Here is a 224,702-nt window from a genome sequence, read left to right on the forward strand (position 1 = left end):
TCGTCGTTGGCGATGACCAGGTCGGGTTCGAGCGCGAGGACGCCCGGGACGTCCGGGTTCTTGGTGCCGCCGATCCGGGGGACGGCCAGGTCGGCGGGGTGGCTGCACCAGTCGGTGGCGCCGACCAGCAGGCCGGGCGCGGTGACGGCGACCGCCTCGGTCAGCGAGGGCACCAGCGAGACCACCCGGCGGGGCGGGCGCGGCCCGAGCGGGACGGGGAGGTCGAGGTCGTCGCGCGGGGTGGTGGGGTCGGCCATCCGGCCAGCCTACGTCCCGTTCCTGCCGTTCCTGCCGTTCCTGCCGTTCCTGCCGTTCCTGCCGGGCCGTCGGGACTCTGCGGGTCGGTGGGGCCGGGTGCCGGGGGTCGGGGCGCCGAGGGCGTGAAAGGGGTCCGGAATCCCGGGAACCGGCCGACCGGGCCGTCCGACTACCTGGTCCGGGTCCGCAGCACGGGCCCGAGCACGGACCACGACCAGGAGAGTTGTCATGCGCCCACGCGTTGTCTGCGGAATCGCGGCCGCCGTCGCCCTGTTCGCCACGGCCTGCGGAAGCGGTGGCGGGGGTGGACAGGGCGCCGCCGTCACCGCCCAGGCCGCCCCGGCCGGCGCCTACCCGGTCAAGGTCGCCGACTGCGCGGGCAAGGAGACCGTGATCGCCAAGGCGCCGACGAAGATCGTCACCAGCAACGCGGCGAGCCTGGAGCTGCTGCTCCGCCTCGGTGCCGGAGACCGGGTGATCGGCACCGGCTTCCCGCCGGGCAAGGGCACCCTGCCGGGCGACCTCGCCGAACAGGGCGGCAAGGTGCCGGTGTTGGGGGAGAAGGCCATCCCCAAGGAGAAGCTGCTCGGCTCCGGCGCCGACCTCTACGTCGACACCTTCAGCGCGATGCCGATGATGGGCGGGGGCGCCACCGGACCGAGCGAGCAGGAGTACGCCGCGGCCGGGATCCAGCACGTCTTCCTGCTCTCCACCGCCTGCGCCGGGACCCCGAAGGCCGCCAAGGCGCCGCGCACCGACTTCGCGGGCATCGAGGACGACATCCGCCGGCTGGGCGCCGTCACCGGCACCGCGGCCCGCGCGGAGGAACTGGTGTCCGGGATGGAGAAGCAGGTCGGGGAGGTCCGCACGGCGCTCTCGTCCCTCCCGGAGGGGCAGCGGCCGAGCTACTTCGTCTTCGACTTCGACGCCGGCACCAAGCAGCCGGTGGCGGTCTGCGGCCGGCAGGTCGCCAACGCGGTGATCAACCAGGCCGGAGCGCGCAACGTGTTCGCCGACTGCGACGCCGACTTCAAGCCCGGCTCCTGGGAGGACGTCGTCGCCAAGAACCCGGACTGGATCCAGCTCGCCGTCCGCAACCGGGGCAGCGAGGAGGCCACCCGCAAGGCCTTCGACGAGGCCGAGGCCTTCCTGAAGGGCTTCCCCGCGACCCAGGGCCTGAAGGCCGTCCAGGAGGGGCACTTCGTCCGGCTCGGCTCCGAGGTGACCACGATCGCGGGCGTGCGCAACGCCGACGCCGTCCGGCAGATCGCCGCGACCGTCCACCCCGATCTCGTCAAGAACGGCCAGTAGACCGTGACGTCGGCCGCTCGTGCCGAGGGGGTCCAAGCCGACGCGGCCGACCCCGACGCCGTCGAACCCATCGCCGCCGAGCCCCACGCCGCCGACCCCGAGGACGTCCGCGCCCGGGCCGTCGACACCCGCCGCCCGGCCCGCACGCTGCGGGCCGGGCCGCTGGCCGCCGTCCTCGCCGTCGCCCTGGTGCTCGCGCTGACCGCGGCCGTCTCGCTCGGCTCGGTGGACCTCCCGCCCGGCGAGGTCTGGTCGGTGGTCGCCCGCCGCCTCACCGGGCGGGCCGCCGAACCCGGCACCCGCGACCTCATCGTCTGGCAACTACGCTTTCCGCGCGCCCTGTTGGCGGCCGTGGTGGGAGCCGGTCTCGGCCTGGTCGGCACCGCCGTCCAGGCCTTGGTGCGCAACCCGCTCGCCGACCCGTACCTGCTCGGCATCTCCTCCGGTGCCTCGCTCGGGGCGGTCGCCGCGATCGTCCTCGGCAGCACCCTCGGGCTCCAGCTCTCCTTCGGCAGCGCGCTCGGCCTCACCGTCTCCCTGGCGGCGTTCGCCGGCGCGCTCGCCGCGTTCTCGCTGGTCTGGCTGATGGCCCGGCGCGGCGGCGGCTTCTCCCCGCTGCGACTGGTGCTCGCGGGCATCGGCATCGCCCAGTTCCTCGGCGGCCTCACCAGCTACCTCGTCCTGCAGACCCGCGACGAGCAGCAGACCAGGGGAGTGCTGTTCTGGCTCATGGGCAGCCTCGGCGGCGCCGTATGGGCCCAACTCGCCGTGCCCGCGGCTGCGGTGGCGCTCGGCCTGGCCCTGCTGCAGGCCCGTGCCCGGGGGCTCAACGCGATGCTGATGGGCGACGAGACGGCCGCCGGGCTCGGCGTGGACGTCACCCGGCTGCGCCGCGAGGTCTTCGTCGTCACCAGTGTGCTCACCGGCGTCCTGGTCGCCGTCTCCGGTGCGATCGGCTTCGTCGGGCTCATGGTGCCGCACGTCTGCCGGCTGCTCCTCGGCGGCGACCACCGGCGCCTGCTGCCGCTGTCCGCACTCACCGGGGCGCTGCTGCTGGTCGTCGTCGACACCGTGGCCCGCACCGCCCTGGACGGCCAGGAGCTGCCGATCGGCGTGGTCACCGCCGTGCTCGGCGCTCCCACCCTGCTCTACCTGCTGGACCGACGACTGGAGCGCAATTGAGGATCGCCGTCGAGGACGTGAGCGTCACCCTGGCCGGCCGGACGGTGGTCGCCGGAGTCCACCTGGTCGCCGAGGAGGGGGAGATCGCCGGACTGGTCGGGCCCAACGGGAGCGGCAAGTCCAGCCTGCTGCGCACCGTCTACCGGCACCTGCGGCCGAGCGCGGGGCGGGTGCTGCTGGCCGGGCGGGACCTGGCCGGCCTGAAGCCCGCGCAGTCCGCCCGGCACGTCGGGGCACTGCCGCAGGAGCGCGGCGGGGACTTCGAGTTGAGCGTCCGCGAGGTGGTCGCGATGGGCCGCACCCCGTACAAGCGGGCCTTCGCCGCCGACGACGCAGAGGACCACCGGATCACCGCCGAGGCGCTGAGCCGGGTGGGCATGGCCGTGGCCGCCGACCGCCGGTTCGCCGAACTCTCCGGCGGCGAACGGCAACGGGTGCTGCTGGCCCGCGCGCTCGCGCAGCAGCCGGACGTCCTGGTGCTGGACGAGCCGACCAACCACCTGGACGTCCGGCACCAGGTGGAGCTGCTCGCCCTGCTGCGGGAGCAGCGCCGCACCACCCTGGTCGCGCTGCACGACCTCAACGCGGCCGCCTCGGTCTGCGACCGGCTGCACGTCCTGCACCGGGGCGCCCTGGTCGCCTCCGGGGCGCCGCGCGAGGTGCTGACCGCCGAGCTGCTCGCGGAGGTCTTCGGGGTGCGGGCGGCGGTGGTCGAACACCCGCTCACCGGCGATCCGTTGATCGCCTTCGACCACCGCACCCCGGTCGTCGGCGCGGTGGTCGCGTCGGCGGGGCGGTAGTCGCGACGGCGGGGCGGTGGTCGCGACGGCGGGGCGGTGGTCGCGACGGCGGGGCGGTGGTCGCGTCGGCGGGGCGGTGGTCCGCCCCTTCCCGCGCCCCGGAGGGTTTCCTCAGCAGGCCTCGTAGTGGCTCGGCCGGCCGTCGCGCAGCACCGGGCGGCCGAGCTCCGCGGCCTCCTCGCTGCGCAGCAACTCCCAGCTCCCGTCCGTCCGGTGGAGCACCGAGGAGTGCCAGGGCGTGGTCCACACGTCGGCCGCCGCCAGCAGCCGGATGCCGAACTTCGCCACACCGGCCGGCTGCGGGTGGATCGAGAGCCGGACGGCCCTGGGGTGCTGCTCGGCGATCAGCTCGCCCCAGGCGCGGCTGCGCTGGATCACCCCGTAGGCGCGGCGGCGGCACTCCCGCTGCAGTGCCGAGCGGGTGCCGGGGAAGTCGACGGCGTCCTCGGTGAGGAAGCGGGTGATGCCCCGGTAGAGCCGCAGGGTCTCCTCCTCGCTCAGCACCTGCTCGCGCAGCTCCTCGACGCTGGGGGCGTACCGCTCGTGCACCCGGGCGCGCTTCTCGTCGTACGGGAGGTCGCCGAGGACGGCCCGGAGGTCGAAGGTGGCGAGGTGGCCGAGGCGTTCGCGGGCGATCATCGCGGTCAACTCGTCGGAGTACGCGTCGATGTGCTCGTCCGGGACGTCGATCAGGTCGCCGAAGACGTGCCCGTCCGAGCAGATCAGGATCCGGGCGCCGGGCGCGTGGTGGCGGCCTATCTCGGCGCAGAGCCGGTCGAGGAAGGTCAGCGACAGCCGCTCGCCCTCGTCCGGCAGGTGGCCGAGGACCTTCGCGGGGTTCGGTGACTTGCACGGGAAGCCGGGCAGGGTGAACACGATCGGCTCGTCGGCGGCGATGAAGTCCGCCAACTGGGAGAGCTGGAGCGGGAAGTGCTCGGACCGGGCGTTGAGCTCCGGGTCGGAGGCGCGGCGGTGCGGCAGCAGCAGTCCCAGGATGCGGGCGGCCAGCCGCTCGGCGTGATCGGTGCTGCCGGCGGTGGTGCTCGGTGTGCCGGTGGCGGTGCTGGTGCTGCTGCTCGCGTTGGTGCGGGTCGCGGGGTTCGGGGCGGTGGCGGTGCCGGCGGGCGGCATGGTGGTTCCTCCACGGATGGCGGGGCGGTACGGGCTGCGGGCAGGCGGAGCGGGGTGCGGAGCCTCGGGCTGCCGAGGGCGCCGGCTGCGGGGTGGTGCTTCGGTGGGCTGGTGCCGCCGGTGCGGTCAGCGGCGCCGGTCGTAGGCGACGGGCAGGCGGTTGACCCCACGGGCCAGGACGGCGGGGATCCACGCGAGGTCCGCCAGGTCGTCCCCGAGGGCCTCGGCCGGGCGCAGTCCGGGCAGGCGGGTGAGCAAGGTGCCGAGGGCGACCTGGAGTTCGGCCCGGGCCAGGGCGGCGCCCGGGCAGTAGTGGATGCCGTGGCCGAAGGCGAGGTGGGCGTTGGGGGAGCGGTCGAGGTCGAGGCGGTCGGGCTCCGGGAACTGCTCGTCGTCGCGGTTGGCGGCGCAAAGTGAGACGATCACCGAGTCTCCGGCCGGGACGGCGGTGCCGAACAGGTCGCTGTCCTCGGCGAAGAAGCGCCAGGTGGTGAGCTCGAACGCGGCGTCGTGGCGCAGCAGTTCCTCCACCGCGCGGGCGAGCAGGCCGGGCTCGTCGACGCCGGCGCGCAGGCGCTCGAGCTGCTCGGGGTGGCGCAGCAGGGTGATCAACATGGTGGTGATCTGGTTGGTGACCGGCTCCTGCCCGGCGACCAGCAGTTGGAAGACCATGGAGTCGAGCTCCTCGCGGCTCAACTCGCCCGCGTCGTGGGTGGCGACGAGCCGGCCGAGCAGGTCCTCGGACTCCACCCAGCCGGGCTCGCGGCAGTCGGCGCGCTTCCGGGCGACGACCTCGGCGATGTACGTCTGCAGACCGCGCAGCCGCGCCTCGTACGCCGGACGGCCCGGGTCCTGCGGGCCGACGGGCTGCACCACCTTGCCCCAGTCCCGGTCGAAGCGGTCCGCCAACTCGGCGGGCAGGCCGATGACTTCGGCGAGCACCCGGAACGGGTAGTGGGCCGCGAACCCGGCCACCAGGTCGGCACCGCCGGTCTCGGGCAGCCCGTCCACCAGTGCGTCGGCCAGCTCCCGCAGCCGGGGGCGCAGGGACTCCACCCGGCGCGGGGCGAAGGCGTCCAGGACGAGCCGGCGCATCGAGGTGTGCTTGGGCGGGTCCTGGTGCAGCAGGTGCACCTGGAGCTGGGAGTGCTGCGGTTCGGGCATGATCGACGCCAGCCGGCGCCAATCGTCGTTGCCCAGGGCGTGGTTCTTGCCGAGACGCGGGTCGTTGAGGGCCGCGTGGGCGGCCCGGTAACCGGTGACCAGCCAGGCGTGGATGCCGCTGGGGAACTCCACCCGGTGCACCGGCCCGGCCTCGCGCATCCGGCGGTACAGGGGGTACGGGTCGGCCTTGTACGCCGGACCGTACAGCGGGACGGGGGAGGGGAGGCGGTCGTGGCCGTAGGGACAGCGCGGGGTGTCGTCGGCGCCGGCGGTCGCGTCGGGAGCGGTGCCGGGAGTGGTGCCTGGGATGGTGTGGGTCATCTGGGACGGTCCTTCGGTGGGAGCGGATCCGGGTGAGGCGGGACGGGTGGGGCCGGGGCCGTCACGACGCGGCCCGGCGGTGCAGGGCGAGCAGGGCGACGGCGGTGGCCGCGACCAGGGCGGCCAGGGCGATCCCGGCACGGGTCCCGGTGGTGCTGCCCGGGCCCGGGCCGGCCAGCGAGGCGGCGGTGGCGAGGGCCGGGCCGAGTGCGAACCCGAGACTGCGGGCGAGTTGGACGGCGGAACCGGCGGTGGCGAGCTTGCCGGGCGGGGAGGCGGTCATCACCAGGGCCTGGGTGGGGCCGCCGTTGAGGCCCATCCCGGCACCGGCGAGGGCGAGCCGCGCGGCGATGTCGAGGGCGGACCAGTCCGTGTCCAGCGGGACGAGCAGGGCCAGGCCGAGGGTGGTGACGACGGCGCCGGTGAGCGCGGTCGGGCGGGCGCCCCAGCGGTCGGCCAGCCGCCCGCCGACCCGCCCGGCCAGCACCATGCCGAGCGGGAACGCCAGCATGGTCAGCGCGGTGGTGGTGGCGCTCTCGCCCCGGGGGCCGCGCAGGTGCTGGGCGAGCAGGTAGTGGCAGGCCGCGAAGCCGGCGGCGAGCGCCAGCACCGAGGCGTTGACCCCGGCGGTTCCGGCGGCCCGCAGTACCTCGGCCACCGGTCGGCCGCCGGGCCGTCGCAGCCACAGCAGCACCAGCGGTGCGGCGGGCAGGGCGAGCAGCAGCCACTGCGGCGCCTCGGGCGCCAGGGTGAGCCCGAGCAGGACGGCGGCGACGGCGCCGCCGATCAGCCCGGCGTCGCCGAGCGAACCCCGGTCGGGCGGCCGCAGCCCGCCGCGGCGCGGGGCGTGCCGGCGCACGATCAGCACGGCGGCCAGGCAGACCGGCAGCTTCACCAGGAAGACCGCCCGCCAGCCGAGGTGGTCCAGCAGCAGACCGCCGACGACCGGGCCGGTCACGGCACCGAGCGGGCCGAGCGTCGCGGGCACGCTCATCGCCCGCCCGCGCAGCTCCGGCCGGACGGAGGTCGCGGCGAGCACCGGCATCAGGACGAAGAGCACCGCCCCGAACGCGCCCTGCAGCAGCCGGGCGGCGATCAGCCAACCCGCCCACGGGGCCGCGGACGCCAGCACGCTGCAGCCGGCGAAGCAGCCGACCGCGAGCAGCAGCGCGGACCGCGTGCCGACCTGGTCCAGCCACCGTCCGGCGGGCAGGAGCAGGGCGACGAGCGGGAGTTGGTAGCCGAGCACGGCCCACTGGGCGACCCCGGGGGAGACGTGCAGACCGGCCGAGATGTCGGTGAGCGCGAGGTTGACCACGTTCATGTCGAGCATCGCGACGAAGGAGAGCAGGCCCGCGGCCACGACCAGGCTCCAGCGGTCGACCGGTTCCTGCCGACGTCCCGTCAGTGCTGCGGTGACCGTGGTCGGTTGTGCTGCCATGGAGTCCCTCCGTTCCCGTGGTGCCGTCATGGACACCGCCTCGGCGGCGGGGTCCGGTACAGCAGTCGGGGGTGCGAGGGCTCCGGTTCCGAACACTTGGGTGATTTTTTCCGTGGCGCCGAGGTGGGCGGCGGCAGGTGACAGCTGACAGCTGACAGATTTCGAAATCTGTCAGCTGTCAGCTGTTATCCGTCGTCTGTCGGTTGTCGGTTGTCGGTTGTTCGCCCGTCCCCGCGGCTCAGCAGGCGGCGGCGAGCTCCCCGGCCTCCGCCGCCCGCAGGCGCGCTATCAGCTCCTCCCTGGCCCGGGCGACCCGGGAGCGGACGGTGCCGACGGGGCAGCCGGCGACCTCGGCGGCCTCGGCGTAGCTCAGCCCGACCACCTGGGTCAGCACGAAGGCCTCCCGTCGCTGGGCGGGCACCCGGTCGAGCAGGTCGCCGAGCGCGATCCCGTCCTCGAACCCGGCCTCCGGCGCGCCGCTCTGCCGCTCCGCGGCCTCCTGCCAGTCGGGCAGCGCCGCGCAGCGCGGCCGGGCGGCGGCCATCCGGTACCGGTCGATCACCGTGCGCCGGGCGATCGACAGCAGCCAGGTGCGGGCCGAGGAGCGCCCGGCGAACGCGGGCAGGCCGCGCAGCGCGCGCAGGAAGGTCTCCTGGGCGAGGTCGTCGGCGGACTGCACGTCGGTCAGATGGGCGACGAAGCGCCAGACGTCCCGCTGGGTCGCGCGGACGAAGGCCTCGACGTCCGAAGCCCGGCCGGAGCGGGCGGTCAGCGCGAGGGCGGTGAGCTGCTCGTCATCCACGGCGGCCTCCGACCCGGTTGGTGCTGACCCGGTCGGTGCTGACCCGGTCGGTCCCGGCACGGTGACTGTGCGGGACGATGGTCGTATGAGATGCGCGCAGTTCCGTACCGCTCTGTCCGGACGGCTCGACGGCGAACCGAGCGGTCTGCCGGACGCCCGGCTGGACAAGCACGTCGCGCGCTGCACCGGCTGCCGGGACTGGCTGGACCGGGCGGAACGCCTGCGCGGCCACGTTCGGACGGCTGCCGCCGACGGCCCGTCGTCCGCGTGGTCGGCCCGGCTGCTGACCGGATTGGAAGCCACCGGGTCGGAGCAGTCCGGGGTGGAGAAGTCCGGCTCGGAGGAGGATTCCCGGCCGTCCGGGCAGGGCCCGCAGGCCGGCGAGCGGTAGGGCGATGGCGCGGGTGGGAGCCGGTGCGCCGTCGTGGTCAGACATGGAAGGGTCCCGAGGGTAAGGCTGGGGACGGCACCGCTCAGGGCGGCGCCGTCGGCGACGGTGGGCACGTGCGCGGCACCCCGCGCCTCCCCGGGAGCCGGGGGCGCGGTGCCGGACGCGGGCCCGGGCCCTGACGGAACGGCGGCCGAGGGCACGTCCGTACGGCAGGGCGACCTGCCCGTCGCGGGGATTCCGGTGGCCGGAGGCGGCCGGGGGAGCGGCGGCGGGCGCGTCAGCGGGCGAGGGCGAACGCCGGCGGTCCGCGCCGGACCACGGCATGGGTGAGCAGCACCGACCGGGGCGGTCGGGCCCGGTCGGCGGCGGGACGCGGCGCTGCCGGGGCCCGGTAGCCGAAGGGGCGCGCGAACAGGGCGAGCAGCGGGAGCAGCAGCGCCCCCGCGACCACGCTGCCGAGCGCGCCCAGCAGGTCGAAGAGCCGGACCAGAGCGGCGTCACCGCGCCAGAGGAGCAGCGCGCAGGCCACTGCGGCCAGCACGTGGGCGATGGCCATGCCCGGCGACATCATGTGCGCCATGCCGCCCGGCATGCCACCCGTCACGCCGCCGGCCATGCCGTGCACCGTGTCGTGCGCCATGCCGCCCGGTGTTCCGCCGGGTGTCCCGCCCGGCATCGGGTGCGACGGGCCGGGCATCCCCGTCATCCCGGGCAGGCTCATGTCCATGGCCATGCCGTCGCCGGACGCCCCGGCCCCGGTGGTGGCGTGGTGCGTTCCCGCGATCGGGCGGAGGCCGCCGGTGGCCGGGGGGAGGTCCGGGTCGATGCCCGCCATCCGCGCCAGCTCGACCGGAGAGAGCCCGCCGGGCACGCGGTCCGGGTTGCAGAGCAGCAGGGTGGTCCAGTCCGTGGTGGCGAGTCGGCCGAGACCGCCGCCCCCGCGGCCGAGCGCCCCGGCCTGTTCGAACAGCTGGTGCAGGGCGGTCTGCGCCACGACCATCCAGAGACTGATCGCGCCGAACCCGCGTCGCTTCCCGGCGAGCAGCCAGGTCAGCCCGAGGACCACCCCGAACGCACCGGCCAGCGTCGTCGGCGAGACCCCGGATCCGGCCATGACGACGTGCGCGGTGGCGGCCATCGCCACGCAGAGCGCGGCGAAGACCGCGGCGCGCAGCAGGCGGATCCGGTCGGTCATCACGATGGCACTCATCGTCGCACCCGCCCCGCCCCGCCCGTACCGCACCCTCCGGCTATGGCCGGTTTCGCCCCGTGAGACCATGCTCGGCCGCTCGGGCGGGAGGCCACTCGCTCGGGAGGCCGGGCTCGGCGCTCGCCGGAGGCGTCGGCTCCGTAAAGCTGCTCGTATGACCATCGGTGCGGTTTGACAAGCAGTCACCCCCTGCTCACTAAATGTGCACACGCAGCCACGTTCCGTGCGTATCGGAACGATGTCGTCCAGGAGCTAGGGAGGCCCGGCCATGGAGACCCCGACGGAAGCCACGGAGTCCGTTGCCGACGTTGCCGCGCCCACCGGAATGGCCACGGAGTCCGTTGCCGACGTTGCCGCGCCCAGCGGAGCAGCCACCTCCGTCCCAGTCGCCGCCCCCGCCGGAGCCGCCACGTCCGCCGCCGGGACCGCCGACCTCGCCGACCCGCGCTTCTGGCAGTTGCCCGCTCCCGCCCGTGCCGCCGCCTTCGCCGAGCTGCGCCGCCGTCCCGAGCCGGTGTTCTTCGGCGACCGCGCCACCGGCAAGGGCTTCCACGCCCTGGTCCGCCACGCCGACGTGGTCGAGGCCAGCCGCACCCCCGCCGTCTTCCTCAGCGGCCCCGGCGTCACCACGCCCGCCCCGGCCCGCTGGGTCCGGCTGCTGTTCGGCGATTCGATGGTCAACCTGGACGACCCCCGCCACGCCCAGCTGCGCCGGATCGTCTCGCGGGCGTTCACCCCGCGGCTGCTCGGCCGGGTCGAGGAGGACGTCCGGCGGATCAGCGTCGCCCTGGTCGACCGGGTGGAACGGGAGCGACCGGAGGACTTCGTGGGCGCGGTCGCCGCCGAACTCCCGTTCCAGGTGATCTGCACCATGATGGGCATCCCCGAGCGGCCGCGCCGCGAGATCCTGGACCTGGTCAACCGGACCTCCGCGGACATCGGGGTGGCCCGGACGCTGCGCCACCGGCTCCGGTCCCCCGGACGCGGGCTGCGCGCGCTCGCCCGGATGCAGGTCATCGTGGCCGGGATCGGCCGGGAACGGCGCCGTCGGCCGGCCGAGGACCTGATCTCCGCGCTCGTCACCGCCGACGTGGACGGCCGTCGGCTCACCGGCCGTGAGCTCGGCGCCTTCTTCACCCTGCTGCTGGTCGCCGGGGTCGAGACCACGCGCAACGCGCTCGCCCACGGCCTGCACCTGCTGACCGTCAACCCCGAGCAGCGCGCGCTTCTCCTCGCCGACCTGGACGGGCGGCTCGGCGGTGCGGTGGACGAGATGGTCCGGCACGCCACGCCGATCATCCAGTTCCACCGGACCGTCGCCGTCGACCACGAGCTCGGCGGCCCCGGCGGCCCGCTGCTGCGGGCGGGAGAGAAGGTCGCGCTGTTCTACGGCTCGGCCAACCGCGACGAGACGGTCTTCCCGGACCCGGAGGCCTTCGACATCACCCGCACGCCCAACCCCCACCTCGGTTACGGCGGGGGCGGTCCGCACTACTGCCTCGGTGCGCACCTGGCCCGGCAGGAGATGACGGCGCTGTTCCGGGAGCTGTTCACCCGTCTGCCCGAGACGCGATCGGTCGGCGAGCCGGAGCTCGTCCCGTCCAGCTTCGACCACCGGGTCCGCTCGCTGCGCTTCACGTGCTGAACCGCCGGTGCCCGCCGCAGCCGGCGCCGACGGTGGTGGGCGGCGTCACAGCGAGCGGGCGGGAAGGGGAGCACAATGCCGGGCATGACTGATCGTCCGCTGCCCGCAGAAGCCGCCGGTTCCACCGGAACGGCCGGTCCCGCAGGCCCCGCAGCTCCCGCCGGACCCGTCAGCGGGGGGCCCGCCGACCGCCCCACCGCCGATGCCTGGGCGGCGCTCGGCGGGTCGGCCGACCTGCCGGCACGGGTGAGCTTCCACGGCCCGGACGACGTCCTGCCCTCCGGACTGCCGGTCCGCCGCCTGGCCCGGGCCACCGTGGCGGTCTGCTCGCTGGCCGCCGCCGAGCTGGCCGCGCTCCGCAGCGGTGGCCCGGTCCCCGCCGTACGGGTGGACCAAGGGGCGGTCGCCACCGCCTTCCTCAGCGAGCGGCACCTGACGATCGACGGTCGGACGCCCGTCAGTTTCGCCCCGCACTCCGGCTTCTGGCGCACCGCCGACGGCTGGGTCCGCACCCACGCCAACTACCCGCACCACCGCACCCGGCTGCTGGCCGCCCTCGGCCTCGCCGCGGACGCCGGGCCCGAGCAGCTCGCCGAGGTGCTCGGCACCCTGCCGGCCGAGCAGATCCAGGAGCGCGCGTACGCGGCGGGGGCGCTCGCCGTGGCCGTCGCGCCGGCGAGCACGGCGGCGCACCCCCTGGTGGAACACCTGGCGGTCGGTAGCGCCGACGTGGGTCCGGCCCGTCCACTGGGCGAGGCGCCGGGGGACCGGCCGGCCGCCGGGGTCCGGGTCCTCGACCTCACCCGGGTGATCGCCGGACCGGTCGCCACCCGCACCCTCGCCCTGCTCGGCGCAGACGTCCTGCGGATCGACTCGCCCCGGCTACCGGAGGCCGAGGACTCCCACGCCGACACCGGCTTCGGCAAGCGCTCCACCCGCCTCGACCTCGCCGAGGCCGCCGACCGCGCCGCCTTCGAGGAGCTGCTCGCCACCGCCGACGTCGTCGTCACCGGCTACCGCCCCGGCGCCCTCGACGCCCACGGCCTCGCCCCCGCGGACCTGTTCGCCCACCGACCCGACCTGATCGTCGTCCAGCTCTGCGCCTGGGGCTGGACCGGCCCGTGGGCCGCGCGGCGCGGCTTCGACAGCCTGGTCCAAGCCGGCGTCGGCATCGCCGCCCACGAGGCCGCCCCCGACGGTCGTCCCGGCGTCCTGCCCGCCCAGGCCCTCGACCACGGCACCGGCTACCTCATGGCCGCCGCCGTCCTGCGCGCCCTCACGGAGCAGCGCACCGGCCGCCCCGGCGGCCGCCACCTGCGCTTCTCCCTCGCCGGCACGGCCGCCTGGCTGATGCACGGCATCGACCGGGAGACCGCCGCACCGGGGGTGGCCGCAGCGGCCGCGACCGTAGCCGGGGCGGTCGAACCCGGGGAGACCGCCGCCCCCGGGGTGGTCGCCGAGCCCTACGACCCCGCCCGCTGGCTCGCCGAGACCGACTCCGCACACGGGCGGCTGCGCCACGCCCTGCCGCCGATCGGCTACGAGGGCGCGCCCGCCGACTGGTCGCGACCGCCCGGGCGCTGGGGCACGGACGCGCCGGTCTGGCGCTGAACCGGCGTGCGGCCGTGATGCCGGCGGCGGGGTGTCGGAGCCGTCTGACAGCATCGGGGCATGACCGCCGTACACGCCACCGACTACACCTGGTTCGAGCAGCGCTACCCCGTCCTGGGCGAGGCCCACTGCCTCACCCGCGTCCAGGGGATATCCGCCGACGAACTGCTGCGCCGCTTCGACGCCCTGCCCGGCCGCTCAGTCACCGGGCTGGACGCCGTGGTCGAAGCCTGGGAGGCCTTCGACGACGGGGAGGACGAGGAGGCCCGGGCCCTGCTCGGCGAGGACGAGGACCGGCTGCTCGTCGCCGTCACCGAACTGGACGGCTGGGCGCTGGCGGTGGAGCCGTACGGCTACCTCGGCAGCCTGCCCGAGATCATCCCCGGCCTCGCGGACGGCACCCGGCTGGTCTCGAACTACCGGGGCGCCATGGCGGAGGACGCCTTCACGTGGTGGGAGCGGAACGGCTGCCGGCTCGGTTTCGAACCCCTCTTCGCCGACCAGCGGCACGGCACGGACGCCGACGCACCCGGCATCACCGAGCTGATGGCCGCCTGCGGCTTCCACCTCGACGGGGAGCGGCACGAGCTGCACACCGAGGCCGCGTTCGCGCTGGCCGAGCGGCTGACCGAGGTCCGGCTCGGCCCGGAGCGGCTGGAGGCCGCCACCTTCCGGCTCGGCTACGCCCCGCGGCCCTGACGGCGGCGCCCGGCCGGTCCGAGCGGCGCCCGGTGAGCAGCGGGCGGGTCGATCAGACGGTCCGCCGCTCAGGCGGTGCGCCGCTCAGACCCCCGAGGGGATCGTCTTGGCCCGGCTGCGCACCTGGATCGCCGTCATGATCTCGACCAGGCCCAGGATCACCAGCCAGCAGCCGGCCAGGACGGTGAGCGCGGAGATCGTCTCGACCGGCCAGACCAGCAGGAGCACGCCGGCCAGCGTGTTGGCCACGCCCGCGAAGGCCTGCCAGCCACGGGCCGGCATCAGCGGGTCGGAGATCGCGGCGACGAGCTGTGTGATGCCGCGGAACAGCCATCCGATCCCGATCCAGAGCGCGAGCAGCAGCAGTGACCGCGTCCCGCTGCGGAAGCAGAGCAGTCCCAGCAGCACGCAGATCGCGCCACTGATGAAGGCCAGCACGCGCAGCGCGGTGGCGGCATGGGTGCCGAACGCGGCGACCAGCTGCATGATGCCGATCACCAGCAGGTAGAGGCCGAACAGCACCCCCACCACCAGCAGCGTCTGCTCGGGCCAGGCGAAGACCACGATTCCGAGCGCGAGGGAAACGAGCCCGGCGACCAGCAGGACCTGCCAGGCGGCCTTGGCGAGGGCGCCGAGCGGGCCCTGGACCGGGGAACCGTCGGGGGTGATGAACGGAGGGACCACGGTGGCGAACTCCTCGGGCTGGGACGGAAGCTGTGGGCAGGGAGCGACCCCCAGCCTCTCCGTGCCGCCGCCGGTCCGCGCGCCGGAGACCGCCGTTCGAGGGATCCGTCGCGGTCGCCGGAACGACATCCTCCGGACACTCGCTGTCGATACCATCCGGCGATATGACTTCTGAAGGGTGGGGGACCCCTCCGGTCGAGCCGATCAGCCAGCACTACATCGTCTGCGGGGGCAATGCGCTGGCGCACCGACTGGTCCTGGAACTCGTCGAGCACTACGAGGTCCCGGTCGTCGTCCTGGTCGCCGACCGGACCCGCGACCACGCGCCGCAGATCGAGCAACTCGACGGCGTCGCCGCGGTCGTGGAGTACGTCAGCATCACCGACGAGGCCCTGCGGGCGGTGTCCATCGGCACCGCCTGCGGCCTCGCGCTGGTCGAGGGCAGCGACCAGGAGAACATCCACGCCGCGCTCAGCGCCCAGAACCACAACCCGGACATCCGCATCGTGTTCCGGATGTTCAACCAGCGGCTCGGCGAGAACATCGAACGGCTGCTCAGGAACGGCGCCGCGCTCTCCGGCTCCGCCACCGCCGCCCCGGCCTTCGCGGCCGCCGCGCTCGGACGACCCAACTCGGTCGAGATCGACGGCCGCTACCTGCACATCGCGTTCGACGACGCCATCACCGCCGACCGGGTCTGCATCGTCGCCGACCAGATCCACCGGCAGGACCTCGGCAAGATCCGGCTGCTCCCCGCGCAGGAGGGCGACTCAGCCGAATTCGTCCGGCTCGCCCGCGAGTTCGGCGACGACGGGCCGATCCGCCCGGGCGGCGTACGGCGCGAAGCGGCCCCCGCGGCCCCCGCAGCCCTCACGGCGGACTCCGGACCCGCATCCGAGCCCGATTCCGAGCCCGATTCCGAGCCCGATTCCGAGCCCGATTCCCCATCCGGGGAGCCCGAAGCCGACGACGGGCCCGGCGGCACAGCCGCGCTCCAGGTGCTGAGGATCGAGCCCCGGGAACCGATCGGCTGGCGCCGGCGCCTGCGCTGGCGAGTGCTCGACACCATGCGCTTCTTCACCAGCGCCCGGATGCGGCTGGTGCTGCTCACCGCCCTCGCCGCGGTGCTGATGTCCTTCGGCGTGCTCTGGTACCTCAACCGGGACTTCGGCTGGACGGTCTACATCTCGCTGCTGGACCTGGCCGGTGCCGCCCAGCCCGACCAGCTCTCCGACATCGCCGCCGGGACGGGCACCGGCGGGATCTGGCAGCGGGTCGCGCAGGTGGTGATCACCATCTGCGGGATCACCTTCGCGCCGGTCGCCACCGCCATCGCGGTCGAGGTGCTCGGCTCCGGGCGCCGAGGACAGCCGCGCAACCCCGGTGCGGGCACCCGGGACCACGTGATCGTGGTCGGACTCGGGAACGTCGGTACCCGGGTCGCGACCCAACTGCACGAGATGGGCGTGCCCGTGGTCTGCATGGAACGGGACCCGCAGGCGCGCGGCATCGCCGCCGTCCGGGCGCTCGGGATCCCGGTCGTGATGGGCGACGGCCCGTTCGAGGAACAGCTGCGCCATGCCCGGCTGAAGCACAGCCGGGCGCTGGTCGCGGTCAGCGGGGACGACGCCACCAACCTGGAGGCGGCGCTGGAGGCACGCCACGGCAATCCCGAAGTCCGGGTGGTGGTGCGGCTGTTCGACGACGACTTCGCCGGGCACTTCTACAAGACGCTGGACAACGCGGCCTCGCGGTCGGTGTCCTACCTGGCCGCGCCCGCCTTCGCGGCGGCGCTGATGGGGCGCGAGGTGCGCGGGACGCTGTCGGTGTTCCGGCACGTGCTGCTGATCGCGGAGCTGTCGGCGGAGGACGGCAGCGGGCTGATCGGCCGCAACCGGCACGACCTGGAGGACCCGGGCGGCGTCCGGGTGATCGCCGTGCGGTTCGCCCGTGACGCGCACTTGCAGTGGGGCCTGCCCGACCGCACCCGCCGGCTCGCTCCGGGCGACCGGATCGTGGTCGCCGCGACCCGCAGCGGGCTCGCCCGGCTGAACACGGTGGCGCTGGAGGCGGCAGCGGGCGCGGGCACCGACACGGCCGACGCGGAACCGGACGCGGGCGCGCCAGTGGCGGAGTGACAGCCGACAGATAACAGCTAACAGCTGACAGATTTCAACATCTGAAATCTGAAACCCGTCAGCTGTCATCCGTCGGCCGGTCAGCCGTCAGCTGTCGTCCGTCACCGGTTGCTGAAGGACGGCGGGCGCTTCTCGGCGAAGGCCGCCATGCCCTCCTTCTGGTCCGCCGTGGCGAAGGCGGCGTGGAAGAGGCGGCGCTCGAAGCGGACGCCCTCGGCCAGCGTGGTCTCGAAGGAGCGGTTGACGCTCTCCTTGAGCATGATCGCCGCCGGGGTGGACATCGACGCGACGGTCTCCGCGGTGGCCAGGGCCTCGGCCATCAGCTGGTCGGCGGGGACGATGCGGGAGACCAGGCCCGCCCGCTCCGCCTCCTCGGCGCCCATCATCCGGCCGGTCAGGCAGAGCTCCATGGCCTTGGCCTTGCCGACCGCCCGGGTCAGCCGCTGCGAGCCGCCGATGCCGGGGATGACCCCGAGCTTGATCTCCGGCTGCCCGAACTTCGCGGTGTCCGCGGCCAGCAGGATGTCGCACATCATCGCCAGCTCGCAGCCGCCGCCCAGCGCGAACCCGGCCACGGCCGCCACCACCGGCTTGCGCAGCGCGGCGAGCCGGTCCCACGGGCCCAGCCAGTCGTCCAGGTAGACGTCGGGGAAGACGTTGCCCTGCATCTCCTTGATGTCGGCGCCGGCCGCGAAGGCCTTCTCCGAACCGGTGATCACCAGACAGCCGATCTCCGGGTCCCGGTCGAAGGCGGTGGCCGCCGCGACCACCTCGTTCATCAGCTGGGTGTTCAGCGCGTTCAGCGCCTTGGGCCGGTTGAGCGTGATCAGCCCCACCCGGCCCTTGCGCTCGACCAGGATCGTCTCGTAGGTCTCGGTCTCGGTCATCGCCGTTGACTCCCATGTCCGCTGCTCGGCGCCGCACGGGCGCGCCCTGACCACCCAACGATCTACGACGTGCCCGGTCCCGCGCCAGTCTTGGCATGCGAGACGCCGGTCACGGGTCCGGCGGACGCGGTCAGGCCAGGCCCAGCTCGTCGCCCTCGCGCGGGGCGAGGAAGCGGGCGACGTCCGTCTCCGTCACCCCGGCGAGCGTGCCGGGCTCCCAGCGCGGGTTGCGGTCCTTGTCGATCACCTGGGCGCGGATGCCCTCGACCAGGTCATGGCCGTCCAGCGCGGCGCAGGAGACGCGGTACTCCTGGTCGAGCGCGGCCTCCAGGGAGGGGAGCGTACGGGCGCGGCGCAGCGCGGCCAGGGTGGCCTTGACGGCGGTGGGGGAGTTCCCGAGGACCTGTTCCGCGGCCTCCTTCGCCTCCGCGACACCGGAGTTCAGCAGGCGCTCGACGATCTCCTCGACGGTGTCGGCCGCGTAGCAGGTGTCGATCCAGGCCCGCTGCCCGGCCAGGGCCGCGGGCGGTGCGGGCTCGGCATGCGCGGCGACCGCGGAGGCGACGGCGGCGGCGACCTCCTCGGCGGTGGCGGCGGCCGCGGTGCCGTGGGCGAGGGTGTCCAGCAGCTCCGGGATCCGGGCCGAGGGCACGTAGTGGTCCGCGAATCCGCACAGCAGCGCGTCCCCGGGGCCCATCGAGGCCGAGGTGAGTCCGAGGTGGGTGCCCAACTCGCCCGGGGCGTGGGCGAGCAGGCGGCTGCCGCCGACGTCCGGGACGAGCCCGATCCGGGTCTCGGGCATCGCGACGGTGGAGCGCTCGGTGACGATCCGGACCGCGCCGTGGGCGGACAGGCCGACGCCGCCGCCCATGGTGATGCCGTCCATCACCGCGACGTACGGCTTCGGGTAGCGGCCGATCAGCGCGTTCAGCCGGTACTCGTCGCGGAAGAAGGCCCGGGTGCCGGCTCCGCCCGCCTTGGCGTCGTCGTGCATCGCGCGGATGTCGGCGCCGGCACAGAGACCGCGCTCGCCCGCGCCGGTCAGCACGACGGCGCGGACCCGGTCGTCGGCGGCCCAGTCGTCCAGCGTCGCCCGCAGGGTGGTGATCATGCCGTGGGTGAGCGAGTTGAGCGCCCGCGGACGGTTCAGCACGATCCGCCCGACCCCGCCGTCCAGGTGCGCCCGGACCTCCGAGGTCTCCGCCGTCTCCGCGACCTCTGTCGCCTCTGCGCTCATCGGGCCCGCTCCCGTCCCCTCGGTGATGTGGACTTCCGCGGTCCACCGTACCGGGGAGGTTGCGACAAATGACAGCTGACAGATGATGAAATCTGTCAGCTGTCATTTGTTATCCGTCAGCCGTCAGCCGTCAGCTGCCGCCCGTCGTCCGTCACTCGTCAGCCCAGCACCCGCCCGGTCACTTCGCCGAACCCGACCACGGCCCCGTCCGGGCCGGGTGCGGTGGCGGTGATGGTGACCTCGTCGCCGTCCTCCAGGAACGTCCGGGTCGTCCCGTCCGGGAGCTTCAGCGGCTCCTCGCCGTTCCAGGTCAGCTCGATCAGCGCGCCCCGGGTCTCCGGCTCCGGCCCGCTGACCGTCCCCGAGGCGAACAGGTCGCCGGTGCGCAGCGAGGCGCCGTTGACGGTCATGTGGGTCAGCTGCTGCTGCGCCGTCCAGTACATGGTGGCGAACGGCGGGCGGGAGACCGGGTGCCCGTTCAGTCGGACCTCCATCGCCAGGTCCAGGCCCCACGGCTCGCCGCCCCGGTCGTCCAGGTACGGCAGCGGCTCGACGTCGCGGGCCGGCGGGGCGACCCGGGCGTGCTGCAGCGCGTCCAGCGGGACGATCCACGGCGAGACCGAGGTGGCGAAGGACTTGCCGAGGAACGGGCCGAGCGGCACGTACTCCCAGGCCTGGATGTCGCGCGCGGACCAGTCGTTGAGCAGGCAGACGCCGAACACGTGCTCCCGGAAGTCCGCCAGCGGGACGGGCTTGCCCAGCTCGGACGGCGTGCCGACGACGAAGCCGACCTCGGCCTCGATGTCCAGTCGGCGCGTGGCCCCGAAGCTCGGCGCCGGGTCGGCGGGCGCCTTGCGCTGACCCTGCGGCCGCACCACCGGCGTGCCGGAGACCACGACGGTGCCCGCCCGGCCGTGGTAACCGATCGGCAGGTGCTTCCAGTTGGGCGTGAGCGGCTCCGAGCCCGGGCGGAAGATCCGGCCCAGGTTGGTGGCGTGGTGCTCGGAGGCGTAGAAGTCGACGTAGTCGGCGACCTCGAACGGCAGGTGCAGCTCGACCTCGGCCACCGGGAGCAGCGCCGGCGACAGGGCCTCCCGGAAGGACTCGTCCGTGAGCCAGGTGGTGAGGTCCGCCCGGACGCCGGTCCAGACCGGACGCCCGGCCGCCATCAGCGGGTTGAGCGAGTCCGCGTCCAGCAGGACGGAGGGTGCGCCGGCCGCGCGGGCGGCCGCCCCGGCGTCCAGCACGAAGTCCCCGACGCGCACGCCGATCCGGCGCCGCCCCGGCTGGTCGGCGGCGGTGAAGACGCCGTACGGCAGGTTGTGTACGCCGAACGGCGAGTCCTGGGCGCTGGCGAGCCAGCTGCGGGGGGTGGTCAACGGTCCTCCTGGGGCTGTGGAGCGGGCGACGGCAGCAGGCCGAGTGCGGCCAGGTCGCCCAGGGGTTCGGCGATGCTGCAGGTGCCGAACGCGGTGAACGAGTTGCGGATCACCGTAACCTGACGTTCCGTCAGTGCGCGCACCGCCTTGGCCAGGACCTCGCCGTCGCGCTCCGCGAGCACCGCCGCGGCCGCGGCCCGGTCGGTCTCCTGCGCGGCCAGCAGCACGTTCAGGAAGCCGTGGTGCTCGAAGCCGGTCTGCGGGTCGGTGTGCCGGACGGCGTTGTGCAGTCCGGCCGTGCACTTGTACGGCAGTCCGCGCTGCGCGCAGCCGGTGAGGAAGGCGGCCAGCTCCGCCTCGTCCGGGAACGCCTCGGCGACCACTCCGCCGGTGCGGAACTTCGCCCGGTAGGGGCTGTCCACCAGCACGTCCAGGACGGCGTCCAGCCCGTCCCCGTGCAGGAGTTCGCGCGGCAGCTCGACGGCGGCCGGGACGTGCGGCGGCAGCAGCCGGTCCAGCTCGGCGACCGCCTCGGCGGCGTCCCGGGTGGCCAGCTCGACGCCGGCCACCTCGAACGGCGCGGCGGCGGCGAGCGCCGGAGCGAGCTCGGCACTGCCCCCCGGCAGCACCAGCCCGACCCTGAGCGACGCGCTCCCCGCCTCGGCCGCGGTGGCGGCGGCCAACTCGCCCAGTCGGCCCGCCCCGCAGAGCAGCGGGCCGACCGCCTCGGCGTACCAGGCCGCGCGGTGGGCGCGGTGCGCGGGCACCGCCTCGGCGACGGGCAGGTTCCCCGGCGGGAACACCGCCGCGTCGTCGAAGAGCCCGCGGAACAGCTCGGGGACGAGGCCGGGGACGAGCTCGGGAACGGATCCCCCTGCAGGCAGTCCGCTCATCGCCCGGGCCCCCGACCCGCCCAGGTCCAGGCGTAGCCGGCGTCCTCGCTCGCCCGACCGCCCTCGCCCAGCTCCAGCGGCCGGAAGGTGTCGACCATGACGGCGAGTTCGTCGAAGAACTCCGCGCCGATGCTGCGCTCGTACGCGCCCGGCTGGGGCCCGTGGGTGTGCCCGCCGGGGTGCAGCGAGATCGAGCCCTGGGCGATGCCGGAGCCCTTGCGCGCCGCGTAGTCGCCGCCGCAGTAGAACATGACCTCGTCGCTGTCCACGTTGGCGTGGTAGTACGGCACCGGGATCGACAGCGGGTGGTAGTCCACCTTGCGCGGGACGAAGTTGCAGATGACGAAGTTGTTGCCCTCGAACACCTGGTGGGCCGGCGGCGGCTGGTGGATCCGGCCGGTGATCGGCTCGAAGTCCCGGATGTTGAAGGCGTACGGGTACAGGCAGCCGTCCCAGCCGACCACGTCGAAGGGGTGGTGCGGCACGGTGTAGCGGGTGCCCGCGATCCCCTGCGGGCCGCGGTGCTTGACCAGTACGTCGACGTCCCCGGGGGCGTCGACGACCAGCGGGCCGACCGGGCCGCGGAAGTCCCGCTCGCAGTACGGCGCGTGCTCCAGCAACTGCCCGTACTTGGACAGGTAGCGCTTCACCGGGGTGATGTGGCTGTTCGCCTCGATGCAGTACGCGCGCAGCGGCTCGTCACCGGTCGGCACCCACCGGTGGGTGGTGGCGCGCGGGATGATCACGTAGTCGCCCTGGCCGACCTCGATCGAGCCGAAGACCGTCTCGACCGTGCCGGCGCCGGACTCCACGTACACGCACTCGTCGCCGAGCCCGTTGCGGTACAGCTCGCTGGGGGCCCCGGCGGCGACGTACGAGATCCGCACGTCGCCGTTGCCGAGGACCAGCCGACGGCTGCCGACGACGTCCGCGGACTTCCACTCCTGGTCCGCGAACAGCTCGTGCAGCTTGAGGTGGCGCGGGAGGAGCGGGTGGTTGGGCACCGTGGACTGGTCCGGCAGCTCCCAGGGCACCGCGTTGACCACCGCCGAGGGGATGCCCCGGTGGTAGAGCAGCGAGGAGTCCGAGGAGAACCCCTCCTCGCCCATCAACTCCTCGTAGTACAGCCCGCCTTCGGGGGTGCGGTGCTGGGTGTGCCGCTTGGGCGGGATGCTGCCCAGCTGCCGGTAGTACGCCATCTCCGTGGTCCTCCTCGACCGTTCGTCAGAGCTCTCCGACGCTCATGACGCTCACAGGTTGCCGCGTCGCTCCTGCTCGCGCTCGATGGACTCGAAGAGCGCCTTGAAGTTGCCCTTGCCGAAGCCGAGCGAACCGTGGCGCTCGATGAACTCGTAGAAGACGGTCGGACGGTCGCCGATCGGCTTGGTGAAGATCTGCAGCAGGTAGCCGTCCTCGTCGCGGTCGACCAGGATGCCGCGCTTCTTCAGCTCCTCGATCGGCACCCGGACCTTGCCGATCCGCTCGCGCAGCTCCGGGTCGTCGTAGTAGGCGTCCGGGGTGTTGAGGAACTCCACGCCGCGCGCCCGCAGGACGTCCACGGTGGTGAGGATGTCGTTGGTGGCGAGCGCCATGTGCTGGCAGCCGGGGCCGGTGTAGAACTCCAGGTACTCGTCGATCTGGGACTTCTTCTTGGCGATGGCCGGCTCGTTGAGCGGGAACTTCACCCGGTGGTTGCCGCTGGCGACGACCTTGGACATCAGCGCGGAGTACTCGGTGGCGATGTCGTCGCCGACGAACTCGGCCATGTTCACGAAGCCCATGACGCGGTTGTAGAACGACACCCACTCGTCCATCCGGCCCAGCTCGACGTTGCCGACGGCGTGGTCGAGGGCCTGGAAGAGGCGCTTGGGGGAGCCCTCCGGGTGCTTCACCCGGCTCTCCGCGACGACGTAGCCCGGCAGGTAGGGGCCGTGGTAGCGGGAGCGGTCGATCAGGGTGTGGCGGGTCTCGCCGTAGGTGGCGATGGCGGCGCGGCGCACGGTGCCGTTCTCGTCCGAGACGTCGTTCGGCTCCTCCAGGACGGTGGCGCCGGACGCGCGGGCGTGCTCGATGCACTTGTCGACGTCCGGGACCTCCAGGGCGAGGTCGACCACGCCGTCGCCGTGGCGGCGGTGGTGGTCCAGCAGCGGGCTGTCCGGCTGGACGCCGCCCTTGATCACGAAGCGGCAGGAGCCGGAGCGGAGCACGTAGGCCTTGCGGTCGCGGCGGCCGGTCTCCGGGCCGGAGTAGGCGACCAGCTCCATGCCGAAGACGACCTGGTAGAACTGGGCCGTCTGGGTGGCGTTGCCGACCACGAAGACGACGGCGTCCTGGGCGGTGACCGGGAAGGGGTCGGCCGCCGGGTCGTGCTCGACGAGGCCGACGAGGCGGCGCAGCTGGTCGGCGTCAAGACCGGCCTCGCGCTCCTCGGGGGTCAACTCAAGGGCGTGGGACTGCGTGGTCATCGGTCGTTCCTCCACTTCGGGCCTCGGCTCTGAGGCTTCCGCTGGATCGCGGCCGCACCGCGGATGGGTGGGCGGTCCGGTTGCGGAGAGCTTGCTCCTGTCGGGGTGGTTGGGCAACAGGTCGGTTTTCCACTGCTCAATGTGTACAAGCTGGCCAGGATTTCCCGGCTTGCGCTGCGCAGAATGTTCTGCCGATCGGGGGTGATGCACGAAGTCTGCGCAATCGTGCTCGAGGCCGCCTCACCGGTCCGGGCCGGCGGACCCGGGCTCGGGGAGGTGGCGCAGGAACCAGTCCCGGGCCAGCTCAGCGACCTGGTCGAGGGTGCCGGGCTCCTCGAAGAGGTGGGTCGCGCGCGGCACCACCGCCAGTTCACTTTCGCAGCGCAGCCGCCTGGCGGCCCGCCGGTTCAGGTCGAGCACGGTGGTGTCCAGCGAGCCGACCACGAGGAGGGTCGGGGCGCTCACCCGGGCCAGGACCTCGGGCCCGGCGAGGTCCGGGCGGCCGCCCCGCGAGACCACGGCGCGCACCGCCGGTCCCAGCTCGGCGGCGGTGTGCAAGGCCGCGGCGGCGCCGGTGCTGGCGCCGAACAGGCCGAGCGGCAGCGCGCGGGTCTCGGGCACGGCGTCGTCCGTGTCCTGGGCGGCCGGGCCTTCCCTGCCGCTGCCCTCCCGGCCCCTGCCTTCCCTGCCCGCGGCTCCCCGGCCGGTGCCTTCCGGGCCCGCGCCTCCCCGGCCCGCGCCGAGCCGCTCGGCGACGGCGGTCAGCCGGGAGCCCAGCAGCCCGACGTCGAACACGTTCCGCCGGTCCGACTCCTCGGCCTCGGTGAGCAGGTCGAACAGCAGGGTGGCCAGCCCGGCCCGGTTCAGGTACTCCGCGACGTACCGGTTGCGCGGGCTGTGCCGACCGCTGCCGCTGCCGTGCGCGAACACCACGACGCCGCGCGCGCCGGGCGGCACGGTCAGTCGGCCCGTGAGGCGGACCCCGGCGACCGGCAGCGCCAGCTCGCGGTCGACCGCGGCGGAGGCGGCGGGCGGGCCGGCTCCCGCCCCCTCCCGCTGCCGGGCCTCGGCGAGCAGCCGCAGCACCTCGGCGTCCTCGGTCTGGGAGAAGTCGGCGTAGAACTCGCCGATCGCGAAGAACGGCGACGGTGTATCGACGCAGACCAGCTCGTCGGCGACCTCCTCGAGACGGTCGGTCCAGTCCCGGGGCGCCACCGGCACGGCCAGCACCACCCGGGCCGCGCCGCGCTCCCGGAGGATCCGGCAGGCCGCCCGGGCGGTGGAGCCGGTGGCGATGCCGTCGTCCACCACGACGACCGTGCGTCCGCGCACGTCCGCCGGCGGGCGGTCGCCCCGGTAGCGGCGGGCCCGGCGCTCCAGTTCGGCGCGCTCGCGCCGCTCCACCTCGGCGAGTTGGCCGTCGGTGACCGAGCCGAGCCGGATGACCTGCTCGTTCAGCACCCGGACGCCGTCCTCGCCGATCGCCCCCATGCCCAGCTCCGGCTGGTAGGGCACGCCGAGCTTGCGGATCACGCAGATGTCCAGCGGAGCGCCGAGTGCCTCGGCCACCTCGGCGGCCACCGGCACCCCGCCCCTCGGCAGCGCCACGACGATGGCGCCGGTCCCGCCCAGGTGGCCCAGGCGCGCGGCCAGCCGCCGGCCCGCGTCGGTGCGGTCGGCGAAGTGGGTGAAGTGGCTTCCGGTGACGTGCATGACACGGCCTCCGGTTCCACCGTACGTCGGTTCGCGCGGGGGCGTTCCGTCGGCCGGGAGCGGCCCGGGAGCGGCCCGGGATCGGCCCGGCTCAGGCCGGGATCGCGTCGGGACCAGGCCCGGGCCGCCCCGGGAGCGGGACGGGAGCCGGACGGGACGGAACCCCCGTGCGGCCGGGACAGCGGGCGCCGGAGGGTGGAGCCCAGAGGCGGACCGCAGGGCCCGCCGGAGACCGGAAGGAGCGCCCGACATGCCCGGAACCGTCATCACCGACCTCCGCCGGCACGGCGCCGTCGACCCCGGTCGACTGCTCGCGGGACCGCTGCGCGGCGTCGGGCTGCAGCGGCTCGAACCGGGCCACAGCACCGAGCTGGCCGCCGACGGCGTCGAGCACGCGCTCTACGTCACCGCCGGCTCCGGCCTCGCCGAAGCGCCCGAGGAGACCGTACGGCGGGACTCCCCGCAGGCCGACCACGACGCCGAGCCGCAGGACCCCGAGCCGCGGGACCCCGTGCCGCGGGACGCCGGTATCCCCCTCGTCGAGGGCACCGCCGTCGTCCTCCCGCTCGGCACCCGGACCGTCCTCACCGCCGGGACCGCAGGCCTGGAGTACTTCCACGCCGTCCTGACCGTCCCGGCGGGCCGCCCCACCCCCCTGAGCGGAGATGAACCCGCATGATCGTCACCACCGGCACCGGCGCCGCGATGGTCGTCCTCGGCCCGAACGGCGAACGCGTGCGGATCCGCTCGCTGGCCCGCCGCTCGATGCTCGCCAGCGCCTGCGAGGCCTTCGACCACCTGAGGCTCAGCCCCGGCGCCCATCACGTGCTGACCGGCCGGCCCGACGCCGAGACCGTCCTGCACGTCCTGCGCGGCGCCGCCGTCGTCGGGCAACTGTCCGACGAGCCGGACCACTTGGCCTCGGAAGGCGATCTGCTGCTGGCCCGCAGGGGCCGCACACTGCACCTCGAAGCCGGTCCGCTCGGCGCCGAGCTGCTCTGCCTCACCCTCGCCGTGCCCCGGCACGTCGCCGGCACTCGGGCCGCCCTGGCCCGGCGCCGCGCCGCCCGCCGCGACCGGCCCTGACTCCCTCCCCAGCTCCCTCCCAGGAGACCCCAAGTGATCGTCGTACCTGCGGCCGTCCCCCGCACCGCGCCCGTCTTCCGGCGGCTGATCGACCCGGAGCAGCGGCCCTCCGTCCGCGCCGGACTCACCGTCGAGACCCTGCCGCCCGGCGTCCGGGTCGAGCAACTCCCTTACGGTTCAGTGGAGTCGGTGACGGTGGTGCTCTCCGGCCGGCTCGCCGCGGCCGGCCGGGTCCTGTCCCCGGGCGAGGCGCTGCACCACCGGCCCGGCAGCAGCTGCCGGCTCACCGCCGTCCGCGGTGCGCCGACCACCGTGCTCACCGTCCGGCCGACCCCGGCCCGGGGCGACATCCCGGCCCAGCGGTCGGGCCCGGAGCCCGCGCCGGCCTGGCGACAGGTCGACGTGGGCACCGTGGACCTCGACCCGGGCGGCCTCTGCGGCCCGTACCAGGACCGGGCGGCCGACGCCTTCCTGCTGGTCCTCTCCGGGGCCGGTTCCTTCCTCGGTGAGCTCGGTGAAGTACCGCTGTTCCCGGGCGACTTGGTCTACGTCAGGGCCAAGGAGCGGTACGGCCTGCGGGCCGGGTCGCGCAAGCCGGTCACCGTCGTGCTGGGCCGCATCGGAGCCCCGGGCGCCGAACCGGGACCGGAATGGGACATCAGGCCCATGCGCTCGGGGCGCGTCCGTCCGCAGAGTTGAACGTGGCCGATCGACCATGACCGGTCACTCGGAAGAATCAGGAGTACCACCGAATGTCGACGAATACCAAGGCCGCGGCTACCAAGGCCAGGGCGATCCGCGCGGCCGGCGTGCTGGCGGGCGTGATCGCAGCAGGCCTGGCCGTGCGCTGCGCCTGTTCCAACTCGGCCGCAGTGTCCCCCGAAGGTCTCAAGCCCAGGCCGGGCGGGGGCCCGCGACCCGGTGGTGGTGGCCCGGCGGACGACTGCCACTTCAACTGCCCGCCCTGATGACCAGCCCACCGCCGACGTCGCCTCCTCGGCTCGCAGGCCACGAGCCGACGGATGGCGGATAGCAGATAACAGATGACAGATGACAGCCGACAGATTATGAAATCTGTCGGCTGTCATCCGTCGCCCGCTTTCCGTCAGCCGCCACCCGTCACCCGTCGCATATCGGCCCCCGCCGAGCGCGGCAGCACCGCCAGCACCTGCGTGCCTCCGCCCCGGGAGAGTGACTCGACGGTGCACCTGCCACCGATCTCCGCCGCCCGGTCCGCCATCGACTGCAGCCCTACCCCACTGCCCTCCCGCTCGTGCTCGTCGGCGGTCTCGCGGTACCCCACTCCGTCGTCCCGCACGGTCAGCGCCAGCGCCGCGTCGTCCAGCCGCAGCGTCACCCGCGCCGTCCGTGCCCGGGCGTGCCGCAGCACGTTGTTGAGCGCCTCCGCCGTGATGCGGTAGGCCGCAACCTCCACCGCCGCCGGCAGTTCCGGCAGCGGATCCGGCGACAGCTCCGCCGTCACGGTCAATCCGGTCCCGCTGAAGGTGTCCGCCAGCTGCCGGACCGCCCGGGTCAGCCCGAACTCGCCGAGCGGCGCCGGCCCGAGCCGGTCGGTGATCCGGCGGACCTCCTTGATCGTCATCCCCAGGCCGTCCGAGACTCCGCGCAGGGTGTCAGCGATCCCGTCGCCCGCCGAGGTGGCGGCGTTGTCCACCCGCAGCCGCAACCCGGCCAGCGCCGGCCCCAGCCCGTCGTGGATGTCGCGCCGCAGCCAGCGCCGCTCCTCCTCCCGGGCGGAGACGATCTGCTCCCGGCTGGCCAGCAGGTCCTCGTGGAGTCGGAGGGAGGCGACGGCCGGCGAGGCCTGGTCGGCGAGCGAGCGCAGGATGTCGATGTCACTGCTGTCCAACCACTCCTCGCCCGCCCGCAGTCCTACGGTCAACTCGCCGATCGGCAGCCCGTTGTGGACGAGTGTGAAGTCCTGGCTGTGGCCGTCCAGCCGTCCGGCGGTGGCCAGCGTGCGCCGCCCGGCCCGGGTGGTGACAGCCAGGGCGACCCCGGGAAGCCTCAGTTCCTCGGCGACCGTCGCGCACAGCGTCTCCGGCAGCCGTGCCGGATCGACCACCTGCCGCACCCGCCCCGCGAGTGTCCGGAGCACCTGGTACGGCTGGGCGCGCTCGCCGTAGTACAGCCGGTCCACGAGGGTGACGCACCGCCGGGCCGCCCGCGGAAGGGCCGCGCCGAGCGCGTACACCAGGGCGATCAGCAGCAGGGCGGCCCCGCCACGCCCCGGCAGCAACCAGTCGGAGAGCACGGCGGCGGCCACCACGAACAGCCCGGTGACTGCGGTGCCCAGCAGCAGCCCGATCAGCACACTGCGGGCCGCCCGGTCGAGCCGCCAGCCGTGGTCCCGGACGACCAGGACGGCCACCGCGACTGCCCACACCAGCCCCGCCGAGGCGAACAGCGAGTAGCTGAGCCAGTAGTGCTCGGTGGAGGTCCGCTCGAAGAAGTCCTGCATCCCCACCCAGAGCAGGTACGCGCCGAGCATCCCCGCCACCCGCAGCCGGTGCCGGCGGGTCTCGGCCCTGTCCTGCTCGGAGCCGGTCGGACGCAGTAGACGCGCCAGCAGGACCAGCGCGAGGAACCCGATCACGCACTCGCTGATCAACAGGTCGTGTCCGCCCAGGCGGTGGACGAAGGCGACGGCGAAACGCGCGGGCGGCGTGCCGGCCAGCGGATTGGGCCGCCCGTAGGTCGTCGGGTCGTCGAGTGCCTGCGCCACCTCCAGGGTCACCCACACGGCGATGGCCGCGATGTACCACCACCAGCGCCGGGTGGTCAGCCGTCCGTAGGGCAGCCAGAGCGGCAGCGAGTAGACGACGACCGCGTTGAGCGATCCCGCCAGCACTTCGAGGGCCAGCGTGGCGCCGACGATGCCCGGATTGGTGATCTCGACCCGGACCGGTGCGGCCGCCGCAGCGGGCAGGATGCCGGTCAGCGCGTAGACGAGCATCACCCAGCCCAGCGGGCTGCCCGGGCGGTGGGCGTGCAGCAGCATGCCCGCAGCCGCGGTCGGCAGCGCGTAGACCAGGATGGCGAGTTGGTCGCGTGGTATCGACACGCCCGGGTCGCCGAGATGGACGAGCACGTAACAGATCCACAGCGTCGCCGCGACGATGCAGACCGCCGTGGCGATCGCGGCCGCGGTGAGTTGCCGTTGGGCCGGCGTGCGGCGCCGGACGGGGGTCGCCGGGGGCATGCCACCACCTCGCAGACGGGCTGGGCCGGTGGGGCGGACTCCGGTGGTGCGAACCCCCCGGCGGTGTGGACAGACCGGGTTCCAGTCTCGGCGGCCCGGTGTCCCGGATGCCTGAGGCAGCGGTCTCGGATCGCGTCCCCGACCGTGGTCCCGGTGCCGGACCGGCCATCCGGTCCGCTGTGCCGCCGCGCCCGCCACGCGGACGACTTCCGAGCATGTCACGGAAAGTAGCCGGTGCGCCGCTGGTAGTGTCGGCCGGGTGGATGAAGAACAGTCGGTTGCGCCCTCGGGCCCGGGCGACACAACGCCCGTCCGTGTACTGATCGTCGACGATCACCCGCTCTTCCGGGAGGGGCTCAAGGCGGCGTTGGAGAGCGCCGAGGGCGTTCTGGTGGTGGCCGAGGCCGAGCGGCTCGCCGACGTCCCGGAGGCGGTCGCCCGGCACCGTCCGAGCGTGGTGATCATGGACCTCTCGCTGCCCGACGGCTCCGGGCTGGAGGCCGTCCGGCAGCTGTCCACCCAGGAGGCGCCGCCGCCCGTGCTGATGCTGACCATGTCGGACGACGACGGCAACCTGCTCGCCGCGCTCCAGGCCGGTGCCCGCGGCTACCTGGTCAAGGGCGCGGGCCGGGAGGAGGTGCTGCACGCGGTGCGGACGGTCGCCGCGGGAGGCGCGGTGTTCGGCGGTGAGGTGGCCGGACGGATCACCGCCCTGCTGGCCGGGGCCCGGATGCGCGAGGCCGGGCAGCTGTTCCCGGACCTCACCGCGCGGGAGGCCGAGGTGCTGGACCTGGTCGCGCGCGGGCTGGACAACCGGCGGATCGCCCGGGAGCTGGTGGTCGCGGAGAAGACCGTCCGCAACCACATCACGCACATCTTCGAGAAACTGCACGTCGCCACCCGCGCCGAGGCCGTCGCCCGGGCCCGCGACATGGGCCTCGGCGACGGCTGAGGCGACGGCTGAGCCGGCTGAGGCGGGGGCTCAAGCGGCCGAGGCGGCTGCGGCGGCGGCTCGGGCCATCCGCCTCCCACCACGGAAACGCACGACCGGGGGTGCCGGTCCGCCGACCGGCACCCCCGGGGCCCTGCACGGATCACGTCCTCCGGACCGCACGCCTCCGGATCACATCCGTACGGCGTGGACCTACGGCTGCATCTCGTAGGCGCCCGCGAGCGCCTCGACCCGCTCCCACACCCGCGCGGCCCGCGCCGCGTCCGACACCGGGCGGCGCACGTTGGCCAGCGCCCAGGCGGCCTGCTCCTCGGTGGTGGAGGCCTTGCCGTGCAGCTCGGTGGCGTGCGCGGAGAAGTCGCGGACCAGGGCGTCGAAGACCTGGTCCAGGACGTCGCGGCCCTCGTCGGAGGCGTCCAGACCGGTCAGCTCGGCCTGCTCCAGCACCAGCTGGCCGTAGACGATCAGCGCGAACAGCTGGCCGATCTCCAGCAGGAAGTCCAGGTCCGCCTGCTGCTCCTTGCTCGGCGCGTGGCCGAGGAGCAGCTCGCAGAAGCCGTCGGCCTGCTCGCGGAAGCGCGCGACGTTGGGCAGCTGCGCCTGGCGGTCGTAGGCGGTGCGCCAGTCGTGGAAGCGGATCGCGCCGAGGCCGCGGGCCGGGCCCTGGCGGAACAGGAAGGCGTCGTCGGCGGCGTCCAGGCGGGACGGCACCGGGGCGTACTCGGCCGGGGCGAACAGGTAGTTGCCCATGAACTTGAGGATCAGCGCCAGGTTGACGTGGACGGTGCCCTCCAGCTTCGGCAGGCCGCGGATGTCCTTGGCGGCCTTGTCGAAGTAGGTGTCCGCCTCGAAGCCCTTGGCCGCGATGACGTCCCACATCAGGTCGATGACCTTCTCGCCCTCGGTGGTGACCTTCATCTTGGTCATCGGGTTGAACAGCAGGTACCGGCGGTCCTCGGGGGAGGCGGTGCGGAAGTAGTCCACGGCCCGGGCGCTGAACAGCTTCATCGCGACCAGGCGGACGTACGCGTCGGTCAGCTCCCGCTTGACGTGCGGGAAGTCGGTGACCCGCTTGCCGTACAGCACCCGGTTGTGGGCGTGGGTGAGGGCCTCGTACATCGCGTGCTCGCAGATGCCGACGGACGCGGTGCAGAGGTTGAACTTGCCGACGTTGACGGTGTTCAGGGCGGCGTCGAAGGCGGCCTGGCCGGTGTGCAGCACGTCCTCGGCGCGCACCGGGTAGTCCTCCAGGCGGAACTCGCTGACGTACATCTGGGCGTTCACCACGTTCTTGACCAGGTGGTACGCCTCGTGGCGGCTGTCGGCGGCGAAGAAGACGTAGCCCTCGGGGCCCTCGACGTCCGAGCGGCGGCCGAAGACCGAGACCAGGCCGGCCACGTTGCCGTTGCCGATGTAGTACTTGGAGCCGGTCGCGGTGAAGCCGCCCTCGCCGTCCGGGGTGAGGATCATGTCGGTGGAGTAGATGTCGGCGCCGTGGGTGCGCTCGGAGAGGCCGAAGGCCATGACGTGGCCCTCCGCCAGGAGCCGGGCGGCACGGGCCCGGACGACCTCGTTCTCGCTCTGCCAGACCGGGCCGAGGCCCAGGATGGTGACCTGCCAGGTGTACCAGTATCCGAGGCCGTAGAAGCCGAGGATCTCGTTCAGCTCGGCGATCCGCGCGGTGTCCCAGCGCTTGTCCGGGTCGGCCGCGGACGGGGTCAGGAACTCCGCGAACAGGCCCTCCTTCGCGGCGAATTCGAGGAAGTCGGCGTACCAGCTGCGGTCGATGTAGGTGTCGATCAGCGCCTTCTTGCCGCGGGACTCGAACCAGTCCACGGTCGCGCGCAGCAGCCGGCGGGTCGGCTCGTCGAACTGGGCGGGGTCGTAGGTGCGCGGGTTGAAGAGCATCGGGGACTCCCGAGGTCGAGGGTGTGGGAAGCGGGTGGCGGGGCCGGGGCGCCGGCACGTCAGGACGGCCGGGCACCCGTGGTTCGGGACGGCACCGGGCGCGTCAGGACGGCGCCGGTGCGTGAGGACGGCGCCGGTGCGTCAGGACGGCACCGACGGGTCAGGACGGCCGGTCGGCATCGGGTCAGGACAGCCGGTCGGCGTCGGGTCAGGACAGCCGGTCGGCGTCGGGTCTGGACGGCCGGTCGGCGGCGAGTCGGCGCAGGGTGGCGAGCACGTCGTCGAGCCAGTCGAGGGTCATCCGCTCGAACTCGATGCCGCCGCGCAGCACCACGTGCTGCAACTCCTGCCGGGTGTCGAGGGCTTCGAGGTCGGGGAAGTCCCGCTGCTCGCCGTGCAGGTAGCGGGCGAGCAGGGCGGCGTGGGCCTCGCGGTGGCGTTCGACCTCGGAGATCAGCGCGGCCGGGTCGTCGAAGGCGGCGGCCCGGATCTTGACCGCGAGTTCGTGCCGGACGGTCTCCGGCTCGACCGGCTTGCGCAGCCAGTCGGCCAGCTCGGCCCGGCCGGCCCCGGCGGCCGAGTAGACCTTCTTGTCCGGGCGCCCGTCCTGGGCGACCTCCTCCGCGGCGACCCAGCCGTCCGCCTCCATGCGCCGCAGCACCCGGTAGATCTGCTGGTGGGTGGCGGTCCAGAAGCGTCCGATCGAGCGGTCGAAACGCCGGGCCAGCTCGTAGCCGGAGCCGGGCTGCTCCAGCAGCGAGACGAGGATCGCGTGCTCCAGTGCCATGACCCGCATCTTGCTATGCAACGAGTTGCATAGGCAATGGCGTCCCGCGAGGTTGAGACGCAGGTCACCGGTGAGACCGTCAGCGCTCGTCGGCGAAGGTCAGCGACGGTTGGCGACGGTTGGCGATCTCGCGCGTCGGCTACGGATTGTGATCAGCTGCGGCGCCGCTAGCCGGCCCGGGCCGGAGCCGGCGTGGTGCGCTACCGGAAGGCCGGGGCGAGGGTGCGGGCGACGGTCGCCACCGGGGGGAGGAAGCGGGCCGCGGCCTCCCCCAGCAAGTGGGCGTGCAGGGCCCGTTGGTGGGCGGCGCCGACGAGCAGCAGGGCCGCGGCGGACGGGTCCAGCGCGGCAGGGAGCCGGCCGGTTGCCTGGCGGGCCCGGACGGCGTCGGCGACCGCCCCGAGGGCGAGGTGCGGGCCGACCTCGCCGCCGCGTTCGGCGAGCAACCCGCGCAGCTGGGCGTCGGACTGGACGGCGCCCAGGATCGGCATGATCCGGCGGTAGAACCGTTCGAGGCGGGCGAGCAGGGCGGCGAGGTCGGCCTCCAGCTCGGCGCCGGAGCCGGTCTCCGCCGCCCCCGGGTCGGTCGCGGTCCCCGCGGCCCCGGGGGCGGTTCCGGACGCGGGCCCGGCGGCACCCTCCGGCGCGCCGAGGACGGCCGTCGCGTCGGCGAACGCGGGCAGGTGCAGTCCGATGACGGCCTGGAGCAGGCCCAGCCGGTCGCCGAAGTGGTAGAAGATGCTCGACTCCGCGACGCCCGCCCGGCGGGCGATCTCCTTGGTGGACAGCGCCAGCCCGGCCTCCCCGAGTGCCTCCTCGGTCGCCTTGAGCAGCGCCTCCCGCACCCCGGTCGAGGGCCGACCGCTTCGCGCCTGAGCCATCTCCGGCCTCCGTCTCTCCCTGCCGCCCCGACTTCTTGAGTAATCGCTCAGCAACAGGTTAACTTACTGATGGATCGCTCAGTAAGTCGCTCGGCGATCCGCTCGGATCCGTCTCGGGAGGGGACCCATGACCACCGTCGAGTACCGCAAGAACGCCGTCCGCCGCCTCTACAGGGCCCTCGAAGCCGGCGACGTGGACGTCGCCGACGAGCTGTTCACCGCGGACTTCGCCACCAGCGAGGGCAAGCATCAGAACGTGCGGGGCCCGCAGGGCTTCAAGGACGCCATCCGCGAAGTGCACGCCACCCACACCGACCCGTCGTTCGAGATCCTCGACCTGCTCGGCGAGGGCGACGACGTCGTCGTCCGCTGGCGCATGACGGCCACCCACACCGGCCCGCTGATGGGCGTCCCGGCCACGGGCAAGCGCGTCAGCACGGAGGCCTTCGCCCTGTTCCGCTTCGTCGGCGACCGCATCAGCGAGCGGCACGCGGTCATCGACCGGCTCGGCCTGGTGCAGCAGCTCAAGGGCGAGTGACCCGGACACCGCCCACACCGCCGACGGGCGGCGCACATCCGGCTGATCTGCCAGCAGTCAAGGTGCGCCGCCCTGGCCCCGCTGCTCCAGCTCCATGGAGCAGCGGGGCCAGGGCCGTCTCTGCCCGGGAAGGGGCAGCGGTCAGACCACCACGCGAGCGGACTCCTCGCCGGATCGCCAGCACCTCACCACAACGCTCAGTAACCGCTGGAGCGCAGGCTCGCCACCCACCACTGACCGAAATCGCCAACCACCACTGACCACCGCACACACAACCAGCGGAACTCCCCGTCGGCCTCGCCAACCGCCGCTGACGGTCTCAATCGGCGTGATCGGATGGTTATCGATCATTACGCCCAATAGGGTGCAAAACGTTAGAGAAGGGACAGAATGGGTACGGGGCGCGCGCGTTCACAGTCTGTGTGCCCCCCAGGTTCCGGACCACAGGAGGTGGTATCGGTGGCAACCCATATCCCGACGGGCATGGAGCACCATCCGGACATCGTCGAACTACGGGAACACTACGAGCGGGTCACCTCGACCCCCCGCGCCCAGGGTGTGGAAGCCCTGGCCGTACTGGCCGGCCTCTTCCTGGCGGCATCGCCGTGGATCGTCGGCTTCACCGCGTTCAGCACCCTGACCGTGACCTGCCTGATCGTGGGTCTGGCCTACACGGTGCTGATGGCCGGCTACGGCACGGCCTACGAACGCACCCACGCGAGGGCCTGGGCGGCCACCGCGCTCGGTGTCTGGACGATCATTTCCCCGTGGGCGGTCTCCGGTTCCGTCGCGCACGGCAAGAACATCGTCACCTGCCTCATCGCCGGTGCCGTGATGTTCCTGCTCGGACTCGCGGCGATCTCGATGGCCACCATGACCTCGAACGGAGCGGCAATGCGGCGCGGCCGGGCCGGCCGAGCCCGGGGCTGAATCCTCCCCGCAGCCCCGCCGGGGCGCGGCGGGCACGACCGCCCACCGCGCCCCGGCGCACGCCCCGGACACAACCGCCCACCGCGCCCCGGCGCACGCCCCGGACACCGTCCTCCGAGGCGCTCCGGCCCCGGCCGGGGCCCCGCGGCCGTTACGGGCGGGTCATCCGCAGCACGTCCAGCGCCTCGTCCAGCTGCTCCTCGGTGAGCTTGCCCTGCTCGACGTAGCCCCGCTCCAGCACCACCTGACGGATCGTCTTGCGCTCGGCCAGCGACTGCTTGGCGACCTTCGCCGCCTCCTCGTACCCGATGTACCGGTTGAGCGGGGTCACCACCGAGGGCGAGGACTCGGCGTACTCCCGGGCCCGTTCGACGTTGGCGGTGATGCCGTCCACCGTCCGGTCCGCGAGCAGCCGGGCGCTGGTGGCGAGCAGCCGCACCGATTCCAGCACGTTGCGGGCGATCACCGGGAGCATCACGTTCAGCTCGAAGTTGCCGCTCGCGCCGGCCAGCGTCACCGTCGCGTCGTTGCCGACCACCTGGGCGGCGACCATCAGCACCACCTCGGGCAGCACCGGGTTCACCTTGCCCGGCATGATCGACGAACCCGGCTGCAGGTCAGGCAGGTTGATCTCGCCGAGGCCGGTGCGCGGACCGGAGCCCATCCACCGCAGGTCGTTCGCGATCTTCGTGAAGCCGACCGCCACCGTCCGCAGTTGACCGCTCAGCTCGACCAGGGCGTCCCGCGCGCCCTGCGCCTCGAAGTGGTTCCTGGCCTCGGTCAGCGGCAGGTCGGTGGCGCGGGCCACCTCCGCGATGACCGCCTCCGGGAAGCCGGGCGGGGTGTTGATGCCGGTGCCCACCGCCGTTCCGCCGAGCGGGAGTTCGGCGACCCGGGGCAGTGTGGCCAGCAGCCGCTCCCGGCCGTGCCGCACCTGCGCCGCGTAGCCGCCGAACTCCTGGCCGAGGGTGACCGGGGTGGCGTCCATCAGGTGCGTACGGCCCGACTTGACCACCTCGGCGAACTCGGCGGACTTGCGCTCCAGCGCCTCCGCCAGGTGCTCCAGTGCCGGGACCAGGTCGTGCGTCACGGCGGCGGTGGCGGCGATGTGGATCGAGGACGGGAAGACGTCGTTGGACGACTGGCTCGCGTTGACGTGGTCGTTGGGGTGGACGGGGCGGCCCAGCCGCTCCCCGGCCAGGGTCGCGATCACCTCGTTGGTGTTCATGTTGGACGAGGTGCCCGAACCGGTCTGGAACACGTCCACCGGGAACTGGTCGTCCCAGCGCCCCTCCGCGACCTCCTCTGCGGCCGCGACGATCGCCTCCGCCGTCTCCCCGTCCAGGACCCCGAGGCGGGCGTTCACCCGGGCCGCGGCGGCCTTGATCCGGGCCAGCGCGGCGATGTGCGCCCGCTCCAGCCGCTGCCCGGACACCGGGAAGTTCTCCACCGCCCGCTGCGTCTGCGCCTGCCACTTCGCGGTGGCCGGTACCCGGACCTCGCCCATCGAGTCGTGCTCGACCCGGTACTCCTGCGACTCCTGCGGCTTCGCCTGCTCGTCACCCATCGCGCGCTGCACCTCCTGTACGGGCCGGTCCGGCCCGGAACGGATCTCCGATCACGACAGCCGCGAGCGGGTCCCGGGTATTTCCGGCGCGGCCACCCGGCCCCCGGAGGGGCGGTCCGGTTGCCCGTGAGGGGCCGTCCGGTCCTCCGGGAGGGGGCGCTCCGCATGCCCCGCGCCGAGGACCCTCAATCGTTGACCGGGCCGTGCTCACTCGAACGAGTGAGTCAACGACGGGTCCGCCGCAAACCTCCGTACGGCACTTCGTACGCTCCTCCCCGGGCCGGGCGGAGACCGGCCGACCCGGACGGCCGCAGCCGGGCCCGGGGGGACCAGCACGAGGGGCGGACGGATGACCAGGGGACGACAGAGCGCGGGGACGACGGACACCGCCGGAAGCACCGCCGGAAGCACCGCCGGGAGCGGCACCGGCGGCACCGCCGGGAGCGGTCTCACCCGGCGGCAGCTGCTGGGCGCCTCCGCCGCGCTCGGTGGCGCCGCCTGGATCCTGCGCGGCACCGTCGGACCGGACAGCGCCGAGGCCGCCACGCCCGCACCGCCCGGACTGCCCGACGGTACCGAGCTCTACCAGCGGGTCTTCCAGAACTGGTCCGGCGAGATCCGCACCGACCAGCTGTGGACCTGCGCGCCGCGCACCCCCGAGGAGGTCCCGGTCCTCGCCGACTGGGCGCACGCCAACGGCTGGCGCCTGCGCGCCTCGGGCTACCGGCACACCTGGGCACCGCTCACCGTCGCCGACCGGACCCCGGAGAGCGCCCGCGTCCTGCTCGTGGACACCAGCCGCCACCTGACCGCGATCGGCGCGGACTCGCCCACCACCGTCCGGGTGCAGACCGGTGCCACCGTGGAGGCCCTGCTCGCGCACCTGGCCGACCGCGGCCTCGGCCTGACCGCCTGTCCGGCGCCCGGCGAGATCACCGTCGGCGGGGTGCTCGCCATCGGCGGCCACGGCACCGCCGTCCCCGCCGCCGGCGAGGTGCGGCCGGAGGGGCACGGCTACGGCTCGGTGAGCAACCAGGTGGTCCGGCTCACCGCCGTCGTCCTCGACCCGGCCACCGGCCGCTACACGCTGCGCACCTTCGACCGCTCCGAGGCCGACAGCGCCGCCTTCCTGGTGCACCTGGGACGCGCCTTCCTCACCGAGGTCGTCCTGCGGGCCGGCGCCGACCGGCCGCTGCGCTGCGTCAGCCGACTCGACATCCCGGCGACCGAGCTCTTCGCCCGCCCGGGGGCGGCGTCCGGCGGAACCGGTGGTGCGTCCGGCGGCGGGCTGCTCGGGGGAGTGCTGGGCGGCCTGCTGGGCGGCGGCTCCGGCGGCTCCGGCGGGGACGGCCCCCGGACCTTCGCCGAGTTCGTCGAGCGCGACGGCCGGGCCGAGGCGATCTGGTTCGCCTACACCGACTACCCCTGGCTCAAGACCTGGAGCGTCGCCCCGACCAAGCCGCTCGCCTCCCTCACCGTCGACGAGCCCTACAACTACCCGTTCTCGGACAACGTCCCGGAGCCGGTGGCCCGGCTGGCCGGCGACATCGTCTCCGGCGCCTGGGCATCGGCCCCGCTCTTCGGCCAACTCCAGTACCTGGTCGCCAAGGTGGGGCTCACCGGCGACATCACCGACGTCCTCCTCTCCGGCGGCCTGCTGCGCGGCCTGCTGAGCGGCGAGGTGCTCACCCACCTGCTCGCCGGCGGGCTGCACTCCGACCTCTGGGGCCGCTCGCGTGCCCTGCTGCAGTACGTCCGTCCCACCACCCTGCGGGTCACCGCCAACGGCTACGCGATCCTCACCCGACGTGCCGACCTGCAGTGGGTGGTCAGCGAATTCGCGGCGTACTACCGGGAGTTGCTGGCCGCGTACCAGGCCCGGGGCGAGTACCCGGTGAACGGCGCGGTGGAGATCCGGGTCACCGGCCTGGACGACCCGGCGTACTCCGGCGTCCCCGGCGCCCGGCCCCCGCTGCTGTCCGCGCTGCGCCCGCGCGCCGACCGCCCCGCGTGGGACACGGCGGTCTGGCTCGACGTGCTCGCCTTCCCCGGGACACCCGGCCTGGAGCGCTTCGCCCGGGACCTGGAGCAGTGGCTGCTGCGCACCTTCGACGGCACCCGGGCGGGCCTGCGGGTCGAGTGGTCCAAGGGCTGGGCCTACACCGCCGACGCCGCCTGGTCCGACCCGGACCTGATCGACCGGGTCATCCCGGACGCCCTGCGCGCCGGCGGCGGCCCCGGCTGGGACGAGGCGGTCGCCGTCCTGGACCGCCACGACCCGCACCGGGTGTTCGGAAACCCCTTCCTGGACCGGCTGTTGAAGTGACCCGCCGTCTCTGACGGCCCGGCGGGCGCGTTCGTCAGGCGCGTCCGTCAGGCGCGTCCGTCAGATGTGTTCCATCACGATCACCGCCAGGGTGTCCGGGGCCAGGGCGCGGAACACGTGCGGCGAGTCGCCCGGGTAGCTCACGTAGTCGCCCGGGCCGAGCTCGACCGGCGCCTCCGCCGGCCCGACCAGGGCGCGCCCGGCACCGATCATCACATGCTCGACGGTCCCGGGCATGTGCGGGTCGGAGGCCCTGGTCTCGCCGGGCTGCGCCTCGATCCGGTAGATGTCCCGGCGGGCGTTGGGCGGGCAGGAGGAGAGCACGGTGGCGGCGTAGTCGGCGCGCTCGGAGTGGGTCACCGGGCCCTCGCCGGCCCGGATCACCTTGACCGCGGGGCGCGGCGGGTCGACCAGTCGGCTGAACGGCACGTTCAGCGCGACCCCGAGGGCCCAGAGCGTCTCCACGCTGGGGTTGCCCGCGCCCGACTCCAGCTGGGAGAGCGTCGACTTGGCGATGCCCGCGCGCCGGGCCAGCTCGGTCATCGACAGCCCGCTGCGCTCGCGCTCGCGGCGGATGGAGGCGGCGATCTGGCCGATCAGCTCGGTCCCGGAGCCGCCGGCGACCGCGGCCGGGGTGGTGTGGTCACTCATGCTCGCCACTCACGCTCTCCTCTGACTCCTTCGCCGACCGTGGGCCGCCGCCGTCCGGGTCTCCGGTGGTGTCCGGCTCCGGCTCCGGCTTTCCGGCCTGCCGGTGCGGCCGGTGCCGTTCATGCTGCCACGGCCGCCCGGGCCCGCGGAGACGTCCGGCGGGCCGGCGTTCGTTCTGTCGGTCTTCTTGTTCGCCTTGACGAACCGGTCGCGGCGGGTTCACTCTGATGGACATGCGTTCGCTCATCCGAACACTGGAGCGCGCCACCCTGCGTGACATCGCTCTGGTCTGCCTGGCCGACGCCCTCGTCGGCGCCTCCTTCGGCGCGATCAGCGTCTCCGGCGGCCTGCCCCTCTGGGTGCCGGTCGCGCTCTCCGTCCTCGTGTTCGCGGGCGGTTCCCAGTTCGCGGCGGTCGGCGTGGTGCTCTCCGGTGGCGGCGCGCTCGCGGCGGTCGCCACCGGGCTGGTGCTCAACGCCCGGCTGCTGCCCTTCGGCTTCACCGTGGCCGACGCCCTCGACGGCCCCTGGTGGCGCCGGGTGATCGGCGCCCAGCTGATCACCGACGAGTCCGCTGCCTTCGCCCTGCAGCAGAGCGAGCCGCGACGGCGCCGAGCCGCGTTCTGGCTCTGCGGGACCGCCCTGTTCGTGGTGTGGAACGTCGCGGTGCTGCTCGGCTCCGTCGCGGGCGGCCTGATCGGGGACACCGACGCGCTGGGCCTGGACGCCGCCTTCCCCGCCGTCCTGCTCGCCCTCGTCCTGCCCTCGCTCACCGACCGGCGCACCCGTACCGCGGCGCTGGTGGGCGCGGTGGTGGCGGTCGCGGCGACGCCGTTCGTCCCGGCCGGGCTGCCGGTGCTGCTGGCCCTGGTCGGGCTGCTGTTCGCGGGCCGGCCGGCGGCGGGGTCGGAGGGGGCTGCGGTGTCCGCGGGGTCGGAGGAGTCTGCGGGGCCCGCGGGATCTGCAGGGTCCGCGGGCTCCGAGAGGTCTGCGCAGCCCGCGGGGTCCGGGACGCGGAAGGCGGATCCGACGCAGGTCGAGGAGAAGGAGGCGGTCCGATGATGCCGTTGTACGCGGTGCTGCTGCTGGCGGTCGGCACGTACGCCTTCCGGTTCGCCGGGCCGCTGCTCGGCGGTCGGCTGGCCCTCTCGGAGCGCCTGCGGCACCTGCTGGCCGTCGCGGCGGCGGTGCTGCTGGTCGCCCTGGTGGCGACCGGTGCGCTGACCCAGGGGCACGGTTTCGCGGGGTGGGCCCGTCCGGTGGGTGTGCTGGTCGCGGGGGTGCTGGCGCTGCGGCGGGCGCCCTTCCCGGTGGTGGTCGTCGCGGGCGCGGCGACGACGGCGGTGCTCCGGCTGTGCGGGGTGGCATGAGCGCCGCCCCCGCACGGGGTGGCACGAGCGCGGCCGCCCTCGTACGGGGTGGGGCGGGCGCCGCCCGCTGAGGCGCCGTCACCCCGCGCTGTCGCTTTCCTCACGCGTTCGCGCCCACCCACGGCCGGGCCGGGTGCGGAATACTCGCCGGTACTCCGAACACGCGCCGGTACTCCGCCGACTCCGCCGAGACCGGTGCCCTGCCGAGACTGCAAGGAGCTTCGATGACGAAGCCGAACCGGATCGACCCGTCCGACCTGCTCGCCGTCGGCGACCTCCTCTCCGACGAGGAGCGGCTGATCCGCGACACCGTCCGCCGGTTCACCGAGGAACGGATCCGCCCGCACATCGGCGAGTGGTTCGAGCGCGGGGTCTTCCCGGCCCGCGAACTCGCCCCCGAACTCGGCGCCCTCGGTGTCCTCGGCATGCACCTCGACGGCTACGGCTGCGCGGGCGCCGGCGCGGTCGCGTACGGCGTGGCCTGCATGGAGCTGGAGGCGGCCGACTCCGGGCTGCGCAGCTTCGTCTCCGTCCAGGGCTCGCTCGCCATGCGCTCGATCCACGCCTTCGGCTCCGAGGAGCAGAAGCAGCGCTGGCTGCCCGGCATGGCCGCGGGCGAGCTGATCGGCTGCTTCGGCCTCACCGAACCGGACTTCGGCTCGGACCCGGCCAACATGCGCACCCGGGCGGTCCGCAAGGGCGGCGAGGGCGGCGACTGGGTGCTGTCCGGCAGCAAGATGTGGATCACCAACGGCAGCATCGCCGACGTCGCCGTCGTCTGGGCGCAGACCGAGGAGGGCGTGCGCGGCTTCCTGGTCGAGCGCGGCGCCCGCGGCCTGACCGCCACCGACGTGCACGGCAAGCTCTCCCTGCGTGCCTCCGTCACCAGCGAGCTCGCCTTCGACGAGGTGGTCCTGCCCGCCGACGCGGTGCTCCCCGGGGTGGTCGGCCTGCGCGGCCCGCTCTCCTCCCTCAACGAGGCCCGCTACGGCATCCTCTGGGGCACCGTCGGCGCCGCCCGCGACTGCTACACCTCCGCCCTGGACTACGCCAGGAGCCGGATCCAGTTCGACCGCCCGATCGCCGGCTTCCAGCTGACCCAGCAGAAGCTGGTCGAGATGATGCTGGAGGTCGAGAAGGCCTACCTGGTGGCGCTGCGGATCGGCCGGCTCAAGGAGGAGGGCGCCGCCCGCCCGCCGCACATCAGCTTCGGCAAGCTCAACAACGTCCGCACCGCGCTGGACATCGCCCGCAGCGCCCGCACCGTCCTCGGGGCCAACGGCATCACCACCGAGTACCCGGTGCTGCGGCACGCCAACAACCTGGAGTCGGTGCTCACCTACGAGGGCACCAGCGAGATCCACACCCTGGTCCTCGGCGAGGCCATCACCGGCGAGTCCGCCTACCGCTGACGGGCCGTCCGCCCCTCGTGATCAGGGGAAATCCGGTGGCCGGGCGCGACCGTGCCCGGCTACCGTGCCCGTCCATGACCAGCACGCACGTCCGGACGCCCCCGACCACCACCCTCTGGCGCCCCACCGGGCCCGAGGAGCTGGCGCTGGTCGAGGCCGCCGACCGGCGCGCCTGGCCGCCCCGGCTGCCAGACCAGCCGATCTTCTACCCGGTCCTCGACGAGGACTACGCGATCCGGATCGCCCGGGACTGGAACGTGCCCGCCTCGGGCGTCGGCTACGTCACCCGCTTCGAGGTCGAGACCGGGTTCCTCGCCCGCTACCCCGTACGGCAGGTCGGCGGCCGGACGATCCTGGAGCTCTGGGTGCCCGCCGAGGAGCTGGAGGAGTTCAACCGGCACATCGTGGGGCGCATCGAGGTCGTCCACGAGTTCCGGCCCCAGCCGTGACGGGCCCGCGGGCACTGCCCCCGGCCCGCTGACCAGCACGCCCGTCCGTCCGCGCGGCCCGCTGACCAGCGGCGCGGAGGCCGCCCGACACCTCGCGGACACCCGCCGTTCGGTTGGGCGACGCCGTTCGGTACGGCGGCCGGTGGAGCATGGCGCGGTCGGCGGCGCCCCGGGCGGGCGCGGCCGACGGTGCGCACGACCGAAAGGAACCCCGCCATGTCCGCTGTCCAGTGGCCCCGCCCCCGCGTGCTCGTCGTCGGGATCGACGGCGTCCGGCACGACCACCTGGAGCAGGTGCCGATGCCGCGCCTCCAGGAGGTCGCCGAGGCCGGGTTCCTGGTGCCGGTCACCGTGGCGGAGGGCACGCCCACCATGTCCGGACCCTGCTGGGCGACCATCGTGACCGGCGTCGAGCCCGCCAAGCACGGCGTCTGGGGCAACCACCTGGGCGGAAACCGGCTCGACGTGTTCCCCGACTTCGCCACCCGCCTCAACCGGAGCGACCGCCGGCGCACCTTCGTCGCGGCCGGCTGGGACCCGCTGATGATCAACGAGTCCGGCGGTCCGCTCTTCCGCGCCCCCGGGCGGCTCTCGTACGTCGCCCCGGCCGAGGACACCCCCGAGGCCTGGGAGGCCGTGGACGAGGAGGTCACCCGGGAGGCCGTCCACGTCCTCGGCACGGCCGACCCCGAGGCCTCCTTCGTCTACCTCGGCGCCGTCGACGAGACCGCCCACTTCCTGGGCTGCGGCGACGAGTACCGCGCCTCGATGCGCACCGCCGACGAGCGCCTCGGCCGCCTCCTGGACGCCGTCCGCGGCCGGGCCTCGTACGCCGAGGAGCAGTGGACCGTCATCGTCGTCACCGACCACGGCCACGTCGACGCCGGCGGCCACGGCGGCCGCACGGTCGAGGAGCGGACGGCCTGGGTCGCCTGCGCCGGGCACGACATCCCCGCCGGACCGCCGCTCGGCGAGATCCGCCACCCGGACGTCGCCGCCCAGGTGTACGCCTCGCTGCTGCGCCCGATCGACCCGCACTGGACCCTCGACGGCCGGCCCTTCCCGATCGCCCGGCCGGTGCCCGCGACGGTCTGACGCCGTCGCGCGCCGCGGGCGAGCCGCGCGGCGCCGCGGGCGTGCCGGAGGTCGCGGGCGGCCTGGACGTCGCGGGCGGCCCGGAGCCGAGGCTGCGTTCCGGGGTGCCCCGGGTGCAGCAGGCCCGGCTGCGGTGACGCCGGGCTTGAGCGAGGCTCGATCGGGGTTCGGGCGGTGCTCGACCGGAGCGTGCCAACCTGAGCGCCGGACCGGCACGTACCGGGTCCCGCGGAGCCCGGCGCCCCTGCCGAAGGACATACGCCTGAAGGTGGAGACCGTACCCCGTGGGTCGGAGGCAAGATCGCGACTTGGTGGTGACGCTCCGCCGGGCCGGCGCGGGCCACGATATGTACACCGGACGGCGGAACGCGTCGCCCGGGCCGGCGGCGGGGACGGGAACGGCCGACGGCGACGAACGCGGGGCAACGGACTCAGGGCACGGACACCGGCCGGGGGACACCGGCCACCAACACGGAGAGGACGAGCGGGCATGAAGGGCATCGTGAGCAAGGTCGCGCTGGGAGTCGCGGGCACCGGCATGGCCGTGGCCGTCGCGACCGTGGCCATCGGCCCCCGCGTGTCCGACTGGTACGACGGGCGCCACCAGGAGCAGGCCTCGTACGACACCGGCACCCAGGCCAAGGCCGGCCGCCACTCGATGCCGGCCTGGCTGCCCGACAACGCCTCCGGCGTGAAGTACCTGATGTCCACCACCGGCGACGACCGCCTGCTGCGCGCCACCCTCCCCGAGGGGCGGCTGCCCGTCGGCTGCACCAACGGGCTGCCGGGCAAGGCCGCCCACCCGGCACCGGCGTCACTCAAGGCCGGCTGGTTCCCGGAGGGCGTAGTGGCCAAGGCCAGCGCCACCTGCGGGCACTACAACGTGGCTCTGACCGGCAACCAGCTCTACGCCTGGCAGGACGGCGCGGCGGTGCAGGCGGCGCAGCGCGCCGCGCACATCACCAAGCACTGAGCGTCCCGGTCGGACGACCGACCGACCGAGCGGCAGATCGATCGACGGACTGATCGATGGACCGGTCGATCGCTGGACCATGTGGCCCGCCCGGCACCGGAAGGTGCGGGCGGGCCGCCGTCGTACCGGTGGTCTGCGTGGGGGTGCGTGGGGACGAACCGGAGAGGTGCGTCGGCGGCGAACGCACTCGACTGCACCCCCCTGCTGTCGCAACCGGCCCGGGCTGCGATAGGACGGGACGCGAACGAGCCCCGCGTCACCCCCGTCCGTGAGGAGAGCCATGCCCGGCCCGACCGTCGGCCCCGCCGACGACACGTCGACCGCTGCCACCACCGCACCCGCCACCCCCGCACCCGCCACCGGCCAGGCCGCCACCGGCTGGGCCACCATCGCCGTCCTGGGCGGCCTCACCGCCCTCGGGCCGCTCACCACCGACCTCTACCTCCCGGGCCTGCCCGCGATCGCCGACGACCTCGCCGCCGAACCGGCGGCCGTCCAGCTCACCCTGACCTTCTCGATGTTCGGGGTCGCGGCCGGGCAACTGATCTTCGGACCGCTCAGCGACCGCTTCGGACGCCGCCCACCGCTGCTCGCCGGACTCGTCGTCTACACCCTGTCCAGCGTGGTGTGCGTGCTCGCGCCGACCCTGCCGGTGCTGATCGCCGCCCGCTTCGTCCAGGGCGCGGCCGGCTCCGCCGGGCTGGTGATCGGGCGCGCAGTCGCCCGGGACCGCTTCCAGGGTGTCTCGCTGCTGCGCTTCCTCGCGTCGATCGCGCTGATATCCGGTCTGGCGCCGATCCTCGCCCCGATCATCGGCGCCCAGCTGATGCGCTTCACCTCCTGGCGCGGCACCTTCGGGGCGCTCACCGCGCTCGGCCTGCTGCTCACCCTCGCGGCGGTCGGCGCGTTGCGCGAGACCCTGCCGTCGGAGGCGCGGGAGGGCGGCGGGGTGGCCGCGACGCTGCGGACGATGGGGCGGCTGCTGCGCGACCTGCCGTTCCTCGGACTGGCGCTGACCAGCTCGCTCGCCTTCGGGGCGCTGTTCGGCTACATCAGCGGGTCCTCGACGGTGCTGCAGCACGTGTACCAGGTCTCGCCGCAGACCTACAGCCTGCTGTTCGGGCTGAACTCGCTGGCGATCGTGGTGATGACGCAGCTGAACGGCCGGGTGCTGGCGCCGCGCTTCACTCCGCGCGCGCTGATGCTGGGCGGGCTCGCCGCGGCGGTCCTCGCCGGTGTGGCGCTGGTGCTGCTGACGACGGTGTGGGACTTCGGGCTGGTCGGGTTCTGCCCGCCGCTGTTCGTGATGATGGGCAGTCTGGGGGTCGTCCTGCCGAACACCGCGGCGCAGGCGCTCGGCCTGGTCGAACCCCAGGTGGCGGGGACGGCGTCGGCGCTGCTCGGTACGGGGAACTTCCTGGTCGGAGCGGTGGTCGCTCCGCTGAGCAGCCTCGGTGGCCGGCCGTCCGCGGTGCTGCTGGCGGTGGTGGTCCTGGCCTGCGGAGTGCTCTCGTCGACGGCGTACCTGGCGCTGTGCCGACCGGGCCGGATGCGGACGGCGGGCGCCTGACAGCCGACGGATGACAGCGGACGGCTGACAGACGACAGATGACAGCTGACAGCTTTCATTATCTGTTATCTGTCAGCTGTCGTCTGTCATCGGTGATCTGTCAGCCGTTCCCCGCGCCCGCTAGGCGATCGAGAAGTCGTCCCCGAACACGTTGCCCTGGGCGTACCAGCCGTGCAGGTACACGGTGACGGTGCCGGAGGCGCCGGTGGTGAACGGGACGGTCAGCTTGCTCCAGGCACCGGAGCTGGTCCAGGAGCTGGCGGTGGCACCGCCGCTGACGCCGACGTAGGCGTAGTTGCCCTGCACCCAACCGGTCAGCGTGTAGCCGGTGTTGGGCTTCAGCGTGACGGTCTGGGCGCACTCGCCGGTCTGGCTCGCGGTGGCTGCCGCCTGCAGGGCGTGGGTGCCGGAGTGGGCCGGGGTGGAGACCACGGCGCCGCCGCTCTGGCAGGTCCACGGGGCCAGGCTGCCGGTCTCCAGGTCGCCGTTGACCAGGCCGGTCGGCGGGGTGGTGCCGGTGACGGTCAGCGTGTAGCTCGCGGTGTGGCTGCCGGAGGCCGCCGTGCCGGTGACGGTGATCGGGTAACTCCCGGGCGCCACCGACGAGGTGGTGGTGATCGTGAGCGTGGCGTTGGCGCCGGCGGTGACGCTGCCGGGGGTGGCGGTGGCGGTGACGCCGGCCGGGGCGCCGCTGACGGTCAGGTTGACGCTCTGCGCCGCGCCCGCCGTGACCGCCGTCGCGATCGTCGCCGACGTGGACGAACCCGGCTTGACGGTACCGGAGTTCGGGTTGACGGCCACCGAGAAGTCGTTGCTCACCGTCGAGCCGCTGGTGAACGGTGCGAAGACGTGGGAGAAGTCCCAGGTGTTCTGGCTGATCCCGGAGCAGTTGTCGTTGCCCTTGGTGCCCGGGCAGCCGCCGTTGTCCCGCTGGAGCGCCCAGAAGGAGAGCGTGTTGATGCCCTTGGATACGGCCCAGTTGTACACGGTGGCGGCGTTGGCCAGGGTGAAGGTTTCGGCCGGGCCGAAGTCGTCGACGCCGATCATCTCGGTGATCCCGATCGAACCCCACAGCTGGGCGGGGGACTTGGCCGGGTAGAGCCTGGCGAGCTGGTTGTAGAGGCCCTGCGCGGAGGTCTGGGTGTCGGCCGCCATGTCGTGGGTGGCGTTGTCGTAGTAGTCGAAGGTCATCATGTTGACGACGTCGATCCGGGCGTTGTTGCTGATCGCGTTCCGCAGCACCGCGAGGCCGTTGTCGGCCAGTCCACTGGTGGTGGTCGGCAGGGTGTAGGAGAACTGGACGCTCCGGCCCTTGGTGGCGGCCCAGTCCTGCACCAGCTTGATCGCCTTGTTGCGGCGGTCGATGCCGGCGGTGTTGGTCAGCGAGTTGTCCTCGATGTCGAGGTCGATCCGGCTGATGTCGTAGGTCGTGATGACGTTCTCGAAGGCCGCCGCGATCTGGTTGACGTCGGTGCAGCTGTCGGCCAGCTCGGTGCCGGTGTTGTCGGCGGTGTAGCCGCCGAAGGAGGGGATCACGTCCCCGCCGTTGGCGCGGATGGTGGCGATGTCGGTGCCGAAGGTCGCGGAGGAGACCGGCAGCGAGGAGTCGCCGTTCCAGTACGGCGTGCAGGAGCCCTTGGTGGCGGTCTGCAGGAACGCCATGGTCAGGTGCTTGGCGCCGGACTGGGCGGCGAGTTGGGCCGGGCTCTGGCCGGTCCAGGCCTCGAAGTAGGGGGCGAACACCCGGCTGGGGAGCGGGGTGGCGGCTTGGGCCGTGGTCGTTCCGGTGGCGACCAGGCCGGCCGAAGCGGCCAGCGTGGCACAGGCCGTCAGTGCGGCCTGGATCGTTCTGCGAAGACGCATGGGTTCTCCAACAGGTCTGGTGGGGCAGGTCGTTGGGGAGTCGGACACCCGGAGTGCGGCACGGGCGGAGCGTGGGGGAGTGCCGACGTGCGGGCGTACGGGGCGTACGGGATGTGCGGCTTGTACGGGCGGTGCGGGCGTGCGGAAGCCCGGCGGCTCGCGCGGACGCGAGCGGCAGTGCGAGCGCGCGCGGCCGTACGGGACGGGGCGGGGGTGGAGCGGAACAGGGCAGGGCGGTGCCTCAGCCGCCGGTGGTCACACCCCCACAGTGCATCCCGGTCGGATCGACATGCTTATGTTTGGACTAGACCACTTCCCTGTCAAGAGAGCTGATGGTTCGTCAGCGCACGGGCGGGCCTGGGCAACGGAAGCGAAAAGGAAAGACCGTGGCCGCGCACCCGTCGGACGGGTGCGCGGCCACGGCGGCCCGGCGCTCAGGACACCGGGCGGTTCGGGGTCTCGCGGAGCCTGCGCTGCGGGCCGCGCTCGGCGGGGCGAGATCGGCGGGGCGAGATCGGCGAGACGGGATCGGTGAGACGCAATCGGCGAGACGGAATCAGCGGGGCGACGGGCAGAGCGTGGCGCGCAGCGCGTCGTTGATCTTGGCGGCGGTGTCCGGCCCGAAGCCCTGCGGGTGGTCGGGCGAGGTGAAGCGCTGGTTGGCCAGCTCGACCAGCTTCCCCTTGTCCTTGGGGAACTGGTACATCGACTGGCACTGGTTGCGCGCCCGGTCCACGGCCTGGTCCGGCTTGCCGCCGACGATCGCCGGGTCGATCGCGTCCAGCGCGGCGACCAGCTTGGTGGTCAGGTCGGTGCCCGGCTTTGCGGGCAGTCCGGCGTCCGCGGGCGGAGCGGGCTTGGCCGGTGCGGGGGCTCCGGGGGTGCCGGGGTCGGGCGCGGGCGTGCCGGTGGCGCCGTCGGCCGCGGGGGCGGACGTCGGCGCGGCGGTTCCGGGCGCGGGGGCCGTCGGCGTCGGGGCGGCGTCGGAGGGCGCGGCGGTCGAGGCGGCGGTGGCGGTGGGGGAGCCGGCCGCGGAGGTGGCCTTGCCCGAGCCGGATCCCGAGCTGGAGCAGGCAGCGAGGCTCACCGCGGCGAGTGCCGTGAGGGTGGCGGCGAGGAGACGAGTGCGCATGGCGCCCAGAGTGTCATGTTCGCGGCGCGGAAGGGAAGGCTCCTCGGGCGAGCGGAGGGCGGCTCACGGTGAGGGCCGGGTGAGCGGGCTGCGGCCCGCGGCGAGCCCCGGGTGAGCGGCCGGCGGCGGGACCGGGACGGACCCCGGGAGACGGCCGGACCCCGGGAGAGGGACGGCGGCCCGGGAGACGGACGGCGGCCCGGGAAGGTGTTCCCCGGGCCGCCGTCCACCACGCACGGGAGCCGTCAGCCGAGACTGTTGGACTTCAGCCAGTCCTTGGCCACCGTCGACGGGTCCTCCTTGTCCACCGCTACGCGCTTCATCAGGGCCGTCAGCCCCGCCGTGTCGAGCTTGGCCGACACCGCGTTGAGCGCGGCCGTCGCCGTGGCGTCCACGCCCGCCTTGTTGACCAGCGGGGTGACGTTCTGGGCGCCGAAGACGTTCTTCGGGTCGGTCAGCGGGACGAGCTTGTACTGGACGATCTTCGGGTCGGTGGTGAACACGTTGCCGACCTGGACGCCGCTGTCCTTGAGTGCGTTGGCGGTGGTGTCGGCGGTGGGCTTCCACTCCTTGAAGGTCAGCCCGTAGACGTCCTTGAACTGCTGCTCGCGGCGGGACTTGAACTCCGGCGGGCCGCCGATGGTGAACTCGCCGGCCTTGGCGCCCAGGTCGGAGATGCTCTTGAGGTTGTACTTGTCGGCGGTCTCCTGGGTGACGCTGAGCGAGTCCTTGTCCTCGGCGGGGGAGGAGTCGAGGATCGCCAGTGAGGAGGGCAGCGTCTTGGCGAGCGCCGCGTTCACGTCCTGGGTGCTGACGGCGGTGGCCTTGGCGTCCAGGTAGGCGAGCAGCGCGCCGTTGTACTCGGGCAGCACGGTCAGGTTGCCGCTCTGCAGCTGCCCGTAGAGCACCTCGCGGCTGCCGATGTTGAACTTCTCCTCGACCTTGACGCCCTTGGCCTTGAGGGCCTGCGAGTAGATCGAGCCGAGCAGGACGTTCTCCGGGAAGTTCGCCGAGCCGACGACGACCGTCGACCCGGAGCCGCCGCCGGAGCCGCCGGCACTGCCCGCCGCGCCTGAGGAGGCCGGGGCGCTCGTGCCCCCGGCGAGCGGATCGCCGCCGGAGGAGCCGCAGGCGGTGGCGCCGAGGGCGAGTGCGGCGAGCGTGCCGAGGACGAGGGCACGCCGGCTTCGCTTCATTGTCGACATGGTGATACGTGTCCTTCCGGAGAGGATGGGAGAGGAGGTTCAGCGGGCCCGCTGCTGGGCGCGCACCCCGGGCGGGAGCGCGAACCGGGCGAGCAGGGCGAAGAAGAGTTGGGCGGCGACCGCGAGCAGCACCACCAGCAGCGCCCCGCCGACCGTCACGGCGTACTTGCGGGTCGCCAGCCCGTCGATGACGTAGCGGCCGAGCCCGCCGAGCCCGACGTACGCGGCCACCGTGGCGGTCGCGATCACCTGCACCGTCGCGGTGCGGAAGCCCGCCAGCAGGGTCGGTGCGGCCGAGGGCAGGCAGACCTGCAGGAGCACCTGGGGGTGGGTCAGACCGATGCCGCGCGCGGCGTCCCGGACGTCCGGGTCGGTGCCGCGCACCCCCTCGACGGCGGCCACCAGCAGCGGCGGCGCGGCGAGCGCGACCAGCGGGATCAGGACGGCGGTGTCGCCGACCCCGGCGAGCAGCACCGCCAGCGTCACCAGGCCGAGGGTGGGCAGGGCGCGCGCGGCACCGGCGAACGCGGTCACCACGGTGACGCCGCGCCCGGTGTAGCCGATCAGCAGCCCGAGCGGGACGGCCAGCAGCGCCGCGTACAGCAGCGCCTCACCGGAGAGCAGCAGGTGCTCGGAGATCCGGTGCACGATCGCGTCCGGACCGCTGCGGTGGTCCGGGGCGCCGAAGAAGTCGCCGAGCCAGTTCAGCCAGTTCACGAGCCCGCCCCCTTCTCCCGGACGGCCCAGGGCGCGAGCACCCGCCGGGCGCCCACCAGGACCAGGTCGACGGCCAGCGCGAGGACGGCGATCAGGGCGATACCGGCCACGATCGGGGTCGGGAAGGTCCGCTGGAAGCCGTCGATGAACAGGTAGCCGAGCCCGCCGCGTCCGACCAGTGCCCCGACGCTGGCCAGCGAGATGCTGGACACCGCCGCGACGCGCAGCCCGGCGATCAGGTACGGGACGGCCGCGGGCAGCTCGACCGAGGTCAGCCGGTGCCACGGCCCGTACCCCATCGCGGTGGCGGCCTGCCGGACGGCCTCCGGGACGGCGCGCAGCCCGTCCACGGTGGTCGGCAGCAGGACGGCGAGGGCGTAGAAGGTGAGGGGGATCATCACGGTCGCCTGAGTGGCGAGCCCGGTGTACGGGATCAGCACCACGAACACGGCCAGCGAGGGCAGCGCGTAGACGATGTTGAAGACGGCGGACAGCGGCTGGTAGAGCCGGGGGAAGCGGGCGCAGGCCAGGCCGAGCGGGATCGCCAGCAGCAGCCCGATCAGGACCGGGACGAGCGCGATCACGGCGTGGTCGGCGAGCAGGTGGCCGAGGTAGCCGAGGTGGTCGCCGATCCAGTACCAGCGGACGATCGGTTCATCGTCCACCGCGGGCTCCGTCCGAACCGTCGCCGGCGAGGTCGTCGGCGGGGTCGTCGGCGGAGCCTTCGGCGGGGCCCTCGGCAGCGGGCTCGTCGGCGGGGCCCCCCGCGGCGGGCTCGTCGGTCCGGACGGGCTTGCCGATCCGGACGGGCCCGTCGGCCCCCAGCCGGAGCGCGGCGAGAACGGCCTCGCGGCTCGCGGTGCCGGTGGCCCGGCCCTCGGCGTCCAGCGCCACCGCGACCCCGGCGGCGGAGAGGACGGCGGCGTCCAGCGCGGTGCGCAGGGTGTCGCTGTCCGGGCGGAAGCCGACGGCCGGGTGCAGCTCGGCGGTGACGGCGTCGCGGTCGATCCAGCCGATCGGCCTGCGCTCGTCGTCCAGGGCCAACTCCCAGCCGCCGTACCTGAGTCCGTCGCCCACCGGGCGCAGCGTGACGTCGCGCGCGGGGCGCAGGCCGAGGCCGCGCAGGCCGCGGTCGCGGCCGAGGAAGGCGGCCACGCCCTCGTCGGCGGGGGTGGTGAGCAGGGTGTGCGGGTCGGCCAGCTGGGCGATCCGGCCGTGCTCGCGCAGTACGACCACCTGGTCGCCGAGCCGGACGGCCTCCTCGATGTCGTGGGTGACGAACAGCACCGTCTTGTGCAGCTCGGACTGCAGTCGCAGCAGTTCCTCCTGCAGCCCGGCGCGCACCACCGGGTCGACGGCGCTGAACGGCTCGTCCATCAGCAGCACCGGCGGGTCGGCGGCCAGGGCGCGTGCCACGCCGACCCGCTGCTGCTGGCCGCCGGACAGCTGGAACGGGTACCGCTTGGCGGTCTCGGGGGCGAGCCCGACCAGTTCGAGCAGTTCGGCGGCCCGGGCGCGGGCCTTCGCGCGGTCCCAGCCGAGCAGCCGGGGCACGGTGGCGATGTTGTCGATCACCTTGCGGTGCGGGAAGAGGCCGGCCTGCTGGATCACGTACCCGATGCCGCGGCGCAGCTTGGCGGGCTCCAGCTTCGCGACGTCGGTGCCGTCCAGCAGCACCCGGCCCGAGGTGGGCTCGACCATCCGGTTGACCATGCGCAGCAGGGTGGTCTTGCCGCAGCCGGACGGTCCGACCAGGACGGTTATCCGACCGGTCGGGACCTCAAGGTCCAAGCCCTCGACGGCTACGGTGCCGTCGGGGTGGCGCTTTCCGGCGCCCTCGAATCTGATCACGGGGTGTTTCCTCGTCAGGGCGCCCCGGGAGGCGGCGCCTGTGTCGGTCGGTCGTTCGGTAGATGGCGGTTTGTCGACAAACGGTGGTGCGGATCGGTGCGGGTGACGTTTGTCGTACCAACCGCCCGGGCGTTCTTCCGCCCGCGTGGCTGCCCAGCTTTGGACCGGCGGAAACTCTGATCAGACTATGACCTGCATCATCTCCTGTCTCTGATTTCCCGCCGGGCGCGTGCCGTGGGGCCGCGGCGCCGCCCCGGGCGTGCCGCGCCGCGGCCCCTGCTCAGCCGCCCTGACGGGTCGGCAGACCGGACGCGGCCCAGCCGACGAAGCCGCCGTCCAGGTCGGTCGCCCGGTGCAGCCCCAGTTCGCGGAGCGAGGCGGCGGCCAGACTGGAGGCGTAGCCCTCCGAGCAGACCACGATCACCTCGACGTCGTAGCCCGAGGCCTCGGGGATCCGGTGACTGCCCGTCGGGTCGAGCCGCCACTCCAGCACGTTGCGCTCGATGATCAGCGAGCCCGGGATCTCCCCCTCGGCCGCCCGCTGCGCCGCCGGGCGGATGTCCACCAGCAGCGCGCCGTCCAGCTGAGCCTGGTACGCCTCCCGGGCGCGCGGGCGGTGGACGCCTTCGCGAGCCCGCTCCACCAGGTCGTCGATCGTGGTCACCATTGTTCCGGTCCTTCCTCGGAGGTGCGGACGAGCCCTCCGGCCCGCAGGTCGTAGTGCGCCATCGAGCCCAGCGGGGGCGAGTAGGCGTGCAGGGTGACGGCGGGCCCGGACGCCGTGTTGCGCACGTCGTGCACGTACTCGGGGCCGAAGGCGCGGGCGGTGCCGGCGGGGACCCGGCGGATCAGCAGGCCCTGCTCCGGGCCGCCGAGGGACAGTTCCTCCAGCTCGCCGAGCGCCACGGCGAACGCGCCGCGCGAGCCGCCGTGGTCGTGGAAGCCGGTGGACTGGCCGGGCAGCCAGCTGATCAGCCACACCTCGTGGTCGTCCTCGGCCACCAGGCGCCGGTACCAGCGCTCCTCGGTGGAGAGGCGGACGTGGTGGATCCACTGGTCGGGCTGTTCGGCCAGCTCGCGGACGACGGTCCGCAGGGCGGTGGGCGTGAGCGGGGGTCGGGTGGGCGTGAGCGGGGGTCGGGTCGGGGGCGCGGGGCGGGTGGTCGTGGCGGTGTCGGGAGTGTGCGGGCTCATCGGGCGTCCTCGGGTGCGCGGGAACGTCGGCGGGGTGCGCCCGGCCACCGGCGGCGGTGGCCGGGCGCGGGCCGACGAGCGGCCCGGCCCGTACGGGTGCACCGGGTGGGGGCGGGGAGGTCAGAACTGCGGGTGCGGGTGCGCGGCGCGGGCCCTGGCAGACGTCACAGGGCGGGGCCGGCGGGGCAGTGCGAGGTCAACAGGCACAGATGGAACTCGCCTGGCGTCGCAGATCGACGTGCAGGCGGCAAACCAGAGTGGTGCCGGAGTCCATGCGCCGGATCCTTCCCGAGCGAACCGGACGAAGTCAAGCCGCATCGGCGGCCAGGTCACCGGCCCCACCGGTCCGCGAGCCGCCCACCGGCCTGCCGCAAGCCTGCCGCGAGGCGGCCACGAGGCGGCACGAGCGGCCGCCCGCCCGGGCGGCCGCCCGGGCGGGCCACCCCTCGGCAGGGACCCCGAGCCCCCGGGTTTCGCGCGCATGAGTAACGAGGGGACTCCCGGGGTACATGACCGTTTCATCCCACCCGCGGCCGTCCGCGTGTCCGCGTAACAAGATCGCCCCAGACGCGTTACCGCCGACGTATTGTCAGGCCACCAAGGCCCGGCCTACCGTCTACAGATCGCTTTCTACGCACGTAGACCCCGTGGATCCCCTAGCGGACCCACGGGTGAGACCCGCCCCGTCAACCATCGGACCGCGGGCCCGACCACACGGCCGGACCGCGGAGTTGCGGAGGTACCCATGTCGCAGATCGTCCGTGCCGCGCTCGTCCAGACCCGTTGGACCGGCGACCAGGACAGCATGATCGCCCTCCACGAGCGGTACGCCCGCGAGGCCGCCGCCCAGGGCGCGAAGATCATCGGTTTCCAGGAGGTCTTCAACTCCCCGTACTTCTGTCAGGTCCAGGAGCCCGAGCACTACCGCTGGGCCGAGGCCGTCCCGGACGGGCCGACCGTGCGCCGGATGCAGGACCTCGCCCGCGAACTCGGGATGGTCATCGTCGTCCCGGTGTACGAGGAGGAGCAGACCGGCGTCTACTACAACACCGCCGCCGTGATCGACGCCGACGGCAGCTATCTCGGCAAGTACCGCAAGCACCACATCCCGCAGGTCAAGGGCTTCTGGGAGAAGTACTACTTCAAGCCCGGCAACCTGGGCTGGCCGGTGTTCGACACCGCCGTCGGCAAGGTCGGCGTGTACATCTGCTACGACCGCCACTTCCCCGAGGGCTGGCGCGCCCTGGGCCTGGCCGGCGCGCAGATCGTCTACAACCCCTCCGCCACCAGCCGCGGCCTGTCCGCCTACCTCTGGCAGCTCGAACAGCCCGCCGCCGCCGTCGCCAACGAGTACTTCGTCGCCGCCATCAACCGCGTCGGCACCGAGGAGTACGGCGACAACGACTTCTACGGAACGTCCTACTTCGTGGACCCGCGCGGACAGTTCGTCGGCGACGTCGCCTCCGACAAGGAGGAGGAACTGGTCGTCCGCGACCTCGACCTCGGCCTGATCGAACAGGTCCGCCAGCAGTGGGCCTTCTACCGCGACCGCCGCCCCGAGGCCTACGGTCCGCTCGCCGAGGCCTGAGGAGCAGCGCGATGACCACCCGCGACCCGCAGCAGCGCACGATCGTCCGCGGCGGCCTCGTCATCACGGCCACCGAGGAGATCCACGCGGACGTCCTGATCGAGGGCGAGCGCGTCGCCGCCCTCGCCGCCACCGGCAGCTCGGCCGCCGGGGCCTGGACCGCCGACACCGTCATCGACGCCACCGGCCACTACGTCATCCCGGGCGGCGTCGACGCCCACACCCACATGGAGCTGCCGTTCGGCGGCACCGCGGCCTCCGACACCTTCGAGACCGGCACCCGGGCCGCCGCCTGGGGCGGCACCACCACCATCGTCGACTTCGCCGTGCAACCGGTCGGCGGCTCGCTGCGCGAGGGCCTGGACGCCTGGCACGCCAAGGCCGACGGCAACTGCGCCGTCGACTACGCCTTCCACACCATCGTCTCCGACGTCAACGACGGTGTGCTGAAGGAGATGGACGCCCTCGTCGACTCCGGCGAGTCCACCTCCTTCAAGCTCTTCATGGCCTACCCCGGCGTGTTCTACAGCGACGACGGCCGCATCCTGCGGGCCATGCAGCGCGGCGCCGCCAACGGCGGGCTGATCATGATGCACGCCGAGAACGGCATCGCCATCGACGTCCTGGTCGAACAGGCGCTCGCCGCGGGGAGGACCGCCCCGCGGTACCACGGCGAGGTCCGCCGCGAACTGCTGGAGGCCGAGGCCACCCACCGGGCGATCAAGCTCGCGCAGGTCGCCGGCAGCCCGCTCTACGTGGTCCACGTCTCCGCCGCCTCCGCCCTCGCCGAACTCGCCCGGGCTCGCGACGACGGGCTCAACGTCTTCGGCGAGACCTGCCCGCAGTACCTGTTCCTCTCCACCGACAACCTCGCCGAGGAGGGCGCCGACGGCTTCGAGGGCGCCAAGTACGTGTGCAGCACGCCGCTGCGGCCGCGCGAGCACCAGGAGGCACTCTGGCGCGGGCTGCGCACCAACGACCTCCAGGTGGTCTCCACCGACCACTGCCCGTTCTGCTACGTCGGGCAGAAGGAGCTCGGGCGCGGCGACTTCTCGAAGATCCCCAACGGCCTCCCGGGCGTCGAGAACCGGATGGACCTGCTGCACCAGGCCGTGGTGGACGGGCACATCAGCCGGCGCCGCTGGGTCGAGATCGCCTGCACCACGCCCGCCCGGATGTTCGGCCTGCACCCGCGCAAGGGCACCATCGCCCCGGGTGCCGACGCCGACCTCGTCGTCTACGACCCCACCGCCGTGCAGACCGTGTCCGCGGCGACCCACCACATGAACGTGGACTACTCCGCGTACGAGGGGCGCCGACTCACCGGCCGGGCACGGACGGTGCTCTCCCGGGGCACCGTGGTGCTGGACGACGGCACCTGGCTCGGCCGGGCCGGCCACGGCACCTTCCTGCGTCGCGACACCTGCCAGTACCTGGTCTGACCGCGCTCGTCCCTCCTCGTCCACCTGCCGCCGCCCGAACCGGCGCACGAACCGCCGATCCGCCGCCCGAACCGCCGATCCGCCGCCCGAACCGCCGCCCGAACCGCCGATCCGGCGCCCGAACCGCCGCCCGAACCGCCGTCCGACCGCGGGGCGGGCGGCGGGCCCACCCCTATCGATGGATCCCTGGAGACCGTCATGGACATCGGCCTCGTCCTGCAGACCGACCCGCCCGCCCGCCTGCTCATCGACCGGATGATCCGGGCCGAGCGGGCCGGGTTCAGCCACGGCTGGACCTTCGACTCCTGCGTCCTGTGGCAGGAACCCTTCGTCATCTACAGCCGGATCCTCGCCGAGACCGAGCGCCTGACCGTCGGCCCGATGGTCACCAACCCCTCCACCCGCACCTGGGAGGTCACCGCCTCCCTGTTCGCCACGCTGAACGACATGTACGGCAACCGCACGGTCTGCGGGATCGGCCGCGGCGACTCCGCGATGCGGGTCGCCGGACGCCGCCCCGCCACCCTCGCCAGGCTCTCCGAAGCCATGCACGCCATCAAGGAGTTGGCCGAGGGTCGCACCGTCGAGGTGGACGGCACCGAGATGCACCTGCCGTGGGTCGGTCCGGGTGCGGAGCTGCCGGTCTGGATGGGTGCGTACGGGCCCAAGGCGCTGGCGCTGACCGGTCGCCAAGCCGACGGCTTCATCCTGCAGTTGGCCGATCCGTACCTCACCGAGTTCATGGTCAAGGCGGTGCGCTCCGCCGCCGTCGAGGCGGGCCGGGACCCGGACTCCGTGACCATCTGCGTCGCCGCCCCCGCCTACGTCACCGCCGACGACTCGCCCGCCGCGCTCGACCACGCCCGGGAGCAGTGCCGCTGGTTCGGCGGCATGGTCGGCAACCACGTGGCCGACCTGGTCAACCACTACGGCGAGCACTCCGACCTGGTGCCGGAGGCGCTCACCGACTACATCAAGGGCCGCCAGGGCTACGACTACAGCCACCACGGACGGGCCGGGAACCCGGACACCGCCTTCGTCCCCGACGAGATCGTGGACCGCTTCTGCCTGATCGGCCCGGCGGAGGCGCAGCGCGCCCGGCTGGAGGAACTCCGCTCCCTCGGCGTCCACCAGTTCGCCGTGTACGCGATGCACGACGCGATCGAGAGCACCATCGACGCCTACGGGGCGGACGTCATCCCGCACTTGTGAACCCCACGTGATCCCAGTTGCAGCAGACGGGAGTTGCCCATGGCCGACACCGTGACCGGCGACGGCAGACAGTGGCAGCACCCCGACGGCCGGGTCGAACTCGACCCGGCCTCCGGGGAGTTGCCTCCCAACGGTTTCACCAGCGACGACCTGCGGCCGGTACCGGTGGCGCGGCGCACCTGGACCACGTACAACTTCCTCGCGCTGTGGGTCGGCATGGCCCACAACATCCCCTCCTGGACACTGGCTTCGGGCCTGGTCGCGATCGGCATGGACTGGAAGCAGGCGGTGCTGACCATCGCCCTGGCCAACCTGATCGTGCTGATACCGATGCTGCTCACCGGGCACGCCGGCACCAAGTACGGCATCCCGTTCCCGGTGTTCGCCCGGGCCTCGTTCGGACTGCGCGGCGCCAACCTGCCCGCGCTCGTCCGGGCGGCGGTGGCCTGCGCCTGGTTCGGCATCCAGACCTGGATCGGCGGGGAGGGGATCTTCCTGCTGGCGGGCAAGCTGCTCGGCGAGTCCTGGCGTACCGCCGGGGAGTTCGCGGGCTACCCGTGGACGCAGTGGCTCTCCTTCCTGGTGTTCTGGCTGATCGAGATGGCCATCATCGCGAGGGGCATGGAGGCGCTGCGGCGCTTCGAGAACTGGGCGGCGCCGTTCGTCATCGTCGGCGCGCTCGCCCTGCTGGTGTGGATCACCGTCAAGGCGGGCGGGTTCGGGCCGCTGCTCGACCAGCCGTCCACGCTGGGGTGGGGCAGCGAGTTCTGGAAGGTCTTCTTCCCGGCGCTGATGGGCATGATCGGGTTCTGGTCCACCCTGTCGCTCAACATCCCGGACTTCACCCGCTTCGGCGGCAGCCAGCGGGCCCAGATCCGCGGGCAGGCGCTCGGTCTGCCGACCACGATGACGCTGTTCGCGCTCCTGTCCGTCCTGGTCACCTCGGGCTCCCAGGCCGTGTACGGCGCACCGGTGTGGGATCCGATCCAGCTGGCCGCGAAGATGGAGAACCCGGTCGGCATCCTGTTCGCGCTGCTGACCGTCCTGGTCGCGACGCTGTCGGTGAACATCGCCGCGAACGTCGTCTCGCCGGCCTACGACCTCGCCAACCTGCTGCCCAGGTTCGTCAACTTCCGTACCGGGGCGCTGATCACGGGCGTGGTCGGGATCGCGATCTTCCCGTGGCGGCTGATCTCCGACCCGCACGTCTACATCTACACCTGGCTGGGCGTGGTCGGCGGTCTGCTCGGTACGGTCGCGGGGGTCCTGATCGCGGACTACTGGCTGCTGCGCGGCACTCGGCTGCAGCTCGCCGAGCTGTACCGGCCGGGCGGGGCGTACTGGTACACGGGCGGGTGGAACTGGCGTGCCGTCACGGCGGCGCTGGTGGGCGGCCTGCTGGCGGTGGGCGGCTCGTACTCCACCGTGGACGCGCACGGCGCCAAGCAGGGGCCGTTCCCGGCCGACGGGCTCATCCCGGTTCTCAAGCCGCTCGCCGGCTACGGCTGGGCCGTCGGCCTCACGGCGGCGGCGGGCCTGTACGTGCTCCTCAACCTCGGGCGGGGGCGGCGAGCGGTGGGGGCGGCGACGGGCAGCGGATGACGGGTGGCGGATGGCGGGGGACGGCGAACGGATGACAGCGGACAGATGACAGCGAACAGATGACAGATGACAGCTGACAGATTTCGAAATCTGTCAGCTGTCATCTGTCATTCGTCAGCTGTTCGTCGTCGGCGGTCGCCCGGTCCCTCCTTCGGCGCGCTCGACGGCGGCCAGGACCTTCGCGGCACCGTCCTCGACGGCGAGGGCCGCGGCCACGGCCCGGGCGCGGGCGCGGTAGCGGGGGTCGTCCAGGGCCTCCCGGAGGGCGGTGGCGAGGCGGGTCGGGCTGAGGGAGCGCAGGGGGACGGGGCCGGGTGACACACCGAGGGCGGTGAGCCGGGCGGACCAGAACGGGGCGTCCAGTTGGGCGGGCACCGGCACGGCGGGAGTTCCCGAGCGGAGGGTGGCGGCCGTGGTGCCCGCCCCGGCGTGGTGGACCACGGCGGCCGTCCGGGGGAACAGCCAGTCGTGCGGGGTGTCGCCGATGGTCAGCACGGTGTCCGAGTCCCCGGCCGCCAGGCCGCTCCACCCCGCCTGCAGCAGGAGTCGCACCCCGGCGGTACGGGCGGCGGCGAGGACGGTCGCCGTGAGGCGCTCGGGGTCCGGGACGACCAGGCTGCCGAAACCGACGAAGACCGGCGGCGGACCGGCGGCGAGGAAGTCGACGAGCCGGGCCGGGGGTTGCCAGTCCGGCTCGGCGGCCGGCCACCAGTAGCCCGCCACGTCCAGCCGGGGGTGCCAGTCGGCCGGGCGAGGGACGACGGTCGGCGAGAAGCCGTGCAGGACGAGGTGGTCGCGTCGGGCCCGCCCGATGCCGAGCGGCGGCAGGCCGAGCCGATGGCGCAGCGCTCGGACGGCTGGGGCGAACAGCTGGTCGGTCGCGGCCTGGACGGCGTGCCCGGCGAGCAGGTTGCCGGGCCGGGAGAGCGACCGGGTGCCGGTGACGGCGGGCGCGAACTCCCGTGTGGGGGCGATGGGTTGGAGGAACAGACCGATGCTGGGAATGCCGGCGGCTTCGGCGGCTACCTGGCCGAGCGCGCTGGTGGTGCTGGTGGTCAGCAGGAGCTCGGTGCCGAGCGCGACGGCCTCGACGATGCCGTCCCCGAGCGCGGGCATGAACTTCCGGCCAAGTCGCAGGAGCCGGAGGATCACCGCCGGTCCGCTCCCGGCTTTCAGTAGCCGTCGGCCCTGGTCGGAGGCGAGTTCGGCGCGCGGGTCGACGGGCAGCGGACGGAACTCCAGCCCGGCCGCCCGTACGGACTCGGCGAAGGTGGTGTGGGTGGCGACCGCCACCTGGTGGCCTGCCGCCCGCAGGCGGACCCCGAGCCCGGTGAAGGGGGCCACGTCGCCGCGGGATCCCGCGGTGGCGATCAGGATGCGCATGGCCGCAGTATTCCGGCGCGGGCGGCCGGCCGGTAGGACGCCACGCGAGGCCGGAGCGGGGAGGCGGTGGCCGGTTCCGGACCTCCTGCCCCGTGCCGTCGGAACCGCGCGGCGGGCGGTGGCGTCCTTCGGGGCAGAGCGTGCGGGACGGGGCCGTCACGCCGGGACGGGAGGGATGGACGGATGGGCATCGTCGCGTGGATCGTGCTCGGCCTGGTCGCGGGAGCGCTGGCCAAGCTGCTGCTGCCGGGGAAGGACCCGGGCGGCCTGATCGTGACCACCCTGATCGGCATCGCCGGATCCTTCGTCGGCGGCTGGATCGCCTCGCACTTCATGCACCGCTCGATCAACGCGCACTTCTTCGACGGGGCGACCTGGGTGTCGGCGATCGGCGGTGCCCTGGTGCTGCTGGTCGTCTACCGGCTGCTGTTCGGCAACTCGCGCCGCTGACAGGCTTTCGCTGCCGGTTCGCTACCTGTGCACTGCTGGCGCGCTTCCGGCGCCGGCGCTATTCGCCGCTCGGAGCCGGGTCGTCCGGGAGTGGCCGGTTCGCGTCGGTCGTCACGGGCGCCGGAAACCATGCGGCGCCCTCCCGCGTCCTTCGGTCCGGACCCGGAGTCTCGACGGGACCGTCACGCCGATGACGCGAGGGGCGACGGATGAGCTGGATGGCGTGGATCGTGCTGGGCCTGGTGTCGGGGACCCTGGCCCGGATGGCGATGCCGGGCCGGGGTGAGCGCGGGCTGATCGGCACCACCCTGATCGGCATCGCCGGGTCCTACGTGGGCACCTGGATCGTCTCGCACTGGATGCACGGGACGGTGAAGGTGGGTTTCCTCGACCTGACGACCTGGGTGTCGGCGATCGGCGGCGCGGTGGTCCTGCTGTTCCTCTACGGGGTGCTGTCCCGCATCGTCCGGCGCTGAGCCGCAGCCGTCGTCGTTGCTTCGGCGACCCAGTCCGGCAGGTCCTCGCGGGCGGAGAGCCAGGCGGGCGGGACGTCGGCGAGCCCGGTGCGGGCCGCGACCACGCCGGCGGCGATCGCGCAGGTGGTGTCCTGGTCGCCCCAGCCCTCCAGGGTGTGCCAGATGGCCTCGGGCAGCGAGTCCGGGTGCCCGGCGGCGGACCACAGGGCGAAGGGGACGGTGTCCGGGGCGGAGATCAGGCTCCCGGAGCCGAGCACGTGCGCGGCGTGCCGGACGCTGGTGTGCGCGGGCAGCCGGGCGGCGACCCGCAGACCGGACCGGACGTCGCCGTCCGGCAGCCGTCCGGCGATCTCGGTCAGCAACTCGGTGCGGCCGGGCGGGGTTTCGCCCCGGCTCCGGACGGCGAACGCGGCCGCGAGGGCGACCGCCACCGCGCCGGTCACCGCCTCCGGGTGGAAGTGCGTGGTGAGCGCCTGCAGTTCGGCCTGCCGGGCCACCTCGGCCAGGTCGTCGGCGAACCAGGCACCCAGCGGGGCGACCCGCATCGCGGCCCCGTTCCCGTACGAGCCCTGGCCCTCGAACTGGTCCGAGGTGATGGCGCGCCAGTCCCCGCCCGCCCCGATCCCGCGCAGCACCCGGTGCATCGACGGGCCGTACTTGCGCCCGTACTCCCGCGCGTACTCGGCGGCGAACTCCCCGGCCAGCGCGTCCTGTCGGACCTCGCCGTGGGTGATCAGGTGGCGCACCAGCACGAGTGCCATGGCGGTGTCGTCCGTCCAGTGCCAGGGCGCGCGGCGGACCAGGCGCGCGGCCAGCGCCGCCGACGCCTCGTCCACCGGGACCGAGAACCAGCGGTCGCCGAAGGCGTCGCCGAGGGCGAGCCCCTGCAGGCTGTCCAAGGCCGGACCGGCCGCACGCATGTCATCCTCCGGGTGAGATCGACTGGGTGCGGCCAGTCTGGCGGACGGGCGGGGCACCGGCGACCGGATTTCCCTCCGGTCGTCGGCGCCCCGCCCGTCCGTACTCCGTGAGTGACCGCGAACCGCGCGTCACTTGGCCTTCAGGCCGCCGAGGACGAGCTTCCACACGGCGTCGAAGCGGTCGTCGGCGCCGGCCGCGGACCAGGTGGCCGCGTACGCCGGGTCGTGGAACGGCGCGGTGGCGTCGAACACGGCGCGGGCGGTGTTGCGGATGTGGGCGAGCTTGAACTCCTTGCCGTCCATGCCGTCCTGGACGATCTGCGCGATCTGGTCGACCAGGGTGTCGATGTGGGCGTCGACGGTGCCGCTGTTCTCGTCGACCAGCACCATGTAGGTGGCGAACAGCTCCGGGTCGTCGAGCGCCTTCTTCCGCTTGGCCGCGAAGAGCGTCGTCAGCCAGCGGTGCAGCCGGTCGGCCGCCGGGCCGCCCTCGGTGGAGATGGCCGCGAGCTGGAAGTGCGCCTGGTCGAGCCAGCGCTGGGTGACGGCCTCGCGCAGGGCGGCCTTGCTGGGGAAGTGGCGGTAGACGCTGCTGTGGCTGACGCCGAGGATCCGGGCGACGTCGACGACGGTGGCCTTGGCCGGGCCGAACCGCCGGAGGACGTCCTCCGCCGCGATCAGGATCTGCTCGGCGGTGAGTGTGGTGTCCGTGGTCACGGGGTCCGTCCTTAGGGTCGTGCGGTCGGATGGTGCTGGGCGGTGCTGGGCTGTGCTGGGCCGGGCGGTTCTGGCGGTTCGGGGGTGGTGCCGGGGCGGTGCGGTGCGGGGGTGGTACGGGTGCCGACGGCCCGGGCCGGTCAGCGCTCGCTGTCCAGGTGGGCCATCTGGGCGGCAGCGTACCGGTCGCCCGCGGCGGCGCCGGCCGGGACGGCCGCCTCGACGGCGGCGAGGTCGGCCTCGGTCAGCGTGACGTCGAGGGCACCGAGGGCCTCGGTCAGGCGCTCCCGGCGACGGGCGCCCACCAGCGGCACGACGTCCTGGCCTCGCGAGGCCACCCAGGCGATGGCGACCTGGGCGACGCTCGCCCCCTTCGCGGCGGCGATCGCACGCAGCGCCTCGACCAGCGCCAGGTTGTGGGTCAGGTTCTCGCCCTGGAAGCGCGGGCTGTGGCCGCGGAAGTCGGTGCCGGCGAGGGCGCGCTCCCGGCTCCAGTGGCCGCTGAGCAGACCGCGCGAGAGCACGCCGTACGCGGTGATGCCGATGCCGAGCTCGCGCGCGGCCGGGAGGACGGCGGCCTCGATCGAGCGGGAGAGCAGCGAGTACTCGATCTGCAGGTCGCTGATCGGGTGGACGGCGGCGGCGCGGCGCAGGGTGTCGGCTCCGACCTCGGAGAGGCCGATGTGGCGGACGTAGCCGGCCTTCACCAGGTCGGCGATGGCGCCGATGGTCTCCTCGACCGGGACCTTCGGGTCGAGCCGGGCGGGGCGGTAGACGTCGACGTGGTCGGTGCGCAGGCGGCGCAGGGTGTAGGCGAGTGCGGTCTTGGTGGCGGCCGGGCTCGCGTCGTAGCCGAGCCACTGGCCGTCCGGGCTGCGCTGGGCGCCGAACTTCACGCTGATCTGCACGCGGTCGCGGTCGCGGCCGCGCAGCGCCTCGTGGATCAGCAGTTCGTTGTGGCCCATGCCGTAGAAGTCGCCGGTGTCGAGGAGGGTGATCCCGGCGTCGAGGGCGGCGTGGATGGTCGCGATGCTCTCGGCCTCGTCGGCCGGGCCGTACAGGTCGGACATGCCCATGCAGCCGAGGCCGAGCGTGGAGGTGACGGGGCCGACGGTGCCGAGGCGGTGCTGGGCGGGGCGGGCGGTCGAGGACATGGGGCACTCCAAGGTCCGGGGCGGGCGGGGCAGGGCGGCCCGAGTGCCACTATGGCACGACAGCGAACAGATTTCAAAATCTGTTCGCTGTCGTCTGTCATCTGAAAGTTGAAATCTGTCATCTGTCGTCTGTCATCTGTTCGGACCGGCTCGCCCGCCCGGGGCGCGGAGGAGGTGGGCGCGGGCGGGCGGAAGGTTGCGCCACACCGTCCGTCGGCCGAGTCCGTACGTCGCCTCGAACTGCCGCAGCAGTCGCACTACGGCGCGGTGGCGGGCGCCCCGACGGGGACCCGAGGTGAGGGTGCGCGCCGCCGTGGTCCCGAGGTACCCGAAGTAGGTCAGCTCGCCGCCGGGCGCCAGCAGCCGCAGGTAGAGGTCGAGGAGTTCGCGGACCCGGGCAGGGTGGAAGTTGGTGAACGGCAGCCCGGACACGATCGCGTCGTACCGCTCACGGGGCTCCTCCGGGTCCGCACCGGCCGCCGCCGGACGCCCCTGCGGCAGCTCCTCGACCCGGCAGGCCGAGAGCCGCAGCCCGACCGCGGGGTGACGGGCGGCCAGCACCGGGTCCTGCCGCAGTCGGTCCGCGAACCGTGGGTTCGCCTCGACGACGTGCAAGCGGTCTCCCGGGCGCAGCACGTGGACCAGCCGGCGGGTCACCACGCCGGTGCCGGCGCCGACCTCCAGTACCGAGATCGGACGGTCCGGGCGGCTCATGGCCGGCACCACGAGGGCGTTCACCAGCTCCGGGCCGCTCGGCGCCAGCGCGCCGGTGTCGTGGAAGGTGCGCAGTGCTTCGGCCAGGAACAGCAGACGGTCGCCGCTGGAGGCCGAAATGCTGGAAAGGGAGCTGGAGTTGGGGCGTCGGATGAGCTGTTCGTCGGTCATGCGGTCGACGCTAGGGAGGGCGGGAGCGGGGTGAATCGGCCGGTCAGCGACGGGCACCCCCGACGGAAGTCGAGGGTGCGGTTGGCCGGAAGACGGAGGCGCCGTGGAGCCGGGCGCGCCTAGCATCGAGCCCGAGCGGACGACCCGAGGCGCCCCGAGTGGACGACCCGAGGCGGCGCCCCGAGCGGATGGCCGAGCGGATGACCCGCAGCGGACGAGGAGAGGAGGGATCGCGATGCGCCGGAGCATGCTCGGCTGGTACGGTCCGGGCCACCGGCCTTGGACGGACAGCGCGTTGCTCCTCTGCGTGCTCGCCCTCGCCACCGAGGAAGCATTGGTCCAGTGGCTCCGCGCGGACGGTCCGCTGCGCGTGCCGCGGACGGTCGTGGCCGCGCTCGCCTCGCTCTCGCTGGTTCTCGCCCGCCGCCACCCGGTCGCCTCCGCCGTATTACCGGTGCTCACCGCCGGGTTGTTCAACCGGGCGTTCCCCGGCCTGTTCAGCGTCTTCCACCTCGCCTCCCTCGGCCGCACCGGCCCGGCGATGGCCGGTGGTGCGGTCATCGCGGTGGTCGGCGGGGCTGTCGCGATGATCGGCGCGACGGGCCCGGAATCCCTGGTCGGCTGGGCCGGCACCACCGGCTCCCAACTCCTCGTCCAGGCCGCCACCCTGGCGGTCGGCCTGTGGCTGCACGGCAGACGGGTGCTGATCCGCACCCTGCGCGAACAGGTCGACGCGCTGCGCCGCGAGCGCGAGCTGCGCGCCGAGCACGCCCGGTCCGCGGAACGCGCCCGGATCGCACGGGAGATGCACGACGTGCTGGCCCACCGCCTCAGCCTGCTGGTGCTGCACGCCGGGGTGCTCCGGGACCAGGCCCGGGACGGTACCGTCGCCGCGGACCCGGACCGGCTCGCCCACCGCCTCGAACTCCTGCGTGCCACCGCCGCCCGCTCGCTCGACGACCTGCGGGACGTCCTGGGAGCGTTGCGGGCAGACCTACCGACCCCGCCGGCCCCGTCGGTCGCCGGGTACGGGGCGTCCGGGCGCACGGTGCCCGGGCCCGCCCCGATACCCGAGTCGGCGTCCGGGCCCGTGCCCGTCGCTGTGCCCGTCGCCTTGTCCGTCCCGGCGCCTGCCCTGCGTGACCTCACCGACCTCGTCGGCGAGGCGACCGGGGCCGGGCAGCGGGTGGAACTGGCCCTCTCCGGGGATCCGGAGACAGTCCCGACCACCCACCGGCTGGCCGTACACCGCCTGGTCCAGGAGGCGCTGACCAACGCCCGCAAGCACGCGCCCGCCGCGCCCGTCGCGGTCCGGGTCGGCTACGGGGCGCCGGCGACGACCGTCGAGGTCCGCAACGGCCCGGCCGAGGCGCCGCCGGACGCTCCGGTGGTAGGCGGCGGGTACGGCCTGGTGGGGCTGGGCGAACGGGTCGGCGCACTCGGCGGACACCTCGAGGCGGGCCCGGACGGCAGCGGAGGCTTCCGACTCTCCGCCCGCTTGCCCGCGCCGGGCCGGCCGCCGCAGCCGCTGAGTCCCCCGGACGGGCCGGACCGGCCGGAGCCGCCGTATCCGCGGCCGAGCCCGTCCGAATCGCCGAGCCCGCCGAGCCCGCCGGAACCGCCCCTGCCGCCCCTACCGCCCCTACCGCCCGAGCCGGCGAGGCCGCCGAGCCGGCCGGAGCAGCAGCCGAAGGACGAGGCATGATCCGCACGATGGTGGTCGACGACGACGCGCTGGTCCGCCTCGGCCTGGTCGACCTGCTCACCCGGGACCCGGCGCTCACCGTGGTCGCCGAGGCCGCCGACGGGCTCCAGGCCGTCGAACTCGCCGGGAGCCGGCGGATCGACGTCGCGCTGATGGACATCCGGATGCCCCGGCTCGACGGCATCGCCGCCACCCGGCGCCTGCGCGAACTGCCCGACGCCCCGCGGGTCATCGCGCTCACCACCTTCGACCTGGACGAGTACGTGTACCAAGCGCTCGCCGCCGGGGCCGACGGCTTCCTGCTGAAGGACACCCCGCCCGCGGAGATCGCCCGGGCCGTGCACGTGGTCGCGGGCGGGCAGGGGATGTTGCACCCGGTGGCCGCGCGGCGGTTGATCGACCGCTACCACCGCGTGGGCGCGCCCCGTTCGATCGCGGCCCGCGGCCGGGTGGCCGGACTCACCCCGCGCGAGACCGACGTGCTGCGCGAACTCGCCGACGGGCTCTCCAACGCGGAGATCGCGGGTGTGCTGGGGATGCGCGAGAGCACCGTCAAGGCGCACGTCAGCCGGATCCTGACCGGGCTCGGTGTCGGCAACCGGGTCCAGGCCGCGCTGTTGGCACGCGATGCCGGGCTGGTCGGGAACGGTGCCTGAATCGGCGGCCCCGCCGCGTTGCGCGCCGTCCGCACCGGTGCACGCGGTGCCGTCCGAGCCTTCGGGAGCGGCGCACGGCGGTCTCGTCGGGGCATCGCACCGGCCGGTGTTCACACGGGTGTTCCCCGGACCTTCCCCGGAATCAAGCCGGGTGCCGGAACGGGCTTCCCTGAGCCGCCGCGTGCTCCCGGTTCGTATCGCATGCTGAGCCGCTGTCACCCATCCGGCGTGGAAATGCCGTGCCTTGGCGGTTTGCGCTGCCGAACTCCGGCGGCGGGTCCATGGTGGAGATGGGCGCGATCCGGCGACCGCGCCCGCGCGCCGATCCCAGGCCCGCGTGCCGTGCGCCCGTCGCCGTTCTCCGGCGGGTGCCCGAGGTCGGGCCCGGTACCGGCACGCTGGGAGCAGGGCCACCTCGCAGGAAACCGAACGGTTCTTCTAGGCTCACATCTCGGCTTCCCTGCGGCGGTCCGGCCTTCGCGCCCGCCGCCGGGAGGCCGCCGTCCACGGGGCTCCGGGCGGACCGGGGCCACCGGATCGAGCGAGGAGGACGCAATGCCAAGCACGCCGCCCAGCCGTTCCACCGCACTTGGGCCAGACCGACCGATCAACGGGGCCGCCGATCGTCCCGGCCGCACGGGGGGCTCCGGTCGGGCCCGGTACCCCGGGGGCAGCGGTCGGCCGGTACGGCCGCTGAATACCGGCGGCGGCCGCGGAGGCGAGCGTTGAGTCCCCAGGTCGTCGGGTCGCCGGCCGCGCCGGGCACCGACGTGGACATCGCCGACCGGGACGAGGTCTCCGTCCCGGACGCCGCCGACGGCGAAACCCGCGCCGCCACCGCGACGGACGCCACCGCGCCGGCCGTCCCGGTCACCGCGGTCACGGCGGACCCGGGCCCGACCACGGCCGTGACCACCGTCGCCGGGACCGCCGGCACCTCCCCGAGCACCTCCGCGACCAGCTCCGCGGCCTCCGTCGCCGCCACCGTGAACGGCGCGGTCACCGCGGCGCTTCCCGGTCTGCCGCAGGCGCTCAGCACCCGCGCCCGTACGCTCGCCGGCGCCGTCAGGCGCCGCTGTGCCGACCTGGCCGGGATCGAGTCGCCCAGCGGGGACGCGCCCCGACTCGACGCCCTCGCCGAGGAGTTGGCCGCCGGGTTCCGTGCCACCGGTGCCACCGCCCGACGCGAGCCCGGCCCGGCCGGTGACCACCTCGTCCTGGAGTGGGAGGGGCGGGACGAGTCCCTGCCGCACCTGCTGATCGTCGGCCACCACGACACCGTCTGGCCGGCCGGCACCCTGGCGGACTGGCCGGTCACCGAGCAGGACGGCCGGCTCACCGGGCCCGGCGTGGTCGACATGAAGGGTGGACTCGCCATCCTGGAGGGCGCGTTGGCGCTGCTCGCGGACCTGGGGGAGCGGCCGCACCGGACCGTTCGCCTGGTCGTGGTCTCCGACGAGGAGGTCGGCAGTCCGGACGGGCGGCGCCTGGTCGAGCGCCAACTGCGCGGCGCCGCAGCGGTGCTGGGGCTCGAACCGCCGCACCCCGACGGCCGGCTGAAGACCGCGCGGCGCGGCAGTACCCGGGTCCGGCTCACCGTGACCGGGCGGGAAGCGCACGCGGGCAACGACGCGCACGACGGGGTGTCGGCGGTGGACGAGCTGGTGGACCAGCTCGTGCTCGTCCGCGGCCTTGCCGGCCAGCCCGGAACGGAGCTCAACGCCGGTCGGATCAGCGGGGGTTCGCGTGCCAACGTGGTCGCGGGCCGGGCCGAGGCCGAGCTCGGTCTGCGGTTCTCCACCGCGGAGGCGCAGCGCCGTACGCTCGACCACCTCGCCCGGCTCACCGCACTGCGCCCGGGCGCGAGGGTGCGGACGGAGGTGCTGTCCAGCCGCCCGGCCTGGCCCGAGCGGACGGGCAACCCCTTGCTGCGGCACGTGCGTTCGCTCGCCGCGGTGCTCGGGCAGCAGCTGGACGGCGCGCCCGCGGGCGGGGCGGGCGACACCAACCTGCCGGGCTCGCGCGGACTGCCGACGCTGGACGGCTTCGGCGCGGTTGGCGCCGGTGCCCACGCCCGGCACGAACACATCCGGCTGGACCAGATCGCCCCCCGGATCGCCCTGCTGGCGGCACTCCTCGCCGTGCCGCTGCCGCGACTGCGCGACCGCGCGGAGGGGTGAGCGGTTGACGCGGGTCGGCGGTCGGCGGTCGGCCGGTAACGGGCGACGGTCACCAGCCGACGGATAACAGCCGACAGCCGACAGCCGACAGCCGACGGATAACAGATGACGGATGACAGATAACAGCTGACAGATTTCGAAATCTGTCAGCTGTTATCTGTTTCGCGCCTTGCCATGCCTCCACCCCGCCGCGCAGAATGGTACCGACCGAACGGTCAGTCGGTTGGTGCGCGAGTGCGCGAGGATCGGGACGCGAGAGGTGACCGTGGTGACAACAGAGGTGGCCGAGGCGTTCCCCGCGCAGACGCCGGAGGAGCGCTTCGAGGCGGTCATCGCCGCCGAGCAGCGGATCGAGCCCAGGGACTGGATGCCCGACGCCTACCGGGCGACCCTGATCCGCCAGATCGCCCAGCACGCCCACTCCGAGATCATCGGCATGCAGCCCGAGGGCAACTGGCTCACCCGGGCCCCCTCGCTGCGCCGCAAGGCCATCCTGCTCGCCAAGGCCCAGGACGAGGCCGGCCACGGCCTCTACCTCTACGCCGCCGCCGAAACCCTCGGCGTCGACCGCGCCGAGCTCACCGAGAAGCTGATCTCCGGCCGCCAGAAGTACTCCTCGATCTTCAACTACCCGACCCTCACCTTCGCCGACGTCGGCGTGATCGGGTGGCTGGTGGACGGCGCGGCGATCTGCAACCAGGTCCCGCTCTGCCGCTGCAGCTACGGCCCGTACGCCCGCGCGATGGTGCGGATCTGCAAGGAGGAGTCCTTCCACCAGCGCCAGGGCTACGAGCTCCTGATGACGCTGATGCGCGGCACCGAGGGGCAGCGCCGGATGGTCCAGGACGCGGTGGACCGCTGGTGGTGGCCGTCGCTGATGATGTTCGGCCCCACGGACGCCGACTCGCCGAACTCTGCCCGCTCGATGGCCTGGCGGATCAAGCGGCACAGCAACGACGAGCTGCGCCGACGGTTCGTCGACATGACCGTCCCGCAGGCCCAGCACCTGGGCGTCACCCTCCCCGACCCCGAGCTGCGCTGGAACGAGGAGCGCGGCGGCTGGGACTTCGGCGAGCCGGACTGGTCCGAGCTGAACCGGGTCATCCGCGGCCAGGGCCCCTGCAACGCCCAGCGGATCGACCGCCGTCGCGCCGCGCACGAGGACGGCGCCTGGGTCCGCGAGGCGGCCGTCGCCTACGCCGCCAAGCGCGCCGCGGAGCAGTCCGCGGGGCAGCCCGACGAGCGGTTCGCCCCGCACGCCACCGAACAGGAGAACGGAAAGTGACCGAGTCCAAGGCCGGCTGGCCGCTGTACGAGGTGTTCGTGCGCCCCCGGCGCGGCCTGAACCACGTCCACGTGGGCTCGCTGCACGCGGCCGACGACCGGATGGCCCTGCTCGCCGCCCGCGACCTCTACACCCGCCGCAACGAGGGCGTCAGCCTCTGGGTGGTCCGCTCGGACGCGATCACCGCCTCCACCCCGGACGAGCGCGACCCGTTCTTCGAGCCCAGCGGCGACAAGGTCTACCGCCACCCGACCTTCTACGACATCCCCGAGGATGTCCCGCACATCTGACGGGGGAACCACCATGCAGGACCACACCACGTCCACCACCGAGGACGACCACGTCTACCTCAGCCTCACCGAGGCCACCCCCGGCCCCGAGGGCGAGGGCCGCTGGGCGTACGGCACGGGCTTCGCCGACCCGCTGCTCGGCGTGGACACCGCCCTGCCCGCCGGGACGGACGGCGCGGACCTCGCCGCCTACTGCCAGATGCTGGGCGACGACGCCCTCGTCCTCGCCCAGCGGCTGATCGAGTGGTGCACCCGGGCGCCGGAGCTGGAGGAGGAGGTCGCGCTCGCCAACCTGGGCCTCGACCTGCTCGGCCAGGCCCGCCTGCTGCTCACCCGGGCCGGCCAGGCGGACGGATCCGAGCGCACCGAGGACGACCTGGCGTACTGGCGCGAGGAGCACGAGTTCCGCAACGTCCGGCTGGTGGAGACCCCGAACGGCGACTTCGCGTACTCGGTCGCCCGGCTGCTGCTGTTCGCCACCGCGCGCGGCGCCCTGTACGAGGCGCTGAGCACGCACGCCGACCCGGTGCTGGCGGCGGTCGCCACCCGGGGCGTCAAGGAGCTGGCGTACCACCGCGAGTACGCCACCGCCTGGACGCTGCGCCTCGGCGACGGCACGCCGTACTCGGCCGAGCGGATGCAGGCCGGGCTGGACGCGGTCTGGCCGCTGATGGAGGAGCTGTTCACGGCGCACCCGGTGGAGCTACGGGTGGGCGTCGACCCGGCGACCCTGCGCGAGCCGGTGCTGCGCTCGCTCGCCGCCGTCCTCGCCGAGGCCGGGCTGTCCGTGCCGGACGTTCCGCCGCTGGCCACCGTCCTCGGCCGGGGCGGTCGGGACGGCGTGCACACCGAGGCCCTCGGCCCGCTGCTCGCCGAGCTGCAGGTGGTGGCCCGCGCGCACCCCGGGGCGACGTGGTGACCGGCGGCCGGGTCGGCGCGGGCGCCGTGGGTGCCGTGGGCGCCATGGGCACTACGGGCGCCATGGGCCCTGCGGGCGACGCGGGGACGGAAGCCGTCGGCACGACCCGCGGCCTCGCCTGGGCGGTCGCCGCGGGCGTCCCGGACCCGGAGCTGCCCATGCTGACCCTGGCAGACCTGGGCGTCCTGGCGGACGTCGAGGTGGACGGAGGCAGCGGTGCCGTCACGGCCTGGCTGACCCCGACCTACTCGGGCTGCCCCGCCGTGGCCGAGATGGCCGCCGACGTCGACCGCCGACTGCGCGCGGCCGGGTACCCGGACGTCCGGGTGCGGCTGCGACTCGACCCGCCGTGGTCCACCGACCTGATCACGGCGGAGGGCCGCCGCAAGCTCGCCGAGGCCGGCATCGCCCCGCCGCGCCCGACCTCGGCCGTGCGGGCGGCCGGGCCGGTCCCGCTGGCCCTTGGCCCGACCCGCGCCGCCACGGCCACCGCCACGGCCACCGCCACGGCCACCGCCACCGCCACGGCCACCGCCGCCGCCGAGCACCGGGTGTGCTGCCCGCTCTGCGGCAGCGCGGAGACGGAGGAGCTGTCCCGCTTCGGCTCCACCGCCTGCAAGGCGCTCTGGCGTTGCCGCGCCTGCCGGGAGCCCTTCGAACGCGTCAAGGAGATCTGAATGTCCGCCGCCGTCTCGCCCGCCTCCGCCGACACCCCGGCGACCGGCATCCGCCCCGCTCGCCGCCCCACCTTCCACCGGCTGCGGATCGACCGGGTGGAGCGGCTCTGCGAGGACGCCGTGGCGGTGACCTTCGCGGTGCCGGAGGAGCTGGCGGAGGACTACGCCTTCCGCCCCGGGCAGACCCTGACGCTGCGCAAGCTGGTGGACGGCGCCGACGAGCGCCGCTCCTACTCGATCTGCGCCCCGGCCGGCGGCGCGCTGCGGATCGCCGTCCGGGAGGTGCCGGGCGGGCTGTTCTCGCGCTGGCTGGTGCGCGAGGCCCGGTCCGGCGAGGAGGTGGAGGTCCTGACGCCGTCGGGTCTCTTCAGCCCCGAACTCGGCGTCCCCGCCGACCACGTGCTGCTCGCGGCCGGCTCCGGCATCACCCCGATGCTGTCGATCGCCGGCTCCGTGCTGGCCGCCGACCGCAGCTCCACCGTCACCCTGCTCTACGGCAACCGCCGCAGTGACACCGTGATGTTCGCGGACGAGCTGGCCGATCTGAAGGACCGCTACCTCGGCCGCTTCCAGCTGGTCCACGTGCTGTCCCGGGAGACCAGGGACGCCGAGCTGCTCAGCGGCCGGCTCGACCCGGAGCGGGTGCGGGCGCTGCTGGCGGCGCTGGTGGATGCCGGGAGCGTCGGGCACTGGTGGCTGTGCGGCCCGTTCGGCATGGTCGCCGGGGCGAAGGAGCTGCTCGCCGAGCTGGGCGTCCCGGCCGAGCGGGTGCACCAGGAGCTGTTCCACGCCGAGGACGAGCCGCTCCCGGAGCGCGACGAGGACTGGGACCGCACGGACGCCCAGGACCGGACGGACGGTGGCCCGCAGAGCGAGGTCACCGTCGTCCTCGACGGCCGCGGCAGCACCCTCTGCCTCCCGCGCGACCGCTCCATCCTGGACGGCGCCCAGCGCTCCCGCCCGGACCTGCCGTTCGCCTGCAAGGGCGGGGTCTGCGGCACCTGCCGGGCCCTGGTCACCGAGGGCGAGGTGGAGATGCGCCGCAACTTCGCCCTGGAGGAGAAGGAACTGGCCGCCGGCTACGTGCTCACCTGCCAGGCCCGCCCGGTCACCGACCGGGTGACGGTCGACTACGACCGCTGACCGGCCCGACGCGTCGGGCGGCGGTCACACGGCCGCCGGGACGGGCCGGCGCGGCGTCGGAACCTGCGCGGGGTCGACCGGTTCGGTGGGGTCGGCCAGGTTGGTCGGGTCGGCCGAGTCGGCCAGGTTGGTCGGGTCGGTCGGGTTGGTCGGGATGGCCGGGAGGTCGCGGACGGCCGGGTCGCCGAGCAGCTTGACCAGGTCGTTGACGGCCGCGCGCCCGGCCCGGTTGGCACCGATGGTGCTGGCGGACGGGCCGTAGCCGACCAGGTGGACGCGCGGGTCGGCGGTGGCGCGCGTGCCGGTCAGCGCGATGCCGCCGCCGGGGGAGCGCAGACCGAGCGGGGCGAGGTGGCCGACCTCGGGCCGGAAGCCGGTGGCCCAGACGATCGCGTCCACCGCCAGCTCCTCGTCGCCCCAGGCGACGCCGCGCTCGGTGAGGCGGTCGAACATCGGCCGGCGGTGCAGCGCGCCCAGCTCCTCGGCGCGCCGGTAGGCGACGGACGGGCCGAGGCCGGTCACGCTCACCACGCTGCGCACCGGCAGGCCCTGCCGGACCCGTTCCTCGACCTTGGCGACCACCGCGCGCCCGTACTCGGGGGTGAACGGCTCCTCGTGGAAGACGGGCTCGGAGCGGGTGACCCAGACCGTCTCGCCGACCGCCGCCACTTCGGACAGCACCTGGACCGCCGAGGCGCCGCCGCCCACCACCAGGACGCGCCGGCCCGCGAACTCCCCGGGGCCGCGGTACTCGGCGTAGTGCAACTGGCGGCCGGCGTAGTGGCCCGGGTAGTGCGGGAGGAACGGGCGGGTCCAGGTGCCGCTGGCGTTGATCAGCGCGCGGGTGGACCAGGTGCCGCGATCGGTCTCGACAAGCAGCCGGGCTTCGGGGCGCTCGGACTCGGCGCGTACGGCGCGCACCACCACCGGGCGCACGACCGGGAGCGCGTGCCGGGCCTCGTACGCCGCGAAGTACCCCGGCACCACCTCACGCGCGGGGGCCTCGGGGTCGGCCGGGGGAAGCTCGGCGTCCGGGAGATCGTGGAAGCCGTGCACGGTGGCCATCCGCAGAGACGGCGAGCGGTGCGCCCAGGCGCCGCCGGGCTCGGCGTTCGCGTCGAGCACGACGAAGCCGCCGTCGACACCCGCCCGGTACGGGGCGAAGCCGCGGCGGCGCAGGTGGTAGGCGGCGGACAGGCCCGCCTGCCCGGCGCCCACCACCAGGACGTCCACGCGTTGCGCCGCACCCGCGCGCTCGTGGCTCGCGCCCTCGCCGTTCGCGCCCCCGCCGTTCGTTGCACCGTAAACAGTCACGACGGTGAAACATCGGGAGGTCGGCGGCTGTTCCCGCCGGCCCCGGCTCCGGCCCCGGACACGGAGGTGGCAGGAGGGGCGTGGCGGCGTCAGGCGAGCGGGGAGATCACCGCGGCCGTGCCGTAGGCGCAGACCTCGGTGCCGACGTCCGCCGCCTCCGTCACGTCGAAGCGCATCATCAGGACGGCGTTGCCGCCGCGGGCCTTGGCCTGCTCCACCAGTCGCTGCATCGCCTCGTTGCGGCTCTCGACCAGGGTCTTGGTCAGACCGCGCAGCTCGCCGCCGATCAGCGACTTCAGACCGGCACCGATCTGGCTGCCGATGTGGCGGCTGCGGACGGTCAGCCCGAAGACCTCGCCGATCACGTGATCGACCCGGTAGCCGGGGATGTCGTTGGTGGTCACGACCAGGACGTCGGCGTTCGGGCCCTGCCCGCCGCCGTACTCGTTGATGTCAGACATGGGAGTCATCCTGCCCATGTCGTGCGTCCGGGTGACCGAGGCGGGGCCGGGCGGTGGCCGAGAAGGCTTCCGCAAGGTGGTCCGGACCGGTGATCGGGCGGCCGAAAAGCCGTACCGTAGCCCCATGGGCGAGCGAAGCGATCATCCACAGGGGCCGGGCGCGGCGGAGGACTCCGGTGCGCAGGAGATCGAGGCGACGGTGGTGCTGGGCCTGCGGATCACCGACTGGCCGGCCCTGCGCGCGGCCGCGATCAGGGCCGTCGAGGAGCTGGACTTCGACGGCATCGACCCGGCCGGCCAGCGCCGCGAACTGCTGCGCGAGGTCGCCGAGGACGCCAACGCGGCGCTCGGCGCGCTGCTCCACCCGGACCGGCTGGTGGCCGCGATCCCCGGGGTCGAGGCGATGGGCGGCACGCTGGAGATCAGCGTGACCGAGGACTTCACCCCGGACTTCGCCGAGCTGTTCCCGCTGGAGAGCGAGGAGGAGGACGGCGGCGCGGGCGCGGACTGGACCCTCACCCCGCGCACCGCCTGCCTGCTCCACGCCCAACTGCTCGGCCTGGCCGACGCCGCCTACGACGACCTCGACGAGCACGGGGACGAGGCCGTCTCCGACGGCGAGGACCCGGACTGGACGGTCTTCTCCCGGCTGCCCCAGCGCACCTGGCGGCTGCACCGGGGCTGGCGCCGCACGATGGCCCGGGCCTTCGACGACCTCGCCGACGACCTCGCGCTCGGCGAGTGGCCGCTGCCGCGCTGCCTGGCCGAGGAGATCGCGCTGCGGATGGCGCTGGTCGACGCCCGGACACTGCTCGGCGCACAGCCCGAATCGGTGGCCGACATGATGGGCGACCTTCCGGCCGACCTCTACGACTACGACTGGGACGGCTGCCACGACGAGCTGTTCGGCGTCTACGGGCCGGACGACGGCGACCCGGAGCTCGCCGCCGAGCAGCGGACGGAGATGCTGCTGGCGGCCACGCACCCGGAGGGTTGGTTCCTGGTGTACGAGGACGCGGAGGAGCGGGACCCCCAGCGGGGCTACCGGCGCTGACCGGGCGTCGGGCCGGGCGGTCCGAGGGCCAGCGGGTCCGGCGGGCCGGCGGGTGGGCCGGGGCAGGGTGGGGCGGCTAGGCTGCGGGCATGTCCGATGTGCCTGGTATGCGCGATATGTCCTCGACCGGTCCCGTCGGCGCCGACGAGGCCCCGACCGGCGCTGACGAGCCGGAGCTGGCCCGGATCGCGCTCGGGCTCGACGGTGTGCGGGCGGCGCAACGCGGACGGACGGCCGAGGCGCGGGCCAGCTTCGAGGCGCTGTGGGAGGAGCTGGGGGAGCAGGACGTCTTCCACCGGTGCGTGCTGGCGCACTATCTGGCCGATCTGCAGGACGACCCGCGAGCAGAGCTGGAGTGGGACCGGCGCGCGCTGGCCGCCGCCGACTCGCTGACCGCCGAGCGCGCCCAGACCTACGAAGCGGCCCTCCAGGTGCGCGCCTTCTACCCCTCGTTGCACCTCAACCTGGCCTCGGACCACCTCAAGCTCGGCGAGCCCGACCTCGCGCGCGAGCAGCTCGAACGAGCCGTGCGCAGCCTGGACGCCCTGCCGGGGGACGCCTACAGCGCGGGCATCCGGGCGGCCGTGGAGGAGCTGCGGCAGCGGTTGCGCTGAACCGGGGCCCGTGGGCCGGCTGACCGCTGGACGGGGTCGGGCGGGACGGGAGGGAGAGGGTGGGGCGGGGGCGGGGGCGGATGGGGTGGGACGAGGGGGCCGGGGGCGGGCTGGCATCCTGGACGGGTGACTTCTCCGTTCGATGCCCCGGCTTCCGCTTCCCCGTCCAGTGCGCCCGACGCCGACCCCGGCGACTCTCCGGCCGTCGGGGACCGGGACGCGCGACCGCAGTACGTGCTGCCGCTGCTCGTCCGGATGGAGCGGGCGACCCCGCCCGGGCGGACGGACGCGCTGGAGACCTCGGCCCGGGCGGTGCTCACCCTGCTGGCCGACCCCCGGGTGACCGAGCCGGACGGCGAGTGGGCGGAGCGGGTCGCGGCCTGGGAGGACGCCCGGATCCGCAAGGTGGTCCGGCGGGGCCGGGGCGGGGAGTGGCGTCGGGCGGGCGAACTGCCGGGCGTCACCGTGCGGGGACGGGAGGCGGAGGTGCGGGTGTTCCCGCCGGTTCCGCTGGACGGCTGGCCGAAGGAGCTCGCCAAGCTGCAGGTCTCCGGGACGGACCTGGAGGAGACCGCCGAGGTCGGTGAGCCCGGGCCGGGGCTGCCGGTGCTGTGGCTCAACCCCGAGCTGGAGATGAGCGCGGGCAAGACGATGGCCCAGACCGGGCACGCCGCGCAGCTCGCCTGGTGGCGGCTGGACGAGGCGCAGCGCAAGGAGTGGGTGGAGTCCGGCTTCGCGCTGGCGGTGCGGACGGCGACGCCGGAGGCGTGGGAGGAGCTGGTCGGCAGCGGGCTGCCGGTGGTTCAGGACGCGGGCTTCACCGAGATCGCCCCGGGCAGCTGCACGGTGATCGCGGAGCACCCGGCGCTGCGGTGAGGGGAGCCGTCCGGTGGGCGACGGATGGCGACTGAGGGGCGAGAACTGGGGACCGGGGACCGGGGACTGGGGCCTGACGGGTGGCAACTGACAACTGACGGATGACAGATAGCAGCTGACAGATTTCAACATCTGTCAGCTGCTATCTGTCGGTTGTTATCTGTTACCTGCCGGCTGTCAGGCGCCGGAGGCCTCGAACCGGCGCAGCGCCCGGAGGCCGCCGTAGACCGCGAGGGCCGTCCAGAGCGCCATGATCAGCAGTCCGGTCCCGTGCCCGTAGTGGGTGCCCGGTTCGGGCTGGGTGCGCATCGCGTAGAGGCCGGCCCGGTCGGGCAGGAACTGGCAGACCTCGCTGACGCCGGGAACGGCGGACAGGAAGGTCGTGCCCAGGAAGAGCATCGGGGTGACCAGCCCGAGTGCGGAGCTGAAGTTGCCCAGCATCGTGGTCAGTCCGAGGCAGATCAGCACCAGCATCGGGTGGTACAGCACACCGGCCAGGAAGCTGCGGGCCAGGCCCGGGGTGGAGAAGTCCACGCCCACGGTGGCGTCGACCACCAGGAACGACCCTGCCGTCGAGGCCAGCCCGAGCAGCAGGCCCAGCCCGGCGCCGAACGCGAGCTTGGCGCCGTACAGTCGGCCGCGGCGGGGGACGGCGGTGAGCGAGCCGCCGATCATGCGGGTGTTGAACTCCTGCCCGATCAGCAGGATTCCGCAGCAGGCCACGGCGACGTGGCCGAACAGCAGGCCGTAGTAGATCCCGCCGGCCGGGTCCTCGCCGGGGGTGTGGTCCTTCACTCCGTAGGCGGCGTTGACGGCGGCGGTGATGCCGACGGTCAGTGCCAGCGCGACCAGCGGGGCCGCCCACTGCGAGGGCAGGGTGGCGAACTTGATCCGTTCGGCGCGCAGGGCGGCGGCGGTGGGCCGGGGGCTCATGCCCGTCCTCCTGTCGTTCGGGGGCGCGTGCCCCGGGGCTCACTTCGTGCGGTGCAGGGCGCGCAGCCCGGCGTAGGAGGCCGCGGCCGCCCAGAGCGCCATGATCAGCAGGCCGGTCCAGTGCCCGTAGACGACGTGCGGGTCGTCGACGTAGTGCAGCGCGTACTGGCCGGCCCGGTCGGGCAGGAACTGGGCCAGGACGCGGGCTCCGGGCAGCCCGCCGAGCGCCGGTGAGACCAGGAAGACGGTCGGGGTGATCAGCCCCATGGCGGCGGTGAGGTTGCCCAGCAGTGCGGTCAGCCCGAGGCAGAACACCACCAGCAAGGGCGGGTACAGCACCCCGGCGACGGCGGCGCGGGTGAACGCGGGGCCGTGCCAGGCCCCGGGGACGGTCGCCGCGTACCCCGCGAAGGAGCCCGCCGTTCCGGCCGCCCCGACGGCGAGGCCGACCAGCGCGCCGAGCGTGAGCTTCGCCCCGTACAACCGGGCGCGGCGGGGGACGGCCGTGAACGAGACGTCGATCATGCGGGTGTTGAACTCCTGGCCGATCAGCAGGATGCCGAAGCAGGCCAGTGCGACATGGCCGAAGTTGAGCCCGTAGAAGACGCCCACGCCGGGATCGTCGACGATGTTGGGGTCCGCGCCGCCGAGCCAGGCGCCCACGGCCGTGGTGAGGCCGGCGCTGAGCAGCAGGGCGAGCAGCGGGGTGATCCAGAGCGAGCGCAGGGTGGTGAACTTGATCCGCTCGGCGCGGAGAACCGGGAGGACGGGACGGGCCGGGAGGACCTTGGGGGTCGGGAGGTTCACGCCGCCGCCTCCGCCCGGTACTCGACGCTGTCGGCGGTCATCCGCATGAACGCCTCCTCCAGCGAGTCCTGTTGGACCGCGATCTCGTACAGCACCACGCCCTGGGCGGCGGCGAGCGAGGCGATCCGCTCGGGTTCGGCGCCCTTCACCTCCCAGGCGCCGCCGTCGACCCGGGTGGCGTCGAGGCCGTGGCCGGCGTCGGTGAACAGGGCGGCCAGCTTGGCCGGGTCCACGGCGCGGACCCGGATCCGGGTGCGGCCGTGCCGGTCGATGAAGTCGGAGGTGGCGGCATCGGCCAGCAGCCGGCCGCGTCCGATCACCACCAAGTGGTCGGCGGTGAGCGCCATTTCGCTCATCAGGTGGGAGGAGACCAGCACCGCCCTGCCCTCGGCGGCCAGTGCGCGCAGCGTGGTGCGGATCCACCGGATGCCCTCGGGGTCCAGGCCGTTCACCGGCTCGTCCAGCAGCAGGACGGCCGGATCGCCGAGCAGCGCCGCCGCCACCCCGAGGCGCTGGCGCATGCCCAGCGAGAAGCGTCGGATCCGCTGCCCGGCGGCGTCCGTCAGGCCGACCTGAGCGAGCACCTCGCCGACCCTGCGCTCCGGCAGGCCGTTGCTGGCCGCGAGCCAGCGCAGGTGGCCGCGCGCCGTGCGGCCGCCGTGCAGGGCCTGGGCGTCCAGCAGGGCGCCGACCCGCCGCAGTGGCTCGGCCAGTTCGGCGTACGGGCGGCCGTCGATCAGGGCGTGTCCGGCGGTCGGCCGGTCCAGGCCGAGGACCAGGCGCATGGTGGTGCTCTTGCCCGCGCCGTTCGGGCCGAGGAAGCCGGTCACCACGCCGGGGCGCACCTCGAACGACAGGTCATCGACGACACGTCGGCCGTCGTACTCCTTGGTCAGGCCCTGGATCTCGATCACGGCCGCGCTCCCTTCGGGTCGTTCGGTGGCTCGTTGCTGCCGGCGGTTGCGGCCGGTGGTCACATTCGACCGGAGCGGGGCCCGCCGGCGGATCCCGCAGCGGAGTGGCGCCGCCTCCCTCTCGGGGGGGAGGGCGGTCGCACCACGGGCGGGAGCCGCGAACCGCCGCTGGACTGGCAGGATGGCGCGGTGACCAAGATCGCCGTACCCGGGATCCTCGCGCCGCTGCTGGCCGGCGCCACCTACGCGCGCCTGCTGCACCTCTTGGTCGGATGGATCTTCGTGGGTGTCGTCATGCTGATCTATCCGGGGACGGTCGGGCTGACGCTCACCCGGATCGTGGCGGAGTGCATCGCCGTGGACTCCGTCCTGCTGATGCTCGTCGCGCTCATCCCGGCGACGCGGCGGGCGGAGGGGATCCAGGCCCGGCTGCTGCTGGTGCCCGACCGCGAGCAGGACATCGCCGCCGACTCCTCCCGCGGCTGGGCCGACCGGTGGCGCACCGCCCTGTGGCTGATCGGCCGGGTCGCGCTCGGTTCGGCCGTCGGGATGGCCACGGTGCTCGGCGTCAACGCCGGCGGCGGTCTGCTGGCGGGGCCCCGGGGGCCGAGCTGCCTTCCGCTGCTGCCGGTGGCGCTGTTCGCCTACGGCTGGCTGGTGGTGGTCGCAGGTCGTCTCCAACTCGCCATGGCGGTGAGGCTGCTGGGACCGTCCCCGGCGGAGCGACTGGCGGAGGCCGAGTTGCGGGCCGAACGGCTGCTGGAGCGCAACCGGTTGGCCCGCGAATTGCACGATTCCATCGGCCACGCACTGACGGTGACGGTCATTCAGGCCGGCGCGGCGCGGGAGGTCGGGGACCCGGAGTTCGTCGCCAAGGCGCTGGAGGTCATCGAGGAGACCGGGCGCCAGGCCATGGACGACCTCGAACGCACCCTCGTCCTGTTGCGCGAGACCCCGCCCGGCGCGAACGGCACCGCCACCGAACAGCCCGGGATCGAGCAGCTGCCGGCGCTGTTCGACACCGCCCGCGCGGCCGGCAGTCCGGTCGAGGCGTGGATCGACGTGCCGACCGGCACGCTGCCAGGGGTGCTCGCCCGCGAGTCCTACCGGATCCTCCAGGAGGGCGTGACCAACGCGCTCAAGTACGCGCCGGGGGAGCCGCTCAGGGTCTCGATCGCCGTCCGGGACGGGCAGTTGGAGCTGCGCTGCACCAACCGGGCGCGGCGTGGCGCGAACGGCGGTGGCGGCGCGGGCGGTTCGGGCGGCGTCGGCGGAGTGCCGCGCCCGGCGGGCGGCGGACGCAAGGGCGGCAAGGGGCTGCGCGGCATCCGCGAGCGCGCCACGCTGCTCGGCGGCGAGGCCACGGCCGGGGCGGCGGCCGACGGGAGCGGGGAGTGGGTGCTGGCCGTCCGGCTGCCCCTACGCTTGGGGGCGTGACGGATGATCTTGCCGGAGACGGGTCCGGCGGGAGACGGCACAGGGAGCGGGAGAGGGCACGGGGAGCACGGGGAACATGGGGAACACGGGGAGGGTGGTGCGGGGATGACGGACATCCTGCTCGCCGACGACGAGGAACTGGTCCGGTTCGGCCTGCGGGCCGTTCTGGAGGCGCAGGGGGACCTGCGGGTGGTCGGCGAGGCCGCCGACGGCGCGGAGGCGGTGGCGACGGCCCGGACGCTGCGCCCGGACGTCGTGCTGATGGACGTCCGGATGCCGGTCATGGACGGACTGGCGGCCACCCGCGAGCTGCTGCGCCCCGGCGCCCCGGGGGAGCGGGCGCCGCGGATCCTGGTCGTGACCACCTTCGAGAACGACGACTACGTCTACCAGGCGCTGCGCGCGGGCGCCGACGGCTTCCTGCTCAAGCGCTCCCGGCCGGCCGAGATCGCGCACGCGGTCCGGTTGGTGGCGGCGGGCGAGACCCTGCTGTTCCCGGCCGCGATCCGCCGCCTGGCCGCCGGGCACGGCAATCCGACCGCCCGCGCCGCCATGGAGCGGGCGGCGCTGACCGAGCGCGAGGCGGAGGTGCTGCGGCTGGTCGCGCGCGGTCTCAGCAACGGCGAGATCGCCGAGCAGCTGTTCCTCGGCGTGCAGACCGTGAAGACGCACGTCAGCAGTGTGCTGGCGAAGCTGGGCGCGCGGGACCGCACCCAGGCGGTGATCGCCGCGTACGAGTCGGGGTTCGTCGAGCCTTCGGAGTAGGGCGGGTCCGACGATTCGCGGTCGGATCAGGCCGGGTAGGCGTGGGTCTGGGTGGCCTTGACCGAGGCCCAGACCGTGACCCCCGGCGCCAGGCCCAGCTCCGCGACGGCCGCCGGGGTCAGGTCGGCGGCCATCGGCAGCTCGCCGGCCAGGTCGGCGCGGACCTGGTCGCCGTGCAGGTCCAGGCCGGTGACCTCGGCCTTCCACAGGTTGCGCGCGCTGGACTGCGGCCGCTCCCGGTAGAGGGTCACGGCGGACGGTGGGAAGGCGACGAACGCCGGGCCGTCCAACTCCTCGGTGGTGGCCAGGACGGTACCGTCCGCGAGCGTGACGCGGGCGCCCTCGGCACGCCCCTGGTACAGGTTCAGCCCGACCAGTCGGGCGATGTAGTCGGTGCGCGGCCGCCGGGCGACCTCGGCCGGGCTGCCGGACTGCACCTCGTGCCCGTGCTCGATCACCACCAGCCGGTCGGCCAGCACCATCGCGTCCAGCGGGTCGTGCGTCACCAGCACCGCCACCGCCTCAAACTCGGCCAGGTGGCGGCGCAGTCGGGCCCGTACGTCGAGACGGGTCCGGGCGTCCAGGGCGGCCAGCGGCTCGTCCAGCAGGAGCAGCCGGGGGCGGACGGCGAGCGCCCGGGCCAGGGCCACCCGCTGCGCCTGTCCGCCGGAGAGCCGGCCGGGGCGCACCGACGCGTGGTCGGCCAGGCCCATCCGCTCCAGCCAGGTGGCCGCCTCGGCCCGGGCGGCGCGCTTGGGGAGGCCCTGGCAGCGCGGGCCGAAGGCGATGTTGTCGAGCGCGCTGAGGTGCGGGAAGAGCAGGTAGTCCTGGAACACCACGCCGACCGGTCGGTCCTCGGCGGGGGTGTGCACGCGCTCGGCCGGATCCTCCAACAGGCGGCCGTCCAGCCGCAGGTGGCCGCCGGTGAGCGGGAGCAGCCCGGCGAGGGCGCGCAGGGCGGTGGACTTGCCGGCGCCGTTGGGGCCGAGCAGCGCGATCACCTCGCCGGGGGCGGCGGTGAGGGCGAGGTCGAGGGTGAAGGCGGCGCGCTCGACCCGCAGCCGGGCGTCGAGGGCGGTGCTCGGCAGGCGTTCGGCGCTCATCTCGGCGTTCGTCTCGGTAATCATCGGGTCGGCTTCCAGGCGTTCAGACGTCCAGACGTCCAGACGTCCAGGCGTTCAGGCGTTCTGGCGGTCACGGTGGGGTGCGGCGAGGCGGTGGCGGGCGGCGTCACGGCGTCGACAGCCAGCGGTCGCGCAGGCCGACCAGGACGGCGACCGAGACCGCCAGCAGTACCAGCGACAGCGCGATCGCGGCCTGCGGATCGGACTCCATGGCCAGGTAGACGGCCAGCGGCATGGTCTGGGTACGGCCGGGGAAGTTGCCCGCGAAGGTGATCGTCGCGCCGAACTCGCCGAGCGCCCGGGCCCAGGCCAGGACGGCTCCGGCGGCGATCCCCGGAGCGATCAGGGGCAGCGTGACCCGCCGGAACGCGGTCAGCCGGGAGGCGCCCAGGGTCGCGGCAGCCTCCTCGTAGCGGGGGTCGGCGCCGCGCAGCGCGCCCTCGACGCTGATCACCAGGAACGGCATCGCCACGAAGGCCTCGGCGATCACGACCCCGGTGGTGGTGAACGGCAGCGTGATGCCGAACGCGGAGTCCAGCCAGGAGCCGACGATGCCGCGGCGCCCGAGCACCAGCAGCAACGCCACTCCGCCGACCACCGGCGGCAGTACCAGCGGCAGGGTGACCAGTGCCCGGATCACCCGCCGGCCCGGCAGCTCGGTGCGGGCGAGCAGCCAGGCCAGCGGGACCCCGAGGACCAGTGACACGGCGGTGGCCGCCGTCGCGCTGATCAGCGACAGGCGCAGCGCGTCCCAGACGGCGGTGCTGGTGAGTTGTTCGGACAGGCCGCTCCACGGCGCCCGGACCAGCAGCCCGACCAACGGGAGGATCAGGAACGCCAGCCCGAGCAGCGCCGGGAGCAGCAGGGTGACCGGGACGCGGTGCCGGTGCGACCGGCGCGGACGGCGCGGACGGCGGTACGGACCGGACCGCCGTCCGCCGCCAGTGCCTCCGCCGGAGCTGCCTGCGCGGGTGGCGCCTTCGTCGGTGGTGCCTTCGCCCGGGCTGCCTTCGCCGGGGCCGGTGGTGCGGAGGTTCACGGCGCCTGGAAGCCCGCCGCGGTCAGCACCTGCTTGGCCTCGGGCGACTGGACGTACGTGACGAAGGCGGCGGCGCCGTCCTTGTTCGGTGCCTTGGCGAGCGCGGCGATCGGGTAGTCGTTCACGGCCTTGTCGGCCTCGGGGAAGGTCACGCCGTCGATCTTCGCAGCATCGGCCTGCACATCGGTCTTGTACACCAGCGAGGCGTCCACCTCGCCGAGTTCGACCTTGGTGAGCGCGCCCTTGACGTCCTGCTCCAGGGTCACCGGGGTGAGCTCCAGCCCGGCGGCCTTGAGCGCGGTCAGGGCGGCGGCGCCGCAGGGTACCTCCTTCGCGCACAGCGCGACCTTCACGCCGGAGGCGGTGAGGTCCTTGAGGCCCGCGATGTGTTTGGGGTTGCCCTTGGGGACGGCGATGGTGAGCGTGTTCTTGACGAAGGTCGTCGGCTGGCCGCTCGCGCCGCCCGCGTCGGCCACGGTCTTCATGGTGGCCGGGCTGGCGGCGGCGAACACGTCCGCCGGGGCACCGGAGTTGATGCTGCTCGCGAGGGTGGAGCTGCCGCCGAAGTTGAAGGTGACCTTGCTGCCCGGGTTGGCGGCCTCGAACTTCTTGCCCAGCTCGGTGAAGGTCTCCTTGAGCGAGGCGGCGGCGAAGACGGTGATGGTGCCGCTGGCCTTCGGCGCGGTGCCGCTTCCCGCGGACGCCGGGGACCCCGCGGGGTTCGCGGCGGTGGCGGCGGTCGAAGCGGTGGAACCGGACGTGCCGCCGTCGCTGCCACAGGCGGTGACCCCGAGGCTGAGAGCGAGGGCCGCTGCGGCGGCGACGGCGAGTCTGCGGGTGGTGCCGGTGGTACAGATGCTCATCGGTGCTTCCCCTCCGGGGTGCGCGCCGGGAGGGGCGCGAGGGACGACCGCAGTTGCGGCCATTACGGCGATCATAGTGCCGCAAATACGAGCGATAAATCCTCTGTCGCTTTGCACAGGCGGGGCCTGGCGGGGGTGCCGGGCCTGCTGTGGGATGGCTCAAACGCGTGCGAGGGGGAGGGGCGGGCGTGGGGTGGGCGTGGGGTGGGCGCGGGGATGGACGAGGGGGTGGACGAGGGGGTGGGCGGAAAATGCGTCGCGCCGGGGCGGGCGAGCGGCCAGAGTGGTCACCGTCCGTGCATTCGGACGTCCGTACGTGCGACCGGGCCGCGCGGGTGCGCCGCCGCGGTCGAACCAAGGGGAGGAGTCCGTTCCAATGTCCACGCTGCGCGTCACCGCCGAGAAGCTGACCATCCTGGAGCACCCGAACGCCGATGCTCTGGAGCTCGCCCAGGTCGGTCTCTACCGAGCGGTGGTCGCGAGGGGCGCGTACCGGACCGGAGACTACGCCGTCTACATCCCCGAACAGTCCGTGCTGCCCGAGGAGTTGATCGCTGAGCTGGGACTGACCGGCAAGCTGGCCGGTGCCCAGGCGAACCGGGTGAAGGCGGTACGGCTGCGCGGCGAGCTCTCCCAGGGCATCGTCTGCCGGCCCACCGCGCTCGCCGACACCGACCTGGTCGCCGCGGCCGAGTGCGGCGAGGACTTCGCCGAGCTGCTGGGCGTGGTCAAGTGGCAGCCCCCGGTCCCGACTTCGATGAGCGGGGACGTGGTCAGCGCGCCCGACCTGCTGCCCTGGGTGGACATCGAGAACCTCAAGCGGTACCCGGACGTCTTCGAGCCCGGCGAGCCGGTGGTGCTGACCGAGAAGCTGCACGGCAGCTGCTGCCTGGTCACCTACACCGCGGACACGGGCGAGGTGCAGGTCTCGTCCAAGGGGATCGGCGCGCAGGGGCTGGCGCTGGTCGAGGACGAGCGCAACCTGTACTGGCGGGCGGTGCGCGCTTACGACATCCCTGCGGTGGCCGCCCGACTGGCGGAGCGGCTCGGCGCCGAGCGGGTCGGCATCTTCGGCGAGGTCTTCGGCGAGGGTGTGCAGGACCTGAGCTACGGCGCCTCGGCGCGCACCGACCGGCCCGGTTACGCGGCGTTCGACGTGTCGGCCGTCGTGGACGGTCAGCTGAGCTGGCTGTCCGCGTCCGAACTGCTCGACGGTGAGCTGCCGTTGGTGCCGGAGCTGTGGCGCGGGCCGTTCGACCCGGAGGTCGTGCTGGGGCACGCGCTGGGCAAGGAGAGCATTTCGGGGCGCGAACTCCACCTGCGCGAAGGCGTCGTGGTCCGACCGGTCACCGAGCGCTGGAGCCCGGTGCTCGGCGGGCGGGCGATCGCCAAGGTGGTCAGCGACGCCTACCTGACGCGCAAGGGCGGCACCGAGTACGAGTAGGCCCGGCGGTCCGGTGGGGAGCGGGTGCGCGCCCGGCGGTCGGCGGGCGGGCGTGTGCCCGGCGGTCGGCGAGCGGGGCGCGTGCCCGGCGGCTTGGGGCGTTCCTTCCGGCGTTGACTGACCGTCAGTAGAGTCGAGACGGGTATCCCCGTGCAGAAGGAGTCACCATGACCGCCGAAACCGTCATACCCGGACCGGCCGGCAATCCGCTGGTCGGATCACTGTTCGACCTCACGCGCCGGCCGCTGCGCACCTACCTCGCGGCCCGGCGGGACCACGGGGACGTGGTACGGATCCAGGCCGGCCCGCCCGGGCTGCGGGCCGACTTCTACGCGGTGTTCTCCCCGGAGGGCGCCCAGCAGGTGCTGGGTGGCGAGGCGGCCAACTTCCGCAAGGACAACGCCTTCTACGACGAGCTGCGGACCAGCGTCGGCAACGGGCTGCTGACCAGCCAGGACGGCGACTACCAGCGCCAGCGCCGGCTGATCCAGCCGCTGTTCACCCGTCGCCGGGTGGACGGCTACGCGGGCGCGATCGCGCAGGAGGTGAAGTCGCTCACCGAACGCTGGCGGACGGCGCCGGACGGCGTGGTGGACGCGGCGGACGAGATGTCGCGGTTCGCCTTGCGGACGGTCGCGAGAATCCTCTTCGGCGCCGACGTGGAGGAGGCCGTCGCCGTCGTGCAGCGCAGCTTCCCGGTGCTCGGCGAGTACGTCAAGGATCGCGGATTCGCCCCGGTCCGGGTCCCGCGCAGCTGGCCGACCCCGGGCAACCGGCGCGGCCTGGAGGCCCAGCGGGCGCTGTACGAGATCTGCGACCGGATCATCGCGGAGCGCGCCGCGCGCGGGGGCGGCGACGAGGACGCGGACGACCTGCTCACGCTGCTCGGACGCGCCCGCGGCGAGGACGGGGAACGGCTGGATCCGTCCGAACTCCGCGACCAGGTCCTGGTGTTCATGCTCGCCGGGCACGAGACCACGGCCACCTCGCTGGCCTTCGCGCTGCACCTGCTGGCCAAGCACCCGGAACAACGGAAGCTGGCCCGGGAGGAGGCGCGGACCGTCCTGGCCGGACGGGCGCCGACGGCGGCCGACCTGGAGGCGCTGCCGTACCTCACCCGGGTGCTGAAGGAGGCGATGCGGCTCTACCCGGCGGCGGCGCTGACCGGCCGGCGGGCGGTCGCGGAGACCGTCATCGACGGGTACGTCATACCGGCGGGCGCGCAGGTGGTCGTCGCCCCGCTGGTCACCCACCGGCACCCCGATCACTGGGTGGATCCGGAGCGCTTCGATCCCGACCGCTTCCTGCCGGAGGAGGAGAAGGCCCGGCACCGCTACGCCTGGTTCCCGTTCGGCGGTGGGCCGCGGGCGTGCATCGGGCAGCACTTCTCGATGCTGGAGTCGGTGCTGACCCTGGGCGCTGTGCTGCGGGACTTCGACGTGGAGGCGGTGGACCGCCGAGTGGCACTCTCCCAGGGGGTCACGCTGCGGGCAGCGAGCCCCATGCGGATCCGGGTCACGGCGAGCGACTGAAGGGCTGAAGGGCTGAAGGGCTGACGGCTTACCGATAGCAGCGGACGGACTTCAGCGAACAGATGACGGCGAACGGATAACAGCAGACAGATTTCAGCGAACAGATTTCAGTGAACAGATGACAGATTTCAAACTCTGTCATCTGTTCACTGTCTGCTGTCACGGCCGCCCGTCGTCGCCCGCTTCCCGTCCGGAGCCCGGGCACACGACCGGGTCATTCGAACACATCACCCGCCACCGGCGGGCAGCTTTTCAGATCTTCTGGTGGCTGTTTCCGGCCCCTCGATAGCGTCCCACGCACCCCAGGCCGAAAGCGCACATGCGGCTGGCATATGACGGGACCTCGTCGCCGGCCGCATGGAGTCCGCCCGGCCCGGGGAGCCCGGGCGCGCTGCGTACCGCCTCCGGGCCCGACCGGTCGACCGGAGGTCCCATGGGCACCCTCAACCACCTCAGCCTCGGCTGGCTGACGCCCGCCCTCTCGTACCTGATGGCCTGCGCCGGCGCCGCCCTCGGGCTGCGCTGCACGCTGCGCGGTCTGGCCGCGACCGGCTCCGTCCGGCGGAACTGGCTGGTCACGGCCGCTGCGGCGATCGGCTCCGGCATCTGGACCATGCACTTCGTCGCGATGTTCGGCTTCGCCGTCGACGGCACCGAGCTGCGCTACGACGTCCCGCTGACCGTCCTCAGCCTGGCGGTCGCCGTGCTGGTCACCGGCCTCGGCCTTGCCGTGGTCTGCTACGGCGGGCACCGCGGCCTCTCCCTGCTGGGCGGCGGTGTCACCACCGGACTCGGCGTCGCCGCGATGCACTACCTGGGCATGGCCGCGGTGCGGATGCACGGCGGGTTGCGCTACGACGCCGGGACGGTCGCGCTGTCCGTGCTGGTCGCGGTAGGCGCCGCCACCGCGGCGCTCTGGGCCGCCGTCACCATCCGCAACCTCTCCGCGGCCGGGGCCGCCGCGCTGGCCATGGGGCTGGCCGTCAGCTGCATGCACTACACCGGGATGGCCGCCGTCCACGTCCGGCTGGAGCCGACCCGGACCGGCCTCGGCGGGGCCAGTCCGATGGAGTTCGTCTTCCCGCTCGCCGTCGGCCTGGGCTCGTTCCTCTTCCTCGCCTCGGCCTTCGTCGCGCTCTCCCCGACCGCCCAGGAGCGGGCCGCCCACCGGCGGGCGGGCCAACTGGCCATCGAGGAGCTGGAGTTCCCCGTCGGGGCCGCCCGCCCCGGCCCGGATCACCCCGGTCCCGATCCCCTCGGTCCCGGTACCCGCGAGCCCGGCTTCCCCGGCGTCGGGCGCCACGACGCGGAGCGCCCTGACGCGGAGCACCGCGACCGCGCCGCCTGAGCTCCTCACGCCGCTCCCCACCGCCCCGAAAGGCTCCTCATCCATGCGAGACGACCGCGGTACCGCTCCCGGTGCCCGCCGGGGTGCCCACGCCGGGCCGCCCGCCCGGGCGCCACGCCCCGGTCCGTGGCTGCGCGGGCTGCGCCCCCGGACCGTCCGCGCCCGGATCATCGCCCTGCTGATGGTCCCGGTCGTCTCGGTCATCGCCCTGTGGGGGTTCGCCACCGTCACCACCGCCCAGGGCGTCTGGGACCTGCTGCGCCAGCGCGACACCCAGCGCACCGTGCTCACCCCGGTCGCCGGGGCGGTCGCCGGTCTGCAGGCCGAACGCGCCGCCGCCGGGCAGCTGTTGGCCGCCTCGCCGACCGCCCCCAGCGCCGCCCGGGAAAGCGCTTTGCGGGAGGCCGTCGCAGTCACCGACCGCGCGGTCACCCCGCTGTACCCCGACTCCCGCCACCCCGACCAGGGCTACAACCGTGCCGACGCCCAGGGCCTCGGCGGCGACGCCGCCGCCCGCCTGGACGCCCTGGGCGCCGCCCTCGCCGCCCTGCCCGAGCTGCGCGGCCGGGTCCTGGCGCGCAGTGTCGGCTGGCCCGAGGCGTACGCCGCGTACGGCGAGGCGGTGGACCGGGCGCTCGCCGCGGCCGAGGCCGTAGCCCCGCTGCAAGGCCGCCCGGCCGCCGCCGACGCGCGGGTCCTGCTGGAGCTGGCCCGCTCCCGCGAGTTGCTGGCCCGGGAGGACGCGCTGCTGCGCGCCGCCCAGCTCTCCGGAGCGCTCGGCGACGACCAGTTGCGCGAGTTCGCCGGTACGGCCTTCGCCCGGCGGGAGTTCGAGCGCGGCTCCGTGACCGGCCTGCGCCCCGCCGAACGGGAGGCGCTGCTCGCCGTGACCGGCGGCCAGGACCACCGCGAGCTGGTCGGGTACGAGGAGCGGGTCCGTGCGGCCGCGGACGGTCGGACGGCCGCCGTCGCGGTGCCGGCGGACCGGTGGGCGATGGTGGCCGGGAACGTCGAGAGCGGCCTGCGCGCCGTCGAGGACCAGGCCGGACGGCTCGCCGCGGAGCGCCAGAACCCCTACGCCTTGGGCCTCTTCACTCCGGCCGGGGCGGCCGTGCTGCTCGGCCTGGTCGGCGTGCTGGCCTCGCTGGTGATCTCGGTGCAGATCGGGCGCGGCCTGGTGACCGAGCTGATCGGCCTGAGGAACACGGCACTTGAGCTTGCCGGTCGCAAACTCCCAGCGACCATGCGGAAGTTGCGGGCCGGTGAGGAGGTCGACATCGACATCGAGGCGCCGCGGCCGACCGGACGTGGCGACGAGATCGGCCAGGTGCACCGCGCGCTCGGCACGGTCCAGCGGGCGGCCGTCACCGCGGCGGTCGAGCGGGCCGAGGTACTGTCGGGGGTGTCCGGGGTGTTCGTCAACCTCGCCCGTCGCAGCCAGGTCCTGGTGCACCGCCAACTCACCCTGCTGGACGCGATGGAGCGCCGCACCGAGGACCCGTCCGAGCTGGCCGACCTGTTCCGGCTCGACCACCTCACCACCCGGATGCGTCGCCACGCCGAGGGCCTGATCATCCTCTCCGGCGCCGCCCCCGGCCGGGCCTGGCGCCGGCCCGTCCCGCTGGTGGACGTGGTGCGCGCGGCGGTCTCCGAGGTCGAGGAGTACGCCCGGGTCGAGGTGCACCCGCTGCCGCGCGCCGCCGTCGCCGGGCACGCCGTCGCCGACCTCACCCACCTGGTCGCCGAACTGGTGGAGAACGCCACCGGCTTCTCCCCGCCGCACACCCGGGTGCACGTCCGGGGCGAACGCGTCGGCGCCGGCTACGCGTTGGAGATCGAGGACCGGGGCCTCGGCATGGGGACGCAGGCGCTGGCCGCCGCCAACCGCAGGATCGCGGCGGCCGAACCGACCGACCTCTTCGACAGTGACCGGCTCGGCCTGTTCGTGGTCAGCCGGCTAGCCCGGCGGCAGGACGTCAAGGTCTCGCTGGTGACCTCCGCGTACGGCGGCACCACCGCCGTGGTCCTGCTGCCTACCGCGCTGCTCGGCGGCGGGGCGGTGGACGAGCCGGCGGCCGGCCCGGAGGACGGATGGGAGGAGCGGCCGGCGGACGGGCCCACGGGCGGGTCGCGCCAACCGTACGGTCCGGTACCGGAGTTGGACGTCGATCCGGCGGGGGTCGGCGGGCCTCCGGCGAGTGGGGACCGCCCGCAGCACGCGGGCACGTCAGGACTTCCGGCGGCGGGTGGGCCGCCGCCGGAGGGTGGGGCGCTGCTGCCGTTCGGCGTCCGGGGGAGCGACCCCGGGCCGGTGCGCCGCACCCCCTTCCGGGCCGCTGGTGCCCGGGTGGCGGACCCGGCTGCGGACGGGGGCCCGGGTGCGGCCTCCCGTCCGCAGGCCGGGTCGCCGCAGCCGTACGGTTCGGACTCCGGTCCGGTGCCGGGGCCAGTGCCCGAGCCGGGGCCGGTGCCCGAGCCGGGGCCGGTGCCGGGAGGCCGTCAACCCGAGCCGGGGCCGGAGGAGTTGCCGCGGCGGACCCGGCAGGCGAGCCTCGTGCCGCAGCTGCGGGAGGCCCCGGCCGGGCCGGAGCCCGCGGGGCGCAGCGCAGGGCGCCGTGCTCCGGGGAGCCGTACGTCCACGAGCCAGGAGTCCGGCGGTCGCGACGGCGACGGCCGAAGCCCCGAGGCGGCGCGCGCGGCGATGGCGGCCTTCCAGAGCGGGTGGGCGCGCGGACTGCGTCCCGGGGGCGGACGGTACGACGGACCCGAGGGCCGGTTCGCCGTCCAGCCCCTCGAACGGCCGGCCGTCCAGCCCGTGGAACGGCCGGTCGATCAGCCCGTCGAGCGGCCTGCCGACCCGGCCGACCGCCCGCCGCCGCAGGGTCCGCGCGGTTCCCTGTTCCAACCCCGACCCGAAGGAGAGCGTCCGTGATCGGCACCACCCACCGCGCAGGAGAGCTGAACTGGTTGCTGGACGAGCTGGTCCGGCGCGCCCCCGAGGTCCGCTTCGCCGTGGTGCTCTCCGCCGACGGCCTGGCCATGGGCGGCTCGGCCGGTCTGCCGCGCGAGGACGGCGAGCACCTGGCGGCCGTCGCCTCCGGCTTCCACAGTCTGGCGAAGGGTGCCGGCCGGCACTTCGGCGCGGGTGACGTCCGGCAGACCATGGTCGAGCTGGAGGGCGGGTACCTGCTGGTCGCGGCGGCCGGGGAGGGCACCTGCCTGGCCGTGTTCGCCACCGCCCGGGCCGACCTCGGGCTGATCGCCTACGAGATGGCCCGACTGGTCCGCCGGGTCGGGGAGCACCTGGGCGCCGCGCCGCGCCCGGTGGACGGCTGGTGAGCCCGGTGCCCGACCCGCGCTCCGGTACCCCGCACTCACGGAACCCGCTCGCCGCCGCCCACCGGGCCCGCTGGTACGACGACGAGGCCGGCCCGCTGGTCCGTCCGTACACGATGACTCGGGGCCGCACGGGGGCCGGTGAGCAGCAGCTCGACCTGATCGCCGTGGTCTTCTGCGACGCGGCCTCCCCGTCCGGTCCGTCCGGTCCGTCCGGACCATCCGGCCCGTCCGGACCGGCGGCGTTCGCGCCCGACGCGCCCGAGCCGCCCGTCGGCCCCGAACAGGAACGGATCCTCGCGCTGTGCCGGGGCACGCCGCTGTCCGTGGCCGAGCTCGCCGCCGATCTCGACCTGCCGGTGGGAGTCGTGCGGGTGCTGCTCGGCGATCTGCTGGCGGCCGGGCTCATCCGGGTCAGCCGCCCCGTCCCGCCCGCCCTGCTCCCCGACGAGCGCATCCTCCAGGAGGTCATCCATGGACTCCGCGCACTCTGACCACCTGTCCCGTCCCGCCGGTCTGTCGGCGGCGGAGGATCCCGACGGCACCGTGCTCGCCCTCAAGATCCTGGTGGCGGGCGGCTTCGGGGTGGGCAAGACGACGCTGGTCGGCGCGGTCAGCGAGATCCGCCCGCTGCGCACCGAGGAGCGGCTGACCGAGGCCGGGCGCGGCGTGGACGACCTCGACGGCGTGGAGCGCAAGGGCACCACCACGGTGGCGATGGACTTCGGGCGGATCACCATCCGCCAGGGCCTGGCGGTCTACCTGTTCGGGACGCCGGGGCAGGACCGGTTCTGGTTCCTCTGGGACGAGTTGGCCCAGGGCGCGCTCGGAGCCGTGGTGCTCGCCGACACCCGCCGCCTGACCGACTGCTTCCCGGCCGTCGACTTCTTCGAGCACCGGGGCATCCCGTTCGTGGTCGCGGTGAACCGCTTCGCCGGGACCAGGGAGTTCGGCCCGGCGGAGGTCGCCCGGGCCTTGGACCTGGACGCGGGAACGCCGGTGCTGCTCTGCGACGCGCGCCGCCGGTCGTCGGGCAAGGAGGTGCTGATCAACCTGGTCGAGCACGCGGGCCGGGCGCGCGCCGCCCGGCTGCTCGCGGACTCCGCGTCGCCGGAGGTGAACTCCCGCACCCTGCAGGATCGATGACCCATTGCGCAGGAATGACTGCGCACGGTGAACACGGCGACCTATCATGTGACCTGTGTCACAGGTTGCCTGGCCGGGGCGCTGGTCCGGCCCAGGTGGGCGTCAGGGGTGCCGATTCCCGGGGAGAGCGGCATGGTGGATTGCGGCGGTCGGCGGGCGGACGGTGGGCCGGACAAGGGCTTCGGCCCGTTCGGGGCCGGCGGGAGGTGCGGGAACGGCGGCGGCGGCAGCGGTGGCCGCTGCGGCAGTGGCGGTCGATCGGCCGAGTTCAACCGGGTGTTCACCGCGCTGCTCCCCAGGCTCCAGCAGGCGGCCGCGGCCCTCACCGGCAGTCCGCTCGCCGCCGGGGACGTCGTCCACGACGCCTACCTGCGGATCGCCCGCAGGCCGGAGCGCTTCCTCGGCCATCCGCAGCCGTACGCCTACGCGGTCACCACGATGGTCAACCTGCTGCGCGACCAGTGGCGCCGGGAGCGCCGGAGGGTCCCGATGCCCGAGGTGCCGGAGGCGGGCGACGCGGCCGAGCGGGACCGGGCGGTGTCCGCGCCGTGGGCGGGCGGGACGGCCGAGCTGCAGGCGCGCTGGGAGGTGGCCCGGTTGCTGGGCTTCCTGACCGCCAAGCAGGCCCGCGCGGTGGCGCTGGTGGACGTCGACGGCTACACCGTCGACGAAGCGGCCGCGCTGCTCGGGCTGCACCGCAGCACCCTGGCCGTCACCCGCCGCCGCGCCCACGGGCGACTGCGCGCCGTCATCGAACGGGAGCGCGAGCGCGGCTGCGGGTGACGGGGGCACGGCTGCGACGGACGGCTGCCGCCGGCGGGCGCGGCGGCGGGCGCGGGTGGCGCGCGGGGGTGGCGGGCGTGGGTGGCGGGCGCGGGTGGCGCGAGCCGGGGTCCCCGCGCGTGGCGAACGGCGGCCCGACGCACCGTGCTGACGGCAAGTCAGCTGTTGTGCCGGTACGGCCCGTACGCTGAAAATCGTGATCACGTACGAGGACCGCCGCCTGCGCGCCCTGGCCGAGGACGGCCGTTGGCACGAGCTGCTCGCCGCCTACCGGCAGGGCCGGGCGACCGCCGTGGTCGAGGCGGGTGAGGAGGCCGCGGCGGCCCTGACCGCCCCGCTCGGCCACCTGATCGCCTACGCGGCACCGCCCGAGCTGGCCGTCCGGCTGTTCGACCGGGACGGCGGCGAGGGGACGGTCGCCGGGGTGGCCGACCACGACGCCGGTCCGCTCTGGGAGGTGCTGGCGACCCGGCACTCCTGGCTGCGGCTGGCCCCGCTGCTCGGCCCGGCCCCGGTGCGGCGGCTGGTCGCGCACACCCGGGTCCTGCTCGGCGAGGACCTCTCGTACGGGGCCGAGCCCGACCCGGAGGGCGTGCCGCTGCGTCTGGAGCCGTGGGAGGCGGCGGGCTGGGAGGAGGCCGTGCGGGTGCGCGAGTACCTGCCCGGCGGCGGTGCGCGGAGCGCGCTGCTGACCCTGCCGGCCAGCCGGGAGGGCCTCGGCGAGGTGGAGCTGCCGGCCCCGGTGCGGCGGACGGACGGTCGGCCGGTGGGGCCCCGGGTCACCCGGGCGCGGGCCGAGCTCGGCGCGCTGGCGCCGTGGGCGGAGGTGGTCTGCGTCCGCGGCCAGGCCCCACTGGCGGCCGCGCTGCTGGCCCGCGGGCGGCGGGTGGTCGGCGGGTACCTGCCGTTCGCGCTCGCCTATCCGGCGTTGGTGCGCGCCGCCGCCGTTGGTCGGGCGCAGGGCTGCGCGCACGGGCGGCTGGGGCTGTGGCGGGCGCTGGCCGCGATGGCCGGGGCGGACGGGCCGGACCCGGGCGAGGTGAACGCGCTGGTGGCCCGGATGCGCTGCTTCACCTGGCAGGAGCCGGCGGCCGGGCTGCACCACCTGCACGTCGCGCTGGAGGACCCGGCGAGCGGGGTGGCCTGGGCGGTCAGCGGCTCGCAGGAACTGTGACCTGACGGGCGACCGCGGCAGCTGTGGCTGCGGGAGCGGTTCGGGTCGCGAGCTGTGCCGGTCGGAGCTGCTCGGACCTGGGAGCTGTTCGGACCCGGGGCTGCTCGGACCTGGGAGCTGTTCGGGCCGGGAGCCGGAAGCCCCCGGCTCGGCGCCGTTTCCGGGGTTGGGGAGGCGCCGAACCGGGGGAGTGGGAGGGGCTGCGCCGTCGCTCAGGCGGCGGCGGGGGCGGTGCCCTGGGTGGGGACGCCGTCGGACTCGGTCCCGGACCCGGTCCCGGACCCGGTCCCGGGCACAGTCGCGGGCGAGGCCTCGGGCGAGGCGTCCGTCGCCGGGTTGCCGGCCCCGTGCCCGTCGACCAGCGTCAGCTCGTCGAAGGGCACCTCGCCGGCCAGCACCCGGCGGGCGCGCTCGGCGTCGAGCTCGCCGGTCCAGCGCCCGATCAGGACGGTGGCGACGGCGTTGCCGGCGAAGTTGGTGAGCGCGCGGGCCTCGGACATGAAGCGGTCGATGCCGACGATCAGGCCGACCCCGTCCACCAGCGCGGGCTTGTGCGACTGCAGCCCGCCCGCGAGGGTGGCCAGGCCGGCGCCGGTGACCCCGGCCGCGCCCTTGCTCGCGATCACCATGAACACCAGGAGCGAGAGCTGCTCGCCGATCGACATCGGCTTGTCCATCGCCTCGGAGATGAAGATCGACGCCATCGTCAGGTAGATGGCGGTGCCGTCGAGGTTGAAGCTGTAGCCGGTCGGCACGGTGATGCCGACGACCGGGCGGCTGACGCCCAGGTGCTCCATCTTGGCGATCAGGCGGGGCAGCGCGCTCTCGGAGGAGGAGGTCGAGAGGATCAGCAGGAACTCGCGGCCGAGGTACTTCAGCAGCGCGAACACGTTGATCCCGGCGACCAGGCGCAGCAGGGTGCCCAGCACCACGACGACGAACAGCGCGCAGGTCAGGTAGAAGCCGATCATGATGACCGCGAGGCTCTTCAGCGCGGCCGTGCCGGTGGCGCCCACCACGGCGGCCATGGCCCCGAAGGCGCCGATCGGCGCGACCCACATGATCATCGCCATGACCCGGAAGACCAGCCGCTGCACGTGCTCGACGCCGCGCAGCACCGGGGCGCCGCTCGGGCCCATCGCCTGCAGGGCGAAGCCGGTGAGCAGGGCGACCAGCAGGGTCTGCAGCACCTTGCCCTGGGTGAGGGCCGAGAACATGGTGTCGGGGATCATCCCGAGCAGGAAGTCGGTGGTCGACTGGGCGCCCCCGGCCGCCGCCTGCGCGTGGCCGGCCTTGGCGAGCGCGGTCGTCAGGTGCAGGCCGCCGCCGGGCTCCAGGAGGTTGCCGACGACCAGGCCGATGGCCAGCGCGACGGTCGACATCACGAGGAAGTAGCCGAGGGCCAGGCCGCCGACCTTGCCGACCTTGGCGGCCTTGGTCACCGAGCCGATGCCCAGCACGATGGTGCAGAAGATCACCGGGCTGATCATCATCTTGATCAGGTTGACGAAGCCGGTGCCGACCGGCTTGAGCTCCACGGCGAAGCCGGGGGCGGCCAGTCCGACCACCACGCCCGCGACCACCGCGGCGATCACGGCGAGGTAGAGGTAGTGGGTGCGGTCCTTGCGTCTGGGTCCCCCCGCCGTCGCGGCTCCAGCGATCGACATCTGCGGCTCCTTTGCCCTGCAGTCCTGGCGGCCCCGGGTGGTGGGCCGATCCGACTATGGGTCGGGGAGTGACGGAGGTCACGTTTGCGTTCATAGAGTTCACGCTCGGCGCACCGGGGTCGGCCGTGCGGCCCGTGGTGCACACTGGCTGGCATGTCCGAGCGCACCGCCCCCACCTCCGCGCGCCGTCGGCTCCCGCTGTCCCGCCGTCCGTTCGGCCGTCCGTTCGGCGGTCCGTCCGGCGGCCCGTCCCGCCGGCTGCCCCGTCGGCTGGTGCGCAGTCTGGCCGGGCAGCTGTTCGTCGTCCAGGTGGTCATCGTCGCCGCGGTGGTCGCGGGCGGCGCGGTGCTCGCGTACCTCTTCACCGCCGACCGGACCGAGGACGCGGCCCGCGGCCAGGTCACCGCCGTCGCCCACGCCGTCGCCGACTCGCCGTCCGTGCGGGCCGCCGTCGCCGGTCCGGACCCGACGGCGGTGCTCCAGCCGTACGTCGAGCAGGTGCGCCTGGACACCGGGGTCTCCTTCATCACCGTCATGGACACCGAGGGTGTGCGCTGGACCCACCCGCTGCCCGAGCAGATCGGCAAGCGCTACCTCGGGCACATCGACTGGGCGCTCGCCGGGCAGACCCGCAGCGAGACGTACACCGGCACGCTCGGCCCGTCCGTGCGGGTGGTCACGCCGGTGTACGACGACGGGCACCGGGTGGTCGCGCTGGTCAGCGTGGGCCGTACGGTCGAGTCGATCTCCGCCCAGCTCAGCGGCCCGCTGATGGCCCTGGTCGGGGTGGCGGTGGCCGCGCTCGCGCTCGGCGGCGCCGGCACCTACCTCGCCAACTCCCGGCTGCGGCGGCACACCCACGGCATGGGGCCGGAGGAGCTCAGCCACCTCTACGAGTACCACCAGGCCACGCTGCACTCGGTGCGCGAGGGGCTGGTCCTGCTGGACCGCTCGCACCGGGTCGTGCTCTGCAACGACGCCGCCCGCGAACTGCTCGGCTTGGCCGGGGACGTGGACGGCCGCCCGGTGACGGAGCTGGGACTGCCGGAGGCGCTGGTCGCCACCGTCCTGGGCGAGGAGCCGGTCCGGGACGAGGTGCACCTGACGCCCGAGCGGGTCGTGGTGCTCAACACCTCCACCATCGGCACCGGCCTCGGCCGGGTGGTCACCCTCCGGGACCACACCGAGCTGCAGTCGCTCAGCGGCGAGTTGGACTCGGTCCGCGGCTTCACCGAGGCGCTGGGCGCGCAGGCGCACGAGGCCGCCAACCGGCTGCACGCGGTCGTCTCGCTGATCGAACTCGGCCGCCACGAACAGGCGGTGGAGTTCGCCACCGCCGAACTCGAACTCGCCCAGCAGCTCACCGACCGGGTGGTCGCGGCGGTCAGCGAACCGGTGCTGGCCGCGCTGCTGCTCGGCAAGGCCGCCCAAGCCGCGGAGCGGGGAGTGGAGTTGACCCTCACCGAGGACAGCCGGATCGACGACGGACTGCTCCCGCCCAAGCTCCCCGCGCGGGACCTGATCACCGTGCTCGGCAACCTGATCGACAACGCCGTGGACGCCGCCATCGCGGGGGCCGCGCGGAGCACCGCCCCGCCGGAGGTCACCGTCACCGCGCGGATCGACGGGGACGGGGCCGACGGCGCGTGCCTGCTGCTGCGGGTCGCCGACACCGGCGCGGGCATCGACCCCTCGGCCGTCGAGGACGTGTTCCGGCGCGGCTGGAGCACCAAGCAGGACGGTCGCGGGCACGGCCTCGGCCTGGCCCTGGTCGCCCAGGCCGCCCGGCGCAACGGCGGCACCGTCGAGGTCGGCCGGGACCGCGGGGCGGTGCTGACGGTCCGGCTGCCGCTGGCCGGCCGGGCGGGCGCGGCGGCCGGTGCGGTGGGGGAAGCGGCCGGTCGACTGGCGGAGGCGGCCGGTCGGTCGGGGGAAGCGGCCGGTGCAGCGGAGGAAGCGGTCGGTCGGCTGCCGGACGCGGCCGGTCGGCCGGGCGGGCCGGAGGCGGCAGGGGCCGAGCAGCAAGGGGTGTCCGCATGACCGGCCCGGCGGGGATCTCGGTCCTGGTCGTCGAGGACGATCCGGTGGCGGCCGCCGCGCACACCCTGTACGTCGAGCGCGAACCCGGTTTCCACGCCGCAGGCACCGTCCACAGCTGCGCCGACGCGCTGCGCTTCCTCGACCGGGCCCGCGCCGCCGGAACCCCCGTCGACCTCACCCTGCTGGACCTCTACCTGCCGGACGGCCACGGGCTGCAGCTGTGCCGCACGCTGCGCGCCGCCGGCCACAGCACCGACGTGATCGCGGTGACCTCGGCCCGTGACCTGGCGATGGTCCGGCAGGCCGTCTCGGCGGGCGTCGTGCAGTACCTGCTGAAACCGTTCAGTGCCGCCGCCCTGCACGACCGCCTGGAACGCTACGCCCGCTACCGCGACAGCCTCGGGCGCACCGGCGAGGCGACCGGCCAGGACGAGGTCGACCAGGCCTTCGCGCTGCTCCGCACCCCCGAGCGCAGCACCCTGCCCAAGGGCCTGTACGCGCCCACCCTGGACACCGTCGCCTCGGTGCTGCGGGAGGCCGCGACCGGTCTGTCGGCGGCCGCCGCGGGTGCCGCCGCCGGGGTCTCGCGGATCACCGCACGGCGCTACCTGGAGCACCTGGTGGACACCGGACGGGCGGTGCGGGAGCCGCAGTACGGGAACGTCGGGCGGCCGGAGCTCTGCTACCGGTGGAAGACGGGCTCCAAGGGCTGACGGCCGGCGCTCGCCGGTTCGCGGCGGTCCTCAGCCGTGGCCTCTCCCGGTCGTCGTGACCGCTCTCGATCGCCGTGACTCGCTCTCGATCGCGGGCGCTTCTGATCGTGGGCGCTCCCGATCGTGGGCGCTCCCGATCGCGGGTGCTCTCGATCGTGGTGCTCGATCGTGGGCGCTCCGGGCGTGACCTCTCGGCGCGGTGCTCGTTGGAGAACCGGGGGCGGTTCACCCGCTCGGGTGGTTCTGAGGGGCCCGCTGGCATTCCACCAGGTCAAGGGCAGTAAAGTTAGGCTTACCTAACTTCTTCTGGGGGTTTGTCGTGTCGCTCGCTGCCGTACCCGCCCAGGCCGCCTCCGGAGCCCCGGCCGTCGGTGCCACCGGCGCCGTCGGTGCCGCCGGTGAGGCCATCCTGCGTCGCCAGCGCGTCCGCGAGTCCGCCGCCAGGACGTACGCCCGCTCCTTCCCGATCGTCCCGGTCCGCGCCAACGGCATGACCGTCGAGGGCGCCGACGGACGGCGCTACCTGGACTGCCTCTCCGGCGCCGGCACGCTCGCCCTCGGCCACAACCACCCGGTCGTGCTGGAAGCCATCCGCGGCACCCTGGACAGCGGCGCCCCGCTGCACCTGCTCGACCTCGCCACCGCGGAGAAGGACGACTTCACCAGCGCCCTGTTCGAGAGCCTGCCCGCCGAGTTCGCCGGGCGCGCCCGGGTGCACTTCTGCGGCCCGGCCGGGACGGACGCGGTCGAAGCCGCGCTCAAGCTCACCCAGACCGCCACCGGCCGCTCCGGCGCGCTCGCCTTCACCGGCGCCTACCACGGCATGACCGCCGGCGCCCTCGCGCTCACCGGCAACGTCGCCGTCAAGGAACCGCTGCCGAGCGGCGGCGAGGTCGTCCGGCTGCCCTACCCGTACGGCTACCGCTGCCCGTTCGGGGTCGGCGGCGAGGCGGGCGCCGACCTCGCCGCGACGTACGTCGAGCGGCTGCTGGACGACCCGTCGGGCGGGGTGCTGCCGCCCGCCGCGATGATCCTGGAGGCCGTCCAGGGCGAGGGCGGCGTCGTTCCCGCGCCGGACCGCTGGCTGCGCGAGATGCGCCGGATCACCGCCGAACGCGGCATCCCGCTGATCGTCGACGAGGTGCAGACCGGCGTCGGCCGCACCGGAGCGATGTGGGCCGTCGAGCACAGCGGCATCGTCCCGGACGCCATGGTGCTCTCCAAGGCCATCGGCGGCAGCCTGCCGCTCGCCGTCGTCGTCTACCGCGAGGACTACGACGGTTGGCGGCCCGGCGCCCACACCGGCACCTTCCGCGGCAACACCCTCGCCATGGCCGCCGGGGCCGCGACGCTCCGGTACGTCGCGGCGCACGGGCTGGCCGAGCGGGCGGCCGTCGTCGGCGACCGGATGGCGGCCCGGCTGCGCGCACTCGCGGGCGAGCTGCCGGTGATCGGCGACGTGCGCGGCCGGGGCCTGATGCTCGGCGTCGAACTGGTCGACCCGACAGCCGAGCCCGACGCCTGCGGGGCGCGTCCGGCGGACCCGGCGCTCGCCGTGCGGGTCCGGGAGGCCTGCCTGGCGCGCGGACTGATCGTCGAACTCGGCGGGCGCCACGACGCGGTGCTGCGGCTGCTGCCGCCGCTCACCATCACCGACGAGCAGGTGACGGCCGTGTTGGAACGGCTGGCGGAGGCGATCGCGTCGGCGTCGGCCGAGGCCGGGGGGCCGGGGGCTCGGCCGGGTGTCGCGTCGGGCGCCGCGTCGGTCGAGGCCGGCTCGGGGAGGGGCGCGCGGTGAGCGGGGACGGGCCCGGGCCGATCGGGCTGCCGGGTGGCGAGGTCGCGGCGGACGCCCTGGCCGGCGGCGCGGGCGGCCCCGGGGCGCTCGGGCCGCTGCTGGCCACCGTCCTGGACGCCCTGGACACCGGCATCGCCATGCGCTCCGGACCGCTGCCGGCCGGAAGCCCCGCCGAGATCACCGCCCTGGTCGGCGACGCCCTGGCCACCGCCGCCGGCCGGGACGCGCTCGCCCGGCTCACCGAACTCCTCGCCTACGGAGCCGCCGACCCCGCCGACCCGGCCTGCGCCGCCCACCTGCACTGCCCGCCGCTCGCCGTCGCCGCCGCGGCGGACCTCGCCGTCAGCGCCCTCAACCCCTCGCAGGACTCCTGGGACCAGGCCCCCGCCGCCACGGCGCTGGAGACCGCGCTGCTCGCCGAGATCGCCGAGCTGGTCGGCTACGATCCGGCGCGCTCCGCCGGGGTCCTCACCTCCGGCGGCACCGAGTCCAACATCATGGGGCTCATGCTGGCGCGCGACCAGAAGCTCGACGGCATCGTGGAGCTGGACGGGATCCCGGCGGGCGTCCGGCCGTGCATCCTCGCCTCCGAAGCCGCGCACTTCTCCGTCCAGCGCGCCGCGGCCCTCCTCGGGCTCGGCGAACGGGCCGTCGTCCCCGTCCCGGTCGACCGCGGCCTGCGGATGCGGGAGGACGCGCTGGAACGGGCGCTCGCCGAGGCCGGTTGGGCGGGCCGGACCCCGATCGCCGTGGTCGCCACTGCCGGTACCACCGACACCGGGGCCGTCGACCCGCTGCACGCCGCCGCCGACCTCGCCCGCCGCTACGGCGCCTGGCTGCACGTCGACGCCGCGTACGGCGGCGGGGCGCTGCTCTCCGACCGGCTCGCCCCGCTCCTCGACGGCATCGCCCGCGCCGACTCGGTCGCCCTCGACTGGCACAAGCTCGGCTGGCAGCCGGCCGCCGCCGGGGTCTTCCTGGTCCGCCGGGCCGAAACGTACGTCTCCCTGGCCCGCCGCGCCGAGTACCTCAACCCGGTCGACGACGAGCGGGCCGGCTACCCCAGCCTGCTCGGCCGCTCGCTGCGCACCACCCGTCGCGCCGACGCCTTCAAGCTCGCCGTCACCCTGCGCACCCTCGGCCGCGACGGCCTCGGCCGGCTCGTCGACACCTGTCACGACCTCGCCCTCGCCGCCGCCGACGCCGTCCGCGCCGAACCCTCCCTCGAACTCCACGCCGACCCCGTCCTGACCGCCGTCCTCTTCCGCTACCGCCCGCCGGGCGTGACGGACGGGGCGGCGCTGGACGAGACGAACGGGCGGCTGCGGCGCCTGCTGCTGCGCGGGGGCCGGGCGGTGGTCGGACGGACGGAGCTCCCGGGGCAGGGCCCGGGGCGGGTGCGGTTGAAGCTGACGCTGCTGAACCCGCACGCGACGGTGGGGGAGGTGGGCACGCTGCTGCGGGAGGTGGTGCGGGCCGGCCGCAAGGTGGCGGGCGAGCGCGCGGGGTAGCGGCCGCCCGTCGCGGTTTCCGGTACGCCCGGTCCGTGTCTCCGGGGCCCGGGTCCGTGTCTCCGGTGCGCCGGTCCGTGTCTCGGAGCCCCGGTCCGTGTTTCCGGTGTACCGGTCCGGGGCGTCACGCGGTTCGTGTGGTGCCCTTTCTCCCGCTTCCAAATCAGGAGCCTTTTCCCGAGCCGGTGTTGGAGGAATCCACACTGGTGTGGGAGGCTCTTCGGAGATATCTGACCGCGTCGCCGTTGATGTGCGTGGACATAGCGTCGTGAGGGTGTACAGGCCGTTTCCGGCCGCCCGGTGATCACATTTCGCCAACCCCCGGTCAGGGCTTGCGGAGATCCCGAAGAGCGGCGGTAACTTCATGTGGCCGCAGCCCCACCATGCGCACACGGCACCCCCGGGGTAGGCCGCCTGATCAGGCACATGTCGCCCAGGCGCGGTGATCACTCCCGGAGATCCGGGTGAAATCCGCCTACCCGTCGTGCATTTCTGTGAACCCCGGTGAATCCCACGTGAACACCGTCCTGTGACCATGCTGCGAAGCGGAGGCAAGGCATGCGCGAAACCGTTCCGGACGACGAGCCGATAACCACCCCGGCGGGCCCGTACGAGGCCCTCCCGTACTCCCGCAGGTGCCGGGAGATCTGGCAGCGGGGAGAGCACCTGCTGATCGGCGTCAGCCCGGGGAACAGCTATTTCAGTCACCGCCGGATCGCCGAACTCGTCGGGTGGGGGCTCGAGTTCTTCGGACGCATCGACATCGTGTACGCCGACCTCCACGTCGCGACCCAGTTCGAGACCTTCGGCTACACCCCCGAACACGCACAGCGGCGGGCCGCCAAGGAGGTCAAGGCCACCGCCCGCCGGATCGAGCGGGGCGTCGAGGAATCCGGCCGCCGGAACGCCGTCGGGGTACACGCCCTCTCCGACTTCACCGCCGACGACGCCTACCGGCGGCTGCACCGGCAGGCCGTCGACGGCCTGCGGACCGACCCGGTGTACCGGGCCGCCGCGGAAGGCATGGCGCGCGGCTTCCTGGCCGCCCGGATGGGCGAGGGCCTGGCCCCGAACGAGCCCCAACTCGCCGCCGGGGTGCGCTACATCACCGCCGAGCTGCCGTTCTTCCTGGACACCCCGGCGCTGCTCGGCGTGGCGTCCTCGGTCAGCTGCTACCACCTGCAACTGCCGCTCACACCCGTGCTGTTCGGGCGGGAGGAGGGGACGCGGGCGGCGGCGGGCCAGGCCTACGCGGTGGTGCGGCCGGCGGGCGTGCCCTCTGTTCCGGCGGCCGAGCTGCCCTCGGTGTCGGCCGACCTGCCGCCGGTGTCGGCCACCGCTGGGTCCGGGCCCGTCGGGATCGGTTCCGCCGTGTCCCGGCCCGTCGGGGTCGGTCCCGTCCGGGCCGCGTAGCCAACTCCCCTTCCCGCCTGCGGGTTTCCCGCATTTCCACGCAAGGAGACGTCCATGACGGAACTGCTGACGACCGAACTCACCTTCCCGTTCTCCCGGCGGGGCGACGTGCTCCCCGAGGAGGCCGACCGGCTGCGCGAGCGGCAACCGATCGCCCGGGTCCGCACCATGACCGGGGACCCGGCCTGGCTGGTCAGCAACTACCGGCTCGCCAAGCAGGTGCTGGAGGACGAGCGGTTCAGCCTCAAGGACACCGCCAACCCCGGCGTGCCGCGCCAGTACGCGCTGACCATCCCGCCGGAGGTGGTCAACAACATGGGCAACATCAACAGCGCCGGGCTGCGCAACGCCGTCATGAAGACGCTCACCCCGCGCGCCGACAAGGAACTCGACGGCTGGCTGCAGGCCGAAGCCCACCGCCTGATCGACGCCCTGGAGGCGCAGGGCGCGCCGGGCGAACTGCGCGACGGTTTCACGGAGCCCTACTCGGCCGCGCTGCACTGCCGACTGCTCGGCATCCCGGCCGACGACTGGCGGCGGCTGATGTCCGGCATCGACGTGGCCTTCCTGACCAGCCCGGTGCCCTTCGCGGGATCGACGCCCAACTGGTACAAGGACCTCGGCTACATGCTGGGGAAGCTCAACGCCGATCCGGAGCCGGTGGACGGGCTGCTCGGACGGTTCGCCGCGCTGCGCCGCTCCCCGGACGTCTCGGACCGGGTGAGCGACGAACTGCTCGCCACCGTCGCCCTGTCGCTGTTCGGCGCGGGCGCCGTCTCCACCTCGGCGTTCCTGCTGAACGCCATCGTCTACCTGTGCGAGCAGCCCCAACTCGCCGAGCGGCTGCGGCGGGATCCCGCGCTGATCGGCCGCGCGGTGGACGAGCTGCTGCGGGTCAACCTCTCGATCGGCGACGCGCTGCCGCGGCTGGCGCTCGCGGACGTCCAGGTGGGCGATGTCCTGGTGCGGGAGGGCGAGTTGGTGCTCGTCCTGATCGAGGGCGCCAACTACGACCCCGCGGTCTTCCCGCACCCCGGGCGGATCGACTTCGACCGGACGGAGAACCCGCACCTCGCCTTCGGGGCCGGCCGCCACTTCTGCCCGGCCTCGGCGCTCGGCCGTACGCACGCCGAGATCGCCGTGACCGCGCTGGTCGAGCGGTTGCCGGAGCTCCGGCTCGCCCTGCCCGTCGAGCAGTTGGCCTGGCGGCCGGGGTTCATCAAGCGCATGCCGGAGCGGCTGCCGGTGGTGTGGTGACGCGGTGTGGCGACGCCGTGGTGCTGTGGCGCGGTGTGGCGACGCCGTGGTGCCGTGACGTGGTGAGGTGAGGCGGTGCCCCGGTGGGGCCTGGAGCGGCGCCCCGGGGGCGTGCCGCGTCAGGCGCCCAGGAGGACCTTGCGGGTCAGCTCCCAGGTGTGGGGGTCGGCCGCGACCAGGAGGCCGTCCACGCAGCCGGGGGCCTCGGGGCGGTAGGGGGTGCCGTCCAGCCGCGCGGACACGCCACCGGCCTCGGTGACCAGCAGGGAGCCGGGGGCGTGGTCCCACGGGAGGGTGCGCCAGTAGAGCAGGAAGTCGAAGCGGCCCTCGATGACGTCGGGGTACTCGATCCCGGCGGCGTGCCGGCCGGGGGAGACGTCGCCGAACACCGAGCAGTTGGCTTCGAGGTGGCGGCGGTGGTCCGGGTCCAGGAAGCGGCTCTTCACCGAGCCGCGCAGCTCGGCGGGGTCCTGCGGCGCCGGGGGGCGGGTGAGGCGCTCGCCGTCGCGCCAGGCGCCGGATCCCAGTTCGGCGCGGTAGGCGGTGGCGGTCGCCGGCTGCCAGATCCAGGAGGCGACCGTCCGGCCGCTGCGGACCAGGGAGCACATCACGGCGTACTCGGGACGGCCGGCGATGAAGTTGGCGGTGCCGTCGACCGGGTCGACCAGCCAGGCGGCGGGCTCGTCGTGGAGGGCCAGGGCCAGCGCGGGGTCGGCGGCGACCGCCTCCTCGCCGACCACGGGGACGGGCAGCAGCTCGTGCAGGCGGCGGGCGATGATGGCTTCGGCCTCGCGGTCGGCGACCGTCACGACCTCGCCGGGTGCCTTCTCCATGACCTCGCCGGCGGCCAGCGCCCGGAATCGCGGTTCCACCGCCTCGGCCGATGCCTCGGCGAGTATCGCGGCCACCTTGTCCATCAGCACGTTTGCGCTCCCTTCGCTGTGTACCACTCTCCCACGAGTGCGCGCAGGGGGCTGCGGCGGAAGGGGGGTGCGGACGCGGACAGCGGACGGACTTGGGATGACAGCAGACAACTGACAGCTGACAGATGACAGATTTCGAAATCTGTCATCTGTCAGCTGTCATCCGTTACTCGTCGGCCGTCACAGGTAGTGGAAGCCCGGGCGGGGGTGCATGAGGAACTCGTGGTGCGAGATGTTCCAGGCGTACGCGCCCGCCATGGAGAACAGCACGCGGTCCGAGGCCCGCAGCCCGTCCGCGCCGTCGGCCGCGTGGGCGAGGACGTCCTTCGGGGTGCAGAGCTGTCCGGACAGGGTGGCGCGGCCGGTGGTGACGGCGGGGCGCGCCCACGGGTACGGCCAGGCGTCCACCGGGAGCACCTCGAAGGGCTGGGAGTGCCCCCGGGTCGCCGGCGTGCGCAGGTGGTGGGTGCCGCCGCGGACCACCGCGAAGTCCTCGCCGTGGCTCTGCTTCACGTCCAGCACCTCGGTCGCGTACCAGCCGCAGTAGGCGGTCAGCGCGCGGCCCGGCTCGATCCGCAGGGTGAGGCCGGGGTGGGCGTCGAGCAGCTTGGCCAGGCCCTCGCCGAAGGCCGTCCAGTCGAAGCGGGCCGCCGGGTCCTCGTAGTCCACGGCCATGCCGCCACCGATGTTGACCTCGGCCAGCGGAAAGCCGTGCCGTCCGGCGAGCGCGGCCGACCAGGCGACGATCTGCGAGGCGACCGACAGCTGTTCCTCCGCCGCGAGCCCGCTCGCCAGGTGGGCGTGCACGCCGCGCAGGCGCAGCTGCCGTCCCAGCGGGCCGTCGGTGAGCGCGCGGACGCACTCCTCGGCCTGGTCCGGGTCGAGGCCGAAGGGCGTCGGCCGTCCGCCCATCGCGAGCGGCACCGCGTCGAGGGCGTCCGTGGTGACCGCCAGGTTGACCCGCAGCAGCACGTCCACGACCGTGCCCGGCCGGTCCGCGAGCACCGCGGCGAGCCGGTGCAGCTCCTGCTCGCTCTCCACGTGCCAGCGGTGCACCCCGGCCTCCACCGCGGCGGCGATCTCGGCCGGGGTCTTGCCCGGTCCGCCGAAGGCCAGCGGGGCATCCGGCACGGCGGCCCGGACGTGCGCCAACTCGCCGCCGCTGGAGACCTCGTAGCCGTCGACCGCCGCGCGCAGCGCGGTGAGCAGCGGCGCCTCCGGGTTGGCCTTGGCGGCGTAGTACAGCTCGACCCGCTCGGGCAGTGCGGCCCGGACGGCCGCGGCGTGTGCGCGCAGCGCGGCCAGGTCGTAGACGTAGGCGGGCAGTTCGTCGGGCGCGAGGGCGGCGACGTGGGCGCGGACGCCTTCGGTGACGTGGCGGAGACCCGGGTGGAGGCCCTGGTGGAGGTCGCCGTGGCGGTCGCGGTGGTCGGTGTCGGTCATCGGGCGGTGCTCCCGGCGGGAAGGCGGACGGGCATGCGGGCGGCCTCGGCGAGCACGGAGCCGGCCAGCGGGGAGGGCAGTCGGACGTATCCGGCCTCGCGGTCGGCCTTGCGCTCCCAGCGGGTCAGCAGGTTGGCCTTGGCGGGCAGCGGGACTCCGGCGAGCAGGGCCCGCAGCCGGGGCGGGCAGCCGTGGCCGACCGCGTACTCCTCCAGGGTGTCCCGGACGGCCTGCCAGAGCGCGCACTCCAGCTCGGGGTGACGGTCGGCGAGGGCGGCGAGCAGCTCGGAGACGTGGTTGACCAGCAGGCAGTAGACCACCCGGTCCCAGCCGCGCTCGGCGTCGTACGTCATCGGGCCGGCCACCTCGGGCGGGAGGGCGGCGAGGATGGACTCGTTCTGTTCGGGGACGAGCTTGGTGCCTTCGAGGTCGCGGAAGAGCACCTGGACGGGGTGGCCGGTGGCGTCCACGCCGATGAGCACGTTCTGCAGGTGCGGCTCCAGCACCACGCCGTGGTCGAAGTAGGCGGCGAGCACCGGCGGGAGGAGCAGCCTCAGGTAGGCGCGCCACCAGTCGAGCGCCGCGCTCCCCGGGTCGCCGTCCGAACCGGCCTCCAGCAGCCGGGAGATGTGGGCGGAGCTGGTCGGGTGCTCGTCGGCGACGGCGGCGGCGAGCAGCGGGGTGACGCCGGGGCGCAGCACCTCGCCGAAGCCCTCGCGGACGATCAGGCCGAAGCCCTCGTACAGGGCCCGGTCGGGCCGGCCGTCGGCGCCGGGCAGGGCGAGGGTGCGGAAGGCCGGTTCGCGCAGCATCGCCGCGTCGGGGAAGCGCCGGGCGAGGTCGGCCAGGGCCGGGGCGAGCAGCCGGGTGAGGGCGACGGCGCCGGTGAGCTCGTACGCGGCGTTCTTGCGCAGGCAGTTGGTGATGCGGACGTTGAGGCTGAACTTGAGGAAGGCGTCGGCGCCGTGCAGGGTGCGCACCGAGGCGGTGGCGGTGAACCGTTCGCCGCGCGGGCCGAGGTCGAGGACGTCGCCCCGGGCCATGGCGTCGCGCAACAGCGGGTGGTCGCCGATGAGTTCGTACTGCCAGGGGTGGACGGGCAGCAGCCGGTAGCCGTCCGGCACCTCGCCGAGGCCGTCCAGCAGCGCGCTGACACTGCCGTCCAGCGACTCCTCGGCCAGCAGCTCGGCGCGGACCGCGAAGTGCCGCAGCGGGAAGGCCGCACGGGACTCCGGGGCGTACTGGTGCCAGTCGCCGCGGGCGGCGGAGCGGGACTTGGGGGCGGGGTGGAAGCGGTGGCCGAACAGCAGGGCCTGCTCGGACTCCAGGTAGCGGTCGACGCCGGAGACCGGGCGGTGGTCCAGGCCCTGGCGGACGCCGTCGTGGCTGGAGGCCACCTGGTCGAGGAACTCCTCGTTGACGGTGCCGGTGCGCAGCTCCAGCTCGTCCTGGACGTACTCGGCCAGCTGCTGCCAGCCCAACTCGTGCCAGTCGCCGTCCCGTTCGACCTCCACCGGTCCGCTGAAGCGGTGCGCGCCGAGCAGCGAGGTACGGCGCAGGGCGACCCGCAGCAGGGCGCCGCGGCGGGGCAGGCGGAGCAGCAGGCGGCCGTCGTCGGCGGCGGTCTGGTGCTCCGGCGCGGAGACCTCACGCAGCAGGCAGTTCAGCAGGGTGTGGGCCACGGCCTCGTCGGCGGTGGGCAGTTCGTGGTTCATCGGTTCGCGACTCATCGGTTCACGGGTGTCGGTGGTGCCGGCCGTCCGGCCGTCGGCCGGTCGCTGGGTGGTCGGTTGCCGGTCGGTCGAGCGTTGCGTGGTCGAGCGCTGGGCGGTCGGTTGCCGGGCGGCCGTGTGCTCGTCGGTCGTAGGCTGGGCGGTCATCTGCTCGGCGGTCATCGGCGACTCCAGCGCTGGCGGAGGGACGGGAGGGTGAGGGCGGTGGCCGCGACGGCGGCCAGCAGGGCGGCGGCGGTGCCGGCCACCACGGGGGCGGCGGCGCCGAATCGCCCGTTGGCCAGCGCGGCGACGGCGCCGGCGGCGACGGCGCCACCCTTGGAGACGAGTTCGAGGGTGCCGAACATCCGGCCGGGCGGGCGGCCCTTGGCGGCCCCGGCGGCGAGCACGGCCAGGCACACGAGTCCGAGCGTGAGCCCGGCCCCGAGCAGCAGCCGGACGGCGATGAACACCGGCAGCGAGTACGCGACGGCGTGTCCGGCCAGGCCGAGTGCGACGAAGCCGAAGCCGAGGGCTATCCCGGTGTGCGGGCGGGAGTCGAACAGGGTGTGGACGCGGGCCGCGAACACCAGGTAGCACAGGTGCGGCAGGGCGAAGAGCACGCCGGTGGTGGTGCCGTCCACGCCGGGCAGGCGCTGCTCGGCGAGGGCGATGAGGTACGGGAACGAGATCACCGTGGCGAAGACGAAGGCGAACTCGAAGACGTAGAGCGTCAGGAGGGAGGTCGTGGTGGTCGGTACGGGCGCCCGGCCGGGGGCCGTCGCGGTGGGCTCGGGGCACGCCGGTTCGGGCAGCAGCGAGAGGAACACCGCTGCGGCGAGCGGGAGTACGGCCATCACCAGGTACTGGCGGTGCGGACCGATCCACGGGGAGAGCGCCCCGACCAGGATCGGCGCGGCCACCAGGGCGGCCCGTGCGCTGCCCTGCATCAGGGTGAGCGCGCGGGAGAGCCGGGAGCCGTCCAGCGCGGCCGCCAGGTAGCCGTTGGTGGCGGCGAAGGTGCCGCCGAGGAAGCCCTGGAGGACCAGCGCGAGCGTGAAGGCGGGCAGGCTGTTCGCCGCTCCGGCCAGCAGGAAGGAGACGGTGAGCCCGAGTTGGGCGCGCAGCAGCAGCCGCTTGCGGCCGAAGCGGTCGGCCAGCCGGCCCCACAGCGGCGCGCCGAGCGCGCTGAACACCGTCGGAACGATGTACAGCACGCCGGCCCACCGGGCCTGCGGGTCGCCGAGCCCGGGCAGGATCGCGGTCAGGTACGGCGGCAGGCCGAGCGCGGCGAAGGATGCGACGAAGTAGCAGGCCGCGACGGCGTGCACCTGGCGCCGGCCGAGCCCGTCGGAGTGCGCGGCCGAGGGCGGCGACTGCTGCGGCAGGGTCTCCACGGTCATCGGACGGGCCCGTCGGTGCGAGGGGTGCCGGGGCTGGTGCGGTCGGCGCGGGTGCGCTCCGGGGCTTCGCCGCGTTGGGGGGCGTTGCCGCGCTCGGCGGCGTTGCCGGGCTGGGTGGCGTTGCCGGGCTGGGTGGCGTTGCCGGGCCCGGGGACGTCGCCGCGCAGGTAGTTGGGGCCGCTGGTGTAGTGCTTGTTGATGTCGGCCGCGCCCGAGCGCTGCTTGCTGAGCAGCGTCCCGGCGGTGACCATGGCCTTGACTGGCAGCCGCTCGGCGTCCAGCAGCGCGGCCCGCAGCGGCTCGCCCACCGGCCCGAGCCGTTCCACGGCCTCCGCCGTCCGCTTGCGCAACAGGGCCAGGGCGTCGGAGAGTTCGGCCCGGCCCTGGTCGGCGAGACCGAAGGCCAGCGCGCCGGTGCACAGGTGCCCGGTGATGGTGGCGAACAGGTCGGTGAGCGCCCGGTCGTCCTCGCCGAAGATCCGCGAGTCGTCGAAGTCCTCGACAGCGGGGGCGAGTTCGCCGAGGGCCGCGGTCATCCGGGCGGTGTGCACGCGCGGGCCGTCGTCGTCCTTGTAGAGCAGCCGCAGGCCGTCCCGGTCGAGCACCAGGGAGGTGTTCTGCTGGTGCGACTCCAGGGCGATGCCGTAGCCGAACAGTGTGGCCTGCCAGTCCAGCAGCAGCTCCAGCAGGGCGTCGTAGCACGCGAGGACGTCGCCGCCGTGGTAGCGGTCGGCGAGGTGCTCGATGACCGGGCGGCCGTCGGGGGCGGCGGCCAGCAGGGCGGCCAGCGGGACGGTCGTCGCCCGCTCCAGCCCGGCCGGGTAGCGGCGCAGCAGGACGGCCAGCAGCTCGTGCCCGGCGTGCGCCCAGGTCTGCTCGTCGGCGTGCAGGATCCGACCGGCGAACCGCGGCTCGCGTTCCAGCACGGCCTCGATCAGCCGCTGGCCGGCGGCGCCGTCGAGCAGTGTGCCCGGCTTGATGGTGCGGCGGTTGAGACGGCCCAGGGTGGCGGTGGCGAGCGGGAGTTTGAGGTGGCAGGCCGGGTCGTCGGCGACGGCGACGGTGCGCATGGAGAGGGTCGGCACGACCGTCAGGTACGGACGCTCGGCGAGCACCGCGCGGCCGGCCAGGCCGGTGGCCGCCAGGGCCTCGTCCAGCGGGGCGCCGACGGTCAGCGGGTGGACCGGCAGGGTGGTCCAGCCGTCGCCCGGGCACTGGTCGGCGAGGCCGAGCCAGGCCGGGGTGGGCCACCAGCTGGGCAGTGGCCGCTCGCCGTGGACGGTCAGCGCGTCGGTCGGCACGGCCAGCCAGCGCAATTCGAAGGCAGGGTGGAACTCCGGTGCGTAGGAGCGTAGTTGGGGTTCAGTGAGACCGGATCGGCCGCGCGCGGTCGGGTAGACCGGGTGGTCGAGGTAGGCGGCCAGGGTGTCGTGACCGAGGGCGGCGGCGAGGCCGGTCCAGTCGGCCGGGTCGGTGCCGTAGAGGTCGGTCAGCCGCTCGTGCACCCCGGCGCGGGCGCGCTCGTGCAGCTCCATGGTGGCCAGGGTCTGCCGGCACTCCTCGGCGAAGGCCGCCCAGCCGGGCCGGTCCTCCTCCTCGGCGAGCTCGGCGAGGGCCGCCACGACGGTGTCCGGGCCGGTGACGGGCCGCCCGTCCAGCTCCAGCAGCGGCAGTCGGGCGGCGTACTCGCACTGGAAGCCCTCCGGGACCACCGGCAGGGCGAGGCGTAGCCCGGCGACGGCCAGCCAGGGGCCGTCCGGACGGTCCTCGACGGCGCCGCGGGTGCGCAGGCCGAGGACGTCCTCGCGCAGCAGGGCGGACAGCACCCGCAGGGTGAGCTGTTCGGCGGCGGCGAGCGCGGCGACGCCCGGGTTGGTGGCGGGCCGGGCTTCGGTGGATGCGGGTCGGTCTCCGGCGGTCACGGGGTGATCTCCCAGCGGTTGGCGGCGAGGAAGCGGGCGACGGAGGCGTCGACCGCGTCCTGGTCGGTGCCGACGGCCCAGATGACGCCCAGGTAGTCGCGGTTGGTGCGGTAGTGCTCGTGGCGTTCGCCGAGCGGGCGCAGTGGGCGGTAGGCGAGTCGGACGCCCTCGCGCTCCTCGTCGTACGGGCCGGGGGCGGCGGTGAGGACACCGGCGCGGTCCGCGCAGACCACCTCGTTGCGGGCCCGGCGGGGGGTGGCGGCGCAGCGCTCGGCCAGGTCGGCGGGCAGCTCGCGGCCCAGGTGGACGCCGAGGATCAGCTCGAACAGGGGTATGTCGAGGATCTCGGCGAGCATCAGGTCGCACTGGTCGCCGATGGCGCGGTAGTTGACCTCGATGATGCGGGCGCGCCCGTCGGGCTGGAGGACGAACTCGGTGTGGCAGGCGCCGAATCCCACGCCCAGCGCGTCGAGTTGGGCGAGCACTTGGTCGACCACGGGCTGCGGGTGGGCGGGGACGAAGGTGAGCACCTCCTCGATGAAGTCCGGCGGCGGGGAGAGCCGGGTGCGGAACCCGCCGAGGACGTGCCGTCGCCGGCCGTCGCCGAGGGTCTCCAGGGTGTGCAGTCCGCCGTCCAGGAACTCCTCCACCACCAGGGTGGCGCCGGCCCTTCGGTGCTGGATCTCCTTGCAGCGCTGGGCGAGTTCGGCGGCGTCGGCGACCAGGGTGACGTCCTCGCTGGCCACCCCCTCGCGGGGCTTGACCACGCACGGGAAGGGCGGGTCCAGCTCGGCCGGGTCCTGGCCGGGGGCCAACTCGGCCGACCAGACGGTGTCCTGGCCGGTCAGCGCGAGGTGGCGGCGCAGCTGGCCCTTGTCCTTGGCGCGCAGCGCGGCCTTCCAGTCCTTGGCCGGGAGCCCGAAGTACTCGGCGGCCAGGGCGGTCTGGGTCTGCAGGTGGTCGCTGTTGCTGAACACCGCGTCGGGCGTGTGGTCGGCGCAGGCCAGGGCGCGGCGGGAGATCAGGCTGATGACGGCGCGGAAGTCGCGCACGTCGCACTCCAGGACCTCGGGCGCGGTGAAGGGGAGCGCGGCGTAGGCCCGTTGGTGGGGTTCGGCGTGGTCGGTGAGGACGGTGACGTCGAGCCCGAGCCTGGCGGCCGCGGGCAGGAAGCCGGCGGTGACCGAGTCGGTGGGGTTCAGGGCGAGCAGGTAGAGCCGCATGGGAAGGGTCCTCGGAGGGGTGCGGAGGAGGGTGGGCGAACGGATGACAGCGGATGGCGGCCAGCTGACAACTTTCGAAATCTGTCAGCTGTCATCTGAAATCTGTTATCTGTCGACTGTCAGCTGTCGGTTGTCAGCCGTCAGCCGTCAGCCGTTCGCCGGTGTGCGCGGGACGACTACTTGGGCGCGTCCACGCCTGCGGCCTTGGCGATGTCGACGAGCATCGCGTCGGCGGCCTGGACACCGATGCCGGACATCCAGGTCTCGTCCGGGACGTTGAACACCTTGTTGTTCTTGACGGCGTTCAGGCCCTGCCAGACCGGGGTCTGCTGGACCTCGCTCTCCTTGGTCTTGCTCGGGTCGTCGGCGGTGGTGACGAAGACCAGGTCGGCGTCGGCCTGGTTGATCTGCTCGGAGCTGACCTCGACGATGTTCTGCTCCACGTCCTGCGCGGCCGGGCGCGCCAGGCCGACGTCCTTGAGCACCACGCCGCTGTAGGAGGACTTGGCGTACAGGCGGGTCGGGCCGGCCACGAAGCGGACCACCGACGCGGTCGGCATGGTGCCGTTGTACTTGGTCTTGATCTCCTCACCGAGCTTCTTCGCCCGGGCCTCGTAGTCGGCGAGCGCCTTCTTCGCCTCGTCCTCCTTGCCGAGCGCCTGGGCGTACAGCGCCAGGTTGTCCTTCCAGGGGAACCCGGTGGTCTCGGCCAGCACGGTCGGGGCGATCGCGTTCAGCTGGGCGTAGACCTTGGCGTGCCGGACCTTGGAGGAGAGGATCAGGTCGGGCTTGAGGGAGGCGATCAGCTCCAGGTTCGGCTCGTTCATCGGGCCGACGTCCTTGGTGTCCTTGATCTTGTCCTTGAGGTAGTTCGGGAACCCGCCCTCGGTCTTCATGTGCGGGGACACCGCGCCGACCGGGGTGATGCCGAGCAGCGTGACGTCGTCCAGCTCACCGCTGTCCAGGACGACGACGCGCTTGGGCTGGCTCTTGAGCTCGGCGGTGCCGGCGGCGTGCTTGACGCTGCGGGGGAACCCGGCGGCGGTGCCGGCCGAGGCGGAGGACGCGGAGTCGCCGCCCGACGCGGCACCGTCCCCGCTGCTGCCGCAGGCGGCGAGCAGGGTGGTCGAGAGGGCGACGGCGAGGACGGCGACGGGGAGTCGGCGGTTCATCAGGGGTTCCTTGGATCGGGTCGAACAGGGGGGACGGGAGATGGACGTTCAGAGGGCGGCGGCGGACGCCGGATCGGACGTGGCGGCGGTGGAACGGGCACCGGCAGCAGCGCCGGCGGCGCCCCGTACCCGCGCCCGCGGCACGACCAGCGGCGTGCCGGTCTCCGGATCGGGCACGACCCGGCACGGCACCTGGAAGACGGCCTCCACCAGCTCCGCCGTCAGCACCTCCGCCGGCGGACCGGCGGCCGCGAGCCGCCCGTCCTTGAGCACCACCAGGTGGTCGGCGTACCGGGCGGCCTGCCCGAGGTCGTGCAGCACCATGACGACGGTGCGCCCGGCCTCGGCGTGCAGGTCGGCGACCAGGTCGAGCACGTCGAGCTGGTGGCGGAGGTCGAGGAAGGTGGTCGGCTCGTCGAGCAGCAGCAGGTCGGTCTCCTGGGCGAGGGCGAGCGCGATCCAGACCCGCTGGCGCTGCCCGCCGGAGAGCCGGTCGACCTGCCGGTCGCGCAGTTCGGCGGTGCCGGTGCGCTCCAGCGCCTCCTCGACGGCGGCCTGGTCGGCCTTGGACCACGGGCTGAGCATCCGCTGGTGCGGGTACCGCCCGAGCCGGACCAGCGCCTCGACGGTGACCGCCTCCGGCGTGACGGGCTGTTGCGGCAGCAGGCCCATCCGCTTGGCGAGGGACCGGGCGGGCATCCGGTGGATGTCCGCGCCGTCCAGGGTGACGGTGCCGGCCGCCGGGTCGAGCAGCCGGACGAGCCCGCGCAGCAGCGTCGACTTGCCGCAGGCGTTGGGTCCGACGATCGCGGTGACGGCGTTGCCGGGCAGTTCGAGGTCGAGCCCGTCGACGATGGTCCGGTCGCCGTAGCGCAGGCCGAGGCCCCGGGCGGCCAGCCGGTTCGTCGTCCCGGCGGAGCCGGCGAGGGCGCTCCCGGCCGGGGTCTCGGTGGCGGTGGTGCTCTCGACGGAGGTCTCGACGGAGCCCTGGACGGAGGTCCGGACGGAGGTCATCAGCTGCTCCTCTGGGGAAGCCGGCCCTGGCGGATCATCAGCACCAGGAGCCAGGGGGCGCCGAGGGTGGCGGTGACGGCACCGACCGGCAGGCCGTGGACGGGGATCACGTGGAGCACCAGGAGGTCGGCGGAGAGCAGCAGCACGGCGCCGGTGAGCGCGGTGAGGCCGAGGGTGCCGAGGGTGGGCGGCCCGGCGAGCAGCCGGACCAGGTGCGGGACGGCGAGTGCGACGAAGGCGACCGGCCCGGTGAGGGCGGCGGCGAGCGAGGCGAGGGTGATGGTGAGCAGCAGCAGCCAGAGCCGGTCGCGGGCCGGGTTGAGGCCGAGGCCGCCCGCCGAGTCGTCGCCGAGGTCGAGCACGGCGACCCGTCGCTGGCAGAGCAGCACGCCGACGGCGGTGATCGCGATGGCGCTGCCGCCGATCCACACCTCGGTCCAGTTGCGGCCGTAGAGCGAGCCGGTGGTCCACTGCAGGGCGGAGGAGGCCAGCTCGGCCGGGAACCGTACGATCATCAGGTTCACCGCGGCGGCCAGGCCCTGCTGCACCGCCAGGCCGACCAGCACCAGCCGGGTGACGGCCATCTTGGAGCGCCAGGCGAAGCCGCCGAGCAGCAGTGCCGCGAGCAGGCCGCCGCCCACCGCGGCCAGCGGGACCAGCTGCTGCGAGGCGCCGGTGGCGAGCATCAGTACCGCGCCGAAGGAGGCGCCGCCGGTGATGCCGATGGTGTCGGGGGCGGCCAGCGGGTTGCGGAACAGCCGCTGCAGCATCGAGCCGGCCATCGCCAGTCCGGCGCCCGCGATCAGCGCGGAGACCACGCGCGGCGCGCGGAACTGCTGCACCACCAGGACGTTGCCGGGCTCGCCCTGTCCGAACAGCGCGCGCAGCGCGTCCCACAGGGGGATGCTGACCTGCCCGGTGCCGAGCGCGATCCCGGTCAGCAGCACCAGCAGGGCGGCGGCGACCAGCGACCAGACGGCGGTACGGGTCCGGCGGCGGGCGAGCGCCCGGGCGGGGAAGGTGAGGGCGGTCACTTCGCCACCTTCCGGGCCAGCACCGCGAGCAGCGGCGCGCCGAGGAAGGCGGTCACGATGCCGACCTCGATCTCGGACGGGCGGACCACCAGCCGGCCGAGCACGTCGGCGGTGAGCAGCAGTAGCGGACCGGCGATCAGGCAGCCGGGCAGCAGCCAGCGGTGGTCGTTGCCGAGCAGCGGGCGGACCAGGTGGGGCGCGGCCAGTCCGATGAACGCCACCGGTCCGGCGACGGCCACCGCGCCGCCCGCGAGCAGCACGACGGCGAGCCCGCCGACCACCCGGATCCGGGCCACCGGCACGCCCAGCGCCTGCGCGGTCTCGTCACCGAGCGCCAGCGCGTTGAGGGCGGGCGCGATGGCGAGGGCGCCGACCAGGCCGAGCGCCAGGAAGGGCAGGACGGGGGTGAGGGTGTCCAGGTGCCGCCCGCCGATCGAGCCGGCCAGCCAGAACCGGGCCTCGTCCAGGGTGCGGTGACTGGCCAGCATCAGCGCCGAGGTCCAGGAGGTGAGCACCACGGTGAGCACGGTGCCGCCGAGCGCGAGCCGGACCGGGTCCAGGTCGCCGCCGCGCCGGGACATCGCGTACGCGGCGACGGCGGCGACGCCCGCGCCCAGGAAGGCGAACCAGACGTACTCGACCGAGCGGGAGAGGCCCAGCGTGAAGATAGCGGCGACCACGGCGAGGCTCGCGCCCGCGTTGATGCCGAGGGTGATCGGGGAGGCCAGCGGATTGCGGGTGACGCCCTGGGCGACCGCGCCGGCCACGCCGAGCGCGGCCCCGACGGCCAGCCCGATGAGCGTGCGTGGCACCCGAAGGCCCGTCACCACGTCGGCGTCAGCGCCGTGGGCGGCGCCGGTGAGGGCGTCGACGACGGTCGACAACGGGACGGGTCGGGAGCCCAGGGCCAGGCTCAGGGCCGCGGACAGCACGAGCGCGCACACACCGGCGGTCAGCAGCAGGGGCCGCCGGACCGCGGAGGAGCGTGACGTCGCGGGGGCCGGCGGATCGGTTCTCAACACAAGTCGAGATCTTAGGTTAGGTTTACCTAAGTTCGTCAAGCTTGAGCGGGTTGGTCCGGTTGAGCGGGTTGGGCCGGATCGTTCGGATGGGTCGGTTGGGCCGCTTGGTCCGATGTGTCGGCGTGCGTGTCAGTGCGCGCGTCAGCGTGCCGATCGAGCGTGCCGATCGAGCGTGCTGACCGAGCGCGCCGATCGAGCGTGCCGATCATCGGGGTCGTGCGTGGTCGCCGGGTGGCATGAGGCATTGTAAGGTGAGCCTCACCTTAATCGATCATACGGAATCGATCTCGGGAGTGTCGATGGTTCCCGGAACACCCATGTCCGTCGCGCCTCGCGGAGCCCTGCCCCTCGCGGCGTCCTCCGCCCTGGCCGGGGACTACCGGCGCCTCCTGGAGCTGTGTCCGGTGCTGGACCTGCGCCTGCTCGACACCGCCGAACCGCGCCCGTCCACCGCCGACGGCTGGTACTCCGGAGCCGAACTCGCCGCCGACGAGCGGGCGCTGGCCGCCGTCCTGGCCGGCGAGGAGGCCCGCATCGCCGCCGAGCACGGCCGTGCCCCGCGGCCGCACGTCACCGCCTCCCGGTTGCTCCACCACTACGTCTGGTCGGCCTGCCTGATCGTCGCCGGCCCCTGGCACCTGGCCCGGCGGGTCCCCGTCGTCGACCCGGCCGACCTCTGGCTGCACGCGCCCACCGGCGCGCTCGCCCTGCGCCCGCGCGGGTACGTCACCCTGTCCGGCGACGACGAGCTCCGCGCCGAACTGCGGGCCGCCGTGGTCGCGCACGTCGAGCCGGTGCTGGCGGCGTTCGCCGGTCCCACCCGCCGCCGCGACCGCGCGCTCTGGGGCATGGTCACGGACGACCTCGCCTCCGCGATCTGGTACCTCGGCCGGATGCTCGACGAGGCGGACCCCGCGGACCCCGCGGGCCGCGTCGCCCCCGCAGCCCCTGTCGCCCCCGTCCGCGCCGCTGTCGTCGAGGGCGCCGTCGTCGCGGAGGGCGCCACCGCTGCGGAGGACGCCGCCGTCGCGGCGGCCGGGGCCGTGCTGCCCGGCGGTACCCAACCGCTGCCCGGCGCCGCGGCCTTCCGCCGCCTGCACACTCCCGACGGGCGCGCCCACCATACCCGCACCCGGCTCGGCTGCTGCCTCTACTACGCCGTCGGGCCCGAGGCCGCCGCCTGTCTGACCTGCCCGCGGACCTCCGACGAGGAGCGGCTGCGCCGACTCTGACGGGCCGTCCAGGGGCGTACGGGGGCGGGCTTCACGGGGGTTCGCTGTCAGTGGCGTCGGCTATGGTCGACGACATGATCGATTCCACCGTGCGGGTCCGGATCGCCCGTCCCTCGCGCGACCTCGCGGCGGCCGAGCGCTTCTACGTCGGCGGCCTCGGCCTCGACGTGCTGTGGCGCACCACCGAGCGGGTCTCCGGCGAGCACGACCTGTTGATGGTCGGCCCGCCCGGCGGCGCCTGGCACTTCGAGCTGACGCACGACCCGGAGCGGCCGCTGGAGCCCACCCCGACGGTGGACGACCTGTTCGTCGTCTACCTCGGCAAGCCGGTGGACGAAGCCCTGGTCGCCGGCCTGGAGGCGGCCGGCGGCACCCGCGTCAAGGCCCACAACCCGTACTGGGACGAGTACGGCGTGACGGTCGCCGACCCGGACGGTTACCGGCTGGTGCTCTGCTCCCGTACCTGGGGGGCCTGACCGGCCGCCCCGTTCCGCCGCCGGTCGGTCGTCCTGCCGGTCGTCCTGCCAGTCGTCCTGCCGGTCGTTCCGCTGGTCGAGTCGGGTGGTCGTCACCACCGCGCGCCCGCGCGGCGGTTAGGCTGCCGCACGGACGGAAGGAGCGCCACCACCATGCCCGTGCGCGGAACCCTCGTGGACATCAAGACGGCGGACGGCACCGCCGACGCCTACCTCGCCCACCCCGACGACGACCGGGCCCACCCGAGCGTCCTCCTCTACATGGACGCCTTCGGGCTCCGGCCGCACCTGAAGCGGTCGGCCGACCGGCTCGCCGCGGCCGGGTACACCGTGCTCGTCCCCAACGCCTACTACCGCCACGGCCGCGCGCCGGTGGTCGAAGTGCCGGAGCTGATAGACCCCGAGGACGGCGATGAGCTCTTCGACCGCCTCGGCCCGCTGCTCGCCTCCCTCACCCCGGAGGTGACCGCCCGCGACGCGGACGCCTTCCTGCGCTGGCTGGCCGAGTCCCCGCTGGTCCAGGACGGCCCGGTCGGTCTCACCGGCTACTGCCGCGGCGCCCTCCTCGCGCTGCGCACCGCCGCCAGCCACCCCGACCGGATCGCCTGCGCGGCCGGCTTCCACGGCGGCAACCTCGCCACCGACCGCCCGGACAGCCCGCACCTGGGTGCCGAACGGATCACCGCCGAGCTGTACTTCGGCCACGCCGACCAGGACGAGTCGCTGCCTCCCGAGCAGATCGACCGGCTCGCCGCGGCTCTCACCGCCGCCGGCGTCCGGTTCCGGGCCGAGGTCTACGGCGGCGCCCTGCACGGCTACACCCAGGCCGACACGGTCCGCTACGACGCGGCCGCCGACGAACGGCACTGGGAGGCCCTGCTCGGCCTGCTGCGGCGGGTCCTGCCGGCCTGACGAGCCGGCACGGTCCGCGTCCGATCTGTTGTCCTCCGGTTCATCCACCGGACAGGCGGAGTTCGGGTGCCGGAGCATCGGGGCGTACAACGTCGTTGGTCAGACGAGGAGTTGGGCCGCTTCACGCGGGGCATCGGGGGGAACACGGCGCCCGGCGGAACGTGGCCGGACGACGGATCCAGGGGGCCGTACGTGCACACCATGCAGGGCAACGGGGGACAGGTGCAGACCGGGTCGGGCTTGCGGAGCGTCCAGGACGCCATCGTGCGGGCATTCGCCGAATGCACGCCCGGCGGAGTGTCGCCGGGCGAACTCGACCGTGACGGACGGGCTTTGCGCTGGGTGGAGGCGGGGCGCGGCAGTGGGGCGCCGGTGATCCTGATCGCGGGCAGCGGCACCTCCTCGCTCACCTGGACCCCCGTGCTGCCCGAACTCGCCCGGCACGGGAGGGTGGTGGCGTACGACCGGGCCGGGCTCGGCGCCAGCGAGCCGCACCGCGCCCCCGCTCACGCCGCCACCGCTCATGCCGCTGGCACTCGCGCCACCCCCGCTCACGCCAACTCCGCTCACGCCGCCTCCGCTCACGACGCCGGCGCGGCCACGGGCCGGGTCGCGCCCCCGAGCCTGGAGGACCAACTCGCTGACCTCGCCGCCCTGGTGCGGTACCTGGACGCCGGCCCGGCCGTCCTGGTCGGCCACAGCTGGGGCGGTCAGCTGGCCCAGCTACTGGCCTGGCAACGGCCGGAGCTGGTCGCCGGGCTGGTCCTGGTGGACCCGGCGCACGAGGAGTTCCAGCCGCCGTCCGTCCGCGTCGCCGGAGCGGCCCTGAACCGGCTGTGGCTGCTCCGTACGGCACTGGCGGGTTCGGTGCCCGGGTCGGGGGATCCGCTCGCCCGGGCCGAGGCGGCCGTGATCGCGCACCACCACCAGCGGTGGACCGTCCTCGCCGAGAACCGGCTGACGGCCGTCGTCGTCCCCGAGCTCCGGCGGCGGCGCGCCGCCGCGCACCTGCCCCCGGTGCCGGTGGCCGTCCTGAGCGCGACCGAGGGGCTGCCCCGGGCGATGCGCTCCCGCTGGACCGCCCTGCAGTCGCAGGTCGCGTCCCGCGCCGTCCGGGGGACGCACATGCTGGTACGCGGCGCCGGTCACGCCGTCCACACGGACCGGCCCCGGGCCGTGATCGCGGCTGTCCTGGAGGTGTCCGACCACGCCCGATACCTCCGGGAAAACTGACAGTTGTGCTCAATTCCCATGCACTACCGAGCGGATGAGGACACGACACGCTCTGGCACACTGTGTGCCGATGACCCGTCGGGGAGGGTCACGACACACTGGGGGGCAGGGGCATGAGCGGGGTGGGCACCGTGCTCGGCGGGCGCTACAGGCTGGTCGAGCGGATCGGCGGCGGCGCGATGGGCTCGGTCTGGCGGGCCGAGGACACCGTGCTGGCGCGGCAGGTGGCGGTCAAGATCCTGCGCTCCGAGCTGTTCGAGGACGGCACCGCCGCCCAGCGCTTCCGTCGGGAGGCCCAGCTGGTCGCGGCCATCGACCACCCAGGCGTCGTGCACGTCCACGACTACGGCGAGAGCGGTGGTGACGCCGACGGCGGCGAGCGCTGCGCCTACATCGTCATGGAGCTGATCGACGGCCGCCCGCTGGACCTGGTGCTCGCCGAAACCGGGCCGCTGACGGTCCGGCGCGCCCTGGAGCTGGTGGCCGCCGCCCTGGACGGACTGCACGCCGCCCACCAGCGGGACATCGTGCACCGGGACGTCAAGCCGTCCAACCTGATGGTGCGCACCGACGGCCGGGTGGCCATCACCGACTTCGGGATCGCCCGGGCGATCGCCAGCACCAAGCTCACCGCCCCGTTCGCGATCATCGGTACCGCGCTCTACATGTCCCCGGAGCAGGCCGAGGGAGCGACCCTCGGACCGGCCACCGACCTCTACTCGATCGGCGTGGTCTGCTACGAACTGCTGGTCGGCGAGCCGCCGTACTCCGGTGAGGGGCCGCTGCAGATCGCGCTCAAGCACGTCAACCAGCCGGTGCCACAACTGCCGGACACCTTCCCGGCGGCCGTGCGGGTGCTGGTCGCCAGGGCGCTGGCGAAGAAGCCCGAGGAGCGGTACGCGGACGCCGCCGCGATGGCGGCGGCGGCGCGCGCGGCGATCGACGGACTCCGGGGCGCGGACCGCGCGGCCGGGGTCGGGGCCGGCTCCGGCTCCGGTGCCATTGCTGCGGGCACGGGCACGGGCACGGGCGGGGGCGGGGGCGGGGGTGCGGGCGCGGCCGATGCCGGTGCCATGGCCGGTGCCGGTGCCGGTGCCGGGGCGTCGGCAAGCCGGACGATCGCGCTCCGGCCCGGAGCGGAACCGGCGGCGGCCGGGGGCGGGGCCGAGGCGGCCGAGAGCGGGGCCAAGGGGGCCGAGGGCGGGCCGGTCAAGTCAGCGACCGGCGCCGCAGCCGGCTCGGGGGCCAAGGCCGAGGTGGTCGTCGCCGACGCGGGCGGGGCCCCGACGCCTTCGCCGGACGAGGTCGCGAAGGTGCGGCCGGAGGCCCGGACCGAGCCCGGCGGGCGCCGCTCCCGGCGCACCCTGCTGGTGCCCGTGATCATCCCGGTCATCATCTCGATGGGAACCGCCACCGCCCTGCTGATCGACCGCAGCCCCGGCGGCTCCGACGCCGCCGCGCCGCCCGCAGCGCAGTCGACCGTGGTGGTCACCGTCCCCGCGAGCCCGGCCGGCGGCACCCCGACGGCCGCGACCACCACCGCGCCCGCCACGGCGCCCCCGCCCACCGACGCCCCGGCGGCCACCTCGAACGGGGAGCAGCCGGCTCCCGGTGCCCCGAACCAGCAGCAGGCCCCCGCTCCGGCGCCGGCCCCGGGCGGAGCCGGCGGGAGCACGGCGGGCGGCGCCAGGGCCGGCGGTACGGGCACGAGTGCGGGCGGCGCGTCCAACAACGGCGGCGCGTCCAACAACGGTGGGGCGGCCGGCGGTCAGGCGAACCAGCCCGGCGGCGGTGCCGGCGGCAATCCGCCCGCCCCGCCCGCCAACCAGAACCCGCAGCCGCCGGCCCAGACCTCGGGCGGCGGCACCACGGCGGCCCCGCAGAGCCCGAGCCGGCCCGCGTCCTGCGGTGGCAGCAGCTGGACCACCATCGTCAGCGTGCGGGACAACCGCGCGATCGGAATGCGCAACGACAGCCTGACCGGTGAGAATCCGATCGTCCTCGGCGGCGCGTCGCAGTACGGCTGGGTGCGGTCCACCGATCCGGGCACCTGGATCCATTACAACGCCTGCAACAACGGCGGACCGGCGCTCGTCCAGACCACGGACGGGAAGGTCGTGGCCACCACCGGGTTCAGCTACCTCACCAGTTGGACCGTCCGCAACGGCTCCACCGCGGGCTCGTACACGCTGGCCGACTACATGAACTCGATCTGCATGACCAGCAACGGCCCGGGCAACGAGGTCACCATGGTCGCCTGCACCCCCGGCAACACGGCCCAGGAGTGGCGGCTGCAGTAGCGCGCGTCCCCGAGGCGGCGCAGCTTTAGCAGGCGCTCCGCCGCCGGACAAGGGGTCGGGCGGCGTTCCGGTGGCGGAATCCCGCCACCGGAACGTCAAGGCGCCGCATGGAATCTTCTACACAGTTGTAAAAGTCGTTCGCCGACCGGCCCGTCCGGCGGTCTGAATCCGCGTTCGATGAGCGAACAGTCGTCTCCGCAGGCGATCGACCGTGTTTCGGGTGGCGACGATCTCCGGCGGCGGGTGAATCGTCCCGATACGTCCACCATGTGAACGGCCTTCACCTACTGGCGGGACCTGGCCAACTCCTGAGGCGGACCTGTCATTTTCTCTGTCGGATCGTCATGCTTCTGTTCATCCCCCAGCGGTAGCCCCCACCCCCACCCCTCGGTGGCAAGCCGCTCGACTCCACGGGATTCAGCACGTCAGCGCCCGTTCCGCCCCACAGGTGCCGACCCGGCCCCCGGGACGAGGTGCGACCGCGTCCCTGCGCGGTTTCCCGGAAGGACTTCGTACGTGAAGCGAAAGCTCGCGGCTGTCGCCGTACTCTCGGCCACGGCCCTGCTGACCGGTGTGATCCAGGTCAGCACCTCCGCCGCCCAGGCCTCGCCGGCCACCCCCTCGCCGCAGGCCCAGGCCGCGGAGCAGCACGCGGCGGTGCTCGCGGTGGCGAGCGGCCAGGCCGGCCCGCTCGCCAAGGCGCTCGGCCTCGGCGACCAGGAGCAACTGGTCGCCAAGGACGCCGTGGTGGACCGGGACGGCACCCGTCACCTGCGCTTCGAGCGCACCTATGCCGGCCTGCCGGTGATCGGCGGCGACCTGGTCGTCCACCAGAAGGCCGACGGCGCCGTGAAGTCGGTGAACAAGGCGGTCTCCGCGCGGATCGCCCTGCCGAGCGTCACCCCCGAGGTCCCGGCCGACCAGGCCGCCGCGCAGGCCACCGGCGCCGTCAAGGCCACCGTCGGGGTGACCCTGGACGCCGACCAGTCCCCGCTGACCGGTGTCCACCGGACCGGCACGGCCGAGCTGGTGGTCTGGGCCGCCGACGGCAACCCCCGCCTGGCCTACCGCACCACGGTCGAAGGCGAGCGCGCCGACGGCACCCCGAGCAGTCAGGTCCTGGTCACCGACGCCGCGACCGGTCAGGTGCTCTCGACCCACGAGAAGGTCCAGACCGCCGCCGGCACCGGCAACGGTGTCTTCGTCGGCCAGGTCCCGCTGACCACCGCGGAGAGCGGCGGTCGGTACCAGCTCAAGGACGACAGCCGCGGCGGCCAGTCCACCGCCGACATGCGCAACGGCACCTCGGGCAGCGGCTCGCTGTTCGCCAACACCAGCAACCGCTTCGGCGACGGCACCACCGCGAACCGCGAATCCGCCGCCGTGGACGCTCAGTTCGGCGCCGCCACCACCTGGGACTTCTACAAGAACACCTTCGGCCGCAACGGCATCCGCAACGACGGCGTCGGCGCCCTCAGCCGGGTGCACTACGGCTCCAACTACGTCAACGCGTTCTGGAGCGACGACTGCTTCTGCATGTCGTACGGCGACGGCAGCGGCAACGCCGCCCCGCTCACCGAACTCGACGTGGCCGGCCACGAGATGACCCACGGCGTCACCGCCGCGACCGCCAACCTCAACTACGAGGGCGAGTCCGGCGGCCTCAACGAGGCCACCTCGGACATCATGGGCACGATGGTCGAGTGGTACTCCAACCTGCCGTCCAACCCGCCGAACTACCAGATCGGCGAGCTGATCAACCTCAACGGCAACGGCACCCCGCTGCGCTACATGGACCAGCCGAGCAAGGACGGCCAGTCCGCGGACTACTGGGACGCCAACGTCGGCAGCCTGGACGTCCACTTCTCGTCCGGCGTGGCGAACCACTTCTTCTACCTGCTGGCCGAGGGCAGCGGCGCGAAGACCATCAACGGGTTCAGCTACGACAGCCCGACGTACGACAACTCGTCGCTCGCGGGCATCGGTCGGGACAAGGCCGCGCAGATCTGGTACAAGGCGCTGACCACGTACTTCACCTCCACCACCGACTACGCGGGCGCCCGTGCGGGGACCCTCAGCGCGGCGGCCGACCTGTACGGCTCGGGCAGCACGGAGTACAACGCGGTCGCCGCCACCTGGACGGCGGTGAACGTCAACTGAGCCGGGGGTAGTCGGAAGGGTGCGCGGGCGGCGGGGCGACGGTGTGCGGACCACCGTCGTCCCGCCGCCCCGCTTCCGTATTCGCTGACCAACGATCAAGTGTCGTTGTCGGGAAGCTCTTTCACCTCGGCGTAACGACGGTGCACCACCAGGCCGTTGGACTCCAGCCGGCGCAGCGCCTCGTTGAGCACCCCGCCGATCCGGTCCAGCAACGCCCGCGGGCGCATCGGTCCGCGCTCGCCGAGGACGTGGACGACCACGCTGTCCCAGCGGTTGGCGATCACCTCGAAGGCCAGCCGGGCCCGGCCCGTCTAGCGTGCCGACGGCGGCAGTTCGGACCGGTCGCGGTCGGGACGTGCCGCGGTCGGATCATGACGGCGAGGAGTGGGCATGCGAATCGGGATCATCCGCACGGGCGCGATGACGGCGGCCCTCGGCGGGGCCCGGGTGAGGGCCGGACACGAGGTGCTAGCAGGGCTAGCACGCGCGGTGCGGCGCCGTACACCCGGAAAACTCGACCATTCGGCCGGTGGTCGGCAACTCCCCGGAACGGCAGTGGACGTGCTTACCGGGGCATCCTTCGGGTCCGTAGCGTCCCCGGCATGACGTTACTGACTCAGTCTCCGCCGCGTGCGAGCCGCCGGCGCGGCCTGCTGCTCTACCTGGTCCTCGCCTACGCCGGGATGTGGGCGGCCATGGCGCCGCTGCTCGCCGTCGGCTACCGGCGGGCCGACGCCCGGGAGGAAGTCGGCGGTCTGGAGCAACTCTGCATCGGCGCCGCGATGTTCGCGCCGGCGCTGGCGGCGCTCTTCGTGGTCCGCTTCGTGGAGCGCGGGCGCGAGGGCGGGCACGGGGGGACCGGTGGGAGTGGCGGTGTGCGGGACGCCCTGGCGCTGCACTGGCCCCGGCCCTGGGGCCGCGCGGTCCGCGCCTGCCTGCTGCCGATCGGGGTGCTCGGTGGGCTGACGACCGCGGTGCTGGTGCTCGGCACGCTGTCCGGCAGCTACCCGTTCGCCGGGTTCCGCGCGCTGGACGAGGGGGCGGTCGGGTCCTGGGCGGTGCGGGGCGTGATCGGGATGGCGTTCTCGCTGCCGCTCTTCCTCGGGGAGGAGCTCGGGTGGCAGGGCTTCCTGTTCCCCCGCCTGGTCCGGCTCGGCGGCGGTGCCGGTACGGGGGCCCTGGTGCGGGCGTACCTGCTCACGGGGTCGGCCTTCGCGCTCTGGCACCTGCCGCCGCTGCTGATGGGCGGCCAGTACCCGGGGCGGCCCTGGTACGTGGCGGTGCCCGCGTTCGTGGTGAGCTGTGTGCTCGTCCTGCCGGTCTTCACCTGGCTGCGGCTGCGGTCGGGGTCGGTGGTCCCGGCGGTGCTGGCGCACACCTTCGCGAGCAGCATGAGCGTGTCGATGGTCAAGGAGTTCGCCGCTCCGGGTGCCGAGCTGGATCCGCTCACCATGGGGCTCGGTGGCTGGCCCGGCTGGATCGTCCTCGGTGCGTTCGTCGCCTTCCTCGCGTTCACCGGGCGCTTGCGAACAGATGTCGGCGAACTGATGTCCGCGGACGGCCGACGGCCGACGGATGACGGACGACGGATGACGGACGACGGCGGACGGAGAACGGCTGACGGATGACAGCTGACGGATGACAGCCGACAGCTTTCAGATGACAGATGTTGAAATCTGTCATCTGAAAGCTGTCATCCGTCATCTGTCACCCGCCTGCCGCCGCCAGGTCCTTGCGGATCTCGTCCAGGACCAGGCCGGCGCCGGTGTACCCGATGCCGAGCATCCACACGTTGTCGTCCACCGGGAACACCCGCCCGTTGCGGACGGCGTCCAGGTTCCTCCACAGCGAGCCTTCGGTGATCTTCCCTCGGTCGGACTTGGTCGCGTCGCCGTACACCGAGTAGAAGATGACGTCGGCCGCCGCCTGGTCCACCTGCTCAGGGCTGATCTCCATCGAGAAGCCGGGCTTGTCCTGATTGGCCGGCCGGCCGAGGCCGAGGTCCTTGAACAGCGAGCCGACGAACGTGTCGTTGAGGTACAGCCTGGTCGGCGCGCCCGCCAGGAAGCGGGCCATCTCGACCCGGGTGGCGGCGGCCCTGGCCGGCCCGCCGATCGCGGTGACCAGGTCCCGGAGCTTCGTCCGGTACGCCGCGTCCGCCGCCTCGGCCTCGGCCTGGCGGCCCAGCGCCTCGGCGTGCAGTCGGACGTTCTCCTTCCAGGTCGGGCCCGTGGTCTTGGAGAGCACGGTCGGCGCGATCTTGGACAGCTCGTCGTACCGCTTGTCGTCGCGGACCTGGTTGCTGAGGATGAGGTCCGGCCGCAGTGCCGCGATCGTCTCCAGGCTGGGCTGGCCGATCGTGCCGACGGCCTTGGTCCCGCTCAGCCGCTCGGCCGGGAGGTAGCTCGGGAAGGGCGCGCCCGCGCTGACGGTGGTGGCGCCGACCGGGGCGAGGCCGAGGGTGACCACCGAGTCCAGCGCGTCCGTGTCCAGCACCACCACCCGGCCGGCCCGCGCCGGTACGGTGCTCTCGCCGCGCGCGTGCCGGATCACCCGGGTCCCGCCGCCACCCCCACCGCTTCCGGGTGAACCGCCCGCCGGGGCGGGCGAGTCGGTGCCGCATGCGGCGAGGGCGAGCCCCGGGGCGAGTCCGGCGGCGAGGCCGAGCGCGGCGCGGCGGCTGACGGGTCTGGGCATCGACGGAACCTCCAACGTACGGGCGGGGCGCGGGAATTCCTGCCCCCGTGGTCGGCCCGTTACGCCTCGGAGTCGTACTCCCGTCGCTGGCGCAGCAGTTCCTCGTACTCCGCGTGCACCCGGCGGTCCATGGCGAGGGTGAACTGGGCGTCGGCGACGGTCCGGGCCAGCGGTCGCACCCGCAGGATGCGTTCGGTGAGTCGGGCGGCCTCGCCGGGCGGGAGCGGGGTGTCGGCGGACAGTGCGCTGAGCAGGTGCTCGGTGACCAGCTCGATGAAGATCTCGGCGATGGCGTCCACGTGTTCCCGGATGCGTCGGCTGGCGTCCAGTACGGCCGACAGCGGCACGCCCTCCGCCACCAGGTTGGTGGTGGCGTCCATCAGGCGACGGCTGACGTGGGTGATCCCGTCCTCCTCGACGGTGATGTAGTCCTGGGCGATCGCCTCGGCGGTGTTCTCCTCGGTGAGCTGGTCGCCGAAAGCGGCCTTCAGTTCCTCCCAGTCCAGGCGCACCGGCGTCTCGTCCGACCAGGGTGCGACGATGGCCGCCTCCAGCCCGATCAGGCCCGCGACGTCCCGTCCGCTTTCCCCGGCGCCGATCAGCTCGGCGATGCCGCCGAGGGTGTGGCCGCGCTCCAGCAGCCCGCCGATCATCCGCAGCCGGGCCAGGTGCTCCTCGCCGTACCAGGCGATCCGGCCCTCCTTGCGGGGCGGCTGGAGCAGTTTGCGCTCGCGGTAGAACCGCAGGGTGCGGGTGGTGATGCCGGCCGCTTCGGCCAGTTCCTCCACCCGGTACTCGCGTTTTCTGTCGCCCGCAGCAGCTCTGACCTTGTCCACGGCGATCAGCATAGGTCCGTCGGCCGGGAAGGCTCCCGGAACCCGGACGGCTCCCGGAGGGATCCCGGGAGGATCTCGGGACGATCCAGGAATCGGGGCCGTCGGGCTTCTTCCATCCGGTGTCAGCAAGGGCTACCCTGCCAATCGCGCCAGTGATTACTGGCGCGATTGGCAGGGTTCCGGGGGCAGGCTCCCGGAGAGCGCGACGAGCACCGCCCACCCTCAGGAGGAGGCCGCATGGCATCCAGCAGCAAGCGCCCCCGCGTCGGCGCGTCCGGTGCATCCGGCACTTCCCGCGCGTCCGGTGCATCCGGCACTTCCGGTGCGTCCGGCGTGGCCGGCACCTCCGACGCCGAGACGCCCACGGTGCCGGACCGGGCCGTCCCGCACGTCCGGGTGGCGGTGATCGGCTCCGGCTTCGGCGGCCTCGGTGCCGCAGTCCGGCTGCGCCGCGCCGGGATCACCGACTTCGTGGTCCTGGAGCGCGCGGACTCCGTCGGCGGCACCTGGCGGGACAACAGCTACCCCGGCTGCGCCTGCGACGTGCCCTCGCACCTGTACTCCTTCTCCTTCGCGCCCAACGCCGAGTGGCCGCGGAGCTTCTCCGGCCAGCCGGACATCCGCGCCTACCTGGAGAAGGTCGCCACCGTGTTCGGGCTCCGCCCCCACCTGCGCTTCAACGCCGAGGTTCTGGAGGCGCGTTGGGAGAGCGACGAGACCCGCTGGCGGATCACCACCTCGGCCGGCCAGTGGACCGCCGACGCTGTCGTCTCCGCCGCCGGGCCGCTCGCCGACCCGCAGATCCCCGACCTGCCCGGCCTGAGCGGCTTCCCCGGCAAGGTGTTCCACTCCTCCCGCTGGGACCACGACTTCGACCTGACCGGCAAGCGCGTCGCCATGGTCGGCACCGGCGCCTCCGCCGCCCAGATCATCCCGTCGATCCAGCCCGAGGTCGGCAAGCTGACCGTCTTCCAGCGCACCCCGGCCTGGGTCCTACCGCGCCGCGACCGCGAGATCACCCAGCTGGAGAAGTGGCTGCACGGCCGCCTGCCGGTCACCGCGAAGATCCGTCGCGGCACCCTCTTCGCCCTCCGCGAGCTCCAGGTGGACGCCTTCGTCCGCCGGCCCGGGCTGCTGCGCCTGGTCCAGCAGCTCGCCGAACGCCACATCGCCCAGGGCGTCCCGGACCCGGCGCTGCGCGCCAAGCTCACCCCGGACTACCGGATCGGCTGCAAGCGCATCCTGCTCAGCAACACCTACTACCCGGCGCTCGCCGCGGCCAACACCGAGGTCGTCGCCTCCGGTCTGCGCGAGGTGCGTGGTTCCACGCTGGTGGCCACCGACGGCAGCGAGCACGAGGTGGACGCCATCGTCTTCGGCACCGGCTTCCACGTCACCGACATGCCCATCGGCGCCCGGGTGTTCGGCGCCGACGGGAAGAGCCTGGCGGAGGAGTGGAAGGACGGCATGGAGGCGCTGCGCGGTTCGACGGTGCGCGGATTCCCCAACCTCTTCTTCGTCATCGGGCCCAACACCGGCCTCGGGAACAGCTCGATGATCCTGATGATCGAGTCCCAACTGAACTACATGATCGACGCGTTGACCACGCTCGGCTCGATCGGTGCCGCCGCGATGCAGCCGACCGCGCGCGCCCAGCGGCAGTGGAACCTGGAACTGCAGCACCGGATGGACCGGACGGTCTGGACCACCGGTGGCTGCCGCAGCTGGTACCTCGACCCGAACGGGAAGAACACCGTGCTCTGGCCCGGTTCCACCACCTCGTTCCGCCGCGCCACCCGCACGGTGGACCTCGGCGAGTACGAGCTCATCATGCGCACCGCGCCGGCCACCGCCCGGCCCGTCCAGGAGGTCTCCGCGTGAACTCCGTCCGCCTGCCCGCCGAGTACGAACCACCGACGCCCGTCGAGGAGTTGAGCGTCCGGTCGGCCGACGGCATCCGGCTGCACGTCGAGGTGCACGGCCAACCCGGCGCGCCCACCGTGGTGCTGGCGCACGGCTGGACCTGCTCGACCGCCTTCTGGGCCCCGGTGATCCGCGAACTCTCCGACCGCTACCGGGTGGTGGCCTACGACCAGCGCGGGCACGGGCACAGCGAGATCCCGCCGAGCCGGGTCCGCTACTCGACCCGGGCGCTCGCCGAGGACCTGTCCGCCGTGCTCGAACGGACCGTCCCGGCGGGGGAGCGGGCCGTCCTGGCCGGGCACAGCATGGGCGGGATGACCATCATGGCCGCCGCCGGCCGCGCCGAGGTCGCCGAGCGCACCGCCGCCGCCGTCCTGATCTCCACCGGGCCGAGCGAGTTGGTGGCCGAGCTCACCGTGCTGCCCCCGGCCGTGCGCTCCCCGGGCCTGCGCCGCTTCCTGCACCGGCAGCTGCTGCGCTCCCGGCTGCCGCTCGGACCGGTCTCGCCGGTCAGTCGGGTGGCGCTCAAGTACGCGACGATGGGACCGGGTTCGCCCGCCGGGCAGGTGGAGGCGACGGCCCGGATCGTGCACGCCTGCCCGACGTCCGTCCGCGCCAACTGGGCCGCGGTGCTCGACCGGCTGGACGTCCACGCCGGGCTGGCCCGGCTCACCGCGCCCACGTCCGTGGTGGTCGGCACCGACGACCGGCTGACCCCGCCGGTGCACGCGCACCGGATGGTCGCCGGGCTCAAGGACCCGCAGGGGCTGTTGCTGCTGCCCGGCGTCGGGCACATGTCGCCGCTGGAACGGCCGACGGAGGTCGCCGCCGAGATCCACCGGATGGCCGCCCAGCACCTGGTGGGCGCGCCGTCGCAGTCCGCGCCTTCCGCCGTTCCCGCCGAAGGCTCCACCGAGGAGAGGACCGCTGTCGCATGAACGCCATCCCGCCGTTGTCCGCGCAGGTCGTCGTCGTGACCGGGGCCGCCCGCGGGGTCGGCGCCTCGCTGGCCCGCAAGCTCGCCCGGCGCGGCGCCAAGGTCGCCCTGCTGGGGCTGGAACCGGAGGAGCTGAAGGCCGCCGCCACCCAGTGCGGTCCGGACGCCACCAGCTGGGAGGTGGACGTCACCGACCTGGAGGCGCTGGAGGACACCGCCCGACGGATCAAGGAGCACTACGGGCGGGTGGACACCGTCGTCGCCAACGCCGGGATCGCCATCGGCGGACCGCTGATGGACAGCAACCACCGGGCGTTCAGCCGGGTCATCGAGGTGAACCTGCTCGGCAGTGTCGCCACCGCTCGGGCCTTCCTGCCGGCGCTCATCGAGAGCGGCGGCTACCTGCTGCAGATCGCCTCGCTCGCCGCGCTGACGCCCGCACCGCTGATGAGCGCGTATTGCGCCAGCAAGTCCGGGGTGGAGGCCTTCGCGCACTCGATCCGTGCCGAGGTGGCCTACCAAGGGGTGAAGGTCGGTGTCGGGTACCTGAGTTGGACCGACACCGACATGGTGCGCGGCGCCGACGAGGACTCCGTACTGAAGCAGATGCGGGCCCGGCTGCCGTGGCCGGCGAACAAGACGTACCCGCTGGAGCCGGCGGTGGACCGGATCGTCGCCGGGATCGCGCGACGCTCCGCCCACGTCTACGCGCAGGCCTGGCTGCGCGGCATGCAGCCCGCCCGCTGGCTGCTGCCGAGCCTGATCGCGGTGGTCGGCTCCCGGGACGTCGCCCGGCTCGCCCCCCAGCTCGCCGCCACCGCCGCGAGTCGTCTGCGCGCGGTCGGCGCCGGTGGTGCGGCGGACACGGCGGCCCGGGGGAGCCGCAGCGGCTCGGGCGGCTGACGGCTGGACGGGCGGCAGCCGACGGATGCCAGCCGACGGATGCCGGCGAACAGATGACAGCCGACGGATGACAGCCGACAGATAGCAGCGAACAGATGACAGCGAACAGATGACAGCTGACAGATTTTGAAATCTGTCAGCTGTCATCCGTCACCCCTCCTCCACCCCCGCCCCTCCCGCCGCGATCCTCCCCAGCGTCCCCAGCGCCCGCGCCAGCACCGGCAGCGGCGGCGAGGCCAGGCCGACCCGGACGGCGGCCGGCGAGCGCCGCGGATCGACGGCGAACGCCGTCGCGGGCGTGACCGAGATCCCGGCGCGCGCCGCCGCCGCGACGAAGGTCTCCGCCCGCCACGACCCGGGCAGCTCCCACCACAGGTAGTACGAGCCCGGGTCGGCCCGCAGCCGCTGTCCCGCCAGCGCCTCGCGCGCCAGCAGCTGCCGGGCCGCCGCGTCGGCCCGCTTCGCCGCCTCGACCGCCGCCAGCGTGCCGTCCCCGATCCAGCGCACCGCCGCCTCCAGGGCGAAGCCGCTCGGCGTCCACCCGCCGGAGCGCAGCGCACCCGCCACCTGCTCCCGCAGCCCGGCCGGGACCACCGCGAACCCCGTGGTCAGGCCGGGGGCCAGCCGCTTGGAGAGGCTGTCCACCAGGACGGTCCGCTCCGGCGCGAGCGCGGCCAGCGGCGCCGACCCGGGCCGTAGGAAGGACCAGATGGCGTCCTCGACCACCGGGAGGTCGAGCCGCCGCAGCTCCTCCGCGAGCGCCAGCGCCCGTTCCCGCGGCAGGCTCACGCCGAGCGGGTTCTGCAGTCGCGGCTGCACGTACACGGCGCGCAGCGGCGCCTTCCGGTGGGCGGCCGCGACGGCGTCCGGCAGCAGCCCGTCCTCGTCGACCGCCAGCGGCACCAATCGGATGCCGAGCCGCTCCGCCGCCGCCTTGACGACCGGGTAGGTCAGCTCCTCCACCCCCAGCCGCTGCCCGGGTGGCACCAGCGCGCCGAGCGCTCCGGCGATGGCCTGCCGCCCGTTGCCGGCGAACAGCAGGTCCGCCGCGCCCACTTCCCAGGAGGCGGTCGAGAGCAGGCCCGCGAAGGCCCGCCGGGCGGGGCCGGTGCCGGCCGCGCCGATCGGTCGCAGCGCGTCGTCGAGCGCGTCCGCGCGCAGCAGTGGCGCCAGCGCGCCGGCCAGCAGCTCGGCCTGCCCGGGGGCGGTGGGGTAGTTGAGCTGCAGGTCCACGGGCTCGGCGGCCGGCTCGGCGAGCGCGACCAGCCCGCCGTCCGTCCCGCGCCCGGCCCGGACGAAGGTGCCCCGCCCGACCTCCCCGACGGTCACCCCGCGCCGGGCGAGTTCGCGGTAGACCCGCGCCGCCGTCGAGCCGGCGATCCCCCGAGCGCGGGCGAACGCCCGCTGGGTGGGCAGCTGTTGGCCCGGCCGCAGTCGCCCGTCCGCGATCTCGGCGGCGACCTGGTCGGCGATCAGGCGGTAGTCGTCCATCGGTATCCGGTCCTCCCAACCCAGTCCTCACACCCCGGTTCTCGCACCCCGGTTCTCGCGACCCGTCCCCGCTCCGCACATTGCACCGAGCGCAAAGTCATCATTGCACCGAGTCAGCCGCCCGCCCTAGCCTCCTTCCATGAACGACGTGGAAGCGCTGACCTCCGCCGTGGACGGCCACGCCGTGCTCGGGATCGCCGCCGTGGCACTGGGCATGGTGTTGTCCCCGGGGCCCAACATGATCTACCTGGTCTCCCGCTCGATAGCCCAGGGCCGCCGCGCCGGGCTGATCTCGCTGCTCGGGGTGGGGGTCGGCTTCCTGGTCTACCTCGTCGCGGTGACGGCGGGGGTGGCCGCGGTGTTCTCGGTGGTGCCCGCCCTCTACACCGCGATCAAGCTGGCCGGCGCCGGCTACCTGCTCTGGTTGGCCTGGAAGGCGGTCAAGCCGGGTGGCACCGCGGTCTTCGCCCCGCAGCAGCTGGCACCGGACCCGCCCCGCCGCCTGTTCGCGATGGGCTTCCTGACCTGCCTGCTCAACCCCAAGATCGCCATCATGTACATCTCGCTGCTGCCCCAGTTCGTGGCGCCCGAGCGCGGCCACGTCGCCCTGCAGAGCCTGCTGCTGGGCCTGACCCAGATCGCCGTCGCGATCACCGTCAACGGCCTGATCGCGATGAGCGCGGGCAGCATCGCCGCCTTCCTCAACCGCCGCCCGGTCTGGCTGCGGATCCAGCGCTACGTGATGGGCACCGTCCTCGCCGGGCTGGCCGTGCACATCGCCGCCGACCGTGCCAGGGCGGTCGCGGTCTAGGTATAAAACTGCCGGACGTTGGTTACCCATGGGTCTCCGACCATGACGAGGCTGGCCGGGCCGCCCACCTTCCAGGAGAGGAAGCTGCGATCGTGCCCAGGCGGACGAGCTCAACGCCCACATCGCTCGGTTCCTCGAACACTACGGGTAGGCTCGCAGGTATGGGAATTGACTGGGAGAACATACTCGGCGCAAGCGGTAACGGCCTCGACGATGCCTACGACAGAGCGGTCTCCGCGGTCATGTACAGCGATGACCCGGTGGAGGACCGTCGGCCACTCCCAGTCGGCGAAGAGCACGACGACACGGACGGCTTGCGCTGAACTGAGGAAACGCCCCGGCGAGCCGCGGCGTTTCGCCGTCAGTCAGGGATCAGTCAAGAGGCGGCCGAGCTCAACTCTGCGGCTCGATCGCCGCCTTCACCGGACTCGTCATCCCCGGCAACGGCACAGGTGACGGCCGGCACCACGGCACGGGGGTGCTGCCCGAGCACCGAGGTCACGGCCTCGGCCGATGGATGAAGGCCGAGTCGGTCCGACAGGCCCACAGGGACTATCCGGGCCTCGGTGACCTCCTGACCGACACCGCCGACGGCAACGCGCACGTGCGACGGGTCAACGACGGTCTCGGCTGCACACCCACGCACACGACACACCGGTATCAGCTCGACCTTTGGCAGAGAGCGGACGGGCCGGACCGGGACATCACCCCGCCCGGCCTGTCCGTGCTTTCGATGCACGCCCTACCCCGCCCGGGCGGCGGCGCGCAGCACCTCGTACCCGGCCTGCACGAACCGCCCGTCCAGCGCCGGCCCGGTGTTGGCCAGTGCCGCGACCGCGGCCGCCGCGTCCGGGGCGAACCCGACGAAGGCCGTGAACCCGCGGGTCCCGCCGGTGTGGAAGCACAGCTCCCGATCGCCGGACCGGCGCCGCGTCCAGACCAGGCCGAGCCGGTCGGCCGAGTGCGGGAGCCGTAGCCTCGGCTGCTGGACGTCCCGCAGCGCGGCGCCCAACTCGCCCTCACTGCCGTCGAGATGGGCCCGCAGGTAGCGCAGGAGGTCGGCTCCGCTCGCCCGGACCGCGCCCGCTCCCGGCAGCCCGGGGATGTGCCAGGGAGGGAGCTCCCGTCCGTGCCGGTGCCCGACGGCCGCCTCCGGCGCGTCCGGGCGGCACGTGGTCGAGCGCAGTCCGAGCGGCCGGCAGACCCGTTCGGCGAGCAGTTCGTCGTACGGCAGTCCGCCCGTTTCGGCGAGCACCCGGCCGAGCAGTCCGACGCCGTAGTTGGAGTACCGGTACCGGCTGCCGGGCTTCGCGCGCACCGTGGTTCGCGCCAGCCCCGCCCTCAACCGGTCGTCCCCGTACGCGGCGTACGGGTTGCTGCACCAGGCCCGCGCGGCCCGCGTGAGCAGCCCGGGCGGCAGTCGGGGCAGGCCCGAGGTGTGGGTGGCCAGGTGCAGCAGCCGGATCGGCTCTGGCGAACAGACGGTCGCCGGGCGCCAGTTGCGCGGCAGGTGCACCTCCACCGGGTCGTCCAGGGCGAGTTCGCCGCGCACGGCCATGGCCGCCAGCAGCAGCGCGGTGAACGTCTTGGTGACGGAACCGAGTTCGAAGGCGGTGTCCGGCGTGCACACCGGCGCGTCCGGCGAGCGACCGAGCCGCCCGAAGCACAGGATCTCCTCCCGGTCCCCACGGGCGACGGCGACCGTGACGGCGGTGGCGTACGGCCCGGCAGCCCGCACGGCGGCCCGAACGGCGTCCCGGAGGTCGGATCGGTCGGCGGCCCGGACGGCGTCCCGGTCGGAGGCCCGGTCGGAGGCCCGCGCCGCCGCCCGCACCGCCGCCCGTTCCGTGGAAGAGAGCTCGCTCACGCGGCCACCGGCGTCCCGCCGAGCGCGCGGGACAGTGCGACGGTCGCGGCCACCACCCCGACCACGGCGGTGTGTCCGTGGTCCCGGAAGGCGTCCTCCGGGTCGTCGTAGTCGGGCATGGAGCCCTCGCAGGGGATCAGCCCGTCCGGTTGCTGGGCCGCGGCCAGGGCTTCCCAGCCGACGGACCCGGTGATCGGCTCCCCGATGCAGGAATCGACGATGAGCAGCTCGCCGGCGAGGTCCCACTGCTCGATCTCCAGCCAGATGTCGAGCCAGACCGGCAGCCAGTCGCGCAGGTAGTCGCGCATCGGTTCGGGCAGGCACTCCGGCCGGGCGCCCCAGTCGGTGAGGTGGAAGACGGTGTGGGTGACGTGGTACCCGATCACCCAGGCGATGGTCCACGGCTCGGGGAGGGCACCGAGCCAGGTGGACCCGGCCAGGGCGGCCCAGTCCGGTGGGGGTTCGAGGCCGGCGATCCGCCGGGCGTTGGCGAGGGCGAGCTTGCGGTTGGCCGGGATCTCGACGGCGTGCACGGCCCGGAGCCGGCCGATCGAGTCGAGCAGTTCCTCCAGGGCGCCGTGGCGGTAGCCGACCCGGGCGAAGTGGCCGTAGGTCTCCAGCGGGTCGATGACGGTGACGTGCCGCAGTTGCCGCTCGTACAGCAGGTCGCCCTCCCGCAGCTGGGCCCAGGCGACGTCGAGGAGGTCGCGTGCCAGCGCGGCGTCGTGCGGGCCGGTGACGCCGTCGCGCAGCACCAGGGAGGAGGCGAGGGCCACCTCGCAGAGCGGCTTGTAGACGTCGTTCGGTTCGGCGAGGTCGATCACCGTGTTGTCCTGGAGCCTGCCGTAGCCACTCTTGTAGCCGGCGTGCAGCCAGGCCAGCGCGCGGGATCCGAGCTGTTGGGCGGTGGCGAGCAGCTGGGTGTCGGTCATCTGGTGGCCCCGTTCAACAGCCGCTGGGCGATGGCGAGTTCGAGTTCGGAGCGGGCGGTTCCATCGCCGACCAGGCGGATCCGCTCCAGGAGGGGTTCGACCTCCAGCGGTACCGGGCGGCCGTCGGCGCGGACTCGGGCCAGCCAGCGGGTGAGCCGGACCGCGGTGGCCGGGTCGCGCCGCAGCATGGCGCGGACGGTGCCGCGGGCGAGGTCCAGGGTGTTCGCCCGGGCGGCGTCGTGCACCGGGCCGTCCAGCCCGGGCAGCGTGAGGACGGACAGCTGCGCCATGCGCACCGACCACGCCTGCCAGCCGAGGGCCTCCGGCCCGGAGAGCATCCCGGAGAGCGGCCCGGATCGCCGCAGCGGTGGCGCGGGCGGCTGCCCGCCGTCCCCGTACGGCGTGCGGGCGAGCAGCCGAGCGGCTGCCCAGTCCTGCCACCCGATCACCAGCGCGGCCTCCTCGGACGCGGGCACCGGCGCGGGAAGCGCCCGGCGTGCTTCGGCCAGGAGTGCGGCGGTGGCTCCGTCGGGTTCGGCGCCGACGAGCAGCTGCGGGGCGAACAGGTCGCCGCCGAGCACCCGCGCGGCGGCCAGCAGCGGGCGGGGGGCGGCGGTGCCGGGGTCCGTGAGCGCGGCCGTACCCCCGCCGTCCCGCAGGGCGTCGAGGGTGCGGCCCGCCACTCGCTGGACCGCCGCGGCGTACTCGTCACGGAGTGGGGTCTCGGCGAACGGCATGGTGAGGCGGTCCTCCTTCGAGAGGCTGGACACGGGCGCGGTGCCCGACGGGACCCGCTACCGGGTCGGCTTCTCCTTGGGACCCTTCGGCGAGAGCAGCAGCAGCCCCAGCAGCAGGGCGGCGCCGGCGGCCTCCGGCAGGTACGTGGGCGCGTCGGACACGACGGCCTCGTCCTCCACCATCAGGCTCGCTAGGGTCTCGGCCTCGGCGGACGTCGCGGTGAGTGACGTCGACGCCGATTCGGTACGGAACTGAGTAAGCATCAGATGTGCCTCCTCGCCTGGATTTCATCACCCGGTCGGGCGATGCCCCTGTCCGACACTACGAGCACGATCGACCGCCTGCATCCGCAGCCCGCTGAGCAGGGGCGTTGCACTCGGTGTGGGCTCGACTGCGGCGAGTCGGTACGGTCGGGGGTATGACCACAGCCTTGATCACCGGCGCGACCGCCGGCATCGGAGCCGCGTTCGCCCGCCGGCTCGCCCGCAGCGGCTACGAGCTCGTCCTGGTGGCGCGCGACACCGGGCGCCTGGAGCGCGCCGCCGCGGACCTCACCGATAAGTACGGCGTCGAGACGGAGGTGCTGACCGCCGACCTGGCGACCGACGAGGGCATCGCCGCCGTCGAGGCCCGGCTCGCCGACTCCGCCCGCCCGGTCGACCTCCTGATCAACAACGCCGGCTTCGGCAACAAGGGCGCCTTCGGGGCCGTCCCGCTGCAGGACGAGCTGGACATGCTGAAGGTGCACATCGAGGCGGTCCTGCGGCTGACCACGGCCGCGCTGCCCGGGATGCGCGAGCGGCAGCGGGGCGCGATCGTCAACGTGGCCTCGGTGGCGGCCTTCCTGCCGCGCGGCACGTACGGGGCGAGCAAGGCCTGGGTGGTCAGCTTCACCCAGGGCGTGCTGCGCGACCTCGGCGGTACGGGGGTGCGGATGATGGCGCTGTGCCCGGGCTTCACCAGGACCGAGTTCCACGAGCGGGCCGGCATGGGCACCGGCAACATCCCGTCCTGGTCCTGGCTGTCCGTGGAGCGGGTGGTGGACGAGGCGATGCGCGACCTGGCCCGCGGCCGGTCCCTGTCCGTGCCGAGCAAGCGCTACAAGCTGGCGGTCGCGATCGCCCGGATGCTGCCGTCCGGCGGGCTCGGCGGCCTCTCCTCCAAGGCGGCGCGGACGTACCGGACGAACTGAGGCCCGAGGTCGGGCGGGCCCCGGGGGCCGGGCCCTCCGCTGTCGCTAGGGCGGTCGGTCGGGGGCCGAGGGGCGCGGAGACGGCCCGGGGCGGCAAGGGAATAGAGTGCACCTCACTATTAGCTTGCCTAACTATGAGCCATCCTCGCTATGCTGAGGGCGCCCGCCCGACCGTCCCATCCGGGGAGGACCGCCCTTGAGGCCCACCACGATCGACTGGACCCCGCCCGACCGCGCCGAGGGCGAGCCCCGCCCACCGGCCCCGTGGCGGCGCATCCTCGCGCTCTTCCGCCCGTACCGCGGCCGCCTCGCCGCCGTCGGCCTGCTGGTCGCGGCCTCCGCCGTGGTCTCGGTCGTCTCGCCGTTCCTGCTGCGGGCCGTCCTGGACACTGCCATCCCGCAGGGCCGCACCGGGCTGCTCACCCTGCTCGTGCTCGGAATGATCCTCACCGCCGTGGTGAACAGCATCTTCAACGTCCTGCAGACGCTGATCTCCACCACCGTCGGCCAGCGCGTCATGCACGACCTGCGCACCGCCGTCTACGGGCACCTGCAGCGGCAGTCCCTGGCCTTCTTCACGCGCACCCGCACCGGCGAGGTGCAGTCCCGGATCGCCAACGACATCGGCGGCATGCAGTCCACGGTGACCTCCACCGCGACCAGCCTGGTCTCCAACCTCACCGCGGTGGTCGCCTCCGTGGTGGCCATGGTCGCCCTCGACTGGCGGCTCACCGTCGTCTCCCTGGTCCTGCTCCCGCTGTTCGTCTGGATCAGCCGCCGGGTCGGCCAGGAGCGCAAGAAGATCACCACCGAGCGGCAGAAGCAGCTGGCCGCGATGAGCTCGGCCGTCCAGGAGTCGCTCTCGGTCAGCGGCATCCTGCTCGGCCGCACCATGGGCCGCTCCGACTCGCTCGCCCGAGAGTTCACCGCGCAGTCCGACCAGCTCGCCGACCTCGAGGTCCGGGCCAGCATGGCCGGACGCTGGCGGATGAACACCATCCAGATCGTGATGGCCGCGATGCCCGCGCTGATCTACTGGGCGGCCGGGCTGACCTCCGCGGCCGGCGCGCCGATCGTCTCGGTCGGCACCCTGATCGCCTTCGTCACCCTCCAGCAGGGCATGTTCCGCCCCACGGTGAGCCTGCTGTCCACCGGCGTGGACGTCCAGACCTCGCTGGCGCTCTTCCAGCGCATCTTCGAATACCTCGACCTGCCGGTGGAGATCGCCGAACCCACCGACCCGGTCACGCTCACCGAGGTCCGCGGCGAGGTCCGCTTCGAGGCCGTCGACTTCCGCTACGACCCCGCGCAGGAGCGCCCCACCCTCGCCGGCCTCGACCTCAGGGTCCCGGCCGGGAGTTCCCTGGCCGTGGTCGGCGAGACCGGTTCGGGCAAGACCACCCTCAGCTACCTCGTCCCGCGGCTGTACGACGTCACCGGCGGTCGGGTCACGCTGGACGGCGTCGACGTGCGCGAACTCTCCTTCGACACCCTGGCCCGCGCGGTCGGCGTGGTCTCCCAGGAGACCTACCTGTTCCACGCCTCGGTCGCCGAGAACCTGCGCTTCGCCAAACCCGGCGCCACCGACGACGAACTGGTCGAGGCCGCCCGGGCCGCCCAGGTCCACGACACCATCGCCGCCCTGCCGGACGGCTACGACACCCTGGTCGGCGAGCGCGGCTACCGCTTCTCCGGCGGCGAGAAGCAGCGCCTCGCGCTCGCCCGGACGATCCTGCGCAACCCGCCGGTGCTCATCCTCGACGAGGCCACCAGCGCGCTGGACAACCGCACCGAACGCGCCGTCCAGCAGGCCGTGGACACCCTGGCCGCCGGCCGGACCACCATCACCATCGCGCACCGGCTCTCCACCGTCCGCGCCGCCGACCAGATAGCGGTCCTGGACCACGGCGTGGTGGTCGAACTCGGCACCCACGAGGAGCTGGTGGAGCTGGACGGCCGGTACGCGGCCCTGCTGCGCCGGGAGGCACCGGCGGAGGCCGCCGTGCCGGAAGCGGCGCTCGGCCACCTCTGAGCCGGGCCGCTGCGGACACGACCGGACCCCGACCCGTGCTCTGACCCGTAGCCGGGCTCTGACTCCAACCCGCGCTCTGACCCGAACCCGCGCTCTGACCCGTAGCCGGACTCTGACCCGAACCCGGACCCGCCTGCGGGGCGGTCAGGCCGCCTTCGGCACCTCGTTGTAGCTCTCCACGACCTCCTGGCCGGAGAGCCGCTGGATCGCCGCCATCACCTCGTCGGTCACCTGCCGACGGGCCTTCAGCGAGCGGGCCTGCCCGTGCAGCTCGTCGAAGTGCAGCGGCTCGCCGAAGCGGACCGTCACCTTCTTGAGCCGCGGCACCCGCTTGCCCACCGGCAGGATCTGCTCCGGTCCCTCCAGCGCGACCGGCACCACGGGGACGCCCGCGGTCAGCGCGAGCCAGGCGACGCCCGTCTTGCCCCGGTAGAGGCGGCCGTCCAGGGAACGGGTGCCCTCGGGGTAGATGCCGAAGGCCTTGCCGTCCTCCAGGATCTGCAGCGCCGACTCCAGCGAGGCCTGAGCGGAACGGTAGGTGCCGCGCTCGACCGGCACGGCGCCGATCGCCTCGAAGAAGCCCTTGGAGAGCTTGCCCTTGAGCCCGGGGGCGGTCCAGTACTCGGCCTTGGCGAGGAAGTGCACCCGGCGCGGGGCGGTCAGCGGGATCACCACGCTGTCGATGAACGACAGGTGGTTGCTGGCCAGGATCACCCCACCCTTGCGCGGCACGTTCTCGGCACCTTCGATGACCGGCCGCCAGATCCCGCGCGAAACGGGTTTCAGCACCAGCCTGGTGACGAGGTCGAGCATGTTCCCTCCCTGGACGAACAACCGCCCGGGAGGTGCCCGGGCCCGCAATCAGATCCGCAGACTACGACACCCACCCCCGCGCCCGTCCACTCCCGCCCACCGTGGCGAACACCACGGCCGGGTAGGGTACGGCCGTCCGAACAGAGCAAGACCCCGCAGTACCCCAGGAGGGCACGATGGAGACCACCGAGGCGATCAAGGCCTTTTTCGACCGTTTCGACAAGGACGGCGACGGCAAGATCACCGCGGCCGAGTACGCGCTGGCGGCCAACGAGATGGGCGACCACGACGTCACCCTCTCGGTGGCCGAGGCGCTGATCCACAGCATGGACACCAACCACGACGGTGTCCTGACCTTCGAGGAGTTCCTGGCCGCCCGCCAGCGCTGAGCCAGCGCGGACGGGGCCGGTCGCCGTACCGGCGGCACCGGGCCCCGTCCGACCCGAGGCCCCCGAAGTTCCCGGCGTCCCCGGGGTCCCCGGGGTCCCCGACGTTCCACGGGCCCGCTTCCACGCGGGCCCGAGTGCTCCTCCGCCGGGGGGCTACCGCTTCTCCTCCGTCGCGGCGCTGCCGCCGCTGCTCCGCCGGGGCGTTACCGCCGCTGCTCCACCGGGAACACCCGGCGCACCACCCGCTCCGCGGCCCCGCCGTCGTCCCAGACGCAGAACTTCGCCCGGAACCGCGCCCGCGCCCCCGGCGCCGGGTCGCCCGCCAGCAGGGCCCGCGCCAGCTCGTCCGCGGTCTCCGTGACCGCGCCCGGCGGCTCCGCGAACAGGTCGAAGTAGACGCCGCGTTCGCGCTGGTACTCCTCCCAGTCCGGGGCGAAGATCACCACAGGCCGGTCCAGCACCGCGTAGTCGAACATCATCGACGAGTAGTCCGTCACCAGCACGTCCGCCGCGAGGTAGAGGTCCTCGACGGTCGGGTGTGCCGAGACGTCCACGATCGCCGCCGCCTCCCCGTCGGCCGTCAGGTCGCCCGGCCCGCCGGTGTGGAAGTAGTGGGTGCGCACCAGCAGCGTGAAGTCCGGGCCCAGCCGCCCGGCCAGCTCCGCCACGTCCAGCAGCGGCACGTAACCGCCCTTGCCGCCGCGGTGGGTCGGCGCGTACAGCACGGCCCTGGTGCCCGGCCGCAGCCCCAACCGCTCGCGCACCGCCCGCACGTCGTCCGGGGTGGCGCCGGCGAGCCGGTCGTTGCGCGGGTAGCCGGTGTCCAGCATCTCGTACCGGCCGGGGAAGGCGCGGGCGAAGTGCTCGCTGGTGTGCGGGTTCGGGGAGACCAGGAAGTCCCAGCGGTCGATGGCCTCCTGGAGCAGGTCGAAGTCCATCCCCTCGGCGGCCCGGGGCCGGTCGCGCAGGTCCATGCCCATGGCCTTGAGCGGGGTGCCGTGCTGGGTCTGGACGTGCACCGATCCGGGCCGCTTGACCATCGTGCGCGGGAAGTTGACGTTGTTGACGAAGTACTTGGCGGTCGCCATCACCTTGAGGTAGGCGGGCGTGTTGACGATCACGTACGGCACGCCGGTCGGCAGCGTGGCCGCCTGCCGGCGGTTCTCCACCACCCACACGCCCCGGACCCGCGGCGCGAGTTCCTTCGCCTTCTCGTAGATCGCCGCCGGGCTGCACGCGTAACCCCGGTGCCAGTACGCGGCGTAGACCGCCAGGTTCTCGTCCAGCGGCAGTCGGCGGAACGCGTTGTACGCGGTGAACCGGGCGCCGCTGCGCACCCCCTTCTTCACCGCGGGCGCCACCGCCCGTGCGCCGCGCTTGAGTTCGCGCGGCAGCCGGCCGGTGCGGCGCAGCTCGGCGTACGCGATCCGGGCGCCGCGGGCGGCCAGCCGGTACTGCACGCCGCGCACCCCGCCGGGGTAGCGGTAGCCGGCCGGGCGGTGCCGGTCGAAGTGCCGGGCGACGCTCTGGAAGAAGTCCTTGCGCCGGTCGGCGGGGACCAGCCCCGGGGTGTCGTAGACGTTGAGCGCCTGGCGCACGGTGCGGTCGAAGACCAGGGTGCGCAGCGAGTCGGGGACGGGCCGGCCGGGGCGGTCCGGGCGGTCCAGGAAGGCGAAGATCGCGTCGTACTGGGCGAAGACGTCGGCGTGCTTCGGGGAGGCGGTGGCGGTGATCGCGCCGTCCCGGCCGCGCCGGTAGTTGTAGCAGGAGCGGTCCAGGTAGCGCAGCCGCTCGGCGGCCAGCAGCGCCGGGTAGGTGACCGAGATGTCCTCGTAGTAGCCGCGGCCGAAGGAGACCCCGAGGCCCTCCAGGAAGGCGCGGCGGAACACCTTGTTCCACACCGACATCACGGTCTGGAACAGCGCCGGGTGCTCGGCCAGGGTGCAGCCCTCGACCAGCGGGGAGCCGGTCAGCACGTGCCGCCAGGGGTTGGGCTCCGTCCCGCCGTCCGGGTAGACGTGGGTGAAGTCGGTGATCAGCACGTCGGCGGGGGTCTCGCGGCGGCGCTCCTGGGCCAGCTCGTCGAGGATCACGCTGACGGTCCGCTCGGGCACCCAGTCGTCGCTGTCCAGGAACCACACGTACTCGCCGCGCACCTGCGGCAGGGCGGCGGCGCGGGCGCCGCCCAGGCCCTGGTTCTCGGTGAGGTGCAGCACCCGCAGCCGGGGGTCGCGGGCCGCGTAGGCGTCCAGGATCGCGCCGGAGCCGTCGGGGGAGAGGTCGTCGACCGCGATCACCTCGAAACGGGACTCCAGGGCGGGGGTGTCGCCGAGGATCGAGTCGAGGCAGCGCGGCAGGTACCGCTCCACGCCGTGGACCGGAAGCACGATGCTGAGGAGGAGGGACACGCTGGCCGAGTCTACCGATCCACCGGGCGCGACCTGCATGGACGTCCGGTACGGGCGCCTCGGCGGGCATCCCCGGGGCTTCTCGGGGGCTCTCGGCCCTCCGCCGGGCCCGCGGGTGCCGGCCGGACGCGGATTCCGGGGCGGTGGAGAGAGGGGGGAGGGGGCCTTCGGCGGGAGAGGGGGAGGACCCGGGACCGCCGGTGCCGAGCCCCTCGCGGGGCGGCACCGGCAGTCTGGTGGCGGTCCGGCCGACCCTCTACGGCCGACCGCCGGTCCGGGCACCGCGCGAGCCTGGCCACCGCAGCGTCGAGGCGGCCGGGCAGTGGCTCGCGGGAGCCGGAGTTCTTGCGACATTCTTCATCACTCGAACACGCGCCTGGGTGCGGTGCGGGCACGGACGCGTGCAACAGATATTGCTTGGAGGTGCGACGCGAGTCAATCCCTCGATTGTGTTCACTTCATGAATCCGGGCGGAGCTCTTCCGAGCCTGCGCGAGGCTCCGAAGATCACTTTGTCGATCTGGCGGCTGTCCCCTATATGGGGTGTGCCGGCGGGCCGGGCGGAGGAGCTGTGCGGAGGGGCTGCGGAGGGGTGTGCGCGGGCGCTCCGGCCGCCGCCGTACCGGGTGCCGCCACGGCGACTCCGTGCGCCGGGCGCGTGCCGCGCAGCCGGGCGCCGGGCCCGCACCTCCGGACCCTGCTGACGGATGGCCGGTCGTGCACCATCATTGATGCCTAGTCGTGACCGGCCGGGTGGCCCCTGGTGCATCGTCAGTTGACGCCGCACGATACGGTGGCACAACACCAAGGACGGTTGCGCGAAGGCCGTCTGTCACGGATAGTCTTCGCCTCACGGCCCTGGCGCCTCGTAGGGGTGGGAAAACTGATGGAACACATGCAAGTGCGGACTCGGCCCCGTGTGCCGGCGATCCAGTGCGGTGTCGGCACGACCGGCCGCCGGATCGACCGACACCTGGCCGTGCTCGGCGCGCCCGCGCTCCCGGCGGTGGACACCGCCGAGGCGCTCGGGCTGATAAGGGAGTTGACGCCGCGCGGCGCCGAGGCCCCGACGACTCGTCGTCGCCACACCAGGATCTCGCTGCTGACGCCGCTGCGTCGGCTGCGGCGCAGCCTCTTCGGCGGGCGCGGCTAGGGGCTCGCCCCCGGTCGTCGTCAGTCGTCGTCGATCCTCGGTCGTCGTCGATCCTCGTCCCGTCCTGGTCGGGAGCAGACCCGGTGGACCATCCGGTCCTCCGGGTCATTGGCGTATCCGGGCGGGTACGGGCCCCGTTCTGCGGGGGCGGGCCGGGGGCCCGACCGTCGTCCGAACCGTTCACCCTATGCGAGTTCGCCTGCCCGGCAGGGCGAGTCGGCGAGGCGGTACGCCGAGCCCCCTGACCTGGGTCAGGATGGCGCCATGGCGGACAACAACCACTCCACCCCGACCGGCAGGTTCCAGACCACCACCTTCGAGATCACCACGGGCAGGCGCGAGGTCGCCCTCGACATCACCGACCGCTGCACCGCGTTCCTCGACGAGCGGGCCGCCGGGCGCGACGGGCTGCTCAACGTCTTCGTCCCGCACGCCACGGCCGGGATCGCCGTCCTGGAGACCGGCTCCGGCAGCGATGACGACCTCCTCGCCACCCTGCGCGAGCTGCTCCCGGCCGACGACCGCTGGCGCCACCGGCACGGCAGCCCCGGGCACGGCCGCGACCACGTGGTGCCCGGACTGGTCGCCCCGCACGCCACCCTGCCGGTGCTCGGCGGCCAACTCGCGCTCGGCGTCTGGCAGTCCGTGGTGCTGATCGACACCAACGGGGACAACCCGCGCCGTACCGTCCGGCTGTCCTTCCTGGGCTGAGTCCCGGGCAGCTCGTCGGGCTACCGGACCGCGTGCGCCGCCACGGCCGTGAGGTAGCGCTCGATCGCCAGGTACTGGCAGAGCAGCGCGACCGGACGGCCGAGGCGCGCGTACCAGGCGGACAGCCGGGAGAAGGCGGTGACCTCGAACCACACCTCGCCCTCGGCGTCCATCGACACCAGGAACGCCTCCTCGCCGCACTCCGGGTGCCCGGGGAGCGTGCCGTACGCGAAGCCGATCCGGTCCGGCTCGTCCACCGTCCACACCACCCGGCAGGGGATCACCAGTCGCGGCCGGCGGCGCCCCGGCAGGCTCAGCCGCAGCAGCACGGTGTCCCCGTCCCGGGCCGGGGCGCCGGGGAAGACGGCGAAGCCGGTGCCCGTCTGGCTGCCCCAGCCGAGCACGTACCGCCCGGCCCGCTCCCGCACCTCGGGTCCGCGCCCGAGGTGCACCCGCCGCCGCAGGTGCGCGTACCCACCCGGCAGTCGCCCGCCCCGGGTGGCACCCACTTCGGCGTAGGAGGGCGCGGTGGCGCGGGCGGCGAGCAGGCGCTGGTGGAGATCGGTAGCCATGGCGGTCACGGTAGCTCTCGGGCGGAGGGCGGCCGAGGGCGGGTTTCAGGGTGACGGCTTTCAGATGACAGACGACAGATGACAGATGTCAGGCGACAGATGTCAGACGACAGATTTCAGCGAACGTTTTCTGAAATCTGTTCGCTGTTCGTTGTTCGCCGTCGTCCGTGCGCTGAACCCTGCGGGGCGGCGTCGCCGCGGTGGTCGAGTCCGCCGGGAGCGGTGCCCGGCCCGCCCGGTGTTCCGCCCGGGGCTGGGGTTCGGGGCTGGGGTTCGGGGCGTCTTGCGGCCGGGTGGAGCGGCGGAGTAGGAAGGCAGCATGAGCGACAGCGTGACGAACGAGCCCCCGGTGGTCTGCGAGCTCGCATCCGACGGCGGTGCCGAGGCGGCGCTGCGGCACGACCCGGAGGCGACCGGGCCGCGCGCCGACTGCGTGCTCTGCGGCGAGCCGACCGAGCTGCCCGCGGACCGGTCGGGCAGCACGCTCTGCCCGGTGTGCGCCTGGCAGCAGGCGCAGCGGATCGCCTGCTCGGGCTGACCCGCGGCCCACCAGGGGCCCACAAGCGCGGCCCGCGCCAGTGACCCGCCATAGGTGTACCGGCGCTACGCGTCCTCCCGCCCGGCCAGGGCCAGGGTCGAGCCGCGTCGGCCCTTGCGGACCAGCAGCTGGGCCGGGATGCGACTGCGCAGGTCGGCGACGTGGCTGACGATGCCGACCGCCCGGTCCCGCTCGCGCAGGCCGTCGAGGACGTCCATCACCTCCTCCAGGGACTGCTCGTCGAGGGTGCCGAATCCCTCGTCGATGAACAGGGTGTCCAGCGGCATGCCGCCCGCCTCGTCGGTCACCACGTCGGCCAGGCCCAGCGCGAGGGAGAGCGAGGCGAAGAAGCTCTCGCCGCCGGAGAGCGTGGCGGTGTCCCGCTCGGTGCCCGTCCAGGCGTCCACGACCCGCAGGGCCAGGCCCGAGCGCTTGGTGCCGGCACCCCGGTCGTCGCTGTGCACCAGGGTGTAGCGTCCGCCGGACATCCGGACCAGCCGGTCGCTGGCGGCCGCCGCGACCTGCTCCAGCCGGGCCGCCAGGACGTACGACTCCAGGCGCATCCGCAGCCGGTTCTCGTGGGAGGTGCCGGCCGCCAGCGTGGCGAGCCGGTTGATCCGCCCGTACCGGTCGAGCGTCGGCGCCAGCTCGGCGGCGAGCGTGGTCAGCTGCCGGCCGATCGCGGCCAGCGCCTCGCACCGCTCGCGGGCCGCCGACCGAGCGGCGTGCGCCCGCCCGAGCCGGTCGGTGGCGGCGCGCAGCGCTGCCGCGGCAGCCGGCAGGTCGACCGGCGGCTGGGCGGCGGCCTCGGCCAGCTCCGGCAGCTCCAGCTCCCGCCGGACGGCGGCGGTTTCCGCGCGGTGCCGCTCCAGCCGGGCCTCCAGCCGGTCCCGCTCTGCGCGCGGCAGCAGCACGGCCAGTGCCGCCGCGGCGTCGGGGAAGCCCGCCGCGGCGGCTGCCTCGCCCAGCTCGGCCTCGGCCTCGGCATGCCGGGCCTCCGCCTCGGCGCGGGCCCGGGCCGCGGCGGCCGCGGCGGCGACCCGTTCGGTGAGCCGGGTCAGGGCGGCGGCCCGGTCGGCGACCGAGGCCGCCTCGCCGCGGGCGGCCGCCACCCGGGCCGTCAGCGCCTCCCGTTCGGTGTCGAGTGCCTGCAGTCGGTCGGTGAGGACGGCGGTGCGCTCCTTGGCCTCGCGCAGCTCGTCGGCGCGGCGGGTGCGGTCCTGTGACAGCCGGGCGATCTCCTGCTCGACCCGGCCGAGTGCCTCGGCGGTGTGCCGGGCCACGCGGTGCTCCCGCTCCAGTTCGGCGAGGGCCAGCGCGAGTGCGTCCGCGCCGTCCGGCCCGGCCGCGCCGGCGGCGGCGGCCTCGCGCACCAGCAGGGCGGTGAGTGCCTGGTCGGCCTCCGTCCAGGCCTGCTCGGCGACGGTCTGGGCGCGGCGGGCCCGCTCCTCGTCCTCGGCTCCGACCCGGCCGCCGGGGGCCGGCTCGGCCGGAGCCGGGTGCTCGGGCGAGCCGCAGACCCGGCAGGCCTGGCCGGTCCGCAGCTGTTCGGCCAGCTCGGCGGCCATGCCCGCGAGGCGGCGGTCCCGCAGGTCGAGGCTGTGCTCACGGGCGTCCAGCGCGGCCGCGCGCAGCTCGACGACCCGCGGCTCGGCCGCCGCGATCTCGGCGCGCAGGCCGTCGCGCTCCCGGGCCGCCTCCAGCCGGGCGGTCAACTCCGCGCGTTGCCTGTCCAGTTGCTCGACCCGGGTGGTCGCCGCCCGGGCCTGGGCGTGTCGCTCCTCCAAGCGGCCCAGCTCGCCCTCGAACTCCGCCAGCCAGTCCTCGGCCTCCTCGGCTAGTGCCTCGGCGGCGCTCCGGTCCGCCGTCAAGGAGCGCTGTTCGCGGGCGAGTTCGGCACAGCGCCGCTCCTCCGCCCGGGCCGCCTCCAGCCGGACCACCTCGGCCCGCAGCCGAAGCTCGGCCCCGGCCAGTTCGGCGGCGTCGGCCGCCTCGAGTGGCCCGCCCTCCGCGCCGGGGGCCGCGGCCAGCTCCTCGCGGTGTCCGCGCTCCGCGGCCTGCGCGCGCCGAAGCGCCTCGGCCGCGCTCTCCCGCAGCCGCAGCGCGGCCTCCACGCCGACGGCCTCCTGCGCCGCGGCCAGCCGCTGCCGGTCCCGCGCCGCGTCGGGCTCGAACCCGGCCAGCCGTTCGGCCCTGGCCAGCGCCTCGCGGTGCCGGTGCTGGCGCCCGGCCAGCTCCTCGGCGGCCTCGCGGTGCCGCTGCGCCGTGCGCTGCGCCGCCTCGGCAGCCGTGAGTGCCGAGTCCGCGACCGCGAGCTCCTCGGCCGCGCCGCTGCGCAGCACCGCGGCCCAGCCGAGCACCCCGGAGGTCAGCCCGGCGTCGTGCTCGTCGGCCGGGATCCAGCCCTCGGCGGGCTCGGCACCCGGACCGGCGGCCTGCTCGGCCTTGCTGGCGAGGTCGCGCAGCCGGCGCCGGCCGGCCTGGACGGCGGCCTCCTCGGCGCGCCGTTGTTCGGCCAGCCAGCCCTCGACCAGCTGGTACCGCTCGGTGTCGAACAGCCGCCGCAGCAGCTTGCCGCGCTCCTCCGAGTCGGCCTTGAGGAAGCGGGCGAAGTCGCCCTGCGGCAGCAGCACCACCTGGCAGAACTGCTCCCGGTTCATGCCGATCAGCCGGAGGACCTCCTCGCCGACCTCCTGGTGGGACTTGCTGAGCCCGCGCCAGCCCGGCGCGCCCTCGCCCGTGTCGGCCACCCACTCGCGCAGCAGGGTCTGCGCCCGCTCCACGGTGGTGCCGGCGCCGACCTTCTTCGGGCGGCGCTGCTCCGGCAGGCGCGTGATCTGCAGCCGCCTGCCGCCGAGGGTCAGCTCCAGCTGCACCTCGGTGAGCTGCTTGGGGTCGGCGTGGTCGCTGCGCAGCCGGTTGGCGCGGCGGGCACCCGGCGTCTCGCCGTACAGCGCGAAGCAGACCGCGTCCAGCACGCTGCTCTTGCCGGCGCCCGTCGCGCCGCGCAGCAGGAACAGTCCGCCGGCGGCGAGCGCGTCGAAGTCCACCGTCTCGGAGCCCGCGAACGGGCCGAAGGCGGTGACGGTGAGCCGGTGCAGCCTCATCGCGGCAGGTCCGCCTTCCGGTCGGCGGTCTCCCGGACGCGCTCGAAGCCCTCGCGCAGCCAGCCGAGCTCCTCCGGACCGGGCTCGGCGCCCGGGCGGACGTGCCGCAGGAAGCCCTCGGCGATCTCCAGGTCCCCCCGGCCGCTCACCCGCGCCGCGTACGACGGGGAGGGCTCGGCCTCGCTCTCCTCGGGGTCGAAGAGCAGCTGGAGGGTGTGCGGGAAGCGCCGGCGCAGCTTCTCCATCGGTTCGCCCGGGCGGACCGCGTCGGTGAGCGTGGCCTGCACCCAGGACTGCTCGTGCTCGGTGTACTTCTCGTCGGTGAGCAGGGCCTGGAGGCTGTCGCGCAGCGTGGCGAGGCGCCGCGGCTCGGGGCAGGGCACCCGCTCGGCGGCCACCGAGCCGTCGGCGGCGAGGTCGACCAGCCACATGCTCTTGCGCTGGTGCACCTCGGAGAAGGAGTAGGCGAGGGGGGAGCCGCTGTAGCGCAGGTGGGGGGCGAGCGTCTGACAGCCGTGCAGGTGGCCGAGCGCGACGTAGTGCACCCCGTCGAACACCGCGGCGGGCACCGCGGCGACGCCGCCGACCGCGATGTCCCGCTCGCTGTCGCTCGGCGCGCCGCCGGTGACGAAGGCGTGCGCCAGGACCACCGCCCGCGTCCCGGCCGGGCGCGCCGCCAGGTCGGCCCGCACCGCGTCCATCGCCGCCCCGAGCACCGCCGCGTGCCCGCCCTTCGCCAGCCCGAACCGCTCGCGCACCAGCGTCGGCTCCAAGTAGGGCAGCCCGTACACCGCCACCGGCCCGTGCTCGTCCGCCAGCAGGACGGGCTCGGCACAGCCGCCGGGATCCGTCCGCAGGTGGATCCCGGCCCGCCCGATCAGTCCCGCCCCGACCCCCAGCCGGCGGGCCGAGTCGTGGTTGCCGCTGATGAACACCGTCGGCACTCCGAGGTCGGCCAGCCGGTGCAGCACGTCGTCGAACAGCGCGACCGCCTCCAGGCCGGGCAGCGCGCGGTCGTACACGTCCCCCGCGACCAGCACGGCGTCCACGCCCTCGGTCCGGACCACCTCCACCAGGTGGTCCAGGAAGGCGCGCTGGGCGTCGTGCAGGCTCTCCCGGTGGAACGAGCGCCCGAGATGCCAGTCGGAGGTATGCAGCAGTCGCATGGTCCCCGACCCTAACGTCCGCCACCGACAATCCGGCCCGGATCAGTGGAGGCGTGCGTCTCACGGGTCCCGCGGGGTGGGCGCGCCCGGATCATCGACGAATCGACCGGAATGCCCGCCCGCCCGGCCGCTGTTCGATTACCGGGCGTGGATTGTCAGTGGCTCTGTGTATGTTCCTCGGCGTCGGCGGCTCCGTCGTTCGGGGCGGCCGGCGCGGTCCGGTGCCGGGTGCCCAGAGCAGGGCGTCGAGGACCGGGTGTCGAGTGTCGGTCGAGTGAGGAACGGGAGGGGCCATGGCTGCGGTGCGCGAGTCGGTCCGTGGGTCGGTGCGGGCGCAGGTGCGCGAGTTGGTGCGCGAGGCGGCCGGTGCCGCGGGCGCGCGGACGTCCCGGGGGTGCCGGCGGGTGCTGGTGCTGACGGGGCGGAAGCGGGGGAGCGGTGCGGGCGGGGCTCCGGGCGGCGGGCCCGGTGGGGCGCCGCCGCCCGGGGGAGGGCGACCGCCCGGTGGCCGTGCGGGAGGGGGCGGAGCGCGGGCGCGGCGCGGCGGGCGGGCCCGGGGCGCGCCGCCGCAGCCGGTCGCGGTGGCACTGGCCGTCCGAGCGGGGGACTTCGCCGGCCTCGCGCGGTACGGGCTGTTCGGCGGGCTCGGCCACCAGGACTACCTGCGCCGGGCGGAGGAGCAGTTGACGGCCCTGTACCGGCAGGGCCTGGAGGTGCACCTGCGGGTCCTGGAGGCGGAGGACTACGAGGACTACTGCGAGGCGCTCGGCCTCGACCCCCGGGCGCCGGCGGCCCGGGTCGCCTACGCGGGCGATCCCGAGCTGGCCGGGGAGCCGTTCGTCTACGCGGGGGAGCGGCTGGCCGAGCTGCTGCCGGTGCTGATGGACGACCACCGGGCGCGGGTGCGGATGTCCGTGGCCTGCGCGGCCCTGCTGGACGCCGTCGGCGACGATCCGGCCGGGCAGCGCCGGATGGCGGCGGTGATGCGGTACGTGACGTCGGTGTACCTGGCGCTGGCCGAGGGCGCGGGGGAGGGCTGCCACCTGCTGACGCTGCGCTGCCACGGCCCGGAGGACGGCGAGGAGCTCACCTCGGCGGTGGACGTCTGCGTGGAGCAGGGGCGACTCCTCCCCGCCGGGCGGGACACCGAGGCGTTCTGCGTCACGCTGGCCGCCGGCGTGGCCTCCGGCGGCGAGGGGGCGCTGCTGCTGCACGGCGATCCGTCGACGGGCGGGCGCTCCGAGCCGGAGCCCGGAGGCCCGGGGGATCCCCCGACCGGCGACGCCCGAGCCCGGCCGCCGGTGCGGGGCTGGGCGCTGGCCGACGGGCGGCTGCGGCCGATGACGGCCCACGAGGTGTTCGACGAGCTCGCCGACGACGCCGCGCGCGGGCTGCCGTTCCCGCCCGGCGTGGATCCGCGGCCGGGGTTCCCGCTGCCCGGCTTCCCGGGGTCCGGGGAAAGGGGTGGGCCGCTGGGGTGATCAGGGCGTTCGCCGTCTCCGCATCCACCATGCGGCGCTGGGGACTGTTCATCGACCGCCTGTTCGGGGAAGATTCGGAGAAGATCAACAGCAGGAGCGTGCGGTACCCCACGCCGCCGCTCCGGCCGCTCCGCTCCGTACCGCGCCCTGCAGGTCCCTCCGCGCACCGCCGGTCCGGCGAGCCCGACAGCGAGAGGGGGACGCATGAGCGAGCGGCGCGAGCTCGGCGCCGGGAGGTGCGCGCCGACGGACGCCTGGGCCCCGGCCGAGCGCGGCGAGGCGAGAGCATGAGCCCGATCGAGTACAGCGCGGAGATCGCCGAGCTGCTGGGCAAGGTGCGGCGGCGTCCGACGGCGGGCTGGCCGTGGCGGCCGGGCGAGCAGGTGCCGGACGGGCTGCCGGTCAAGCAGTCCTGGGGCTGGCTGTTCGCCCCCGACGGGCGGGTGCTGACCCTGGTGAACCCCAGGGACGGGATCTGCTCGCTGCCCGGCGGCTCGCTGGAGCCGGAGGACGCCGGTGACCCGGCGGCCGCCCTGGCCCGCGAGGCCGCCGAGGAGGCGCAGGCGGTGATCGGCCGTCCGTACTACCTCGGCTACCTCTACGACCGGGTCGGGTCGGCGAACGGCGGGCACGAGTGCGCGCGGGTCCGGATGGCGGCGTCGCTGCGGGCGGTCGGCCCGAGCGTGGCCGACCCGGCCTCGGGCCGGCACTACCGGCGGCTGCTGGTCGCGCCCGGGCTCGCCGTCGAGCTGCTGGGCTGGGGCGCACCCGGGCTGCGCCAGGCCCGGGCGGCGGTCGCCACCGCCGTCCGCTGGCTCGGCGTGCCCGCCGCCGCCAACGAGACGATCGAGGAACTGCCGGTCGAGGGTTGCACGGTCTCCCCGGGCGCCGTGTACCCGGGCGCGTGAGGGGCTGCTCGGCGCGGAACCGACCCGCCGGAACCGACCCGAGCCGACCCGGCGCGGCCCGGAACCGACCCGACCCTGGCACGGGGCTGGCCGGACGTGGGGCTGACGCGGCGTAGGGCCGTCCCCGCCGTAAGGCCATCCAGCTCAACGGCTGACCCGCCGTTCGGCTGATCCGCTGTAGGGCCCCTCCCGCCGTAGGGCCGTCCCGGCGCGTCCGGGTCCGCTACGGCTTCCGGACGCCCGGAGCGGTCCCCTGGCGCCCGCCGTCGCGCTCTCGTCCGGAGGTCGACCGGCGTCGAAACCGACTCAACGATGGTCGGACAGCGACCCCAGGTTTACTCAGCAGTTAATCTCCGAAATCTGCCGGTCTACGCGCAGAGCGCTACGCGCGTCAAAACGCACCCGCGTTGACCTGTGCGAACTCACGTTCTGTCAGGGGCAGTTCACCTCACAGCTATCAGACGGTCCGTCAATATCCTTGGCATGAGCGCTTCCGGGGCGGCCCCCCGCCTGGTATCACTTCTGTGACCCACGCCACGCACCCCACGCCCCCACCCCCCACCCTGGAGGTGTCATGCTCCGCCCTGCCCGTGCCCTGTCCATCGCCGCTATTGCGGCAGGCCTCACCATGACGACGCTCTTCGCCGCCTCTTCAGCCAACGCGGCCGGCGTCAACTACGTGGCCCTCGGCGACTCGTACTCCTCCGGTGTCGGCGCCGGCAGCTACCTGAGCGACAGCGGCAGCTGCAAGCGCAGCACCAACGCGTACGCGTACCTCTGGAAGAACGCGCACTCGCCGTCCTCCTTCAAGTTCGTCGCCTGTTCGGGCGCGCGGACCGGGGACATCCTGAACAGCCAGATCTCGGCCCTGGACTCCTCCACCACGCTGGTCAGCATCTCGGTGGGCGGCAACGACGCCGGCTTCGCCGACACCATGCAGACCTGCGTCCTGGGCTCCGACAGCTCCTGCCTCGACGCCGTCAACACGGCGAAGAACTACGCGCTCAACACCCTGCCCGGACAGCTGGACCAGGTGTACGCCGCCATCAAGTCCAAGTCGCCGAACGCCCACGTCGTGGTCATGGGCTACCCGCACATCTACAAGGTCAACGGGAGCTGCATCTTCGGCATCAGCGACACCAAGCGTGCGGCGATCAACGGTGCCGCCGACACCCTGGACGGCGTCCTCGCCAAGCGCGCCGCCAACGCCGGCTTCGCGTTCGGTGACGTCCGCAACATCTTCACCGGCCACGAGATCTGCGGCAACCTCACCACCTGGCTGAACAGCACCACCCTGCCGATCGACGAGAGCTACCACCCGAAGGCCTCCGGCCAGGCCGGTGGCTACCTCCCGGTCTTCTCGGCGTCCTGACGGGTTCGTCGGACGCCGTTCGGACGCCGCCGGACGGCAGTGCCGCCGTCCCCTCCGAGTCACCGGGAGGGGACGGCGGCAACGCCGTTTCGGCTACGAGATCCCGGCCGGCCGGGTCGGGGCCTGGGCGGATCGGTCCGGAATCGGCCGGGCCGGGATCGATCGGTCCGGGATCGGAGGGAAGGGGATGCCGGCGAGGACCGGCAACAACTCCGCCTCCTCGTGGTCGAGGTGGGCCTCCAACTCAGCCGACATCCGGTCCAGTTCGGTGCGGACCCGCTCCGGTTCGGTGATCTCGATCCCGGCCAGCAGCGCCACCAGCTCCTCCTTGATCCGCCGGATCGCCCGGTGCTGCTCGTCCAGCCGCGCGAGCACCCCGGCCAGCTCCGGGTGGCTGCGCGCGAGGGCCGGGAAGACGGCGCCGTCCTCGCCGGTGTGATGGTGCGTCAGCCCGTCGCAGAACGCCAGGCAGTGCTGCCGGAGCTGTAGCCCGAGCCCGGCCGGTCGGCCGGGGGAGTGGGTGTGCGCCTCGTCCCGGACCTGGCGCAGTTGCACCCGCAACCAGGTGTGGGCCTCCAGCAGCTTGTCCGCGAGCGTGCGCACCACCGGTGCGTCGCCGCCGACGGCGTCGGCGTCGGCGGCGGACCCCGGGCGCGACGGCTCCCGCTCCAGGACGACGACCGGCAACTCGCGCTCGGTCAGAGCCTGGTAGTCGCCGTACCCCGGTGCCTTCCGGACGACGGCGGCGAACAGCTCCTCCCGGCGGGCGCCCTCGGCGGGTACCGCGATCGCGTCGAAGGCGTCGGCGCCGAGCTCGACCCGGACCACCGGGTGGGCCAGCAGGTTGTGGTACCACTGCGGGTGCTCCGGCGCCCCGGCGGCCGAGGCCACGACCAGCAGCAGACCGTCCGCCCGCACGTACCCGAGCGGCACGGTGTGCGGCCGGCCGGACCGGGCTCCGGTGGTGGTGAGCAAGAGGAGGTCGCCGCCCTCGAACGGGCCGCCGACCCGTCCGCCGTTGGCGCGGAACTCCTCGATGACATTCAGGTTGAAAGACATGGGCATGCGTGTGTGGTGAAGTCTCCAGGGATGCGGGGGAGTCGCGGCCACACGCGGTGACAGTCGGGGACGGCGCAGCGCGCACACGAACACCTGCACGGACACCGTGGTGACCGCCGGGCGTCAGATCAGGGCAGCGGAGAGAGTGCTCATCGCGCGTCGTCCCTTCGGCAAGGTGCTCGCTCGGCTGCCGGCCGGCCCACTGCTCTGTGGCCGACGCCGCGCTGCACGCCCCCATTAGAGCCACTGCGCGGGCGCACTGTCAACGAGTGGATCATGCCGGGCACCGGGCACCGGGCACCGGGCACCGGGCATCAGGCATCCGGCATCCGGCAGCAGGCGCCGACCGCCGAGCGGGCGGAGCGGCGTGCGAGACGGTGACGCGCCGCCGCTCCCCTCGGGCGGCGGCGCGTCGGGTCTGTGGGTCGGTCGGTGCGGACAGTCGGTCGGTGCAAGCCCGTCGGTCAGCGCAGGTAGTCGGTGAGACCGGCGGGCTTGAGTCCGGCGGCTTCGGTGGCGGCCAGGGCGCGCTGCAGGTCGGTGGCCAGCGTGTCGGACCAGTGCATGAGGACGACGTCGCCCGGCTGCAGCGGGCCCGGGTGCCAGATGTTGGCGGCGCCCCAGCTGAAGTCGGCGTCCGCGGTGAGCACGGTGCGCATGCCGCAGTTGGCGGCGGCCTGGAGGGTGTCGGCGTTCCAGGCGAAGAACGGCGGGCGGAAGACCACCGGCGCGGTGCCGAAGAGGCGGGTCATGGCGTCGCGGGCGTCGCAGATCTCGACCTGCTGTTGCTCCACCGGGAGCTTGCTGAGGTCGGAGTGCGAGACGCTGTGGTCCTGGATCGAGGAGCCCGGTACGGCGGTGACCCGCCGGAAGAAGGCCGGGTCGGTACCGGCCGGCATCGGCAGCGGGAAGGTGGCGATCGGCAGGCGGTGGTCGGCGATGAACTGTTCCGCCTCGGGGGTGCGCTGCCACCCGTCGTCCACGGTGAAGAAGACGACCTTGTCGGCGGTCGGGACGGAGCCCGCCGCCACGGCCGGGGCGGGCGCGGGGCCGTCGACCCGGACGTCGTCCACCGAGAACGGCCCTTGCTGGTACCAGCCGTGGACGTACAGCCGGACGCTGCGCGCGTTCGGCCCGGTGGTGAACCGGGTGGTCAGCCGCTGCCAGCCCCCGCCGGTGCTCTCGGTCCAGGCGGGCGCGACGTCCCTGCCGGTGCCGGTGGCGCCGAGGTGGACGAAGTCGCCGCGTACCCAGGCGGAGGCGGTGTAGACGGTGTTCGGCTGGACGGAGACGGTCTGCGCGCATTCACCGGTGGAGTCGGCGTTCGCCGGGGTGACGGTCAGCGCGGAAGTGCCGGAGTGGGTGACGGCGGCGGTGACGGCGGCCTCGGCCGGTCCGCCGGTGCAGTTCCAGCCGGGGATGCTGCCCCAGTCGGCGAGGTTGGGGGCGGGCACCTCGAAGCCGGGGTTGGTCGCCAGGTTGACGGTCGCGGCCGAGGGCCCGGCCGAGGGCGCGGGCGGGGGCCCGGCCCAGGTGGAGGACGACAGCGGAGCGGCGGAGGCGCCCGGCGCGGCGAAGGCGGTGAGCAGCGCGACGGAGGCGGCCAGCGTGGACAGGCGCGTGGACATCGACACGTGAGGACTCCAGCGTGTGGGGGAGGCGCCCGTGGGGAGGGCGTGAGCGGAAGGAAGGGGCTCCCGGAGGGGCGGGAGCGGAGGGGTGGTGGCACGCCGCACTCGGACCGAAGAGCAACAATGGACTGGACCAATCGGCCCGTCAAGGGAGCGGCAGGTGAACCGGATCGCCTTCGCCCCTGCCCCGCAAGGGACAAGACGGACCGTCAGAGTCACGACCGGACATACCGCTCGCGACCGGCAGCTCGCGACTTGCTCCTCGCGACTTGCTCCTCGCGACTTGTCCCGCACGACTGGCCGATCAGGGCTGGTCGATCAGGACTGGTAGAGCTCCTCGATGTCCTCCGCGTAGTACTCCGCGATCGCCGCCCGCCGCAGCTTGAGCGAGGGCGTCAGCAGTCCCTGCTCCTGGCTGAACTCCCGTGGCAGCAGCCGGAAAGCGCGGATCGACTCGGCGCGTGACACCGCCGTGTTCGCCGCCGCGACCGCGCGCTGGATCTCGCTGTGCAGGTCCTCGTCGGCGAGCACCGCCCAGGTGTCCAGCTGCTCCCGGCCGCTCGTCTTCAGCCAGTGCGCCAACGCCGCCGGGTCGAGCGTGATCAGTGCGGCCACGTACGGGCGGTCGTCGCCCACCACCAGGCACTGGGAGACCAGCGGGTGGGCCTCGACCCGCTCTTCCAGTGCCCCCGGGGCGAGGTTCTTCCCGCTGCTGGTGACGATCAGGTCCTTCTTGCGGCCGGTGATGGTGAGGTAGCCGTCCTCGTCCAGCCGCCCCAGGTCCCCGGTGGCGAACCAGCCGTCGACCAGCGCGTCGGCGGTGCACTGCGGGTGGTTGAGGTAGCCGCCGAAGACCGAGGCGCCGCGCACCCACACCTCCTCGTCGTCGGCGATCGCCACCGAGGCACCCGGCACCGGCCGCCCGACGGTGCCGAGCTTCTGCCGTCCGGCCGGGTTGGCGGTGATCGCGGCGGAGGTCTCGGTGAGCCCGTACCCCTCGTACAGCTGCAGGCCGGCGCCGGTGAAGAACAGGCCCAGCTCGCGCCGGAGCGAGGAGCCGCCGCACATCACACTGCGCACCCGCCCGCCGAGCACCGCGCGCAGTCTCGGGTAGACGGTCCGCTCGTACGCGAGGTGGCGCAGCCGCAGTCCGGCGCCCGGCCCGGGGCCGCGCCCGAAGGCCTTCTGCTCCCGGGCGTCGGCCCAGTCCACGGCCACCTGACGGGCCTGCTCGAAGAGTTCGCCGCGTCCGGCGTCCTCGGCGGCGCGCCTGGCCTGCTGGTAGATCTTCTCGAAGACGTACGGGACGGCGTGCAGGAAGGTCGGCCGGAAGGACTTCAGCGCGGGCAGCAGGGCGTCGGTGGAGACCTCGGGGACGTGGCCGATCCGGAAGCCGGCGCGGATCGCCGCGACCTGCACGGCCCGCCCGTAGACGTGGGCGAGCGGCAGGAACAGCAGGGTCCCGGGCTGGCCGCCACCGGTGTCGCGCAGGACGTCCCCCCAGCCGGCGAGCAGGGCGTCGGCCTCGGCGGCCAGGTTGCCGTGGGTGAGCAGGCAGCCCTTCGGGCGGCCGGTGGTGCCCGAGGTGTAGACGACGGTGGCGATGTTCTGGGCGCCGACGCCGAGCCGCTGGCGGTGCACCAGGGAGTCGGGCACGCCGCGGCCGTCCTCGGTGATCGCGGCGACGCAGTCGCGGTCCAGCTGCCAGATGCCGGTGAGGTCGGGCAGCGCGTCGCAGACCGCGCCGACGGTCATCGCGGCGTCCTCGTCCTCGACCAGGCAGGCGACGGCCTGGGTCTCGGCGAGGATCCAGCGCACCTGCTCGGGCGCGGCGGTGGGGTAGACCGGGACGGTGATCGCGCCGATCGACCAGAGGGCGTAGTCGAAGAGCGTCCACTCGTAGCGGGTGCGGCACATCAGGGCGACCCGGTCGCCGTAGCGCACACCGTGGGTGAGCAGGCCCTTGGCCAGGGCGAGCACCTGGTCGCGGAACGCCCGGGCGGTGACGTCCTGCCACTGCCCGTCCCCCGCCCGGTCGTCCCCGGCCCGGCCGGTGCCGGTGCGCCCGTCCCCGGTGCGCCCGTCCCCGGCCCGCCGGGACAGCTGGATCAGGTCGGGGGTGCGCTCCGCGGTGTCGTACAGCGAGTCGGCGAGTCCTCCGGTCGCCTCGGGCGCGGCCGGGGCGGGGGAGCTGAACTCGCGCACGGTCCTCCCCAGTTCGGCGCCGGTTGTCCGGGTGGAGCGAAACTATCGGATCGGTCAGTCACTGCCCAGGGTTGTGACGGTGACCCGACGAGATCGGCACGGGTCCGCCCGTGTGGTGCCGTGGTCGTGGAGGATCGGGTGAGAACGAGGGGGAGGAGTGAGGGCGGAGTGTCGGTCGGGCATTCCGGGCATCGGGGGGCGATTCCTCCGTGAAGCGAAGGTGTGGGGGAGCGGTTTCTGACGTGTGCGGGGCAAGGTGGACAAGTGGATTGGTTCGACCCTCGAACGAGTGGTCAGGGCGTAGTAGAGTCGCGCAGACCTGCGCCGGGAGGCCCCTCCAACCCCCTCACCATCCCCCGTCGCACCCGTCGCACTCGTCGCTTCCAAGGCCCCCTCCCTCCCTGTCCGCGCCTGGCACTTCCCGACCGAGGACTCCATGCGTCTGCGCAGCAGCTCGATCCGCGCGAAGATCATCGCGCTGCTCCTGGTGCCCATCGTGGCGCTCGCCGCCCTGTGGGTGTACGCGACCATCGCCACCACCGGGGATGTCTGGAGTCAGCTGAGGATCAGTCGTACGTACAAGGAGTTCTCCGGTCCGGTCGACCAGTACGCCGGCGACCTGCAGAACGAGCGCCGCGCCGCCGTCCAGCGCCTGGCCGACCCGCGTTCCCCCGTCGCCCGGGACGCCTACGAGCACGCCAAGGCGGCCACCGACCGCAGCCTCACCGTCCTGCGGCAGCTGAAGGACGGCAGCGGCGGCAAGCTCTCCACCGCCCAGCGCGGACGCTTCGTGCAGATCATCGCCGCCGCCGACCAGATGGGTCCGCTGCGCTCCCAGGTCGGCCGCCTGGCGCTCAACTGGGAGTTCGCGCTGGACCAGTACAGCGACCTGGTCAAGCCGGTGTTCGGTTTCCGGTCCGCGTACGTCGCCCGGCAGAGCGGTCAACTCCCTCGCCAGGGAACCATCCTGATCGAGCTGTCGCGCGCCCGTGAGTACCTGGCGCAGGAGGACGCGGCGATGGAGGGGCTGCGCACCAGCGCCGGCAAGCCCACCGCCGAGCAGTACCAGGTCGCGCTGGACGCCCTGCACAACCAGCAGGCGCTGTTCACCGTCTACGTCGCCGAACTCGAACCCGCCGACCAGTCCGACTACGCCGCCCTGCGCGGCGGCGAGGCCTGGAACGCGCTGGCCCGCGCCGAGGCGGACTTCGTCGGCGCCGGCGGCCCCGACCGGGTGGTCCAGGCGCTCAACAGCGACTCCTGGCGGGTGACCGCGGACCGGGCGCTCGGGGACCTCGCCTCGATCAACAGCCGGATCGCCGCCGGGCTGGACGACCGCGCCCACTCCGCGGCGATCGGGATGCTCTGGCGCGGCGGCATCGCCGGTGCGGTCGGCCTGGTCGCGGTCGTGCTGACGATCATGATCTCGTTCCGGATCGGGCGCGGCCTGGCCCGCGAGCTGATCGGCCTGCGCAACGCGGCCAACGAGCTGGCCGGCACCCGGCTGCCCTCCGTCATGCTGCGGCTGCGCCGCGGCGAACCGGTGGACGTGGCCACCGAGGCGCCCGAACTGCACTTCGGGGCCGCCGAGATCGGCCAGGTCGGCCAGGCCTTCAACGCGGTGCAACGGGCCGCCGTCGAGGCGGCCGTCGAACAGGCCGAACTGCGCCGCGGAGTCTCCGCCGTGTTCGTCAACCTGGCCCGGCGCAGCCAGGTGCTGCTGCACCGCCAGCTCACCCTGCTCGACACCATGGAGCGCCGCACCGAGGACCCGGCGGAGTTGGAGGACCTCTTCAAGGTCGACCACCTCACCACCCGCATGCGGCGGCACGCCGAGGGCCTGATCATCCTGGCCGGGGGCTCGCCCGGGCGCGCCTGGCGCAAGCCGGTCCGGATGGTGGACGTGGTCCGGGCGGCCGTCGGTGAGGTCGAGGACTACGCCAGGGTGACCGTCCGGCCGTTCCCCGGTACCGGCCTGCTCGGCAGCGCCGTCGCTGACGTCACCCACCTGGTCGCCGAACTCGTCGAGAACGCCGCGGTGTTCTCCCCGCCGAGCACCCAGGTCACCGTCCAGGGCGAGGTGGTGGCACACGGCTTCGCGCTGGAGATCGACGACCGCGGGCTCGGGCTGAGCGAGCAGCTGCTCGCCGAGATCAACGAACGCCTCGCGGTGGAGCAGGAGTTCGACCTCGCGGACACCGACCGGCTGGGCCTGTTCGTGGTCAGCCGGCTGGCCCGGCGGCACGGCATCCGGGTGCACCTGCGGCCGTCCCCGTACGGCGGGACGACGGCGGTGGTGCTGATCCCGCGCGAGCTGCTCGCCGAGGCGCCGGACGGACGGCCGGAACCGGCCGCGGCCGGGCGGCGGGCCGGGAACGGCGGCCGGCGCGGGCAGCGGGACCTGGTCGCGGTGCCGGGCTCGGGAGGGTCGGCCGGCGTGCGGTCCGGTGGGTCCTCGGGTGGGTCCTCGGGTTCGCCGTCTGGCTCCGCGGCGGGCTCTTCCCCGCGCTCCTCCTCGGGTGGCGGTACCGGCGGTACCGGCGGTACGGGCGGCCGGCACCGGGTGACCGGCGGGCCGCGACCCTCCGCGCCGGAGGCCGGACGGACGGCGGGCGGTCTTCCGCGCCGGGCGTCGCGGACCAAGGGCGGGCCGGTCCTGGTGCCCGCGCCCGGGGCGGATGTCGAGGACGCGCCGGCGACCGGGCGGCACCGGCGGGAGGACGCGGTGGTGGCCGCCGCGGCCGAGGCCGTCGCGGCTGCCGAAGCCGCCGAAGCCTCCGCGGTCGCCGAAGCCGCCGAAGCCGTCGAGGCCTCCGCGGTCGCTGTCGTGGCGCCTGCCGCGGCTGAGGCTCCGCCGGTGGACGCCGGGTTGCGGACGGCCGGTGGTCTGCCGCGGCGGGTCCGGCAGGCGAGCCTGGCGCCGCAGCTGAGGGAGCAGTTCGCCGAACAGGTGAAGGAACGATTCCGCGCAGCCGACGGCCGGGCCGGTCGGTCCGGCGCGGACGCGCCGGAGGACGCCGGCGCCGCTCGGGAGGCGCGGGAGGCCCGGGAGCGCTCGCCCGAGGAGGCCCGGGCGACCTTCGCCTCCTTCCAGCGCGGCTTCACCCGTGGCCGAGGCGCCACCGCGCCGGCGGACCGTACCGGCTCCGCCTCGGGCCGCGAGGGCGCGCCGAGGGCGGGCGCATCGCGCGACCGGCTCGCCGCCGTACCGGCCTGGCAGCCGCCGGATCCGTCCCGCCGGGCGATCAGCCCGGCACCCGCGCCGGCGGCGCTGCCCGCGCCCTCGGACAGCGGACGGGCGCCGCTCGTCCGGCGGCAGCCGCCCGGGCAGCCGGTGCGCCTCGGCCAGGTCCCCGGTTCGCCGGTCCCCCCGTCGCCGCCCGTACGGCCCGCACCGCCCGCGAGACCGGAGACACCCGCACGACCCGAAGCACCCGTACGACCCGCATCGCCAGTACCACCTGCCTCACCTGCCTCACCTGCACCACCCGCTCCAGCGGAAGGAACTGATTCATGACCACTTCGACGCAGCCGTCCGGGGACCTCAACTGGCTCCTGGACGACCTCGTGGGGCGCGTCGCGGCCCTGCGGCACGCGGTGATCCTCTCCAGCGACGGCCTGGCCACCGGCGCCTCCCGCGACCTCGACCGCGAGGACGCCGAGCACCTGGCCGCCGTCGCGGCCGGGTTCCACAGCCTGGCCAAGGGCGCCGGCGGGCACTTCAAGGTCGGCGGCGTCCGGCAGACCATGGTCGAGCTGGACGAGGCGTTCCTGTTCATCACCGCGGCCGGTGACGGCAGCTGCCTGGCCGTGCTGAGCGACGCCGAGGCCGACATCGGCCAGATCGCCTACGAGATGGCCCTGCTGGTCAAGCGGGTCGGCGAGCACATGGCCGCCGAACCGCGCACCGAGACCGCCCCGCCGGGGAGATGAGCGGGCCGATGTCGGATCCGAAGGCGGACCTGCCGGACCTGCCGGACGGCCCCGAGGTGCCCCTGGGCACGGACGGGCCGTCCGCCCCGGAGGCGTCCGGTGCGGGGACGTCGGCCGCGGGGACGTCGGCTGAGGGAACGTCCGGTGGCGAGGCGTCCGGTGCGGAGACGTCTCGGGATGCGGACACCGGGGTGGACCAGGAGCGGGTGGACCGGGAGGGGACGGACCGGGAGCAGGTGGACCCGGGCGGATCCGAGGTCGACCTCTTCCAGCCGCGCACCCCGGTCGACGACCGCTGGTTCGACGACGAGGCCGGTCCGGTCGTGCGGCTCTACTCGATGACCCGCGGCCGCACCCGGCCGGTCGAGGAGGGGCTGTTCGACCTGATCTCGCTGATCACCGCCGCCGAGCCCGGGCCGGACGCGGGGGCCGTGCCCGCGCACGTCCTCGACCCGGAGCACCAGACACTGCTGGCCCTGTGCCGCCACGAGCCGCTCTCCGTCGCCGAACTCGGCTCCTTCACCGACCTGCCGGTCAGCGTGGTGCGCGTGCTGCTCGGCGACCTCTACGACGCCGACCTGATCAGCGTCACCCGACCCGTTCCGCTCGCCGAGCTGCCGGACGAGCGCCTGCTGCGAGACGTGATCAATGGACTCCGTGCGCTCTGACCACCACCCCCGCCCGGGCGGCGGCGACCCGAACGACCCGCGGTGGCGCGGCGGCCCGGGCGTCGCCGTGAAGATCCTGGTCGCGGGCGGCTTCGGCGCGGGCAAGACCACCCTGGTCGGCTCCGTCAGCCAGATCCGGCCGCTGCGCACCGAGGAGGAGCTCAGCGAGCTGGGCCGCCCGGTGGACGACACCTCGGGCGTGGAGGCCAAGCGCACCACCACGGTGGCGATGGACTTCGGCCGGATCGACCTGCGGCCCGGGCTCGCGCTCTACCTGTTCGGCACTCCCGGGCAGGACCGGTTCTGGTTCGTCTGGGACGAGTTGGCGCGCGGCGCGCTCGGCGCCCTGGTGATCGCGGACACCCGGCGGCTGGCCGACTGCTTCCCGTCGGTCGACTTCTTCGAGCAGCGCGGCATCCCGTTCGTGGTCGCCGTGAACTGCTTCGAGGGCACCGAGCGCTTCTCGCCCGGCGAGGTGCGGGACGCGCTCGACCTGGACCCGGACATCCCCGTGCTGCTCTGCGACGCGCGGCTGCGGGAGGACGGGAAGGAACTTCTCGTCGCGCTGGTCGAGCACGCCGCGGCCCGCCGCCACCGCGCTCCCGTCCGGGCCTGACCCCGCTCCTGACCTGGGCTGTCGTGCTGGGATCCGTGCGGTGATCCGTTCGGTGATCGGTGCTGTGATCCGTGCTGTGATCCGTGCCCCGTCCGGGGCCTGAGGGGGCCTCGGACGGCGGCGCGGCGACCTCCCGTGCCGACCGACGTCTCATTCGGTTGTCCGCATCCCGGACGGTCGGTGTCCGGAAGGTTGCCTGGAACCGCCCGGCCGTGGAAGGCTCTGTCGACGAAGGCCGCCCGGCCATGCCGTCGGGAGCCCCGGAGATGCCCGTTCCGCACGGGCGCCGACCGGCGGACGGCCTTCGTAGATCCGGCGAGGACCCGTCGGCGCGCACCGGAAGCGGTGCGCCGCCACGCGCAGAACGAGGGGAGGGGCAGCAGGATGACCGTCGGCCGCCGACACATCGTCACCACCGTGCCCGGACCCCTCATGCCCGGCTCCGCCCGCTCGGGCGCCGCCGCCCCGGTGCTCACCGTCCGCCGCTACATCGACCACGCGCTCATCTGCAGCGCGTGTTGTCGCTGACCGGCCTCGTCCCGTCCCGGTACGTCCCCGGCGCTTCCGGCCCACCGGCCACCACCGCCCGACGCACCGCCGATCCCGTCGACCAGGCCGTAGCGGACCGCCGTCCGGCGTGCCCGCGGCCGACCAAACCGGACCGCCCAGCGGAGAGACCACAGTGAACATCGTCTGCCCCAGACCAGCCCCCGCCGCCGTCGGCCGTGCCCGAACGAGCGGTGCGGGTCCCGCGACGTGCGCGGGCGGTGGCCGGACCGGACGGTGGAACGGGCGCGCGGGCCGCGCTGCGGACAGCCGGCGGGGTCGCCCCGACCTCCAGCCGTTCTGGCCGTCCCGGCAGCCGCACCTGTTCGATCAGACGTGTCCGGGCTCGCCCAGCGCGTCCCGGCTCTCCGCCCGCTGACCCGGTTCGATCCGGTCCAGCCACGGCAGTACGCCCGGTCGACGCGCAGACGACTCCACCCCGTCCGTCACGCGCGAAATGAGCGGCACACCATGTCTTCCTCCTCCACGGCCACCCTGCCCCTGCCCACCGCGACCCCGCACCTGCGCGCGGTCCGCTCGGTTCCGTCCGTCCCTCCCACCGCCCCCGTTCCTCCCCTGCCCACCGTGCCGTCCGGAGCCTCCGCCGCGCCGGTCGGGCCCGGTTCGGCCGGGGTCGGTCCGGTCGGGCTCGCGGGACCGTCCCTGAGGCCGCCCCGCCCGGTCGGCCTCCCGACGACCGGTGCGGCGCAGCCCGGCGCGGTCGTCCCGCCGGCGCCCCAGGCGCTGCTCGCCGCGCTGCCGGAGGGGGCGACCGTGGTCGCCACCCTGCCGCAAGGCCTGCTGCCGCAGGGTCTGCTCGCCCAGTACGGCACGCAGTTCGGCGGTGCGAACGGGAACCCGATGGTCGGGTACCTGGTGCTGGTGCCGGCCGAGAGCCCGGTGGCGGGCGGCCCGGGCCTGCCCGCGGCGCCCGCTCCGACGGGTGTCCCGACGGGTGTCCGCCCGACGCGTTCGGGCGGTCGCGGCATCACCGTCGACACCGAGCGGCGCAACGCCTATGTCGACGGGCGGCTGCTGGACCTCACCTACCTGGAGTTCGAGCTGCTGGCCCACCTCACCGAGCACCCGCAGCGGGTGCACACCCGGGACCACCTGGTGTCCGCGGTGTGGGGCTACGGCCACGTCGGGGACGGCCGGACCGTCGACGTGCACGTCGCCCGCCTGCGCCGCAAGCTCGGACCGGCCTACCGCGACACGATCGTGACGGTCCGCCGGGTCGGCTACAAGTACACCCCGGCCGCCGTCTGACCGCCGACGGCGAACGGTCGACGGGGAACAGGTGACAGCGGACAGATGACAGCGAACAGATAACAGATGACAGCGGACAGATTTTGAAATCTGTCCGCTGTCATCTGTCAGGAGTGCGGCGTCCCAGCGTCCCAGCGCCCCGGCGCCCCAGTGCCTCAGCGGCTCAGCAGGTCGATCTCCGCCAGCTCCTCCGCCGTCAGCGGCCCCCCGGCCAACGCCTCCAGGTTCTGGTCCAGTTGGGCCACGCTGCTCGCGCCGATGATCACCGACACGACCCGCGGGTCCCGCAGCACCCAGCACAGCGCCAGCTGCGCCAGCGTCTGCCCGCGCCGCTCGGCGATCTTGTTCAGCGCTCGCAGCCGCTCCAGCTTCGGCCCGGTCAGCGCCTCCTCGGTCAGGAACTTCCCGACCGACATCCGCGAGCCCGCCGGCACCTCCCCGGTGAGGTAACGGTCCGTCAACAAGCCCTGGGCCAGAGGAGAGTAGGCGATCAGGCTGGTCTGGGTGTCGCCCACCGCGTCCAGTACGCCGGCCTCCTCCACGTACCGGTTGAGGATCGAGTACGCCGACTGGTTCATCAGCACCGGCGTGCCCAGCTCCCGCAGGATCGCCACTGCCTCCCGGTGCTGCTCCGCCGGGTAGTTGGAGATCGCGGCGTACAGCGCCTTGCCCGAGCGCACCGCCCTGTCCAGGGCCCCCATCGTCTCCTCGATCGGGGTGTCCGGGTCGTAGCGGTGCGAGTAGAAGACGTCGACGTAGTCGAGCCCCATCCGGTCCAGCGACTGGTCGAGGCTGGCCAGCAGGTACTTGCGGCTGCCGCCGTTGCCGTACGGGCCGGGCCACATGTCCCAGCCGGCCTTGCTCGCGATGAACAGCTCGTCCCGGTACGGCCGGAAGTCCTGGGCGAAGAGGTAGCCGAAGTTGCGCTCGGCGCTGCCGTACGGCGGGCCGTAGTTGTTGGCCAGGTCGAAGTGGGTGACGCCCCGGTCGAAGGCCCGGCGCAGCACCGCGCGCTGCACCTCCAGCGGCTGGGCGTCACCGAAGTTGTGCCAGAGGCCGAGCGAGACGGCGGGCAGCTGGACGCCGCTGCGGCCGGCCTTCCGGTAGGTCATGGAGGCATAGCGGTCATCCGCGGCGAGGTAGCTCATGCCGGACATCTTGCCAGCCGGGCCCGGTCGATCAAGCCCCCGGACGGTCCGACTCCGGTCGTCCGGGTCCCGGCTGACCGTCCGTCGCGAGCCGCCGGCCACCCTGCGTGACGTGACGCGCGCCACCGGCCGTGCCGGAATGCCGTTGGGCGGTACGGGGGATGACGAACCGTCGAGGGGCCGTGGCCGCCGGGGGGCGGCGCACGGCCCTCGGTCGTCCATCGCTGTCGACCCGGATCCGGGCTACCTCTAGCCTTCTGTACCTACTGGTATGTACAGTGATCCGCATGAGCACTCAGGACCGCCTCATCGAGAGCACCCAGGCCCTCCTCTGGGAGCGCGGCTACGTCGGCACCAGCCCCAAGGCCATCCAGCAGCGCTCCGGAGTCGGCCAGGGCAGCATGTACCACCACTTCACCGGCAAGCCCGACCTCGCCGCCGCCGCCCTGCGCCGCAGCGCCGAGCAGATGCGCGGCATCGCCGAGGCCGACCTCGCCGCCCCCGGCACCGCGTACGACCGCATCGCCGCCTACCTGCGCCGCGACCGCGACGTCCTGCGCGGCTGCCGGATCGGACGGATGGCGCAGGACCCGGACGTGGTCGCCGACCCGCAGCTGCGCGCCCCCGTCGAGGAGACCTTCGACTGGCTGCGCGGCCGGATCGCCGAGCTGGTCGCCGAAGGTCAGGCGGCCGGTGAGTTCACCCCCGGTCTCGACCCGGCCGACACCGCGGCGGCTGTGGTCGCCGTGGTCCAGGGCGGCTACGTCCTGGCCCGCGCCGCGGACAGCGCGGAGCCCTTCGACCGGGCCGTCCGCGGCGCCCTCGGCCTCCTCGCGGCCCACCGCCCGGCGGCCTGACGGACACCTGACGGCCACGCGTTCAGCCCGCTTGGACCGACCCCGAGGAGGACCGCCGTGCACGTCATGCAGTACGAGATCACCCTGCCCGCCGACTACGACATGGGCATCATCCGCAAGCGCGTCGCCGACAAGGGCCACCTGCTCGACGCCCAGCCGGGCCTCGGCCTCAAGGCGTACCTGGTCCGCGAGCGCGGCCTGCAGGGGTCGCCGGTCAACCAGTACGCGCCGTTCTACCTGTGGCGCACCGCCGAGGGCATGAACGGCTTCCTCTGGGGCCCGGGCTTCCGTGGCCTGAGCGCCGACTTCGGCCGCCCGCCGGTCCGCCACTGGCTCGGGGCGGGCCTGGTCCACGGCAGCGCGCCGGACTCGGCGGAGACCCCTCCGGCCACCCCGGCCACCGCGGCCACCCCGGCCACCGCGGCCACCCCGGCCACCATGACCACCCCGACCACCGTGCCCACTCCGACCACCGCGACCCGCGACACCGTACGGCTGCCGGAGAGCGCGGACCCGGCCGAGGCCGTCTCCCGCGCCCTCGCCGAACTGGCGGAACTCGCCGGACCGGCCGAATCCGCGCCACTGCCCGGCCGCCCGGCCCTGCACACCGCCGCCGTCGCCGTGGACCCGAGCCGCTGGGAACTGCTCCGCGTCGTCCTCTGGCACGGCGAGGCCCCGGAGGACGCACCCGGTGTCCGCTACCGGGTGCTGCACCTCTCCCGCCCCGAACTGGACCGGCTCCCGGCCGGCCGCCACTGGTGAAAGGACCCCTGACCTCGTGACCTCCGCCCCCATGGCCCCCACGCCCGCGGCTGCCGCACCCACGACCACGCCCGCATCCGCACCCGCGGCCGCCGGTCTGCTGCCCGCCGACCTCGCCCCCGCCCCGCTCGACCGCGAAGCCGGCTACGCCCTGCTCGCGGACCTCGCCGGCCCGGTCGCCGTCAGCACCCTCGGCGGTCTGGAGGCCCTCGCCCCCGGCTTCCCCGACTGGATCGTCACCAGCCTGTTCGGCGGCACCTACCAGCGCCCCGGCCTCGCCCTGCGCGACCGCCAGATCGCCAACCTGGCCGCCCTCACCGCCCTCGGCGGCGTGGAGCCCCAGCTGGCCGACCACGTCCGCAACAGCCTGCGGATCGGCCTGACGAAGGAGGAGATCACCGAGGTCATGGTGCACCTCGCTCCGTACGTCGGCGTTCCCAAGGCCCTGGCCGGCCTGCGCGTCGCCGCCGCCACCTTCGCCGAAGCCGCGCCCGCCACCCCCGAGGACGACCGATGACCCCCACGACTCCCACGAACCCCACGGACCCGACGGCTCCCACGGACCTCACGGACCCGACGACTCCCGCCGCTCGCGCCGCCCGCGTCCGCACCGTCCTCGGCGACCTCGACCCCGCCGAGCTCGGCGTCACCGACTCCCACGACCACCTCTTCATCCGCAGCCCGCTGCTCCCCGGCCAGGAGCTGGACGACCCGGCCGCCGCCGAGGAGGTCCTGCACGCCTTCGCGGCCGCCGGCGGACGTTCCTTCGTCCAGTGGACCCCGCACGGCATGGGCCGGGGCGAGGAATCCCTCGCCGCCCTGTCCCGCGCGACCGGCGTCCACGTCGTCGCCGCCACCGGAACGCACCAGGAGGTCCACTACGCACCCGACCCGGTCCCGTACGCCGACCTCGCCGAACGCTTCGTCGCGGACCTCACCACCGGCCTGCCCGGCGCACCCGAGGGCGTCCGCGCCGGACTGATCAAGGTCGCGGACGACGCCGGACGCACCACCACGCACACCCGCCGGACGATGGCCGCGGCCGCCGAGGCGCACCACGCCACCGGCGCGCCGATCGCCGTCCACCTCGAACCCGACGGCGATCCGCACGAGGTGCTGTTCCGGCTCGCCGGCCGGCACGGGGTCCGGCCCGACCGGATCGTCCTCGGGCACCTCACCCGGTTCCCCGACCGCGCCGTGTACCGCAGCCTCGCCGCCGAAGGCGTCCACCTCGCACTGGACAGCCCCTCCCGGGCCGGGCACCCGGCCGACCTCCAGGCCTTCGACGTCATCGCCGACCTGGTCGAGGCGGGCCACGCCGGTCGGCTGCTGCTGGGCGCCGACACCACCACCCGAACCGCCCGGCAGGCCGGCGGCCCGACCCGGCTGCTCACCGACCTCGCCCCGCGACTCGCCCGCACCTTCGGTCCCGAGCTGCCCGAGCTGCTCCTCACCGCCAACCCGGCCGCCGCCTTCGCCGCCGACTGGCGCACGCCGTGACCCGGTGACGCGCGGCCCGGTGGCGCGCGGCCCGGTGACGCGCAGCCCGGTGACGCGCAGCCCCCGCTCCTGTGGCCGACTCCGCCCGCCCGGGTTTGAATCCGAATAGCCCTCCCGCCGGATGAGGGGCGCCCCCAGAGAGGCGGACCCGACGATGCCCGCACCAGCGACGTACTCGTGGCTCGCACCCGCCCGGCTGGCCGTCGCGGCCTTCGTCGCCGTCGCCCTCGGCTTCTCCGGTTACCGGGCGGCGACCGACGCCACCGGGGTGCTGAACTTCTTCAGCTACTTCACCAACCTCAGCAACCTCGCCGGCATCGCCGTCCTGGGCTACGGCGGCTGGGCGGGCCTCACCGGCCGCCGCCCGGTGCCGGACGAGCTGCGCGGAGCGGTCGTGCTCTACCTGGCGATCACCGGGCTGTTCTACGGCACGCTGCTGGCGACGTACCCGGAACAGCTGGTGATCCCGTGGGTGAGCGACGTGGCGCACCGGGTGATGCCCCTGCTCGCGTTCGCCGACTGGCTGATCGACCCGCCGGTCCGGCGGATCCGTCCGGTCGTGGTGCTCGGCTGGACGGCGTTCCCGCTGCTGTACCTGACGTACGCGCTGCTGCGCGGCCACGCCGTCGACTGGTACCCGTACGTCTTCCTCGACCCGAGCAGGCACGGCGGCTACCGCCGGGTGGCCGGGGCCTGCTTCCTGATGACGGCGGCCTTCCTCCTGGTCGGCGCCGCGGTCGCCGCGCTGGGCAACGCTGCCGCGGCCCACCGCGACGCCCGTGACGGCACCGTCCCGAGGGGTCGTCACGCCCGCGCCGGAACGGGCTGACGGGCACCGCCCGCGCGCTCTACGGTGATCGGCATGGTGACCCTCCGGACCCTCACGACCGCCGACTGGCCGCTCTGGCGGGACCTCCGCCTCGCCGCCCTCACCGACGCGCCGCACGCCTTCAGGTACGGCCTCGCGGAGTGGCACGACGGCGGCGAGCAGCGCTGGCACGCCCGCCTCCACCTCCCGGGCGCCCACCACGTCGCCGCGTTCCTGGCCGAGGAGCCCGTCGGCCTCGTCGGGGGCCTGCGCGGATCCCCGGACGGCGTACGGGAGCTGCGCTCGCTGTGGGTCGCCCCGCAGGCGCGCGGCCGGGGCGTCGCGGACCTCCTGATCGAGGAGGTGGAGCGGTGGGCCCGCAGCACCGGCGGCACCGCCCTCCACCTCGCCGTCCTCCCCGCCAACGCTCCCGCCCTCGCCCTGTACCGCCGCCACGGGTTCACCCCGGTCACGCCCGTCACGCCCGCCGCCTCCGTGGAGCCCGCTGCCGGGGCCGCCGAGGAGGTCCTGCTGTCCAAGCCGCTCCACTGAGCGCCGGGCCGCCTGGAACGGAAGCCCGGGTACCGGAAAGCCCGAGCGGGGCCCGTGCCGCTCGGGGGCGGAGGCGGCACGGGCCTTGCCGTCGGGGCCGGGGAGCGGGCGGGGGTCACATGTGGGTGCCGCCGTCGATGCGGATCTCGGTGCCGGTGACGAAGGCGCCGTCCTCGGAGGCGAGCATTGCGATCACGCCGGCCACCGTCTCGGGGCCCGCGAAGCCCTGGCCGAGGGCGGGGGAGAGCTTGGCGAGCAGGCTGAAGTCGGCGTCGGCGGGCAGGCCGGGGTTGTTGGTCATGCCGCTGTCGATGCTGCCGGGTGCGACGCAGACCGCGCGCAGGCCCTGCTTCGCGTACTCCGAGGCGATGGCGTGGGTGAAGGACTGGATGCCGCCTTTGGTCGCGGCGTACGCGGCCATGTAGGGGTGGGCGAAACCCGCGGAGGTGGAGCTGAAGTTGACCACCACGCCCCGGCCGGTGGCGAGCAGGGCGGGGAGCGCCTCGCGGGTCATCAGGAAGGTGCCGGTGAGGTTCACCGCGAGGAGCTTGTTCCAGAACTCCAGGGTGGTCTCGTGGGTGTGCGAGGAGCGGAGGATGCCGGCCGCGTTGACCAGGACGTCCAGGCCGCCCAGGGCGGCCACCGCTTCGGCGACGCCCGCGACGACGGCGGTCTCGTCGGAGATGTCGAGGACCCGGATGGTCAGCCGTTCCGCGGTGCCGTCCGTGGCCGCGCGGTCCAGGGTCTTCTTCAGGCCGTCCTCGTCGACGTCGACGGCGACGACCTTTCCGCCCTCGGCGAGGATCCGGTGCACGGTCGCCCGGCCGATGCCCGAGCCGCCGCCGGTGACGAGGACGTTCCGTCCGCTGAAGCGCTCCATGGTGGTACTCCGTTCGTTCGTGGTCTCTCGACCTCAAGAGACACGGTACGCCTATGTGGCACATCGTGCCAATAAGGCTGGACGTGCCATGTCGGCGCTTCGCGCCACAGTGGCACCTGCCCGCGTAGGCTGACCCCTGTGACCGGACGCCCGACCCTGAACCAGCGCCGCCGTGACGCCACCCGGCTGGAGATCGCCCGCACCGCCGCCGCGCTCTTCGCCGAGCAGGGGGCGGAGGCCACCACCGCCGAGGAGATCGCCCTCGCCGCGGGCATCTCGCTGCGCACCTTCTACCGGTACTTCTCCGTCAAGGAGGACGCCGTCGCGCCGCTGCTCGCGGCGGGCGGGCGGCAGTGGGTCGACCGGCTCGCCGACAGCCCGGCCGACCTGCCGCTGCGCGAGGCGCTGGAACGGGCGGCGGTCGCGTCGCTGACGCCGGGCGACGAAGCGGGCGCCGAGATGATGCGGTGGACCCGCAGCCTGCTGCGCGACCCGCGACTGGAGGGCACCTGGCAGCGCGTCCACGCCGACTCGGAGGAGCGGCTGCGCGTCGTCCTCGCCGAACGCTGCCCGCAGGGCGTCGACCCGCTGGAGATCCGGCTGGCCGCCGCCTCCGCGACCGCGGCGATCCGGGTGGCCCTGGAGCAGTGGGCCGCCTCCGATGCCGCCGCCACCGGCCCCGGCTCCCCGCAGGACCTCGGCGCGCGCTGCGTGCGCGAGCTCACGGCGGGACTGCGGCTCTGGGAGCAGGTGTCCTGAGCGCCCGGGGGGCAGCGTCGGGGGCCTGGGGGCCACCTCCCGTGTCGCGGATGACGGCTGACAACGTTCAGATGACAGATTTCAGATGACAGATTTCGAAATCTGTCATCTGAAATCTGTCAGCCGTCCCGCGAGCTCCCAGGCGCCCGTCAGCCTTCTCCCAGGCGGCGCTAGGGTTGATCCTCGTGCCCCGGCGGGGAACCGGGGTGACCTCCTCGGATGTCCCCAGCGGAGGGGACCGGAGTTCGAGGCGTGGGAGCAAGTAGGACATGGGTCTGACGAGCCACAAGGTGCTGGCGCTGACCGTATTGATCGCCGTCGTGGTGATGGGGGGAACGGTCTGGCTCTGGCCAAGGCTGGCCAGGAAGACCTGGCAGGCGGTGCTCGGCCGGATCGGCGCCCTGCTCGCCACCCAGCTCACGGTCCTCGCGGCGCTCGGCCTGGTGGCGAACAACTACTTCGCCTTCTACAGCAGTTGGGACGACCTGCTGGGTACCGGTGACACCGGCCCGGTGGTGATCCACAACAAGGCGGACGCCTCCGGGCGCCTGCTGGTGGAGACCGTCGGCCACGCAGCGGTCAAGGGCGGCGGCGCGATGGGCCGTGAGCCCAGCCAGTCCGGCGAGATCCGCAAGGTCCGGATCGACGGTGCGGTCAGCCGCCTGTCGACCGAGGGCTACGTCTACCTGCCCCCGCAGTACTTCCAGCCGGAGTACGCGCGGAAGCAGTTCCCGGCCGTGATCGTCAGCACCGGGTTCCCGGGTATCGCCGAGAACCTGATCACCCGGTTCAACTACCCGGGCGCGGCGCTCAAGCTGCTGCAGGAGGGCCGGATGCAGCCGACCGTCATGGTGCTGATGCGCCCGTCGCCCGCGCTGCCGCAGGACACCGAGTGCGAGGACATCCCGAACGGTCCGCAGTCCGACACGTACTTCACCAAGGACGTGCCCTCGGCGATCCAGGCCAGCTTCCGGGTCTCGTCCGACCCGCAGGCCTGGGCGTTCATGGGCAACTCCACCGGCGGCTACTGCGCGCTCAAGCTGGCCATGCGCCACCCCGACGTCTTCCCGACCGCCGTCGCCCTGTCCGCCTACTACGACGCCGCCGACGACCCGACCACCGGTGACCTGTTCGGCGGCAGCAAGCAGCGCCGCGACGAGGCCAACCTGATGTGGCGGCTGAAGAACCTGCCGGCGCCCAAGGTGTCCGTGCTGCTGGCCGGCACCAAGAAGGGCGACGGCGACTACCGCCGGGAGACCGAGGCCTTCGTGGACGCCGCGCAGAGCCCGATGAAGGTCTCGTACAGCATGCTGGAGAACGGCGGCCACAATTTCGAGACCTGGAGCGCGCTGCTGCCCTCCTCGCTGGAGTGGCTGTCCCAGCACCTCAAGGTGCCCGACCAGACCGTCTGACGGACGGGCGCGCCAGACGACCGAACCCCCGGGGCCGCGGGCCCCGGGGGTTCGGTCGTCACCTGGCTCAGGCCACCCGCTCCAGCGTCCCTGTGTGCAGCTGACCGACCCGGCCGCCCTCGCCCTCGAAGGTCCAGAAGGCCCGGATCGTGAGCTTGTTGAGGTCCATCACATGGCTGACGGTGATCCCGCTCTGCTCCGTCCAGCTGATGAAGTAGATCTCCGGCGCGACCTCGGCGACGTGCAGCCGCACGTCCTCCCACTGGCCCGCGGACTCGCCGAGGCCCTCCCAGCGCAACCGCGTGCCGTCGGCCGAGTAGGTGTTGCGGAAGGCCGCGCCGTTGTCGGCCCGGAAGACGTAGGTGCGGCCGGCGAAGGCGGGCAGGGGCGCGGTCATGGTGGGGCGGCTCCTCGTTTCGGGATCGGTGCTCTTGTGCACTGCGGAAGATGTCAGGCCTCAAATTTATCCGACCGGGCGCACCCGGTCCGGATCTTTGCCGCAGGACGGATCACCGCGCCGCCGGGCACGATGCCCGGCTGTTCGCCCGGCTCCACGCCCGGCTGTTCGCCCGGCTCCACGCCCGGCTGTTCGCCCGGCTCCACGCCCGGCTCCACGCCCGGCTCCACGCCCAGCACCGCATGTCGCGTCACGCCGGCCGTGCCCGGAGTGATCAACTCAGCCGCCACGCAGCGTCGTTGATCGACACCGCTGTGAGCTGCGCGACAACCACCCCGGAGGAGTTGTCCGTTCACGCACGGCCTGCCTAGCCTGCAACGGCGTCCGCCTCTCGCGGACCCCGCCGCCGGGACGCCTAGTCCCGTCCACCCGCCGGCGGGTCACCGAGCACCACAGCGGACGGGAGCGGGGGAACCAAGGTCGGCGCCCGACCCGTGCGCACGCGCGCGCGGGCCGAGGCTAGGGGTGAAGCCGCTCCACAGGCGGCCGGGCAACTGCAGCCCGAACCCGACAGCTAACCTCGCAGGCGTCGCAGAGGTGACCCATGCCCCAGCCTGCCGCTGCCCGGCGCCGCGCGCCGCGCCACGCCCGCCCCACCCACCGCGGCCGCAACGCCGCCTTCGCCGCCACCGGGGCGCTCGCCATCAGCGGCGCCGGACTGCTCGGACTGCCGTCCGTCACCGGTGCCCAGGCCGCCACCGCGCCGACCGTCACCCAGGACCGCCTCGCCCCGGCCACCATGGTCGCGGGGAAGGCCACCACCGCCTCGCTCGCCCTGCACTCCTCGGCCTGCTTCACCGCGAAGACCGTGGGCGTGGGCGTGCGCGACGCGCGCGGCACCAACCTGGACTTCCCCGGCAACGCCTCCAACGTGCAGATCTGCCCGAGCGGGGTCAACTTCACCAGCGCCGCGCGCACCCTGCCCGCCGGCACCTACACCCAGTTCGGCTTCTGGCAGGACCTCGGCGGCGCCTGGCACAACCTGCCCTCGCAGCAGCTGGTGGTCTCGTCCACCGCCACCCCCGCGCCCACCCCGACCCCCGCGCCGACCTCCACCCCCACCCCGACCTCCACCCCCACCCCGACCTCCACCCCCACCGCGAGCCCGAGCGCCACGGCGAGCCCGAGCGCCACGCCGGCGCCGTCCTCCCCGGTCGCCGGTAAGTCGCTGACCTGGTCCGACGAGTTCAACGGCGCGATCTCCTGGGGCCAGCGCTGGGTCGGCGACAAGAGCACCGCGTACAAGTACGGGAACCACAACCCGGACGACAACAAGCTCGACTGGCTGAACAAGAACAACGTCAGCGTCGCGGGCGGGGTCGCCACCTTCACCGCCACGTCCGGCGGACCGGCCCTGGAGAACGGCAAGCAGTCCTGGAACACCGGCTTCCTGACCACCGAGGGCTCCAGCGAGGGCTTCCAGGTCAAGACCGGCGACTACGCCGAGACCCGGGTCAAGCTGCCCGCCGGCACCGGTGCCTGGCCGGCTCTGTGGACCTGGAAGAACGGCAACGGGGAGATCGACTCCTTCGAGTACCACCCCGACAACCCGAACCTGCTGGAGCTGACCAACCACGTCAACCCCGGCAACCCGAAGTACTACACCGACGCGAGCGCCATCGCGAAGGACCAGTGGGTGACCATCGGCACCTACTACGGCGCGACCTCGGTGGACTGGTACGTCAACGGCGTCAAGGTCTTCTCGGACGGCAAGGGCGTGGGCGCCAACTGGTCGGCGTACCTGATCCTCAACCTCTCGGTGTGCGCGGGCCAGTACCACCCGGCGCCGCAGGGGACCGCCCCGATCACCATGGCGGCCGACTACGTCCGCGTCTACCGGTGACGGGTAGCCCGTAGGACCGTCCCACCGGTCGCCGGAAGCCGGCAGCCGCTCACCGGCGGCCGGTGACCGGTGGGACGGACGTGGTTCAGGAATCCTGGACCGGCTCGACCACTTTGAGGTCGAACGGCGCGCGGTCGTTGTCCGCGTTCCGGTCGTCCGCGCTGCGCACCGCCACCCAGCCCTGGTACGTCCCCGGCGCCAGGTCGGAGCTCACGTCGACCGGGACGAGGGCGGTCGCGCTGCGCCCGCTCCGCAGCCCGGCCCCGAAGACGCAGCGCACCCGGTGGCCGTTCTGGAACACCTCGCAGTCCTTGGGGAAGTACGGGCCGTGCGGCGTCACGCCCTCCGGCAGGGTGACCACGACCGTGAACGGGGAGGCGGTGGTGTCCGGGCCGAGGTTGTCGACGAAGGCGTGGATGGTCGTGGTGCCGCCGGGCGGTGCCGGGTCCGGATCGAGCTGGACCACCTCCAGGTCGGAGTCGGACGGCTTGGCCGCGAGGGCCGGCAGGGTGGACGCCTCGGGCGCACCCGGCGCACCCGGCGCACCCGGCGCACCCGGCGCCACGACGTCCACCGCCGGACGGGGCTCCGGCCGGCGCAGCGCCCAGGACGGGCCGGTGGCGAGCATCGCCACCGCGCAGCCCGCCGTCACGGCCGCCACCAGCCCGGCCCCGCCGAATCCCCTGGTCCTCGCGCGACCCGGTCCCTGCGCGCCACCCCGTACATCCCGGTGTCTCATCCCGGTCACCCTGCTCTCGTGCTCCCGGCGGCCCGCGCCGTCGCGCGCCGCGTCCGCACCAAGATGACCGAGGCGTCGCCGTGACCGGGGAGTAACCGAGTCGCGCCGCCCGCCGTCCGCCCGAACGGAGGACGGCCGGTCTCCCGCCCGTCCGCAGGCAGGTTGACGTGGCATCGGCTCACGGGCGGGTCAGGGCGCGAGGACCTGCCCCAGTCGCGCGGCGATCTGGTGCATCACGGGGACGAGCGAGGCGGCCCCGGCCTGCTCCTCCAGCGCCCGGATGCGGGCCTCCGGTCCGGAGACCGAGAGCGCGGTGGGCGTCGGCGCGCCCGGGACGGCGAGCGCGATGCAGCGGACGCCGATCTCCTGCTCCTGGTCGTCGACCACGTAGCCGCGCTCGCGCGCCTCGGCGAGCTGGTGCATCAGCTCCTGCGGATCGGTGACGGTGTACTCGGTGTGCGCGGGCAGCGGGTTGGGGCCGAGGACGGCGCGCGCCTCCTCCTCGGGGAGCTGGGCGAGCAGGGCCTTGCCGACGCCGGTGCAGTGCGGCTGCACCCGCCGTCCGACCTCGGTGAACATCCGCATCGAGCGCCGGGACTGCACCTGCCCGACGTAGACCACCTCGCCGCCCTCCAGGACGGCCAGGTTGGCGGTCTCGCCGGTGGCCTCCATGAGTTCGGCCAGGTAGGGGCGGGCCCAGCTGCCGAGCAGGCGGCCGGCGGTCTCGCCGAGGCGGATCAGCCGGGGGCCGAGGGTGTAGCGGCGCGCGGTGTCCTGGCGGACATAGCCCTGTTGGACGAGGGTACGAACCAGGCGGTGGATGGTCGGCATCGGGAGGCCGGAACTGGTGGAGAGCTCGCTGAGCGTGGCCACGCCGCCGGAGTCGGCCAGCGCCTCCAGGAGCTGGAAGGCGCGTTCGACGGACTGCACGCCGCCGCTCGCGCGGTCGGGGCCTGTCGTCGATGCTGTGTCGGGGGTCGCAACCACCGGCGTTCCCTTCGCTGTCGGGGAGGAGTAGAGTCCCGGCGACCTCTTCAACAAACCGTTGAAATTCTGTATCGCGGAAACTAGTCTCCACCTTACAGAATCGAACCCGCCGACAGGCGGGTAACGATCGAGGAAGTTCCCGAGGGGGTTCCCACCGGAGCCCCCTTCGCCAGGCTCAACCGCTTAGGAGTGTCCTGCTCATGGCTGCAGATCAAGGACCTGTCGGCGCCTCCCCCGCCGCTCCGGTCGTCACTGTCGCCGGTCCTCGCGTCCACCGGGCGGAGGAGGTGCTCACTCCGGAGGCGGTCGCCTTCGTCGTCGGCCTCCACCGCGCCTTCGAGGGCCGCCGGCAGGAACTCCTGGCCAGGCGGAGGACCCGCCGCGCCGAGATCGCGGCGGCCGGCACGCTGGACTTCCTCCCGGAGACCGCCGACGTCCGGGCCGGCGACTGGAAGGTCGCCGAGGCGCCCCGCGCCCTCCAGGACCGCCGGGTCGAGATCACCGGCCCGACCGACCGCAAGATGGTCATCAACGCCCTCAACTCCGGGGCCAAGGTCTGGCTCGCCGACTTCGAGGACGCCACCTCCCCGACCTGGGAGAACGTGGTCAGCGGCCAGGTCAACCTGATCGACGCCTTCGAGGGCCGGATCGACTTCACCACCCCGGCCGGCAAGGCGTACACCCTCAAGCCCGCCGCCGAACTCGCCACCGTCGTGGTCCGCCCGCGCGGCTGGCACCTGGACGAGAACCACCTGCTGGTCGACGGCACCCCGGTGGCCGGTGCGTTCCTCGACTTCGGCCTGTACTTCTTCCACAACGCCGCCCGGCTGCTCGCCAAGGGTGCCGAGGACCCCAACTCCGGGCCGTACTTCTACCTCCCGAAGACCGAGAGCCACCTGGAAGCCCGGCTCTGGAACGACGTGTTCACCCACGCCCAGGCGGCGCTCGGCATCCCGCACGGCACCATCCGCGCCACCGTCCTGATCGAGACCATCACCGCCGCCTTCGAGATGGACGAGATCCTCTACGAGCTGCGCGAGCACGCGGCCGGCCTCAACGCCGGGCGCTGGGACTACCTGTTCTCCATCGTCAAGAACTTCCGGGACGCCGGCGAGCACTACATCCTGCCGGACCGCAACAGCGTCACCATGGCCTCGCCCTTCATGGCCGCCTACACCCGCCTGCTGGTGCAGACCTGCCACAAGCGCGGCGCCCACGCGATCGGCGGCATGGCCGCGTTCATCCCCAGCCGCAAGGACCCCGAGGTCAACGCGGCCGCCCTGGAGAAGGTGAAGGCCGACAAGGACCGCGAGGCCGGCAACGGCTTCGACGGCTCCTGGGTCGCCCACCCGGACCTGGTGCCGGTCGCCCGGGCCTCCTTCGACGCGGTGCTCGGCGAGCGGCCCCACCAGAAGGACAACCCCGGCCCGTCCGAGCCGGTCACCGCCGCCCAGCTGCTCGACATCGCCGGCGCGGGCGGCACCTGCACCCGCGCGGGGCTGCACAACGCCGTCCAGGTCGGCATCCGCTACATCGAGGCGTGGCTGCGCGGGCTGGGCGCGGTCGGCATCTTCAACATGATGGAGGACGCCGCCACCGCCGAGATCTCCCGCTCGCAGATCTGGCAGTGGATCCACAACGGCGTCGTGCTCTCCGACACCGGGGAGAAGGCCACCGCCGAACTGGTCCGCACCCTGGTCGCCACCGAACTGGCCGAGCTCCGCGCCGATTCGGGCGAGGAGGCCTACAGCGCCGGCCGCTGGCGCGAGGCCGCCCAGCTCTTCGAACAGGTCGCCCTGGCCGAGGAGTTCGCGGACTTCCTGACCCTCCCCGCGCTGCCCCTGCTGGGCTGAGCCCAATCTATCCGCCGGCGCGACCGCCAGCGCCTGCCAGGCTGTAGCACTCCGGCGGCCCGTTACTCCGTTCCGTACGGCGACGACATCCACCTGTCCTCTCGTCGCCGTACGGAACGGTCTTTTTCTCCAGAGGAGTTCACCCATGCCACGCATCTTCTTCAACGGCCAGGCGATGGTCGGCGGACCCTTCCACGCCAAGGTCGCCGACGCGCTGGTCGGGCCGGTCCGCACCGCCCCCGGCTACCGCTTCTTCTCCATCGACCACAGCGGCGGGACCGACGTCTGCCCGGGGCTGCTGCCCGACCCGGCCGTCGACACCGCCATCGAGGGCGAGCTGTACGACATCAGCCTGGAGCGGCTGCGGGACGACATCCTGCCCGGCGAGCCGCGCGAGCTGGAGCTGGGTGTGATCGAGCTGGCGGACGGCTCCGCGTGCCTCTCGATGCTGCTCGCCCGGGGCGAGGTCGAGCGCGGCGTCCACCGCGAGATCACCCACCACGGCGGCTGGCGCGCGTACCTGGCGACGCTGGGGCGGGAGGCCTGACGGGTGGCGGCTGACAGCTGACACGAACGGACGACAGCGAACGGATAACAGCGAACAGATGACAGCTGACAACTTTCGTCATCTGTCATCTGTTCGCTGTCATCCGTCCGCTGAACGCTGCGGCCCCGAACCCTCGCCGTGGGTTCGGGGCCGCAGTCCGTGGGCCCTGCCGGGCCCGCGGGGTCCGGGCGCGCACCGTCCCTGGGCGCGCCCGGAGTCCGAGGGGGCGTCAGACCGGTCGGGCCGCCAGTTCCTTGGCGGCGCGGGCGCAGTCGCGCGCGATCCGGTCCTCGTTGACGGTGGTCAGCTGGCCCTTCTCGACCACCGCGTTGCCGTTGACGAACAGCACCGACAGCGGCGGCAGCGCGCCGAAGGTGAGCGCGGCGACCGGGTCGGCGATGGAGGAGTGCAGGACCCCGTCGACCTTCCAGAGCGCCAGGTCGGCGAGCTTGCCGACCTCGATCGAGCCGATCTCGTCCTGCCGGCCGAGCACCCGGGCGCCGCCCATGGTGCCGAGGCGCAGCGCCTGACGCCCGGTGAGGGCGGTCGGGGAGCCGTGCAGCCGGTTGATCAGCAGGGCGTTGCGCAGCTCGGTGCCGAGCTCGCCGGACTCGTTGGAGGCGGTGCCGTCCACGCCGAGGCCGACCGGGACGCCGGCCCGGAGCATGTCGGGCACCCGGGCGATGCCGGCCGCGAGGCGGGCGTTGGAGGACGGGCAGTGGGCGACGCCGGTGCCGGTCTCGGCGAACTTGGCGATGTCGGAGTCGTTCATGTGGACGCAGTGCGCCATCCAGACGTCCTCGCCGAGCCAGCCCACCGACTCGAAGTAGTCCGTCGGGCCCATGCCGAACAGCTCCTTGCAGAACTGCTCCTCCTCTGCGGTCTCCGAGCCGTGGGTGTGCAGCCGTACGCCCTTGCGGCGGGCGAGTTCGGCGGACTGGCGGAGCAGGTCGGTGGAGACCGAGAAGGGCGAGCAGGGCGCGATGGCGACGTGCAGCATCGAGCCGAAGGAGGAGTCGTGGTACGTGTCCACGGCGGCCTCGGAGGCGGCCAGGATGTCGTCCAGCTCCTCGACGGCGTGGTCCGGCGGCAGGCCGCCGTCCTTCTTGCTGCGGTCCATCGAGCCGCGCAGCGCGGTGAACCGCAGGCCGAGCTCCTGGACGGCCTCGATGGAGGCGCCGAGGACGTCGCCGCCGTCCTTGGGGAAGACGTAGTGGTGGTCCGAGGCGGTGGTGCAGCCGGACTTGAGCAGCGCCGCGGCGGAGCCCTGGCTGGCGGCGTGGACGAGCTTCTCGTCGATCCGGGCCCAGGTCGGGTAGAGGGCGACCAGCCAGTCGAACAGGATGTTGTCCTGGGCGAGGCCGCGGGTGATCCACTGGTAGAAGTGGTGGTGGGTGTTGACCAGGCCGGGGGTGACCAGGTGGCCCTCGCCGTTGATCCGGCGCACCACGTTGTCCAGCCACGCCGGGGCGGGGCCGTCGCCGACCGACTCGATCGTGTTGCCGAGGATGACCACGTGGCCGCGGGCGTACTCGGTGTCGTTGGCGTCGACGGTGGCGATCGCGACGTTCTCGATCACGATCCGCTGGTCGGCGGGTGGGGGCTGGACTGCCATGGTGTCACTCCTATGGGGGAGGGCCCGGAGGAGCGCACGTCGGGCGAGGTGCGCTCCTCCGGGACCGGTCAGGACGGTGTCGCCGTCGGCACCGTCGTGCCGGAGCCCTGGCCGGTTCTGGACCGGCGGGTGGTTCCGACGTGGTGGAAGAGCAGGTTGAGCAGGACGGCCATCACGCAGCCGGCCGAGATCCCCGAGTGCATCAGGGTCCGGACGGCCTCCGGGAAGGAGTCGTAGAACGTCGGCACGGCGATCGGGACGATGCCGACACCGAGCGAGACCGACACCAGGATGGTGTGGGAGCTGGACTCCATGCCGGCCTCCGCGAGGGTGCGGATGCCGCTTGCCGCGACCGTGCCGAAGAGCACGATCCCGGCACCGCCGAGCACGGGCTGCGGCACCAGGGAGACGACCGAGCCCAGCACGGGGAACAGCCCCAGCAGGACCAGGATGCCTCCGCCGGCAGCGACCACGAAGCGGCTGCGGATCTTCGTCAGCGCCACCAGCCCGATGTTCTGGGCGAAGGCGCTGGCGGCGAAGCCGTTGAAGACGGGGCTGATCGCGGTGGCCAGGCCGTCGGCGCGCAGGCCGGCGGCGAGGGTGGGTTCGTCGGCCTCACGATCGACGATCTTCCCGAGCGCGAGCATGTCGGCGGTGGACTCGGTCATCGAGACCACCATGACGATGCAGAGCGAGACGATCGCGGCGGCGTCGAACATCGGCGCGCCGAAGTGGAACGGGGAGGGGAGCGCGAAGACCTTCGCGTCCCGGACCGCGCCGAAGTCGGCCAGTCCCAGCGGGAAGGCGATCAGGGTGCCGAACGCCAGGCCGACGAGCAGGGACAGCTGCTGCCAGAAGCCGCGCAGCAGCCGGTTGCAGAGCACCACCGCGGCGAGGGTGATCGCGGCGAGGCCGATGGCCCGCATGGAGCCGTACCCGGGGGCGCCCGGCGAGCCGCCGCGCGCCCAGTTGACCGCCACCGGGAGCAGGGACACGCCGATGAGGGTGATCACGGTGCCCTGGACGACCGGGGGGAAGAACCGGATGAGCTTGCAGAAGTACGGTGCCGCGAGGAAGCACAGGAGCCCCGCGACGATCACCGCTCCGAAGATCACCGGGAGGGCGTCCTTCGGTCCCCCGGTCCTTTCGATGGAGCCCTTGGCGATGGCGATCATGGGCGCGACCCCCGCGAAGGAGACGCCGTTCACGAACGGCAGTCGCGCGCCGATCTTCCAGAAGCCGAGGGTCTGGAGGAGGGTGGCCAGTCCGGCGGTGAACAGGCTGGCCGAGATGAGCAGGGCGAGTTCGGTGGGGGAGAGCCCCACGCCGGCGCCGACGATGAGCGGGGGTGCGACGACTCCCGCGTACATCGCGGCGACGTGCTGGAGTCCGGTGGTGAACAGCTTCACCGGGGGCAGCAACTCGTCCACGGGGTGGGTTCCCGACCCGGACGCGTCGCCGGGGAGGCTGGTGGTCGCGTCCGGGCCAGGGGGTCTTGCCGGGGTGGAACCGCCGTCGGTCCTACTGGTGTTGCTGGGTGCCATGTCGAGCCCCTCTTGTGCCCGTGGCTCCCGGCGCGCCCGTGGCGCTGGAGTACGGCTGGTGGTGACGTGGCCGAGGACGGGACGGCGGTGCAAGGATTCCTCGGCCGGCCTCTCCAGTGCCCCGGGCCGGCCGCCGTGAGGCAGACACGAACTCCGGTGGGTGGGGGTGGAGAAACTGGTGGTGCGGGTACTGCCGTTGACGCGGGTACTGCCGGTGGCGCGGGTACTGCCGGGGTCAGACGACCGGGATGACCGGGACGACGCCCTCGCGGTGCACGGTGCCCTCGATCAGGCCGTACATGCGGTCCGCGGCGTAGTAGACCTCGTTGTCGTTCTTGAGGCCGAAGGGCTCCAGGTCGACGAGGAAGTGGTGCTTGTTGGGCAGTTCGAGGCGTACCTCGTCCACCTCGGCACGGTTGTTGAGGACCCGGGTGCCCATCGCGTGCAGGGTCTGCTGCAGCGAGTAGGAGTAGGTCTCGGCGAAGGCCTCCAGCAGGTGGCGCTTCACGTGGGCGTAGGAGCGGTTCCAGTTGGGCTGGGCCTCGCCGTCCTTGCCGCTGTAGCCGTACTTCCAGCGGGCGGTGACCTGGGTGGCGAGGATGCGGTCGTACGCCTCCTGCAGGGTGGTGTACTTGTCCTTGATGTAGCCCCAGAACTCCGAGTTGGTGGAGTTCATCACGATGAGGTCCTTCAGGCCGGAGATGACCTGGACGGACTCACCGTCGTAGACGACCTCGGTGGTGCGGGTCTCCTGGCCGTTGCGGACGAAGGAGTGGCCGACCTCCTCCGAGCCGATGAAGCGCGCCGAGCTGTCCGGCGTCTTGATCCGGTCCCAGGCGTACTCCTCGATCCGGATCCGGGCGCCGTGCACGACGCCGCGCTCGGTGTCGTCGACGAAGTGGCGGGCCAGGAGGATGCCGAAGGCCTCGGCCGACTCGATCCCGTACTCCTTGGCGAAGGCGTAGACGGTGTTCTTGGTGGTGTCGGTGGGGAGGCAGTTGGCGTTGGACCCGGTGAGGTGGACGTCCTCGAACTCACCCTGGAGGGAGACCGAGACGTTCAGGTCCTTGATCTCGTGCCGGGTGGAGTCGCGGTAGATCCGGACGATGCGGTTCTCCGCCTTGCCGTACTGGTTCTGACCGAGCACGTGGGCCATGACGTGGCTCCTAGAGCTTCCAGGTCGGTCTACTAGCTTCCGCGGTAGACCGAGTATCCGAACGGGTTGAGCAGCAGCGGCACGTGGTAGTGGTGCTGTTCGGGCGCGACCGTGAAGACGATCGAGACCTCGGGGAAGAACGGCGGCTCGGTCGACTTGAGCGCGTCGTACGCGCCGGTGTCGAAGAGCAGCCGGACGACCGAGCCCGCCTCCACGGCCGGCAGGTCCTTGACCCGGCCGTCGGAGTCCGTGGCGGAGGTGCCGAGCACCTGCCAGCCACCCTCGGTGTGCAGTGCGAGCTCGACCGGGACACCCTCGGCCGGGCGGCCGAGGCTGGTGTCGAGCACGTGGGTGGAGATGCCAGTCATGGGTGAAGTGACCTTACTGATGGCAGAGGTGATGGTGCGTCAGGTCGCGGGCGACGGTGCCCCGGTGGGTGGAGGCCGACGCTCGCGACGACTGTTCCGACGGTACGTCAGGACTGCCCGTCAGGAGCCGTCGAGCAGGCGGCCGAGGCGGATGTCGTTGATCTTGCGCAGCTCCCCGCGGACGATCTCCGCCTCGGTGGCGGCGTCGTTGGGGTGGCGCTCGCGCAGTGCGGCGAGCATGCCGACCGCGGTGCGGCCGGTCGCGCAGATCAGGAACACGTGGCCGAACTTCGCCTCGTAGGCGGCGTTGGCCTCGCGCAGTTCGTCGAGGACCGTCTGGTCCACGCCCTGGATGCCGGCCTGCTCGCGCTCGGAGGTGGCGTCGCCCGCCTTGGGCGTGCCGATCCGGGCGTGGCCGGCCATCGCGTCGCGCAGGTCGTCGACCGTCAGCGACGCCATGGCCGCCGCGTTGGCGGCGAACAGGGCCTCGCGGTCGGACCAGGGCTTGGCCTCCGCGACCGCGGCGGCCCAACGGGGGCTGGAGCATACCTCCAGCAGGATCGCCTCCAGCTCGGCGGCATCGGCCGCGGCCAGGGCGTCAAGGGCGTGGGGGTGGTTGGTCACGAGTGGACCTCCTGAAGAGTGGTGCCACCCGCAAAAGCTAGATCGACCCCACCCGGTCGTCAACACTTTGTTGAACGCTTGGTGGTTACGTTTTGAACCGGCCCCCGGGGCCGGGCCCTTTCGTGTGCGATTCGCCAAGTGTGCCCCGCCGTGGCCGGAACCAGACTGGCCGTACCGGCGGGGTCACCCGTTCGGAACGGTCTCCGGAGCCCCCGGAAGTGCCCTCCTCGGGAGGCCTTCCGGGGGCTCCGGGGGGCGTGGGTACGGCTCCGGGAAGGCCTCGGGAGGCTTCAGGAGGAGGACTTCGAGCCCTCCTGGCGGTTCAGGTAGTTGTACACCGTGAACCGGCTGACGCCCAGGGCCGAGGCGACCGTCTCCACGCCGTGCCGGACGGTGAAGGCGCCGCGTTCCTCGAGGAGGGCGACGACCCGCTGCTTCTCCAGGCGGTCCAGCTCGGCCAGCGGGCGGCCGTCGAACTGGCGGGTCATCTCGGCCAGCAGCCGGTCCAGCGCGCTGCTCAGGTGCGGCAGCCGGACGGCCAGGGCCGGCGCGCCCTCCCACTCCAGGACGACGTCCTCGGACTTCGCCTCGTCCAGCGGGACGGGCGTCGCGCCGACCGCGTCCAGCAGCGGCTTGACCGCCGCGGCGAGCGGGTGCTCCACGTGCTCGGTCACGGCTTACCGACCTCCTCGTCCAGGACGCTGACCTGGACGGAGATGCGGGTCGCCCCGGCGTCCAGGGTCTCCCGGAGCAGCTTGCCCACCGCGGCGAGGACCTGCTCGGCCTCGCCCTCGGCGCCGGTCCCGAACGGGCCGACCGAGACGGCCAGCCCGGCCTCGTCGACGGCCTTGCGGGCCGCCGCGGCGTGCTCCGGGAACGTGTCCAGTTCGAACGGTTCTGTCGTGAACTCCACCATCAATCGCACGGGATCACTGTATCGAGCGGGGGTGCGGGCGGGCAGGGGCTGGGCGATCGAACAGCCGGGATCCCGGCGGCGGCGCACCTCAGGAGCTTCTTCAACAAAATGTTGCGACTCTCTTGACACTCGCTTCATCGGCCGGAGATGCTTCCACCACACAGAATCCCTCTTCCGGATCGTGGAAGTTGCGGATGACGGAAGAGAGATGAGAGGTGATTGACGTGACGGCCGCTGCCAAGCACCACTTCACGGTCAACCTGTCGATCCTGTTCGGCGAGCTGCCCCTGCTGGAGCGCCCCGCCGCGGCCGCCGCGGCCGGCTTCACCGCCGCCGAGCTCTGGTGGCCCTTCGGCGAGGAGCACGACCCCTCCGAGGCCGAGCTGGACACGCTCCGCAAGGCGTTCACCGACGCCGGGGTGCAGCTCACCGGCCTCAACTTCCTGGACGACCTGAGCCGGGGCGCCCGCGGTACCGTCTCGGTGCCGTCCGAGCGGGACCGCTTCCGGGCCAACGTCCCGGTCGCCGCCGGCCTCGCCGGCTCGCTCGGCGCCAAGGCGCTCAACGCGCTCTACGGCAACCGGGTGGAGGGCGTCGAGGCGGCCGAGCAGGACGCGCTCGCACTGGAGAACCTGGTGCTCGCCGCCCGGGCGGCGCACGAGGTCGGCGCGATCCTGCTGGTCGAGGCCCTGAACCGGGCGGAGTCCCCGGACTACCCGCTGGTCTCCGCCGCCGCCGCGGTGGAGGTGGTGGACAAGGTGAACGCCGCCACCGGCCTGGGCAACGCCCGGTTCCTGTGCGACCTCTACCACCTGGCCAAGAACGGCGAGGACCTGGCGCAGGTCATCGACACCTACGCCGACCGGATCGGCCACGTGCAGATCGCGGACAACCCGGGCCGCAACGAGCCCGGCACCGGCGAGCTGGACTTCGAGGACCTGTTCGCCCGGCTCACCGCCGCCGGCTACACCGGCCCGATCGGCCTGGAGTACCGCCCCTCCACCGGCGTCAGCGCCGACAGCTTCGGGTGGCTGCCGCGCGAGCTGCGCGCCGCCCGCTGACGCGAGCACCCGGCAGCGCCCGCCGGTGCGAGCACGCGGCATCGCCCGTCGGCGCGAGCCGCCCGGCCGCGTCGGCCACGCGAACCGCGTGCCGCCGAGCACCCCGAAACCCCCACCCGCACACGTAAGGAACTCGACGCGATGAGCCGCAAGATCGCCTTCATCGGCCTCGGCATCATGGGCAGCCCGATGGCCGCCAACCTGGTCAAGGCCGGCCACCACGTCACCGGCTTCAACCTCACCCAGCCGCAGATCGACGCCCTGGTCGCGGCCGGCGGCCACGGCGCCACCTCCATCGCGGACGCGGTGAAGGACGCCGAAGTCGTCATCACCATGGTCCCGGCCGACCCGCACGTCGAGCAGGTCATCCTGGGCGAGGGCGGTGTGCTGGAGAACGCCAAGCCCGGCACCCTGGTGATCGACATGTCCTCGATCACCCCGCAGACCTCGATCAAGGTCGAGGCGGCCGCCAAGGAGAAGGGCATCCGCACCCTGGACGCCCCGGTCTCCGGCGGCGAGGCCGGCGCCGTCGAGGCCGTGCTGTCGATCATGGTCGGCGGCGCCGCCGAGGACTTCGCCGAGGCCAAGCCGCTGTTCGACGCGCTCGGCACCACGGTCATCCACGTCGGCCCGGCCGGCGCCGGCCAGACCGTCAAGGCCGCCAACCAGCTGATCGTCGCCGTCAACATCCAGGTGCTCGCCGAGGCCGTGGTGTTCCTGGAGAACGCCGGCGTCGACCTGCAGGCCGCGCTGGACGTGCTCGGCGGAGGCCTGGCCGGCTCGACCGTGCTCAACCGCAAGAAGGCGAACATGCTCAACCGCGAGTTCGCCCCGGGCTTCCGGATCGACCTGCACCACAAGGACATGGGCATCGTCACCGACGCCGCCCGCGCCGTGGGCGCCGCGCTGCCGGTCGGCGCCGTGGTGGCCCAGCTGGTCGCCTCCGCCCGGGCCAACGGCGACGGCTCGCTCGACCACTCGGCGCTGCTGCGCGGCGTCGAGCGCCTCTCCGGCCGCGAGGTCAAGTAACACCCCCCCGGGGGGCTCCCGCACGGAGCTCCCCGGCCCACCACTCCGGGGGCTCCCGCGCGGAGCCCCCGCCCCAAGCTCCTCCTGGCGGCGTGTACCCATCCGGTCGTGCCCGCGCCGCCAGGAGGTACGACCCGACCGGCGAGCGGGCCGGGGCTCATCCGCCCGCCCGCCGGTCGATCCAGCCGGTGATGCGTAACCCCTCCCAGGGGGCACTTCGGTCGTGCCTGCGCGTCGCCTGGCCCCCTCCCCGCCGAGGGGAGCCCCCCGTACGTCGGAAGCGGGACGGGGGGAACGGCGGGGAGGGGGTCGCACCCCTCCGGATCTCCGCGCGGAGGTCGCACCCCCGGGTCTCCGTGAGGGGGGTCGCACCCCCGGGTCTCCGGGCCCATGCTGGACGCACTCCGCAAGAACCACGCCACACCCGTACGGAAGCGAGGACCGCACCATGCCCCCCACCCCTCACCAGGGCCATGTGGTCGTCGCCCCCGACAAGTTCAAGGGCACCCTGGAGGGAGCCGAGGTCGCCGCCCGGATCGCCGCCGGGATCCGCCGCGCCGCGCCCGGCACGGAGGTGCGCGAGCTGCCCGTCGCCGACGGCGGCGAGGGCACCCTGGCCGCCGCCCTGGCGGCCGGCTTCGACCGGGTCGCGGCGAAGGTGGCCGGTCCGACCGGCCTGCCGGTGGACGCCGCGCTCGCCGTCCGCGGCGACACCGCCGTGGTCGAGCTGGCCCAGGCCTCCGGCCTCGCCCGGCTGCCCGGCGGCCGCACCGCCCCGCTCACGGCCGGGTCCTACGGGGTCGGCCAGCTGATCGCCCGGGCCGTGTCGCTCGGCGCCAAGCGGATCGTGCTGGGCCTGGGAGGCAGCGCCGGCACGGACGGCGGCGCGGGCATGGCGCAGGCGCTCGGGGTGCGCCTGCTCGACGCCGACGGCGCCGAACTGCCGCCCGGCGGGGCCGCGTTGCGCAAGCTCGCCGCGGTCGATCCCGGCCCGCTGGCGGACCTGCTGGCCGGCGTCGAGGTCGTGGTGGCCTGCGACGTGGACAACCCGCTGCTCGGGCCGCGCGGCGCCACCGCCGTCTACGGCCCGCAGAAGGGCGCCGACGGTGAGGACCTGGTGGTCCTGGAGGAAGGCCTGACCCGGTTCGCCGACCTGGTCGCCGCGGCCACCGGCCGGGACCTGCGGGAGGCCCCCGGCGCCGGGGCCGCGGGCGGGGTGGGCTTCGCCGCCCTCGCCCTGCTCGGCGCCACCATGCGACCCGGCATCGAGCTGCTGCTCGATCTGCTGGGCTTCGACGAGGCCGTGCGTGGGGCACGCCTCGTCGTGACCGGCGAGGGCTGCCTGGACGCTCAGACGCTCCACGGCAAGGCCCCCGCCGGAGTTGCCGCGGCGGCCGCCCGGGCGGGGGTTCGGGTGGCCGCCGTGGCAGGTCGGCTGGAGCTCGCCGAGCCCGAGTGGCGGGCGGCCGGCTTCGCCGCCGCGATCGCCCTGACCGACCTGGCCGAGCAGCCGGGGGACAGCATGACCAGGGCCGCCGAGCTGGCCGAGGTCGCGGGGGAGAAGCTGGCCGGCGAGCTGCTGCCGGGCTGAACCCCCGTCCGGTTCGGACCGGACCCTCGTACGTTCCTCCATTGACGTTTTGTTGAAGGCGGGCCTAGGCTCCCCGCAATCCCTCACCTCCCCGGGTCCGGCCCACCCCACACCACCCCCAACTCCCAGGTTCCGGAGGTCTTCCATGCCTTTCAGCCAGCCGACGGTGATCCGCTCCCGGCGGGTGTTCCTGCCCGACGGCGAGCGCCCCGCGGACGTGCTGATCCGGGACGGGAAGATCGAGCAGGTCGTCGCGCACGGCTCGCTCACGGTCGGCGACCGCGAGCTCGCCGACCTCGGCGACACCGCCCTGCTGCCCGGCCTGGTCGACACCCACGTGCACGTCAACGAGCCCGGCCGCACCGAGTGGGAGGGCTTCGCCACCGCCACCCGGGCCGCCGCGGCCGGCGGGGTCACCACGATCATCGACATGCCGCTCAACTCGATCCCGCCCACCACCACGGTGGAGGGCCTGCTGGCCAAGCGGAAGACCGCCGAGGGCCAGGCCTGGGTCGACCTCGGATTCTGGGGCGGCGCCGTCCCCGGCAACGTGCCGGACCTCGAACCCCTGCACCGCGAGGGCGTGTTCGGCTTCAAGAGCTTCCTCGCCCCCTCCGGGGTGGACGAGTTCCCGCACGTCGAGGCCGCCGACCTGGAGGCCGCCCTGGCCGAGCAGGCCCGGATCGGCGCGCTGGCCATCATCCACGCCGAGGACCCGGCCGTCCTCGCCGCCGCCCCGCAGCAACCCGGCGTCCACTACCGGGACTTCCTGGCGTCCCGGCCCGCCGACGCGGAGACCGCGGCCGTCGCCCACCTGCTGGACACCGCCCGGCGCACCGGCGCCCGGGTGCACATCCTGCACGTCTCCTCCGCCGCCGTGCTGCCGCTGCTGCGCCAGGCCCGCGAGGACGGCGTCCGGGTGACCGCCGAGACCTGCCCGCACTACCTGACCCTCGCGGCCGAGCAGGTGCCCGACGGCGACACCGCCTTCAAGTGCTGCCCGCCGATCCGCGACGAGTCCAACCGGGACGCGCTCTGGGAGGCCCTGGCGAACGGCGAGTTCATCGCCGTCGTCTCCGACCACTCGCCGTCCACCCCCGACCTCAAGCTGCTGCCCGAGTACGGCGGCAACGGTGACTTCGCGGCCGCGTGGGGCGGCATCGCCTCGCTGCAGCTGGGCCTGCCGGCCGTCTGGACCGAGGCCCGCCGCCGCGGCCACACCCTGTCCGACGTCGTGCGCTGGATGTCCGCCGGACCGGCCGAACTGGTCGGCCTCACCGGCACCAAGGGCGCCGTCGCGCCCGGCCACGACGCCGACCTGGTGGCCTTCGACCCCGACGGCGAGTTCGCCGTCCGGGCCAGCGGGCTGCACCACCGCAACCCGGTGACCCCGTACGCGGGCCGCACCCTCACCGGCGCGGTGCGCACCACCTGGCTGCGCGGCCGCGAAGTGGACACCGGCGCCCGCCCCTTCGGCCGGCAGCTCACCCGGCCCGCCGCCCCCGTCGCCCCCGCCCACCCCTCCGATCGTGCCTAGAGGAGAGTCAGTGACCACCGCAGACACCCCGAGTGCTCCCTTCACCGAACTGGTCAACCTGGCCTCCCGGCTGCTCGGCGCGGGCGTCGTCGCCACCAACGAGGACACCTTCGCGGACGCCGAGAACCTGCTGGTCGCCAAGCCGGCCGAGTTCCGCCCGCACACCTTCGGCCACAAGGGCCAGATCATGGACGGCTGGGAGTCCAAGCGGCGCCGCGGCGTCTCCGCCGAGCAGCCGCACCCCACCGACCAGGACCACGACTGGGCGATCGTCCGGCTCGGCGTCGGCGGCGTGATCCGCGGCGTGATCGTGGACACCGCCCACTTCACCGGCAACTACCCGGAGTCCGGCTCCGTCGAGGCCGCGTCCGTCCCCGGCCACCCCTCGCCCGAGGAGCTGCAGGACGCCGAGTGGACCACGATCGTGCCGCGCACCCCGCTGCGCGGGAACACCGCCCACGAGTTCGCCGTCGAGGACGCCACCCGCTACACCCACGTGCGGCTCAACATCTTCCCGGACGGCGGCGTCGCCCGGCTGCGGGTGCACGGCGAGGTGCTGCCCGACCCGCGCGAGCTGGACGGTCTCACCTTCGACCTGGCCGCCCAGGAGTACGGCGGCGTGGCCGAGGCGGCGTCCGACCGCTACTTCTCCTCCCCGCACAACCTGAACGCTCCCGGTCGCGCCTCCGTCATGGGCGAGGGCTGGGAGACCCGGCGTCGGCGCGACAAGGCCAACGACTGGGTACAGATCGCCCTGGCCGGGGGCGGTGAGGTCCTGGCCGTCGAGGTGGACACCACCCACTTCGTCGCCAACGCCCCCGGCTGGGCCGACCTGATCGGCTTCGACGCCTCGACCGGGGCCGACCCGGCCGAGGGCGAGTGGTTCGAGCTGCTGCCCCGCACCCGGCTCCAGCCCGACACCCGGCACCGCTTCCGGTTGGACGCCGGCCGCCCGGTGACCCACGTGCGGATCAACGTCTACCCGGACGGCGGGCTCGCCCGCCTCCGGCTCACCGGCCGCCTCACCGAGGCCGGGCGCGCGGCCCTCGCGCTGCGCTGGTTCGACGCCCTCCCGGCCGCCGAGGCCGCCGCGGCCCTCACCGGGGCCGGGCTGACCGCCGACGAGGCCGCCGCGCTGACCGCCGCCCGTCCGCTGGCGGACCCGGCCGCGGCCGGCGCCGCCGTCGCGGCGCTCCAGCCGGCCGACGGCCCCGACGGCGAGCACTCCTCCCGCCGCCGCTCGGCCGTCTGGCGCCTGCTCGGCGTCTGAGCCGGCCTCCCCGGCTCCCGGCCCCGGGCCCCGGTCTCCGGGCCCTCCGGTCTCCCCGCCCGCCCGGCGCTCGCGGCGCTCGCGCGACGAGCCGTCAGCCCTTCCTCCACGCACCGCCCTTATCGACCCTGAAGGACCCTCCATGTCCAAGATCCTGACCACGGAGTCCGGCGCCCCGGTCGCCGACAACCAGAACTCGGCCTCGGCCGGCGAGTACGGCCCGCTGCTGATCCAGGACCAGCAGCTGCTGGAGAAGCTGGCCCGGTTCAACCGCGAGCGCATCCCGGAGCGCGTGGTGCACGCCCGCGGCTCCGGCGCGTACGGCTACTTCGAGGTCACCGACGAGGTCTCGCAGTACACCCGTGCGGCCTTCCTCTCCGAGGTCGGCAAGCGCACCGAGGTCTTCCTGCGCTTCTCCACCGTGGCCGGCAACCTGGGCGCCAGTGACGCGGTGCGCGACCCGCGCGGCTTCGCGCTGAAGTTCTACACCGAGGAGGGCAACTACGACCTCGTCGGCAACAACACCCCGGTGTTCTTCATCAAGGACCCGATCAAGTTCCCCGACTTCATCCACTCCCAGAAGCGCGACCCGTACACCGGCGTGCAGGAGGCGGACAACGTCTGGGACTTCTGGGCCCACTCGCCGGCCTCGACCCACCAGATCACCTGGCTGTTCGGCGACCGCGGCATCCCGGCCTCGTACCGCCACATGAACGGCTACGGCTCGCACACCTACCAGTGGGTCAACGCCGACGGCGACGCCTACTGGGTGAAGTACCACTTCAAGACCAACCAGGGCATCCGCTGCCTGGACGGCGACCAGTCCGCCGAGGTGCTCGGCGCCGACGCCGACTCGCACCAGCGCGACCTGCACCAGGCCATCGAGCGGGGGGTGTTCCCGTCCTGGACCCTCTACGTCCAGCTGATGCCGGTCGCCGAGGCCGCGGACTACCGCTTCAACCCCTTCGACCTCACCAAGGTGTGGCCGCACGCCGACTACCCGCTGGTCAAGGTCGGCCGCCTGGTGCTCAACAAGAACCCGGAGAACGTCTTCGCCGACGTCGAGCAGTCCGCGTTCTCGCCGAACAACTTCGTGCCCGGCATCGGCCCGTCCCCGGACAAGATGCTCCAGGGCCGGCTGTTCGCCTACGCGGACGCCCAGCGCTACCGCCTCGGCGTCAACCACACCCAGCTGCCGGTGAACGCCCCGCGCGCCACCGAGGCCGCCAACTACGGCCGGGACGGCTTCATGGCCGCCAACACCGCGGGCCGCGGCAAGAACTACGAGCCCAACTCGTACGACGGCCCCGCCCAGACCGACAACGCGCTCGCCGCGCCGGTCAAGGTCGACGGCCACACCGGCACCTACACCACGCCGGCCCACAGCAAGGACGACGACTTCTTCCAGGCCGGTGAGCTGTACCGGCTGATGTCGGCCGGTGAGAAGACCCGTCTGATCGACAACATCGCGGGCTTCCTGGCGCAGGTCACCCGGGACGACATCATCGAGAAGAACCTCGCCCACTTCCACGCCGCGGACGAGGAGTACGGTGCCCGCCTCGCGGCCGCCGTCGCCAAGCTCCGCGCGGGCGACGAGGGCTGACCCACCGACGGTCACCCCCCAGCCGACCGACCTCCGACCGCACCCTCCCGTACGGCCGCCGGGCCCGCACCCGGCGGCCGTACGACGGGCCTCTCCCCCAGGGCAGTGGGGGAGGGGCCCGTCGTGGTGCTTCCGGGGCGCGACCGGCCGGGCCGACCGGAGGTTGCTGCACGGAATGTTCACGGATATTCACGGACGGCAGCCGCCGGAGCCACCGGGTCGTTAGGCTGGGCTTGCCCGCGGTCGCTCCGTGGGGGGACATCGGAAGGGGACGACATGTCGACACCAGCCCCGGGTCGTCACGCCGCGCTGGACCAGGGCCCGACCGGCCCGTTCACCTCCCTGCAGCACGCCCTCAGACTGCTGGAGGCGGTCGACCGCCACCCCGACGGCGCCACCCTGGTGAGCCTCGCGCGGGAGACCTCGCTCGGGCTGCCGACCGTCCGGCGGCTCGCGGAGATCCTGGAGATCGAGGGCTATCTCCAGTGCCAGGACGGCGGTTGGGTGCTCGGTGGCACCTTCGCCCTGCTCGGGCAGCACAACCGGGAGCAGCTGGTGAAGGCCCGGCTCGACCGTAAACTCGCCGAACTCCGGGACGAGTTGGGCGCCGCAGTGTACTTCACCCGGTACCACGACGGCGAGTTGTCGGTCGAGGCGGTCTCGGCGGCCGACTACGCGCCGGCGGTGCAGGAGTGGGTGGACTTCCGGGCCACCGCGCACGCCAGCGCGATCGGCAAGTGCCTGCTCGGCCAGCTGGACGCGGACGCCCGGCGCGACCACCTCTCCCGCCACCCGGTCGCCCGGCTCACCTCCCGCACCGTCACCGACGCCGACCAGCTGATGCACCGGCTGGAGCGCCAGCCCGCCACGGTACCGGTGCTGGACATCCAGGAGTACGCGCTGGGCACGGTGTGCGCGGCGGTGCCGATCACGGCGGGCAGCACGGTCGGCTGCCTGGCCACCTCGATGCCGGTGGCCAACATCCACAAGCTCAAGGCCGCTGCCGAGCTGCTGGCGGCCCGGGCGGCGCCGCTGCTGTTGGCGATGGCGGTCTGACGGCGGGACGCTACGGGAGTTCGAGGAAGCCCCATCGGGAAACCGGTGGGGCTTCCCGCGTTTCCCGGGCCCTCGGCCGGTGTACATCACTTATTAGACTCGATGTCGATAAGGGCGGTAGAAACCCTTGTCCCCGCCGTTACCCGCGAGTACGTTGCTGTGAGCCGAGCCGCCGCTCCCAGGTCAGGAGGGCCTGCCATGCCCCGCACCACCCCCGTCCCCGCCCTCGCCGCCCCCGCCGCGCGCGTGCACGACAGCCTCGTCCTGGAGCCCCGGGACGTCCGCTTCGACTGGGCCGGGCTGCCGCTGCACTGGATCCCGGACGAGCCGATGGCCACCCACGTCATCAACGTGCTGCACCTGCTGCTGCCCGAGGGCGAGCGCTGGTTCGTCAAGGTGTTCAAGGAGGCGCTGCCGCTCATCCGGGACGAGCAGCTGCGCGAGGAGGTGCTCGGGTTCATCGGGCAGGAGGCCATCCACGCCGAGGCCCACCAGGAAGTCCTCGACCACCTGCTGGGCCAGGGGCTCGACCCCAGGCCGTACGTCCGGCAGGTCTCCTGGCTGTTCCGGCGGATCCTGGGCGACAAGCCGGGGCTGACGCCGGCCCAGCGGCGGGAGAACGTCATCGAGCGGGTCGCCTTCATCGCGGCCATCGAGCACTTCACCGCCTTCCTCGGCAACTGGGCGCTCAACTCCCCGGGCCTGGACCGCGCCGAGGCCGACCCGACGATGCTCGACCTGCTGCGCTGGCACGGCGCCGAGGAGGTCGAGCACCGCAGCGTCGCCTTCGACCTCATGGTCCACCTGGACCCGGGCTACCTCCGGCGGGTCCGCGGGATGGTGATCTCCGGGCCGCTGCTGGTCCACCTCTGGGTGCGCGGCGCCCGCTTCATGCTCGCCGCCGACCCGACCCTGGACGGGCGGCTCAAGCCCACCTGGCGCGAGGCCGGGCGGATCGCCAAGCGCGGCCTGCTGCCGGATCCGCTCAAGTCGATCCGCTCCGGGCTGCGGTACCTGCGGCCGGGCTACCACCCGACCCAGGAGGGCTCCTCCAGTCAGGCGCTGGGCTACCTCGCCAGCTCCCCGGCCGCCCGCGCGGCCGCCGCGAGCGGCTGACGGCCGACAGGTTTCAGCGGACAGATTTCAGACGACGGATTTCAGCGAACAGATTTCAGCGAACAGAAAACGTTATCTGTCATCTGTCATCTGTCATCCGTTGCCCGTCGCCTGCACGCTGTCGGCTGTTCGCGGACCTCCGCCCCGCCCCCGCCCCCTCTCCCACGCCAAGGACCCGCCGGATGGACCTGCTCACCCCACCCCCCGACCTCTACGGCCGCCCCCGAGCCGACGGCTTCATCCGCTGGATCACCGCCTTCGGCGACCGCTACTCCCCGGCCCTCGGCGGCCCGCTGCTGCGCCGCAACCCCCGCCGCCCGTTCAGCCGCCCCGTCCCGCCGCTGCAGCTGGTGGTCACCGTGCGCCGCGAACTCACCTCCGACGTCGTCGAGTTGAGCCTCGCCGACCCGTCCGGCGGCCCACTGCCGGCCTGGCAGCCCGGCGCCCACCTGCGGCTCGTCCTGCCCTCCGGCCGCGAGCGCCACTACTCCCTCTGCGGGGACCCGGCCGACCGCACCGCCTACCGCATCGCCGTCCGGCGGCTGCCCGAGGGCGGCGGCGGGTCCGTCGAGGTCCACGACACCCTGCACCCCGGTGCCCGCCTCACCGCCCGCCGCCCCCGCAACGGCTTCGCCTTCTGCGCCGAACCCGCCGTCCTCCTGCTGGCCGGCGGCATCGGAGTCACCCCGCTGCTGCCGATGGCCAGGGAGGCGCAGCGGCACGGCCTGGACTGGCGCCTGGTGCACGTCGGCCGGAGCGCCGACGCCCTCCCGTACGCGGACGAGCTGCGGGCCCTGGACCCCGGGCGCGTGGTGCTGCGCACCGACGACGAGCACGGCGGCGTCCCCACCGGCGCCGAGCTGCTCGCCCACGCCCCGCCCGGCGCCGCCGTCTACTGCTGCGGCCCGGCCCCGATGCTCTCCGCCGTGCAGCGCGCTCTGGACGGCTCCTCGGCCACCGCCCTGCACTTCGAGCGCTTCGGCGCCGCCCCGATCACCGACGGCGCGCCCTTCGCCGTCCGCCTCGGCGCCGACGGCCCGAGCCTGGACGTGCCCGCCGACCGCTCCGCCCTGGACGTGCTGCGCGAAACCCGCCCGGACCTCCCGTACTCCTGCCACCAGGGTTTCTGCGGCACCTGCGAGGTCCGCGTGCTGGCCGGTTCCCCCGACCACCGGGACCGCCGCCTCACCCCGGAGCAGCGCGCCGCCGGCGCCCTGCTGCCCTGCGTCTCCCGGGCCGCCGAGGGCGAGACCCTCGTGCTCGACCTCTAGCTCGACCTCTAGAAGGAGCCCCCGATGCCCTCCTCGGCGAAAGCGACCCCCGCCTTCCGCTACAGCGAGCGCGACCTCGCCCGCTTCCGCGAGACCCAGCAACTCGCCTACCACTGCGCCGAACAGGTCGCCGCCTGGATCGAACCGGGCGTCACCGAGCGGCAGGCCACCGCCGAGCTGCGCCGCTGCCTGGTCGCCGCCGGGGTGCAGGACTTCTTCCACGTCCCCTTCGCCTGGTTCGGCGACCGTACGGCGTTCCGGCACTTCCACACCCCGCTGCAGTTCTTCGCCGGCAACCGCCGGCTGGAGGAGGGCATGCCGTACGTGCTGGACTGCGCGCCCGTCGTGGACGGCTACACCGCCGACATCGGGTACGGCGGCAAGGTCGGCGAGAACCGGATCTGGGACCGGCTCGCCGCCGACCTCCGGGTGTACCGGGAGCTGATCCTCGCCGAGGTGCGGGCCCGCAAGCCACTGAACGAGGTGTACGCGGCGGTGGACGCGCAGCTCGCCGCGCACGGCTACGACAACCGCCACCAGGTGTACCCGGGCCGGGTGATCGGTCACCAGGTCACCCGGAACACGGCGCGCGGCCCGGCCGGGGTGAACGTCTTCGGCTTCGGCGTGCGCACCCTGCAGACCCTCGGCCGCGAGCTCATCTCCGAGCGCCTGCACGGCCGTTCGCCGCTCTGGGCGGACGGCCGGTCGTCCCGGCACGCGCCCACCCCGGGCCTGTGGGCGGTCGAGCCGCACATCGGCTTCCGCGGTGTGGGCATCAAGTTCGAGGAACTGCTGGTGGTCACCGAGGACGACGCGTACTGGCTGGACGACGACCTCCCCCACGTCCGTCGCTGGACCGCCTCCGCCCCCGCAGAGCAGACTGCCCCCGAGCGGACGGCTGTCGAGCGGACGGCCGCCGAGCAGACTGCCCAGCAGACGGACGCCGAGCCGAGCACCGAGCCGACCGCCCTGGAGGCCACCCGATGACGAGCCCGATGACGCCCCGGCCGGAGCCCCGGCCGGCGACCCCGGCGGCGACCCCGCCGGTCCCGGTCCGCCGCCGGACCGTCCACTCCGGCGGTCTGCCGCTCGCCGTCTTCGAGCAGGGCGACCCCGCCGCCCCCACCGTCCTCCTGGTCCACGGCTACCCCGACACCCACGCCGTCTGGGACGACATCGCCGCCGACCTGGCCCGGGACCACCACGTGGTCCGCTACGACGTGCGCGGCGCCGGCGAGTCCGGCGTCCCCGCCGACCGCGAGGGCTACCGGCTGGAGCACCTGGCCCAGGACCTGTTCGCCGTCGCCGACGCGGTCAGCCCGGACCGCCCGGTCCACCTGCTCGCCCACGACTGGGGCTCGATCCAGTCCTGGGAGGCCGTCACCGCGCCCGGTGCCGAGCGCCGGATCGCCTCGTACACCACGATGTCCGGTCCCAGCCTGGACCACATGGGGTTCTGGCTGCGCCACCGGCTGCGCCGCCCGACCCCGCGGCACCTGAAGCAGCTGGTCCACCAGGGCCTGCACTCCTGGTACATCACCGCCTTCCACCTGCCCTTCCTCGCCCCCGGCGTCTGGCGTCTGGGCCTGGCCCGGGCCTGGCCGCGGGTGCTGCGCGACCTGGAGCACGTCACCCCGCGGGCCGGCCACCCGCAGCGCAGCCTGCGCCGCGACGCGGTCCGCGGCATCGAGCTGTACCGGGCCAACTTCCGGCCCACCATGGGCCGTCCGCGCGAGCGGCCGACCGAGGTGCCGGTCCAGCTGATCACCCTCACCCGGGACCGCTACGTCGGCACCTACCTCTCCGAGGGCCTGGAGCGCTGGGTGCCCGAGCTGACCCGCAGGACGCTGCACGCCGGCCACTGGTCGGCGCTGCTGGAGAAGGGAGCCACCGTGGCCGGACTGGTCCGCGAGTTCACCGCCCGCACCGAGGCCGAGCGGTCGGGGGAGGCCGGCAAGGACCAACCCGCCCTGGACGACGGCCGGTTGGTGGTGGTCACCGGCGGCGGCAGCGGCATCGGCCGGGCCACCGCGCTCGCCTTCGCCGAGGAGGGCGCCCGGGTGGTGGTCTGCGACCTCGACCTCGCCGCCGCCGAGCGCACCGCCGAGCTCGCCTCGCTGATCGGCCCGGCGGCGTACGCCTACCGGGTGGACGTCTCCGACGGCGCCGCGGTGGACGCCTTCGCGCAGACCGTCGCGGCCGAGCACGGGGTGCCCGACGTGGTGGTCAACAACGCGGGCATCGGCCACTCCGGGACCTTCCTGCAGACCACCGAGAAGGAGTGGCAGCGGGTCCTGGACGTCAACCTGTGGGGCGTGATCCACGGCTGCCGCGCCTTCGGCACCCTGATGGCCGACCGCGGCCAGGGCGGCCACATCGTCAACGTCTCCTCGGCCGCCGCCTACCTGCCCTCCAAAGCGCTCACCGCCTACGCCACCAGCAAGGCCGCGGTGTTCATGCTCTCGGACTGCCTGCGGGCCGAGTTCGTCGGCCACGGCATCGGCGTCTCCACCATCTGCCCGGGCATCGTCAACACCAACATCACCCGCACCTCCACCTTCTCCGCCACCAGCGCCGCCGAACAGGCCGCCAAGCAGGCCCGCGCCGCCAAGCTCTACGCCCGCCGAGGCTTCCCGCCGGAGAAGGTCGCCACCGCGATCCTCGCCGCCGTCCGCACCGGCAAGCCCGTGGTCCCCGTGACCCCCGAGGCCAGGGCCGCCCGCTTCCTCTCCCGCCTCAGCCCCGGCCTGCTCCGCCTCGCCGCCCGCCTCAACGTCACCTGATCGGGGGAACATCACCGGGACGGACCAGTCACGCCTGCGATATCAAGTAGCCCTGGAATTGATATCGCAGGCTCGCTCCGATCCCGGAGGTCGACCGTGGCCCGCACCGTGATAGACGTCAACGACGAACTGCTCGCCGAGGCCGCCGAGATCTTCGGCACGACGACCAAGGTCGCCACCGTCAACGCCGCTCTCGAGGACGCCGTGAAGCGCCGCAAGGGCCGGCAGTTCCTCGACTGGCTCGCCGAGGGTGGGCTGCCCGATCTGACCGGGCCGGTGGACCGGGGTGAGTGAGCGTTTCCTGATCGACAAGTCGGCCGTCGCCCGCCATGCCGAGCCGGCGGTCCGGGTTCCGGTCGACCGGCTGTTCCGCGAGGGGCGGCTCGCGATCTGTGGGCCGTCGAGTTGGAAATCATGCACAGCGCCCGGTCCAGGGCCGACGCCGACCGGATCCGGGAGGGCCTGCGGGGCTTCGCCTGGCTGCCCACACCCGATGAGGTCTGGGACCGCGCCATCGAGGTGCAGGCGCTTCTCACCGCCGGGGGCAACCGGCGGGCGCTGCCGGTACCGGACCTCGTCATCGCGGCCACTGCCGAGCGCCATGCCGTCACCGTCCTGCACTACGACGGCGACTACGACATGATCGCCGCCGTCACCGGCCAGCCGACCCGGTGGGTCGTGCCGCCCGGCACCGCTGACTGACGGACTGACGGACCCGGGACGGCCGTCCCCGGCCTGTGAGAGCATCCGGGTCCATGGAGACGACAACCGCGCTGTGGTCCTTCGCCCTCGTCGTGGGGCTGCTCACGCTGACGCCCGGGCTCGACACCGCGCTGGTCCTGCGGACCTCCGCGCTGGGCCGACGGCGCCAGGCGTGGGGCGTGGTGCTGGGGATCCAGACCGGGACGCTGATCTGGGGCACGCTGACCTCGGCCGGGGTGACGGCGCTGCTGACCGCCTCGCACGTGGCGTACGAGGTGCTGCGCTGGGCGGGCGCCGCGTACCTGGTGTGGATGGGCGTCGGGATGCTGCGCGACCGGGGCGCCCGGGCGGTGGACGCGGCGGAGCCGACGACCGAGGGCGGGTTCGGGCACGGCTGGCGGCGGGGCACGCTGACCAACCTGCTGAACCCCAAGGTCGGGGTCTTCTACGTGGCCGTACTCCCGCAGTTCATTCCCGCCGGCGCCCCGCACTTCGCCGCCGGTGTGGCGCTGACCTGCGTCCACGTCGCGGAGGGCCTGCTCTGGTCGACGGTCCTGGTGGGCTTCGCCCGGGTGCTGCGCGGCTGGCTGCGCCGACCGGCCGCGCGCAGGGTGATGGACCGGGTGACCGGGGCCGTCGTCCTGGGGTTCGGCGTGAAGCTGGCGCTCGCCGACTGACCCCGAGCCCGACTGACCCCGAGCCCGACTTCTCCCGAGCCCGACTGACCCCAGCCGGGTGGCGAGGAGCCCGGGTGGAGGCGCGGAGCTCGGGTGCCCCGGACCTCAGGTGACGAGGAGGTCAGGTGGCCAGCCGCCGCAGCCCCTCCAGGAGCTCGTCGGTGTTCATGCACGGATGGATGTCGACGGTGGCGTTCAGCTGCGCCCAGAAGGGCTCCACGACGGACGGCAGCGTGGCCTCGTCCTGGAGGTCGACGACCATCACCATGCCGCGGCGTCCGTTGCGGGGGAGGAAGTAGGCCGCTTCCGGCTTCAGTTGGGCCAGCAGCTGCTGGAGCCCTTCCGCCATCGTCCCGTCGCCGATCAGCTTGTTCGCGGCCGCGGTGTCGAGTTCGATTTCCAGCAGGGCGCGCATGGTCCCCGCTCCTTCCCCGGGCTCGGGGTGAGTCCGCAACTCCAGCGTCGCGCCGCCCCCGTGGCCACGCAACGTCACCCGCTCGGGGCGGGCCCTACGCGGCGTGGGTCCGGGGTTCCCGCGGTTCGGCCGGAGCGGCCGGGGCGGTCATCAGGCCGGTGTCGTGGTGGATCGGCCCGTCGCCGGCGCTCAGCGGCAGGCAGCTCCCGCCGCGGCGGTGGGCGATGATCTCGGCGGCGACGGAGACCGCCGTCTCCTCCGGGGTGCGCGAGCCCAGGTCGAGGCCGATGGGGGAGCGCAGCCGGGCCAGTTCGGCCTCGGTGAGTCCCGCCTCGCGCAGCTTCGCCTCGCGGTCCCGGTGGGTGCGGCGCGAGCCCATGGCGCCGACGTAGCCGACCGGCAGCCGCAGGGCGCGCTCGAGCAGCGGGACGTCGAACTTGGCGTCGTGGGTGAGCACGCAGAGCACGGTGCGTCCGTCGATCCGGCCGAGCTGGGAGTCCAGGTAGCGGTGCGGCCAGTCGACCACGACCTCGTCGGCCTCGGGGAAGCGACGGGCGGTGGCGAAGACGGGCCGGGCGTCGCAGACGGTGACGTGGTAGCCGAGGAACTTGCCGATCCGCACCACCGCGGCGGCGAAGTCGATCGCCCCGAACACCAGCATCCGCGGCGCGGGCACGTAGCACTCGACGAAGCAGGTGACGGTGCCCCGTTCGTCCTCGTCGCAGGGGCGGCCGTCCAGGCCGAGGACGAGCCGGCCGGTGCGTCCGGCCTCCAGCATGGCGCGCGCCTCGGTGACGATGGCCCGCTCCAGGGCGCCGACCGTGGACGGGCCGGTGGAGAGCGCTCCGGAAACGCCGTCGGCGGTGACCGCGAGGGTGGCGCCGAGCAGCCCGGCCGGGCCCTCGATCACCCGCACCAGGGACACCGGCGTGCCCGCCGCGATGTGCGCGATCCCGGCGTCCAGCCCGGCGTCGGTCCCCGGCACGACCGGCTGGACGAAGACGTCCAGGACCCCGCCGCAGGTCAGACCGACGGCGAAGGCGTCCTCGTCGCTGAATCCGAAGCGTTCCAGCACCGGTTCGCCGCTCTCGATCGCGGCCTGGCACAGCTCGTACACCGCGCCCTCGACGCAGCCGCCGGAGACGCTGCCGATCGCCTCGCCGTCCGCGTCGACGGCCAGCGCCGCCCCCGGGTCGCGCGGAGCGCTGCCGGAGACGCCGACCACGGTGGCCACGGCGAAGGTGCGCCCGGTCGCGTGCCAGGCCTGCAGCTGCTCGGCGATGTCCTGCATGGCGGGGGCTCCTTACTCGGTTTCGACAGTAGCGGGGACGCCGCCGTACGGGAAACGATCCCGTACGGCGGCGGCGGTGCGTGGCGGCGGTGGTGCGTGGACGGATCCCCTGGGGCAGCCCCCGGGGCCGGCTAGTGCACGCCGAGCCAGGACTTGATCGGCGTGAGCGCGAAGTAGAGCACGAACACCCCGGTGAGGATCCACATGAGCACCCCGGGCTCGCGCCACTTGCCCAGACCGGCCTTGATGACCGTGTACGAGATGACGCCGGCCGCGACGCCCGCCGTGATGCTGTAGGTGAAGGGCATCAGCACGCAGGTCAGGAAGGCGGGGATGGCGACCTCGCGGTCGGACCAGTCGATGTGCCGGGCCTGGCTCATCATCATCGAGCCGATGACCACCAGGGCGGCGGAGGCGACCTCGACCGGGACGATGCCGGCCAGCGGCGAGAAGAACAGCATCAGCGCGAACAGTCCGCCGGTGACGGTGGAGGCGAGGCCGGTCCGGGCGCCGTCGCCGACGCCGGTGGCCGACTCGACGAAGACCGTCTGCCCGGAGGCGCCCGCCAGGCCGCCGACCGCGCCGCCGGCGCCGTCGATGAACAGGGCCTTGGACAGGCCGGGCATCCGGCCCTGCCGGTCGGCCAGGCCGGCCTCGGTGCCGACGCCGATGATGGTGGCCATCGCGTCGAAGAAGCCGGCCAGGACGAGCGTGAACACCGCGACCGAGGCGCTGATCGCGCCCATGCCCTTGCCGCCGAAGGCGCCGAACAGGTCGACGTGGCCGAACAGGCTGAAGTCGGGCGCGGACACCGGGTTGCCGGGCCACACCGGGACGGAGTTCGCCCAGGCCTTGGCCGGTACGTCGGCGAGCTTGTTGACGACGATCGCGACGACGGTGCCGCCGGCGATGCCGATCAGGATCGCGCCGCGGACGCCGCGCGCCATCAGCACGAAGATCGTGAGGACCGTGAGGCAGAAGATCAGGACGGGCCAGCCGGACAGCTCGCCGAAGGGGCCGAGCGAGAGCGGGGTGGGGCCGCCGGTGTGCACGAACCCGGCCTTGTAGAGGCCGATGATCGTGACGAACAGGCCGATGCCGATGGTGATCGCGTGCTTGAGCGGCAGGGGGATGCCGTTCATGATCTTCTCGCGCAGTCCGGAGACCACGAGCAGCACGATCAGCAGGCCGTAGATCACGCACAGGCCCATGGCCTGGGCCCAGGTGGTGTGGGGGACGACCAGCGCGGAGACCGCGCCGGAGACCGAGAGGCCGGCGGCGAGGGCCAGCGGTACGTTGCCGACCACGCCCATCAGGATGGTGGTGACGGCGGCCGCGAGGGCGGTGGCGGTGGTGAGTGCCGCGTGGTCCAGCTTGACGCCGGTGACGTCCGCGCCGCTCAGGATGAGCGGGTTGAGCAGGATGATGTACGCCATCGCCATGAAGGTGGTGAGACCACCGCGCAGTTCGTTGGCGAGCGTCGAGCCCCGGGCCGAGATCTTGAAGTAGGCGTCCAGTGCGCTCTTCGGGTGGGGTGCCGGGGCCGACGCGTGGGCGTCGTCCTCGGCGGGTCTGTCTTCGGTGGTGCCGGGCTCCGTGGGGATCCTGGTCATGTCCACTCCCAAGTGTCAAAGGGGGTTGGGGTGGGCGAGCCGACCTGACTACCGGCGCATGAGCGGCATAGGGGGACGTATCGACTCACTGTGGGGAGCACTCCCGGCAGGGGGAGTGCCGACGGTGCATTGGAGGGTGGTGCGCACCTCTGCGGAACCCCGGCGCGGGTAGGGCAGCTGGTGTGGGGGGGTGGGACCCCCGGGGCGGCGGGGAAGACTGTCGCCGCCCCGGGGAAGTGCGGACTCCGGGCCTCGGCCGGGGGTTTGGCCGAATGCTCCGGGTCTCAGCCGGGCTGCTCGGTGGTCAGGTGCTCCGGGCGGACCGGGATCCGGTTGAGCGCGAGACCGGTGGCGTTGCGGATGGCGGCCACGATGGACGGCGTCGCCGAGACGGTCGGCGCCTCACCGACCCCGCGCAGCCCGTACGGCGCGTTGGGGTCGGGCAGTTCCAGGACCTCCACCGGGATCGGCGGGGTGTCCAGGATGGTGGGGATCAGGTAGTCGGTGAAGGAGGCGTTGCGGACCTTGCCGTCCCGCACGATGATCTCCTCCATCACCGCGAGGCCGAGGGCCTGGGTGCAGCCGCCCTGGATCTGGCCGACCACGGAGAGCGGGTTGAGCGCCTTGCCGACGTCCTGGACGGCGGTGAGCTCGACCACCTTGACCAGGCCCAGCTCCACGTCCACGTCCACCACGGCGCGGTTGGCGCAGAAGGTGTACTGGACGTGGCCGAAGCCCTGGCCGGTCTCCTTGTCGAAGGGCTGGGTGGGCCGGTGGTGGTGCTCGCGGGTGAGGTCGATGGCCTCGTCGCCGAGCAGGTCCACCATGGACACCAGCACGCCGGCGCTCTCCGAGACGACCTTGCCGCCGGCCAGCGTGATGTCCTTGTGGGTCCAGCCGTAGCGGCTGCGGCCCTTCTCGATCAGCTCCCGCCGGACCGCCTCGGCGGCCAGCTTCACCGCACCGCCGGTCATGTAGGTCTGACGCGACGCGGAGGTCGAACCGGCCGACCCCACCTCGGTGTTGGCCGGGTGGATGGTGACCTGCTCGACGCCCAGCTCGGTGCGGGCGATCTGAGCGTGCACGGTGACGCCGCCCTGGCCGACCTCGGCCATCGCGGTGTGCACCATGGCGACCGGCTCGCCGCCGATGACCTCCAGCCGCACCCGGGCGGTGGAGTAGTCGTCGAAGCCCTCGGAGAAGCCGACGTTCTTGATGCCGACCGAGTAGCCGACGCCGCGCACGATGCCCTCGCCGTGCGAGGTGTTGGACAGCGCGCCGGGCAGCGCGCGCACGTCCAGGTGCTCGGTGTCCAGCGGCGGCGGCAGCGGCATGTCCTTGGCGCGCTGCAGCAGTTCGGCCACCGGGGCGGGCGAGTCGATCTGCTGGCCGGTGGGCATGAAGTCGCCCTCCGACATCGCGTTCAGCTGCCGCAACTCCACCGGGTCCATGCCCAGTTCGGCCGCCAGCTTGTCCATCTGGGACTCGTAGCCGAACGCGGCCTGCACCGCGCCGAAGCCGCGCATCGCCCCGCAGGACGGGTTGTTGCTGTAGAGCGCGATGGCGTGCATCTTGACGTTCGGGATCACGTACGGGCCGTGCCCGAGCGAGGCCGCGTTGCCGACCACGGCCGGCGAGGCCGAGGCGTACGCGCCGCCGTCCAGCACGATCCGGCAGTCGGCGAAGACCAGCTTGCCGTCGCGGGTGGCGCCGTGCTCGTAGTGCATCCGCGCCGGGTGGCGGTGCACGTGCCCGTAGAAGGACTCGTCCCGGGAGTAGACGATCTTGACCGGCTTGCCGGTGTGCTGGGCCAGCAGGCAGGCGTGGATCTGCATCGAGATGTCCTCGCGGCCGCCGAAGGCACCGCCGACGCCGGCCAGGGTGAGCCGGACCTTCTCCTCGGGCAGGTCCAGCACGGGGGCCATCTGCTCGCGGTCCACGTGCAGCCACTGGGTGGCGATGTAGAGGTCGATGCCGCCGTCCTCGGCGGGCACGGCCAGGCCGGACTCCGGGCCGAGGAAGGCCTGGTCCTGCATGCCGACCTCGTAGTCGCCGCTGACGATGACGTCGGCCATCGCCCGTACCTCGTCGGTCACGCCGAGGCCGGAGACCAGCTTCTGCTCGTGGCAGATGTTGCCGTACGCGTGCGACTTGTACTCGTGCGGCTCGTGGACGTAGCCGTGCGTCTCCGGGTCGAGGCACTGCTCCTCGGTGACGATCGGGGTGAGCACCCGGTACTCGACCTTGATCTTCTTCACCGCGCGGCGGGCCGTCTCCGGATGGTCGGCGGCGACCAGCGCGATCGCCTCGCCGTGGTACCGGATCTTGTCGATGGCCAGGGCCGGCTGGTCCTGGATCTCCAGGCCGTAGTACTTCGAGCCGGGGATGTCCTCGTGCGTCAGCACCGCGTACACGCCGGGCACCTTCAGCGCCTCGGAGATGTCCACCGAGAGGATGTCGGCCCGGGGGTGCGGCGAGCGCAGCGCCATACCCCACAGCATGTCCTCGTGCCACAGGTCCGAGGAGTAGGCGAACTCGCCCTTGACCTTCAGGTTGCCGTCCGGGCGCAGCGGCGAGCCGCCGATGCCGTCCTTGGACGCCTGGTTGATGTTCTGCAGGTTCTTCTGGCCCTGGATGGTGCGAGTGCTCACGCGGCCACCTCGCTGTGCTCGGAGGGCGCTTCGCACAATGCGCACTTCTCGATGATTCGCTCGCTCATTCCGTCACGGCCTTCCCGGAGCACTTGCGGGCCGAGGCGAGCCGCACCGCGTCCATGATCTTCTCGTAGCCGGTGCAGCGGCACAGGTTGCCGGACAGCGCCTCGCGGATGTCGTTGTCGCTCGGCTGGGCGTCGCGCTCCAGCAGGGCGTCGGTCTGCACCAGCAGGCCGGGGGTGCAGAAGCCGCACTGGACGGCGCCGGCGTCGATGAACGCCTGCTGGACGAGGCCCAGCTCGCCGTTCTCGTCGGCCAGGCCCTCGACGGTGCGGACCTCGCGGTCCTGCACCTGGCCGGCCGCGACCAGGCAGGAGCAGACCGGGACGCCGTCCAGGTAGACGGTGCACGAGCCGCACTCGCCCTGCTCACAGGCGTTCTTCGAGCCCGGCAGGCCGACCCGCTCGCGCAGCACGTAGAGCAGGCTCTCGCCCTCCCACACGTCGTCGGCCTCGACCGGCTTGCCGTTGGCGGTGAAAGTGACCCTCATGCCGCGCTCCTGATCTGCTTGCTGTAGTCGTTCCAACACCAGGTGAGGGTGCGCCGGGCCATCACGGCCAGCGAATGGCGCCGGTAGTCCGCGGTGCCCCGGACGTCGTCGATCGGCGAGGCCGCGGCCTTCACCAGCTCGCCGAACCGCTGGACCACCTCGGCGCCCAGCAGGTCGCCGGACTCCCAGAGCCCGCGCTCGGCGAGCACGCCCTGCAGGTACTCCTCGGCCTCGACGGCGCGGCGCGGCGTGGGGGCAGCCGAACCGATACCGGTGCCGACGGTTCCGTTCTTCGGGTGGAGGGCGAAGCCGAAGGCGCAGACCGCGATCACCATCGCGTTGCGGGTGCCGATCTTCGAGAACTGCTGCGGGCCGTCCGCCACCGGGATGTGCACGGCCCGGATCAGCTCGTCGGCCTCCAGGCTGTTGCGCTTCACACCGACGTAGAACTCGTCGATCGGGATCATCCGGCTGCCGCGCACCGAGGCCGCCTCCACGAAGACGTCCCGCCCGGCCGCCAGCAGCGCGGGGTGCGCGTCGCCGGCCGGGGAGGCGCCGCCGAGGTTGCCGCCGACGCCACCGCGGTTGCGGATCTGCGGCGAGCCGACGGTGTGGGCCGCCAGGGCGAGCCCGGGCAGCGGCCCGGACAGCTCGTCGATGATCCGGGAGTACGGGACCGAGGCGCCGAGCTTGACGACGCTGCCGTCGTTGGACCATTCGGTGAGCTCGGTGATGCGGTTCAGGTCGAGAATCGCGGATGGCCGGTGCACGTCGAAGTTCATCTCGACCATGACGTCCGTACCGCCCGAGATGGGCAGCGCGGTCGGGTACTCAGCCTTCGCCGCGAGCGCCTCGTCCCAGGTGGCGGGCCGAAGGAACTCCATGCGGGTGTCTCCTCAAGTCGTCGCCCGCCGGGTGTCCGGCGGCGTGTCGCCCAGTGAACTCCTGTGACGCGGCCCACTGGCAGTCACCGATGGCATGAAGCCCCGGCTGTGGTCCCGCCCGGCATCCTGTACGTTCCTCTAAGGAGCAGAAATTCGCAGTCCAGGTGTTACCCGGGTGCTACCTACGACCGTAATCCGGCCGTGACGGACGGGCTACGGGCCCGTGATCCGGCGGCCCGCTGGTGCGTAACGCCGAGCACGGATGTTCGGGCACACTGTGACCCCCGGACCTCCGACTCGGCCGTCCCTTCCCCTTCGTTCCCCCGAACGAACCCTCCGAACGAACCCCCGGTCCACCCCCCGATCACCCCCCGATCCCGTCCCGAAGGAGTCCGCGGATGCGTGTCCGTGACCTGCTCGCCCCCGGCGCCCCGCGACTGCGCCTGCTCGCGGCCGAGGAAGAGCTGGACCGGCAGGTCAGCGGCGTGATGACGACGGACCTGCAGGACCCCGGCCGCTACCTGCACGGCGGCGAGCTGGTGCTCACCGGCATGCTCTGGCGCACCGTGCCGGCCGACTCCGAGCGCTTCGTGCGGACCCTCGCGGCCGGCGGCGCCGTCGCCCTCGCGGCCGGCGAGGCCGAGGTCGGGCCGGTGCCCGAGGACCTGGTCGAGGCCTGCCGCCGGCACCGGATGCCGCTGCTGGCCGTTCCCGACGACATCGCCTTCGGCACCGTCACCGAGTTCATCGGCCGTCAGGTCTCCGCCGACCGCGCCGCCGACCTCGCCGCCCTGGTCGACCGGCACCGGCTGCTGGTCTCGGCGGCCGGCGGCGGCGGACTGGACGCGGTGCTCGACCTGCTCGGCGGCGACCTCGACCTGGACTGCTGGGTGCTCGCCCCCACCGGCACGGTGATCGCCGGCCCCGCCGACCGGCTCTCCGCCGAGGACCGCGACCAGCTGGTCCGCGCCCACCTCGCCGCCCAGCGCCAGCGCCGCCGCCCCCCGCACCGCGCCCGCCTGGCCGCCGGCTCCTACTCGCTGCTGCCCGCCGCGGCCTCCGCCGAGCACGAGGTGCCGCTCGCCGACTGGATGCTCGCGGTGGCCGGCGACATCACCGAATGGACCACCAAACGCCAGCAGCTCGCCGAGAACCTGGCCCGCCTGGTCGCCGCCGAGCGCCACCGCCGCGACGAGGGCCGCCGGTTGCGCCGCCGCCTCGCCGACGAGGTGCTCGCCCTGCTGCGCCGCGACGCCGACCCGGCCGAGATCAGCCGCACCCTCTACGCCTCCTCGGCGATGGCCGCCCGTTACGAGGGCACCGAGCCCAAGTCCCCGGCCGAGGAGGGCTCCTGGCTGGTCCTCAGCGCCGAGGGCACCGGCCTGCCGGAGGGCACCGTCCGGGCCGTCCTGGAGGAGGCGCTCAGCGCCACCGGCGACCGCGCCCTGGTCGCCGGGACGGGCGTGGGGGCCGTGGTGGTGATGCCCGCCCCGGACAGCACGGTGCCCGCCGACGCGATGCGCGACCTGCTCGCCCCGCTGGAGGCCGGGCTCGGCTCGGAGGGCCGGATCACCCTCGGCGTCTCCGCCCCCGCCTCCGAGGCCGGCGCCCTGCGCGGCGCCCTGGAGGAGGCCCGGCACGCCCGCCGGATCGCCGCCTCCCGGGTCGGCCGGGTCTGCGTCGCGGGCCCCGAGGAGCTGGCCTCGCACGTCCTGCTGCTGGCCGCCGTTCCGGACGAGGTGCGCCGCGCCTTCCGCAGCCGGCTGCTGGACAAGGTGATCGCGTACGACATCGAGCACCAGGCGGACCTGGTCCGCACCCTGGAGGCCTTCCTGCGCTCGGACGGCTCCTGGACCCGCTGCGCCGCGCAGCTGCACGTCCACGTCAACACGCTGCGGTACCGGATCGGCCGCATCGAGGAGTTGACCGGGCGTGACCTCTCCCGGCTGGAGGACCGGGTGGACTTCTACCTGGCGCTCGAACTGGCCTGACGGGACGCCGGGGAACGCGAGAGGGCCCGCCGCGGGTGATCGCGGCGGGCCCTCCGTGTCCGGGCCTCCGGTGTCCGGGCCTCCGGTGTCCGGGCCCCGGTGTCCGGGGCTCCGTTACGGCGTCAGGCGTGTCACTGGGCCGGGATGATCGTGGTCAGCCACTCGAAGGCGCCCGGCACCATCCGCTTCCACAGGTCGGTGGTGTGCGGGCCGGTGCCCTCCTGGACCTGGACGGTGGTCGGCGCCTTGGCGGCGGTGCGGATCGCCTCGCCGTCCTCGTAGCCGTCGCCCTTGGCGCCGCTGATCAGCATCGCGACCTTCGGCGGCTGCTGGGCGGCCTTGAGGATGTTGACCGGGTTGTTGGCCTCGCGCAGCTTCGGGTCCTTGCCGACCAGCGAGTCCTTCTCGGTCGCCGGGTCGTTGTAGCCGGACATCGCGATGGCGGCCCGGTAGCGGTTGGGGTGGGCCAGCGACAGCTTGGCGGCGCAGTGCGCGCCGGCCGAGTAGCCGGCGATCGCCCAGCGGTCCGCGGACGGGTCGGCGCGGAAGTTGTCCAGCACCATCTGCGGGACGTCCCGGGTGATCCAGGCGTCGGCGTTGATCTTGCCCGGGATGTCGGTGCAGCCGGCGTCCTGGTTGCTGCCGAGCAGCAGGGTGCGCGGCGAGACCAGGATGAACGGGGCGACCTTGCCCTGCTGCATCAGCGGCTTGAGCTGCTCGGAGACCTTGAGCGTGCCGTACCAGGTGGAGGAGGAGCCGGGGAAGCCCGGGATCAGCTCGACCACGGGGAACTTCTTGTCCTTGAACGCCGGGTCGTTGTACTGCGGCGGCAGCCAGACCAGCACCTCGCCGTCGACGCCGGACACCTGCCCCTTGAGCTCGGTCTTCTGCACGTCGCCCGGCACCGCCGGGTCGTTCACGCCGCCGAAGCTCTGCTTCACCTTCGGCAGCTCCTTGGCGGCGTCACCGCTCTGGCCGCCGCCCTGGTCCGCCGGCGGCACGGGCGGCACCGCGCGGACGTGGTTGCCGGTGCCGAGCAGGTCGTCCCAGTTGCCGTAGATCAGGTTGGCGTTGTTGACCATCACGAAGACCATCAGGACGGCCGTGACCTGGCAGAACATGATCATGACGATCCGGGTGAGGGTCTTCACCGGCTGGGGGCCGCCGACCTTTCCCCAGAACAGCAACGCCACGGTGATGGACACCGGCACAAGAATGACGGTGAGGATGAGGAATGGCGTACCTGTCAGTTCCATCGCGTTCTCGTATCCGGGTCGCTCGCCGCCCGGGCCCCAGTCGCCCGAACGCACGTCAATGGCATCAGACGGCCGTGACTGATGATCGGTTGCCGTCCGAATCTGTGCGGAACCTGAGAGGAACATCACGTCCGCGTGATGAACCCCTTCGGATCGGCGCCTCAGTCTGTCACCCGGACGGAGATCGTCCGGACCAGATGTTCAGCGAACTTCCAGGAAAGGTCCCCCGGGGCACCTTACCGTCCGCGCCGTTCGCGCCGCTGGGCGAGGCGGTGTGATCGCGTGCGGCCCGGCCAGGGAAACTATGGGGATGAGCAACAGCCGCTTTCGTCCGTCCCGCCGCTTGTGGCCCGTGTGTGCCGTCCTGGCCCTCGCGGTCGCCGCGGCGGGCTGCAGCAGTACCGGGGGCAGACGCGCCGAGGAGGCCCGGGCCAAGGCCGCGGCCGCCGGCGGCAGCGCCGTCACCACCCCGCGCTGGAAGATCGCCATGGTGACCCACTCCGGGGCCGGCGACGCCTTCTGGGACACCGTGCGCAAGGGCGCCGAGCAGGCTGCGGCCAAGGACAACATCACCTTCCTGTACTCCAACGACGCGCAGACCCAGAACCAGGTCCAGCTCGTCCAGGCCGCCATCGACCAGAAGGTCGACGGCCTGCTGGTCACCCTCGCCAAGGGCGAGGCGATGGCCGACGTCCTCGCCAAGGCGAAGGCGGCCGGCATCCCCGTGATCACCATCAACTCCGGCCAGGACTTCTCGCAGAAGTTCGGCGCGCTGACCCACATCGGCCAGGACGAGTCCACCGCCGGCCAGGCGGCCGGCACCCAGCTGGCCGCCCGCGGCCGCAAGAACGTGCTCTGCGTCATCCACGAGCAGGGCAACGTCGGCCAGGAGCAGCGCTGCTCCGGCGCCCGGTCCAACGCCGGCGGGTCCTTCCAGGTGCTCTACGTCAACGGCGTCGACATGCCCGACGCCCGCGCCGCGATCTCCGCCAAGCTCCAGGCCGACCAGTCCATCGACACCGTGCTGACCCTCTCCGGTTCGATGGCCGCCACCGGCCTGCAGGCCGTCCAGGACGCCCACCGCCAGGTCGAGCTGGACACCTTCGACCTCGGCCAGCAGGTGGTCGCCGGGCTCAAGTCCGGCAGCGTCGGCTTCGCCGTCGACCAGCAGCCCTACCTCCAGGGCTACGAGGGCGTGGACCTGCTCTGGCTGTACAAGTCCAACCTGGACATGCTCGGCGGCGGCAAGCCCGTCGAGACCGGCCCGCAGATCCTCACCAAGGACGACGCCGACGCGCTCGCCGAGTACGTCGCGAGGGGGACCAGGTGAGCGGTCCGGACCTCCTCGCCCAGGACGGCCTGCTCGAGGACCGTCCGGCGGCCCTGAGACGCCTCCTCGCCCGCCCGGAGCTGGGCTCGCTGATCGCCGCCGTCGCGGTGTTCCTGGTCTTCGCCGTCGTCGCCGAGCCCTTCCTGCGGGTCTCCTCGCTGGGCACCGTGCTCTACGCGGCGTCCACCATCGGGATCATGGCGGTGCCGGTCTCGCTGCTGATGATCGGCGGCGAGTTCGACCTCTCGGCCGGCGTGCTGGTCACCACCGCCGCGCTGACCTCCTCGATGGTCTCGTACCAGTTCACCGCGGTGACCTGGGTCGGCGTCCTGGTCTCGCTCGCGACCACGCTGGCGATCGGCTGGTTCAACGGCTGGATGCTCGGCCGCACCAAGCTGCCCAGCTTCATCGTCACCCTCGGCACCTTCCTGATGCTGACCGGTGCCAACCTGGGCGTCACCAAGGCGGTCTCCGGCACCGTCTCCACCAAGTCGATCGCCGACATGGAGGGCTTCGAGACCTGCCGCCGGCTGTTCGCCTCCGAGGTCACCGTCGGCGGGCTGACGATCAAGGCGACCGTCTGGTGGTGGCTCGGTCTGCTGGTGGTCGGCAGCTGGGTGCTGCTGCGCACCCGCTTCGGCAACTGGATCTTCGCCGTCGGCGGCGACGCGGCCGCCGCCCGCGCGGTCGGCGTGCCGGTCGCCCGCACCAAGACCGTGCTCTACCTGGGCGTGGGCTTCGGCGCCTGGGTGCTCGGCCAGCACCTGCTGTTCTCCTTCGACACCGTGCAGTCCGGCGAGGGCGTCGGCAACGAGCTGATCTACATCGTCGCGGCCGTCATCGGCGGCTGTCTGATCACCGGCGGCTACGGCTCGGTGGTCGGCTCCGCGCTCGGCGCGCTGATCTTCGGCATGGCGAGCAAGGGCATCATCTACGCGGAGTGGAACCCGGACTGGTTCAAGTTCTTCCTCGGCGCGATGCTGTTGCTGGCCGCGCTGCTGAACGCCTACGTCAAGCGCCGGGCCGAACGGGGGCCGCGATGAGCACCGAGGAAGCGGCCATGAGCACCGAGAACACCGAGCTGCTGTCCCTGGAGGGCGTCGGCAAGAGCTACGGCTCCGTCCGGGCGCTCCAGGACGTCTCGCTGACCCTGCGGGCCGGTGAGATCAGCTGCGTGCTCGGCGACAACGGCGCGGGCAAGTCCACCCTGATCAAGATCATCTCGGGGCTGCACCGGCACGACGAGGGCCGCTACACCCTGGGCGGCGAGGACGTCCGCTTCGACTCCCCGCGCCAGGCCCTGGACCGCGGCATCGCCACCGTCTACCAGGACCTCGCCGTCGTCCCGCTGATGCCGGTCTGGCGCAACTTCTTCCTCGGCTCCGAGCGGGGCCTGCGCCGCTGGGGCGGCCTGCGCCTGGACGCCGACGGCATGCGCGCCACCACCCGCGAGGCGCTCGCCGCGCTGGGCATCGACCTGCACGACGTCGACCGGCCGATCGGCACCCTCTCCGGCGGACAGCGCCAGTGCGTGGCGATCGCCCGCGCGGTGCACTTCGGCGCCAAGGTGCTGATCCTGGACGAGCCGACCGCCGCGCTCGGCGTCAAGCAGTCCGGAGTGGTGCTCAAGTACGTCACCGCCGCCCGCGACGCCGGGCTCGGGGTCGTCCTGATCACCCACAACCCGCACCACGCGTACCTGGTCGGCGACCACTTCACCCTGCTCAAGCGGGGCCGGATGGCGGGCAGCCACCCGCGCGCCGAGATCAGCCTGGAACAGCTCACCACCGAGATGGCCGGCGGCTCCGACCTCGCCGAGCTGTCGCACGAGCTGGCCCGTCCCTCCGACTCCGACTCCCGTGAGGAGCGTTCGCAGCCGTGACCACCCCTCAAGGCAGCACCCGGCCACCCGTCCTGCCCGCCCTGCTCGGCCTCGGCCCGCGCGCCGAGCGCCGCCGCCGCGCCCTGCCCGCGGGCATACTGCGACTGCCCACGATCGGCGTCGACATCGGTGGCACCAAGGTGGTCGCCGGAGTGGTGGACGGCGAGGGCAAGGTGCTGGAGAAGCTGCGCACCGACACGCCGGACAAGAGCAAGAGCCCCAAGGTGGTCGAGGACGTCATCGTCGAGCTGGTGCTGCAGCTCGCCGACCGGCACGACGTCCACGCCGTCGGCGTCGGCGCGGCCGGCTGGGTCGACGCCGAACGCTCCCGGGTGCTGTTCGCCCCGCACCTCAACTGGCGCAACGAGCCGCTCCAGCAGGCGCTCAGCGAGCGGCTGCGGTTCCCGGTGATCGTGGAGAACGACGCCAACGCGGCCGCCTGGGCCGAGTGGCGCTTCGGCGCCGGGCGCGGCGAGGACCACATGGTGATGCTCACCCTGGGCACCGGCATCGGTGGCGCGGTGGTCCGGGACGGGTACGTCGACCGGGGCAAGTACGGCCTGGCGGGCGAGTTCGGGCACATGCAGGTGCTGCCCGGCGGCCACCGCTGCCCGTGCGGCAACCGGGGCTGCTGGGAGCAG

The 224,702-nt window shown here is 73.7% G+C and carries 199 protein-coding genes, 2 pseudogenes and 1 riboswitch (2 of these 202 cut by a window edge); of the genes and pseudogenes, 112 read left to right on the top strand and 89 right to left on the bottom strand.

Annotation, left to right across the window (positions count from 1 at the left end; translation table 11 throughout):
- On the bottom strand, positions 1–257 hold the 5' portion of the coding sequence (locus ACIRD3_RS01420) for a helical backbone metal receptor (RefSeq protein ID WP_402209803.1). The gene continues 631 nt to the left of window position 1, outside the view; only the first 257 of its 888 coding nucleotides appear in the window; the start codon lies at positions 255–257; the stop codon falls past the left edge of the window.
- 229 nt (positions 258–486) lie between these two features.
- On the opposite strand from ACIRD3_RS01420, the gene ACIRD3_RS01425 reads away from it, so the two are divergent.
- From ACIRD3_RS01425 to ACIRD3_RS01435, 3 genes are all read left to right on the top strand, one after another.
- Positions 487–1,569: an ABC transporter substrate-binding protein gene (locus ACIRD3_RS01425; protein ID WP_402209806.1), complete on the top strand. Its 1,083-nt coding sequence runs from the start codon at positions 487–489 to the stop codon at positions 1,567–1,569.
- A gap of 162 nt (positions 1,570–1,731) precedes the next feature.
- Entirely contained in the window at positions 1,732–2,751 is a 1,020-nt protein-coding gene (locus tag ACIRD3_RS01430) for a FecCD family ABC transporter permease (protein WP_402210747.1), read from the top strand.
- A complete protein-coding gene (locus ACIRD3_RS01435; RefSeq protein WP_402209808.1) occupies positions 2,748–3,551 on the top strand; it encodes an ABC transporter ATP-binding protein in 804 nt (267 codons plus the stop codon). Before ACIRD3_RS01430 ends, ACIRD3_RS01435 begins: the two co-directional genes overlap by 4 nt.
- Before the next feature lie 111 nt (positions 3,552–3,662).
- Here the strand turns inward: ACIRD3_RS01435 and ACIRD3_RS01440 are convergent, their stop codons facing one another.
- From ACIRD3_RS01440 to ACIRD3_RS01455, 4 genes are all read right to left on the bottom strand, one after another.
- Positions 3,663–4,682 carry an L-tyrosine/L-tryptophan isonitrile synthase family protein gene (locus ACIRD3_RS01440; protein WP_402209811.1) on the bottom strand — a complete coding sequence of 340 codons (1,020 nt, stop codon included), beginning with the start codon at positions 4,680–4,682 and terminating at the stop codon, positions 3,663–3,665.
- Between the two features lie 126 nt (positions 4,683–4,808).
- On the bottom strand, positions 4,809–6,167 hold the full coding sequence (locus tag ACIRD3_RS01445) for a cytochrome P450 (protein ID WP_402209814.1): 1,359 nt from the start codon (positions 6,165–6,167) through the stop codon (positions 4,809–4,811).
- Between the two features lie 61 nt (positions 6,168–6,228).
- Positions 6,229–7,608 carry an MFS transporter gene (locus ACIRD3_RS01450; protein WP_402209817.1) on the bottom strand — a complete coding sequence of 460 codons (1,380 nt, stop codon included), beginning with the start codon at positions 7,606–7,608 and terminating at the stop codon, positions 6,229–6,231.
- 238 nt (positions 7,609–7,846) lie between these two features.
- Entirely contained in the window at positions 7,847–8,410 is a 564-nt protein-coding gene (locus ACIRD3_RS01455; RefSeq protein WP_402209819.1) for a sigma-70 family RNA polymerase sigma factor, read from the bottom strand.
- Positions 8,411–8,495: 85 nt separating this feature from the next.
- Between ACIRD3_RS01455 and ACIRD3_RS01460 the strand changes: the two genes are divergently transcribed.
- Entirely contained in the window at positions 8,496–8,801 is a 306-nt protein-coding gene (locus ACIRD3_RS01460; RefSeq protein ID WP_402209822.1) for a zf-HC2 domain-containing protein, read from the top strand.
- 277 nt (positions 8,802–9,078) lie between these two features.
- Here the strand turns inward: ACIRD3_RS01460 and ACIRD3_RS01465 are convergent, their stop codons facing one another.
- A complete protein-coding gene (locus ACIRD3_RS01465) occupies positions 9,079–10,011 on the bottom strand; it encodes a hypothetical protein (RefSeq protein WP_402209824.1) in 933 nt (310 codons plus the stop codon).
- Positions 10,012–10,336: 325 nt separating this feature from the next.
- On the opposite strand from ACIRD3_RS01465, the gene ACIRD3_RS01470 reads away from it, so the two are divergent.
- The 3 genes from ACIRD3_RS01470 to ACIRD3_RS01480 all read left to right on the top strand — a co-directional run bounded on the left by ACIRD3_RS01470 (position 10,337) and on the right by ACIRD3_RS01480 (position 13,966).
- Positions 10,337–11,656, top strand: coding sequence for a cytochrome P450 (locus ACIRD3_RS01470; RefSeq protein ID WP_402210750.1), 1,320 nt, complete (start codon positions 10,337–10,339; stop codon positions 11,654–11,656).
- An 84-nt stretch (positions 11,657–11,740) separates the two neighbouring features.
- Positions 11,741–13,267, top strand: coding sequence for a CoA transferase (locus tag ACIRD3_RS01475; protein WP_402209827.1), 1,527 nt, complete (start codon positions 11,741–11,743; stop codon positions 13,265–13,267).
- 60 nt (positions 13,268–13,327) lie between these two features.
- Complete coding sequence (locus ACIRD3_RS01480; RefSeq protein ID WP_402209830.1) at positions 13,328–13,966, top strand: DUF6461 domain-containing protein; 639 nt, start codon at positions 13,328–13,330, stop codon at positions 13,964–13,966.
- Between the two features lie 84 nt (positions 13,967–14,050).
- Here ACIRD3_RS01480 and ACIRD3_RS01485 read toward each other — a convergent pair whose 3' ends face one another.
- On the bottom strand, positions 14,051–14,650 hold the full coding sequence (locus ACIRD3_RS01485) for an HdeD family acid-resistance protein (protein WP_402209833.1): 600 nt from the start codon (positions 14,648–14,650) through the stop codon (positions 14,051–14,053).
- Positions 14,651–14,814: 164 nt separating this feature from the next.
- Here ACIRD3_RS01485 and ACIRD3_RS01490 point away from each other — a divergent pair, with 164 nt between their 5' ends.
- The gene (locus ACIRD3_RS01490) at positions 14,815–16,788 is read left to right on the top strand and encodes an NAD-binding protein (RefSeq protein WP_402209836.1); all 1,974 of its coding nucleotides are present in this window, start codon (positions 14,815–14,817) and stop codon (positions 16,786–16,788) included.
- Positions 16,789–16,889: 101 nt separating this feature from the next.
- Here ACIRD3_RS01490 and ACIRD3_RS01495 read toward each other — a convergent pair whose 3' ends face one another.
- The 7 genes from ACIRD3_RS01495 to ACIRD3_RS01525 all read right to left on the bottom strand — a co-directional run bounded on the left by ACIRD3_RS01495 (position 16,890) and on the right by ACIRD3_RS01525 (position 25,362).
- Positions 16,890–17,675 (bottom strand): enoyl-CoA hydratase, encoded by a 786-nt coding sequence (locus ACIRD3_RS01495; protein WP_402209839.1) that lies wholly within the window; start codon positions 17,673–17,675, stop codon positions 16,890–16,892.
- Positions 17,676–17,805: 130 nt separating this feature from the next.
- Positions 17,806–18,912: an enoyl-CoA hydratase/isomerase family protein gene (locus ACIRD3_RS01500; RefSeq protein ID WP_402209842.1), complete on the bottom strand. Its 1,107-nt coding sequence runs from the start codon at positions 18,910–18,912 to the stop codon at positions 17,806–17,808.
- 158 nt (positions 18,913–19,070) lie between these two features.
- Positions 19,071–20,291, bottom strand: coding sequence for a fumarylacetoacetase (gene fahA, locus ACIRD3_RS01505; RefSeq protein WP_402209845.1), 1,221 nt, complete (start codon positions 20,289–20,291; stop codon positions 19,071–19,073).
- Complete coding sequence (locus ACIRD3_RS01510) at positions 20,288–21,184, bottom strand: hypothetical protein (protein ID WP_402209847.1); 897 nt, start codon at positions 21,182–21,184, stop codon at positions 20,288–20,290. The genes fahA and ACIRD3_RS01510 overlap by 4 nt, the downstream gene beginning before the upstream one ends.
- On the bottom strand, positions 21,181–22,383 hold the full coding sequence (locus ACIRD3_RS01515; RefSeq protein ID WP_402209850.1) for a homogentisate 1,2-dioxygenase: 1,203 nt from the start codon (positions 22,381–22,383) through the stop codon (positions 21,181–21,183). Before ACIRD3_RS01515 ends, ACIRD3_RS01510 begins: the two co-directional genes overlap by 4 nt.
- Positions 22,384–22,434: 51 nt before the next feature.
- Positions 22,435–23,649: a 4-hydroxyphenylpyruvate dioxygenase gene (gene hppD / locus ACIRD3_RS01520; protein ID WP_402209853.1), complete on the bottom strand. Its 1,215-nt coding sequence runs from the start codon at positions 23,647–23,649 to the stop codon at positions 22,435–22,437.
- 240 nt (positions 23,650–23,889) lie between these two features.
- Entirely contained in the window at positions 23,890–25,362 is a 1,473-nt protein-coding gene (locus ACIRD3_RS01525; RefSeq protein ID WP_402209857.1) for a phosphoribosyltransferase family protein, read from the bottom strand.
- 250 nt (positions 25,363–25,612) lie between these two features.
- Here ACIRD3_RS01525 and ACIRD3_RS01530 point away from each other — a divergent pair, with 250 nt between their 5' ends.
- The 3 genes from ACIRD3_RS01530 to ACIRD3_RS01540 are packed head-to-tail and all read left to right on the top strand — an operon-like array spanning position 25,613 to position 27,147.
- The gene (locus tag ACIRD3_RS01530; RefSeq protein WP_402209859.1) at positions 25,613–26,041 is read left to right on the top strand and encodes a hypothetical protein; all 429 of its coding nucleotides are present in this window, start codon (positions 25,613–25,615) and stop codon (positions 26,039–26,041) included.
- Positions 26,038–26,448, top strand: a complete 411-nt coding sequence (locus ACIRD3_RS01535) for a hypothetical protein (protein ID WP_402209862.1) — start codon at positions 26,038–26,040, stop codon at positions 26,446–26,448. The genes ACIRD3_RS01530 and ACIRD3_RS01535 overlap by 4 nt, the downstream gene beginning before the upstream one ends.
- A gap of 33 nt (positions 26,449–26,481) precedes the next feature.
- Positions 26,482–27,147 (top strand): cupin domain-containing protein, encoded by a 666-nt coding sequence (locus ACIRD3_RS01540; RefSeq protein ID WP_402209865.1) that lies wholly within the window; start codon positions 26,482–26,484, stop codon positions 27,145–27,147.
- Positions 27,148–27,553: 406 nt separating this feature from the next.
- On the opposite strand, the gene ACIRD3_RS01545 is transcribed toward ACIRD3_RS01540, so the two are convergent.
- On the bottom strand, positions 27,554–29,671 hold the full coding sequence (locus ACIRD3_RS01545; protein WP_402209867.1) for a sensor histidine kinase: 2,118 nt from the start codon (positions 29,669–29,671) through the stop codon (positions 27,554–27,556).
- A gap of 259 nt (positions 29,672–29,930) precedes the next feature.
- Between ACIRD3_RS01545 and ACIRD3_RS01550 the strand changes: the two genes are divergently transcribed.
- Positions 29,931–30,623 (top strand): response regulator, encoded by a 693-nt coding sequence (locus tag ACIRD3_RS01550; protein ID WP_402209870.1) that lies wholly within the window; start codon positions 29,931–29,933, stop codon positions 30,621–30,623.
- Between the two features lie 192 nt (positions 30,624–30,815).
- Here the strand turns inward: ACIRD3_RS01550 and ACIRD3_RS01555 are convergent, their stop codons facing one another.
- From ACIRD3_RS01555 to ACIRD3_RS01565, 3 genes are all read right to left on the bottom strand, one after another.
- A complete protein-coding gene (locus tag ACIRD3_RS01555) occupies positions 30,816–32,531 on the bottom strand; it encodes an acyl-CoA dehydrogenase family protein (RefSeq protein WP_402209873.1) in 1,716 nt (571 codons plus the stop codon).
- Positions 32,532–32,739: 208 nt separating this feature from the next.
- Complete coding sequence (locus ACIRD3_RS01560; RefSeq protein ID WP_402209876.1) at positions 32,740–33,318, bottom strand: PadR family transcriptional regulator; 579 nt, start codon at positions 33,316–33,318, stop codon at positions 32,740–32,742.
- 200 nt (positions 33,319–33,518) lie between these two features.
- Positions 33,519–34,199 carry a helix-turn-helix domain-containing protein gene (locus ACIRD3_RS01565; protein WP_402209878.1) on the bottom strand — a complete coding sequence of 227 codons (681 nt, stop codon included), beginning with the start codon at positions 34,197–34,199 and terminating at the stop codon, positions 33,519–33,521.
- A 127-nt stretch (positions 34,200–34,326) separates the two neighbouring features.
- Here ACIRD3_RS01565 and ACIRD3_RS01570 point away from each other — a divergent pair, with 127 nt between their 5' ends.
- Together ACIRD3_RS01570 and ACIRD3_RS01575 are read left to right on the top strand one after the other, a co-directional pair.
- On the top strand, positions 34,327–34,737 hold the full coding sequence (locus ACIRD3_RS01570; RefSeq protein WP_402209881.1) for an ester cyclase: 411 nt from the start codon (positions 34,327–34,329) through the stop codon (positions 34,735–34,737).
- Positions 34,738–35,220: 483 nt separating this feature from the next.
- A complete protein-coding gene (locus ACIRD3_RS01575; protein ID WP_402209884.1) occupies positions 35,221–35,667 on the top strand; it encodes an SPW repeat protein in 447 nt (148 codons plus the stop codon).
- A 151-nt stretch (positions 35,668–35,818) separates the two neighbouring features.
- On the opposite strand, the gene ACIRD3_RS01580 is transcribed toward ACIRD3_RS01575, so the two are convergent.
- On the bottom strand, positions 35,819–37,234 hold the full coding sequence (locus tag ACIRD3_RS01580) for a class II fumarate hydratase (protein WP_402209887.1): 1,416 nt from the start codon (positions 37,232–37,234) through the stop codon (positions 35,819–35,821).
- A gap of 349 nt (positions 37,235–37,583) precedes the next feature.
- Here ACIRD3_RS01580 and ACIRD3_RS01585 point away from each other — a divergent pair, with 349 nt between their 5' ends.
- A complete protein-coding gene (locus ACIRD3_RS01585; protein WP_402209890.1) occupies positions 37,584–39,560 on the top strand; it encodes a cholesterol oxidase substrate-binding domain-containing protein in 1,977 nt (658 codons plus the stop codon).
- A gap of 60 nt (positions 39,561–39,620) precedes the next feature.
- Here ACIRD3_RS01585 and ACIRD3_RS01590 read toward each other — a convergent pair whose 3' ends face one another.
- Positions 39,621–40,211 carry a helix-turn-helix domain-containing protein gene (locus ACIRD3_RS01590; protein WP_402210753.1) on the bottom strand — a complete coding sequence of 197 codons (591 nt, stop codon included), beginning with the start codon at positions 40,209–40,211 and terminating at the stop codon, positions 39,621–39,623.
- 233 nt (positions 40,212–40,444) lie between these two features.
- Here ACIRD3_RS01590 and ACIRD3_RS01595 point away from each other — a divergent pair, with 233 nt between their 5' ends.
- From ACIRD3_RS01595 to ACIRD3_RS01625, 7 genes are all read left to right on the top strand, one after another.
- Positions 40,445–41,272, top strand: coding sequence for an AzlC family ABC transporter permease (locus tag ACIRD3_RS01595; protein ID WP_402209892.1), 828 nt, complete (start codon positions 40,445–40,447; stop codon positions 41,270–41,272).
- Complete coding sequence (locus ACIRD3_RS01600) at positions 41,272–41,580, top strand: AzlD domain-containing protein (protein ID WP_402210756.1); 309 nt, start codon at positions 41,272–41,274, stop codon at positions 41,578–41,580. Before ACIRD3_RS01595 ends, ACIRD3_RS01600 begins: the two co-directional genes overlap by 1 nt.
- Positions 41,581–41,804: 224 nt before the next feature.
- Positions 41,805–42,992 carry an acyl-CoA dehydrogenase family protein gene (locus ACIRD3_RS01605; protein WP_402209895.1) on the top strand — a complete coding sequence of 396 codons (1,188 nt, stop codon included), beginning with the start codon at positions 41,805–41,807 and terminating at the stop codon, positions 42,990–42,992.
- Between the two features lie 74 nt (positions 42,993–43,066).
- The gene (locus ACIRD3_RS01610) at positions 43,067–43,441 is read left to right on the top strand and encodes a hypothetical protein (protein ID WP_402209898.1); all 375 of its coding nucleotides are present in this window, start codon (positions 43,067–43,069) and stop codon (positions 43,439–43,441) included.
- A gap of 216 nt (positions 43,442–43,657) precedes the next feature.
- Positions 43,658–44,536 carry an alkaline phosphatase family protein gene (locus ACIRD3_RS01615; RefSeq protein ID WP_402209900.1) on the top strand — a complete coding sequence of 293 codons (879 nt, stop codon included), beginning with the start codon at positions 43,658–43,660 and terminating at the stop codon, positions 44,534–44,536.
- 490 nt (positions 44,537–45,026) lie between these two features.
- Entirely contained in the window at positions 45,027–45,509 is a 483-nt protein-coding gene (locus ACIRD3_RS01620) for a hypothetical protein (protein ID WP_402209903.1), read from the top strand.
- Between the two features lie 280 nt (positions 45,510–45,789).
- Positions 45,790–47,079: a multidrug effflux MFS transporter gene (locus ACIRD3_RS01625; protein WP_402209905.1), complete on the top strand. Its 1,290-nt coding sequence runs from the start codon at positions 45,790–45,792 to the stop codon at positions 47,077–47,079.
- 120 nt (positions 47,080–47,199) lie between these two features.
- Here ACIRD3_RS01625 and ACIRD3_RS01630 read toward each other — a convergent pair whose 3' ends face one another.
- The 9 genes from ACIRD3_RS01630 to ACIRD3_RS01670 form a co-directional block, all read right to left on the bottom strand.
- A complete protein-coding gene (locus ACIRD3_RS01630; RefSeq protein WP_402209908.1) occupies positions 47,200–48,942 on the bottom strand; it encodes a glycosyl hydrolase family 18 protein in 1,743 nt (580 codons plus the stop codon).
- Between the two features lie 556 nt (positions 48,943–49,498).
- On the bottom strand, positions 49,499–50,074 hold the full coding sequence (locus tag ACIRD3_RS01635) for a hypothetical protein (protein ID WP_402209910.1): 576 nt from the start codon (positions 50,072–50,074) through the stop codon (positions 49,499–49,501).
- Positions 50,075–50,319: 245 nt separating this feature from the next.
- A complete protein-coding gene (locus tag ACIRD3_RS01640; RefSeq protein ID WP_402209912.1) occupies positions 50,320–51,279 on the bottom strand; it encodes an ABC transporter substrate-binding protein in 960 nt (319 codons plus the stop codon).
- Between the two features lie 39 nt (positions 51,280–51,318).
- Positions 51,319–51,996, bottom strand: coding sequence for an ABC transporter permease (locus ACIRD3_RS01645; RefSeq protein ID WP_402209915.1), 678 nt, complete (start codon positions 51,994–51,996; stop codon positions 51,319–51,321).
- Positions 51,993–52,661, bottom strand: coding sequence for an ABC transporter permease (locus ACIRD3_RS01650; protein ID WP_402209918.1), 669 nt, complete (start codon positions 52,659–52,661; stop codon positions 51,993–51,995). The genes ACIRD3_RS01645 and ACIRD3_RS01650 overlap by 4 nt, the downstream gene beginning before the upstream one ends.
- On the bottom strand, positions 52,651–53,847 hold the full coding sequence (locus ACIRD3_RS01655; protein ID WP_402209921.1) for an ABC transporter ATP-binding protein: 1,197 nt from the start codon (positions 53,845–53,847) through the stop codon (positions 52,651–52,653). The genes ACIRD3_RS01650 and ACIRD3_RS01655 overlap by 11 nt, the downstream gene beginning before the upstream one ends.
- Before the next feature lie 280 nt (positions 53,848–54,127).
- Positions 54,128–54,514 (bottom strand): rhodanese-like domain-containing protein, encoded by a 387-nt coding sequence (locus ACIRD3_RS01660; RefSeq protein ID WP_360251340.1) that lies wholly within the window; start codon positions 54,512–54,514, stop codon positions 54,128–54,130.
- Positions 54,508–55,041 carry a cysteine dioxygenase gene (locus ACIRD3_RS01665; RefSeq protein ID WP_402209924.1) on the bottom strand — a complete coding sequence of 178 codons (534 nt, stop codon included), beginning with the start codon at positions 55,039–55,041 and terminating at the stop codon, positions 54,508–54,510. The genes ACIRD3_RS01660 and ACIRD3_RS01665 overlap by 7 nt, the downstream gene beginning before the upstream one ends.
- A gap of 196 nt (positions 55,042–55,237) precedes the next feature.
- A complete protein-coding gene (locus ACIRD3_RS01670; protein ID WP_101948289.1) occupies positions 55,238–55,315 on the bottom strand; it encodes a putative leader peptide in 78 nt (25 codons plus the stop codon).
- Between the two features lie 471 nt (positions 55,316–55,786).
- Between ACIRD3_RS01670 and ACIRD3_RS01675 the strand changes: the two genes are divergently transcribed.
- From ACIRD3_RS01675 to ACIRD3_RS01690, 4 genes are all read left to right on the top strand, one after another.
- Positions 55,787–56,629, top strand: a complete 843-nt coding sequence (locus ACIRD3_RS01675) for a nitrilase-related carbon-nitrogen hydrolase (protein ID WP_402209927.1) — start codon at positions 55,787–55,789, stop codon at positions 56,627–56,629.
- A gap of 11 nt (positions 56,630–56,640) precedes the next feature.
- Entirely contained in the window at positions 56,641–58,071 is a 1,431-nt protein-coding gene (gene hydA / locus ACIRD3_RS01680; RefSeq protein WP_402209930.1) for a dihydropyrimidinase, read from the top strand.
- 198 nt (positions 58,072–58,269) lie between these two features.
- On the top strand, positions 58,270–59,283 hold the full coding sequence (locus tag ACIRD3_RS01685) for a TIGR03842 family LLM class F420-dependent oxidoreductase (protein WP_402209932.1): 1,014 nt from the start codon (positions 58,270–58,272) through the stop codon (positions 59,281–59,283).
- A 39-nt stretch (positions 59,284–59,322) separates the two neighbouring features.
- Positions 59,323–60,885, top strand: a complete 1,563-nt coding sequence (locus ACIRD3_RS01690; protein WP_402209935.1) for an NCS1 family nucleobase:cation symporter-1 — start codon at positions 59,323–59,325, stop codon at positions 60,883–60,885.
- A 114-nt stretch (positions 60,886–60,999) separates the two neighbouring features.
- Here ACIRD3_RS01690 and ACIRD3_RS01695 read toward each other — a convergent pair whose 3' ends face one another.
- Complete coding sequence (locus ACIRD3_RS01695; RefSeq protein WP_402209938.1) at positions 61,000–62,268, bottom strand: glycosyltransferase; 1,269 nt, start codon at positions 62,266–62,268, stop codon at positions 61,000–61,002.
- A 183-nt stretch (positions 62,269–62,451) separates the two neighbouring features.
- Here ACIRD3_RS01695 and ACIRD3_RS01700 point away from each other — a divergent pair, with 183 nt between their 5' ends.
- Both ACIRD3_RS01700 and ACIRD3_RS01705 read left to right on the top strand, forming a co-directional pair.
- Positions 62,452–62,718, top strand: coding sequence for a GlsB/YeaQ/YmgE family stress response membrane protein (locus ACIRD3_RS01700; protein WP_402209941.1), 267 nt, complete (start codon positions 62,452–62,454; stop codon positions 62,716–62,718).
- 209 nt (positions 62,719–62,927) lie between these two features.
- Complete coding sequence (locus ACIRD3_RS01705) at positions 62,928–63,194, top strand: GlsB/YeaQ/YmgE family stress response membrane protein (RefSeq protein ID WP_402209944.1); 267 nt, start codon at positions 62,928–62,930, stop codon at positions 63,192–63,194.
- Here ACIRD3_RS01705 and ACIRD3_RS01710 read toward each other — a convergent pair.
- From ACIRD3_RS01710 to ACIRD3_RS01725, 4 genes are all read right to left on the bottom strand, one after another.
- Positions 63,161–64,114, bottom strand: coding sequence for an ADP-ribosylglycohydrolase family protein (locus ACIRD3_RS01710; RefSeq protein WP_402209947.1), 954 nt, complete (start codon positions 64,112–64,114; stop codon positions 63,161–63,163). The two genes, ACIRD3_RS01705 and ACIRD3_RS01710, sit on opposite strands and share 34 nt — an antisense overlap.
- Positions 64,115–64,243: 129 nt before the next feature.
- Entirely contained in the window at positions 64,244–64,831 is a 588-nt protein-coding gene (locus ACIRD3_RS01715; RefSeq protein WP_402209950.1) for a TetR family transcriptional regulator, read from the bottom strand.
- A 140-nt stretch (positions 64,832–64,971) separates the two neighbouring features.
- Complete coding sequence (locus tag ACIRD3_RS01720) at positions 64,972–65,985, bottom strand: aldo/keto reductase (protein WP_402209952.1); 1,014 nt, start codon at positions 65,983–65,985, stop codon at positions 64,972–64,974.
- Between the two features lie 132 nt (positions 65,986–66,117).
- Entirely contained in the window at positions 66,118–66,870 is a 753-nt protein-coding gene (locus ACIRD3_RS01725; protein WP_402209955.1) for a class I SAM-dependent methyltransferase, read from the bottom strand.
- Between the two features lie 235 nt (positions 66,871–67,105).
- On the opposite strand from ACIRD3_RS01725, the gene ACIRD3_RS01730 reads away from it, so the two are divergent.
- The 8 genes from ACIRD3_RS01730 to paaE all read left to right on the top strand — a co-directional run bounded on the left by ACIRD3_RS01730 (position 67,106) and on the right by paaE (position 75,725).
- On the top strand, positions 67,106–68,575 hold the full coding sequence (locus ACIRD3_RS01730; RefSeq protein WP_402209958.1) for a sensor histidine kinase: 1,470 nt from the start codon (positions 67,106–67,108) through the stop codon (positions 68,573–68,575).
- A complete protein-coding gene (locus ACIRD3_RS01735; RefSeq protein WP_402209961.1) occupies positions 68,572–69,231 on the top strand; it encodes a response regulator in 660 nt (219 codons plus the stop codon). Before ACIRD3_RS01730 ends, ACIRD3_RS01735 begins: the two co-directional genes overlap by 4 nt.
- A 725-nt stretch (positions 69,232–69,956) precedes the next feature.
- The gene (locus tag ACIRD3_RS01740) at positions 69,957–71,411 is read left to right on the top strand and encodes a M20 family metallopeptidase (protein ID WP_402209964.1); all 1,455 of its coding nucleotides are present in this window, start codon (positions 69,957–69,959) and stop codon (positions 71,409–71,411) included.
- Positions 71,412–71,676: 265 nt separating this feature from the next.
- Entirely contained in the window at positions 71,677–72,696 is a 1,020-nt protein-coding gene (gene paaA / locus ACIRD3_RS01745) for a 1,2-phenylacetyl-CoA epoxidase subunit PaaA (protein WP_402210760.1), read from the top strand.
- Positions 72,693–72,986, top strand: a complete 294-nt coding sequence (gene paaB, locus ACIRD3_RS01750) for a 1,2-phenylacetyl-CoA epoxidase subunit PaaB (RefSeq protein ID WP_030056311.1) — start codon at positions 72,693–72,695, stop codon at positions 72,984–72,986. Before paaA ends, paaB begins: the two co-directional genes overlap by 4 nt.
- Before the next feature lie 13 nt (positions 72,987–72,999).
- Positions 73,000–73,905, top strand: a complete 906-nt coding sequence (paaC, locus tag ACIRD3_RS01755; protein ID WP_402209967.1) for a 1,2-phenylacetyl-CoA epoxidase subunit PaaC — start codon at positions 73,000–73,002, stop codon at positions 73,903–73,905.
- Between the two features lie 44 nt (positions 73,906–73,949).
- Positions 73,950–74,582: a 1,2-phenylacetyl-CoA epoxidase subunit PaaD gene (gene paaD / locus ACIRD3_RS01760; RefSeq protein ID WP_402209970.1), complete on the top strand. Its 633-nt coding sequence runs from the start codon at positions 73,950–73,952 to the stop codon at positions 74,580–74,582.
- Complete coding sequence (gene paaE, locus ACIRD3_RS01765) at positions 74,583–75,725, top strand: 1,2-phenylacetyl-CoA epoxidase subunit PaaE (protein ID WP_402209973.1); 1,143 nt, start codon at positions 74,583–74,585, stop codon at positions 75,723–75,725. It begins immediately after the preceding gene.
- 24 nt (positions 75,726–75,749) lie between these two features.
- Here the strand turns inward: paaE and ACIRD3_RS01770 are convergent, their stop codons facing one another.
- Entirely contained in the window at positions 75,750–76,958 is a 1,209-nt protein-coding gene (locus ACIRD3_RS01770; RefSeq protein WP_402210762.1) for an NAD(P)-binding domain-containing protein, read from the bottom strand.
- Positions 76,959–77,128: 170 nt separating this feature from the next.
- Positions 77,129–77,500 carry a YbjQ family protein gene (locus ACIRD3_RS01775; RefSeq protein ID WP_402209976.1) on the bottom strand — a complete coding sequence of 124 codons (372 nt, stop codon included), beginning with the start codon at positions 77,498–77,500 and terminating at the stop codon, positions 77,129–77,131.
- A 124-nt stretch (positions 77,501–77,624) separates the two neighbouring features.
- Here ACIRD3_RS01775 and ACIRD3_RS01780 point away from each other — a divergent pair, with 124 nt between their 5' ends.
- From ACIRD3_RS01780 to ACIRD3_RS01790, 3 genes are all read left to right on the top strand, one after another.
- Positions 77,625–78,554: a hypothetical protein gene (locus ACIRD3_RS01780; protein WP_402209978.1), complete on the top strand. Its 930-nt coding sequence runs from the start codon at positions 77,625–77,627 to the stop codon at positions 78,552–78,554.
- Positions 78,555–78,643: 89 nt separating this feature from the next.
- Entirely contained in the window at positions 78,644–79,168 is a 525-nt protein-coding gene (locus tag ACIRD3_RS01785) for a hypothetical protein (RefSeq protein ID WP_402209980.1), read from the top strand.
- Positions 79,169–79,294: 126 nt separating this feature from the next.
- Positions 79,295–80,044 (top strand): aminoacyl-tRNA hydrolase, encoded by a 750-nt coding sequence (locus ACIRD3_RS01790; RefSeq protein WP_402209983.1) that lies wholly within the window; start codon positions 79,295–79,297, stop codon positions 80,042–80,044.
- Positions 80,045–80,221: 177 nt separating this feature from the next.
- Here the strand turns inward: ACIRD3_RS01790 and ACIRD3_RS01795 are convergent, their stop codons facing one another.
- Genes ACIRD3_RS01795 through ACIRD3_RS01805 form a run of 3 tightly spaced genes read right to left on the bottom strand, consistent with a single transcriptional unit; the run spans position 80,222 to position 82,698 of the window.
- On the bottom strand, positions 80,222–80,977 hold the full coding sequence (locus tag ACIRD3_RS01795; RefSeq protein WP_402209985.1) for a hypothetical protein: 756 nt from the start codon (positions 80,975–80,977) through the stop codon (positions 80,222–80,224).
- Positions 80,978–81,016: 39 nt separating this feature from the next.
- Entirely contained in the window at positions 81,017–81,784 is a 768-nt protein-coding gene (locus ACIRD3_RS01800) for a hypothetical protein (protein WP_402209987.1), read from the bottom strand.
- Complete coding sequence (locus ACIRD3_RS01805; RefSeq protein ID WP_402209990.1) at positions 81,781–82,698, bottom strand: ABC transporter ATP-binding protein; 918 nt, start codon at positions 82,696–82,698, stop codon at positions 81,781–81,783. The genes ACIRD3_RS01800 and ACIRD3_RS01805 overlap by 4 nt, the downstream gene beginning before the upstream one ends.
- 189 nt (positions 82,699–82,887) lie before the next feature.
- On the opposite strand from ACIRD3_RS01805, the gene ACIRD3_RS01810 reads away from it, so the two are divergent.
- Together ACIRD3_RS01810 and ACIRD3_RS01815 are read left to right on the top strand one after the other, a co-directional pair.
- Entirely contained in the window at positions 82,888–84,135 is a 1,248-nt protein-coding gene (locus ACIRD3_RS01810; protein ID WP_402209993.1) for a sensor histidine kinase, read from the top strand.
- A 105-nt stretch (positions 84,136–84,240) separates the two neighbouring features.
- The gene (locus ACIRD3_RS01815; protein WP_402209996.1) at positions 84,241–84,900 is read left to right on the top strand and encodes a response regulator; all 660 of its coding nucleotides are present in this window, start codon (positions 84,241–84,243) and stop codon (positions 84,898–84,900) included.
- A gap of 26 nt (positions 84,901–84,926) precedes the next feature.
- Here ACIRD3_RS01815 and ACIRD3_RS01820 read toward each other — a convergent pair whose 3' ends face one another.
- The 3 genes from ACIRD3_RS01820 to modA all read right to left on the bottom strand — a co-directional run bounded on the left by ACIRD3_RS01820 (position 84,927) and on the right by modA (position 87,926).
- Positions 84,927–86,027, bottom strand: a complete 1,101-nt coding sequence (locus ACIRD3_RS01820; RefSeq protein WP_402209999.1) for an ABC transporter ATP-binding protein — start codon at positions 86,025–86,027, stop codon at positions 84,927–84,929.
- 103 nt (positions 86,028–86,130) lie between these two features.
- A complete protein-coding gene (locus tag ACIRD3_RS01825) occupies positions 86,131–87,063 on the bottom strand; it encodes an ABC transporter permease (RefSeq protein WP_402210001.1) in 933 nt (310 codons plus the stop codon).
- On the bottom strand, positions 87,060–87,926 hold the full coding sequence (gene modA / locus ACIRD3_RS01830; protein WP_402210004.1) for a molybdate ABC transporter substrate-binding protein: 867 nt from the start codon (positions 87,924–87,926) through the stop codon (positions 87,060–87,062). The genes ACIRD3_RS01825 and modA overlap by 4 nt, the downstream gene beginning before the upstream one ends.
- Positions 87,927–88,302: 376 nt before the next feature.
- Between modA and ACIRD3_RS01835 the strand changes: the two genes are divergently transcribed.
- The 9 genes from ACIRD3_RS01835 to ACIRD3_RS01875 all read left to right on the top strand — a co-directional run bounded on the left by ACIRD3_RS01835 (position 88,303) and on the right by ACIRD3_RS01875 (position 98,689).
- Positions 88,303–89,370, top strand: coding sequence for an RNA ligase (ATP) (locus tag ACIRD3_RS01835; protein WP_402210007.1), 1,068 nt, complete (start codon positions 88,303–88,305; stop codon positions 89,368–89,370).
- A gap of 167 nt (positions 89,371–89,537) precedes the next feature.
- Positions 89,538–90,902 (top strand): cytochrome P450, encoded by a 1,365-nt coding sequence (locus tag ACIRD3_RS01840; RefSeq protein WP_402210010.1) that lies wholly within the window; start codon positions 89,538–89,540, stop codon positions 90,900–90,902.
- A 433-nt stretch (positions 90,903–91,335) separates the two neighbouring features.
- Positions 91,336–92,250, top strand: coding sequence for an MHYT domain-containing protein (locus ACIRD3_RS01845; RefSeq protein ID WP_402210013.1), 915 nt, complete (start codon positions 91,336–91,338; stop codon positions 92,248–92,250).
- A gap of 43 nt (positions 92,251–92,293) precedes the next feature.
- The gene (locus ACIRD3_RS01850) at positions 92,294–95,182 is read left to right on the top strand and encodes a nitrate- and nitrite sensing domain-containing protein (RefSeq protein WP_402210016.1); all 2,889 of its coding nucleotides are present in this window, start codon (positions 92,294–92,296) and stop codon (positions 95,180–95,182) included.
- Entirely contained in the window at positions 95,179–95,589 is a 411-nt protein-coding gene (locus ACIRD3_RS01855) for a roadblock/LC7 domain-containing protein (RefSeq protein WP_402210019.1), read from the top strand. The genes ACIRD3_RS01850 and ACIRD3_RS01855 overlap by 4 nt, the downstream gene beginning before the upstream one ends.
- 113 nt (positions 95,590–95,702) lie before the next feature.
- Positions 95,703–96,080, top strand: coding sequence for a DUF742 domain-containing protein (locus ACIRD3_RS01860; RefSeq protein ID WP_402210765.1), 378 nt, complete (start codon positions 95,703–95,705; stop codon positions 96,078–96,080).
- On the top strand, positions 96,061–96,732 hold the full coding sequence (locus tag ACIRD3_RS01865) for a GTP-binding protein (RefSeq protein WP_402210022.1): 672 nt from the start codon (positions 96,061–96,063) through the stop codon (positions 96,730–96,732). Before ACIRD3_RS01860 ends, ACIRD3_RS01865 begins: the two co-directional genes overlap by 20 nt.
- A 132-nt stretch (positions 96,733–96,864) precedes the next feature.
- Positions 96,865–97,515, top strand: a complete 651-nt coding sequence (locus ACIRD3_RS01870; protein WP_402210025.1) for an RNA polymerase sigma factor — start codon at positions 96,865–96,867, stop codon at positions 97,513–97,515.
- A gap of 196 nt (positions 97,516–97,711) precedes the next feature.
- Positions 97,712–98,689, top strand: coding sequence for a hypothetical protein (locus ACIRD3_RS01875; protein WP_402210028.1), 978 nt, complete (start codon positions 97,712–97,714; stop codon positions 98,687–98,689).
- Between the two features lie 212 nt (positions 98,690–98,901).
- On the opposite strand, the gene ACIRD3_RS01880 is transcribed toward ACIRD3_RS01875, so the two are convergent.
- Positions 98,902–100,356, bottom strand: a complete 1,455-nt coding sequence (locus ACIRD3_RS01880; protein ID WP_402210031.1) for a cation:dicarboxylate symporter family transporter — start codon at positions 100,354–100,356, stop codon at positions 98,902–98,904.
- A gap of 153 nt (positions 100,357–100,509) precedes the next feature.
- On the opposite strand from ACIRD3_RS01880, the gene ACIRD3_RS01885 reads away from it, so the two are divergent.
- The 6 genes from ACIRD3_RS01885 (at position 100,510) to ACIRD3_RS01910 (ending at position 109,088) form a co-directional block, all read left to right on the top strand.
- Positions 100,510–102,396: an ATP-binding protein gene (locus ACIRD3_RS01885; RefSeq protein ID WP_402210034.1), complete on the top strand. Its 1,887-nt coding sequence runs from the start codon at positions 100,510–100,512 to the stop codon at positions 102,394–102,396.
- On the top strand, positions 102,393–103,109 hold the full coding sequence (locus ACIRD3_RS01890) for a response regulator (protein WP_402210037.1): 717 nt from the start codon (positions 102,393–102,395) through the stop codon (positions 103,107–103,109). Before ACIRD3_RS01885 ends, ACIRD3_RS01890 begins: the two co-directional genes overlap by 4 nt.
- Positions 103,110–103,428: 319 nt before the next feature.
- Positions 103,429–104,907 carry a diaminobutyrate--2-oxoglutarate transaminase gene (locus tag ACIRD3_RS01895; RefSeq protein ID WP_402210040.1) on the top strand — a complete coding sequence of 493 codons (1,479 nt, stop codon included), beginning with the start codon at positions 103,429–103,431 and terminating at the stop codon, positions 104,905–104,907.
- Entirely contained in the window at positions 104,904–106,418 is a 1,515-nt protein-coding gene (locus tag ACIRD3_RS01900; protein ID WP_402210042.1) for a pyridoxal phosphate-dependent decarboxylase family protein, read from the top strand. Before ACIRD3_RS01895 ends, ACIRD3_RS01900 begins: the two co-directional genes overlap by 4 nt.
- A gap of 558 nt (positions 106,419–106,976) precedes the next feature.
- Positions 106,977–107,831, top strand: a complete 855-nt coding sequence (locus ACIRD3_RS01905; protein WP_402210045.1) for a tRNA-dependent cyclodipeptide synthase — start codon at positions 106,977–106,979, stop codon at positions 107,829–107,831.
- A 54-nt stretch (positions 107,832–107,885) separates the two neighbouring features.
- Entirely contained in the window at positions 107,886–109,088 is a 1,203-nt protein-coding gene (locus ACIRD3_RS01910) for a cytochrome P450 (RefSeq protein WP_402210048.1), read from the top strand.
- A 119-nt stretch (positions 109,089–109,207) separates the two neighbouring features.
- Here ACIRD3_RS01910 and ACIRD3_RS01915 read toward each other — a convergent pair whose 3' ends face one another.
- The 10 genes from ACIRD3_RS01915 to ACIRD3_RS01960 form a co-directional block, all read right to left on the bottom strand.
- Positions 109,208–110,005, bottom strand: a complete 798-nt coding sequence (locus ACIRD3_RS01915) for an inositol monophosphatase family protein (RefSeq protein WP_402210768.1) — start codon at positions 110,003–110,005, stop codon at positions 109,208–109,210.
- Positions 110,006–110,191: 186 nt separating this feature from the next.
- The gene (locus ACIRD3_RS01920; protein ID WP_402210050.1) at positions 110,192–111,454 is read right to left on the bottom strand and encodes a type III PLP-dependent enzyme; all 1,263 of its coding nucleotides are present in this window, start codon (positions 111,452–111,454) and stop codon (positions 110,192–110,194) included.
- On the bottom strand, positions 111,451–113,184 hold the full coding sequence (locus ACIRD3_RS01925) for an IucA/IucC family protein (RefSeq protein ID WP_402210771.1): 1,734 nt from the start codon (positions 113,182–113,184) through the stop codon (positions 111,451–111,453). Before ACIRD3_RS01925 ends, ACIRD3_RS01920 begins: the two co-directional genes overlap by 4 nt.
- A 161-nt stretch (positions 113,185–113,345) precedes the next feature.
- Complete coding sequence (locus tag ACIRD3_RS01930; RefSeq protein WP_402210053.1) at positions 113,346–114,569, bottom strand: MFS transporter; 1,224 nt, start codon at positions 114,567–114,569, stop codon at positions 113,346–113,348.
- Positions 114,566–116,491, bottom strand: a complete 1,926-nt coding sequence (locus ACIRD3_RS01935) for an IucA/IucC family protein (RefSeq protein WP_402210056.1) — start codon at positions 116,489–116,491, stop codon at positions 114,566–114,568. Before ACIRD3_RS01935 ends, ACIRD3_RS01930 begins: the two co-directional genes overlap by 4 nt.
- On the bottom strand, positions 116,488–117,714 hold the full coding sequence (locus ACIRD3_RS01940) for an acetyl-CoA carboxylase biotin carboxylase subunit family protein (RefSeq protein WP_402210059.1): 1,227 nt from the start codon (positions 117,712–117,714) through the stop codon (positions 116,488–116,490). Before ACIRD3_RS01940 ends, ACIRD3_RS01935 begins: the two co-directional genes overlap by 4 nt.
- A 176-nt stretch (positions 117,715–117,890) precedes the next feature.
- A complete protein-coding gene (locus ACIRD3_RS01945; protein WP_402210062.1) occupies positions 117,891–118,886 on the bottom strand; it encodes an ABC transporter substrate-binding protein in 996 nt (331 codons plus the stop codon).
- Positions 118,887–118,934: 48 nt separating this feature from the next.
- Positions 118,935–119,900, bottom strand: a complete 966-nt coding sequence (locus ACIRD3_RS01950; RefSeq protein ID WP_402210065.1) for an ABC transporter ATP-binding protein — start codon at positions 119,898–119,900, stop codon at positions 118,935–118,937.
- Positions 119,900–120,934, bottom strand: a complete 1,035-nt coding sequence (locus tag ACIRD3_RS01955) for a FecCD family ABC transporter permease (RefSeq protein WP_402210068.1) — start codon at positions 120,932–120,934, stop codon at positions 119,900–119,902. Before ACIRD3_RS01955 ends, ACIRD3_RS01950 begins: the two co-directional genes overlap by 1 nt.
- Entirely contained in the window at positions 120,931–121,896 is a 966-nt protein-coding gene (locus ACIRD3_RS01960) for a FecCD family ABC transporter permease (protein ID WP_402210774.1), read from the bottom strand. The genes ACIRD3_RS01955 and ACIRD3_RS01960 overlap by 4 nt, the downstream gene beginning before the upstream one ends.
- A gap of 377 nt (positions 121,897–122,273) precedes the next feature.
- Here ACIRD3_RS01960 and ACIRD3_RS01965 point away from each other — a divergent pair, with 377 nt between their 5' ends.
- The 6 genes from ACIRD3_RS01965 (at position 122,274) to ACIRD3_RS01990 (ending at position 130,269) form a co-directional block, all read left to right on the top strand.
- Positions 122,274–123,188 carry a (2Fe-2S)-binding protein gene (locus ACIRD3_RS01965; protein ID WP_402210071.1) on the top strand — a complete coding sequence of 305 codons (915 nt, stop codon included), beginning with the start codon at positions 122,274–122,276 and terminating at the stop codon, positions 123,186–123,188.
- Between the two features lie 74 nt (positions 123,189–123,262).
- Positions 123,263–123,664: a VOC family protein gene (locus ACIRD3_RS01970; RefSeq protein WP_402210074.1), complete on the top strand. Its 402-nt coding sequence runs from the start codon at positions 123,263–123,265 to the stop codon at positions 123,662–123,664.
- A gap of 153 nt (positions 123,665–123,817) precedes the next feature.
- Positions 123,818–124,576 carry a dienelactone hydrolase family protein gene (locus ACIRD3_RS01975; RefSeq protein WP_402210076.1) on the top strand — a complete coding sequence of 253 codons (759 nt, stop codon included), beginning with the start codon at positions 123,818–123,820 and terminating at the stop codon, positions 124,574–124,576.
- A 201-nt stretch (positions 124,577–124,777) separates the two neighbouring features.
- Positions 124,778–125,809 carry an alpha/beta fold hydrolase gene (locus ACIRD3_RS01980; protein ID WP_402210776.1) on the top strand — a complete coding sequence of 344 codons (1,032 nt, stop codon included), beginning with the start codon at positions 124,778–124,780 and terminating at the stop codon, positions 125,807–125,809.
- 113 nt (positions 125,810–125,922) lie between these two features.
- Complete coding sequence (locus tag ACIRD3_RS01985) at positions 125,923–128,109, top strand: serine/threonine-protein kinase (RefSeq protein WP_402210079.1); 2,187 nt, start codon at positions 125,923–125,925, stop codon at positions 128,107–128,109.
- A 516-nt stretch (positions 128,110–128,625) separates the two neighbouring features.
- Positions 128,626–130,269 (top strand): M4 family metallopeptidase, encoded by a 1,644-nt coding sequence (locus ACIRD3_RS01990; RefSeq protein ID WP_402210081.1) that lies wholly within the window; start codon positions 128,626–128,628, stop codon positions 130,267–130,269.
- Positions 130,270–130,364: 95 nt separating this feature from the next.
- On the opposite strand, the gene ACIRD3_RS01995 is transcribed toward ACIRD3_RS01990, so the two are convergent.
- A complete protein-coding gene (locus ACIRD3_RS01995; protein ID WP_402210084.1) occupies positions 130,365–130,553 on the bottom strand; it encodes a winged helix-turn-helix transcriptional regulator in 189 nt (62 codons plus the stop codon).
- Positions 130,554–130,871: 318 nt separating this feature from the next.
- Between ACIRD3_RS01995 and ACIRD3_RS02000 the strand changes: the two genes are divergently transcribed.
- Positions 130,872–131,897, top strand: coding sequence for a CPBP family intramembrane glutamic endopeptidase (locus tag ACIRD3_RS02000; protein WP_402210086.1), 1,026 nt, complete (start codon positions 130,872–130,874; stop codon positions 131,895–131,897).
- Between the two features lie 79 nt (positions 131,898–131,976).
- Here ACIRD3_RS02000 and ACIRD3_RS02005 read toward each other — a convergent pair whose 3' ends face one another.
- Together ACIRD3_RS02005 and ACIRD3_RS02010 are read right to left on the bottom strand one after the other, a co-directional pair.
- Positions 131,977–132,966 carry an ABC transporter substrate-binding protein gene (locus ACIRD3_RS02005; protein ID WP_402210089.1) on the bottom strand — a complete coding sequence of 330 codons (990 nt, stop codon included), beginning with the start codon at positions 132,964–132,966 and terminating at the stop codon, positions 131,977–131,979.
- Between the two features lie 59 nt (positions 132,967–133,025).
- Positions 133,026–133,814, bottom strand: a complete 789-nt coding sequence (locus ACIRD3_RS02010) for a MerR family transcriptional regulator (RefSeq protein WP_402210091.1) — start codon at positions 133,812–133,814, stop codon at positions 133,026–133,028.
- A gap of 225 nt (positions 133,815–134,039) precedes the next feature.
- Between ACIRD3_RS02010 and ACIRD3_RS02015 the strand changes: the two genes are divergently transcribed.
- Genes ACIRD3_RS02015 through ACIRD3_RS02025 form a run of 3 tightly spaced genes read left to right on the top strand, consistent with a single transcriptional unit; the run spans position 134,040 to position 137,565 of the window.
- Positions 134,040–135,683, top strand: a complete 1,644-nt coding sequence (locus ACIRD3_RS02015; protein WP_402210094.1) for a flavin-containing monooxygenase — start codon at positions 134,040–134,042, stop codon at positions 135,681–135,683.
- Entirely contained in the window at positions 135,680–136,663 is a 984-nt protein-coding gene (locus tag ACIRD3_RS02020) for an alpha/beta fold hydrolase (RefSeq protein WP_402210097.1), read from the top strand. Before ACIRD3_RS02015 ends, ACIRD3_RS02020 begins: the two co-directional genes overlap by 4 nt.
- A complete protein-coding gene (locus tag ACIRD3_RS02025) occupies positions 136,660–137,565 on the top strand; it encodes an SDR family oxidoreductase (protein ID WP_402210100.1) in 906 nt (301 codons plus the stop codon). Before ACIRD3_RS02020 ends, ACIRD3_RS02025 begins: the two co-directional genes overlap by 4 nt.
- Positions 137,566–137,715: 150 nt before the next feature.
- Here ACIRD3_RS02025 and ACIRD3_RS02030 read toward each other — a convergent pair whose 3' ends face one another.
- Complete coding sequence (locus ACIRD3_RS02030; RefSeq protein WP_402210103.1) at positions 137,716–139,056, bottom strand: PLP-dependent aminotransferase family protein; 1,341 nt, start codon at positions 139,054–139,056, stop codon at positions 137,716–137,718.
- A gap of 139 nt (positions 139,057–139,195) precedes the next feature.
- Here ACIRD3_RS02030 and ACIRD3_RS02035 point away from each other — a divergent pair, with 139 nt between their 5' ends.
- Positions 139,196–139,867 carry a LysE family translocator gene (locus ACIRD3_RS02035; protein WP_402210106.1) on the top strand — a complete coding sequence of 224 codons (672 nt, stop codon included), beginning with the start codon at positions 139,196–139,198 and terminating at the stop codon, positions 139,865–139,867.
- A gap of 403 nt (positions 139,868–140,270) precedes the next feature.
- Positions 140,271–140,540: pseudogene (locus tag ACIRD3_RS02040) on the top strand (GNAT family N-acetyltransferase); the annotation flags it as partial.
- Between the two features lie 69 nt (positions 140,541–140,609).
- On the opposite strand, the gene ACIRD3_RS02045 reads toward ACIRD3_RS02040, so the two are convergent.
- The 4 genes from ACIRD3_RS02045 to ACIRD3_RS02060 are packed head-to-tail and all read right to left on the bottom strand — an operon-like array spanning position 140,610 to position 143,667.
- Entirely contained in the window at positions 140,610–141,734 is a 1,125-nt protein-coding gene (locus ACIRD3_RS02045; RefSeq protein WP_402210109.1) for a serine hydrolase domain-containing protein, read from the bottom strand.
- A complete protein-coding gene (locus ACIRD3_RS02050) occupies positions 141,731–142,666 on the bottom strand; it encodes a DUF6895 family protein (protein WP_402210112.1) in 936 nt (311 codons plus the stop codon). Before ACIRD3_RS02050 ends, ACIRD3_RS02045 begins: the two co-directional genes overlap by 4 nt.
- Positions 142,663–143,436 carry a hypothetical protein gene (locus tag ACIRD3_RS02055; protein WP_402210115.1) on the bottom strand — a complete coding sequence of 258 codons (774 nt, stop codon included), beginning with the start codon at positions 143,434–143,436 and terminating at the stop codon, positions 142,663–142,665. Before ACIRD3_RS02055 ends, ACIRD3_RS02050 begins: the two co-directional genes overlap by 4 nt.
- A gap of 24 nt (positions 143,437–143,460) precedes the next feature.
- Positions 143,461–143,667 carry a hypothetical protein gene (locus ACIRD3_RS02060; protein WP_402210117.1) on the bottom strand — a complete coding sequence of 69 codons (207 nt, stop codon included), beginning with the start codon at positions 143,665–143,667 and terminating at the stop codon, positions 143,461–143,463.
- 155 nt (positions 143,668–143,822) lie between these two features.
- Between ACIRD3_RS02060 and ACIRD3_RS02065 the strand changes: the two genes are divergently transcribed.
- Positions 143,823–144,596 carry an SDR family NAD(P)-dependent oxidoreductase gene (locus tag ACIRD3_RS02065; protein ID WP_402210120.1) on the top strand — a complete coding sequence of 258 codons (774 nt, stop codon included), beginning with the start codon at positions 143,823–143,825 and terminating at the stop codon, positions 144,594–144,596.
- A 196-nt stretch (positions 144,597–144,792) separates the two neighbouring features.
- Positions 144,793–146,628: an ABC transporter ATP-binding protein gene (locus ACIRD3_RS02070; protein ID WP_402210123.1), complete on the top strand. Its 1,836-nt coding sequence runs from the start codon at positions 144,793–144,795 to the stop codon at positions 146,626–146,628.
- Positions 146,629–146,772: 144 nt separating this feature from the next.
- On the opposite strand, the gene ACIRD3_RS02075 is transcribed toward ACIRD3_RS02070, so the two are convergent.
- On the bottom strand, positions 146,773–147,441 hold the full coding sequence (locus ACIRD3_RS02075) for a lysophospholipid acyltransferase family protein (protein ID WP_402210126.1): 669 nt from the start codon (positions 147,439–147,441) through the stop codon (positions 146,773–146,775).
- Positions 147,442–147,617: 176 nt separating this feature from the next.
- Between ACIRD3_RS02075 and ACIRD3_RS02080 the strand changes: the two genes are divergently transcribed.
- Positions 147,618–147,830 carry an EF-hand domain-containing protein gene (locus ACIRD3_RS02080; protein WP_402210129.1) on the top strand — a complete coding sequence of 71 codons (213 nt, stop codon included), beginning with the start codon at positions 147,618–147,620 and terminating at the stop codon, positions 147,828–147,830.
- A 203-nt stretch (positions 147,831–148,033) separates the two neighbouring features.
- On the opposite strand, the gene ACIRD3_RS02085 is transcribed toward ACIRD3_RS02080, so the two are convergent.
- Positions 148,034–150,238, bottom strand: a complete 2,205-nt coding sequence (locus tag ACIRD3_RS02085; RefSeq protein WP_402210132.1) for a CDP-glycerol glycerophosphotransferase family protein — start codon at positions 150,236–150,238, stop codon at positions 148,034–148,036.
- Between the two features lie 885 nt (positions 150,239–151,123).
- Between ACIRD3_RS02085 and ACIRD3_RS02090 the strand changes: the two genes are divergently transcribed.
- On the top strand, positions 151,124–151,390 hold the full coding sequence (locus tag ACIRD3_RS02090; RefSeq protein WP_049650625.1) for a hypothetical protein: 267 nt from the start codon (positions 151,124–151,126) through the stop codon (positions 151,388–151,390).
- A gap of 264 nt (positions 151,391–151,654) precedes the next feature.
- Positions 151,655–152,101, top strand: a complete 447-nt coding sequence (locus tag ACIRD3_RS02095; RefSeq protein WP_402210136.1) for a YjbQ family protein — start codon at positions 151,655–151,657, stop codon at positions 152,099–152,101.
- 20 nt (positions 152,102–152,121) lie between these two features.
- On the opposite strand, the gene ACIRD3_RS02100 is transcribed toward ACIRD3_RS02095, so the two are convergent.
- A complete protein-coding gene (locus ACIRD3_RS02100) occupies positions 152,122–152,673 on the bottom strand; it encodes a DUF1990 family protein (protein WP_402210139.1) in 552 nt (183 codons plus the stop codon).
- Positions 152,674–152,992: 319 nt separating this feature from the next.
- On the opposite strand from ACIRD3_RS02100, the gene ACIRD3_RS02105 reads away from it, so the two are divergent.
- Entirely contained in the window at positions 152,993–153,211 is a 219-nt protein-coding gene (locus tag ACIRD3_RS02105; RefSeq protein WP_402210142.1) for a hypothetical protein, read from the top strand.
- 65 nt (positions 153,212–153,276) lie between these two features.
- On the opposite strand, the gene ACIRD3_RS02110 is transcribed toward ACIRD3_RS02105, so the two are convergent.
- Together ACIRD3_RS02110 and ACIRD3_RS02115 are read right to left on the bottom strand one after the other, a co-directional pair.
- On the bottom strand, positions 153,277–156,318 hold the full coding sequence (locus ACIRD3_RS02110) for an AAA family ATPase (RefSeq protein ID WP_402210144.1): 3,042 nt from the start codon (positions 156,316–156,318) through the stop codon (positions 153,277–153,279).
- On the bottom strand, positions 156,315–157,484 hold the full coding sequence (locus ACIRD3_RS02115) for an exonuclease SbcCD subunit D (protein WP_402210147.1): 1,170 nt from the start codon (positions 157,482–157,484) through the stop codon (positions 156,315–156,317). The genes ACIRD3_RS02110 and ACIRD3_RS02115 overlap by 4 nt, the downstream gene beginning before the upstream one ends.
- Before the next feature lie 581 nt (positions 157,485–158,065).
- Between ACIRD3_RS02115 and ACIRD3_RS02120 the strand changes: the two genes are divergently transcribed.
- The 3 genes from ACIRD3_RS02120 to ACIRD3_RS02130 all read left to right on the top strand — a co-directional run bounded on the left by ACIRD3_RS02120 (position 158,066) and on the right by ACIRD3_RS02130 (position 161,245).
- Complete coding sequence (locus ACIRD3_RS02120) at positions 158,066–158,965, top strand: hypothetical protein (protein ID WP_402210150.1); 900 nt, start codon at positions 158,066–158,068, stop codon at positions 158,963–158,965.
- 287 nt (positions 158,966–159,252) lie between these two features.
- Positions 159,253–159,873 (top strand): hypothetical protein, encoded by a 621-nt coding sequence (locus tag ACIRD3_RS02125; RefSeq protein WP_402210153.1) that lies wholly within the window; start codon positions 159,253–159,255, stop codon positions 159,871–159,873.
- 628 nt (positions 159,874–160,501) lie between these two features.
- Entirely contained in the window at positions 160,502–161,245 is a 744-nt protein-coding gene (locus ACIRD3_RS02130) for an SGNH/GDSL hydrolase family protein (RefSeq protein ID WP_402210155.1), read from the top strand.
- A 93-nt stretch (positions 161,246–161,338) separates the two neighbouring features.
- On the opposite strand, the gene ACIRD3_RS02135 is transcribed toward ACIRD3_RS02130, so the two are convergent.
- The 3 genes from ACIRD3_RS02135 to ACIRD3_RS02145 all read right to left on the bottom strand — a co-directional run bounded on the left by ACIRD3_RS02135 (position 161,339) and on the right by ACIRD3_RS02145 (position 166,140).
- Positions 161,339–162,310, bottom strand: a complete 972-nt coding sequence (locus tag ACIRD3_RS02135) for a nitroreductase/quinone reductase family protein (RefSeq protein ID WP_402210158.1) — start codon at positions 162,308–162,310, stop codon at positions 161,339–161,341.
- Positions 162,311–162,768: 458 nt separating this feature from the next.
- Positions 162,769–163,932, bottom strand: coding sequence for a polysaccharide deacetylase family protein (locus ACIRD3_RS02140; RefSeq protein WP_402210778.1), 1,164 nt, complete (start codon positions 163,930–163,932; stop codon positions 162,769–162,771).
- A gap of 321 nt (positions 163,933–164,253) precedes the next feature.
- Positions 164,254–166,140, bottom strand: coding sequence for an AMP-dependent synthetase/ligase (locus ACIRD3_RS02145; protein WP_402210161.1), 1,887 nt, complete (start codon positions 166,138–166,140; stop codon positions 164,254–164,256).
- A gap of 436 nt (positions 166,141–166,576) precedes the next feature.
- On the opposite strand from ACIRD3_RS02145, the gene ACIRD3_RS02150 reads away from it, so the two are divergent.
- From ACIRD3_RS02150 to ACIRD3_RS02170, 5 genes are all read left to right on the top strand, one after another.
- Positions 166,577–169,657 (top strand): nitrate- and nitrite sensing domain-containing protein, encoded by a 3,081-nt coding sequence (locus ACIRD3_RS02150; RefSeq protein ID WP_402210164.1) that lies wholly within the window; start codon positions 166,577–166,579, stop codon positions 169,655–169,657.
- A complete protein-coding gene (locus ACIRD3_RS02155) occupies positions 169,654–170,073 on the top strand; it encodes a roadblock/LC7 domain-containing protein (protein WP_360490059.1) in 420 nt (139 codons plus the stop codon). The genes ACIRD3_RS02150 and ACIRD3_RS02155 overlap by 4 nt, the downstream gene beginning before the upstream one ends.
- An 8-nt stretch (positions 170,074–170,081) precedes the next feature.
- Complete coding sequence (locus tag ACIRD3_RS02160; protein WP_402210167.1) at positions 170,082–170,741, top strand: DUF742 domain-containing protein; 660 nt, start codon at positions 170,082–170,084, stop codon at positions 170,739–170,741.
- 67 nt (positions 170,742–170,808) lie between these two features.
- Positions 170,809–171,357, top strand: a complete 549-nt coding sequence (locus ACIRD3_RS02165; protein ID WP_402210781.1) for a GTP-binding protein — start codon at positions 170,809–170,811, stop codon at positions 171,355–171,357.
- A gap of 1,017 nt (positions 171,358–172,374) precedes the next feature.
- Positions 172,375–173,172, top strand: coding sequence for a winged helix-turn-helix domain-containing protein (locus ACIRD3_RS02170; RefSeq protein WP_402210170.1), 798 nt, complete (start codon positions 172,375–172,377; stop codon positions 173,170–173,172).
- A gap of 155 nt (positions 173,173–173,327) precedes the next feature.
- Here ACIRD3_RS02170 and ACIRD3_RS02175 read toward each other — a convergent pair whose 3' ends face one another.
- Positions 173,328–174,320, bottom strand: a complete 993-nt coding sequence (locus tag ACIRD3_RS02175; RefSeq protein WP_402210172.1) for an aldo/keto reductase — start codon at positions 174,318–174,320, stop codon at positions 173,328–173,330.
- 287 nt (positions 174,321–174,607) lie between these two features.
- Here ACIRD3_RS02175 and ACIRD3_RS02180 point away from each other — a divergent pair, with 287 nt between their 5' ends.
- The 6 genes from ACIRD3_RS02180 (at position 174,608) to ACIRD3_RS02205 (ending at position 178,799) form a co-directional block, all read left to right on the top strand.
- Positions 174,608–175,177 carry a TetR/AcrR family transcriptional regulator gene (locus tag ACIRD3_RS02180; protein WP_402210175.1) on the top strand — a complete coding sequence of 190 codons (570 nt, stop codon included), beginning with the start codon at positions 174,608–174,610 and terminating at the stop codon, positions 175,175–175,177.
- A gap of 57 nt (positions 175,178–175,234) precedes the next feature.
- Positions 175,235–175,939 carry a DUF4865 family protein gene (locus tag ACIRD3_RS02185; RefSeq protein ID WP_402210178.1) on the top strand — a complete coding sequence of 235 codons (705 nt, stop codon included), beginning with the start codon at positions 175,235–175,237 and terminating at the stop codon, positions 175,937–175,939.
- 16 nt (positions 175,940–175,955) lie between these two features.
- Positions 175,956–176,456, top strand: a complete 501-nt coding sequence (locus tag ACIRD3_RS02190) for a carboxymuconolactone decarboxylase family protein (protein WP_402210180.1) — start codon at positions 175,956–175,958, stop codon at positions 176,454–176,456.
- Positions 176,453–177,439 (top strand): phosphotriesterase, encoded by a 987-nt coding sequence (locus ACIRD3_RS02195; RefSeq protein ID WP_402210183.1) that lies wholly within the window; start codon positions 176,453–176,455, stop codon positions 177,437–177,439. The genes ACIRD3_RS02190 and ACIRD3_RS02195 overlap by 4 nt, the downstream gene beginning before the upstream one ends.
- 154 nt (positions 177,440–177,593) lie before the next feature.
- On the top strand, positions 177,594–178,268 hold the full coding sequence (locus tag ACIRD3_RS02200; RefSeq protein ID WP_402210186.1) for a Pr6Pr family membrane protein: 675 nt from the start codon (positions 177,594–177,596) through the stop codon (positions 178,266–178,268).
- Positions 178,269–178,301: 33 nt separating this feature from the next.
- A complete protein-coding gene (locus ACIRD3_RS02205; RefSeq protein ID WP_402210189.1) occupies positions 178,302–178,799 on the top strand; it encodes a GNAT family N-acetyltransferase in 498 nt (165 codons plus the stop codon).
- 115 nt (positions 178,800–178,914) lie between these two features.
- Here ACIRD3_RS02205 and ACIRD3_RS02210 read toward each other — a convergent pair whose 3' ends face one another.
- The gene (locus tag ACIRD3_RS02210) at positions 178,915–179,679 is read right to left on the bottom strand and encodes an SDR family NAD(P)-dependent oxidoreductase (RefSeq protein WP_402210192.1); all 765 of its coding nucleotides are present in this window, start codon (positions 179,677–179,679) and stop codon (positions 178,915–178,917) included.
- Between the two features lie 138 nt (positions 179,680–179,817).
- On the opposite strand from ACIRD3_RS02210, the gene ACIRD3_RS02215 reads away from it, so the two are divergent.
- Both ACIRD3_RS02215 and ACIRD3_RS02220 read left to right on the top strand, forming a co-directional pair.
- On the top strand, positions 179,818–180,438 hold the full coding sequence (locus ACIRD3_RS02215) for a TetR family transcriptional regulator (RefSeq protein ID WP_402210194.1): 621 nt from the start codon (positions 179,818–179,820) through the stop codon (positions 180,436–180,438).
- 269 nt (positions 180,439–180,707) lie between these two features.
- Positions 180,708–181,850 (top strand): alpha/beta hydrolase, encoded by a 1,143-nt coding sequence (locus ACIRD3_RS02220; RefSeq protein WP_402210197.1) that lies wholly within the window; start codon positions 180,708–180,710, stop codon positions 181,848–181,850.
- 67 nt (positions 181,851–181,917) lie between these two features.
- On the opposite strand, the gene ACIRD3_RS02225 is transcribed toward ACIRD3_RS02220, so the two are convergent.
- Entirely contained in the window at positions 181,918–182,247 is a 330-nt protein-coding gene (locus ACIRD3_RS02225; protein ID WP_402210200.1) for a phenolic acid decarboxylase, read from the bottom strand.
- A gap of 53 nt (positions 182,248–182,300) precedes the next feature.
- Entirely contained in the window at positions 182,301–182,537 is a 237-nt protein-coding gene (locus ACIRD3_RS02230) for a hypothetical protein (RefSeq protein WP_402210202.1), read from the bottom strand.
- 148 nt (positions 182,538–182,685) lie between these two features.
- Positions 182,686–182,851, top strand: a riboswitch (cyclic di-AMP (ydaO/yuaA leader).
- Here ACIRD3_RS02230 and ACIRD3_RS02235 point away from each other — a divergent pair.
- A complete protein-coding gene (locus ACIRD3_RS02235) occupies positions 182,852–184,150 on the top strand; it encodes a hypothetical protein (protein WP_402210204.1) in 1,299 nt (432 codons plus the stop codon).
- Positions 184,151–184,235: 85 nt separating this feature from the next.
- On the opposite strand, the gene ACIRD3_RS02240 is transcribed toward ACIRD3_RS02235, so the two are convergent.
- Positions 184,236–184,811: a hypothetical protein gene (locus ACIRD3_RS02240; RefSeq protein WP_402210207.1), complete on the bottom strand. Its 576-nt coding sequence runs from the start codon at positions 184,809–184,811 to the stop codon at positions 184,236–184,238.
- Between the two features lie 267 nt (positions 184,812–185,078).
- Entirely contained in the window at positions 185,079–185,876 is a 798-nt protein-coding gene (locus ACIRD3_RS02245; RefSeq protein WP_402210210.1) for an IclR family transcriptional regulator, read from the bottom strand.
- Between the two features lie 200 nt (positions 185,877–186,076).
- Between ACIRD3_RS02245 and aceB the strand changes: the two genes are divergently transcribed.
- A complete protein-coding gene (gene aceB / locus ACIRD3_RS02250) occupies positions 186,077–187,729 on the top strand; it encodes a malate synthase A (RefSeq protein ID WP_402210213.1) in 1,653 nt (550 codons plus the stop codon).
- A gap of 145 nt (positions 187,730–187,874) precedes the next feature.
- On the top strand, positions 187,875–188,276 hold the full coding sequence (locus ACIRD3_RS02255) for a gamma-glutamylcyclotransferase (protein ID WP_402210216.1): 402 nt from the start codon (positions 187,875–187,877) through the stop codon (positions 188,274–188,276).
- Between the two features lie 229 nt (positions 188,277–188,505).
- Here ACIRD3_RS02255 and ACIRD3_RS02260 read toward each other — a convergent pair whose 3' ends face one another.
- The 7 genes from ACIRD3_RS02260 to ACIRD3_RS02290 all read right to left on the bottom strand — a co-directional run bounded on the left by ACIRD3_RS02260 (position 188,506) and on the right by ACIRD3_RS02290 (position 194,499).
- Positions 188,506–189,891 carry an 8-oxoguanine deaminase gene (locus ACIRD3_RS02260; RefSeq protein WP_402210219.1) on the bottom strand — a complete coding sequence of 462 codons (1,386 nt, stop codon included), beginning with the start codon at positions 189,889–189,891 and terminating at the stop codon, positions 188,506–188,508.
- Between the two features lie 68 nt (positions 189,892–189,959).
- Entirely contained in the window at positions 189,960–191,435 is a 1,476-nt protein-coding gene (locus ACIRD3_RS02265; protein ID WP_402210221.1) for a nucleobase:cation symporter-2 family protein, read from the bottom strand.
- A gap of 235 nt (positions 191,436–191,670) precedes the next feature.
- The gene (gene pucL / locus ACIRD3_RS02270) at positions 191,671–192,591 is read right to left on the bottom strand and encodes a factor-independent urate hydroxylase (RefSeq protein WP_402210224.1); all 921 of its coding nucleotides are present in this window, start codon (positions 192,589–192,591) and stop codon (positions 191,671–191,673) included.
- Positions 192,592–192,623: 32 nt separating this feature from the next.
- Positions 192,624–192,959: a hydroxyisourate hydrolase gene (gene uraH / locus ACIRD3_RS02275; protein ID WP_402210227.1), complete on the bottom strand. Its 336-nt coding sequence runs from the start codon at positions 192,957–192,959 to the stop codon at positions 192,624–192,626.
- A gap of 120 nt (positions 192,960–193,079) precedes the next feature.
- Positions 193,080–193,583: a 2-oxo-4-hydroxy-4-carboxy-5-ureidoimidazoline decarboxylase gene (uraD, locus tag ACIRD3_RS02280; protein WP_402210230.1), complete on the bottom strand. Its 504-nt coding sequence runs from the start codon at positions 193,581–193,583 to the stop codon at positions 193,080–193,082.
- 290 nt (positions 193,584–193,873) lie between these two features.
- Positions 193,874–194,257: a helix-turn-helix domain-containing protein gene (locus tag ACIRD3_RS02285; protein ID WP_402210233.1), complete on the bottom strand. Its 384-nt coding sequence runs from the start codon at positions 194,255–194,257 to the stop codon at positions 193,874–193,876.
- Positions 194,254–194,499 (bottom strand): thiamine-binding protein, encoded by a 246-nt coding sequence (locus ACIRD3_RS02290; RefSeq protein ID WP_402210783.1) that lies wholly within the window; start codon positions 194,497–194,499, stop codon positions 194,254–194,256. The genes ACIRD3_RS02285 and ACIRD3_RS02290 overlap by 4 nt, the downstream gene beginning before the upstream one ends.
- Positions 194,500–194,714: 215 nt before the next feature.
- Between ACIRD3_RS02290 and ACIRD3_RS02295 the strand changes: the two genes are divergently transcribed.
- From ACIRD3_RS02295 to ACIRD3_RS02360, 14 genes and pseudogenes are all read left to right on the top strand, one after another.
- Positions 194,715–195,560: a TIM barrel protein gene (locus ACIRD3_RS02295; RefSeq protein WP_402210236.1), complete on the top strand. Its 846-nt coding sequence runs from the start codon at positions 194,715–194,717 to the stop codon at positions 195,558–195,560.
- Positions 195,561–195,701: 141 nt separating this feature from the next.
- Positions 195,702–196,589: a 2-hydroxy-3-oxopropionate reductase gene (locus ACIRD3_RS02300; RefSeq protein ID WP_402210239.1), complete on the top strand. Its 888-nt coding sequence runs from the start codon at positions 195,702–195,704 to the stop codon at positions 196,587–196,589.
- Between the two features lie 448 nt (positions 196,590–197,037).
- Entirely contained in the window at positions 197,038–198,180 is a 1,143-nt protein-coding gene (locus ACIRD3_RS02305) for a glycerate kinase (RefSeq protein ID WP_402210242.1), read from the top strand.
- Between the two features lie 145 nt (positions 198,181–198,325).
- Positions 198,326–199,717, top strand: a complete 1,392-nt coding sequence (allB, locus tag ACIRD3_RS02310) for an allantoinase AllB (RefSeq protein ID WP_402210244.1) — start codon at positions 198,326–198,328, stop codon at positions 199,715–199,717.
- Positions 199,707–200,774, top strand: a pseudogene (alc, locus tag ACIRD3_RS02315) (allantoicase); the annotation flags it as partial. The gene allB and the pseudogene alc, both read left to right, overlap by 11 nt.
- Positions 200,775–201,129: 355 nt before the next feature.
- Positions 201,130–202,590, top strand: coding sequence for a catalase (locus tag ACIRD3_RS02320; protein ID WP_402210247.1), 1,461 nt, complete (start codon positions 201,130–201,132; stop codon positions 202,588–202,590).
- Positions 202,591–202,866: 276 nt separating this feature from the next.
- Positions 202,867–203,646, top strand: a complete 780-nt coding sequence (locus ACIRD3_RS02325) for an IclR family transcriptional regulator (RefSeq protein ID WP_402210250.1) — start codon at positions 202,867–202,869, stop codon at positions 203,644–203,646.
- A gap of 198 nt (positions 203,647–203,844) precedes the next feature.
- The gene (locus ACIRD3_RS02330) at positions 203,845–204,762 is read left to right on the top strand and encodes a metal-dependent hydrolase (RefSeq protein WP_402210252.1); all 918 of its coding nucleotides are present in this window, start codon (positions 203,845–203,847) and stop codon (positions 204,760–204,762) included.
- 182 nt (positions 204,763–204,944) lie between these two features.
- Positions 204,945–206,033: a PDR/VanB family oxidoreductase gene (locus tag ACIRD3_RS02335; protein ID WP_402210255.1), complete on the top strand. Its 1,089-nt coding sequence runs from the start codon at positions 204,945–204,947 to the stop codon at positions 206,031–206,033.
- 24 nt (positions 206,034–206,057) lie between these two features.
- The gene (locus ACIRD3_RS02340) at positions 206,058–207,020 is read left to right on the top strand and encodes a M24 family metallopeptidase (RefSeq protein ID WP_402210258.1); all 963 of its coding nucleotides are present in this window, start codon (positions 206,058–206,060) and stop codon (positions 207,018–207,020) included.
- An 8-nt stretch (positions 207,021–207,028) separates the two neighbouring features.
- The gene (locus tag ACIRD3_RS02345; protein ID WP_402210786.1) at positions 207,029–208,816 is read left to right on the top strand and encodes an SDR family oxidoreductase; all 1,788 of its coding nucleotides are present in this window, start codon (positions 207,029–207,031) and stop codon (positions 208,814–208,816) included.
- Between the two features lie 96 nt (positions 208,817–208,912).
- On the top strand, positions 208,913–209,110 hold the full coding sequence (locus ACIRD3_RS02350; RefSeq protein ID WP_402210261.1) for a type II toxin-antitoxin system VapB family antitoxin: 198 nt from the start codon (positions 208,913–208,915) through the stop codon (positions 209,108–209,110).
- Between the two features lie 120 nt (positions 209,111–209,230).
- Positions 209,231–209,518, top strand: a complete 288-nt coding sequence (locus tag ACIRD3_RS02355) for a PIN domain nuclease (protein ID WP_402210264.1) — start codon at positions 209,231–209,233, stop codon at positions 209,516–209,518.
- Positions 209,519–209,571: 53 nt separating this feature from the next.
- Entirely contained in the window at positions 209,572–210,195 is a 624-nt protein-coding gene (locus tag ACIRD3_RS02360) for a LysE family translocator (protein ID WP_402210267.1), read from the top strand.
- Positions 210,196–210,316: 121 nt separating this feature from the next.
- On the opposite strand, the gene ACIRD3_RS02365 is transcribed toward ACIRD3_RS02360, so the two are convergent.
- From ACIRD3_RS02365 to ACIRD3_RS02390, 6 genes are all read right to left on the bottom strand, one after another.
- The gene (locus tag ACIRD3_RS02365) at positions 210,317–210,610 is read right to left on the bottom strand and encodes a DUF3303 family protein (protein ID WP_402210270.1); all 294 of its coding nucleotides are present in this window, start codon (positions 210,608–210,610) and stop codon (positions 210,317–210,319) included.
- Between the two features lie 94 nt (positions 210,611–210,704).
- A complete protein-coding gene (locus ACIRD3_RS02370; protein WP_402210273.1) occupies positions 210,705–211,901 on the bottom strand; it encodes an XdhC family protein in 1,197 nt (398 codons plus the stop codon).
- A 131-nt stretch (positions 211,902–212,032) separates the two neighbouring features.
- Positions 212,033–213,514 (bottom strand): NCS2 family permease, encoded by a 1,482-nt coding sequence (locus ACIRD3_RS02375; protein ID WP_402210276.1) that lies wholly within the window; start codon positions 213,512–213,514, stop codon positions 212,033–212,035.
- A gap of 284 nt (positions 213,515–213,798) precedes the next feature.
- Positions 213,799–216,165 carry a xanthine dehydrogenase subunit D gene (gene pucD, locus ACIRD3_RS02380; RefSeq protein ID WP_402210279.1) on the bottom strand — a complete coding sequence of 789 codons (2,367 nt, stop codon included), beginning with the start codon at positions 216,163–216,165 and terminating at the stop codon, positions 213,799–213,801.
- Between the two features lie 64 nt (positions 216,166–216,229).
- Positions 216,230–216,718: a (2Fe-2S)-binding protein gene (locus ACIRD3_RS02385; protein ID WP_402210282.1), complete on the bottom strand. Its 489-nt coding sequence runs from the start codon at positions 216,716–216,718 to the stop codon at positions 216,230–216,232.
- Complete coding sequence (locus ACIRD3_RS02390; protein WP_402210285.1) at positions 216,715–217,602, bottom strand: FAD binding domain-containing protein; 888 nt, start codon at positions 217,600–217,602, stop codon at positions 216,715–216,717. The genes ACIRD3_RS02385 and ACIRD3_RS02390 overlap by 4 nt, the downstream gene beginning before the upstream one ends.
- A 398-nt stretch (positions 217,603–218,000) precedes the next feature.
- On the opposite strand from ACIRD3_RS02390, the gene ACIRD3_RS02395 reads away from it, so the two are divergent.
- Positions 218,001–219,593 carry a PucR family transcriptional regulator gene (locus ACIRD3_RS02395; protein WP_402210288.1) on the top strand — a complete coding sequence of 531 codons (1,593 nt, stop codon included), beginning with the start codon at positions 218,001–218,003 and terminating at the stop codon, positions 219,591–219,593.
- Positions 219,594–219,724: 131 nt separating this feature from the next.
- Here ACIRD3_RS02395 and ACIRD3_RS02400 read toward each other — a convergent pair whose 3' ends face one another.
- Positions 219,725–220,798, bottom strand: coding sequence for an alpha/beta hydrolase (locus tag ACIRD3_RS02400; protein ID WP_402210291.1), 1,074 nt, complete (start codon positions 220,796–220,798; stop codon positions 219,725–219,727).
- A gap of 361 nt (positions 220,799–221,159) precedes the next feature.
- Between ACIRD3_RS02400 and ACIRD3_RS02405 the strand changes: the two genes are divergently transcribed.
- The 4 genes in view from ACIRD3_RS02405 to ACIRD3_RS02420 are tightly spaced (each overlapping or abutting the next) and all read left to right on the top strand, a layout consistent with a single transcriptional unit that may run on beyond the window.
- On the top strand, positions 221,160–222,179 hold the full coding sequence (locus tag ACIRD3_RS02405) for a sugar ABC transporter substrate-binding protein (protein ID WP_402210293.1): 1,020 nt from the start codon (positions 221,160–221,162) through the stop codon (positions 222,177–222,179).
- Positions 222,176–223,222 (top strand): ABC transporter permease, encoded by a 1,047-nt coding sequence (locus tag ACIRD3_RS02410; RefSeq protein WP_402210296.1) that lies wholly within the window; start codon positions 222,176–222,178, stop codon positions 223,220–223,222. Before ACIRD3_RS02405 ends, ACIRD3_RS02410 begins: the two co-directional genes overlap by 4 nt.
- Positions 223,219–224,061, top strand: a complete 843-nt coding sequence (locus tag ACIRD3_RS02415; RefSeq protein WP_402210299.1) for an ATP-binding cassette domain-containing protein — start codon at positions 223,219–223,221, stop codon at positions 224,059–224,061. The genes ACIRD3_RS02410 and ACIRD3_RS02415 overlap by 4 nt, the downstream gene beginning before the upstream one ends.
- Positions 224,058–224,702 carry the 5' portion of an ROK family glucokinase gene (locus ACIRD3_RS02420; RefSeq protein ID WP_402210302.1) on the top strand. Its footprint extends 468 nt past the window's final position, so only the first 645 of its 1,113 coding nucleotides appear in the window; the start codon lies at positions 224,058–224,060; its stop codon lies off the right edge, out of view. The genes ACIRD3_RS02415 and ACIRD3_RS02420 overlap by 4 nt, the downstream gene beginning before the upstream one ends.

Source organism: Kitasatospora sp. NPDC093550, assembly GCF_044764985.1.
Lineage (GTDB): Bacteria > Actinomycetota > Actinomycetes > Streptomycetales > Streptomycetaceae > Kitasatospora.

Coding starts and splice junctions, on each gene's coding strand:
- ACIRD3_RS02405 (WP_402210293.1), top strand. CDS start 221,160: ATGAGCAACAGCCGCTTTCGTCCGTCCCGCCGCTTGTGGCCCGTGTGT.
- ACIRD3_RS01675 (WP_402209927.1), top strand. CDS start 55,787: ATGTCGCAGATCGTCCGTGCCGCGCTCGTCCAGACCCGTTGGACCGGC.
- ACIRD3_RS01735 (WP_402209961.1), top strand. CDS start 68,572: ATGATCCGCACGATGGTGGTCGACGACGACGCGCTGGTCCGCCTCGGC.
- ACIRD3_RS02345 (WP_402210786.1), top strand. CDS start 207,029: ATGACGCCCCGGCCGGAGCCCCGGCCGGCGACCCCGGCGGCGACCCCG.
- ACIRD3_RS02125 (WP_402210153.1), top strand. CDS start 159,253: ATGAGCCCGATCGAGTACAGCGCGGAGATCGCCGAGCTGCTGGGCAAG.
- ACIRD3_RS01965 (WP_402210071.1), top strand. CDS start 122,274: ATGTCCGTCGCGCCTCGCGGAGCCCTGCCCCTCGCGGCGTCCTCCGCC.
- ACIRD3_RS01780 (WP_402209978.1), top strand. CDS start 77,625: ATGGGCGAGCGAAGCGATCATCCACAGGGGCCGGGCGCGGCGGAGGAC.
- ACIRD3_RS02050 (WP_402210112.1), bottom strand. CDS start 142,666: ATGACCGACACCCAGCTGCTCGCCACCGCCCAACAGCTCGGATCCCGC.
- ACIRD3_RS01865 (WP_402210022.1), top strand. CDS start 96,061: ATGGACTCCGCGCACTCTGACCACCTGTCCCGTCCCGCCGGTCTGTCG.
- ACIRD3_RS02260 (WP_402210219.1), bottom strand. CDS start 189,891: ATGGCAGTCCAGCCCCCACCCGCCGACCAGCGGATCGTGATCGAGAAC.
- ACIRD3_RS01515 (WP_402209850.1), bottom strand. CDS start 22,383: ATGGCGTACTACCGGCAGCTGGGCAGCATCCCGCCCAAGCGGCACACC.
- ACIRD3_RS02375 (WP_402210276.1), bottom strand. CDS start 213,514: ATGACCAGGATCCCCACGGAGCCCGGCACCACCGAAGACAGACCCGCC.
- ACIRD3_RS01725 (WP_402209955.1), bottom strand. CDS start 66,870: ATGACCGACGAACAGCTCATCCGACGCCCCAACTCCAGCTCCCTTTCC.
- ACIRD3_RS01720 (WP_402209952.1), bottom strand. CDS start 65,985: ATGTCCTCGACCGCCCGCCCCGCCCAGCACCGCCTCGGCACCGTCGGC.
- ACIRD3_RS01530 (WP_402209859.1), top strand. CDS start 25,613: ATGCCCGGAACCGTCATCACCGACCTCCGCCGGCACGGCGCCGTCGAC.
- ACIRD3_RS02415 (WP_402210299.1), top strand. CDS start 223,219: ATGAGCACCGAGGAAGCGGCCATGAGCACCGAGAACACCGAGCTGCTG.
- ACIRD3_RS02160 (WP_402210167.1), top strand. CDS start 170,082: ATGTCGGATCCGAAGGCGGACCTGCCGGACCTGCCGGACGGCCCCGAG.
- ACIRD3_RS02030 (WP_402210103.1), bottom strand. CDS start 139,056: ATGGACGACTACCGCCTGATCGCCGACCAGGTCGCCGCCGAGATCGCG.
- pucL (WP_402210224.1), bottom strand. CDS start 192,591: ATGGCCCACGTGCTCGGTCAGAACCAGTACGGCAAGGCGGAGAACCGC.
- ACIRD3_RS01820 (WP_402209999.1), bottom strand. CDS start 86,027: ATGATTACCGAGACGAACGCCGAGATGAGCGCCGAACGCCTGCCGAGC.
- ACIRD3_RS01840 (WP_402210010.1), top strand. CDS start 89,538: ATGACCGCCGAAACCGTCATACCCGGACCGGCCGGCAATCCGCTGGTC.
- ACIRD3_RS01730 (WP_402209958.1), top strand. CDS start 67,106: ATGCGCCGGAGCATGCTCGGCTGGTACGGTCCGGGCCACCGGCCTTGG.
- ACIRD3_RS02060 (WP_402210117.1), bottom strand. CDS start 143,667: ATGCTTACTCAGTTCCGTACCGAATCGGCGTCGACGTCACTCACCGCG.
- ACIRD3_RS01890 (WP_402210037.1), top strand. CDS start 102,393: ATGACCGGCCCGGCGGGGATCTCGGTCCTGGTCGTCGAGGACGATCCG.
- ACIRD3_RS01970 (WP_402210074.1), top strand. CDS start 123,263: ATGATCGATTCCACCGTGCGGGTCCGGATCGCCCGTCCCTCGCGCGAC.
- ACIRD3_RS02325 (WP_402210250.1), top strand. CDS start 202,867: ATGTCGACACCAGCCCCGGGTCGTCACGCCGCGCTGGACCAGGGCCCG.
- ACIRD3_RS01525 (WP_402209857.1), bottom strand. CDS start 25,362: ATGCACGTCACCGGAAGCCACTTCACCCACTTCGCCGACCGCACCGAC.
- ACIRD3_RS01450 (WP_402209817.1), bottom strand. CDS start 7,608: ATGGCAGCACAACCGACCACGGTCACCGCAGCACTGACGGGACGTCGG.
- ACIRD3_RS01785 (WP_402209980.1), top strand. CDS start 78,644: ATGTCCGATGTGCCTGGTATGCGCGATATGTCCTCGACCGGTCCCGTC.
- ACIRD3_RS02355 (WP_402210264.1), top strand. CDS start 209,231: ATGCACAGCGCCCGGTCCAGGGCCGACGCCGACCGGATCCGGGAGGGC.
- ACIRD3_RS02090 (WP_049650625.1), top strand. CDS start 151,124: ATGGAACACATGCAAGTGCGGACTCGGCCCCGTGTGCCGGCGATCCAG.
- ACIRD3_RS01710 (WP_402209947.1), bottom strand. CDS start 64,114: ATGCGTGCGGCCGGTCCGGCCTTGGACAGCCTGCAGGGGCTCGCCCTC.
- ACIRD3_RS01665 (WP_402209924.1), bottom strand. CDS start 55,041: ATGAGCCCGCACACTCCCGACACCGCCACGACCACCCGCCCCGCGCCC.
- ACIRD3_RS01560 (WP_402209876.1), bottom strand. CDS start 33,318: ATGGCACTGGAGCACGCGATCCTCGTCTCGCTGCTGGAGCAGCCCGGC.
- ACIRD3_RS01535 (WP_402209862.1), top strand. CDS start 26,038: ATGATCGTCACCACCGGCACCGGCGCCGCGATGGTCGTCCTCGGCCCG.
- ACIRD3_RS01490 (WP_402209836.1), top strand. CDS start 14,815: ATGACTTCTGAAGGGTGGGGGACCCCTCCGGTCGAGCCGATCAGCCAG.
- ACIRD3_RS02155 (WP_360490059.1), top strand. CDS start 169,654: ATGACCACTTCGACGCAGCCGTCCGGGGACCTCAACTGGCTCCTGGAC.
- ACIRD3_RS02035 (WP_402210106.1), top strand. CDS start 139,196: ATGAACGACGTGGAAGCGCTGACCTCCGCCGTGGACGGCCACGCCGTG.
- ACIRD3_RS02200 (WP_402210186.1), top strand. CDS start 177,594: ATGCCCGCACCAGCGACGTACTCGTGGCTCGCACCCGCCCGGCTGGCC.
- ACIRD3_RS01700 (WP_402209941.1), top strand. CDS start 62,452: ATGGGCATCGTCGCGTGGATCGTGCTCGGCCTGGTCGCGGGAGCGCTG.
- ACIRD3_RS02210 (WP_402210192.1), bottom strand. CDS start 179,679: ATGGAGCGCTTCAGCGGACGGAACGTCCTCGTCACCGGCGGCGGCTCG.
- ACIRD3_RS01585 (WP_402209890.1), top strand. CDS start 37,584: ATGACCAGGGGACGACAGAGCGCGGGGACGACGGACACCGCCGGAAGC.
- ACIRD3_RS02220 (WP_402210197.1), top strand. CDS start 180,708: ATGGGTCTGACGAGCCACAAGGTGCTGGCGCTGACCGTATTGATCGCC.
- ACIRD3_RS02235 (WP_402210204.1), top strand. CDS start 182,852: ATGCCCCAGCCTGCCGCTGCCCGGCGCCGCGCGCCGCGCCACGCCCGC.
- ACIRD3_RS01630 (WP_402209908.1), bottom strand. CDS start 48,942: ATGCGTCTTCGCAGAACGATCCAGGCCGCACTGACGGCCTGTGCCACG.
- ACIRD3_RS01555 (WP_402209873.1), bottom strand. CDS start 32,531: ATGCTCTTCAACCCGCGCACCTACGACCCCGCCCAGTTCGACGAGCCG.
- ACIRD3_RS01925 (WP_402210771.1), bottom strand. CDS start 113,184: ATGAGTCGCGAACCGATGAACCACGAACTGCCCACCGCCGACGAGGCC.
- ACIRD3_RS01860 (WP_402210765.1), top strand. CDS start 95,703: ATGACTCGGGGCCGCACGGGGGCCGGTGAGCAGCAGCTCGACCTGATC.
- ACIRD3_RS02065 (WP_402210120.1), top strand. CDS start 143,823: ATGACCACAGCCTTGATCACCGGCGCGACCGCCGGCATCGGAGCCGCG.
- paaE (WP_402209973.1), top strand. CDS start 74,583: ATGTCCGCCGCCGTCTCGCCCGCCTCCGCCGACACCCCGGCGACCGGC.
- ACIRD3_RS01600 (WP_402210756.1), top strand. CDS start 41,272: ATGCCGTTGTACGCGGTGCTGCTGCTGGCGGTCGGCACGTACGCCTTC.
- ACIRD3_RS02115 (WP_402210147.1), bottom strand. CDS start 157,484: ATGCGACTGCTGCATACCTCCGACTGGCATCTCGGGCGCTCGTTCCAC.
- ACIRD3_RS01460 (WP_402209822.1), top strand. CDS start 8,496: ATGAGATGCGCGCAGTTCCGTACCGCTCTGTCCGGACGGCTCGACGGC.
- ACIRD3_RS01670 (WP_101948289.1), bottom strand. CDS start 55,315: ATGGACTCCGGCACCACTCTGGTTTGCCGCCTGCACGTCGATCTGCGA.
- ACIRD3_RS02075 (WP_402210126.1), bottom strand. CDS start 147,441: ATGCTCGACCTCGTCACCAGGCTGGTGCTGAAACCCGTTTCGCGCGGG.
- uraH (WP_402210227.1), bottom strand. CDS start 192,959: ATGACTGGCATCTCCACCCACGTGCTCGACACCAGCCTCGGCCGCCCG.
- ACIRD3_RS02135 (WP_402210158.1), bottom strand. CDS start 162,310: ATGCCCATGTCTTTCAACCTGAATGTCATCGAGGAGTTCCGCGCCAAC.
- ACIRD3_RS02365 (WP_402210270.1), bottom strand. CDS start 210,610: ATGCGCGCCCTGCTGGAAATCGAACTCGACACCGCGGCCGCGAACAAG.
- ACIRD3_RS01590 (WP_402210753.1), bottom strand. CDS start 40,211: ATGAGTGACCACACCACCCCGGCCGCGGTCGCCGGCGGCTCCGGGACC.
- ACIRD3_RS02225 (WP_402210200.1), bottom strand. CDS start 182,247: ATGACCGCGCCCCTGCCCGCCTTCGCCGGCCGCACCTACGTCTTCCGG.
- ACIRD3_RS02300 (WP_402210239.1), top strand. CDS start 195,702: ATGAGCCGCAAGATCGCCTTCATCGGCCTCGGCATCATGGGCAGCCCG.
- paaC (WP_402209967.1), top strand. CDS start 73,000: ATGCAGGACCACACCACGTCCACCACCGAGGACGACCACGTCTACCTC.
- modA (WP_402210004.1), bottom strand. CDS start 87,926: ATGAGCATCTGTACCACCGGCACCACCCGCAGACTCGCCGTCGCCGCC.
- ACIRD3_RS01775 (WP_402209976.1), bottom strand. CDS start 77,500: ATGTCTGACATCAACGAGTACGGCGGCGGGCAGGGCCCGAACGCCGAC.
- ACIRD3_RS01620 (WP_402209903.1), top strand. CDS start 45,027: ATGAAGGGCATCGTGAGCAAGGTCGCGCTGGGAGTCGCGGGCACCGGC.
- ACIRD3_RS02105 (WP_402210142.1), top strand. CDS start 152,993: ATGAGCGACAGCGTGACGAACGAGCCCCCGGTGGTCTGCGAGCTCGCA.
- ACIRD3_RS01850 (WP_402210016.1), top strand. CDS start 92,294: ATGCGAGACGACCGCGGTACCGCTCCCGGTGCCCGCCGGGGTGCCCAC.
- ACIRD3_RS02335 (WP_402210255.1), top strand. CDS start 204,945: ATGGACCTGCTCACCCCACCCCCCGACCTCTACGGCCGCCCCCGAGCC.
- ACIRD3_RS02175 (WP_402210172.1), bottom strand. CDS start 174,320: ATGAGCTACCTCGCCGCGGATGACCGCTATGCCTCCATGACCTACCGG.
- hydA (WP_402209930.1), top strand. CDS start 56,641: ATGACCACCCGCGACCCGCAGCAGCGCACGATCGTCCGCGGCGGCCTC.
- ACIRD3_RS01695 (WP_402209938.1), bottom strand. CDS start 62,268: ATGCGCATCCTGATCGCCACCGCGGGATCCCGCGGCGACGTGGCCCCC.
- ACIRD3_RS02095 (WP_402210136.1), top strand. CDS start 151,655: ATGGCGGACAACAACCACTCCACCCCGACCGGCAGGTTCCAGACCACC.
- hppD (WP_402209853.1), bottom strand. CDS start 23,649: ATGACCACGCAGTCCCACGCCCTTGAGTTGACCCCCGAGGAGCGCGAG.
- ACIRD3_RS02385 (WP_402210282.1), bottom strand. CDS start 216,718: ATGAGGGTCACTTTCACCGCCAACGGCAAGCCGGTCGAGGCCGACGAC.
- ACIRD3_RS01440 (WP_402209811.1), bottom strand. CDS start 4,682: ATGCCGCCCGCCGGCACCGCCACCGCCCCGAACCCCGCGACCCGCACC.
- ACIRD3_RS01575 (WP_402209884.1), top strand. CDS start 35,221: ATGGAGCACCATCCGGACATCGTCGAACTACGGGAACACTACGAGCGG.
- ACIRD3_RS02140 (WP_402210778.1), bottom strand. CDS start 163,932: ATGTCCACGCGCCTGTCCACGCTGGCCGCCTCCGTCGCGCTGCTCACC.
- ACIRD3_RS02025 (WP_402210100.1), top strand. CDS start 136,660: ATGAACGCCATCCCGCCGTTGTCCGCGCAGGTCGTCGTCGTGACCGGG.
- ACIRD3_RS01445 (WP_402209814.1), bottom strand. CDS start 6,167: ATGACCCACACCATCCCAGGCACCACTCCCGGCACCGCTCCCGACGCG.
- ACIRD3_RS02130 (WP_402210155.1), top strand. CDS start 160,502: ATGACGACGCTCTTCGCCGCCTCTTCAGCCAACGCGGCCGGCGTCAAC.
- ACIRD3_RS02390 (WP_402210285.1), bottom strand. CDS start 217,602: ATGGAGTTCCTTCGGCCCGCCACCTGGGACGAGGCGCTCGCGGCGAAG.
- ACIRD3_RS01500 (WP_402209842.1), bottom strand. CDS start 18,912: ATGAGCGCAGAGGCGACAGAGGTCGCGGAGACGGCGGAGACCTCGGAG.
- ACIRD3_RS02255 (WP_402210216.1), top strand. CDS start 187,875: ATGCCACGCATCTTCTTCAACGGCCAGGCGATGGTCGGCGGACCCTTC.
- ACIRD3_RS01985 (WP_402210079.1), top strand. CDS start 125,923: ATGAGCGGGGTGGGCACCGTGCTCGGCGGGCGCTACAGGCTGGTCGAG.
- ACIRD3_RS01685 (WP_402209932.1), top strand. CDS start 58,270: ATGGACATCGGCCTCGTCCTGCAGACCGACCCGCCCGCCCGCCTGCTC.
- ACIRD3_RS01940 (WP_402210059.1), bottom strand. CDS start 117,714: ATGCGGCTCTACCTGCTCGCCCTGAACCCCACCGACTCGGTCACCGCC.
- ACIRD3_RS02330 (WP_402210252.1), top strand. CDS start 203,845: ATGCCCCGCACCACCCCCGTCCCCGCCCTCGCCGCCCCCGCCGCGCGC.
- ACIRD3_RS02360 (WP_402210267.1), top strand. CDS start 209,572: ATGGAGACGACAACCGCGCTGTGGTCCTTCGCCCTCGTCGTGGGGCTG.
- ACIRD3_RS01930 (WP_402210053.1), bottom strand. CDS start 114,569: ATGACCGTGGAGACCCTGCCGCAGCAGTCGCCGCCCTCGGCCGCGCAC.
- ACIRD3_RS01475 (WP_402209827.1), top strand. CDS start 11,741: ATGACTGATCGTCCGCTGCCCGCAGAAGCCGCCGGTTCCACCGGAACG.
- ACIRD3_RS02395 (WP_402210288.1), top strand. CDS start 218,001: ATGCGTGTCCGTGACCTGCTCGCCCCCGGCGCCCCGCGACTGCGCCTG.
- ACIRD3_RS02015 (WP_402210094.1), top strand. CDS start 134,040: ATGGCATCCAGCAGCAAGCGCCCCCGCGTCGGCGCGTCCGGTGCATCC.
- ACIRD3_RS01660 (WP_360251340.1), bottom strand. CDS start 54,514: ATGGTGACCACGATCGACGACCTGGTGGAGCGGGCTCGCGAAGGCGTC.
- ACIRD3_RS01570 (WP_402209881.1), top strand. CDS start 34,327: ATGACCACCGTCGAGTACCGCAAGAACGCCGTCCGCCGCCTCTACAGG.
- ACIRD3_RS01510 (WP_402209847.1), bottom strand. CDS start 21,184: ATGAGCGGACTGCCTGCAGGGGGATCCGTTCCCGAGCTCGTCCCCGGC.
- ACIRD3_RS01975 (WP_402210076.1), top strand. CDS start 123,818: ATGCCCGTGCGCGGAACCCTCGTGGACATCAAGACGGCGGACGGCACC.
- ACIRD3_RS02205 (WP_402210189.1), top strand. CDS start 178,302: ATGGTGACCCTCCGGACCCTCACGACCGCCGACTGGCCGCTCTGGCGG.
- ACIRD3_RS02010 (WP_402210091.1), bottom strand. CDS start 133,814: ATGCTGATCGCCGTGGACAAGGTCAGAGCTGCTGCGGGCGACAGAAAA.
- ACIRD3_RS02080 (WP_402210129.1), top strand. CDS start 147,618: ATGGAGACCACCGAGGCGATCAAGGCCTTTTTCGACCGTTTCGACAAG.
- ACIRD3_RS02100 (WP_402210139.1), bottom strand. CDS start 152,673: ATGGCTACCGATCTCCACCAGCGCCTGCTCGCCGCCCGCGCCACCGCG.
- ACIRD3_RS01480 (WP_402209830.1), top strand. CDS start 13,328: ATGACCGCCGTACACGCCACCGACTACACCTGGTTCGAGCAGCGCTAC.
- ACIRD3_RS02000 (WP_402210086.1), top strand. CDS start 130,872: ATGACGTTACTGACTCAGTCTCCGCCGCGTGCGAGCCGCCGGCGCGGC.
- ACIRD3_RS01425 (WP_402209806.1), top strand. CDS start 487: ATGCGCCCACGCGTTGTCTGCGGAATCGCGGCCGCCGTCGCCCTGTTC.
- ACIRD3_RS02170 (WP_402210170.1), top strand. CDS start 172,375: ATGTCTTCCTCCTCCACGGCCACCCTGCCCCTGCCCACCGCGACCCCG.
- ACIRD3_RS01795 (WP_402209985.1), bottom strand. CDS start 80,977: ATGAGCCCCCGGCCCACCGCCGCCGCCCTGCGCGCCGAACGGATCAAG.
- ACIRD3_RS01945 (WP_402210062.1), bottom strand. CDS start 118,886: ATGAACCGCCGACTCCCCGTCGCCGTCCTCGCCGTCGCCCTCTCGACC.
- ACIRD3_RS01885 (WP_402210034.1), top strand. CDS start 100,510: ATGTCCGAGCGCACCGCCCCCACCTCCGCGCGCCGTCGGCTCCCGCTG.
- ACIRD3_RS01545 (WP_402209867.1), bottom strand. CDS start 29,671: ATGCCCCCGGCGACCCCCGTCCGGCGCCGCACGCCGGCCCAACGGCAA.
- allB (WP_402210244.1), top strand. CDS start 198,326: ATGCCTTTCAGCCAGCCGACGGTGATCCGCTCCCGGCGGGTGTTCCTG.
- ACIRD3_RS01910 (WP_402210048.1), top strand. CDS start 107,886: ATGACGGAACTGCTGACGACCGAACTCACCTTCCCGTTCTCCCGGCGG.
- ACIRD3_RS01580 (WP_402209887.1), bottom strand. CDS start 37,234: ATGGGTGACGAGCAGGCGAAGCCGCAGGAGTCGCAGGAGTACCGGGTC.
- ACIRD3_RS02290 (WP_402210783.1), bottom strand. CDS start 194,499: ATGGTGGAGTTCACGACAGAACCGTTCGAACTGGACACGTTCCCGGAG.
- ACIRD3_RS02195 (WP_402210183.1), top strand. CDS start 176,453: ATGACCCCCACGACTCCCACGAACCCCACGGACCCGACGGCTCCCACG.
- ACIRD3_RS01690 (WP_402209935.1), top strand. CDS start 59,323: ATGGCCGACACCGTGACCGGCGACGGCAGACAGTGGCAGCACCCCGAC.
- ACIRD3_RS02320 (WP_402210247.1), top strand. CDS start 201,130: ATGTCCAAGATCCTGACCACGGAGTCCGGCGCCCCGGTCGCCGACAAC.
- ACIRD3_RS02180 (WP_402210175.1), top strand. CDS start 174,608: ATGAGCACTCAGGACCGCCTCATCGAGAGCACCCAGGCCCTCCTCTGG.
- ACIRD3_RS02005 (WP_402210089.1), bottom strand. CDS start 132,966: ATGCCCAGACCCGTCAGCCGCCGCGCCGCGCTCGGCCTCGCCGCCGGA.
- ACIRD3_RS02265 (WP_402210221.1), bottom strand. CDS start 191,435: ATGGCACCCAGCAACACCAGTAGGACCGACGGCGGTTCCACCCCGGCA.
- ACIRD3_RS01870 (WP_402210025.1), top strand. CDS start 96,865: ATGGTGGATTGCGGCGGTCGGCGGGCGGACGGTGGGCCGGACAAGGGC.
- ACIRD3_RS01470 (WP_402210750.1), top strand. CDS start 10,337: ATGGCCACGGAGTCCGTTGCCGACGTTGCCGCGCCCAGCGGAGCAGCC.
- ACIRD3_RS01595 (WP_402209892.1), top strand. CDS start 40,445: ATGCGTTCGCTCATCCGAACACTGGAGCGCGCCACCCTGCGTGACATC.
- ACIRD3_RS01920 (WP_402210050.1), bottom strand. CDS start 111,454: ATGACCGACACCGACCACCGCGACCGCCACGGCGACCTCCACCAGGGC.
- ACIRD3_RS01615 (WP_402209900.1), top strand. CDS start 43,658: ATGTCCGCTGTCCAGTGGCCCCGCCCCCGCGTGCTCGTCGTCGGGATC.
- ACIRD3_RS02370 (WP_402210273.1), bottom strand. CDS start 211,901: ATGCAGGACATCGCCGAGCAGCTGCAGGCCTGGCACGCGACCGGGCGC.
- ACIRD3_RS01610 (WP_402209898.1), top strand. CDS start 43,067: ATGACCAGCACGCACGTCCGGACGCCCCCGACCACCACCCTCTGGCGC.
- ACIRD3_RS01905 (WP_402210045.1), top strand. CDS start 106,977: ATGCGCGAAACCGTTCCGGACGACGAGCCGATAACCACCCCGGCGGGC.
- ACIRD3_RS02110 (WP_402210144.1), bottom strand. CDS start 156,318: ATGAGGCTGCACCGGCTCACCGTCACCGCCTTCGGCCCGTTCGCGGGC.
- aceB (WP_402210213.1), top strand. CDS start 186,077: ATGGCTGCAGATCAAGGACCTGTCGGCGCCTCCCCCGCCGCTCCGGTC.
- ACIRD3_RS01495 (WP_402209839.1), bottom strand. CDS start 17,675: ATGACCGAGACCGAGACCTACGAGACGATCCTGGTCGAGCGCAAGGGC.
- ACIRD3_RS01635 (WP_402209910.1), bottom strand. CDS start 50,074: ATGCGCACTCGTCTCCTCGCCGCCACCCTCACGGCACTCGCCGCGGTG.
- ACIRD3_RS01565 (WP_402209878.1), bottom strand. CDS start 34,199: ATGGCTCAGGCGCGAAGCGGTCGGCCCTCGACCGGGGTGCGGGAGGCG.
- ACIRD3_RS01950 (WP_402210065.1), bottom strand. CDS start 119,900: ATGACCTCCGTCCGGACCTCCGTCCAGGGCTCCGTCGAGACCTCCGTC.
- ACIRD3_RS01465 (WP_402209824.1), bottom strand. CDS start 10,011: ATGAGTGCCATCGTGATGACCGACCGGATCCGCCTGCTGCGCGCCGCG.
- ACIRD3_RS02150 (WP_402210164.1), top strand. CDS start 166,577: ATGCGTCTGCGCAGCAGCTCGATCCGCGCGAAGATCATCGCGCTGCTC.
- paaD (WP_402209970.1), top strand. CDS start 73,950: ATGGGCACTACGGGCGCCATGGGCCCTGCGGGCGACGCGGGGACGGAA.
- ACIRD3_RS01625 (WP_402209905.1), top strand. CDS start 45,790: ATGCCCGGCCCGACCGTCGGCCCCGCCGACGACACGTCGACCGCTGCC.
- ACIRD3_RS01880 (WP_402210031.1), bottom strand. CDS start 100,356: ATGTCGATCGCTGGAGCCGCGACGGCGGGGGGACCCAGACGCAAGGAC.
- ACIRD3_RS01980 (WP_402210776.1), top strand. CDS start 124,778: ATGCAGGGCAACGGGGGACAGGTGCAGACCGGGTCGGGCTTGCGGAGC.
- ACIRD3_RS02340 (WP_402210258.1), top strand. CDS start 206,058: ATGCCCTCCTCGGCGAAAGCGACCCCCGCCTTCCGCTACAGCGAGCGC.
- ACIRD3_RS01915 (WP_402210768.1), bottom strand. CDS start 110,005: ATGGACAAGGTGGCCGCGATACTCGCCGAGGCATCGGCCGAGGCGGTG.
- ACIRD3_RS01835 (WP_402210007.1), top strand. CDS start 88,303: ATGTCCACGCTGCGCGTCACCGCCGAGAAGCTGACCATCCTGGAGCAC.
- ACIRD3_RS01815 (WP_402209996.1), top strand. CDS start 84,241: ATGACGGACATCCTGCTCGCCGACGACGAGGAACTGGTCCGGTTCGGC.
- ACIRD3_RS02305 (WP_402210242.1), top strand. CDS start 197,038: ATGCCCCCCACCCCTCACCAGGGCCATGTGGTCGTCGCCCCCGACAAG.
- ACIRD3_RS01845 (WP_402210013.1), top strand. CDS start 91,336: ATGGGCACCCTCAACCACCTCAGCCTCGGCTGGCTGACGCCCGCCCTC.
- ACIRD3_RS01705 (WP_402209944.1), top strand. CDS start 62,928: ATGAGCTGGATGGCGTGGATCGTGCTGGGCCTGGTGTCGGGGACCCTG.
- ACIRD3_RS01640 (WP_402209912.1), bottom strand. CDS start 51,279: ATGTCGACAATGAAGCGAAGCCGGCGTGCCCTCGTCCTCGGCACGCTC.
- ACIRD3_RS01605 (WP_402209895.1), top strand. CDS start 41,805: ATGACGAAGCCGAACCGGATCGACCCGTCCGACCTGCTCGCCGTCGGC.